Raw genomic sequence first — 225,647 nt, forward strand, 5'->3', positions numbered from 1 at the left:
CAAGAAGGACGACGAGAAGAAGGACGACGAGAAGAAGGACGACGAGAAGAAGGACGACTACGACAAGGACTACGACAAGAAGGACGACTACGACAAGGACGACGACAAGAAGGACCACGACAAGCCGCACGGCGGCGTGCACACCGGTGGTGGCGCGCTGGCGCGTGTCATGGCTGACGACGAGGACAAGGACGACTACTCGTCGGACCACGACAAGAAGGACGACGAGAAGAAGGACGACGAGAAGAAGGACGACGAGAAGAAGGACGACTACGACAAGGACTACGACAAGAAGGACGACTACGACAAGAAGTGGGACAAGAAGGACCACGACAAGCCGCACGGCGGTGTCCACACCGGTGGCGGTGCCCTGTCGCTCCTGAACGCGGACGACTGGGACAAGGACGACGAGAAGAAGGACGACGACAAGAAGGACGACGAGAAGAAGGACGACGAGAAGAAGGACGACGAGAAGAAGGACGACTACTCGTCGGACCACGGCTCGTGGGAGAAGGACGACGAGCACGGCTCCTGGAAGGGTGACAAGCCGCACGGCGGTGTGCACACCGGTGGCGGTGGCACGGCCCTCTCCGGCGGTGGCCTGGCCGCCGGTTCGGTCCTGCTGCTCGGCGGCCTCGGCGCCGGTGCGTACATGCTGCGCCGCCGTGGCGCGAACGGCTCCGCCGCGGCCTGACGCCCCCGGCCGTACCCGGCCTCAGCCCCGTCGCGGCCGCCGCCCCCAGGGACGGCGGCCGCGACGTCGGCGCTCCCCGGCCGGGCCGTCGGCCGCGCACCGCACAGGACACCCCGCCCCGCCACGAAGTCACGGCAGTGAAAGGTACGAACCCGTATGTCCGCGCAGCCACCCCTTGTGCAGTCGCAGACCGCATCCGCCCCCCGTTCCCTCGGACGCGCCTTGCTCTGGCCTGCCGGGGCCGTCGTGCTGGGCTTTCTGCTGGTCTTCAACTCGTTCGACACCACGACGGACGCCAAGCCCGCCGCCCTGCCCGTGGTCTCGGCACCCGCAGTCGTCGACACACCGTCCGCCTCCGCCACCGAGCAACGGGGATCGGCGCTGCCGCCCGCCGAACCCAAACGGCTGAAGATCCCGGAGATCGCCGTCGACGCGCCCTTCACGGGCCTGTCCCTCGACGCCTCGGGCCAGTTGGAGGCACCGCCCCCGAACAACAGCAATCTGGTCGGCTGGTTCCAGGAGGGCGTGACACCGGGCGAACCCGGCACGGCGATCGTCGCCGGGCATGTCGACACCAAGACGGGCCCGGCTGTCTTCATGCAGCTCAGCGAGCTCAAGAAGGGGAGCAAGGTCGACATCAGCCGCGAGGACGGCACGGTCGCCACCTTCGTCGTCGACTCCGTCGAGAGCTTCGAGAAGGCGAAGTTCCCGAACAAGCGCGTGTACGCAGATACCCCCGACCCACAACTGCGGCTGATCACCTGCGCGGGTGAGTACGACAAGAAGGCCCAGGACTACACCGAGAACCTGGTGGCCTTCGCGCACCTGGAGGCGGTGAAACGGGGATGAGTCCGTCCGGGTGAGAGGCGCGGAGCGCGTCGGCGGAGTCCGCGTGGCGCGCATTCTCGCAGCGGTTTCGGGCACCCTCGAGACGGCGGAGAACCACAGAGCCGTGATGCCGAGTGGACGGAGGCTCGCCATGCTGCACCACAGGATCGAGCGCGGTGTCCTGGTGATCACGATGCGCGACGAGGTCGATCTGGGCCATCGCGTCGCTGTGGCGCACGGCATCGCGGATCTCGTCCGGGCCCATGTGCCGGCACCTGTGGTGATCGTGCTGGAGGATCCCGTGGTGAGAGCCGCCACGCTCAGCGCCGTGCTGCGGGCCCACCTCATGTGCGGCGGGCTCGATGTGCTGATGGCGGTGGTGACGCCGAGCGCGCCCGCCCGCCGCTTGCTGGAGGCGAACGCCGATGCCGGTGGTACCCGCCTCGTCGTCTTCGCGCGCACCGGCCAGGCGGTCGACGCGATGGCCGGGCTCCGGCCCCTGTGGGCGGCCTGAGGCGCGACGCCTCGACCCGGCCCCCATGCCTCCGGGCGTGGGGGCCGCGTCATGTCCGGGATATACGGGGGCGGGTATACGTGAGCGGCGCTCAACCGGGTTGACTTAATACCCCCCAGGGGTATTGTGTGGCACGTGGTCGCGGACGGGCGGCCCTGACCGAGGAGCGAGTCATGAACACCGGCGTCAAGATCACGGCCTTCGCGGCGGCGCTCGCGGCCGCCTTCGGTACCGCCTACGGCGTAGGTCAGGGCATGGACCCCGTGGTGGCCGGGGCGGAGTCGGCACAGCATGGCGAACACGCTGCCGGGGATCAGGCGGAGGCCGGCGGAAGCGACGAGGGCCACGCCGAGGACGGCGGCGCGACGCCCTCCGGGCCGGGCGGACTCCAGGTGTCAGAGGCGGGCCTCACGCTGGACCTGGAGACGCAGCGCCTGGCGGCGGGCAGAAGCAGCGAACTGCGCTTCGCCGTGGTGGACGACAAGAGCGACCGCAACGTCACCGCGTTCCGCCGCGAGCACGGCAAGGAGCTGCATCTCATCGTCGCCTCGCGCGATCTGACGACCTACCGCCACCTGCACCCGGTGCGCGCGGCCGACGGCACCTGGTCCGTACCGGTCCGGCTCCCCGAGGCCGGCGGCTACCGCGTCTTCGCCGACTTCACCCCGGACACCAAGGGTGCCCGCGGGCTCACGCTCGGGGCCGACCTCGCCGTGTCCGGCGCGTCCGAGCCCGAGCCGCTGCCCGCGAGGAGCACCACGGCCACCGTGGACGGCTACGAGGTGACCCTCACCGGCGCACTCCGGCCCGGAGCGGACAGCGAACTGGTCCTCGCCGTCGCCAAGGACGGCAAGCCGGTCACCGATCTGCAGCCCTACCTCGGCGCGTACGGACACCTCGTCGCCCTGCGCGCGGGTGACCTCGCCTACCTGCACGTGCACCCGAACGGCGAACCCGGCGACGGCACCACGAAGCCCGGACCGGAGATCTCCTTCACCGCCACCGCACCCAGCAAGGGCGCCTACCGCCTCTTCCTCGACTTCCAGCACGAGGGCAAGGTCCGCACCGCCGCCTTCACCGTCCACGCAGGGGGAACCACGGCAGAGCAGCCGCCGGCGGACGGCGAAGAGGCGCCCGGCCACGAGCACTGACGCGCGGCGCGCCGTGTGGGTATGCCGCACCCGGGTACCCGCGCCGATGGGACGGGGGCCGTTCGGGCAGGTGAGGAGGCCGACATGGGCGCTGACATCTGGGGTTACCCGGAGACGGCCGCGTACGTGCCGGGAGCAGAGCTCGTCGGATACTCGGTCGAGGCGACCGACGGCTCGATCGGCAAGGTCGACCGGCACACCGAGGAGGTGGGCAGGTCGTACCTCGTCGTGGACACCGGTCCGTGGATCCTCGGACGGCGTGTGCTGCTGCCCGCGGGGCTCGTCTCGCGGATCGACACCGCCGACCAGGTCGTCCACCTGTCGTGCACCAAGGCCGAGGTGAAGGACTCGCCGCCGTTCGAGAGCGGCCGGCACGAGGACGACCTGACATATCTCAAGCTCATCGAGCACTACTACGCGAACCGCCACATGTGAGACGCAACGGCCGGTCCCCGCGGGGGCCGGCCGTCGTCATGCCCAGCCGCAGGACCCCGCGTGACAGGACAGTACGACCGGACACACTGTGCACTGCATCAAAGCGCCCTGGTTTCAGGTGACTCGGGGAGGGCCCCCTCGACCCTGTGCCGCACTGAACGAGTGGGCCGGTGGCACACCGTCGCTTCCCGTCCGACCGGCCGCGTCACGGCGCGGCGGCCGAGGCCGAGGGCGGGCACAGGCGCAGCCGTCCGGGCCAATCCGGCGCACCCGTACGCACTACGGGTCGGCGCGGCGCATTGCGGAGCGCCGCCCGGAACGGTGCTCTATGGCTCGCCCCGCCCGTACCGGCCGCGTGCCGGCTTTCCTGTCAGGAGCCACCGGATGCACCGCACCGCAGCTCTCGTCGCAGCGGCTCTTCTCGCCGTCGCGGCCGCCGTCCCCTCGGCCGTTCCCGCCGCGGCGTCCCAGGCGCCGGAACGGGTGGACAAGCCGGCCCCGCCCCGTGGGCTGTTCCTCACCGTCTCGGGTGCGGAGAACACCTGGATCCGCGGTGTGCTGCTGCACTGCAGCCCGGAGCCGAGCGGCCCGCACCCCGACGCCGCCGGTGCGTGCGCCGCCCTCGACGAGGCCCACGGCGACCTGGACAGTCTGCCGGGCGAGCCGCACCCGTGCACGAAGCAGTACGACCCGGTCACGGTGAGTGCCACCGGTGCCTGGCGCGGCCGGCCGACCGCCTGGCACAAGACCTTCCCGAACGCGTGCGAGCTGACCGCCGCCACCGGCGCGGTCTTCCGCTTCTGACGCCGCCGAGCGGCACCGGGCCTCAGGTGCTCCGCGAGGCGACCACGCCGATGGTCAACAGACCGAGCACCACCCACCCGAACCAGAGCCAGCCGTTGCTGCCGAGTGCCGCCGTATAAGCCGTCACGACCACGAGGGACCCGACGGTCAGCACTCCCATGACCTTCGTCGAACCGGACATGTGCGCCCTCCTTCGACGGCGGGGCCGTCGGGACCATGGTCGCGCGTGAGGAGGGCGTCGCGCTAGCGGCTCGCAGAACCGCGCGTCACCGGCTGCGTGCCTGGAGCGAGGCGAGATAGGCGTTGTACGCCTCCAGCTCCTTGTCGCCGTCCCGGTCCGCGGCCCGGTCCCGGCGCTTGGCCTGCCGCTGGTCGGAGCGGTACCACTGGAAGACCAGCGCGATGAGCACCACGACGGAGGGGATCTCGCTGAACGCCCACGCGATGCCGCCCGCCGCGTTCTGGTCCGCGAGCGCGTCGATCCCGAGCGAACCGGGCGGATTCTCGTACGCCTTGACCATCGGCTCGGTCGCCATCATCAGCGCGATCCCGAAGAACGCGTGGAACGGCATGCCCGCGAACAGCTCCAGCATCCGCATCACATAGCCCGGCCGGTGCGGGCCCGGGTCCACGCCCATGATCGGCCAGAAGAACACCAGGCCGACCGCGAGGAAGTGCAGCATCATCGCGATGTGGCCGGTCTTCGAGCCCATCAGGAAGTCGAACAGGGGCGTGAAGTACAGCCCGTACAGGCTCGCGATGAACAGCGGGATCGTGAACGCCGGATGCGTGACGATCCGCATGTACCGGCTGTGCAGCAGCATCAGGAGCAGCTCGCGGGGGCCCTTGCGGCCCCGGCCCGCGACCGGCAGCGCCCGCAGTGCGAGCGTGATCGGCGCGCCCAGCAGGATCACGATCGGGGAGAGCATGCTGATGATCATGTGCTGCACCATGTGCACGCTGAACATCACCATGCCGTAGTCGTTCAGCTTGGTGCACATCACCAGCGCGACACTGAGCACTCCGACGGTGAACCAGACCGTGCGGCTCACCGGCCAGGCGTCCCCGCGCCGGCGCAGGCGCGCGACGCCCCATCCGTACAGGCCCAGGGCCAGCAGGCAGCCGACCAGGAAGAAGGGGTCCGGTGAGAACTCCAGGCCGCGCCCCAGCGTGAACGGCGGCAGATCCATGGTCATGCCGTGCCCGCTGTGATCCATCTGTGTACTCCCGGGCTTCCCGATTCGTGCCTGTTGTCCGGACCAGACTAGATGTGCCCCCGGCCGCAGCCGCGACCGGGGGCACACCGTCTGGCGGGCAGCCGGGTCAGAGCACGCACTCCGCCTCGTCGTACCGGTCCGCCGGAACCGTCTTGAGCGTCCGGGTCGCCTCGGCGAGCGGCACCATCGTGATGTCGGTGCCGCGCAGCGCCGTCAGCATCCCGAACTCGCCCCGGTGCGCCGCCTCCACCGCGTGCCAGCCGAAACGCGTGGCGAGCACGCGGTCGTACGCGGTCGGGGTACCGCCGCGCTGCACGTGGCCGAGGATCACCGGACGGGCCTCCTTGCCGAGCCGCTGCTCCAGCTCGACGGAGAGCTGGCGGGCCACACCCGCGAACCGCTCGTGCCCGTAGATGTCCTTGCCGCCCTCGTCCCAGCGCATCGAGCCCTCACGGGGCTTCGCGCCCTCGGCGACGACCACGATCGCGAACTTCTTGCCGGCCGAGAACCGCTCGCCGACCCGCGCCGTCAGCTCGTCGATGTCGAAGGGACGCTCCGGGACGACGATCGCGTGCGCGCCGGCCGCCATGCCGGAGTGGAGCGCGATCCATCCCGTGTGCCGGCCCATGACCTCCACGATCAGCACCCGCTGGTGCGACTCGGCCGTGGTCTTGAGCCGGTCCAGTGCCTCCGTCGCGACACCGACGGCGGTGTCGAAGCCGAAGGTCACGTCGGTGGACGCGATGTCGTTGTCGATCGTCTTCGGCACGCCCACGATGGGCAGACCGGCCTCCGACAGCAGGTTGGCCGCCTTGAGCGTGCCCTCACCGCCGATCGGGATGATCGCGTCGAGACCGAGGTCGGCGACATGCCCCTTGGCCCGCTCCACACCGTCGCGCAGATGCGCGGGCTGGACACGGGAGGAACCGAGGATCGTGCCGCCACGGGCCAGGATGCCGCCCACCGCGTCCAGGTCGAGCTTGCGGTAGTCGCACTCCAGGAGGCCCTTCCAGCCGTCGTGGAAGCCGATGACCTCGTCGTCGTGGTCGACGACGGCACGGTGCACGACGGAACGGATGACGGCGTTCAGACCGGGGCAGTCGCCGCCGGAGGTGAGCACACCAATGCGCATAGCCCGAAAACCTTTACAACGTGGGCCGACTCCCGGACCACGTCGTCCGGTTGGATCCCCGCCACCCTACCGGCGCGGAGGGGCGGGTCAGAAACGGGAGTCCGACAGGTGGGACCGGCCTCACGACCCCTTCGCTCAGCTGAGCGAAGGGGTCGTGAGGATGTGTGCTCGCCTGAGCGGAGCCCGCGTCAGGCGGGCTGGGTAGCGGCGGCGATCCGCTCCGCGCGCAGGGCCTCGTACCAGCGGTCGTCGGTCGGCGGCAGCGCGTTCACGTCGAGGGCCAGCTTGAGCAGCAGGTCCGCGATCTGCGGGTTGCGGGCCATCACCGGACCGTGCATGTACGTGCCGAAGACCGTGTCGTTGTACGCGCCCTCGGTGCCGTCGCCGGTGCCGTTGCCGCGGCCGAACACCGTGCGGGCGAACGGCCGTGCGGTCGGGCCGAGATGGGTGATGCCCTGGTGGTTCTCGAAGCCCGTCAGCTGCGGCAGCCCCAACTGCGGGTCGATGTCGGCCAGGACGTCGCCGACGCAGCGGGCACCCTCGCCGCGCGTGGAGATCACGTCGATCAGGCCGAGGCCCGGCTCGCGCTCGCCGAGGTCGTTGATGAACTCGTGGCCGAGAATCTGGTAGCCGGCGCACACCGAGAAGATGATCGCGCCGTTGGAGGCCGCACGGCTCAGGCCGCCGTCGCGGCGCAGCCGCTCGGCCGCGAGCCGCTGCGGACGGTCCTCGCCCCCGCCGATCAGGTAGATGTCGCCGGAGGTCGGCACCGGCTGGTCGCTGCGCACGTCGATGCGCATGACGTCGAGACCGCGCTGGCGGGCACGGCGCTCCACGACGAGCGCGTTGCCCTGGTCGCCGTAGGTGCTGAGCAGATCCGGGTAGACCCACACCAGCCGCAGGCTGCTGTCACTCATTCTCATAAGTCCTTTTTGTCCGTCCGCTCGTCAGTCGGTCAGTCGCTCAGTTGCCGACGCGGCGGCGCACGTCCTGGAAGGCGGTGTAGTTGGCGATCAGCTCGATCCGGCCCGGCGGGGCCGTCTGCACCGCCTCGTCGACCGACTCGCACACGCGGAAGTCCAGGCCCGCGACCTCCAGCCGGACCGCGAGGTCGAGCTTGCGGTCGCCGATCACGAAGATCGGGTGCCCGGCGAGGCGGGTGTAGTCGACGTCCCACAGCCAGGAGGTGTCGGTGCCGTCCGCGCCGCGGGCGTTGACGGACAGGATCACCGGCGTCGGCGGCGGGTCGATCAGCGAGAACGTCTCCAGCCAGCCGGCCGGGTTCTTCGCGAGCAGCAGCCGCACGTCACGGCCGAGGAACGAGACGACGTCGTACCGGCCGGCGACGGCCTGCACCTGGTACATGCGCTCCAGGGCCACCTGCGGCGGAACGCCGAAGCAGGCGGCGACGGCGGCCGAGGTGGCCGCGTTCGCCTTGTTGGCGCGACCGGGCAACTGGAGGTGGATCGGCCAGGCCGAGCCGTGCGGGTCGAGGACGTGGTCACCGCTGAGCACCCAGCTCGGTGCGGGACGGCGGAAGCCGCACTCGCCGCAGAACCAGTCGTCGCCCGGGCGCTGCATCACACCGCCGCAGGACGGGCAGGACCAGGCGTCGTCCTTCCACTCCTGCCCGGCGGCCACCCACACCACGTTGGGGGAGGAGGACGCGGCCCACACGACCAGCGGGTCGTCGGCGTTCGCGATCACGGTGGCCTTCGCGCCCGCAAGGCCCTCACGCCACTTCTCGGCCAGCATCCGGGTCTCGGCCGCGCGGTCCAGCTGGTCGCGGGAAAGGTTCAGCAGCGCGATGGCCTTGGGGGCGACGTCCCTGGCCACACCGGCGAGGTACTTCTCGTCGACCTCGATCACACCGAACTTGGCGTCCGAGCCGCCCGCCAGCGCGGAGGTGATGCCCGCGGGCATGTTGGCACCGAGCGCGTTCGACACGACGGGGCCGCTGGCGCGCAGGGCCTCCGCGATCAGCCGCGTGGTCGTCGTCTTCCCGTTGGTCGCCGACACGAGGACCACGTCCAGGTGCTGCGCCAGCCGCGCCAGCAGGTCGGGGTCCAGCTTGAGCGCCACCCGGCCGCCGATCACCGATCCGCTGCCGCGCCCGGCGGCGCGCGACACCGCCGCCGCGGCTTTGCCCGCCGTAACGGCCAGCTTGGCTCGCGGCGTCAGCTCCGAGTTGCCTGACATCGTCCTTGATCCTCCTAGCATCGGTCGGGAGTCAGCCTATCGACCTCTTCTCGGCAGCCCGTACCACGGCACCGTCGGAATACGTGGAGGTCACGGGGTGACCTGCGCGGAACGTACGCTGGTCGCCATGCGAAACCGGCCGATCCCCGGCAGTTCCGGACTCGTGCGAGCGATGACGCTCCTCGGCGAACCGGTGCTGCACACGCCCTGCGAGCCCGTCACCGACTTCGGCCCGTCCCTGTCCCGGCTTGTCGAGGACATGTTTGCGACGATGTACGCGGCGGGGGGAGTCGGCCTCGCGGCCAACCAGGTCGGCGTCCCGCTGCAGGTGTTCGTCTACGACTGCCCCGACGACGAGGACGTCCGTCATCTCGGACACGTCGTCAACCCGCGCCTGGTGGAGACCGACGGTGTCACGGTCCGCGGTCCGGAGGGCTGCCTGTCCCTGCCGGGCCTGGAGGCGGGGACGGAGCGCTTCGACCGGGCGGTCGTGGAGGGTGTGACGGTGGACGGCGAGCCGGTCCGCGTGGAGGGCACGGGCTTCTTCGCACGCTGTCTGCAGCACGAGTGCGACCACGTGGAGGGCATGGTGTACGCGGACCGGCTGGGCTCGTGGCGCCGCGGCCGGCTGGCGCGGGCGGCGCGCAAGGCGGGGTGGTCGACGGGCGAGGGCGTGGCGCGGCTGCGGGGCGCGTAGCACGTGCGGGTGGGGCCGCTGCGCGGGGCGTCTTCCCCTACCCGCCCCTTCCCGAAACTGGGGCTTCGCCCCAGACCCCCTACCGCGCTTCGCGCGGTGTTTCTCAGAAACCCGGGCCGCCCACGCGGTCAGGCGCGTCGAAGAGGCGGCCGCACAGCAGGTCCGTCAGGCTCTTCACCAACTCCGCCCGTGAGCACGGGCGTTCGCCCAGCCACCAGTCGCCCGCCGCGTGCATCATGCCGACGATGCCGTGGCCCCACACGCGCGCCAGCAGGTCGCCGCCCGGGCCCAGGTCGACGCGGTCCGCGATGACCTTGCCCAGTTCCTCGCCGAGGCGGCGCAGCAGCGGGGCCGAGTGGCGGCCGACGTCGAAGCCCTGCTCGGAGGGCTGATTGTCCTCCGCCGGGTGCATCAGGAAGCGGTAGACCTGAGGCCGCGCCTCGATCGCGGCCAGGTAGGTGTCCAGCGTTCCCGCCACCCGCTCACGGCGGTCGACGTCCGCGTCCACCGCCACCTGCAGCGCCCGCAGCAGCGCATCGGTGTGGCGCTTGGCCAGTGCCCGGTACAGGCCGCCCTTGTCGCCGAAGTGGCGGTAGAGGATCGGTTTGGTGATGCCCGCCTCGGCGGCGATCGCGTTCATGGAGGCGTGCGGTCCGTCTCGGAGTACCACCCGGTCCGCTGCTTCGAGCAGCTCCCGTCGCCGCTGGTCCGCCGACCGCTGCTGGTGTGTGCTCTCCATGCCGTGCCTCTCCCCGCCCTTGCGACTGCGTGACGCGCAAGGTAACACCCGCTGCGGCGTACAGGTGATCCGGTGGCCTCGGTTGACAGGGGCTACTGCTCGGTAACAGACTCTCGTTACCGCAAGTAACGCCTGTCGGGCGCCGTAGTGCTGGAGGGGACATGGCCGAGTTCATGCTCGATCTCAACGAGGACCAGAAGCAGGTCCGTGATTGGCTGAACGGCTTCGCCAAGGACGTGATGCGCCCGGCCGCGGCCGAGTGGGACGAGCGCGAGGAGACCCCCTGGCCCGTCATCCAGGAAGCGGCCAAACTCGGCATCTACTCCCTGGACTTCTATGCCCAGCAGTTCTTCGATCCCACGGGCCTCGGCATCCCGATGACGATGGAGGAGCTGTTCTGGGGCGACGCGGGCATCGCCCTCTCCATCGTCGGCACCGGCCTCGCCGCCGTGGGCGTCATAGCCAACGGCACCGAGGAGCAGATCGGCACCTGGATCCCGCAGATGTACGGCGACGCCGACGACGTCAAGGTCGCCGCCTTCTGCTCCTCCGAGCCCGACGCCGGCAGCGACGTCGCCTCGATGCGCACCCGCGCGGTCTACGACGAGGCCAAGGACGAGTGGGTCCTCAACGGCACCAAGACCTGGGCGACCAACGGCGGGATCGCCAACGTCCATGTCGTCGTCGCCGTCGTCGACCCCGAGCTCGGCTCCAAGGGCCACGCGTCCTTCATCGTGCCGCCGGCCACCCCGGGACTCTCCCAGGGCCAGAAGTTCAAGAAGCACGGCATCCGCGCCTCGCACACCGCCGAGGTCGTCCTGGAGAACGTCCGCGTCCCGGGCCACTGCCTCCTCGGCGGCAAGGAGAAGCTGGACGAGCGCCTGGCGAAGGCTCGCGAGCGCGCCAGGAAGGGCGGCGAGCGAAGCGAGATGGGGGTCCCCCCGGCCGGAGGCCGGGGGAGCGTGAAGAACGCGGCGATGGCCACCTTCGAGGCCTCGCGCCCCGCCGTCGGCGCCATGGCGGTCGGCACCGCCCGCGCCGCGTACGAGGAGGCGCTCGAATACGCCATGACGCGCCAGCAGTTCGGCCGCCCGATCATCGACAATCAGGGCGTCGCCTTCCAGCTCGCCGACATGCGCACGCAGATCGACGCCGCGCGCCTGCTGGTGTGGCGGGCGTCCTGGATGGCGACCACCGGCAAGCCGTTCACCTCGGCCGAGGGGTCCATGTCCAAGCTCTTCGCCAGCGAGACGGCCAAGAAGGTCACCGCCCAGGCCATCCAGATCCTCGGCGGCAACGGGTTCACCCGCGAGTACCCGGTGGAGCGCATGCACCGCGACGCCGCGATCTACACCATCTTCGAGGGCACCAGCGAGATCCAGCGCCTGGTCATCGCCCGCACCCTCTCGGGCATGCCGATCCGCTGACGCCGGCCGGCCTCGTGCAAGGCCCCTGGAGACCGGACCAGCCGGTTTCCAGGGGCCCTCGCATGTCCGGGTCAGGCAGGCAGCAGCCCCTCGATCGCCGCTACGACCTCGGCGGACTCCGGCTCGGTGCGGGGGCGGAAGCGGGTGACCTCGCCCTGCGGGGAGATCAGGAACTTCTCGAAGTTCCACTGGACGTCACCGGCTTCACCGGCCGCGTCCGCGGTCTTCGTCAGCTCCGCGTACAGCGGGTGCCGGTCCTCGCCGTTGACGTCGGTCTTCTCCAGCATCGGGAACGTCACGCCGTACGTCGCCGAGCAGAACGCGCCGATCTCCTCCGCGGTGCCGGGCTCTTGGCCCGCGAACTGGTTGCACGGCACACCGAGCACCGTGAAACCCCGGTCGCCATACGTCTTCTGCAGCCGCTCCAGACCTTCGTACTGGGGCGTCAGGCCGCAGCGGGACGCCACGTTGACCACGAGCACGGCCTTGCCGCCGTGGTCGGCGAGTGACGTCGGCTCGCCCGTCAGGGTGCGCAGCGGGATGTCGAAAAGGGACATCGGGGACTCCTTCGTACCGGTGTTTATGTGGTTCTTATTCTTCGTGTAGCGTGCGCGCGTTCGATAAGCATGCAACCACGAGGAAGTCCTCCATGAGCGCCCCGACGCCCCCCGCTGCCCCGCAGGACCCCCAGCCGTTCCCGCAGGGCCAGCCCGACGCCGGGGCCGCGCCCCAGCCGGCCAAGAAGAGCCTGGCGAGGAAGTTCCTCGGCATCGTCGGCCTGATTGTCGTCGCCCTGGCCGTGAAGTTCGGCATCGGCTACGTCTTCGGCGACGCCCCGGTCCGCGCCGAGGCCGGCGACTGCGTCAAGGTCACCGGCCCGGACGACGCCCCCGAGGTCGAGACCAAGGAGTGCGGTGACAAGGACGCCAACTACAAGGTCGTCAAGGTCATCGAGAACAGCTTCGACGTCAACGCCTGCACCGTGGGCGAGGCCGCCCTGGCACAGCAGTGGGACGCCGACAAGTTCGTGCTCTGCCTCGACCCGGCCAAGTAGCAGCCGCCCGGCGGGCCCTTAGGAGCTGCCCGCCGCCGGCAGTTCCCGCGGCCACTCGCCGACGGAGCGCAGCAGCTCGATGAACGCGCGCTCCGCCGGCGAGAGCAGACGGTCCCTGCGGCGTACGAGATTGACGGGCCGGGACCGCGGCACCGGACTGACCGGCAGCACCGCCAGCGTCCCGGCCCGTACGTCGTCCACCACGGCGTGCTCCGAGATGAGGGCGAGGCCCAGACCCGCCACCACGCACTGCTTGACCGCCTCGGGCCCCCACACGTCGCCCCGCGACACACCCGCCAACTCCCAGTCCGCCAGCACCTGTTCCTGGAGCTCCCGCGTCTGCGACCCGGGCTCGCGCAGCAGGAAGCGGCAGCCCGCCAGATCCCGCGGGCTCACCTCGTCCCGCGCCGCCAGCGGATGCCCCGGTGCCGCGATCAGCACCAGCCGCTCACCGAGCACCCTCTCCACCACCAGCTGTGACGCCGTCGGCGCACCCGCGACCACCGCGACGCCGATGTCGCCGGCCAGCAGTCGCTCCAGCACGGCCTCGTTGTTGCCCACGAAGACGTGGCACTCGATGCCCGGATGCCGCTCCTGGAAGCGCGCCAGCAACGGCGGCAGCAGATACGTGCCGACCGTCGTCGAACCGCCGACCAGCAGCCGCCCCGACGCCAGCCCGCTCACCTGCTGCACCGCCGCCACGGCCTCCTCGGCCAGCAGGAACACCCGCTTGCCGTACTCCGCCAGCACCTCGCCCTCGGCGGTCGGCCGCGCCCGGGAGCCCGAACGGTCGATCAGGGTGACTTTCAGCGACTGCTCCAGCCGGCGCACCTGGTTGGAGACCGACGGCTGACTCATGTAGAGCCGGTGCGCCGCCGCCGAGAAACCCTGGTGCTCCACGACCTGCATGAAGATCCACAAACGGTGGAGGTTGAGTTCCACAAGCCTCCCCACGCCCCTCGCCGATCACCGGGCCGCCGACTCTAGCCCCGGGACGCCCTGGTGGGGAGGGTGCGTCAGGGGGCTATGGCCGCCATAGCGAATCCGGTGGTTCTGTCCGTACCCGGCCCGGTGCTACCCATGAAAAGCGGGACGGCGAACGAGGCTGCCGTCCCTGCTCCTTCGACCCCAGGGGTGGATCCGCACATGACCGAACCGCTGACAGTGAACGGGCGCCGCTACCACCGGCCCCGCCGGCCCGTCGTCGTGGTCTGCATCGACGGCAGCGAGGACGCCTACCACGAGCGGGCCGTCGCGGACGGCCGCATGCCCTTCCTGGAACGCATGCTGCGCACCGGCAGCGACCTGCGCGCCGACTGCACGATGCCGTCCTTCACCAACCCCAACAACTTGTCCATCGCCACCGGAGTGCCGCCCTCCGTCCACGGCATCTGCGGCAACTACTTCTACGACACCGCCAGCGGCACCGAGGTCATGATGAACGACCCCGAACTGCTGTGCGCGCCCACGCTGTTCGCCGCCTTCTCGCAGCAGGGCGCCAAGGTCGCCGTCATCACCGCCAAGGACAAGCTGCGCCGGCTCCTCGGCAGCGGCCTTGCCGACGGGATCTGCTTCTCCGCCGAGAAGGCCGACCAGGCCACGGAGGAGGAGAACGGCATCGGCAAGGTCCTCGCGCGGACCGGCATGGAACTGCCCTCCGTCTACAGCGCCGAGCTCAGCGAACTGGTCATGGCCGCCGGGGCCGACATCCTCGACAAGGACCGCCCCGACCTCATGTACCTCTCGCTCACCGACTACATCCAGCACAAGCACGCACCCGGATCGCCCGTGGCCAACGACTTCTACGCCATGCTCGACCGGTATTTCGCGCGCATCGACGCGCTCGGCGCAGTCCTCGTCGTCACCGCCGACCACGGCATGAACGCCAAGGCGGACGGCGACGGATCCGCCCGCGTCGTCCACCTCCAGGACGTTCTCGACGCCCGCCTCACGCCGGGTTCCGCCCGGGTCGTGCTCCCCATCACCGATCCGTACACCGTCCACCACGGCGCACTCGGCTCCTACGCGACTGTCCATCTGCCCGAGGGCGCCGACACCGGTGCGCTCACCGCCCACCTCGCGGGTCTGGAAGGCGTGGACACGGTCCTGACCCGGGAGGAGGCGTGCGCCCGCTTCGAACTGCCCGGAGACCGCATCGGCGACCTCGTCGTCATCGCCGAACGCAACACCGTGCTCGGCACCACCCCGGCCCGGCACGACATCTCCGGCTTCACCGAACCGCTGCGCTCGCACGGCGGACTCACCGAACAGAAGGTGCCGTTCCTCGTGAACGCCCCCGTCACCGGACTGCCCGCCGGGCACCGGCTGCGCAACTTCGACGCCTACTGGGTCGGCACCGCCATCGCGGCCGGAGAGCCGCTCACCGCCTGATCCGTTCCGATCCGCACACGACCCGGCCCCGGCGCGCCGCCGAGGCGCGCGCCGGGGCCGCGTCATGCCCACTGCCGCCCCCACGAGCCGGCACCTGCAGCGCGGGCGTGGGGGTCCCCCGGCGAAGCCAGGGGGGAGAGCCGAAGGGGCGCGCGGGTGTCGCAAGGGAGTGGGGGCACCTCTTGCCGCAGGCAGGGGGAGCGCGGAGGTCCCGAGGAACGAGGGACCGAGCACGATCTTCCGTCGACACACGCTGAAAGCGCCCCCGAGGAGAACCGAGCCCTCAAACAAAGAGGACACAGCCATGGCCGACCTAGCACCACCGCAACCGCACCGCAGACCCCTGACCGGCACGACGGAGGCGGACGCCGTCCGCTGGCGACGCCGGATCTTCGCCGTCACCTGGCTCGCCTACGCCGGGTTCTACTTCGTACGCCAGGCCTTCTCCGTCGCCAAACTCGGCATCCTCGACGACCCGGCGGTCAACACCGTCCTCACCGAACGCGTCCTCGGTGTCATCGACGCCGTCTACCTCGCCGCCTACGCGGCCGGGCAGTTCCTCTGGGGCATGTGGGCCGACCGCTTCGGCCCCCGGGTCGTCGTCATCGGCGGCATGATCGGCGCCATCGCCGCGGCCTGTGTGATGGGCCTCAGCAGCGCCCTGCTCGTCTTCGGCGGCGCCATGGTCGTCCAGGGCCTCGCGCAGTCGGCCGGCTGGGCGCCGCTGTGCAAGAACATGGGCAGCTTCTTCCCCGTACGGCAGCGGGGCCGCGTCCTCGGCCTGTGGAGCACCAACTACGCGTTCGGGGGTCTCGCCGCGCCCCCCTTCCTCGGCTGGATCGCGTACTCCCTCTTCGACAGCTGGCAGATCGCGTTCCTCGCGGGTGCCGCGACCCTCGCCGTCGTGCTGCTGCTCTTCGTCCTGCTGCAGAAGGACTCGCCGCGGGACGCGGGCATCGCCGACGAGGAGGCACCGGCCGAGGAGCCGGCACCGGAGACGGGCGGGCGGCGCGGCGGGCTCGCGCTCTACCGCGAGACGCTGCGCGATCGTATGGTGCTCACCCTCGGCGCCGCCTACTTCCTGCTCAAGCCCGCCCGTTACGCGATCCTGCTGTGGGGACCCGTGCTCGTCAGCCGGCGGCTGCCCGATGTCGACAAGGTCGGCGCCGTCCTCATCCCGATCGCCTTCGGGGTGGCCGGAGTCCTCGCCCCGATCGCCGTCGGCTGGGTCTCCGACCGGCTGTTCGCCTCGCGCCGTGTACCGCCGTGCGTCCTCGCGCTCGCGCTGCTGACCGCGACGCTCGCGCTGTTCATGCCGCTCACGGCGACCGGCAGCGTCCCGGTCATGATCGGCGTCCTCGCGGTGATCGGGCTGACCGTGTACGCCGCCGACTCGATGATCTCCTGTGTCGCCGCGGTGGACTTCGGCACGGACAAGGGCGCGGGCACGGCGGCCGGGCTGGTCAACGGCTGCGGCTCCGTCGGCGCCATCCTCGGCGGCCTGCTGCCCGGGTTCCTCTCCGGCGATGTGCTGTTCACCGGTTTCGCCGGCGCCGCGCTGCTGGCCGGGCTGCTGATGCTGCCGCACTGGAACCGCCTGCCACGCACGGCCGGTGCGTGAACTCCTCCGTACGACCTCGTACCACCCCCGTACGACCCCGCGTGACCCCTCGCCGTACCGACCGCCGTACCGAGAGAGGAACCGAAGCCCCATGACCGTCAACCAGGCCGACACCGTCGTCGTCGGCGCAGGCATCGTCGGACTCGCGCACGCCCTGGCCGCAGCCCGCCGAGGCGAGCGCGTCGTCGTCTTCGAACGCGACGACTTCGCCGTCGGCGCCTCCATCCGCAACTTCGGCATGATCTGGGCCATCGGCCAGGAACGGGGCGCGATATACGAACGCGCGCTGCGCAGCCGGGAGATCTGGCTGGAGATCGCCGCCAAGACCGGGCTGTGGGCCGAGCAGACCGGCTCGCTCCACCTCGCCCACCACCCCGACGAGGTGGCCGTCCTGGAGGAGTTCCTCGCCACCGCACCCGCCGCGCGCGAACGCGGTGCCACGCTGCTCACCGCCCGGGAGGCCACCCGGCGCAGCGCCGTCGCCCGGCCCGACGGCCTGCTGGCCGCGCTGTGGAGCCCGACCGAGGTCAACGTCGACCCGCGGCGGGCGATCCCCGCGGTCGCCGAACACCTCGTCGCCGAGTACGGCGTCGACTTCCGCTTCGGCACCACCGTGCGCTCGATCGACCTGCCCACGGTCTCCACGACGGCGGGGGAGTGGCGCGCCGGGCGGGTCTTCGTGTGCAGCGGGAACGACTTCGCGACCCTCTATCCCGATGTCTTCGCCGACAGCGGCATCGTCCGCTGCAAGCTCCAGATGATGCGCACCGGAGTGCAGCCGGGCGGCCGGCAGCTCGGTCCGATGCTGTGCGGAGGGCTCACGCTGCTCCACTACGCGGCCTTCGACGGCCTCGCCGCCCGTGCCCCGCTCGCCGAACGGATGGGCGCCGAGCTGCCGTTCCACCGCGAGCACGGCATCCATGTGCTGCTCTCCCAGACCGCCGACGGCCGGCTGACCATCGGCGACAGCCACGCCTACGGCATGACGCACGACCCCTTCGAGAACGAGGAGATCAACGAGGCCGTCCTCGCCTACCTGGGCACCTTCGCCACCCTCCCCGACGCCCGCATCACCGAACGCTGGGCCGGCTACTATCCCTCCCTCCGGGACGGGCGCACCGAACTCGTCGTCTCCCCGGAGCCGTCCGTCACCGTCGTCAACGGTGTCGGCGGGGCCGGCATGACGCTCTCCTTCGGCCTCGCCGAGGAGAACATCGGCGCCTGAGCACACGGAAGAGCCGCGGCGGGAATCCTCCCGCCGGGGCTCTTCGCCGTCCCGGACCCGGTGGTCTCAGTAGCCGATACAGGCCGAGTGCCACGCGGTGTAGAACTCCCACACTTCCGGCGAACACTCCGGGGGACCGTACTGCGACGCCTTCGCGCCCGTGTGCGGCAGATGCGCGTACGCGCCGACGCCCGGGCGGTTCACATGCAGCATCCCCGCCTCCAACCGCTCCACCGCCTCGAAAGCCCGCGACTGCGACGCCGTGAACACCGTGCCGCTCATCCCGTACTTCACCGAGTTCGCGATCCGTAGCGCGTCGTCGAAGCCGTCCGCGTCGACGACCGCCAGCACCGGCCCGAACACTTCCTCCTGGGCGAGCTCGCTGTCCCACGGCACGTCCCGGATCACGGTCGGCTGCACGTAGCACCCCTCGGGCAGACCCTCCCGCTCCTCCGGGCCGCCACCGCACAGCACCTTGCCGCCGTCCCGCTGGGCCCCGGCGACCGCCGCGAGTGCCGCGTCCCTGCGTACGGTGTTGACCACGGGGCACACCTGGGAGGCCGGATCGTCACCCGGCCCCACCCGCAGCCCGGCGACCCGCGGCACCAGCCGCTCCAGGAACTCCTCCCGCACCCGTACGTCCACCACCGCCCGGCTCGTCGCACTGCACCGCTGCCCGGCCTGCCCGAACGCGCCGTGCACCACGGCCTCTACGGCCCGGTCCAGGTCGGCGTCGTCGCACACCACGACCGCGTTCTTGCCGCCGAGCTCCAGCTGCGTACGCAGCAGCCGGTGCGCGCCCCCGGTGTGGATCGCGGTGCCCACCGCGAGGGAACCGGTGAAACTGATGCCCGCGACGGCCGGGTTGGCGACCAGTGCCTCACCGGCCGCGACATCGCCCTGCACCAGGTTGAGCACCCCGTCGGGCACCCCGGCCCGCTGGAACACCTCCACCAGCAGCGCCGCCGTGAGGGGCGTGAGCGGCGACGGCTTCAGGACCGCCGTGCAACCCGACAGCAGCGCCGGTGCCACCTTCCACATCGGGATCGCGAGGGGGAAGTTCCACGGCGAGACCAGACCCACCACACCGATCGGGCGGCGGAAGGTGTACGCGAAGGTCCGCTCGTCCTCCGCGGGCGCCGTCACCCCGCCGAGCAGCCGCGCCTGGCCGGCCGTGAAGTCGAGCACGGCACGCGCCCTGGCCACCTCGCCGCGCGCCTCGGCGAGCAGCTTGCCCTGCTCCCGGGTGATGACGGCGGCGAACTCCTCGGCCCGCTCGGTGAGCAGCCCGCCCGCCCGAGCGAGATACTCCGCCCGCTTGATCGGGCCGAGCGCGCGCCAGCCGGGCAGTGCGGCCCGCGCCGCGTCGACCGCCCGGTCCACGTCGACGCCGCCCGACTCGGCGAACTGGCCGACGCAGTCGGCGAAGTCGGCCGGATTGATGTTCTCCCTGGTCAGTCCCGACTCGGCCGGGACCCACTGTCCGTCGACGAAATTGAGCCGAAGGTGCTGTGACTGAGCCATGCCCTCCCCTTCGCTTGATCACGCCGGCGCGGCTGCCGGACGTGGCCAGGCTCGCTCAGCGGGCAGGCCCTCACAATGCGCGATTGCCGAATGCGCCCGATAGCCCCTGCCTATCGGGGGCGGGTCAGGGGGACGCGCGTCCGGCGGCCGCCGACTTCGCGGATATGTGGCGGTGGAATGGAATTCGGCCCAACTGCCGTGCGGACGACGGAAGATCGGCACAATGCTGTCTGTGTCGACCTTCACTGAGCTGCAACTCGCCGACGGTACGTCGGTCCGCTTCGACATCGGGCCGGGAGCGGCCGGTACGGGGAACGGTGCGTCCGCTCCCGTCCCGGACGATGATTGGCCCGACGGCATGGGACACACTGTGCCCGTCGCCCGTGGCGATCAGGCTGCCTCCTTCGCCGTCGAGACTCTCCGCAGGACCCTCCACCCCCTCGGCACGATCCTCCAGGAGGTGCACGACGCGGTCATGACCGCCCAGAGCCCGCCGCAGGAGATCAATGTCGCGTTCGGGATCCAGGTCGGCCACGACCTGAAGCTGGGCATCGTCGGAGGCAGCGGCCAGGCCCACATCACCGTGTCGGCCACCTGGCAGCCGGCACCGCCCACGGACTGACGCGTGGGCTGGTTCCTCACCGGCGGCGGCCCGGCCGCCGTCGACGGCCTGCACTGCGCGGTGTCCGTGCTGCGGGTCCGCGACGGCAAGAGCGCGGGGGCCGGTGTGCTGCTGACCCCCGGCAGCCTGCTGACCTGCGCCCATGTCGTCAACGACGCACTGGGCAGGGGCATGTTCGAGACCGGAGCGCCGGGCGACGCGGCGTTGCAGGTCCTGCACATCGGCCCGAGGGCGAAGCAGCGGTACACGGCGCGCGTCACTCACTGGGTGCCGCCGCGCCGCCTCGACGGCAGCCCGCAGGTGCGGGAGAAGGAGGACCGGGAATGGCTCGGTGACCTCGCGGTCCTCCGGTTCGAAGTGGCGCGCGACGCCCACCTGCCGCAGCCGCAGTGGCGGCCCATGCGTGCCGGACAGAACCTGCGTGCGTGGCACAGCAGCGGACTGTACAGCTCGTTCGCGGACGTGCGGGTGAAGTCCTGCGACGGGAGCATCGGTTACGTGGACGGAGATCCGACCGGCATGTCCATCGGGCCCGCCTTCAGCGGAGGCGCCCTCTGGTCGGTACTCGACCAGGCCGTCGTCGGCCTCGTCGCCGCCCACATCATGCCGCCGGAGGACCCGGTCACCCGCAGGCCCCTGCCGCACAGCTCGCAGCACATCGCCCGCCGCAGCTGGGGCATTCCCTGGCAGCGGGTGCGCAGCGAACTCGCCGCCGTCGGTGCGGCGGCGCTGGTCGGCGCACCCGAGCCGGACAGCGACGATCCGGCGTTCCCCCTCCTCGCGGACCTCATCGGGGACTTGGTGCCATCGAGCGCCCTCAGGGGCGATCTCGGCCGGCTGGTCGCCGCCCGCTGCGGGATCCGGCACGCGGACGACGGCTCGGCGCCCACTCCCGAGGAGTTCGCGCTGCTGCTCGTGACCGAGGAACGGGCGCTCGCCGCCCTCACCGAGGTACTGCGGCTGAAGGATCCCGCCGCCGCGGGACAGCTGCTCGCGGCGGGCCGGCTGTCCACCGTGCCCCGCCTGCTCTCCCTGAGAGAGCACCGCCGGCTGCACGAACTGCTGGACCTCCTGCCCGCTCCCGTCCAGGCACGGCTGCCCGAGGCCGTCAGGGCCGCGCTTCCGCTGGCCGCCGATTACCCCATGGAGCCCTCCGTCGCGCACAGGACGGAAGAACTCGTCGAGCGGCTGGAAAGGCTGCCCGGCGACAGCCGCGCGGAGGCGTCCTCGCCCAGAGTGCCCGGCCTGCTGCGAGTCGTCGAGTACGTCGCCGTCCTGTGCCCCGAGGATCGTCGCGCGGGGCTGAGGCTGTGGTGCGACGGTGTCGCCCAGCGGCTCGGGATTCCCCGATCGGCGCTCGGCGAACGCCGCTCGGACGCCGACGACTGGGGGCGCACCCTGGCGGAGAGGACGGCGCCGCCGCGCGTACTGGTCCATGTCACACGGGGCGGCAGCGCGGAGCGCTATCGGCTGCGGATCTGGTGCGACGAGGGCGCCGGGCCGCGCCAGGTGTCGGCCGACGGCGACCGCACCTACAGCGGCGAGGAGGCCGCCCGGGCCCTTCTGCGGGTCCTGGAATCCCTCTACCGGTCGGCCCCCGGCGACCACCGGCCCCTGGTCGAGGCGCTCGTCGATCGCGCCGGGCTCAATCTGCCGATAGACGAGTGGGAGAGCTTCGGGCCGGACGACCTGGTGCCCGGCGTGCTCGGCGCCGAATACCCGCTCGTGGTCAACTGCCCGGAACTTCTGCGCCGCAACGAGCGTTTCCTCCCCGAATGGCGCCGGCGGTGGCGGCAGCTGGACACGGGCAGCGCCCTGCGGATCACCGATACCGCCGCAGGGCTGCGCCAGGTCTACGGGACGCTGATGGACCGCCTGGACGCGGTCCGGGTCGCCGTGGACGTGCCGCCCCATCTGCGGGACGAGATCGTCGAAGTGTGCCTCGCCGTGGGTGTGCCGGTGGTGGTGTGGGACCGCGAAGCGGGACCGGAGTCGCACGCCGTCGAGCACATGACGGCGGTGAACACCCGTGAGCTGCCCGAGGGAGTCAGGTCCTACCGGGCCAAGACCGTCCACCGCCCCCGGGACTATCCGGGCCGGCCCGTGCTGGCCTGGGCCGACGCCGACCGAACCGTCCCGCAACTGCACCTGTCCGAGCCGCAGGAGAGCCGATGAGCAGCCCGTCCGACGCAAGCTGGCGGATCTTCAAGGGCGACGGCGTCCGGCGCACGGTCGCCATGCCGCCCGCCCCGCCGTGGCGCCGGTTCAAGGCGCCCGGGCAGCGGACCCGCGCCCCGCTGCCGTACCTGATCTCCCCACGCCACGCCGACGTCGTCAACGCTGCCCTGCACCTGCGCAGGCCGCTGCTGGTGACCGGCCCCGCCGGCACCGGCAAGTCCTCCCTGGCCCGCGCCGTCGCCCACGAGCTCAGCCTGGGACACCTGCTGCGCTGGCCCGTCAACAGCCGTTCCAGCGTCCAGGACGCGCTGTACCAGTACGACGCCATCGGACGGCTCCGGGAGACCACACTCAGCCGCGACCGCGGCGGCGCCGAACCGTCCATCGGCAGCTTCATCCGGCTCGGCCCGCTCGGCACGGCACTCGTGCCCGGCGGCACCCCGCGCGCCCTGCTGGTCGACGAGATGGACAAGGGCGATGTGGACCTGCCCAACGACCTGCTGACCGTGTTCGAGGAAGGCGTCTTCGAGATCCCCGAACTGGTCCGGCTGCCGGAGGAACTGTCCACCGTGCCTGTGCTGACCGCCGACGGCGAGGGCACGGTTCCGGTCGAGCGCGGCCGCGTCCAGTGCACGGAGTTCCCCGTCGTCGTCATCACCAGCAACGGTGAGCGGGACTTCCCTCCCGCCTTTCTCCGGCGCTGTATCCGGCTCGACCTGCCCGTCCCCGACGAGGAGCGGCTCCGCGAGATCGTCTCCGCGCACCTGGGCGACGAGGCACTGGAGCAGGTCGACGACCTCCTCCAGGCGTTCCTGCGGCGCAGGGCACCCGGCGAACTCGCCACCGACCAACTGCTCAACGCCGTGTTCCTGCGCACGGGAGGCGTGGACCTGGACGCCGACGGACTGCTGGACGCGGTGCTCCACCAGCTGACGGGGACTGTCTGAGGTGACGCGCGCGGCGGACCGGCTCGGGCAGGTCCTGCGGGTACTGGGCGGCTCCGGCCAGGACCTGGACCCGCAGGAGCTTCTCGACGTGCTCTGGCTCGCCGGTCGGCTGCCCGCCACCGACGAACTCCCCCTGGCACGAGGCGGCCTGTGCGCAGGATCCCCGCCGGGCAGCGGGCCGAAGCCCACGGACGGCCCGGAGCAGGACGACGGCGAGACCGACAGCTCCGCCCCGGTCGACTCCGGCCCGGCCGCCGGCCAGGGACCGGAGCTGCACGCCGCACCGGCGCGCCGGCCCGGCCCCGGCCGGAACGCCCCGCCGCCCGCACGGCCCCCCGCACGGCCGCCCGACCGGCGCGCCCTGCCGCTCCGCGTCCCCGAGGACAAGGCCCTGCCCGACGAACTGCTCATCGGGCGTGCGCTGAGGCCGCTGAAACAGCGCAGGCACAGCGCGTGGCGCCATGAGGTGGACGAGGCAGCGACCGCCGCCGCCCTCGCCGAAACGGGACTGCCCGACGTCGTCACCCGCCCCGCGCGGGAACGCTGGCTCCACCTGGTCCTCGTCATCGACGACGGCCTGTCCATGCTGCTGTGGCACCGGCTCGTCACCGAGCTGCGCACCCTGATGCAGCGGCTCGGGGCCTTCCGTTCCGTGCGCGTCTTCGGCCTCGACACCCGAAGCGGCGGTCCGCCCGTGCTGCGCGGCCACGCCTTCGACCCGGGCAGCACCACGATGTCGCCGTCGGTCCTGACCGACCCGTCCGGCCAGACCCTGATCCTCGCCGTCAGCGACGGCATGGGCGCGGCCTGGCGCGACGGCAGCATGCACGACGTCCTGCTGGGCTGGGCGGCCAACGGGCCCGTCTCGGTCGTACATGCCCTGCCGCCCGCCCTGTGGGAAGGCTCCGGCATTCAGGCCGACCGGTGGCAGGCCACCACGCGCCGGCGTGGCGGCGCGGGGACATCCTGGACCATCACCGACCGTGTACTGCCCGCCGGAGTGGCTGACTTCACCGGCGTACCCATCCCGGTGCTCGAACCGACCGCTGAGGCCCTGGGCGACTGGGCACGGCTGGTCGCGTCGCCCGGCACCACGCTCGAACTGCCGCTGCTGTCCCGGCCCCGCCGGTATGCTCTCGCCGCCCCCGGCCGCGATACGGGCGTTCAGCACTTCCGTGACGCCGCCTCACCGGAGGCGTACCGGCTCGCCGCACACCTCGCAGCCGTCTCCCCGGTGTCGGTACCGGTGATGCGCCTGGTGCAGGCCGCCGTTCCCTGGCAGGCCAGGACCGCGCACCTCGCGGAGGTCTTCCTCGGCGGGCTGGTCCGCCCGTATCCCGCGCCGGTACCCGGGCCGCTGCCCGCCCAGCACCGGATCTTCGACTTCTCCGAGGAGACCAAGAACGCCCTGCTGGACACCGTGCCCAGCGCCGAACTGCTGCGGACGAGCCGCAGCATCGGCCGTCGGCTCGAGCAACTCGCGGGCCGGTCACCGGACTTCCCCGCCTGGCTGGCGCACCCCGATGGCGCGGACAGTCTCCCGGACGCGTTCCGTGCCTTCACCGTGGTCGAGCGCAGGCTGCTGGCCCGCCTCGGGGTGTCGTTCCAGCTCCTGGGACCGATGCAGGAGGCAGCCGGGAGCGCGGCCTCGAGTACGGACTGGGGCCCGCTCACGCCGCAGGACCCCGTGCGGCTCGGCCCCTACCGGCTGCACGGCCGCCGTACCGGCCGCCGCACGATCGTCTACCTCGGCCGCGACGCCCAGGGGCAGGAGGCGGCCGTGCGCGTCCTGCGCCCCGACATGCCCGCCTCCCTGGCGCGACTGCTCGGCACCGAGGCCGAGGCGCTGCGCCGCATGGACGGCCGCTATGCCCCGAAGCTGCTGAACTCCGGGCTCGGCGAGCGGCCGGCATGGATCGCGACGCAGCTCGTGGGACCAGCCCGGCCCGGTGTCGCCGGGCCGCCCCGGCTCAGCGAGGTTCTCCCGTACACCTCGCTCGACGAGCAGCGGACCATGGACGTGGTCACGAGCATCACGCTGGCCTGGCACCTGGCGGGCGCCCTCAGCCTCTGCCACTTGCACGGAGTGGTGCCGGCCGACCTCTCGGCGGCCTCCGTCCTCGTCCTCGACCGTTCGGTGCTGCTGATGGGCCTCTCGGACTGTGCCATCGACGGCGAGTACGCAGGACAGGGAGCGGCACCCACGCCCGCCGACAGCGTTCAGGACCTCGGGGAGCTGCTGCGCGGCATCGGCAGCAAGGCGAGCCGTGCGACGTACTACCTGAGGGACGGCATGGAGCTGTGGCAGGGGGACACCTGGCTCCCCCTGCGCGAACTCGTCCTCAAGTGCGTGGACCCCGACCCCGGTGAACGGCCCCCGGCGAGCGAGGTCGCGGGTGTGCTGGCCCGGTACGTCTCCATCGCCTCGGCAATGGCCGGACAGGCCCCGCCGACTCCCGCCGACGCGGCCATGTTCCGTGCCGGGGCCGCTGCCGCCTCGCCGACCGGGCCCGAGCGTCCGCTGCTGGTGCCACGGACCGGCGGCTCCGAGCGGGCGACGCCGCCCGCACCTCGCATCGGGCGAAGGACGCGGCGCTTCGGCTCCGGACGTGCCGGGCAGGCCGAGCGGCTGGAGCGGATCCGGGCGCCGCTGACGCGGAGCCGGCACGTGACCGTCGTGGGTGCGCACCCGCTTGCCGGCCGGCTCACCACGACGTTCGTGCTCGGCTCCGTTCTCGCCGCCGTGCGAGGCGAGCCCGTCCTCGCGCTGGACGGAGCACCGGGCCGAGGCGAGCTGCACGGCCGCCTGCCCCACCGCAATCAGGCGACCCTGCGCGACATGACGACGCTGCCGGTCGAGTGCGCCTACGAGGACGTCAGCCGGTTCACCACCGCCACACCGTCGGGGCTCGAAGTCCTCGCGCACAGCCCCACCCACACGGTGCCCAGCCCCGCGTACACCACGGAGTACCGGCGCATCATGGCCACGGCCGGGCGCCACTATCCGCTGATCATCACGGACTGGGCGCCGCCGCGGCTGGACCGTATCGCCGACGCCGTACTGGAGCTGACCGACCGTCTGGTCCTGTGCTGTACGACGTCCGGGGCATCGGTGACGGAGGCGGCCCAGAAGCTCGCCTCGCTCCGCGACATGGGGTACGGCTCACTCGCTGAAAGCGCGCTCGTGGTGGTGGCCAAGATGGGGGGGACCGAGGACACCCTGTCGGACGGCGAAGTGTCGATGAGGCTGCTCGACTGGCGGAAGAACCTCGTCCCAGTGCCCTTCGACGGGTCCTTGACCACCACGCTCGAAGTGGCGCTCGGCCGGCTCAAGCCCCGCACGGCCGAGGCGTTCGCCGAGCTCGCGGCCCGCGTCGTCGCGGTCCCGGCCCGCCGGGAGGGGTGACGTGCGCGCGACGTCCCGCTCGTCGCCGACCGTGAGGACCGGCCCCGCGGTCGGCGTCCCGGGCCGCGCCGGGACCCGAGGGCCGCACTCAGCCGATGGGCCGGAACAGCCCCTCCTGCACCACCGACACCAGCAGCTGACCATCCCGGTTGTAGATCCGGCCGCGCGCCAGGCCGCGGCCGCCGGTGGCGATCGGCGACTCCTGGTCGTACAGGAACCACTCGTCCGCCCGGAACGGCCGGTGGAACCACATCGCGTGGTCCAGCGACGCCATGTCGAAGCCGCGCGGGCCCCACAACGGCTCGACGGGGATGCGCACCGCGTCCAGGAGCGTCATGTCGCTCGCGTACGTCAGCGCGCACGTGTGCACCAGCGGGTCGTCGCCCAGCGGGCCCACGGCACGCATCCACACCGCGCTGCGCGGCTCCGCGTCCTTGACCTCCTCGGGGCTCCAGCGCAGCCGGTCCACGTACCGGATGTCGAACGGCTGGCGGCGTGCCATCCGCTCCAGCGACTCCGGCAGCGCGCCCAGGTGTGCGCGGATCTCGTCGACGAGCCTGGGCAGCGTCGTCGGGTCCGTCAGATGCCGGGGCGGCAGCTGGTGCTCGAACCCCGCCTCCTCCGGCCGGTGGAAGGAGGCCGTCAGGTTGAAGATCGTCCGGCCTTCCTGGACGGCGGTGACCCGCCGCGTCGTGAACGACCGCCCGTCCCGCACCCGTTCCACCTGGTACACGATCGGCACCCCGGGCCGGCCCGGCCGCAGGAAGTACGCGTGCAGCGAGTGCACCGGCCGCTCGCCGTCCGTCGTCCGCCCCGCCGCGACCAGCGCCTGGCCCGCGACCTGGCCGCCGAAGACGCGCTGCAGCGATTCCTGCGGACTGAGCCCGCGGAAGATGTTGACCTCGATCTGCTCCAGATCGAGCAGATCGACCAGACGCTCGGCCGGATTGGTCATGGGAAAACGTGTCCTCTCACAACTGGCCGACGGACGTGACACGCACCACCGCCCGGCCTTCCTCGTCGGAGGCCGCCAGGTCGACCTCCGCGCTGATGCCCCAGTCATGGTCGCCGTTCGGGTCGGCGAACGTCTGGCGCACACGCCACAGACCGTGTGCCGGATCCTCCTCGATCGCGAGCAGCTTCGGGCCGCGGGCGTCCGGACCGGTGCCCAGATCGTCGTACTCGTCCCAGTAGGCGTCCATCGCCTCGCCCCACGCCTCCTCGTCCCAGCCGGACTCGGCGTCCATCTCGCCCAGCTCGCGGACCTGGTCGAGGGCGGCGAGCTCCACACGGCGGAACATGGCGTTGCGGACCAGGACGCGGAAGGCGCGGGCGTTCGCCGTGACCGGCTTGACCTGGTCGGCCTTCTCCTGCGCCTCCTCGGCCGTCTCCACCTCGGGGTTCGCGAGCTGCTCCCACTCGTCCAGCAGGCTGGAGTCGACCTGGCGGACCATCTCGCCCAGCCAGGCGGTCAGATCCTCCAGGTCCTCGGTCTTGAGGTCGTCCGGGATGGTGTGGTCCAGGGCCTTGTACGCGCTCGCCAGATAGCGCAGGACGATGCCCTCGGTGCGGGCCAGGTCGTAGAAGGACGTGAACTCCGTGAAGGACAGCGCCCGTTCGTACATGTCACGGATGACCGACTTCGGCGACACCGGGTGGTCGCCGACCCAGGGGTGCGACTTCTTGTACAGGTTGTAGGCGTGCCACAGCAGCTCTTCGAGCGGCTTGGGGTACGAGATGTCCTGGAGCCGCTCCATCCGCTCCTCGTACTCGACACCGTCCGCCTTCATCGCGCCGACGGCCTCGCCGCGCGCCTTGTTCTGCTGGGCGGCCAGGATCTGGCGCGGGTCGTCGAGCGTCGACTCGACAACCGAGACCATGTCGAGCGCGTACGACGGCGACTCCGGGTCCAGCAGTTCGAAGGCGGCGAGTGCGAACGTCGACAGCGGCTGGTTGAGGGCGAAGTCCTGCTGGAGGTCGACGGTGAGCCGGATCGTGCGGCCCTCGGCGTCCGGCGTGTCGAGCCGCTCGACGACCCCGCCGTCCAGCAGCGAGCGGTAGATCGCGATGGCCCGGCGGATGTGGCGGAGCTGGTTCTTCCGCGGCTCGTGGTTGTCCTCCAGGAGCTTGCGCATCGCCTCGAAAGCGTTGCCCGGCCGGGCGATCACCGACAGCAGCATGGTGTGGGTGACGCGGAAGCGCGAGGTCAGCGGCTCCGGGTCGGAGGCGATCAGCTTCTCGAAGCTGTTCTCCGTCCAGCCGACGAAGCCCTCCGGGGCCTTCTTGCGCACCACCTTGCGGCGCTTCTTCGGATCGTCGCCGGCCTTCGACAGCGCCTTCTCGTTCTCGATGACGTGCTCGGGCGCCTGCGCCACCACGAAGCCCGCCGTGTCGAAGCCCGCGCGCCCCGCCCGGCCGGCGATCTGGTGGAACTCGCGCGCCCGCAGCGTCCGCACCCGGTTGCCGTCGTACTTGGTCAGCGCGGTGAACAGCACCGTACGGATGGGGACGTTGACACCGACACCGAGGGTGTCCGTGCCGCAGATGACCTTGAGCAGGCCCGCCTGCGCGAGCTTCTCCACCAGGCGCCGGTACTTGGGCAGCATGCCCGCGTGGTGCACCCCGATGCCGTGCCGCACGTAACGCGACAGGTTCTTGCCGAACTTGGTGGTGAAGCGGAAGTTGCCGATCAGCTCGGCGATCCTGTCCTTCTCCTCGCGCGAGCACATGTTGATGCTCATCAGCGACTGCGCCCGCTCGACGGCCTGCGCCTGCGTGAAGTGGACGATGTAGACCGGCGCCTGCTTGGTCTCCAGGAGCTCGGTCAGCGTCTCCGTGATCGGCGTCAGCCGGTACTCGTACGAGAGCGGGACCGGGCGCGTCGCGGAGCGGACCACGGACGTGGGGCGGCCCGTGCGGCGCGTCAGGTCCTTCTCGAACATCGACACGTCGCCGAGCGTCGCCGACATCAGGACGAACTGCGCCTGCGGCAGCTCCAGCAGCGGGATCTGCCACGCCCAGCCGCGGTCCGGCTCCGCATAGAAGTGGAACTCGTCCATCACGACCTGGCCGATGTCGGCGTCCTTGCCGTCGCGCAGCGCGATCGAGGCGAGCACCTCGGCGGTGCAGCAGATCACGGGGGCGTCGGCGTTGACCGACGCGTCGCCCGTCAGCATGCCGACGTTCTCCGTACCGAACAGCTTGCACAGGTCGAAGAACTTCTCCGACACCAGCGCCTTGATCGGCGCCGTGTAGAAGGTGACCTGGTCGTTGGCGAGGGCCGTGAAGTGCGCCGCCGCCGCGACCAGGCTCTTCCCGGAGCCCGTGGGGGTGGAAAGGATCACGTTCGCCCCCGAGACCACCTCGATCAGGGCCTCCTCCTGAGCCGGGTAGAGCGTGATGCCCGTCTCCTCCGCCCAGGAGGAGAAGGCCTCGAAGAGGGCATCGGGGTCGGCGTCGGGCGGCAGCTGATCGATAAGGGTCACGCCCCCCATCTTGCCTGGCTTCCCCCCGGAAGAGGGAACCGGCCGAAGCCGCGAAGATCATGACCGATACGCTGCCCTGTCAACTGGGGTTCAGCACAACAGCAATGGGGCGGGGAACGCACATGATGGGACCGGCGCACTCTCTGTCCGGGGCGGCCGCCTGGCTGGGGGTGGGAGCGGCGACAGCTGCTGCCGGCCACGCGATGCCGTGGCCCGTGCTCGTCGTCGGAGCACTGATCTGCGCGGGTGCGGCCCTCGCCCCCGACCTCGACCACAAGGCGGCGACGATCTCCCGCGCCTTCGGGCCGGTCTCCCGCGGGCTGTGCGAGATCGTCGACAAGCTCTCGTACGCGGTCTACAAGGCGACGAAGAAGCCGGGCGACAAGCGCAGGACCGGCGGTCACCGCACCCTGACGCACACCTGGCTGTGGGCGGTGCTCATCGGCGCCGGCGCCTCCGCGCTGGCGATCATGGGCGGGCGGTGGGCCGTGCTCGCGATCCTGTTCGTCCACATGGTGCTTGCGGTCGAGGGCCTGCTGTGGCGGGCCGCCCGCGTCTCCAGCGACGTCCTGGTGTGGCTGCTCGGCGCGACGAGCGCGTGGATCCTGGCGGGCGTGCTGGACAAGCCGGGGAACGGCGCGGACTGGCTGTTCACCGCGCCCGGCCAGGAGTACCTGTGGCTCGGGCTGCCGATCGTGCTCGGCGCCCTCGTCCACGACATCGGCGACGCGCTCACCGTCTCCGGCTGCCCGATCCTGTGGCCGATCCCGGTGGGCCGCAAGCGCTGGTACCCGGTGGGCCCGCCGAAGGGCATGCGGTTCCGGGCGGGCAGCTGGGTGGAGCTGAAGGTGCTGATGCCGGCGTTCATGCTGCTGGGGGGCGTGGGCGGGGCGGCGGCGCTGAACTTCATCTGAGGGGGCGGTTCGCCTGCGGCGGGCTTGTTCCCCACCCCGCCCTCCCCCTACGGCCTGGCGGCCGTGGGAGGTGCCCCCGGCGGGGCTGGTTTTTCAGCCCGTCCGGCGTTTGAGGACACCGCGCGGAGCGCGGTACGGGTACGGGCGAACCCCGGTCAGCCGTGCCAGGAGTGCCACAGCGCTGCGTAGGCTCCCCGCGCCGACACCAGCTCGTCATGGCTGCCGAGCTCGCTGATCCGGCCGTCCTCGACCACCGCGATCACGTCCGCGTCGTGCGCCGTGTGCAGGCGGTGCGCGATGGCCACCACCGTCCGGCCCTCCAGCACCCGCGACAGCGAGCGCTCCAGATGGCGCGCCGCCCGCGGATCCAGCAGGGACGTCGCCTCGTCCAGGACCAGCGTGTGCGGATCCGCCAGCACCAGGCGGGCCAGCGCGATCTGCTGGGCCTGGGCCGGGGTGAGTGTGGCACCGCCGGAGCCGACCTCGGTGTCCAGGCCCTCGGCCAGGGCCCGTGCCCACCCGTCCGCGTCGACGGCCCCCAGGGCCGCCCACAGCTCCGCGTCCTCGGCCGACGTACGGGCGAGGAGCAGGTTGTCGCGGAGCGAGCCCACGAAGACGTGGTGCTCCTGGTTGACCAGCGCGACATGCTCGCGCACCCGTTCCGCCGGCATCCGGGCCAGTTCGGCCGCCCCCAGCGTGACCCGGCCCGTCCGCGGGGCGTAGATCCCCGCGAGCAGCCGGCCCAGGGTGGACTTGCCCGCGCCCGAGGGCCCGACGAGTGCGAGCCGGGTGCCGGGCGCCACGTCCATCGAGACACGGTGCAGCACGTCGACGCCCTCGCGGTAGCCGAAGTGGACGCGGTCCGCGCGTACCTCGCGCCCCTCCGGGCGCACCGCCGCGTCGCCCGCGTCCGGCTCGATCTCCCGGACGCCGACCAGCCGCCCGAGCGACACCTGGGCGACCTGGAGCTCGTCGTACCAGCGCAGGATCAGGTTCACCGGGTCGACCATCATCTGCGCGATCAGCGCACCCGTGGTCAGCTGCCCGATGCCGATCCAGCCCTGGAGGACGAACACCCCGCCGATCATGAGCACGGAACCGAGCACGGTCGCGTGCGTGACGTTGATGACGGGGAAGAGCACGGAGCGCAGGTAGAGGGTGTACCTCTCCCACGCCGTCCACTCCTTGATCCGCCGGTCGGAGAGCGCCACCCGGCGCGCCCCGAGGCGGTGCGCCTCCACGGTGCGTCCCGCGTCGACGGTCTCGGCCAGCACGGCGGCGACGGCCGCGTAGCCCGCGGCCTCCGAGCGGTAGGCGGAGGGCGCCCGCCGGAAGTACCAGCGGCAGCCGATCACCAGCACCGGCACCGCCACGAGCACCGCGGGTGCCAGCGGAGGCGCTGTCACCGTGAGACCGCCGAGCAGCAGCACGATCCAGAACACACCGATGGTCAGCTGGGGGACGGCCTCACGCATCGCGTTGGCGAGCCGGTCGATGTCCGTGGTGATACGGGACAGCAGGTCGCCCGTACCGGCCCGTTCCAGCACGCCCGGCGGCAGGCCGACCGACCGCACGAGGAAGTCCTCGCGCAGGTCGGCCAGCATCCGTTCGCCGAGCATCGCGCCCCGCAGCCGTACCAGCCGCACGAACGCGGCCTGGACGACCAGCGCCAGCGCGAACAGCGCGACGGTCCGCTCCAGATGGAGCTCGCGCGCCCCGTCCGCCACGCGCTCCACGAGGGAGCCGAGCAGCCAGGGGCCCGCCATCGAGGCCACGACGGCCACGGTGTTGACGAGGACGAGCAGCCCGAAGGCGCGGCGGTGGCGCCGCAGCAGCCCGCTCACGTACGCGCGTACCGTCGCGGGGGAGCCCACCGGCAGGGTCGTCGCCGTCCGGGGAGCAGCCGGGTCGTACTCCGGTGGCGCCACGCCGATCATGCTGTCTCCTCGATGTCGATCCCGGTGGTCAGGTCGCCGCCGCCGGCCGCGTGGACCGGGGAGAGCTGTTCCTCCTCGGTCTCGCGGGTGACGACCGCGCGGTAGCGCGGCTCCTTGCGCAGCAGTTCGCGGTGCAGGCCCACCGCCGCGGCCTCGCCGTCGTGGACGAGGACGACCCGTTCGGCGCGGTCCAGCAGCAGGGGCGAGGACGTGAACACGACCGTCGTGCGCCCGGAGCGCAGCGACCGGACTCCGTCGGCGATCCGCGCCTCCGTGTGCGAGTCGACGGCCGACGTCGGCTCGTCGAGCACCAGCACCTCGGGGTCCGTCACCAGCGAACGCGCCAGCGCCAGGCGCTGGCGCTGCCCGCCGGACAGGGACCGCCCGCGCTCGGTGATCGGCGCCTGCATCGCGTCCCCGTCGAGCGACGCCTGCGCGAGCGCGGTCAGCACGTCACCGCATTCCGCGGCCGTGAGCGCGTCGGCCGCGGACACCGCGCCGGACGCGGGCACGTCGAGCAGCTCGGTCAGCGTCCCGGACAGCAGCACCGGGTCCTTGTCCTGTACGAGGACCACCGCCCGCGCGGCGTCGAGCGGCAGGTCGTCCAGGGCGACCCCGCCGAGCAGGACGGACGGCAGAACGTCCGGTTCCGCCGGGTGGCCGCCGAGGCGTTCGGCCAGCCGGCCGGCCGCGTCCGGATCGCCGCACACGACCGCGGTCAGCAGGCCGGCGGGAGCGTGCAGTCCGGTGGCGGGGTCGTACAGGTCCCCCGTCGCCGCCGCGTCGGTGCCCGTGCCGTCCGTGGACCGCTCCAGCGACAGGACCCGGGCCGCCCGGCGCGCCGAGGGCCGGGAGAAGGAGTACGCCATGGCGATCTCCTCGAAGTGCCGCAGGGGATAGGCCAGCAGCATCACCGCGCTGTACACGGTGACGAGTTCGCCCACCTCGATACGGCCGCCGCCGACCAGCCCGACGCCGTGGTGGACGACGGCGATGATCAGAATGCCCGGCAGCAGCACCTGCACGGCCGCGATCAGCGACCACATCCGGGCACTGCGCACGGCCGCCCTGCGCACCTCCTGGGAGGCGCGGCGGTAGCGGGCCAGGAACAGCTCCTCGCCGCCGATGCCGCGCAGCACCCGAAGGCCCGCGACGGTGTCGGACGCAAGCTCGGTGGCCTTGCCGGCCTTCTCGCGCTGCGTGTCCGCGAGCCGCGTCGCGCGCGGGAGCAGCGGCAGTACGCCGAGGGCCAGGACCGGCACCCCGATCGCGACCAGCACACCCAGCGCCGGCTGGTAGACCAGCAGGGCTACACAGACGACCACGACGGTGACGGCCGCCGCCAGGAAGCGGGAGACCGCCTCCACGAACCAGCCGATCTTCTCGACATCGCCCGTCGAGACGGCGACGACCTCGCCCGCCGCGACCCTGCGGGTCAGCGCCGAGCCCAACCGCGCGGTCCTGCGCGCCAGTAGCTGCTGGGTGCGCGCGGCGGCCGTGATCCAGTTGGTGACGGCCGTACGGTGCAGCATCGTGTCGCCGAAGGCGATACCGGCCGTCGCGAGCACCATCAGGCCGCCCGCGGCGGCGAGTGAGGACCCGGAGCGCTCCACCACCGCCTGGACGGAGAGACCGACGCAGTACGGCAGCGCCATCACGGACACGAAGTGCAGCAGGCCCCAGCACAAGGACCTGATCTGCCCGCCCAGTTGGCCCAGGCCGAGCCAGAGGAGGAACCGGGTGCCTGACCGGACGTCGGGCAGTCCTGGATCGGGATACGGAAGATCGCGAATCTGCATGACGTCCCAGGGGCCGATCGAAGAGGGGAGGGGGAGAAGGAGTGGTTCAAACCGTGCAAGGTTCGCCGTTCACGGCCCTGACGAGCAATTGATTTTCTGCGCACGGCGGCACAGAACGCGCCAATGTCCGTCGGCGGGGGTCTGGCGCGGCACAGCCCGCACGCGCTTCACTCCTGACCCATGAAGCGAAAGATCATGTCCATGATTACCGGGGCGGTCGTCGCCCTCGGTGCGGTCCTCGGCACGGGACCGGCCGCCGCGGCCGACACCCCGCCCGCGGAGTTCGGCAGCGACTGGCACGATCCCGTCAGCGCCGCCCCGCCCGTGGCCCGCCCGGACACCAGATCGTGCGAAGTCACCGTCGCCCGGGCCCAGTTCCGCGACTTCACGCCCTACCGCGGCACCTACGCGCCGCCCAAGGGCTGCGGCACCCGCTGGAGCAAGGTGGTGCTGCGGCTCGACGGCTCCGTGAAGGGACGCCAGTACGACCGGCTGGGCCACCTCGCCATCGGCGGCGTCGAGATCCTGCGCACATCGACCCCGCAGCCCTCACCGGACGGCATCACCTGGTCCGTGGAGAAGGACGTCACCCGATACAGCGACACCCTGCGCCGGACGCAGGATGTCGAGATGCTGATCGGCAACGTCGTCAACGAGACGTACACCGGGGTCATCGACGTCACGGTCACCCTGACCTTCTACACCCCCGGACACGACGCCGGGCCGGCCGAGACGCCCGACAAGGTGCTCACCCCCGACGGCACCACCATCACCACTCCGCGCAACAGCGAACGCATCGTCGCCGAGGTCTACGCGACCGGCTCCGGCGGCGGCTGCGAGGAGTACTGGTACATGACCGTCCCCGACGCCGCCCCCTACTCCTGCAAGGCCGCCGACGGGCCCTACCGCGAGGTGCAGATCAGCATCGACGGTCGACTGGCGGGCATCGCGGCCCCGTTCCCGACCGTGTGGACCGGCGGCTGGTCCAACCCCTTCCTCTGGTACGTGATTCCCGGGCCCCGCGCCCTCGACGTCAAGCCCGTCCGCTACGACCTCACCCCGTTCGCCGCACTGCTCAACGACGGCAGGCCGCACCGCCTGGAGGTCTCCGTCGTCGGCGTGCCGCCGGGGCAGACCGGCTGGAGCACACCCGTCAACCTGCTCGTGTGGCAGGACGAGGGACGTGACGTCGTCACCGGCGCGCTCACCCGCCACGAGGAGAGCCGCCCGGTCAACTCGGTGACGTACACGCCCGGCGCCGAACACCGCCTCGACACCCGGGGCGCCCACCGCCTCACCGTCGCCGGCCACCTCGACACCTCGCACGGCAGGGTCACGACGACGGTCGCCCGGTCCGTCGCGAACACCTCGGTCCACCGCTGGAGCGACGGCGAGAACCCCGACGCGCTCACGGCCGAGTGGACCGACGACGAGACGGTGACCAGCGGACGCGACGTCACCGCGACCCACCGCACGTACGAGATGGACGGGGTGACCACGCTCGGCGAGGGCGACCGGCTGCGCACCGTCCTCACCCTCGCCGACAAGGCCGACACCGCGGTCACCCGGGACGGGCGGCGGCTGTCGTGGTCGCGCCTCGACGACACGTACACGGGTGACGCCACGTACACCGCGAATGTGCCCCGCGACCAGCGGCACGCGGTCGGCACGACGGCCGAGCGCTACCGGCTGTACGGCTCCGACGGCTGCTACGACCGCAGCCTGCGCACCGTGCAGGGAACGCTGACCGAGGACCGGCGGCTGTGCTGAGGTGACCGGCCGACGGGCCCGCCCGCGAGGTGCTTGAAGGCGTCGGCGGGCCCGCGCCGGGCAGTGCGGGGAAGATCAGCAGCTCCGTCCCGGTCCGTCGACCAGCGTGGACAGCAGCTCGCCCAGCACCCCGCGCTGCTCGGCGGTCAGCGGTGCGAGAATGTCCTCCGCCGCGGCACGGCGCGCGTCGCGCAGGGTCCGGAGTGCCGCCCGCCCGGTGTCCGTGAGCTCGATGCGGGTCACCCTGCGGTTGGCCGGATCGGGCACGCGCCGCACGCACCCGCCCGCCTCCAGACCGTCCACGAGGCTGGTCACCGCGCGCGGCACCACTTCCAGGCGCTCGGCGAGATCGGCCATGCGCGGCGGCCGGTCGTAGTGCGCGACGGTCCGCAGCAGGCGGGACTGCGCCGGGGTGATGGCGATGGCGGCCGACTCCAGCTGGCGCTTCTGGCTGCGGTGGAGGCGGCGGGTCAGCCGCAGCAACTGCTCGGCGAGCAGGCCGTCGGCGTCAGAGGTGCTCATGCGGGAACATTAGCAGGACGATGTTCATTGTGAATAGAGGTAACAGTGAGCTAGGCTCTCGGACATCGTCCGCTGCGCCGACCCCGTCCGCCCGCGTACCGTAAGGAGCCCATTGCGCCCCGATCACCCGACCTGGACGCCACCGCCCAGGGACCCCGACCAGCCGCCCGCCGACGTGCGCCGCATCCTCCGCCTCTTCCGGCCCTACCGCGGCAGGCTCGCCGTCGTCGGGCTCCTCGTCGGCGCGTCCTCGCTGGTCTCCGTCGCGTCGCCGTTCCTGCTCCGCGAGATCCTGGACACCGCGATCCCGCAGGGCCGCACGGGTCTGCTCAGCCTGCTCGCGCTCGGCATGATCGCCACCGCGGTGATGACCAGCGTCTTCGGGGTGCTCCAGACCCTGCTCTCGACCACCGTGGGCCAGCGCGTCATGCACGACCTGCGCACCGGGGTCTACGCGCAGCTGCAGCGCATGCCGCTCGCCTTCTTCACCAGGACGCGCACCGGCGAGGTCCAGTCCCGTATCGCCAACGACATCGGCGGCATGCAGGCGACCGTCACCTCCACCGCCACGTCCCTCGTCTCCAATCTCACGGCCGTGGTCGCCACCGTCGTGGCTATGCTGGCCCTGGACTGGCGGCTCACCGTCGTGTCGCTGCTCCTGCTGCCGCTCTTCGTGTGGATCAGCCGCCGCGTCGGCCGCGAGCGCAAGACGATCACCACTCAGCGGCAGAAACAGATGGCGGCGATGGCCGCCACGGTCACCGAGTCCCTGTCGGTGAGCGGCATCCTCCTCGGACGCACCATGGGCCGGGCGGACTCCCTGACCCGGTCCTTCGCTGACGAGTCCGAGCGCCTCGTCGACCTCGAGGTGCGCTCCAGCATGGCGGGCCGCTGGCGGATGTCGACGATGGGCATCGTCATGGCTGCAATGCCCGCCCTCATCTACTGGGCGGCCGGTCTCGCGATCGGTGCGGGCGGACCGGCCATCTCGATCGGCACGCTCGTCGCTTTCGTCTCGCTCCAGCAGGGCCTGTTCCGCCCGGCGGTCAGCCTGCTGTCCACGGGCGTGCAGATGCAGACGTCCCTCGCCCTCTTCCAGCGGATCTTCGAGTACCTCGATCTGCCCGTCGACATCACCGAGCCCGAGAAGCCCGTCCCGCTCGACAGGATCAGCGGCAAAGTGCGCTTCGAGGCCGTCGACTTCGCCTACGACGCCGCGCAGAAGGAGCCGACGCTCCAGCGGATCGACCTGACCGTGCCGGCCGGCGGCTCCCTGGCCGTCGTCGGCCCCACCGGCTCAGGCAAGTCCACCCTCAGCTACCTGGTGCCCCGGCTCTACGACGTGACGAGCGGCCGCGTCACCATCGACGGCGTCGACGTCCGGGACCTCGGCTTCGACACACTCGCGAAGGCCGTCGGAGTGGTTGCCCAGGAGACGTACCTCTTCCACGCCTCCGTGGCCGACAACCTGCGCTTCGCCAAGCCGGACGCCACCGACGAGGAGATCGAGGCCGCGGCCCGGGCCGCGCAGATCCACGACCACATCGCGTCACTGCCCGACGGCTACGACACCCTCGTCGGCGAGCGCGGATACCGGTTCTCGGGCGGTGAGAAGCAGCGGCTCGCCATCGCCCGCACCATCCTGCGCGACCCGCCCGTGCTCATCCTGGACGAGGCGACCAGCGCCCTCGACACCCGCACCGAGCACGCCGTGCAGCAGGCCATCGACGCGCTCTCCGCCGGACGCACGACCATCACCATCGCCCACCGCCTGTCGACGGTCCGCGACGCCGACCAGATCGTCGTCCTCGAATCCGGGCGCATCGCCGAGCGCGGCACGCACCAGCAGCTCCTCGCGCGGGACGGCCGCTACGCGGCCCTGGTCCGCAGGGACGCGGAGCTGCGGCCCGGCTCGGCCGTGACCGCCGACGCCCCACGACGGTCGCTCCCCATGGGCTTCTGACGACCTGTCGGCTCCTGCTGCCCGGGTGGCTCCTGAGCGGCGCCCCGAGGGCCGGCCGGGATGCCGTATGCGGCATGATCACCGCTCATGAGAGCTCTCCTGGGTGTCGACCTGCCGGGATTCCGTCCCGTCGACCACGACGTATGGGCGAACGACGAAGGCGACATCCTGTCGCTGCACTTCTTCGGTCTGCCGCCGGACCTGCCCGCGTCCCTCGATGACGGCCCCGCGCTGCGCGCCGCGCTCACGCGGCTCACCGCCGAGGCCGGTGGCGGACTGATCGAGGCATCGGTCAAGACGCTGGGATCGCTGCCCGCACTGCGGCAGATACTCAAGCTGCCGTTCCCGGGCCGGACGAGCGGGCAGGTGTTCATCGGCAGCTTCACCGTCCCGCGCGCCACCTGCAGCACCGTCGTGAAGATCCAGGCGCCCGAGCGGGGCACGACCGGGACGCGCGAGGCGATGGTCATGGCCCAGGTGGGCCCCACCGACTACTTCCGTCCGCACCCCTACGCACCCGAGGTGCAGGGCGGTCTGCCCTTCCACGCGGCGGACCACGCACAGTGGGACGCGCAGTTCCCCGACCATCCGCTGAGCCGGGTCCGGCGCGGGCTCGCCACTCTGGCCGAAGGGGTGCAGGCCGTACCGGAGTTCGCCGCACTGCCGCCGTTCGCACCCTGACGGAGCCACACACGACGCCGCCGCTGCCCTGGGACGGGGAACGGCGGCGCCTCGCGGCCGCGGGACGTGTCGCGTCGCGGAAGGTACCGGGACAGAAGGGGCGACCGCGTTAGCGTGCCCGTATGACGAACGAGCCCTCGTCGGCCCGGCACAGGCGCGGGTACCGCCTCACCCGCCGCGGCCGCCTGGTCCTGGTCCTGGGCACCGTGACGGTGGCTGCGGCCGCCGTGCTGCTGCCGTTCCTGCTGAGGGAGGAGAAGAGCGAGCGGCCCCGCCCCGCCCCGGTGACGCTGGTGATCCCCGAGGGATGGCGCGCCAGCCAGGTGTACGCCGCCGTCGACAAGGCCCTGCAGCGGCCGCCCGGCACCACGCGGACCGCGATCCGTGCAGCCCGGCTGAAACTGCCGCCGGAGGCCCGGGGCAACCCCGAGGGCTACCTCTTCCCGGCCACCTATCCCATCGACGAGAACACCACCCCGGCGAGCCTGCTCAGCTTCATGGTCAACACCGCGCACCAGCGGTTCGGAGCCAAGGCCGTCGCTGCGAGCGCCCGCAAGGAAGGGCTCAGCCCCTACGAGGCGGTGAACATCGCCAGCATCGTGCAGGCCGAGGCCGACACCGCGCCCGACATGGGCAAGGTGGCCCGCGTCATCCACAACCGCCTCGCCAAGGGGATGCCGCTTCAGATGGACTCCACCCTCAACTACGCCCTGGACCGCAGCACGGTCGACACCACCTCCGAGGACACCCGCCTCGACAGCCCCTACAACACCTACGGGCGCACCGGCCTGCCGCCGACCCCCATCGACAACCCGGGCGACGAGGCGATGCACGCGGCCGTCGCGCCGCCCGCGGGCGACTGGCTGTACTTCGTGACCGTCGAACCCGGCGACACCCGCTTCACCAGCGACTACGAGGAACACCGGCGCAATGTCGCGGAGTTCAACGCGCGCCGCGCGGAGGAGAGGGCCACCGGCTGAGCGCCGGCTGCCGCCGCGGAATGCCGGCCCACCGGCGGCGCCGAGTCGACCGCGGCCGGTGCCTCACACCAGCGCCGGTTCGCGCTCCAGGAGGCGCTTGATCTCACGGACCGCGGCGCGCCCGGCCCGGTTCGCCCCGATCGTCGACGCGGAGGGCCCGTAGCCGACGAGATGGACGCGCTCGTCCCGTACGGCCCGGGTCCCCTCGACGCGGATCCCGCCGCCCGGCTCCCGCAGCCGCAGCGGGGCCAGGTGGTCGATCGCCGCCCGGAATCCGGTCGCCCAGAGGATCACATCGGCTTCCACCGTCCGGCCGTCGTCCCAGGCCACCCCCGTCGGCGTGATCCGGTCGAACATCGGCTCGCGCTCCAGCACCCCGGTCTCGCGGGCGCGCCGGACGGCATCGTTGAGCGGCAGCCCGGTCACCGACACCACGCTCTGCGGCGGCAGCCCGAGCCGTACGCGCTCCTCGACCATGGCGACGGCGGCGCGCCCGGCGTCCTCGTCGAAGGGCCCCTCGCGGAAGACGGGGGGCCGGCGTGTCACCCAGGTGGTCTCGGCGGCCACCTCGGCGATCTCCATCAAGTGCTGCGTCCCCGACGCCCCGCCGCCCACGACGACGACGCGCTGCCCGGCGAACTCCTCGGGCCCGGGGTAGTCCGCGGTGTGCAGCTGACGCCCCCGGAACGTCTCCTGGCCGCGGTAGCGGGGCCAGAACGGCCGGTCCCAGGTGCCGGTCGCGTTGATCAGCGCGCGCGCCGACCACACCCCCTCGGAGGTCTCGACCGCAAGCCGTCCGTCCTCCGCGTCGCGTACGGTGCTGACCTGCACGGGGCGGTGGACCCGCAGGCCGAAGCGCTCCTCGTAGGCCGCGAAGTAGGCGCCGATCACCTCGGAGGACGGCCGGTCGTCATCGGCGCCGGTCAGTTCCATGCCGGGCAGGGCGTGCATGCCGTGCACCTTGCCGTACGTGAGCGAGGGCCAGCGGAACTGCCAGGCGCCGCCCGGGCGGGGCGCATGGTCCAGGACCACGAAGTCCCGGTCCGGTACGAGACCGGCGCGCCGCAGGTGGTAGGCGGCGGACAGGCCCGCCTGTCCTGCGCCGACGACGACCACGTCCATGTCCTGCGACCCGAAGTTGTTCACGGTTCTACCAACCATGGGCGGGGACGGGATCTTCCCGGCGGCGGCCGCATGACGCGCGCCGGACGCGGAGCGGGCGGGAGGATGGGGCCATGCCCGGACACTTCACCACCACGACGCTGACCCTCTCCACCGGATCCAGTGAGACGGTCACCGATCTGACGCACACCTGCGAGCAGTTCCTCGACCGTCACGCGAACGGCAGGGACGGCCTGCTCAACATCTTCGTCCCGCACGCCACCGCCGGCATCGCCGTCATCGAGACCGGCGCGGGCAGCGACGACGATCTGCTGGCCGCCCTGCACACCCTCCTGCCCGCCGACGACCGCTGGCAGCACCGCCACGGCAGCCCCGGCCACGGCAGGGACCACGTCCTGCCCGCCCTCGTCCCGCCGCACGCGACGCTGCCGGTGCTCGGCGGACGCCTGGAGCTGGGCACCTGGCAGTCGATCTGCCTGGTGGACACGAACAAGGACAATCCCGACCGCCAGGTGCGGCTGTCGTTTCTCGGGTAGCGGCGGGTGCGGCCGGACTGCGCGCCGGACCGCGGGCGGGATGCCCGACCGCCCGGCGGCCACCCGGGTTGCGCTGCCGTCGGCACAGGTCCATTCGGATTCCCCGCGCCTGCGTGTGCACGGTAGAGGCGGAATCGAGCGCCTTACGGTGGGCCGATGCGACCTGTTCCCCGGTGGACCCTGCTTTCGTCCGGGTGTGCCCCTGTCCTGCTGGCCGGAGGCTGGACGATCGCGGCACTGCTGGAGGGGCCCGCCTACGATCCCGCCACTCAGACGATCAGCGTCCTGGCGGCCTACGGGGCCGCGGGATTCTGGGTGATGACCGGAGCATTCGTCGCGCTGGGCGTCTGCCACCTGCTGACCGCCTGGGGGCTGCGGGCCGCCGCGCTCCCCGGGCGTGCGGCGCTGGGCGGCGGTGGAGTGGCGGCGCTGGTGGTGGCTCTGCTCCCGGCGCCGAGCAGTGGGGGGTCGCTGCGGCACGGAGCAGTCGCCGTTGTCGGCTTCACGCTCCTTGCGGTGTGGCCGCTTCTGGCCGCCGATCGCGGCGGATCCGCGCCATGGGGACTGCGGCCCGTACCCTGCGTCGTCGCGACCGCTTTGATGGCCCTCGGTGCAGGCTGGTTCCTGATCGAGATGCAGAGCCATGGTGCCGCCGGCGTTGCCGAACGCGCTGTGACCTGCCTTCAGTCCCTGTGGCCCTTGGTGGTCGTCGCCTCCTGCCTCCGCCATCCCGACAACGGCCACCGTCGACGGTGAGAGCAGCCGGGCGGCGGCTTTCAGCACCCCGCTGCGCAGGCGAACAAGACCAAGAGTCCAAGGATCACTTATGGGCAGGAAGCCCATAATGGGGCGCATATCCGGTCGTCCCGCGCGCTCGGCGTGATGAAGGGGCGGCCGGACAGGGCTCGCGGCCCGCTCGGCGGGGCATACTTACTTCACGATGACGAACCGATCCGCGCCTCGGCGCCACCTGCCCACCAGCCCCTTCGGAACCCCAGCCGAGCCCGTGATCAAGGACTTCGCCCTCGGCGACCGTGTCTCCCACGACCGGCATGGCCTCGGAAAGATCATCGGCCAGGAAGCGACAGGCGCATTTCTCGTCGACTTCGGTGCCTGCCAGACCCGCATCGTCAGCCCGTACAAGGGGATGCACAAGCTCTGATGCCCAGCCCGGCCCGCCCGTGGGGCCGGGTCATTCGGAGGTGTCCCTGGGGCCCGGCCGCCGATCGGCGGCCGGGCCCCAGGGCGTTCCGGCGGTCAGCCGGTGGTGAGCTCGTAGAAGCCCCGGCCGAAGGTGGCCGCGACCATGCGGTGGTGGCCCGCGTCGTACTCGATGTCGTCCACCGGGACCGCGGGCATGCCCCGGCCCAGGCGGAACCACTGCCGTCCGCCCGACGGGGACGTGAACACGCCCTGGTCCGTGCCGACGTACAGGACCTTGCCGCGTCCGACGACCAGATCGTTCACGGGTGCGTCCGGCAGGTTCCCGGACAGGTCCTTCCAGTGCCTGCCGCCGTCCGTGCTGCCGTACACATGGGCGAGTCCCGAGCCCGCGCGGTAGGCGGAGTGCGTGGTGTAGACGCGGTCGGGGTCGGCCGGATCGACCACGACCCGGGTGACCCACGGCAGCCCCTCGGCCAGCTTCGTCCAGGTCGCGCCCAGGTTCCTGGTGACCCAGACCCGGCCGTCGTCGGTCCCGGCGTAGACGGTCCGGCCGTCACCGGCCGGGGCGATGGAGGTGATCGTCCCGTAGTTGGTGTAGATCGGGTCGGGGCCCGGGCCGCCGGACAGGTCGGGGCTGATGGCCTGCCAGGTCGCACCGCCGTCCGTCGAGCGGTTGAGCACCTCGGCGCCGTAGTAGACGATCTTCGGGTTCCGCGGGTCGAGAACGACCGGCGTGAACCAGTTGCGCCGCTTGAAGGTCGTCTTGTCGGCGAAGTACGTCAGGGTGTCGCCGCCGTCGGTGGACCGGAAGCAGTTGCCGTACTGGTAGCAGGCGAACACCTTGTTCACGTCGGTCGGGTCGATGATGTTCTCCTCGCCGTCCCCGCCGAGGTACTCGTTGAAGCCGTCGCCGCCCCAGGAGCGCAGCGAGCCGTTGTCCTGCGATCCGCCGGAGATGCGGGAGGTGTCCTGCGGGCTGATCGCCGCGCTGTAGAGCTGGGTGTACGGCTCGTGGCGGGCCTTGACCCAGCCGCCGTCCCCGTTCGCGTCCGAGCGGTAGACCCCGCCGTCGTTGCCGAGGTAGACCCGGCCGGGACGGCGCGGGTCCCAGACCATCGCGTGGTGGTCGACATGGATGCTCGTGTCGTCGTACGTCCAGGTGGCACCGGCGTCCTTGGTGGTCATCAGCGGCACGCCGGCGACGTGCACGTGCCGCGCGTCCTTCGGGTCGGCCCAGATCTTGCCGAACCACCATCCGAAGGACGACTGCGAATCCGTGAGGTTCTTGTCGGCCGGGGTCCTGCTCCAGCTGTCGCCGCCGTCGGTGGACGTGTAGAAGCCCTCGAAGGGGCCGCTGGTCCGGTTGACGATGGCGTACAGCCGCTCGCCCGCGACGGCGAGCCCGATCCGGCCCACCTCGGGACCGGGTGCGGGCAGCCCCCCGCCGAGGCGCTCCCAGGTCCTGCCGTCGTCGGTGCTGCGGAAGACGCCCGAGCCCACACCACCGTAGGTGCGCAGTTGCGGCGTGCGGCGGTGGTCCCACAGCACGGCGTACAGTGTCGAGCCCTGGACGAACACCTCGGTGGCGCCGGTGAACTGTCCCCCAGAGGCTTCGCCCTGGGCGGTGCCCCCAGCTCCCGCGAGAATCCGCCGCCAGGTGTCCCCGCCGTCGTCCGAGCGGTACACGCCCCGGTCGCCGCCGCCGTTGTAGAGCGAACCGGCCGCGGCCACGTAGATGCGCCGCGGGTCGGCCGGGTCGACGGTGATCGCGCTGATCGCGCCGGAGTCGCGCAGCCCGATCGGTTGCCAGTGCCTCCCGCCGTCCTTGCTGCGGTACAGGCCCGTGCCCTCGTAGGTGATGCTGCCGCCACCGGGGTTGGCCTCGCCGGTGCCCGCGTACAGGGTCCCGTCCGGCCCCGTGGCGACCGCTCCCATGGCCTGCGTCCAGTCGTCCGGCCACGCGGACTCGAAGGTCTGCCCGGCGTCCGTGCTGCGCCAGATCCCGCCGCTCGCCGCGGCGGCGTACACCGTGTCGGCCCGCTTCGGGTCGAGGGCGAGCGAGACGATCCGCCCGCCGATGTTGGTGGGTCCGACCGGCTTCCAGCGTCCGCCGGTGGTGGGCAGCAGGCGCGCCTGCGCGGCGGCCTCGGCGTGGGCGTGGCGGGGGATCGGCTGTCCGGGCAGCGTCTTCTGCAGATACCGGTACTCGGCCGGTGCGGCAGGCCCGCGGACGGGGCGGTACACGTCGGGCGGGCCAGGTGGCGCGGCGGCGGCCGGTGCCGCGATCACCGCGAGACCCACGGCAAGAGCTAAGACCAGCTGCAGAACACGCTTGTGCATGGTCACCCTCTTCTTCGTCATGGCCATTTCAGGCCGTGCTGACGTTACGAGAGTGGGCAGCCCAACAGAAGGTCACGAACGGGACTTTGTGGCGGGTGGGCCCCAAGGGGCCGGGCGTGCAGCGGTGTCCGGTGGGCGTCCTGGGCGGCGCCTCCGCCCGGTCAGTAGTTCTGCCACTCGTGGCTGGTGTACTCCAGGATCACGGGGTCCATGAGCGTGCTGGCCCGTACGTCCTGCGGGCGGCGGTCCACGGGGAAGACGGTGGCGGCCGCGAGGACCGCGTCGTCCAGGAACCGCAGCGGCGGGGCGTCCTCGGTCAGGCGCACGGCCGGCGGTGGCCCGTCCGTGCCCGGAGTAGCCAGGATGAAGCCCCAGTTGCCGAAGCTGGGCACGTCCACCTGGTACTCGGAGGTGCGGTAGCCCGCCTCCTCGATCGTCGCCGCGATGGACCAGTACGACTTGGGTGCGAAGAACGGGGAGCCGCCCTGCACCATGACCCGGCTGTCCGGCTTCAGGACGTGGCGCAGCAGGTGGTAGAACTCGACGGAGTAGAGCTTGGCCAGGGCGGCGTTGTCCGGGTCGGGGAAGTCGATGACGACCGTGTCGTAGCGCCGGCCCGCGTCGCGCAGCCAGTTGAAGGCGTCGGCGTTGACGGCGGTGACCCGGGGGTCGTCGAGCGCACGGCCGTTGAGCTCGCGCAGCGGTGCGAAGGAGCGGGCGAGCCGCGTCATCGCCGGATCGAGGTCGACCAGCGTGACCGTCTCGACGTCGTCGTAGCGCAGGACCTCACGCAGGGCCAGGGCGTCACCGCCGCCCAGGATCAGCACGGAGGACCGCTTCCCGGACAGGGCGGGGTGGACGAGGGCCTCGTGGTAGCGGTACTCGTCGACGGAGGAGAACTGGAGGTCGCCGTTGAGGAACAGCCGGGTGTCCGGCTCCCCGGTGAACGCCGTGGACCGGGTGACCACGATGTCCTGGTACGGCGTCGTCTCGGCGTGGATGATCGGGTCGCGGTAGAGCTGCTGCCGCGCGGTCACCTCGATGTCGTCCGCCAGCGCGTACACCGTGCCGAGTACGGCCAGCACGGCGGCCATTCCGGCCAGCAGCCCGATCCGCACGACCCGGCGGGTCTCGCGGCGGAAGATCCACAGGACGACGAGGACGCCCGCGAGCGCGTTGACGGCGCCCACCACCAGAGCGCCCTTGAGCTGGCCGAAGGCCGGCAGGAGCAGAAGCGGGAAGCACAGGCCGCCGACCAGGGCGCCGATGTAGTCCACGGCGAACATGTCGGCGACCGCGCTGCCCGCCTCCTGACGCCTGATCCGCTGAAGCAGCGTCATCAGCAGCGGGATCTCGGCCCCGATGAGGAGGCCGACGACGAAGGACACCACCACCATGGACGGCATGTAGACGCGCAGCCAGGCGAACGACACGTACAGGACGAGCACCGACAGCCCGCCGGTGAGCGCGAGCAGCCCCTCGACCAGGGCGAACGCGCCGACCGCGCGCCGCTGGAGCGGCTTGGCCGCCAGCGAGCCGACACCCATGGCGAACACCATGACGGAGATGACCACGGAGGTCTGCATCACGGAGTTGCCGATGAGGTAGCTGCCCAGCGCGGTGAGCGCCAGTTCGTAGACGAGGCCGCAGGCCGCGCAGAGGAACACCGAGAACAGCAGCAGGAAGCGCGCCCCCCGCGAGCGGGTCGCGGGCGGGCGGGCGGTGACCGTGGTGGTGCGGTCGAGCGTGGTGGTGCCCATGCGTGGTCAGGAGACGGCGGCACCGACCATGAAGGCCGTGCCGATGTACATCGCGGCCTGCACCCAGGCGGCGGGGTGGGGACGGTCCCCGTTGTCGTCGAGCACGGCGTGACCGAGGCGGCCCGGGGTCAGCAGCCCCACGACCACGGAGATGAACGTCATCACGGCGACGCCCGCGAGGCCGTACAGCAGCGTGCTGAACAGGCCGAGGGCCAGGCCCTGCTCGGACTCGCTGGCCCTGATCGACTGGTCGATGACGAGGCCGATGGCGATCGTCTGGCCGGCGAGCAGGACCGCGGCACCGCGGTTGCGCTCGGTCCACACCACATGGACCAGCTTGCCGGGGGTCACGAGGTCGAGTGCGATGAAGCCGACCGCCATCACGATGAAGCCGACCAGGCCGTAGAGCAGGGCGGTGCCTGCCGACTCGAGGATCTCTGCCACGGGGGTGCCTTTCGGGGACGTCGTCGGGGAGTTCGGATGGGTGGACCTGAGGCGGTTACTTGCCGGAGCCGGGGCCGCCGCCGCGGAACGCGTCGCTGTCCGGGTCCGGCCACACGTTGCCGATGCGGGACTTCCAGCGCCGGTGGCCGTCACGGTAGTCGTCGATCTCGATCATGCTGCCGCCCTGGTGGGGGCTGATCGCGACGATGTCGTCGCGGTAGCGGAGGAACACGGAGTCACCGTCGTCGATGCGGTCCTGGGCCTTGGTGTGGCCGTGGATCTCCTTCGCCACCTCGGACGTCGTGTCACTGCTGTCGGTGTAGGTCGGGCCGACACCGTCGTACTCCTTGTGGATCCAGGACCTCGGCACGTCGTTGACGTCGGGTTCACCGGCACAGGCGGTGAGCGTGACCGTGGCGAGCATCGTCACGCTGATGAGTCGGGCGGTCTTCATCGGGCCTCCAGCCGGGTGTGCGTCGCCACGATCTGGCGGCTCTGCGGGTAGGTGTGCCAAGTGCGCCAGCCCAGTCCGGTGCTGTGCCGCTCGACGGTGAGTGCGGTGACGGCTTCGGGGGAGCCCGGGAAGATCCCGTACAGCGCTTCGGGATTCCCGTCCGACCGGCTGCGGATCCGGGCCACCTGGTCGCTGAACCCGGCCGCGGTGAAACGGCGGACGTGGGCGCCGAAGCGGTAGGTCCAGTCGTCGAACTCCCGCACCGACGTCTCGGGCAGACCTCCCGCTACGCCGGGCAGGCAGGCAACGGTCTCCCGGACGGGTCCCGCGAAGACCTGATGGGAGGCGCCCAGGAGTCTGAGCTGGACGTCGAGCCCGCCGATCGTCAGATCGCGGACGGCGAGTGCCTCGAGCGCGGGCCGCCCCAGGGAGAAGGAGAGCTGGTCCGCGTCGGTGTCCAGATAGGGGGTGGTGAGTGCTATTCCGCTCACGTACCGCTGCCCGCCCGGGTGTCGGATGCGGCCCCGGCGGCGGGGCGCCTTCCTGGCGCGGCCGTCCGGCTCCTGCGACGGCTGCCGGAGGCGGCTCCGGTGCCGGCGACGGCGGGCTCGGGCTTCAACGGTGATCCCCACGGGGTGGAACGGGCAATGAGCGCGCTGAGTATGGCACAGACCTTCCGTGTCACCTCGCGGGGGTGGTCCCCGCCGCCGCGGTGGCGGTCACCCGGCGGCCGCCCCCAGATACCTCTCGTGGTCGTCCGCGGAGACCTTGCTCCCGGAGGAGGGCAGCAGCTGCGGAATGCCGTCCACGATCGGGTAACTCAGCTGGAGGCGGGGGTTGTACAGCACATTCTCACCGGCCGGCAGCGTCAGCGGCCCTTTGTCGAGCGGGCAGGCCAGGATGCGCAGCAGCGGGTCGTCGGGGTTCATGGGACGGGCTCCTCGTTCTCGTGGACGGCCGCCATGCGCGGCGGCGGACGGGGGGTCAGGTCTGCGGGTCGTGGCGCGGCATGGCCAGCAGCACGGACAGCGCCAGCGCGGTGCCTGCCACCCGCAGCGTGAGCAGCAGCGGATCGTCCGGCAGACGCTCCCCGAAGGTGAGCGTCCCGATCACCGCCGTGAACAGACAGGTGACCGTCGTGCAGACGGGCACGATCAGGGAGGCCCGGCACCGCTGCAGCGCGGCCTGGGACATGACGAGACCGGCGACGGCCGTGAACAGCAGCAGATACGGATAGGGGGAGGCCAGCAGCGCCCGCGCCGCCTCGCCGGCACCCGCGCCGGTCAGCGTGCCGGACGCGCCCTTGATCGCCAGCGAGCTGACCCCGTAGAGCAGCCCGACGGCCACCCCGTACCCCATGCCGTTCGTCGGCACCCGGTGACGCCGCCGCGCCCGCGCCTCCACGCGCCCGTACAGCCACACCCCGCTCGCGAGAGCGGGCACGCACACGAGGAGCACCAGTCTCCACGGCGCCCCGGTGCTCACGACGTCCTCGCCCTCGCGCACCGAGGCGACGACCATCAGCAGGGCGACGAGTACGGCGCCGAGCGCGTAGCGTTCCCGGCCGGAGGGCTGTTCGCCGAGCACGGCTGACGACAGCAGCAGAAGCAGGACGAGACCGGAGACGAAGATGCCCTGCGCGGCCGCGATCGGCAGCGCGCGGTAGACGATCAGCTGGGCGACGAACCCGGCGGCGAGCGCCAGCGCCCCGACGATCCACAGCGGGCTCGCCACCAGCACCGCGACGACATGCGCGGGCCGCCGGGCCGACAGGGCGGGCAGGGCGCCGAGCGCCCGCTTCTCCACCACGAAGCCCACGCTGTACAGCACGTTGGCGAGCAGCGCCGCGCCCACACCCCACCACATGGCGCTACCTCCGCCGGGCGTGGGCCAGTAGGATGGACGACGCCGAGGGCACGGCGCACGCCGCCCGGTCCAGCAGCCGCAGCCCGCGCGGCACACCGTGGAACGGAGCACCCGCGATCCGTACGACCTCGAAACCGGACGCGGTGAGAAAGGAACGCAGCGCACGGGCCGTGTACAGCCGCAGATGGCCGACCACCTCGCGGCCCGGCCGGCCGTGGACGCCGCGCAGGCTCACCTCCGAGAACACCGGCTGCCAGCCGGCGAGCAGCAGCACGCGGTTGTACCAGGCGGCCAGATTCGGCGTGGACAGCATCAGATGACCGCCGGGCCGCAGGATCCGCCGCAGCTCGTCCAGGGCCGCGTCGGGATCCACGAGATGCTCGACGACCTCGCTGAACAGCACCGCGTCCGCGCAGCCGTCGGCGAACGGCAGGCCGCCCCCGCCGAGTTCGCCGCGCACCGCGTGCGCGAGGCGCGGCCGGGCCCGGCGCAGCGCGTCCTGCGACCAGTCGACACCGACGATCCGGTGCCCCGCGAGGACCGGCGCCGCGGTGGCGGCCGCGCTGCCGTCCCCGCAACCGACGTCGACGACGAGCGCGCCCGGTACGTCGAGCGCCCGGGCCAGCATCCGCGCCTGGCGCCGGCTGCGCGCGTCGCCCGACGCCACGGGCACGGCGGGGTTCTCGTAGAAGTCACGGAGCCCCGGGGGAGCGGTGCCGGTCACAGGGCCTCCGCATCCGTCGCCGCCAGACGGCGGGCGAACACCTCGCACAGCCGCAGTCCGTCGTCGTCGCCGAGCAGCGCCCGGGACCACCGCAGCACCAGGTGCAGGCGGCCGCCCGTGGACGCCGTGGTGACGGTCAGCCCGCGCGGCATCCTGGCGGGCGCCGAGAACCAGACGGCGCTCGCCCGCCCCGCCTCGCCGAAGTCGAGCGGGTAGGGGACCCGGCCGATGTTGCTGAGCAGCGTCGTGGACGTCCACGGCGAGGCCAGCCGCCTCAGCGCCCTCGTCGTCGCGGCCCGGGCGCCGACGGGCAGCACCGGAGCCGTCAACAGGGATGCGCCGCGCCCCAGTTGAGGCCGGGGCCGCGCTTTGAGAGCGCGGGTGCGTTCCGCGGTGACGCGCAGCAGCGCGGCCGTGTCGGTGCCGGCCGCGACCTCCGCGGCGGTGAAGCCGACCTCGACCAGGCGGGTGCCGTTGCCGATCGGCATCCCGGGTCCGCGGCTGCGGTCGTCGACGGGCATCGTGATGCGCAGCGGGCGCTCGGGAGCGCCGTGCTCGCGGTTCCAGTCGGCGACGGTCAGGGCCGTGGCGGCCATCAGCTGGTCGTTGACGGTGTACGGGGCGCCCGACTCGCGCCGCGGCACGGGCAGTTCGGTGACCAGCATGGCGTTGCCGGGCACCGGTCCGGGTCGGCCGGGTGCGACCCGGGCGGGTCTGGCCAGGCCGGGCGCGCGGGTCGCCCGTCGCTCCGGTGCGGCCACGGGCCGGACCGGGGACGGCACCGCCGGGGCCGGGCGGCCGCTGAGCAGCTCCGCCGCCGTCGCCGCGATCCGCAGGCACGACGGGCCGTCGAGCGCCGTGTGGTGCACAGTGAACAGGAGCACGCAGCCGGCCGTCCCCGGCTCCTCGACGACCTCCAGGCGCAGCGGCGGCGACGCCGTCAGCGGCGGCGCCACGGCGAGAGCGCCGGCGCGGGCGCGGGCGAGGGCGCCGGGCGCGCACGGGAGGAAGGAGACGACCTCCGTGTCCGGATGGTCCGTCAGCTCCCACTCGTAGCGGTGCGCGAACGGGCCGTGCGCCCGTTCGCGCATCAGCGCCCGCGGGTGCCGGCGGAGCGCGTGGGCGAACGCCTCGCGCAGCCGGTCCGGTGCGACGCGGCCCGGCAGGTGGATCTCGATGTGCACCGTGTTCGGCTCGGCGGGATCCGTGCAGTGCCGTGCCACCTCGTCGACGACCGGGAACGGCACACGGGTGACCTGTCTGCCCGCTGCGGCGCCGGTGGACGACGGTCGCTGAACGGTGGCCATCAGACCCTCCCCCGATCGTGGCGCGGCGCGGGCCCGCCGCCTGTCGGCCGGGCGGCCCGATGGGCCCCGGCCCCGCGCTCCCGCCCCACCGTCACCAGCGCGGCGAACAGGGCGGTCAGGGCGAGGAGTTGGGCCACCGGACCGTACGCGCCCCGGCCCAGCGCCGCCGCCTCCCCGCTGCCGGCGACCGCGGCGATCCCGGCACCGGCCAGGGCCGTGAACGCGAGCGGCGAGAGGACCGCCGGGCGCAGCCACGCCACGACCGCGAGCACGGGCACCACCGCGGCGACCGGACCGGCGACCACCGCACCCACCAGCGTCAGCGCGACCGTGCCCAGCAGCAGTCCGGGACCGGGCGGCGCCGCCTGCTCCGGCACCGCCACGGGGGCCGAGGCCGGGGAGCGGCGCCGGACGAGGGCGAGCGCGGCCAGCAGGACCAGCAGGGCCCCGGCGCCGATCAGCCCCACGTCGTACACGCGCGAGGGCTCGTACAGGAGCGTCACCGTGCCGCCCGCTCCGGCCGGGACGAGCCATGCCTGCTGCCAGCCGTCGATCCGCAGCGGCGTCAGCTCCCTGCCGTTCAGCGTGGCCTTCCAGCCCGCGTTGTGGTTCTCGTGGATCTGGAGGTACGAGGCGTCTCCGGCGCCCACCCGCACGGTGCGGCGGTCACCGCCGCCCGAGACGGTGCCGAGACCGCGGGGCGTGCTCGCGGCGGCCCGCGACGGCCCGGTGCCGAGCGTGATCCCGGTGACGGCCAGCGGACCGGCGTCACCGGCCTCCACCGTGTGCGTGCGCCGGTCGAGCGAGACCTGACCGCCCTTGGTGCACAGCGAGACGGCGACCGGGCGGCGCTCGGTCAGATCCTTTACCCGCCCCTCGGCGCGGGTCTCGAGGAACTGCCCGTCGACCGACACGACCGGCCCCTTGCCGCAGGGCAGCGTGAACGTGTCGTCCGGGTCCGGCTGCGGCGCGCGGAACCGCTCCAGGGCCGGGATGTGGACCTCGCTCAGCCCGACCGGGAGCTGCAACTGCTCGTCGGCGACCGGGTTGTGCAGGGTCAGCGGCGCCACACGGGAGATGGTGATGTCCATCCGGTCGGTGGTGATGGGGGAGAACCGCGCCATGCCGTTCTCGTCCACGGCCGCCACCGCCGTGCCGTCCGGGGAACTGATCTGGACCTGCTCGGGGCGGGTGGCGAGCCCCCCGGCCGCCGCGAAGACGATCTCGCCGACCGATGTCCTCTTCGGCCAGGACAGATGCAGGACCGGGCGTTCACCGGCGACCCAGGCCGTGGTGAGGTCGCCGTCGGTCAGGTTGCGGGGGCTCAGGTTCGTGCCGAGGCGGGCCGTGGAGTCCGCGCTCACCAGGATCTTGTCGCGCTGTCCGGTGAGGTCGAACAGCAGGTCGTCCAGCGCGTCGCCCGGCACGGGCAGCGCGGTCGCCCGCACCGTGTAGTCGCCCCGGCGGGCGGCGTCGAACTGCCGGTGCAGCCCCACCTCCGCGGGCACCGCGGACAGCCCGCCCGGATCGCTTCCGCGCCGGAGCGAGTAGACCACCGACCCGGCGCCCTCGCGGGGCGCGTCGGCCGGCAGCTCCAGCATCCGCGTCACCTGGACTCCGGGGACCGAGATCTCGGTGAACCCCGCCCCGGTCAGGCCCGGGCGGCCCTGCTGGGATTCCAGGATCGTCACCTTCAGCCACCGGGCCTCGCCCTCGGGCGCGGCCACCTGCTGTGCGGTCCCGTCCGGCCGCAGCGGGGACACCCTGCTGCCCCGGTCGGTCTCCACCCGCACCGCCGTGGGAGCCGCGCGCACGTTGCCGCTGGGCAGCGGGGTCAGGGACAGCGACGGTGGTATGCGCGTGGGGCCGGTGAAGGCGATACGCAGCCACTCGCCCTTCGGCGAGCCCGGCGATCCCTCGGCCCAGCCGGTGTCGGGGTTGCCGTCGAAGGCGTTCACCGGGTCGTACTGGGGCAGATGGAACAGCCAGTTCCCCACGGAGGACGCGCTGACGGACGCGGCACCCCGCAGCACGGCCGTCGTCCGGTGCCGCTCCGCGGTGCGGGGCAGGATCTGCCGCGGCTCCGCGCCCGGGTCCTGCACCGACTGCTCGGGGTTGCGCTCCTCGCGGGTGTACGTGTGGGACGTGTGAGAGTTGACGAGGCCGAACCGGGTGTCGGCACGGCGCATCCCGTCGCCGGCCGCGTACAGCTGCGGCCGGTCCACCCCGGGGTGCGCGTCACCCGCGAGGACGGCGGGCCGCCCGGTGAGGACGCCGTCGGCGGACAGCGGCAGCAGGGTCTCCGGCCCGCCGCTGACCACCGCCGTGGACGCCACCGGCGTCAGCCGTGCCGTGCCGGGGAGGGGTGTCCCGGCGGGCGGCTCGTAGACCTCCACGGCGCGCTGGCGCGGGAACAGGCCCTCGACCTGCACCGGGGTGTCGTCCGCGATGCGCCCGCCGGTCAGCACCGGCCCGAACCCGGTGACCCGCCGGTACCCGGACGCCTCCAGGGCCCGCTTCACCGTCGTGGTGGGGACGTGGCCGAGCTGGTCGGGGTCGAGGTCGTTGCGCACGACGACGTAGTGGAGGCCCGCGCGCCCCAGGAACTCGCTCAGGCCGGGCACTTCGCCACCCGACGTCAGCGCCTGCTCCACCGCGTCCAGGGCGCGGCGGTTGCCGGGGGTGCCGAACGGCACGTAGTCGCGCTGTGCCCAGGGCGAACGGGCGAGGACGTCCAGCGGCTGGTCGATGGGCGAGCCCCAGGTGTACAGGCCGTGCGCGGTCGCGGGCACGACCAGTGCGCGGTCCTCGGCCGAGTTCTCGGCCAGCCAGTCGGCGGTCGCCTCCCAGTACGCGGGCAGCTGCCGGAAGGAACCCGGCTGAAGGATCGAGCCGTTGACGTACGGCCAGCACAGCCCGGGCAGCACGAGCGCGGCCGCCGCCGCGGGCGCGAGGCGCCGGGCGCGGGCGGGCACGGTGTCCGGCAGGACGGCAGTGAGGTGCATGAGCCCCAGGGCGAGCGCGAGCGCCATGCCCGTCTGGAACTTGTAGATGTTGCGGAACGGCACCAGCGGGCCGTTCAGCCAGCCCTGCACGGTCTCGTGGAACGGGCCGCCCAGCGCGCCGCCGTACCCGGCGAGGGTGACGAGGGCGACCGTCAGCACGGTCAGCACCAGCCAGCGCCGCTCGGGCAGGTCGCGCCGAGCGAGACCGGCGAGGCCGAGCGCGGCGGCGAGCACCGATCCGGCGATCACCAGCCCCGACGTGGCGACGGTCCAGCCCGCGGGCAGCCATGCCTCCCCGAAGTTCAGGTAGCCGACCCAGTTGCCCGCACCGCGCAGCACCTCCGTCGCCGACATCGTGGCGGTGGTGGTCTGCGACGTCTCCACGTACGGCATGAAGTTCTCGCCGTACGTCCCGAGCAGCAGCAGCGGCACGATCCACCAGGCGGTCGCGAGGACCACGCACGGGGTCCACCAGGCGATCAGGGCGCGCTTGCGGGGCCCGCCCGGCCGGCACAGCAGGTACAGGCCGACGGGCAGCAGCGAGGCGAGGGTGGAGGCGGCGTTCACGCCGCCCATCAGGGGGATCGTCAGAGCGGAGCGGGCCGCCGCGACCCGGGGGCTCGTGCGCGGATCGGTCAGCGGCAGGAGCACCCAGGGGAGCAGGGCCCCCGGGAGGGCGGCGGCCGATGTCGAGCCGACCACGATGGTGTACGTCGGCCACAGCGCGTACACCGCGGCACCGAGCAGCCGGGTCGCCGCGGAGCCGGTGCCCAGACGCTCGGCCAGGCGCAGTGCGCCCCAGAAGGCCGTGGTGACCACGAGCGAGAGCCACAGCCGTTCGGCGAGCCACACGGGCAGCCGGACGAGGTCGGCCGCCGCGTGGAACGGCAGCATCGGGATCAGGTAGCCCGCGTACTGGTCCGTGATGCCGCCGAACCCGGCCCGGTCGTGCCACAACTGGCCCAGATCGCGGAGGAACCCCCAGGGGTCGGCCACCACGCCGAGCTTCGTCTCGAACGTCATCCGGCCCGGCGAGACCGCGAGGAACGCGATGAACACCGCCGCCCAGAACCCCAGCAGCCAGCGGCGCGAGCGCCGCGGCGGGGGCGGTGGCCCGGGCGGCGGGGGACCGGCCGCGGGGGAGGCGGGCGGACGTGCGTGGACAGCGCTGGTCATGAACACCGCCGGAGGATGAGGAGGAGGTTCCATGTGGCGAACTCGCGCAACCCCGGCACGAGCGGGACGAGCTGGGGGACGACGGGCCAGTACCGTGACCGCGCGGAGACGACCTCGACGTCGTCGCGGCCCCTGACGTGCCGCAGGGTCGCTCCGACCCCGATGGCGAACAGGTTCTCCCCGAGCCGGTGCTTGGCCGGCCGGCCGGTTCGCCGCTCGTAGCGGGCCCGGGCACGCTCGGCCCCCAGGTAGTGCCAGGGCGCCCATTCGTGACCGCCCCACGGCGACAGCCAGTTGGTGAACGAGACGTAGATCAGTCCGCCCGGCCGGGTCACCCGCACCATCTCGCTGAGGAAGGTGCGCGGGTCGGACACGTGCTCCAGCACATTGGACGAGAAGCAGACGTCGGCCGCGCCGTCGGCGAGCGGCAGCAGATAACCGTCCGCGACGACCGTGCCCGCGCCGGGCCGCGCGGCGAGCTCGGCCGGGTCCGGCTCGAAGAGGTAGCTGTGGGCGCCGCGTCGGCGGAACTCCCGCGTGAAGTAGCCGCGTCCGCCGCCGACGTCGACGACGACACGGCCGCTCAGCGCCATGTGGCGCTCGACCTGGTCGGCCGCGTCGCGGGCCAGCAGGTCGTAGGCGGTACGGGGATCGTCCTGCTCGCGCAGGAAGGCACGGAAGAGCGTGAGGGAGCGGCGGAACGACGGATCCTTCACCTGCGTGCGCCCGTCGTCCCGGCGCCGCCGCCCTGGACGGGTCCCGCCGTGGCCCCGCCGCCCTGGGTGCGGGCGCGCGTTGCCCCGGTACCCCTTCGGGTGCGGGCGCCCGTTGTCCCCGTGCCGCCCTGGGCGCGGGCGCGCTCCACGGCCTCGGCCGCCACCGCCGCGAACTGCCGTACGGAGCTGCTCCAGTGGAAGTCCGCGGCGCGTTCGGCCGCGGCCTTGCCCATGCCCTCCCGCCGGTCGTGGTCGAGGGCGAGGGCGCACCACGCCGCGGCGAACGACGACTCGCCGCCGACGAGGACGCCGGTGACACCGTCCTCGACCGAGTCCCGCAGGCCCGGCACGTCGAAGCCGAGAGCCGGCGTGCCGCGCGCCCCGGCCTCGGTCACCACCAGTCCCCAGCCCTCGACCGCCGCGGGGTGCAGCAGGAGCCAGGACGCGCACAGCAGCCGGTGCTTCTCCTCCTCCGTGACATGGCCGGTGAACTCGACGGAGGGGCCCGCGAGGTGCTCGAGGCGCTGCCGTTCGGGGCCGTCGCCGACGATGACGAGCCTGCCGCCGGTCACGGGCCGGACGCGTTCCCACAGCCGCAGCAGGAGGTCGATGCGCTTGTAGTCGACCAGCCGGCCCAGGGCCAGGAAGAGGGGCGTCGCGGAGCGAGGGGCACGCGCCGCGGGCTCGTGGACCCCGTTGTGCACCACGCGGATCTGCTCCCGGTCCACGCCGATCGCCCGCAGGGCGCCCGCCGTGGACGGGGAGACGGCGACCAGCAGATTGCCCCGGTGCGCCCGCGCCAGGGCCCAGTGCTCCAGCAGCCGTCCGGCCCGGGCGACGGGCGCGGGGAAGCGCATGTCCCACAGCTCGGTGTGCACATGGTTGACCAGGCACAGGGTGGGACCGCGATGCCACAGCGGTGTCAGGTACGGCATCCCGTTGCAGACCTCGACGAGCAGGTCGCACGTGCCGACCTGCCGGGCGAAGGCCGATCGGGCGCCCGCGTAGTGCCCGAGCGTGCTGCCGGCCGACACGACGCGGTAGGGCCGCCGGTGCCCGGCGGGGCCGCCGCACAGCAGGGTGACGTCGTGGCCGCGCTCCGAGAGGCCGCGGGCGAGCTGGTCGATCAGCAGCTCCGAGCCGCCGGCGGCGGGGTTGTCCAGGTCGCGATGGGCGAGGAAGACGATGCGGCCGGGCGGGCCGGGGTCGTGCGGGGCGGCCTGGGTGCGGCCGGGCGGGTGCCGGTCGGGCTGCTGTCCGGCGTCGAGCAGTGGGGGAGGAGGTACGTGCTGGGGCATGCGTGCTCCAACTCGTGTCGCTGTGTGGGAGGTTGGCGATACGCGTCGCAGGGTCGCGGGGTGGGGGGAAGGTGACCGGTGGGGCCGTGCTCTGGTGGGGACAGCCAGTTTTCGGTACGCGTTCGACACACGGCTACTCACCGGTTTGACAACTTGTGCGGACCTCAGGCCGCCTGATTCGTCATCTCGTGAGCATCCGGATGCGCCGGTTCCGTTCGACGCCCCCGGGCGACCAGCACTCCGCCCAGGAGGGCGAGCACCGTACCCAGCACGGCGGCCCCGGCCGGTGCGGTCGTCCCGAGCAGCGCGAGCTTCTCGCTGTCCGCCGAGGCCAGGTCCACCTGCTGCCGTTGCGTACGCGGGGTGAAGGCGATCTTCTCGCTCGCCAGGAGCACGACCGCGTCCTTGTCCGCACCGGGCGCGCGCAGGGTCTTCCGCGGCCCGATGGCGGCGTACACGATCCGGCCGGTGCGCCGGTCGGCGACCAGCTCGATGCCGCTGTTCGCGTACCACTCCTCGGCAAGCACCTGCGGGGTCCGCGGCCTGCCGACGAGCCGCCCCGGCACCTGGCGCACCCCCGTCCTGGTGGGCGGGACGCTGCCGGTGAACCGCAGCCCCTCGTACCCCTGCACCGTCGTGCGGCCCGCGTAACGGAGCTGCACGACCGCGCCGAGCGTGCCGTCCCACCAGCGGTAGGAGCGCTCCTCGACGTCGAAGGGGAACTTCAGGTACGCCTCGCCGTCGAAGGCGGGCGTCTCCCGGCAGCAGTGCACCGGTTCGTTGGTGGAGCGGTCGGTGACCCAGCGCTCCAACGTCCACTGGAGGGAGTCCCGGGTGTCGGACGCGGGCAGCGTGCGGTCGGTGTCGACGGACGTCGACACGTCCCATACGGCGTTGCCGCTCCTGACGCTGTCGGCCACGTCCCCGCGGACCCGGCGGGTGATCGTGATCGTCTTCCCGTGCACGGTCCTGAGCTTCGAGGTGTCGAAGTAGCTCCCGGTACCGGTGAACACCGTGGTGGTGTCGACATCGATCGGGGTGCGCTTGGCCTGCGGCTGGACGTACCCGACCAGGAGAGGGGCCAGGACGAGCAGGAAGACCCCGGCTCCCAGCAGGACAAGGGACATCGGTGAAGCGGTACGGCGCATCCGGGCACTCCTGAATCGAGAAACTCGCACGGAGATGCACGGGCCCGGGCCGGTCAGCCCTCGGGGCCATGACCGTAGGCGGGCACTTGACGGATTGTCAATGTCCCGTCAACACTGTGCGTCCAGCCGGTGGGGGCCGGCCATACGGGGTGGGGATCGTCTCCAACGAGGAGCTGACCCGACTATGCGCAGACTGTTCGCCGCCGCAGCCACCGCGGTGATCGCCGCGGCACTCGCCGTGGGTACGGCCTTCGGGATCGTCGCCCTGCTGGACGCCGCTCCCGAGCAGCCGAACGTCCCGTTGATCAGCTACGACACCGCCTCGCCGGGACGATGACGCGTCCGGCGTGGAGCGAGGTGCCCAAGCCGCAGGTGGAGCGGTTCGCCGCGATCGCGCTCGGCGAGGCCGGTGAACTGGCCCAGGCGATCCTCCGCGAGATCCGCCGCGACTTCCCGCACCTGCGGCTCGTGGAGGACGAGTCCGGCGAGCCGATGGCGCTCGTCGGCATCCGGCGCGCCATCGAACGCTTCGTGCAGCACCTGGCGTCCGGGGCGCAGAAACCCCGGGTACCGCCCGAGGTGTTCCAGGAGTTCGGCCGCGGCGAGGGCCTGAACGGCCGCAGCCTGGACGCCCTCCAGGCCGTCTACCGGCTCGGCGTCCGGCTCGCCTGGCGGAGGTTCGCCGAGATCGGCCAGCAGGTCGACATCGCCGCGCCCGCGATGTACGAACTCGCCGAATCCGGCTTCGAGTACCTGGACGGACTCGTCGAGCAGTCGGTACGCGGCTACGCCGAGGCAGCGGCCCGCCGTGCCGGCGAACGCCTGCGGCTGCAACGGCAGTTGATCGACCGATTACTCGTCGAACACCGCGGCGACCCGGCCGCCGCACTGGGCGAACGGGCCGCCCGCATCGGCTGGGAACTGCCCGGAACGATCGCCGTCGGGGTGCTCATCCGGCCGGCCCGGGAGGCCGTGGCGCCGGCCGTCGGCCAGGACATCCTCCTCGACATGGAGAGCGAACAGCCCCGCATCGTCATCCCCGAACCGGACACCGCGGGCCGCTGGGAGATGGTCCGCCGCGCCACGGCCGGCTGGTCGGGCGCGATCGGCCCCTCGGTACCGCTCGCCGCCGCCGCGACGTCACTGCGCTGGGCGGAGACGGCGGTGCGGCTGGTGGAGAGCGGCCTGCTGCCGCGGGGCGAGGTGCTGCACTGCACCGAACGCACGGAAGAACTGGTGCTGTTACCGTCCCAGGAACTGATCGACGCGGCGGCACCGCGCTGCCTGGCGCCGCTGGAGGGCACGAGCCCGATCCAGGCGCGCCGCCTCGCCGCGACGCTGCTCGCCTGGATCGAAACCTCGGGCGGCGCCCCCGAGGTGGCGACCCGCCTCGGCATCCACCCCCAGACGGCCCGCTACCGGCTGCGCCAGATCCGCGAGCTGTGGGGCGACGCGATCGACGACCCGGACCGCCGCTTCGAAATGCTCCTGGTGCTCCGCGCCCAACGCCTGCGGGGGGACTTGACGCATGCGGCGGACTGACCCGGCGATCGGCCCGTGGCCGCCGCCTGGCGCGCGCTCCGGAGCGCGACCGCCGGCTTCGGCGGACGTTCGCCGTCCGGTCGGTGTCGCCCTGGGCACGGTTGCCGTGCGGGCGGGGCTGCTTCCGGAGGCGGTGGCGGTGGGGCGGCCGTGGGCGGCCCCGTGCCGCGCCGGCTCCGTGGACGGTCGCCGTCCGGGCCGGCGTCGGCAGCGAGGATGGTTGGCTCCGGCGGCGCTGCCGCGGTGGCCTCGGGCGGTCGTCCGGGCGGGCGTCGGCCCCCCTGGCCGCGCCGACCGGCGCCTCCGGGCTCCGGGCAGGAACACCGCCCGGGGCGCCAGGGGGAGCCGCCCACCGAGCTCACGCCCCGCGCGGCGAAGCGGCCCGCTACCGAAGGCTCGTCGTCCAGGCGTGGGCCGTCTCCGCCGTGAACTCACGCTGGCCGCCCGCGAACAGCAGATCCGCCGCCAGGAACGCCGGGTCCGCCGCCGTGGCCGGCACATACGGCACGGCGATGCACCGCATGCCGGCCGCCTTCGCGGCCGCCGCGCCCGGCGGCGCGTCCTCCACGACGACGCAGTCCGCGGGGTCCGCGCCCAGCCGGCGCGCCGCCTCCAGGAAGACGTCCGGCTCCGGCTTGCCGCGGCCGACCTCCTCAGCCGAGACCGTCACCCGGATGTGCGCGTCGAGCCCGGTCCCCGCGAGGACGGCATCGATCGCGGCCCGCGACGAGCCCGACGCGACAGCCATCGGCACCCCGTCCGCCGCCAGCCCCTCCACGAACTTCCGCATCTCCGGGAACACGTCCGTCGACGCGCGCGCCAGCTCCAGATAGATCCGGTTCTTCGCCGCCAGCAGCTCGTCGAGCGGCGCGTCGATCGTGTACCGGGCCCGCAGGATCTCCAGCGTCTCGCGCGTGCCGATCCCGATGAACGACGTGTGCTCGTCCCAGTCGAAACCGGTCACGCCGTGCGAGGCGAGCACCCGGCGCCCGGCCTCGTAGTAGTTCGGCTCGCTGTCCACCAGAGTGCCGTCGAGATCGAAGATGACCGAAGGGGTACGCGCAGGGCTCATGGCGTCCAGCATGCCAAGGCGCCTCTCAGCGGGAGGAACCGGCCGCCCGCCCGACCGACTCGACCAGCGGCAGCAGCCGGTACGGCACCCGCTCCCGCAGCGCCACCTCGGTCCGCGTACGGACCACACCGGGCAGGTTGATCAGCCGCTGGATCACGTCCTCCAGGTGACCGGCGTCCCGCGCCACGACCCGGGTCATCAGATCGCCGCCCCCGGTGATCGAGAACGCCTCGATGATCTCCGGCACCGCGGCCAGCGCCTCGCCGACCTCGTCCAGATGCCCCTGGGTCACCTCGACGTGGACGAAGGCGAGCACCGGGTGACCGAGCGCGGCGGGGGAGAGGTGCGGCCCCGTGCCCGTGATCACCCCCTCGCGCTCCAGCCGGTCGATCCTGGCCTGCAGCGTGCCGCGCGCGACCTGGAGGATCCGCGCGTACTCGCGCACGCTCGTGCGCGGCTGCTCGATCAGCAGGCGCAGGATGCGCGTGTCGAGCTCGTCCACCGCCATGGTCCGTTGGCCCTTCCCTGGTCCGCATACCCCTCCCGCGACTGTACCAATGGCCCAGTCGAATTCCACCCTGTTGAGCCATTGACCGGCAGATGCTTTCCTGTGCACAGACAGGGCGCTGCGCAGCGCCGGACCGGCGACGGAGCCGGACCGGACCCGCGGCGCCTTTGCCGTGTCCGAGACCGCCGCACAGCGGCGCGTCGATCAGCAAGGGGGGCGGGACGACCGTCGTGAGGAGCATGACCGGCCTGCAGCACATGAAGAGGGCGTTCGTCGCGCCCGACCCGGGACGCCTTCGGCTGCGCGTCTCGACGCGCGCCGTCCTCGGCGTCGGCCTCGCCGTCGCCGCGGCCGAGTCCGCCGGCCTCTCGCTCGTCGCCTCGATCACCGGCGGCCTCGCCGCACTGCTCGCTCTGTTCACCGTCGGCGACCCCACGGCGCGCCGGCAGGCCGTGACCACGGCACTGCTGCCGGCGGCCGGCTTCCCCGTCCTCGCGCTCGCGACCGTCCTGCACGGACAGCCGCTGCTGCGTGCCGCCGCCTGGCTCGCCGTGGTCTTCTGCGGTGTCTACGCGCGCCGGTGGGGGCCGCGCGGACACGCGCTGGGGATCTTCGCGTTCATGATGTTCTTCGTCACCCAGTTCCTGCACGCCGTCCCCGCGCAACTGCCCGAACTGTACGGAGCCGTCGCCCTCGCGCTCGCCGCCGCCTCCGCCGTCCGCTTCGGCGCCTGGTGCATCGAGCGCCGCACGCCCCCGCCGCCCGCGCCCGCACCGCTGCCCGGACGCGGACTCGCCCGTCCCGCCACCCGCCAGGCGTTCCAGGCCACGGTGGCGTGCGCTCTCGCGCTCGCGGCGGGACAGCTCGTCTCGGGGGACCGCTGGTACTGGGCCGTCGGCACCGCCTGGTGGATCTTCGTCAACACCGCCTCCCGGGGCGAGACGCTGGTGCGCGGCTTCCGCCGGGTCGTCGGCACCGTCACCGGCATCGTCGCGGGCCTGCTGATCGCCGTACCGGTGGCCGGCGCTCCCGGCCCCACCGCCGTCCTGGTCGCCGTGTGCGTCTTCGGCATCTTCTACACCGCGGCCCCGTCGTACAGCTGGATGATGTTCTTCGTGACCGTGATGGCCGGGCTGCTCTACGGACTGCTCGGCGTGCTCCACCCGGGCCTGCTGCTCCTGCGTCTGGAGGAGACCGCGGTCGGCGCGCTGGGCGCGGCGCTCGCCGTCGCGCTCGTCCTGCCGGTCACCACCCACGCCGCCACCGACGCCTGGATCCGGCGCGCGGTGCGCTGCGTGCACGACTGCACCACCGCGGCCGCGCGCCGCCTCGCCGGGGACGAGACGGCCGACCCGGCGCCGCTCGCCGCGGAGCTGGAGCTGCTGCTCGGCCGCGTACGCCTCTCGCTCGCCCCGCTGGTCCACCCGCTCAGCCCGCTGCGGGCGCGCAAGGCCCGCGCGCGCCGGGTCATCGAACTGCTCGACGTGTGCGCCCGCGAGGTGCGCGGACTGGCCGCCGTCGCCGCCGATCCGCAAGCGTCCCACGACGCCCGGCTCGCGGCCGCCTGCGGCCGCGTCGAGGCCGCCGTCCACGCACTGGTGCCGGCACGGCCCGTTCGGTCCTCGGTGCCCACGGAGGTCGTGCACGTCCCGCAGCACCACCCCGGGGCCGAAGCCGCGCTCGGTCATCTGCACGGCCTGGAGCGCGCACTCGCGGACCTCGCCCATCCGGTCCGCACCTCGCCGCGCGCCCCGCTCGTACCGGCGTAGGCCCCGAGGAGCCGTCCCCAGGGATGCCCTTTGGTCTAGACCTACTGCTACCGTCGGGGCCGCACACCGCGTGACGCGGCCCCTGGGCGGTCCACGGGCGCTCCGCGGGACGAGAGGGGAGACCCTGTGGGTGACACAGGCGTGGGGCGGGCCTTCATCGGATCGTTCACCTCGGCGGGCGGAAGGGGGATCACGGCCGCCACCGTGGACCCCGGAACCGGCGCCCTGACAGTCACCGCGGCCACCGACGCGGTCGCCGACCCCTCCTATCTGGCCGCGACGGACACGGTCCTGTACGCGGTCTCCGAGACGACCGACGGCGCGGTCGCCGCCTTCGACATCACCGGCGGCGCGCTGCGCCCGATCGGCGCGCCGGCACCCGTCGCAGGCGAGGGCCCGACGCACCTCGCCCTCGCCCAGGGCCACCTGCTGACCGCCGACTACGGCTCCGGCAGCGTCAGCGTGCTGCCCCTGGGCCCGGACGGATCGCCGCGTCCGGTCGCCGCCGTCGTCCGGTACGACGGCCACGGCCCCGATCCCGACCGGCAGACCCGGCCCCACCCCCACCAGGTCCTGCCCGACCCGTCAGGACGCTGGGTCATCGCCGTCGACCTCGGCACCGACGCGGTACGCGTACACGCCCACGACCGCGCCACCGGTCGCCTCACCGTCCACCGGGAGACCGCGCTGCCGCCCGGTACGGGACCCCGCCACCTCGCCTTCCACCCGGGCGGCGGCCACGCCTACGCCCTGGGCGAGTTGGAGCCGACGCTGACCGTGTGCCGCTGGGACGACCGCGCCGGGACCCTGGAACCGCTCGCCGGCGTCCGTGTGCTGCCGGACGGCGCCGAAGGCCCCGCGTACCCCTCGGCAGTCGTCGTCGCGCCCGACGGCAGGCGTGTGTGGGCCGCGATCCGGGGCCACGACAGCATCGCGGTACTGGACCTGGACGAGACCGCCGAGAAGGCGGAGCTCGTCGCCACCGTGCCGTGCGGCGGCCACTGGCCCCGCGACCTCGCCCTCGACCCCTCGGGCCGCAGGCTGTACGCGGCCAACGAGCGCTCCGGGGACGTGACCTGGTTCGACATCGACGAGGCGACGGGCATTCCCCGCCGCGCGGGCTCCCTGCCGGTCCCCGCGGCGTCCTGCGTGATCTTCACCTGACCCGGCAGCCGGCCCCGGCACGGCGAGCCGGCGCGCACCCACGCGAAAGGGCCCGTGCCGGTCGACATGTCGACCGGCACGGGCCCTTCCCACTGGAGCCCGGCGGGATTGTCAGCGCTGAGTCCCCTGCGGCTGGGCGATGCCCAGGGCCGTCGCGTACTGCGACAGGACGAGCTTGCCGATGGCCGGGTACGCGCCGAGGGCCTCGGAAGCGGCGCAGCCGGCCTCCTTCGCGGCGGCGTCGAGCAGACCCTCCGGCAGCTCCGGACCCACCAAATACGGCGCCAGCGCCAACTGGACGGAGCCCGAACCGCGCAGCTGTTCCGCGATCGCGGCGACCGAACCCGGCTCGTCGAGCGCCGCGGCCATCACCGGCACGGCCAGCCGGGCCGCGAGCAGCATGCCGGTGATGCCGGCGGCCTGCACGGCCTCCTCGCCGCCCACCGTGGCGAGGATGATGCCGTCGGCCGCCGTCGCCACCGTGAACAGCCGCGCACGGTCGGCGCGCGCCAGACCGGCCTCGGAGAGCCGCACATGCACGGCCTCGGCGAGCAGCGGGTGCGGACCGAGGACATCGGTCAGCTCCGCGACGGCCCCGCTGTCCATGAGGGCCTCACGGATCCGGCGCATGAGCACGTTGTCCGGGCCGGCCAGCAGCGGGACGACGACGGCGGCGGGGCCCTCGGGCTCGGCGACCTCACGGCCCGCAGCCTTCGCGATCTCGTACCGCTCGGTGCGGACGGCCGCGGTGCGCGCGAGGACCGCCGTCAGCGTGGGGTACTCCTCGTTGTCGCCGTCGAGGTAGCCGATGGCGACTTCGAGGCCGGGCAGCTCGGACCGGGCGATGCTTATGACCTCTTCGGCCAGGCTGCGCGCCGCCGGCGCGGGAGCGCCGGGCACGGCGAGGACGAGCGCGGGCGCGCCCTCGGGCGCGGCCACCGGCTCCGGGCGGCGGTGTCGCCCGGACTGTCGGGGTCGTGGCATTCGTACAGGCAGGCCGGGTGCAGGCCCAGTGGGGGAGCTCATGGCGCCGCATGCTACTGGTTTTGTCGGCGCGGCTGTTCGGGGAGGGTGCATCCGTGCGTCTTCTGTCCGTGTTTATCCGCTCGGCGATGTCTCGCCGGTGGGCGGATCACGCATCCGGCTCCATCACGACGTGCAGCATCGTCGGATGGGGCGGCAGCAGCAGCCGCCCGGTTGCGACGGCCTCCGCGAGCAGCAGCGCACCCGACAGCGGATCGCCGGCCGCGGGCACGAGACGCGCGCCGGGGACCTGGTCCGCGAGCTCGGCCCGCAGGGGCACCAGGAGGGAGTCGCCGAGCTTCGGTACGCCGCCGGTCACCGCGACGTCGCACCCGCCCGGCGTCCCGGCCCCGGCCGGGCACACGGCGGCGGCCGCCTCGACGATGTGCGCGGCGGCACGGGCGAGGATGCCGGCCGCGACCGGGTCGTGCTCCGCGCAGGCCGCGACCTCGGGGGCGAAGGAGGCCAGCACCGCGGGCCGGTCGGGGCGCGGATAGAGCTGCCCCGGCAGTTCCGCCGCCGGACCGAACAGGGCCTCCATCCGCGCCAGCAGGGGCCGGGAACCGCCCCTGCGCCCGTCGTGCGCGCGCAGCGCCGCCTCGAGACCGGCCCGGCCGATCCACGCCCCGCCACCGCAGTCGCCCAGCAGATGACCCCAGCCGTCGGCACGGCGCCACGACGCGAGGTCCGTGCCGAGCGCGATCATGCCCGTGCCCGCCGCGACCACGGCACCGGGCCGCTGACCCAGCGCCCCCGCGTAGGCCGTCACCGCGTCGGCGGCCAGGCCCAGCCGCCGTACGCCGAGCGACGCGGCCAGCGCGGCGGGCAGTTCGGCGCGCAGCCGGCCGCCCAGCGTGGCCATCCCGGCGGCGCCGATCACGACCGCGGCCGGCTCGCCGCCCCCGGACCGCTCCAGGAGGCTTCGCGCCATCGGCACCAGCTGCTCCAGCATGTGCCCGGCGTCGATCCCGTCCGGGCCCGTCCGTACCGGCTCGGCCGACACCGCGGTCCCGGCCTTGTCGAGCGCGCCCGCCTCGGCCAGCGCGACCCGCAGTCCCGAGCCGCCCGAGTCGACGCCGAGCACGCGCGTCACGGCAGGCGCCAGTCGACGGGCTGCCCGCCCTGCCGGATCAGGAGCTCGTTGACCCGGCTGAACGGGCGGGAGCCGAAGAAGCCGCGGTCCGCGGACATGGGCGAGGGGTGCGACGACTCGATCGCCGGCAGGTCGCCCAGCAGAGGGCGCAGATTGCGGGCGTCCCGGCCCCACAAGACCGACACCAGCGGCTTGCCGCGCGCCGCGAGCGCGCGGATCGCCTGCTCCGTGACCTCTTCCCAGCCCTTGCCGCGGTGCGCCGCGGGCTTGCGGGGCGCGGTCGTCAGCGCCCTGTTGAGCAGCAGCACGCCCTGACGTGTCCAGGGCGTGAGGTCCCCGTTCGAGGGACGGGGATGGCCGAGGTCGGCGTGCATCTCCCGGAAGATGTTGTCGAGGCTGGGCGGCCACGGCGCCACGTCCGGCGCGACCGAGAAGCTGAGTCCGACGGCATGGCCCGGCGTGGGGTAGGGATCCTGCCCGACGATCAGCACACGGACGTCGTCGAACGGCTGCTGGAACGCGCGCAGCACATGCTGTCCGGCGGGCAGATACGTACGCCCCGCGGCGATCTCCGCGCGGAGGAAGTCGCCCATGGCGGCGATGCGTTCGGCCACCGGGGCGAGCGCGTCCGCCCAGCCGGGCTCGATGATTTCTTTCAACGGTCGTGGTGCCACGGGGCGTCACTCTACTGGTGCGGTCAGCACCCGCGGCACCACATGATCCGTTCCCCAGCCGCAGTTGACGGCCCCCCCGTGACCGGTGCTGCTCAGCGCATCACCGCCGCCCGCACACACAGCACATCCGGGAGGTGCGAGGCCAGTTGCTGCCAGGAGTCGCCGTCGTCCGCGCTCGCGTACACCTCGCCGTTGCGGTTGCCGAAGTAGACGCCGGCCGGGTCCGCGTCGTCCGTGCACATCGCGTCGCGCAGCACCGTCCCGAAGTGGTCGCCCTCGGGCAGGCCCGCCGACAGCGCCTCCCAGCTCCCGCCCGCGTCACCGGTCCGGTAGACCCGGCAGCGCCGGCCGGCCGGGACGCGGTCGGAGTCGGCCGTGATCGGGAAGACGTACGCCGTGTCGGCGCGGTGCGGATGCGCGGCCACCGCGAAACCGAAGTCGGACGGCAGCCCGGCGCCGATGTCGGTCCAACGGGCGCCGGCGTCGTCGCTGCGGTAGACGCCCCAGTGGTTCTGGAGATAGAGGCGGTCGGGATTCACGGCGTCCTGGGCGATCTTGTGCACGCACTGCCCGAACTCCGGGTTCGGATCCGGCAGGAAGACCGCCGACACGCCCTGGTTGGACGGCGCCCAGCTCGCTCCTCCGTCGCGGGAGCGGAACACGCCGGCCGTCGAGACGGCGACCGTGACCGCATCGGGGTCCCGGCGGTCGGTCACCACCGTGTGCAGACCTTCACCGCCGCCGCCGGGCACCCACTGCGAGCGGGTCGGGTGCTCCCACAGCGGCCTGACGAGGTCGAACGTCTCGCCGCGGTCGTCGGAGCGGAAGAGGGCGGCGGGCTCGGTCCCCGCGTAGACCACGTCCGGTGCCGCCTCGGTCGCCGGATGGAGCTGCCAGACCCGCTCCAGCGAGGCGCCGGTGTCCTGGGGGAACTTAACGGCGGGCTTCTTCGGCTCGATCCAGGTCCTGCCGAGATCGTCCGAGTGGAAGACGGACGGGCCCCAGTGCGAGCTGTCACCGCCGACGAGCAGGCGCGGTACCCGGCTGCGCATGTCGATGCCGACGGAATAGACGGCCTGCGCATTGAAGTGGGGGCCGTCGAACTCCCATGTGCCGCCCCTTCTCCGGCCGATGAAGAGCCCCTTGCGAGTGCCTACGGTGAGCAGTACATCGGTCATGGCCGATATCCCTCCAGGACGCCGTTGTCTCGGATATGGGCCAGTCTGCACCCGACCACTGACAGCGTCCTGCGATGCGGTCTGTGCGCACGTCGGCCCCGCGACAGCAGTACGGACCGGCCCGGCCGCCGAAACTCATCGGTGCGCGCGGGTGAATTCCGCCGCGCGCACGTCGGCCCTCCGGGAGAGGTCTCCCGGAGGGCCGACGTCGGGGCGAGTGAGCCGAAGGGGCGCGGCGGCGTCGAAAGGGAGAACGCGCGGAGGCCCCGAGGGACGAGGGGTCGAGCACGATCGACCGTCGACGCCGTCTTAAGGCGCCCCGGAGGCGAACCGAGCCCTCAAACGGATGCCCGGAGGGCGGGTGCTCCGCGGGACGGGTGCTCAGACGGCGCGGTGGTACTGCTGCGGTACGTGGACCTCGCCGCCGAGCGTGCGGGCCGCGTGCCGCGCCCAGGACGGGTTGCGCAGCAGTTCGCGGCCGAGCAGGACGGCGTCCGCCTCGCCGTTGGCGAGGATCTTCTCGGCCTGCTCGGCCTCCGTGATCAGACCGACCGCGGCGACCGGCAGCCCGGTCTCCGCCTTGACGCGCGCGGCGAACGGGACCTGGTAGCCGGGGCCGGTGGGGATGCGCACGCGCGGGGCGTTGCCGCCGGAGGAGACGTCGAGCAGGTCGACGCCGTGCTCCTTGAGGAGGGAGGCGAAGCGGACGGTGTCGTCGACCGTCCAGCCCTGCTCCTCCAGCCAGTCGGTTGCCGAGATACGGAAGAAGAGGGGCAGTTCCTCGGGCCACACGGCGCGCACGGCGTCGACGACCTCCAGAGCGAAGCGGACCCGGTTGTCGAAGGAGCCGCCGTACTCGTCGGTGCGGTGGTTGCTGTGCGGCGACAGGAACTCGCCGATCAGGTAACCGTGCGCGCCGTGGACCTCGGCGACCTCGAACCCGGCGTCGAGCGCGCGGCGGGCCGCGTCCGCGAACTGGCCGACGATGTCCGTGATCCCTTCCCGCGTCAGCTCGTCGGGCACGGGGTGGCCCTCGTCGAACGGCAGCGGGCTGGGGGCGAACGGCTGCCAGCCGTGTGCGTCGGTCCCGAGCGGGGCGCCGCCCTTCCACGGGCGGTCGGTCGAGGCCTTGCGGCCCGCGTGGGCGAGTTGGATGCCCGGGACGGTGTTCTGGCTCTTCAGGAAGCGGGTGATGCGCCGGAACGCCTCCACCTGTGTGTCGTTCCAGATGCCGAGGTCCGCGGGGCTGATCCGGCCCTCGGGGCTGACGGCGGTCGCCTCGACGAGGATCAGGCCGGTGCCGCCGGCGGCGCGGGCCGCGTAGTGGGTGAAGTGCCAGTCGCCGGCGACGCCCGCGTCCGGGCCGAAGACGTCCGCGCTGTACTGGCACATCGGCGCCATCCAGGCGCGGTTGGGGATGGTCAGCGACCGCAGGGTGTACGGCTGGAACAGCGAGCTCACGGCGGACTCCATTCAGGCAGGGCGGAACCGGGGTACTGAATCGCCGGGGAGGGACCCCGTCACGGCTCGTACGATACCCATCGTAGTACGGGAAGTGTCAAACTACGATGCCTCTCGTACAATGGAGAGCGGGGTGAGCCGCGGAGGCGGAGCCCCGCACCGAAGCCCACGGGACGAACCCCGGACGAAGCGGAGCCGCCGTGACCAGCGTGACCAGCGCCCGAGTTCTCGATCACCCCGCGCGGGACGAGATCCGGCTGGAGAGCGTGCTCCACGCGCTCTCCGACCCCGTGCGGCTGCGCGTCGTCCGGGCGCTGGCGAGGACCGAGGACGAGCTCTCCTGTTCGTACTTCGACCTGCCGGTCACCAAGTCGACGACGACGCACCACTTCCGGGTGCTGCGCGAGAGCGGCGTGATCCAGCAGATCTACCGCGGCACCGCCAAGCTCAACTGCCTGCGCCGCGACGATCTGGAGGCACTCTTCCCGGGCCTGCTCGACAGCGTGCTCGCCGCGGCCGCGTCCCAGGACGACCGCCTCACCAGCCCCTGACCCGCCACATCGGCGTGCCGCCCCTGCCGGCGGTCCGGGCACGCCGGGGCCCTCGGTCGGCCCGGACCCGCGCGTGCCGGCGGGCGTCGCCGCCTGCACGTGCGGATGGTGCGGTCACAGCTCGGGCCATGAGCCGCTCGCTGCCGGCGGGGCCGTCCAGCCGGCGGTATCGGTCGGCACCGGCCGCACCGCCGCCCGGGCCGTCGATCAGTCCGGGCCCTGAGCGCGCCCCCGCCGCTCCTGCGGGCCGCGCCGCCCCCGACCGCGTCGGCTCAGTCCGTCCTCTCCGCGGCCGCCAGCAGGCCCTGCCAGTCCGCGATCTTGACCGAGCGGCGGCCCAGGGTGCGGCCCAGTGCCTCCTCGGCCGTCTCGATCGACAGCCAGCCCGGCCAGGCGACGGGACGGTGCCCGGACGCGCGCAGTTCCGCGAGCGGGTCGGCCGCGACTGGCCTCGCGGCCAGTTGTGCCGCGTCCTCGAGCAGCGAGGTCACGGTCTCCTTGGCGCACGGCCGGTTGGTGCCGATGACGCCCGTCGGCCCCCGCTTGATCCAGCCCGCCACATACTCACCTGGGGACGGCATGCCGTCCCTCAGCACGCGCCCCGCCGCGTTCGGCACGATGCCGCGATCCGTGTCGAACGGCAGGCCGTCCGTCGGTACGCCTCGGTAGCCCACCGCCCGCAGCACCAGCTGCGCCTCGATGTCCTCGTACGTGCCCGTGCCGCGCACCCCGCCCCGATCGTCGGGCACCGTGCGCTCGAAGCGGACCCCCGCGGCCCGCCCGCCGCGCTCCAGCACCTCGACCGGGCGCAGGAAGAACCGCACATGGATCCGCCGGGCCCGTCCCGTGGGCCGCCGGTCGGCCCATTCCCGTACGACCAGGAGGTTGCGGCGGACGACGGCGGGCACCTCCTCGGGATGGGCGTACGCCGTCTCCAGAGCGAGGTCCGCCGGCTCGACCAGGACGTCCGCCCCGGGCAGCGCTCCCAGTTCCCGCAGCTCCTTGGTGGTGAACTTGGCGCCCGAGGGGCCGCGCCTGCCCACCATGTGCACGTCGCGCACGCCGCTCGCCGCGAGCGCCGCGAGCGCCGGTTCCGGCACGTCCGTGGGCCGCAGTTCGTCCGCCCCGCGGGCGAGGATGCGGGCCACGTCCACGGCCACGTTGCCGACCCCGATCACCACGGCCGACGGCCCGCCGAGCGGGAAACCGCCGGTCAGCGCGTCGGGGTGAGCGCTGTACCAGGAGACGAAGTCGGTGGCGGAATGGCTGCCGGGCAGGTCCTCGCCCGGGATGCCGAGCCTGCGGTCCCGCGCCGCGCCCACGCAGTAGACGACCGCGTGGTACAGCTCCAGGAGCCGTGCGGGTGCGAGTCCGTGCGCCCCCACCTCGACGTTGCCGAGGAACTCGATGCGTTCCTCCTCCAGTACGGACCGGAGGTTGTTCTGCAGCGACTTGATCTTCTCGTGGTCGGGGGCGACCCCGTAGCGGACGAGCCCGTACGGGCAGGGGAGGCGGTCCAGGATGTGGACCCGGACGTCGGGCACGGCGGTTTGCTGGACGAGGGCCTGCGCGGCGTAGACCCCGCTGGGGCCCGATCCGACGACGGCGACACGAAGCACGGCTGCGCTCCTTCCCGCAGGGGAATTCCAGCATCGCACCCGTGCGCGCCGCTGGGGAGCCTCGCGGCCGGGTGTCGTCGCGGCACCTCACCTCACGGCGGCACGTCACGCCCCGGCGGCACCTGCCCCCGCGTCACTCCACCCCCGGCGGCACCTCACATCGCGCGCATCCTGCCGATCTCGCTCGTCTGCTGCGCGATCACGTCGTTCGCCATCTCCTCCACCGCGACGTTGTTGCCGTGCGAGAGGACGTCGGCGGCCATGGTGACGGCCCCCTGGTGATGGGTGATCATCAGCTTGAGGAAGAGCTCGTCGAAGGCCGTCCCCTCGGCGGCGCGCAGCTGGACCAGCTGGACGTCGGTGGCCATGCCGGGCATCGAGGCATGGTCGTGCGCGTGGCCGCCGGCCGAGTCACCGCCGCCGTGGGTCTTCAGCCACGCCCGCATCGCCCCCACCTCGGGCTCCTGCGCGGCGGCGATGCGGCCCGCGAGCCGCTCGACGCCGGGTGAGCCCGCCCGGTCGGGGGCCAGCGAGGTCATCTCCAGCGCCTGCTCATGGTGCTTGATCATCATCTGGACGTAGCGGAAGTCGGCGGCGTTGGGGCTGTCGTCCGGTACGGCCTTCGCGGCCTCCTCGGCGGACAGGGTCCTCGCCGGCTCGCCCGGCTTCCCGGGCGCCACGACCGACGTCCCCGTGCTCGCGCCTGCCTCGTCCCGAGTGCCGGAGCCCGCCTCGCAGGCAGCCAGGCCGAGAACGGCTGCGGCAACGGCCGTCGCTGCCCACCATGTTCGCGTGCGGGTGGTTCCCCGGGGCTTCAACACAGCGGCCTCCTGCGGCACTTGGGGTGTGGGAGGAGCGTACTTGCTTGAATGTGCGGTGAGTCGAGCACATTCCTTCATGACATCTGTGTTGCCATCTATTGAGATGTGCATGCAAAGGAAGATACTGCCGGGGTCCGTGAACCGTTCCGACCGGAACGGCGACAAGGGAGGACACAGTGACCCCGTTGCACACCACCGGAGTGCGGCGCAGACATCTGGGCGCGGCGGCAGCCGCAGCCGGTCTGCTGGCTGCGCTCCTGACCGCGGGACCGGCCGTCGCGATCCCCGACCCGGGAGACGTGCCGGCCGGGGGCAAGGTCTCGTCGAGCCAGGCGGCCGGGACCCGGTCCGCCATCGAGAGCGGTGAGATACCCGCTGTGGACGAGATCGTCCACAGCGACAACATCGAGCACGTGACGAACATCCCCAAGGACGCGATCAAGGGGACCAACTCGGACCTCGCGTTCCAGGGCACGTACGCCTTCGCCGGCAACTACGACGGCTTCCGGATCTTCGACATCAGCGACCCGAGGTCGCCGAAGACCGTGGCCCAGGTGCTGTGTCCCGGATCGCAGAACGACATCAGCGTCTCCGGGGACCTGCTCTTCCTCTCCACCGACTCCTCGCGCAGCGACAACTCCTGCAACAGCACCTCGCAGCCCGCCACGGAGAAGTCGTCGTGGGAGGGCATGAAGATCTTCGACATCAGCGACAAGCGCAACCCGAAGTACGTCGCCGCCGTCGAGACCGCCTGCGGGTCGCACACCCACACGCTCGTACCCGAGCGCAGGAACGTCTACATCTACGTCTCCTCCTACGCACCGAACGCCGCGTTCCCCGACTGCCGGCCGCCGCACGACGGGATCTCCGTCATCAAGGTGCCCCGCAAGGCCCCCGAGAAGGCCGCCGTCGTGAGCTTCCCCGTGCTCTTCCCCGGGGAGGGCCCCGACGGAGGCGGCAACCCGGGCGGGCCCACCAACCCGGGCGTCTCCAAGACCACCGGCTGCCACGACATCACCGTGCTGCCCTCCGAGGACCTCGCCGCCGGTGCCTGCATGGGGGACGGCATCCTGTTCGACATCGAGGACCCGGAACACCCGAGGGTCATCGACCGCGTCCAGGACAACGTGAACTTCGCCTTCTGGCACTCGGCCACCTTCAACCAGAAGGCCGACAAGGTCGTGTTCGCCGACGAGCTGGGCGGCGGCGTCGCCGCCACCTGCAACACGAAGGTGGGCCCCCACCGCGGCGCCAACGGCATCTACGACATCACCGGCAAGGGCGACCGGCGCAAGCTGGTCTTCCGCAGCTACTTCAAGATCGACCGCCACCAGGCGGACACCGAGAACTGCGTGGCGCACAACGCCTCACTGATCCCGGTCAAGGGCCGCGACATCGTCGTCCAGGCCTGGTACCAGGGCGGTGTCTCGGTGATGGACTTCACCGACTCCGACCGGCCCGAGGAGATCGCCTACTTCGAGCGCGGCCCGGTCAGCGCGAGCAATCTCGTCGTCGCCGGCTCGTGGTCCGCGTACTACTACAACGGCTACATCTACTCCAACGACATGGCCAAGGGCTTCGACGTCCTGAAGATCAATGACCGGCGCACCGACGCCGGCGCGCGGGTACGGATGCACGAGCTCAACGTGCAGACGCAGCCCGACTATTTCGAGGACTTCGACGACTGACCCGGGACGGCCGGGGCAGGCCGAGACGTTCCGCCGGGCCGTGCCGGGCCCGGCGGAACGCCGAGCTCCCAGTCCAGCCCGTAGCGCTGGAACAGTTCGGCGCGCAGCCGCGCGTGGGGCATCGGCGCGCCCGGCAGCAGCACGGCGAAGACCGCGCCCATCAGCAGGGCGCGCAGCAGCGGGTAGTCGGTGTCCACGTCGGTGGAGCCGTACCGCTGCACCGTGTCGCGCAGCAGGGCGGCGAGCCGCTGCTGCTCCGGGCACTGCACGAACCCCTCGGCCTGGAGGATCCCCGCCATGTGCGTACGCATGAGCCGGGGACGGTCCACCGCGAGGCCCAGGATCGCGTCGATGGCGCGCGCCAGGCGCTCCCGGCCGTCCTCGGTGTGCGGCTCGCGCTCGAGCGCCGCCTCCAGCGTGCGGTGCATCAGCCGGTGCACTGCGGACTGGAGCAGCTGTCGTTTGCCGGGGAAGTAGTACGAGACGAGACCACGGGCCGAGCCCGCGCGGTCGGCGATGTCGCCGAGCGTCGTCGCCTCGTACCCGCGCTCGTCGACCAGCTCCACCGTCGCCTGCAACAGCCGCTCGCGCGAACGCCGGCGAAGCTCTTCATTGACCTCTGCGCTCCGCGGGGACATGCTGGACTCCTGCGTTGACTGGCTCCGAGCCAATATACTCAGCGCGTCCCGCCTCCCGGCCCCTCGGGGGGTGGTCGGCGGGGAGTGCTGCCCGGACCGGGCGACGCGGGGGATCGTCCGGTCCAGGTGGCTTCCGACCGAATGCGTCGGCTGCTTTCAGTGTGCTCCGTCGCGTCGCCGACCGGGGTTCCGGTCGGCTATCGGGCCCGGTCGACCAGGGTGAGCACCGGGCGCAGGCCCTCGGGCCGCTCCGCCACCGGCAGGTGGTCCACGAAGCGGACCGCGCATCCCACGTCCGCCGCGCCGCCGTCCGCCCGCCGGTCGTCTCCCACCATCAGGGCGTCGCGCGGGTCCCGGCCGAGCGCCGCACAGGCCGCGCGGAACAGCCGCGGGTCAGGCTTCTGCACCCCGTGCTCGTACGACAGCGTGTACGCGTCGACGAGCGCGTCCAGGCCATGGGCGCGGAACACGGGCCGTAGGTCCCATCCGATGTTGCTCACCACACCCACCCGCACGCCGCGCTCCCGCAGCCCGCGCAGCACCTCGGCCGCGTCCGGGTAGGGGTGCCAGGCGGCGGGCGTCATGTGCCGGTCGTAGAGCGCGTCGTACAGGCCCTCGTCGGGCAGCCGCACCTCGCGGGCGAGGCCGGTGTACGCGGCCCGGTGCAGCGCGGTGCTCGTGTCGCGTTCCGCCCACTGCCGGACCAGGTGCTCCGGCAGGTGCCGCGGCGGCGCCCCGCCCGGCAGCGCACCGGCCCGTTCCAACCGCCGCGCGAAGTCGTCCACTTCCGGCTCAGGGAGCGCCGTGCCCCGCTGCCGGAGCACCGCGCGGAGCCACGCGTGGGCCGATTCGACACGGAACAGCGTGCCGGAGAAGTCGAACAGCACCGCCTTGATCGCCATACCGACGATCCTTCACGGCTCAGCGCTGTCGCGACAAGACGGCCCACTGGTACGAGACCGCCGTCAGGGCCACGACGGCCGCGCCCAGCAGCCATCCGGCGACGACGTCGGACGGCCAGTGGACGCCCAGGTACAGGCGGGTGAAGCCCACACCGGCGACGCTCACGGCGGCGAGCAGGACGCCCGCCGCCCAGGCGGGCCCGCGGACGCCGTACCGCCGGGCCAGCCACAGCAGCAGCCCGCAGGTGACCACCGCGCTCATCGCGTGACCGGAGGGGAACGCCGCGTACTGCGCGGAGTCCACCGGGTCGGGCCATTGCGGCCGCTCCCGGCCCGCCACCGCCTTCAGCGACTGCTGCACGGCCGCACTCAGGACGCTCGCCGCCGCCACCCACACCGCGAGGAGCCGTTCCCCCCGCCACCACAGCCACACGGTCGCCGCGGCGGCCAGCAGGCGCATCGTCCACGGGTCCCAGACCCAGTCCGTCAGCACCCGGTTGACATGGGTGAGCCCCGGCTCGGCGACCGCGGAGCCGTGCAGCGCCTGGACGACATCGCGGTCGAAGGAGAGCAGCGGGGACCACGGCAGGATCACCAGCACGGTCAGTACGGCCGTCAGGGCGAGGCAGGCCGCACCCGTGCGGGCCGCGGCCGTCCTGGGCGGGGCCGGGGGGCGGGGAGGGGCGGGGGCCGGGCTCAGCAGGCGCGAGGTGGTCATGCACCGATCCTGACCCCTCGCCCCGCGGTCCGGCTATCCCAGCGCGCGCAGTCCCGGCACGAACGCCACGAACAGGGGCACCACGGGCACCAGCGCGGCGGCCGCCGTCAGCTGGAGCCGGCGGCCGGCGGTGAACCGCGGCACCGGGCTCAGCAGCCGGTTCACCCGCTGCGGAAGCTGTGCGCCCGGGGTGGGGCAGGGGCCGAAGACCCCGCGGTCCTCGTTCAGTTCGACCAGGGCCAGGGCGATCGTCAGCCGCCCGAACTCCCGTGAGGCGACATCGTCCGCGGCCAGCTCGACCAGCCGGTGCATCTCGTCGCGGAACGCGGCGAACACCGGAATCTGCGGGAACCCGCCTGCCAGCGCGGCGGAGCAGTGCAGCAGCCAGTCGTGCCGGGCCCGGGCGTGCCCCTGCTCGTGCGCCAGCACCGCATCGAGCTGACGGCCCTTCAGCCTGCGCAACGCGGCGGTGGTGATCACCAGTTGGGGCGCCGCGCCGGGCAGCCACCAGGCGTCCGGCCGGTCGCCCTCCAGGACCACCAGGGGCTCGTCGCCCGGCTCCTCGCCGGGCAGCACGGGCGAGCGCACGAGGAGCTCCCGGCGCCGCCGGCGGCGGCGTGCATGGGCCCGCAGCACCTCCCGCGTGAGCATCGCCCCGGTCCACAGCCCGCCGCACGCGAGGAGGACCGCCAGAACGGCGGACCACGGCCCGTTCGACCCCAGTGCGTAGGCCTCGACGACGCCGTGGGGCGCCGGTGCGAAGACATGACCGCGGACCAGCTGCCAGGCCGCGGCGGCGCTGAGGACCATGGACAGGCCGAACGAGAGAAGCACGGCGGCGACCACGCACTGCCACACCCACAGGGCGACGACGGGCTCGCGCTCCGCCCAGTCGCCGCGTGACACCAGTCGTGGGGCGACAACGGCGGCCAGTGCGCCGAGCAGAAGCAGCGCGAGCGAGACCATCATGGAATCCAGCCTATGAGCGCGGGCTACCTGCCGGTATGGCCCGGCACGGCAAGTCACGCACGCCACGGTTTGACACGTCGGCCGTCCCGGGGCCGATCAGAGCGTGAGCAGCATCGCCAGCATGGCCACTCCCATCGAGACTCTGCAGGCCAGGGCCATTTCCGGCGGGGCGCCCCAGGAGGGTGCGGACACGGCCGGTGCTCCGGCCGGGGTCGGGACCGGGGCGAGGCGCAGACCGGCGCGCAGCACGTACGCCGTGAAGTAGACGACGAGCGCGGCCGTCAGCAGGGGGACTCCCGCGGAGGCATGGGACGCGTGGGTGCCGCCCGGCCCGGCCATGGCCGCCGCCATGTAGATCATCGCCAGGCATCCCACGAGATGGTGCACATGGTGGCGGCAGGTGCGCAGGGCCCATGCCGCGCGCAGGGCCGCGGCGCCGAACACCACCGCGTACAGCACCCAGTGCCAGGACGGGAGCGTGAGCACGGCGGCGGGGACCGCCATCGCCGCCATGCCGAAACCCATCAGCGCCTCGCCCCCGGCGGCCTCGCGTGCGTCGCCCGTGCATCTGCGCATCCGCACCAGGCAGTACGCCCCGGTCACGGCGCACAGGGCCATGAGCAGCCATCCGGACGTCATCGGTCCGTGCACGCGCATCTCCCCCTTCGACGGCGTCGAAGGGTGCATGCCCGCCGCCACGGGAGGTACGCGAGCGCACGGGAGTACGAAGGGAGCGCGTCAGGGGCGCGGGCCGGGGGAGTCGACGGGCGACCGGGGCGGAATCGGCCCGCGCGGGGCGCGCGTTACCCTCGTGCCACGCGTACCCCAACTCGTGCCGCCGGCGCCTCGCCGTGCCCGGCACCCGGTCGAAACGGAGCCGCCCATGGACACCGCACCGCCCCGGGAATCCGGCGAGCTCACCTACCGCGACGCGGTGACGGCCGACGCGCCGGTGCTCGTCCCGCTGATCGAGTCGGCGTACCGCGGCGACAGCAGCCGCACCGGCTGGACCACCGAGGCAGATATCCTGCACGGCCAGCGGACGGACCCCGACGGTGTGCTCGCGGTGATCACGGCCGACGGCAGCAGGCTGATGGTCGTCGAACGCGACGGGGAGCCGATCGCCTGCTGCCAGCTCGAACACCGCGGTGACGCCGCCTACTTCGGCATGTTCGCCGTGCGCCCCGACCTTCAGGGCGGCGGGCTGGGCCGTCAGGTGATCGCCGAGGCGGAGCGCAGCGCGCGGGAGACCTGGGGTGTGCGCCAGATGCACATGACGGTGATCAGCGTCCGGGAGGAGCTGATCGCCTGGTACGAGCGCCGCGGCTACCGCCGTACGGGACAGCTGAGCCCGTTCCCGTACGGCGACGAGCGGTTCGGTATCCCGCAGCGCGACGACCTGGTCTTCGAGCTGTTGGTGAAGGACCTCGTCGGCTGACGTGAGCCGGTCGGGTCAGGCGGTGAACCTGCCGGTGCGGCGGATCTCGGGGAAGTCGGTGGTCGCGCCGTCCAGTTCGAAGGCGCGCACCAGCCTCAGGTGCTCCTGGGTGTTGACCACCCAGCCGATCACATGCAGCCCTTCGCGGTGGGCGCGCTCGACGGTCTCCAGCGTGAGCCGGCGGATGTTCAGCGCGAGCGAGGCCGCGCCCACCGCCTTCGCCCGGTCCACGATGTCCGCTCCCCACCGGCTGGCGATCAGCACGGTGCGCACGCCGGGCACCAGCGCGGCGATCTCCGCGACGGCCTCGTCGTGGAAGGACGAGACCTCGACCCGGGGCACCAGATCGCGGCGCCTCATCACGTCGGCCAGCGCGTGTGCCGCCGCCACGTCCTTGATCTCCGCCTGCAAAGGCGAGCGCACGGCGTCGAGGACCTCCTCGAAGACGGGCACGCGCTCGCCCATGCCCGCGTCGAGCTGACGCAGTTCATCGAGGGTCTTCTCCGCGATGGGGCCGTTTCCGTCGGTCGTGCGGTCCACGTCGGCGTCGTGCATGACGGCCAGTGCGCCGTCCTTGGTCAGATGCAGGTCCAGTTCGATGGCGTCCATACCGCACTGCTCGGCGCGGACGAAGGAACGCAGGGTGTTCTCCGGCTCGACGCCCATGACCCCGCGATGACCGATGGTGAGGAAAGTCAAGATTCTCTCGCTTCCGTCGACGGCGGCTCCCGCGGCGCGATGCCCGCTCGCCCACGGGGCGCACGCGGTAAGGAGGCAGCCTAACGGCCCGTCCCGCGGAGGGGACCGTTCTCGCGCGGGGTGTCCGGAAGCTGCCCCTCCGCGCCTCGGCCGTCGACCGGGACTGTCTGTGACACCCGCTACTCGCCGCAAAAACTTCTGCGATCATGGGGGGCGCGCAGGATAATTTCCGATGCCTCCTCTTGTATGGAGGAACGCCACACAGATACGGTGTCTTGACGCGAGGTTCTCCCGTGAAGGAAGTGACATGACGGAAATTCTTGTGCAGGACATGGCCGCAAAGGGCATATCTCAGGCCGGGCGGGTGGTCGACCACCCGAGCTGGCCCGTGCTCAAGAATGCCGTCGAAGAGATCCGCCCCTGGCAGTCCAAGGACGGCTCGATCGACTTCGACGCAGAGGACGCCCCCGCCCCCTCCGAGGCCGAGGCCGCCGTCGAGCGGGTCATCGGCGCGGTGGAGGACCTCTCCCCGCTGCTCCCGCACGACGACGCCTACCACCGGGCCCTCGTCGCCGACCTGCGCAAGTGGGCGAAGGCCGGCTTCACCGTCCCGGACTTCCTGGACTCGCTGCTCGCCTTCCACCCGGCCGCCGCCCGCGAGGACGGACTGCAGCATCTCGTCGTCTTCCCCATGTACACCCAGAACGGCAACCCGGACCGCAACCTCGAAGCGGTGGTCCTGCGCATGGTCTGGCCCGACTGGCTCGCCGAGCTGGAGCGCACCCGCTACGACAACCCGCTCTTCTGCGGCATCACCTTCGAGGACTTCACCGCCGGGTACGACACCAACTCCGCGGTCCTCTTCCCGGAGACCATCGCCGTCCGCGAGGCCCCCGAGCGCTTCACCTGGGGCGGCATCTTCTGCGACCGCGAGGCCGCGCGCTTCCGCGCCGTCACCGAGGAGGCCGTGCGCGTCCTCGGCCTGGAGCTGCCCGACGACATCAGTGAGATGGTCGGCGACCAGAAGCGCTGTGAGCAGGCGTTCGTCCTGTGGGACATGGTCCACGACCGGACCCACAGCCACGGCGATCTGCCGTTCGACCCGTTCATGATCAAGCAGCGCCAGCCGTTCTGGATGTACGGCCTGGAGGAGCTGCGCTGCGACCTCACCGCCTTCAAGGAGGCCGTGAAGCTGGAGGCCGAGGGCAACCAGCACGGCCGCGACGTGCAGTACGCCGTCCTCTTCGACCGCATGTTCCGCTTCCCGGTCTCCGGTGACCGGGTGCGCAACTACGACGGTCTCGGCGGCCAGCTGCTGTTCGCGTACCTGCACAAGCACGACGTGGTGCGCTGGACCGACAACACCCTGAAGATCGACTGGGAGCGGGCGCCGCAGGTCACCAACCAGCTGTGCGCCGAGATCGAGAAGCTCTACCGCGACGGCATCGACCGCCCGAAGCTGGTCCACTGGTTCGCCGCGTACGAGCTGGTCTCCACCTACCTCGCCCCGCACCCGGGCTCCCGCTGGGCCAAGGGCCCCGACGCCCTGGATCTGTCCCAGCCTCCGCGCAAACTGGTGGACGACGTGCTTCCGGACGAGTTTCCGCTGAGCATGTTCTATGAGGCGCTCTCCAAGAAGCTGAAGAACGTGATCTCCTCCACCAAGGGGATTCGCGCCTCCGCTTCAGGTTTCGAGTTCGAGATCGCCAGCACCAAGGCGTCCTGACCAGCCCAGACACCAGAAGGCCCCCGCTCGCGCGGGGGCTTTCTCAGTCCCAGGGCCTTCTCTGAAACGGGATCGGCGGCTGCCGATCGAGGTGATCGGCGCACACCGAGGCGACGCGGGTCGGGACCGGCTTGCCGCAGGGGAAGCCGTACAACCACGAGGACGAGATGCTCCCGTCGTCTCGCTTGAACCGCACAAATCGCGCAGTGAGGACCGGGCAGGTCTTCGCTGTGGACTCCAAACCGTGCTGAGCCTTCCTTGATCATTCAACTGGTGCCTGTCCAACAGTAGGGCAACGCGTGTAGAACCGGGTGAATTGCAGGTGAACCCGGACATTGGCCTACAGAACGCAATGCGTAGTCGGCTCGCTACTGCACGCCGTACCCTGGGTCGCGAGGTGATTCGATGTCGTCGCTGCAAGAGAACGTCCGCACTCACCGTCGCCGGACGGGCATGAGCCAGGAACAACTCGCCGAGTCTGCCGGACTGTCCGTGGGAGTCGTCCGCAAGATCGAGCAGGGCGGGAACGCCCAAGTCGAAACCATCCACATGCTCGCTCGCGCTCTTGGCACCACGACGTCGAGCCTGTTCGCCACCGAGGCGCCGGAGCCGGTCCACATCAACGAAGGCGACGGCCCGAAGCTGATGGATCTACGACGGGCACTCATGCCGCCGGTCGGTCTGCGAGAGGTGATCGTCGAGGTCGACCAGGCGCCCACCCTGGCCTCGATTCAGCGGGACATCGACGACAGCCACGCCCTGTACCACTCCGACCGCTACGACAGCGTGGCGAAGCGCCTCCCAGGCATCCTGGACGGCGCCGAGGCTGCCGTGTCCCTCGCCGAGGACGACGACTCCCGCCAGAAGGCCATCGTCGTGCGCGCCAGCGCCTACCTGCTGGCCGGGAAGTATCTGACCCAGGTGCGGCGCTACGACATGGCCTACCACGCCCTCTCGCTGGGCATCCGGGACGCTCGGGAGGCCGGCGAGCATCATGTGGCCGCAACGGGCGTTGTCGGCATGGGGTGGCTCCTCCTGCGGCAGGACCGCTTCGACGAGGCGGAGCGTCTGGCTACCGTGACGGCCGAGGAGATCGAACCGCGCATCTCCAGTGCCACGCCGGGCCAACTTGCTCTGTGGGGTGAACTCCTTCAGCGTGTGGCGTCCGCTGCGATGCGGAACAACCGTCCGGACATCGCTCGGGAGGCTCGGCGCATGACGGCGACCGCCGCGAGCGCGCTGGACGTCGAGCACGTCAACTTCCGGGAGCACTGGACCACCTTCGGGCCGGTGACAGCAGAGGCGAAGGCGATCGAAGACCTGTCCCTGATCGGTGACGCTCGCGGAGTGCTCCGCCGCGCCGACGAGGGCCCCGTGGGGCGTAAGGCGCTGAAGCGGTTCGGCCGGCCGAGCGCGAACAACTGGGATCGGCACCGCTTGGACGTCGCGCGGGCTCATGCGCTGCTCGGGAGCCACCAGGACGCGATGGAGGAGCTGAACACCATCCGCCGGTCGTCGCCGGAGTGGCTGAAGCACCAGTCCATGGCCCGCTACATCATGCGGGACATCCTCAGCCACCGGAAGCGGACCCTGACTCAGGACATGCGCGAGATGGCCGCTCACCTGGGTGTCGCCGGGTAACTACCACGCTGCGTAGCACTTCCTGACGATCTGTCGGGGAACTACCACGATCCGTGTGTGGTCCACTCTGTTCACTGCTCGTAACTTCGTGGTCATGGCGAGCAACCAGCAGACCAGACCCGGAATCGGCGACCTTGCCAAGGACACAGCCAACGGCAAGCTCGGCATCGTCATGGGTGAGATTGGCGGCCGTGTGCAGATGCGGCCTGTGGGCGGCGGTATCGAGTGGGACGCCATGCCCGACAACGTGGTGTCGCCGAAGGCGCGCGAGGAACTGAGCGCACGCCTGGCCGTCAGGAACGCCAACACTCGGGCCGGTCTGTGATGCGCGTCGTCGGCAGGTACGCCGGAGTCCTCTTCATCATCATGGTCAGCGCCTCATGCGGCCTGGTGATCGGTATGGCTCTGGCGGCCAGCCCCTGATCCGGTCCGCTTGCGCGGAGGCCAGCACACCCATGGCTCCCCCGTACCCGCGCAGGCGGACCTCATCCATGCACCACTCCCAGTGAGAGGACCACGCATGACCGCAGTAGCGAACGACCTCCGGACCGGCCGCAGCCTGGTGGACGAGGAGCTGTTCGACAGCATCGTCCGGCTCGTCATGCACGAGAAGGGCCGCGACCGGGCCTTCGCCGAGCAGGTGACGGACCAGGCCCTCGCGTTCGTGGCCACGGCCGCTGTCTCCACCGTCCCGATGGTGCCCAGCGACGACGTGGACGAGGGCCTGCACGCCTTCATCCTCCACACTCCGGACCACCACGCCTTCTGCGACAAGCACGCCGGGCGCTTCCTGCACCACAACGCCCGCCCCGGCGTCCCCCGCAAGGTGGAGGACGTGACCGCTTCGGCTCGGGCGATGAAGGCCGCCGGATTCATGGTCATCGACGCCCGATGGACTGTGGACGGCGAGAACGCTGCACAATGCGACTCGGACTGCGGCCGGCCCTACGGCGAGGCGTAGCCACCAGGTGATCGGGCGCGGCCAGTCTGCTCGTCGGGCTGGCCGCGCCCGCATGGAAGGAGAGACTTGTGCCTGACGCAACGCCCGAGCTTCCCGCCGTGGTGCTTGACGCGATCTCGCCCACGGAGACGCGCCTCGTCCTCAACCGCCGGGGCTCGACGGTGTGGGACGTGGAGAGCCGGCGCGGCCGGTACGCGGTGAAGATCGGCTGGCCGATCGAGGCCGCCCCTGGCTGGGAGGCGCAGCCCTGGACGGCTCTCGCGCCCGCGCGGGAGGGAGCCATCCTCTACCGGCTCAACGGCGACTTCGTCGCGTACGGCGAGTGGGACCAGGGCACATGGAACATCCAGCCCTGGCGTGAGGGGCCGGACCTGTACCGCGCCTGGGAGCCGTGCCGGGCTGAGGGATCGTCGCTCGAACCGCACCGCAGCGTGGCGCTCGGCTGCGTGGAAGCCCTGGCCGAGCTGCACGCCGAAGGGTGGGTGCACGGGGATGTGCAGCCCGCTCACTTCATCATCGGACCTGAGCGTACGCACCTGATTGACCTCGCCCTGGCCCGAGGGGGGCGGGTGCCCGAGGCGTACGACTTCCCCTTCCGTGGATGCCTCGTTCACTACGAGGCTCCGGAGATCTCCCGCAGCGTGCTTGCCACGGGCGAGGCGGAACCCACCCCGGCGGCCGACGTCTACGCCCTCGGTGCCTCTCTGCTCATCTCCGCCACCGGATGGCGGGCAGTCGAGTACCCGGACGACGCGCCGCGTGCCGAGCAGCGCCAGGCGGTCGCCGAGCATCGCTTCCGGGGCGTGGACGTGCGCGGCGAACTGGGCGGGATCGTGCGAGAGATGCTTCGGCCGGCCCCCGAGGACCGGCCCACGATCTACGAGGTGGGGAAAGCTCTGAGCTGACCCGGAACAGCGAAGGACCCCCCAGGCCGGCGCCCTGGGGGGTCTTCGTCATGCTGTCATCGCACGGGGCAGGCGCCCGTCGTGCAGTCCTCGTCGGTCCCGTCCTCGATCGAGGTCACGGCGTAGGAGTTGAACTCCTCCTCGGTGATCCGCTCGTACGGGGCCTGCTCTCGCGTTCCGTCCGGCATCAGGGTGGTGCCCTTCAGCTCCGGCAAGAACGCCTGGATCAGGTCGGCCGCCTCCTCCGTGCTGTACTTCCCCTCCGGGAAGTTCACGGTGAAGCTGACCGCGTTGTCGGCGTACTCCGTCTGGTACATGGCCTGGAAGTTGAGCATGTCGTACAGGCTGATCTCGTCCGCCGACTCGACGATCTCTGCCGGGTAGCCCAGCTCCTCGACCTCGGCGACCAGCTTCTCCTTGGTCGGGAACGCGACGACCATCGTGTTGCCGCTCTGGTCGTACACGCACTTCTCGACGAGGAAGCCCTGGTTCATGGCGTCCTGCACCGTCGCGGCCTGCGCCGGGTCGGGCATCGAGAACCGCACTCGGCGGATGAAGTGCCGAGCGTAGATCGGGTGGATGCCTTCGCTCACGCCCGGCAGCTTGGCAATGCTTCCGGTCGGGGCCACGGTCGTCACCTTCACGGGCTCCGGGATGCGGAGCTTGAAGGAGTAGGCCCGAGCCTCCTCGCGGACCGTGTCGTACAGGTCGTTCAGCAGGTTGCGGAACGCGTACGAGTGCGGCGCCTTGGAGTAGGCGATGCCCTGCTTGGCGAGGAAGCCCTGCACTCCCAGGTGGCCGACGCCGATGCGTCGGTTCTGGGCGAGCTTGCCGGCCTGCTCGGCGTCCGTCACGTCGCCGTGGGTGGCTCGGATCAGGAAGCGGGTCATCAACTCGTGGGCCCGGAGCAGGCCCTTGCGGTCGAGCCTCGCGCCGCTCGCCGACTGGGCGAAGTGGTCCAGGTTGATGTGCCCGAGGTTGCAGTTCTCGGCCGGTTCGAGCGCGATCTCACCGCACGGGTTGGTCGCGATGACCGTGCCGACCTCGCCCTCGTTGGAGTAGGTCGAGTTCCAGTAGCCGGGCTCGCCGTTCCGGAGCATCCCTTCGACCACCTTACGGTGGACGGCGTACGCCATCTCGTTCCCGCCCGGACCGAAGTCGTCCACCTTGCCGCCCGAGAGGTAGCCGAGGAAGTCCTCGTCGATCTCGACGGAGATGTTCGTGGTCCAGTGCTTCGAGCCGTCCTTCTTGCAGTCCAGGAAGTCGTCGATGAACGGGTCGTCCCACTTGCAGATGGCCATGCGGGCAGAGCGGCGGACGCCGCCCGACACGACACACTCGGCGATGGCGTGGTCGATCTCCATGGCCTCCGTCGGGGTCAGGTGCTCGTAGCTCCAGCCGAAGCCGGCACCCACCTCGACGTGGCGCTCGCCGACCGCACCGTTCAGGACGACGGCGACCTGCTGAAGCATCCGGGCGAAGGGGCCGGGCCCGCTCGCCGTGCCGCCGAACGTCTTCAGGCGCGAGCCCTTGCAGCGCACGCGGGACACGTCGTAGACGCGCTCCTTGTGCTTGACCTCGCCGTCGCTCATGAAGGTGTCGATCAGGTCGACGAGGGCGTCAGCCCATCCCTCGCGGGAGTCCTCGACCTCGAAGGCGCCGGCCCAGTCGGAGTCGTACTCCTCGGACAGGAGGCCGGCGGCCTTCATCTCCTCGTAGTCCTGGTGCATCGGGTCGCACACGACGTGGACTTCGAGCTCGCGGCGCGGGGCGCCGTACGGGCGGAGGTACTTCGAGCTGTAGTTGCCTCCAACGCCTCCGCCCTCCATCAGGCGCATGAACGTGAACTCGAAGTGGCGGGAGAGGCGGTCTCCCCAGGGGGCGACGTGGCAGTTGAAGAGGTACTGCCGCCCCTTCACGCCCGTGGCCCACAGGTGCCGGCCTGCGGGGATGATGGCGAACACGTCCATGAACTTGACGAGTTCGTCGTACTCGTCCTTCGCATCCTGCGGCCAGCTCTCCATGTCGGGGCCGTGGACGAGGGCGAGGTTGCCGCGCGCTACGCGGCGGACCGTGTCAGGCCAGGTCTCCTTCGAGCCATCGGCCAGCGTGCGGGAGTAGGTGCGCTCGTAGACGAGCTGACCGGTCGGGCCGAACGGAACCTGGATGTCGGTCGTCACTGCTGAAGTCCTCCTTGAAGTCGTCTGTCTCTCTCACTGCCGCAGGGCGACAGCCCCGAAGGACTGCCGCCCGCTTGCTGCACTTACACAGGTCGTCCGGTCAGCTCGCCGAGCACGACGATCATGCGCTTCAGGGTGCCCGCGCTGTACGCGGCCAGGTCGGAGAGCACCTTGATCTGCGCCGCCGTCTCCTCGGCGGTCGGGGCCGGGTTGGCGAAGTACGCCAGGCTCAGGTCGATCCGCTCGTCGAGGTAGGGGATCGCCTGCTCGGCCTCGGCCCGCAGCCCGTCGAGCTGAAGCCGCTTCGCCTTGCCGGCCAGTTCGTCGGCCGTGTACGGGCGGGAGTGGACGATCCCGGCGCTGTCCTCGCGCTGGTCGCGCCAGAAGTACAGCTCGCGCTCGTCGTCGTAGAAGTCGAAGTCGTCCTCGGTCATGCCTGCGGGCGGGGGGATGTTCATCACTGCTCGTCCTCCAACTGGTCGTATCCGTCGATGTACTTGTCGCCGTTCAGGTGGGCGGCGAGCTTGCCCACTCCGCGCTCGATGCGGTAGCGGACGGCCCGATCGGTCACGCCCTGGAAGGCCGCGATCTTCTCGTCGTGCTCGTCGAGCGCGTAGTGAAGGAACAGGGCCTGCTTCTCGACCAGCGAAAGCGGCCCCACCTCCCATGCGCGCCGGACGTCGGCGAGATGGGCGGGGAAGTTCGAGCCCTTCTTCTTGTCGACGTGCCCCTTCGGCATGTCGGCGTCGGGCGCGAGCTCGTTCTTCATCCCGTACGCGGAGTCGGGGTCGAAGACGGCCGGCAAGGTCCGCTCGACGGTCGCGCGGTCGTACCCTCCTGCCACTCAGTACCCCTGCGCTTCGAGCTGGGCCTGGTTGACCTCCCAGGACTTCGCCTTCGAGCGGTGCTTGGCCTCCGTGAGGTGCTTGTCGCGCAGGCGCTGCCCGAGCCACCGGTTCAGGGCGCCCGGCCCTGTCTCCAGCGCCGCCCTGGCCTTGCTGGGCCTGGTGGCGAGCAGGATCAGGGCCTCCTGGTATGCGTCGTCGTACTCCAGGGTCGAGCTGAACTGCTCGGCGGCCTTGCGGGCTGCCCGCTGGGCGATTCCGTCGACCTCCTCGGTCACGATCGACCAGTCGGTGTACGCCTCCTCGGCCGTCTCGTACGCGTTGGTGATCTCGATGATGTTCACTGGCTCACTACCTCCTTCACGGGCACTCGGCCCTCTCTCGTTACGGCGACGATCAGTCCGGGGGCACCCTCCGCGCCTTTGCTGTGCCGGAACCACGTCGACTCGCTCTCCATCGACGGCACCTGGACGAAGGTCCGGGGCCCGTCGGCCTCCACGAATTCGTGGTGCAGGTGGCCGGCAAGCAGGACGTCGGCCTGGTGCATGGCCGAGCTGCGCCCGAAGGCTTGGCCCTTCCACCACTCGAAGTGCTTGCCCGGCCGGAACTGGTGACCGTGGGCGTGGGCGACGACGGTGCCCGAGCACTCGACGACGACCGTCAGCTCGTCCGTGTCCGGGACGTAGAACTCGACATGACCGAACCGGGTGGGATTCAGGTCGGCCGCGTCCTTGACGGCGATCAGGGACTCGGTGTCGTGGCTGTCGTCGTACCGCGTCACGCCCTTGCCGCTGATCCGGACCGCCTCGCCGTGGTTGCCCGGCACGGCCGCCATCGTGAGCCGACTGCACATCGGCGCGAAGACGAGGAGTGCGTGGAGCATCACTCGGCGGGTGAGGCGGATCTGCTCGTTCAGCGTGAGCTGGGTTCGCCAGGTATTGGCCCCGCCCTGCGAGACGAAGCCTTCGATGTGGTCGCCGAGCCAGGCGATGTGGACGTGGCGGATGTTGAACCGGAGCCGGTACTCGGCGAGTCGGTCGGCCGCCGCATTGATGCAGGCGATCGTCCGCTCCAGCGTGCCGGCCGGCCCGTCGCCGTCCGCTTTGCCGAACTGCATGTCGCCGAGGGCGACGATGAAGGTGTACTCCTCGCCGTCCCGGACGAACATGGTGACCGGGTCGGGCGGCGTGCTGTCGATCGCGGCCAGGAGCTCGTCGATCGCCGGCCTCTCGCCTGCGACACTTTCACACTTGCGGGCGAAAGTGAAGCGGGTGGAGACGCCCGTGTCTCCGTTCGCCATCGTCCACTCCGAGGAGCGCAGGCCGGTGACCGTCCACTCGGACGGGTCGAGGCCCTGGCCCTGGAGCACGGCAGTGGCTGCGCTCTCGTTGTCCTCGAAGGTCTCGCCCCGGACGGTGACGTCGGCCTCGTCGCCCTTGATCTCGATCTGGCGGGTGAAGTCCTTCTCAGGGTCAGTCACTCGGGCCGGGACGGCAGGGCCGATCGGCTTGGCCAGGAGCTCGTCAAGCAGTTCGCTCACTGGTGCCTCCTTCCTGCCGGAGTGCCCGGCGGTACGTGCGGATGGTGGTGGCGGACACGTCGTGTCCGAACCTTCGAAGCGTGGTCGACAGCCAGTCGGCCGAGGTCTCTCCGAGGAGATGCAGCCCGAAGGCGTACTGCTCGCCCTCGGTCATCGCCGCGTAGATGTCGACCAGGGTGGGGCCCGGATCGCCGGGCAGCTCCTTCAGATGCTTCACGTCAGACCGACCTGGTCACCGCGAGCTCGACGATCTCGACGTCTTCCGGCGAGAGCTGCAAGTCGGTTCCGAAGAAGATGAAGAACCCCTGCGTACGCCACTCGGGCTTGATGAACTTGGCCAGCACCACCTCGTGCGTCCCGTGCGGAACAACGTAGGCAAGTCGGCCATGCTTCAGTTCTGCACTCACTCAGTCGAACACCCCCAGCTCCGAGGCCCAGTACATCTGGACCAGTTCGAACGTCTCTTCACGAGTGAAGCCCTCCTTACGGAGGGCCGCCCGCAGGTCGCCCACGATCGAGGCGGCCCGGCTCACGTTGCCGAAGTGGTCGACGACCGGCGCCACATCCGTGACCTCGATCCCCTCCCACTCCTCGGGGGAGATGAACTCCCCTTCCTCGCTGCTCACTTGCCAGCCTCGTCGATCTGCTCGATCCTGCTGAACACGACGGCGGCGAGCTGGGTGAGCGCGTACCGCTCCTCGGCCGGGTTCAGGGCGGCCAGCGCCTCGAAGGTGAGCGCCAGGACCAGGGCGTCGATCGTGCCCTCGTGGGCGTACTGCCGGTTCCAGGCCGCCGCCCGCCCGTCGTGGTGGCGGATGCGATGCTCGGGGGCCGGCTCGGTGGAGTACTCGCCGAGGGCCTTCACCTGGGCGCGGACGTCGTTGAGGATGCGGGCCATCGGGTCCGCTTTGCGGGCCGGCGCCTTCTTCGTCGTCGGCTTGGTCTCGGTCGTCTCGGTGTCAGTCACTGAGTCAGTCCTCCTTCTTCTGGATGAGCGAGAGCACATGCTCCGCTCCGTGTGCCAAGTAGGTGTCGGTCACGTCGGCCTTCAGCCGCACTGCCTTGGCCGACTTCAGGGCGCGGGTGATCTTGCCGGTGAGCTCGGCGCCCGCGTCGTCGGGATCGGCCCAGGTCCACACGCGGTTGAAGCCGGCGAGCATCCGCCTGTGCCTGCCGAACCACATGTTGGCGCCGGGGATGGCGACTGCGTGAAGTCCGAGCTTGTTCAGGATGATGGCGTCGAGCTCGCCCTCGGTGACGTGGATCTCGCTGCCTGCGCGGTGGACGGCCCCGACGTGGAACATGCGGGGGATGTCGTCCTTGATCGTGTTGTACTTGCCGTGGAAGTAGTCGCGGTGGTTGTGCTCGACCATGCAGCGGAACCGCACGGTGAGCGGCTGCCCGTTGCGGCCGAGGTAGGGGATGGCGAGCATCCCTCGGTACTTCTCGTGGCCGGGTGCGGGGTCGGCGACGATGCCGAGCCGGAAGGCCAGAGCCTCCTCGCGGCCGATCCCACGGTCGATGAGGTACTGGGCGGCCTCGGGCGTGATGTGCGCCTGGTAGGTGCTCACCGCCTCTTCCAGCATCTCCTTCTGGGACGTTGAGAGCGGCGTGAGCGGGTCGTGCTCGGCCAAGCTGTTCTCCTCCTTACTTCCTCTTCCAGGCGGGGACGTATCCGTCTCCCGTCTTCCGTCCGGGCTTCTTGCCCGCTGCTCGGTGCCCACCGCCGTACCGGCTGGTGTAGCCGCCTCCGCCTCCGTCGCCCGTGGACTCCTCGTCGAGGCGGTTCTCGCGGGCGTAGTCCTTGGCTTGCGGGAAGGTGATCTCCTTGCCCTCGACCATGTCGTGGTACTTGATGATCAGCGTGAAGCTGTCCCCGCCGTTCGAGCAGGAGTGGCAGTTCCACAGGCCCTCGTCGAGGCGGTAGGAGAACGAGGGGGTGCGGTCGTCGTGGAGGGGGCAGGCCGCCATGCCGGTGTTCCGGCTGGAGTTGAACTTGACCCCGAAGTGCTCCATCGTCGCTTCGAGCGTGGGCTTCACGTCCGTGCCGCTACCGCTCGATCGCTCCTCAACCCGGCGCCATCTCACGGGAGCATCCACTCCTCCAGGTCGGCGAAGTCGACCCCGAAGAACTCCTCCCACGCGAAGAGGAAGTGGGCGTCGAAGTCCAGGTCGTTCAGCAGGTCGAGGAACGCCTCGAATCCGAGGACTTCCTCCTGCGGCATCACTGGGGGTCCAGGCCGAGGTAGTCCTCGACCGTCGTCAGCACGAACGCCTTGCGCCAGTTCTTGCCTCGGCGCTTGACGACCACGATGGACTCGACGTCCTCCAGGTCCAGGCCCCGATGCTTGGCGAAGTTCTCGCGCTCGATGATCGCCTCGCCGAGGAAGACCCCCGGCTCGAACTTGGCGTTCTTGGCCTCGATCACGAGGTACTTGCCGTCGCCCTCGCGGATGACCAGGTCGCCCTCGTCCTCCTTGCCGGCCAGGCGCAGGGACTCGACGTCGAACCCCTCCTCCCGCAGACCGTCCCGCAGGTCCGACTCCCACTCCGAGCCCTTGCGCTTGTTGCGCCGGTTCCTCGCCGCGATGCTGTTGCTCAACTTACACACCACCTCCCGAATGAAGCCGGGCGGACGCCCGGCGTGTCTGCTACAGTATCACACTACGACCCCAAGGACAACGCGACCTTCGTCGGGCTCCACTCCTCGGCCGGCTCCGCCTTCGCGGCCTGGACAATCTGCCGCACCTCCGCCTTGCGGAAGCGGGTGTACTCCGGCTCGCAGATCATCGTCGCGTAGCGCTGTGCGGTGGGGTCGCAAGGCCCCATGCGCTGCTTGATGCAGGCGACGTGGTACGCCATCGACGTCGGGTCGAGCGCGACGGACAGGGACAGCTCCGGCTTCTCCGACAGGCCGCCCTTGACCTGGTCGCGCGAAGGCGGGTTCCAGGGGCTCGTCTTGGCCTCCCACGCCTTGTCGCTCGCGTGGTGCAGGATGATGACCGTGGCGCCCGTGTGACGGGCCAGCTCGGTGCACCCCTGCATGACGGCCATCTGCTCGGTGTAGTCCGACTCGGCGTTCTCGAAGTCCATCAGGTTGTCGAACACGATCACCTGCGGGTACTCGTCCCACAGCTCGACGTACGCCTCCAGCTCCTCGTCGACCGCCCGCCAGGAGATCGGCGAGCCGAACGAGAAGGTGATGTTCAGGTCGGCCAACGCGTCGATGTACGCCTGCCGGTACTTGCCGCCCTCGGCCATGCCCGCCTCGACCATCGTCGAGGTGTCCTTCGTCATCATGGACGCGAGCCGCGAGGACGCCGTGAAGGCGCTCATGTCGGCGGAGAAGTACAGCGTCGGCAGGTTCATCATCGCCACCCAGAACAGGGCGAAGCCCGACTTCTGCGTGCCGGAGCGGCCGGCGATCATCACGACCTCGCCGTGCCTGGGCCTCACGCCCATGGCGTACAGGTCGTCGAACGCCTCTACGCGCGGGAGTTCACGGCCCGATTCAGCATGGAGCGCAAGGCTTCGTCCTGGGGTGAGCACTGAGTGGACTCCTCTCGGTAGACGGTCGTCTTGATCCCGGACGCCTCGATCAGCGTCTGGCAGGCGGGGCACGGCTTGCGGGTCACGTAGAGCGTGGCGCCGGCCAGCTCGTACGGATCGGCGTGCTCGATGGCGTTGCGCTCGGCGTGCGTCGCAGCGCAGTTGGAGTAGTCGGTGTCCCGTGCGCACTCCTCGACGGAGAGCTGGCCACGCGGACAGTTGCTTGCCGATGCACAGCCGGGAATGCCGGCCGGAAGGCCGTTGTACCCCACGGCCAGGACTCGATGAGTCCGACTCAGGATCACGGCGCCCACCTGGGCGCGTGTACAGTCAGCTCGGGTCGCGACAGCCTCGGCGATGGCCAAGGCCCAGTCGTCCCAGCTCGGTCTCACTGAGACCTCCTCTCTGCGGGCTGGCGCCCGCTCATCGACCTCCTCTCCCTCGCTCGCTCCGCTTCACTTACACATCAGGGTCAGTCGAAGTCGGGGGCGTCGGCGACAGCCGCCTCGGCCTCGGCCTCACGCTTGTTGGCGTACTCGACGACAGCGGTACGGACGGCCGCGTCGGTGATCGGACGCCAGACCCACGCCGGGTGCGCGCCGGGCTTCTTCGGGGGGACCTGCGTGAGCTGCACGATGGTCGCGCCGCCGACGATGGTCTCCAGGTCGCGGGCGAGGATGGTCTGCTCGATCCTCTGGCCCTTGGTCACCTGGGGGGTGCCGGCCGCGAGGGAGGCCGCGTCCTGGAAGACGGTCACGTCAGCGAGGACGGAGTCCTTCGGGCCGTTCGGGGTGGGACGCTGGCGCTCGAAGGAGTGGACCTCCAGCAGGATGGCGACCGCGTTGACGTTGTCCTTCGGCTTGAACCAGCCGCCGCCCTGGACCGGGATGTCGATGAGGTTGAGAGCCACTGTGTTGATCTCCTTTGTTCACTGTTCGGTGAGTGTTCGCTGGGCCGTGTGCTGCGGTGCCGCTTACGCGGCTGCCTGGAGGGACTTGCCCTTGGCCTTCCAGGCGGCCATGACCGCCGGGTCCTTGAAGAAGGACTGGTTCGCTGCCCAGAGCTTCTTCAGCCCGTCGACCGTGGTCTGCTTCTCGATCTCCCCGAGGATGTAGGCGTTGGGGTCCTCGGCCTTCGGCTGCTCTGCTACACTTGCACTCCCCGGCCAGGGGCCGGAAGATGTGCTGGCCGCAGCCGCCCACGGGTCACCCGCCGGCTTGGCCGGCGCCTCGTTGGTGGTCTCCTCGACGACCGTCGCCCCGAGCGCCGTCGCGATCAGGCCCTTGCCGTGCGCGACGTTCGTGGCGTTCACGACGATCGAGCTCAGGCTCAGTCCCCGCTGCGTCTCGGGGTCCATCCCGAAGTAGTCGATGACCTCCGCCCTGATCTCCGGGGTCGTGCCCTCGAAGACCACCCAGGAGTCGTCGTACCCCTTGCCGTACTTGATCGTGACCTTCACGAAGTGCTGTGCTCCTCTCTCGCCGTCGCCCCACTTACACACTCGGCGTAAAGTGAAGGGCTGTCGCCTCCTTCGCCTCCGGGGCGTTCCCCGTTGACGTTGTCCAACTTACACACTCGCGGAGTCAAAAGCAACTCCATCTTGTGTGACCTGGCTCACGAAGGGCTTCATGGCACCCTTCGTCGACCGAGCCTTCCTGACCGTGAGCGCGAGCTCGGCCAGGGCCCATCCGATGTTCAGGTCCACCCAGTACAGATCGCACGTCCCCGTGCCGGCCGGCAGGTGGACGATGATGCCCCAGTCCTGGTTCACGGGAGGCAGCGGCGAGTAAGCAGGTGCCGCCTGCTCCGCAGTGAACTCGGTCTTCTTCCACGCCTTGAACGCCTTCTCATCGTCGGCGTTGACGGGGAACTTCGTGTGGTCGTACAGCTTGCCGCGCGAGTACACCGCGAGCTGCGACGCCATCTTCAGCTTGCCGTACTCGATCGAGCCGGTCTTGGTGTCCGTGATGAAGTTGCCCGAGATCGGCTTGCCGTCCGGGCCGGGACCGTCGTAGTACGACAGCCGGTCGAACGTGCCGCCGACACCCAGCTCGGGGACGACGACGAACTGCTCGATCGCGACGACCTTCAGTACGGACGTGGCCATCATGTACGCGGCCATGTCGTCGAGGTCAGCGCCCGAGATCTCCTTCGGGAGGGGATCGCCTCGGTCGACGTACTCCGACAGGTCGTGCAGGTACGTGCCCTTGCGGCTCTTGTCATTGGCGCCCGAGGAGTCCGTCAACTGTTCCGTCAACGAGTCCAGTGACCGCTTGTCCGAGCTCCTGGACGGGTCGAGGCCGCGCGCTTTCTCCACCAGGTCGGGGCGACGCGACGCTCCCACGAGGACCATCCGCTTGCCCCAGTCGATCAGGTTCGACTTGTCCTCGATGCAGTCGATGAACGTCGTGGTTCGGGTGTGCCCCTTCGGCTTGCCGCCGGTTTCCGGGACGATCAGTGGGCGCCCCCACCCATCGCGTGGGACGGACAGATTCGGGTGCAGGGGCTTTGATTCCGGAAGGTCGATGAGATTCAGTGCCACTCAGTTTCCTCTCGTTGGGGGAGTCGTCAGGGTCTTCAGTGCCCTCGGCGAATGCCGGGATGTAAGGGAGGTCGTGGTGTGCCGGGCTCGGGTGGTACAGGGCAGCCACGAAGCAGGCAGCCAGGGCGAAGCTGTAGGCGGCGCGCTTGCGTATCGGGGCCTTCCCGCCGACCTGGACGGTCTTGACGGGCTCGGCTGGCTGGGCGCCGTGCACCAGGTAGATGCGGACGGTGTCGTCTTCCAGGAGCTCGGGCCCGCACTCGTCGTCGTCCATGGGCTCCAGGCCCCTGCTCCTTGCGACCGTCAGGACGGTTCTCATGTCGCGGGTGGAGTATCCCGGCTTCGCGTCGATGTGGAAGTCCTCTTCGGCGTCATCCACCCACAGGGTGATCAGTCCGTCCGAAGAGGTGTACCTGCCTGCCCATCCGTCCGTTCCGACGACGGGCCCCACCCCCGACTGTCCTTCCATCTACCAGACCTCCCCGGCGTGTGTAAGTGTCGCTGACCCAGAACATCTTGCACCGTGCATGTGTCAGGTGTCAACCCTGCTTTTGCACGTTCCGGAACGTACGACTCCGGACGTGTGCAGATGGTTGCACAGGATCTCCAGAAGTTTGAAACTTCATCCATTTGGACCCTGCGCCATTTGATTCGTAGGCTGGACGCGACAGAGCCCCCGCAATTCCGGTGCGGGGGCTCTGGTCTACAGGCGTAGCTTCAGCCGATGATTCACTCGCGGTCGGCGTTCGGCCGGGGCGTCGTCTTCTTCTCTGGCCGGCGGATGATGTCGGTGTCATCCGGTTCGCGCGGTACGTAGAAGAAGCCGTCCTCGGTATCCGGGTCGTAGTGGACGACGGCGCTCTCCTCATCCAGCATCTCCTTCCACGAGTCCAACCGGGCCTTGTCTGACTCGGTCAGCTCCTGACCGTCGCGGAGCCGGGCCTCGACTCGGAGCATCGCCACCGGATACTTCCAGCGGTGCTCCGGTTTCACGAACCACGGGATGAGGTCGTCGTCCCGAGTGATCCGCCGGTCCAGCCCGCGCCGACGTCGGAAGTTGCCCCACATCGAGGCGACGGTGTCGATGTTGTACTTGCGCTTGTACTCGTTGATCATCCACTGATACGTGCGCCCCTCCTCGAACCAGCGGATTACCTCCTGCTCGTCCTGGATCTTGCGCTTGGCCATGTTCCTCCTGTCTCCGATGATCTTGGGCCGTGCAACACTTCCACAGTAGCGCAGCACGGGTCAAGATACACAGGTATCGTGGAAGTCACACCAAGATGCACACGGGAGAGCATGTGAAGATCGAGGTCATCGCCTGCGACATCGACCAGAAGGTCCCGGCCAAGACTTACACAATCACAGCGTCGGACGGAAGAAGCATCTCGAAGGATTTGTGCGAGGAGCACGCCGAGCCCTTCGAGGAGTGGCTGGAGGAAGCGGTGGCCGAGGAGCCTGAGCCTGAGCCGGTACCCCAGCCGAGGCGGGAGCGCGAGAAGAGGCAGGAGCCGCCCGCGAAGAGGACAGTGCGACGGCGACCGAAGGTCATGACCCTGGAGGAGATCGAGGCCCAGAAGAAGGGCTGAGACGACGAGAAAGCCCCCGCCAGCCGTTCAGGCCAGCGGGGGCTTCTCTCATTCGGAGTTCTCGACGAAGCCGAGGGCGGTCAGCGCCTGTATCGCGAGGGCGACCTGGGGGTAGTCGGTCGCGAAGAGGGTCGCTGCGGACAGGGCCACGCCGAGGACGGCTGCGACGAGTCCGGTCTTGGACTTGTACTTGGTGGGCAGGGCCCGAGCGATGACGCCCAGACCCTTCGCGCTCACCTTGCGGTGCTTGCTCACTTGCGGCCTGCCTCCTTCTGGAGCTCGATGAACCCCTGCTTGCCGATGGCCGGGTCGTAGGACTTGCCGGCCGCGCGCAGGTGGGGGTTCTTGTTGTGGAACCGGGCGACCGCCTTCTGGGTCTCGGTGCCGTAGTAGGTGCTGTACGCACCGGGGATCGGGCCGTAGCCCGCCTTGACGAGGAGCTGCTGGAGCTCCTTGACCTGCGCGTGCCGGGCTCCCGGCTTCACCGCAGAGTTCAGGGCGACGATGGTCGACGGCTTGGGCGCGGGCTTCGCCTTCGGGGCAGCGATGAGCCGCTTCCAGGTCTCGGCGCCGGGGTAGCCGTCAGCGTCGGAGCCGGTCCAGCCCTGCGCCTTCTGGAACGCCTGGACGGCGTCCTTGTCCGCCTCGGTGAAGCGAGGGCCGGGGCCCTCCTTGTAGAAGCGGCCGTAGCCGTGGGCGACCAGGCGCTGACCGAGGACGGTCACGGCCGGGTGGGACTGGCCCAGCTTGAAGGCGCTCGCGCCGGGGAAGGACTTGCCGTCCCAGCTCGGGGCCGGAGCCGGAGCGGGGGCCGGCGAGGAGGGCTCGTCGTAGTCGCCGGCCGGCATCCCGGCCTTCACCCAGGCGTACAGTCTGGGGCCGGGGCAGGCGGTCGCGATGCCGTCGCGGTGGCCCTTCTTGGCCAGGGTTCGGCCGGTCTTCTGGCACGCCTCGTCGTACAGCGCGCGAGCGGATGCGAGAGCCTTGGCGCTCGGCTCCTGGTCGCCGCCGATGGCGATCTGGACGCCGATGCCGGAGACGTTGTGGTTGGGGCAGTGGGCGCCCTGAAGGTTCCAGCCGCGCCCCTCGTAGATGGTGCCGTCCTGGTCGACCACGAAGTTGTAGCCGATGCCGGCCCAGCCCTGGTTCTGGTGCTGCCGGTCGATCGCCTGCGGGACCGAGCTGCCGGTCCGGGTGATCGGGGTGGCCCCGTCGTAGTGGATGAAGAACTCGGTGCGCGAGCTCAGGCTGACGTGGTTCGGGGTTCCGTTCCAGGGACGTGCGCCCCACTGGCTACGGGAGATGATCTTCACGGACAAGGGGTGTGTACCTCCTGATCAGGCGGCGGCCGAGACGATGTGGTCGTCCAGGCGCTCTTCGACGGACAGGCGCTCACGGCGCTCGTGCGCGATCTCCTCGCGCAGGGAAGTCAGGTCGCGGCCATGCCGCTCCAGGGCCTCGTTCTGGCGGGTCTGGTTGTCGATGACGCGGTCGAGGCGATGCATGACCGAGTCGAGGTCGTCGCGCAGGTTGGTGTCGTGGGTGTTCGATACCTGGTCGCGGACCTCGGAGAGAGTGGCGGTCTGGCGGCGAAGGAGTTCGGCGAAGACGCCGATGACGGCGACGACGACAGTGCCGCCAGCCGTCACCAGCGCAACTTGCACACCCGGCTCCATGGCGAGTGCGGTCACTTCGCCTCCAGCGCGGCCAGGCGCTCGGACAGGTCCGCGATCTGCGCAGCCTGCTTCTGGACGACCGGGAGAAGGGCGACGCCCAGGAGGTCGTAGCGCAGGCCGTCGACCTCGCCGTCCAGGTAGTTGACCAGCCAGTCGAGACCTGCCGCCTCCACCTCTTCAGCGATCAGGCCGACCTCGCCCTTGCGGCCCTCCTTGACGGAGCCGTCCTCCTTCACCTGGTCCTTGCGGTCGTAGATGACCGGGCGCAGGTTCAGGACGTCCTCGGCGTCGATGTCGTAGTCGCGGACGTTCTCCTTGAACTTGATCGAGGAGGTGTTCCGGCAGAAGGTGCCGTCACCCTCGACCCAGACCGCGTACCAGGTGCCCGAGCCGGAGGCCGAGTTGGCGTGGGGCTTCTTCGAGCCGTTGGCCCAGGCGATCGTCTCGCCGGAGGTCAGGTACTCGCCGTGGCTGTGCGAGCTCGGCGTGAACGTGGACGGCTTCGAGGTGATCGAGCTCCACGAGTGCGAGTGGGTCGACGGGGGGAAGGTGCTGGGCTTGTCGGTCAGCGAGTTGTAGCTGTGGCTGTGCGAGCTCGGCGTGAAGGTCGTCGGCTTGCCGGTCACGTCGTCCCAGCCGTGCGTGTGCGAGCTCGGGGCGAACGTGGACGGGCGGCCCTCGATCGTGGTCCAGGTGATCGTCGGGGCGAGATCCTTCCACTGCGTCCCGTCCCAGTACTCCCAGGAGTTCGTCGAGACGTTCAGACCCAGCCGGCCCGTGCGCGGGTTGACCGGACGGGTGGCCGTGGTCCAGCCGCCCACGGTGTTGCCGAGGAACCGGCGCTCGCCGACGACGTTGCCCGAGGTGATGGTCGAAGCGCCGACCGGGATCGTGACGGTCGCCAGAGGGAACTCGTAGATGCCGGTCTCGGTCTGGGTGAGGGCAGGGACGCCGCCACCAGAGGTGCCCTGTACGACGGCGAGGACGATGGAGTTGGCGGTCGGGTCGAGCCGGAGCACCACGCGGTCGTAGCGGGTGGCCGGGCTCGCGGCTGCGATCGTGACAGTCTCGGTCGCTGTTGACTGGACGGCGTGGCCGCGCACGACCGCGAAGCCGGGGTTCACCTTGACCTGCATCCCGGAGCTGTCGCCGTAGGTGTGGAAGCCGGTGCCGGCCACCGAGTCAGCGACGCCGGAGTGGGACGCCAGCTCGCGGAAGAGGTAGCTGTACTGCCCCTCGGAGACGGCTTGGCCGTCGAACGGGTAGGAACTGATGGACACGCGGAGGGTCCTCCTTCAGGGGGAGAGGGGTCAGTTACTCGGAGTGCGGGCCAACGTCTTCGATGGCGAGGTGGGACCCGCTGTTCGGGTAGAGCCCGACCTGGCCGTAGGTGGCCGAAGCCCGTGCGGCCTTGAGCGTGATGCCCACGGTGATCTGGCCGCGCGGAGGGTTCAGCAGGTAGTAGCTGGCGTCCACCCCCATCGCGGTGATGGAGTCGTCGTCGAAGACGGTCGCGCGCATGAGGCCGAGGTTGTTACTGGTCGCCGTCACTGACGATCCGACAGCCCATCGGCACCGGATGTCGGCGGCGTTCTTCGCGTACCGGATGGCGCTGTTGGTGTTGTCGCCCGTGCCGTTCGTGTCGACGACGGCCGCCCGGAAGCACACCTTGTAGATGCGCTTCGGGGCGGCCGTGAAGGAGAGCGTGTAAACGACCGTCTCGGTGTCGCCGACAACGGCACTGTTGTCGAGGGTGGTCGTGATGGCCACTACGCCGCGCGGCATGTGATCAGCAGACAGGAGTCCCACTTACACACCTCCTTACGCGAGGGCGACCCAGAACCGAATCGGGTCGCGCTGGAAGCTGGATACGGTGATGGACGACGGGGCAGTGGTGGCCGACGTGGTGTACGAGGCGTGCCGCCAGATGTTGTTGCTCGTGCCCATGACGCTCTGGCAGGTGCTCGCGCTCTCGTAGCGGGCCAGGGCCGGACCGTCCACTGGGGAAGCGGTGTAGTTCCAGCGCCACAGGACGTAGTACACGCCCGGCGACAGGCTGACGGACGACGTCAGGTTCGACGAGGACCAGCCACCACCTGTGCTGTGCTGCTCGGCGGGCTCGTACGTCGCGGTGCTCTGGTCGCCCGTGTATCCCACGCGGGCGCCCGAGGTGTTGTAGATCGCGGCCCAGGAGCCGGAGAGCAGGCCGCCCGCGTAGCCGAAGACGTGCCACACGATCTTCGAGACCGTCATGGTCCGGTTGACGTAGACCGCCGACATGCGGCCCTGGCCCACGCCCGTGTAGCTGAAGCCGGAGGCGCAGTAGTCCGGGTCGCCGGCCCACGCCTTCAGGCCCAGGGACTCCGGAGTGAAGCCGGAGGGAACCGAGGGGTCGGGGAGCTGCGCGATCGGCACCTTCGTGGACGAGTCCAGCGAGGCGACGCCAGAGGCCGCAGCCTTCTCCGAGTAAGGGATGCCGCCGAGGTCGTCGAGGGTGACGTTCACGGCGCCGGTCAGGCCGTTGACGGAGGAGACCGTCTGCGTGCCAGGCACGATGATCTGCCCGTCAGGCTGCCGGATCTTCAGCTTGCCGCCCTCGGAGTAGGCGATCACGCCAGCGGTCGGGTTCGTGCTCGGGACCGTCGTCGCGTCGTCGATGCCGATGACGGCGCCGGAGCCGCCGCCGAAGTCGGTGGACGTTGAGCCGAGCTGGAGGCCGCCTGCGGCGTAGATGACGCCCTGACCGACGAGGTTGCCGTTGGCGCCGATGCGGGCGATCAGGGAGCCGGACGGGTTGCGCCACTCCATGATGTTGTTCGTGCCGTCGCCCTGGAAGATGGCGCGGGTGTTCTCTTGGTGGGTCGCGCTGTTCTTCACGATGGCGCCGAGCTCTTCGGCGGTGATCGTGACGATGCCGGTCTTGCCGTTCACGGAGTCGACCGCGCCGCCTCCGCCCGAGCCGCCCGAACCCACCTCGAAGATGGTCCCGTCGCCCTTCTTGATCATCGGCTTACCGTCAACGGCGTAGAGCTGGAAGCCGTCCGGGTCCGTGTCCGGGGTCCAGGTGATGTTCCCGTAGCCGTGCGGGCCGGCGGTCGTGGCCTTCGCTCCGCCGACCGGACTACCGTCACCGAAGACGAGCTGGCCCGTGTCGCGGTGCACGTACAGGGCGGTTGCCTTGAACGAGCCGTCGTCGGCGCGGGAGAAGATCCGGAAGTTGGAGCCGTCGTCGGTGCCGGTGCCCTCAGCGGTGGTGTCCGCCTGTATCGACCAGCGCTTCACGCCGGAGGTGTTGAAGGACAGCTCGCGCACCGTACCGGCGTTGCCGTTGAGGTGGACGATTCCGTTGACGGTGCCGCCCGTTGCCGTGTCGAGCGCGCCGACGTCGGCTGCGCCGAGGTTGACGGCGCCGGTCTTGCCGTTGACCGAGCTGACCGGGTAGCTGACCGGCTGCACCTGGAACGAGGTGCCGTCCGCGTTCTTGAAGTACGGGACGCCACCCTTGGCGTACAGGAAGACGCCACCCGAAGTGGTGGCCGGGTCGGTGCCGGTGTCGCGCAGACCGAGGGAGCCGCCGACGGTGGCCGTAGAGGAGCCGTGCAGCGTCGTCGTGTTGAAGGCGATCTGACCGCTCGCGCGGTTGGCGTAGACGACGGTCTTGTTGAAGGAGCCGTCGTCATTGCGTGCCGACAGCCGGAAGTTCGAGCCAGCCGCAGAGCCGGTTTCGGCCGTGTCGTCGACCTGTATCAGCCAGCGATCCACGCCCGCCGTCTTGTAGCCGAAGGCGCGGTAGGTGCCGGCCGCACGGTCGAGCCACATGTACTGCGCCTGGAGTTGGGCGTTGGCGTTGGACGGCAGGGCGTTCACGTCGGTGGAGGTGAGCGTGATGCTCGCCGCGCTCTTGCCGTTCACCGTCTGGATGATGCCGTTCGCGCCAGCCGGGCCGGTCGGACCCTGCGGTCCCGCTGGACCGGTAGGGCCTACGGTTCCGTTGTCGTAGGGGTAGTAGGTTGTCGGCACTTACGCGACCTCCACTCCGCTGATGTGGGCGTAGGCCGTAGCCGTGTTGCCCTGAATCTTGATCGTGTCGTTGGGTTCGAGCACCTGCGAGATGCGGATCGTGAAGACGCCGTTCGGATGGATTCCGACGTTCGCCAGCAGGGGGGTGTCGTTGATCTTCACGGCGATCAGCGCGCTGGACGTGTCGACGTTCGTCGCGACGATGTCCGTGACGATCGCCTGCCCATTGGAGGGCACGGTGTAGATGACGGTCTCTGCGGCAGGGAGCTGCCCCCGCCAGAAGTTCTTCGGCGCTGTGGCCATCAGTACACCCCCATGATCGACATCAGTTGGTTGTCGGATGCGGCGCCAACGTCTGACGTCCGCTCCAGTTGCGAGACACGGGCCTCGGTGCTTGTCACACGCTTTGAGAGCGCGGCGTCCGCGTCGAACCCGGTCGCGTCACCCAGGAGGGCGCCGACCCGGAAGCCTCCGTCGTCTGCCTTCAGGACCATGCCGGTCACGTTGGACTTCAGCTCCTGGCTGTCCACCACGACGGAGACCTTGTCTCCCAGGTACCAGTCGTGGCCGAAGCGCATGGTGGAGTCCTCCATCGGGACCACTTGGACGTTGATCGCGGTGAAGCCCGCGTCCTCCATGGCCTCGTCTCCGGCCTGCTGGAGCTCGTCCCACTTGTCGGTGTTCCGCTGGTCGATGAACTTCTCGATGCGGCGGCCCCAGTCAGCCTCGGCGGCGACGGACTCGGCCGTCTGGACCTGGAGGAACTGGCGCTTCACCAGCTCGCCTTGGCCGGCCACGATGGCGCGCGTGACGCCAGGAGGCGTGATGGCTACCCGCTGGCCGGCGAGCGTCCCGTTCAGCACGTCGAGCCGTACGACGTCGGACCGGTCGGTCACCTGGAAGGTCTCGAAGACGAGGCTCGACCCACGCTGCACGACACGGAAACCAAGGCTGCCCAGCAGGGCCAGCTCGGTCAGGAGATTGCCGAGCACGGGGAAGCGTGCGGACTTGATGACGGCCGGCCCACGGCTGAGCGAGACACCGTCAATCAGGTGTGCACGACGCCGTTCAACAGGTGCTGTCGGACCGATGTTGGCCATGACGAAGGAGTGCATGACGTCCTCCGCCGCGCCCTGCCTGACGTCGTGCGCCTTCGTCTGCGTGGCGCCGTTGGGGTTGGTCGGGTCGGGGAAGGCGAGCGCGTCAGCGAGGGCGACCGTGTCGGACACGCCCTCGAACGAGACGCTGCCTCCGGGGTCCTCCGGAGTGGCAGCGAACTCGGACTTCACCATCGGCCCCGACATGAGGACGTCGTTGGGGCCGGTGACGATGATGCCTGCGCCGGGCGCGCGGAGCGCGTTGCACAGGGGGTTCTCGATGGCGAGCTGGAGCTTCCACTCGCCGACGTTGTTGAAGTTGTCGGTCAGTTCGAGCCGCAGCTCCTCGGGCCGGATCAGGCCAACCCGAGTGAGCTGCTTGTCGCGAACCTCGACCGTGATCTCGTCGAGCCGCACGTCAGATCACCATCCACTTCCGGGGTCTCCAGGTGCAGGTGATCTTCGAGGCCGTGTCGATACCTTCGAGCTGCGCGGTCGCGGTCGACAGGCCCGGCTTGACGGTCCAGAAGCGCGGAGCTGTGTCGAGCTCGGCGTACCGGTTGGCGCCGGACTGGTCCACCACCGTGCCCTTGCGGGTGTCGACGATGAGTCGCTGGTTGGCGAGGAGCGTGCCGTTCCAGGCCAGCCGCTCGCCATCCGGGGAGACGGCCTCGAAGTTCGTGCCGGGGCCGGTGATCTCCCAGATGGGATACGCCTCCGCGTCGCCCGAGTTGTTGAGCTGGATCTCGCCGATCGCCTGCGAGGCAGAGATCTGCATCGTGACCATGCTGGACAGGAAGGCGCCCGCCGTACTGCCGCCGATGTAGCGGATCTCTGCCTCGGAGGAGGTCCAGTACGGGTCGCCGGCCCGGAAGGTGATGACCGTCTCGAACTCGCGCTCGCCGATGGTGTTCTCGCCGTAGGCGTACTCGCCTCCGCCGACGCGGTGCACGTCGGTGGTCCAGCGTGTTCCGTTGTCGTCGAGCAGAGTGAGAGTGCACTGCCCGGCCAGCGCGAGGGCCAGCCGGGACAGCATCTCTTGCAGGTGCGTGCGGTCTCTCGCCAGGATCTCCAGCGGGATGTCGATGTCCCTGGTGAGGACTCGCTTCCGCCGGTACACGGCGCCATCTCCGGCGCCTTCGAGCCACTGGACGGAGACGGGGGGCAGGCCGAAGCCCGTCACCCCCGCCTTGGCCTGGTAGCCCAGGCCCTTGTCCATGATCTCGTTCAGGTCGAGCGTGTCCGCCCCGCTGCTCAGGAGGAGCTTCGGCATCTACCGGTCACCATCCCATCCGTGCGCGGCTGGCAGCGGCGAACAGATCCTCTTCGGAGCTGATCGACGAGCCGGGCGCCGCGTAGTAGTTGAGTACCTTCGTGGTGCCACCTCCCGTCGAGCTGGCCATCGAGGCGTTGATCGCGGCCGTGACGGTCCGCGAGACGCCGATCTGCCCGGCGCCGATCGTGTCGAACTCGGTGCTGGCGACGTCTTGGGTCAGGCCCCGCAGGGAGCGGCGGACCTCGGCGTACCGAGACTCCAGACCCTTGATGAAGCCGCCGATGACGAGCTGGCCGGCGTTGACGAGGAGGACGCGGTCCAGAGACTCCGGGCCCTTCCAGCTCGTCAGCTTGTCGGTCAGGTTGCCGAGCGCATCCTTGACTCCACCGAACATCGACACGACGCCGTCGATGAAGCCCTTGATCAGCTTGATGCCGGCGTCCTTCAGCTTCGAGCCGAGGTCGCCGAGTCCGTCCTTCGCCTTCTGGGGAAGCTCCTTGACGAACGTGATCGCCTTGTCGACGCCGTCCTTGATGGCCTGCCAGAGAGCCTTCGCGCCTTCGACCGCCTTGGTCTTGATCGTCTGCCAGGCATCCGAGAAGAACTGCTTCACGTTGTTCCATCCGGAGGACCACAGCGTTCGGATGGTGCTGAGGCCGTCGTCGATGAACCCCTTGATCGCGTTCCAGACGACGTACAGGCCGCCCTTGATCGCGTTCCAGGAGTCGATGAAGAACGACTTGATGCCGTTCCATGCACCGTTCCAGGCGCCCTTGATCAGGGCGAGGCCCTTCTTCAGGAAGCCGAGGATGCCGACGTTGATGACGACCTCGAAGATGCCGACGATGATGTCCCAGATGCCGCCGAAGATCTGCTTGATCCCGTTCCAGGCACGGTCCCAGTCGCCAGTGAAGAGGCCGGCAAAGACGTTCCAGATGCCCATGATCACGTCGAGCACACCGGTGATGATGTTGACGATGCCGTCGAGCGCCATCGCCAGCGAGCCGATGATCAGGTCGATCAGGAACTGAATCGCCGGGATCAGGATCGGCATGATGAAGTTGACGACCTGGATCAGCGCCTGAATGAACGGCTGGAGCGCTTCAGAGATCCGCTGGAAGGCGTCGACCAGGGGCGGGATCGCGGCCTGGGCGATGTACTCGATCAGCGGGATCAGCGGAGTGATCACAGCGGACAGGAGCTGGAGGAGCAGGTCGACGACCGGCATCACGGCCGCGACGATCGCGGAGAATCCCTCGACGATGATCGTCAGGACCGGAGCGAGTCCGGCGACGAGCTGTTCGACGAGCGGGACGATCGCGTTGACGACCGTCATGATCAGCGGACCGAGCGCAGCGAAGATGCCCGTCAGCGCGCCACCCAGGATCTCGACGAGCGGGATCAGGGCGGGGGCCAGGGTCGTCACGGCGTTCGCCAGGGGCACGATCGCGGCGGCGATGAGCTGCCCGAAGACGGGGAGCATCGCGGCGACGACCTGCATGATCGCGCCGAGCGCTGCGCCGAGCGGCATCATCGCGGGGGCGAGCGCCTGAACGGCGGCCAGGAGGCCGTCGAACATCGCGGTGATCCCCGAGGTGATGGCAGGCTGCGCGAGCGCCTGAGCGATGGCGCCGATCGCTGTGCCGAGGATGGTTCCGGCCTGGGGGAGGACCGTGGTCAGGAGCTGACCGATCTCGATGAAGAGGTTCTTCACGGCCGGGCCGGCGCCGTTGGCCAGGTTGCTCATCGCCAGGTGCGCGGCCTCGAAGACGGCGACCATGCCCTTCTGGAAGCCGGGGGAGTCGACGGTGGCGTGGATCTCCTTCAGGGTGTTGCGGAGCATCCCGAGCGTTGAGCCGCCAGCCTCGGTGGCTGCGCGGGAGAGGCCGGCGAGGATGCCGCCCGTCTCGTACAGGACGCCGCCGAGATCCTTCAGGGCCTGGATGCCCTGGTCGATCTCCGCCCTGAGTCCGAGCTCGCCCTTCTTCTTCAGCCAGGCGTCGAACTCCTTGGAGATGTTGACGAACCAGCCCGCCAGGTTGGGCAGGTAGGAGGCGCCAACTTCACCGAGCTGCGCGATGATCGAGGCGAACGTCCCGGCTCCCTCGCCGGCCTTGTTGATCGACTCGTTGAGGTAGCCGAACATCTCGCTGATCAGCTCGGTCGGGAGTGCGTTCTTCAGTGCGTCCGCGAACGTCGCGAAGAAGCTGCCGACGACCGTCGCGGTCGTACCGAACTCCGTGCGGAGCTGCGGGAAGAGGCTGTCGATCAGCTCCTTGATCGGCTCCTTGGCGACCTGCCAGAAGTTCGAGGAGATGATGTTCTGGAACTCGGAGAGCTGTTGCTTGACGCCAGGAAGAACCTTGTTGAAGTCCTTGAACGCGGCAATCGTCACGCCGAGGCCGACCGCGAAGCCGCCGAGGATGCCGGGCAGCGTGAGCGCGGTAGCTCCGATCTGCGCCAGCGAGGCGGACAGGGCGAAGAGGTTGCTCGCGCTGGTGAGGGCGAGCGCGGCGAGGCCGGCGATGGCCGAGGCCAGAGAGCCGATGATCGGGACGCTTTTGTCGAGGTTCTTCAGGATGTTCCCGAACTTCTCGAACAGGTTGCTCACCACGCGCATACCTGACAGGGCGGCGATGGCCGTAGCGACCTTCGCCATGGCCGCGTTGTTGATCGTTGGGATGATCGAGACCGTGCGCGGTCGCGTCAGGACTGCGAGGCGGCCGTTGGTGAGGGTACTGCCGGCTGCGGAGAGGTCCGGCTCGACGTCGATCTTCAGCGGACTGATGCGGTCGCGCCAGTCCTTCAACTGGTCGCTCATCTTGTCGAGCGACTGGTCGCTGATCTTGAGGTTCAGACCGTCCGCCAGGAGGTCGGTCTTGAACTGGACGCGGTCGCCCGCGTCGGCTCGGGCCTGAAGCGCCCGGACCGCCTTCTTGACTTCCTGGTTCATGCCGTCCGTGGAGAGCATGGCCTTGAACCGGATCTTGCGTGCGTCGCTCGTGCGGTTGACGCGGTTGATGTCTCGGATCTGCTGGATCATCTGGCGCTGGAAGCCGGTCATGTCGAGCCGGGCCTGAACGGCGACCGGCCGGACGGACTTCTCGATCCGGTCGAGCTGCTTCTCCAGCGTGGAGCGGAACTTGTCCGTGTCAGGGAACACGCGGACGCTGATACGGCCGATTACCTGACCCTGGGGCATCGCTTACCTCCGGGTGGTGAACTTCTTGTAGATCTCCGCCACGGAGACGCGGCGCTTGGGGTCCTTCTTGGCGGTGCCGGCCTTCTTGGCGGCCGGGCGGGGCCAGGCGGGGAATTTGGGCGCCTTGCCCTTGCCCCAGTTGCCGGTGGCCCTGGTGTTCTGGTTGAGCGCGTCGAAGATGTCGGCCTTCAGGTGGCGGTCGACGCCCCAGCCGAAGTGCTCCCTGCCGCCCGACGCGAGGGCGACGGTCAGGGAGGTGTCAGGCAGCCTCCGCACAAGGGCCATCACGAACATCGGGGAGGGGCCTCGCCCCTCGATCACGTCCACCAGGTCGATGCCGTAGTGGAAGCGGAGGTCGGCGTACAGCCCCTCCCCGTAGTCGTCGATCAGGCGGCAGAGGCCGAGGCTTCCCCCACCTGAGCACCCTTGCCGTAGGTCTCGAAGACCTCGGCGAGCAGCGCGAGGTCGCCGTCCACGGCCTTGATCAGGGCCTCGCCCTTCTTGGGGTGGTCGGCGACGAGGACGATCGCCTTGGCCAGGAGGTCTTCCTGGTCGGCGTCGTCTGCCTCCATCTGCTCCTGGAGCGCGGAGAGTTCGGCGCGCTTCTCCTTCGGCAGGCGGAGCGGGTTGAGCAGGTGGACGGTGGTCTTCTCGTCGAGCTCGATGTCGGTGGAACCGTACTTCGCGTCGGCGGCGGCACGGATCGCGTCGAGGGTGAAGCTGGCCATGGGGTTGCGGACCTCCAAGTCGTGGGGTTGAGCAGGGCGCGGACCGTCGAAGAGGGAGCCCCGAGAGGGGCCCCCTGGTGCGCAAGGAGGTCCGCTTCACTTGCACACCAGGGGAGTTCAGGATCAGGCGGCGATGCCGGCGACCCAGGCGGTGCCGTTCCAGTAGGCGTTGGTGCCGTTGCCCAGAACGACGTGCTGGCCGGTGGTCCACGCGGTGGTGGGCGAGGCCGTCACGCCAGACAGGTCGCTCAGCGCGTACGGAGGCGTGGCGCCGGACGGGGTGAAGGAACCGGGGGTACCGGCGGTGGCGCCCGTGGCGGTGATGCCGCCGAGCGGGGTGATCGAGTAGGTCCAGGAGTTGGCGCCGTAGGCCATCGGCTTCACGCCGATCGGGAGGCCGGCCAGCGACTCAGTGTCACCGAAGGACACGTCGTCCGCGCGGTAGATCTCGGCCTTGGGGGCGTAGAAGGCGAAGTGGTTCTCGCCGTCCACGAACACCGCGAGGAACGCGCAGGTGGTCGGAACCGGGTCGGCCGGGACACCGACGCTTCCGTCCGCCAGGGTCGGGGCGTTGGAGCCGTAGTACAGCTTCAGGCCCTTCACGTCGAACTGCTGCAACGTGAAGTTCATCTGCTCGGTCCGCGCGCTGTACTTCGTGCGCAGGCTCTTGTTCTGGAGCGAGCCGATGACGGTTGCCTCGCCGCCCTCGGAGGCGATCGAGAAGATGTCCTCCAGGCTGGTGTGGCCAACGGCCTCCCAGGGGGAGACGGGGGTGAGGAGGTCGGCAGGGATGTCCGTGCCGGTCGGGGCGGTCAGGTAGTTACCGCTCCCGATGACGAGAGTTGCGTTGTCGTTCAGCGCCACGAAGGTGGTCTCCTTACTGAATCGGGAAGGGGCGGTTGCGCGGCTTGCGGATCGTGATGTCGTACGACGCCTCGTATCGCCAGACCCCCGTGGGGAGGTCGGCGTACTGGACAGGGCCGGTGGCCGTGGCCCAGTCGGTTGCCCGACGAGGCGAGGACGCCATGTCGACCCGCGTGATGTGGCCGCGTCCGGGGTACACCTGCTGGTTCAGCCAGGCGTTCCGCAGGACGACTCGGACGGCTTCGCCGAGGATGGCTGCGTCCTCGTCGCCGTTGGGGTCCTGGCAGAAGGTGTGCACCGCTACTCGCGCAGAGTCGGTGAATCGGGTGTCGCCCGCCCAGCTCCCGAAGGACGGGTCGCGGCGTACGAGCACGAACGGGAAGGTCTGGCTCTTCGAGATGAGCGACTGCACCGAGATGCCGGGCAGGCCCTCGCGGAGAACCGCGAGCAGTAGGTCTTCGACGGGGGAGAGTTCGGCGAGTGCCTTGATCTCCGCAGGCAGGCCAGCCATCAGTCGAGCTTCACCTTGCCCTTCTTCTTCTTGGGCAGGTGCGAAGCGCGGGCCAGGATGAACAGGCCCTCCATGGCGCCGTACGGGACGGTGACCATCTCGCCGGTCTCGGGGTCGCGCACCTCGTACTCGCCAGCCTCGCGGCCGTACTCGATGGACAGTGCGGCCTTCTGGCCGCGCTCGTCGGAGAGCACCACGTAGTAGTCGATGTCGCCGTGCTCGATGTCGATCTCGACGTGGCCGTCCTGGCGGTGCTCGATGAGCAGTTGCTCGGCCCGGACGCCGACCTCGAAGGTGCGGCGTTCGAGCTCGTCCTGGACGTCGGCGTGCTTGGCGACGACCTCATTGGTTTTCAGGTACACCTTCGCCATCAGCTCGGCCTCTCGCGGATGTCGATCGACCAGTGCCGCGTCTTGCGGTCGCCGTGGTGGTAGGCCGGCGGGGTGACGATGTCCCACTGGGAGCCGAGCACTTCGACGCGCGACCAGAGGGTCACGCCTTCGAGGTTGGCGTCCACGATCATGCGGGTGATGTTGATCTGCTGTTGGCCGGGCACTTCGGCTCGGGCCGACCGCTGCGGGATCAGGGCGCAGCGCACTTCGTGTGGGCCGATGGCGTCGGCGACGATGATCTCGTTGCCTCGGTTGTCGGTCTGCACGGCGCTCTTCCAGACCTTCGCGGTCACGCCCCGTCTGCGCTGCATCGAGCTCACCAGGGCTCACCGTCCGGGCGGAACAGGGGGAACTGCTTGCCGCCGTCCTCGACCGGGACGAGTCCGGCGTGCACGGGCCGGCGCACGGAGTTCCAGGCGCTGACCTCTGCGGAGATCAGGCCGCGCTTCCGGCCGCCGATTTCGGCGAGCATGGTCTGCTCGTCGCGGGTGAAGTAGACGGTGCCCGCGTTCTCCCCCTGGTCGTCCGACCAGCCCAGCGTCTCGTCGCCGGCTCGGGACTGGGTGTAGCCCGAGGGGTTGTTCATGTAGCGCTTGCACGCCTTGAGGACCAGCGTCCGCACCATGCGAGGGGCGATGGTCACCGGCTCCCAGTCGCGGCCCGCGTACATGCGGGCCAGGTCGGAGGCGTCCTCCAGTGCGGCTGTAGCGATGCGCTCCTCGTCAGCGTCGAGCGTCCAGTCGAGGCGAGCCTTCAGCTCAGTCAGTGTGGCGAAGTCCGCCAAGTCAGTTCTCCTTCGCTCACGGGGAGGGGCGGGGTGCGCAACTTGCACACCCCGCCCGCTCACTCAGCCAGATCAGACGCCAGCGCCGTCAGCGGCACCCTGAACGCCGGTGATCGCAGCGAGCTCCTGCTGCTTGGCGTCCGGACCGTCCGGGTCGGGCAGCACGTCAGCGGTGGCCACGCGGTCGAGCTTGATCGCACGAACGAAGTGCTCGTGGACCGAGACGTACGCCTGGTCGGTGCTGGAGTTGATGCCGATGAGCTGGTCCTTGACCGTGCGGAAGCCCTTGTACGTGTTGACCACGGAGCGGTCGGTCAGGTACTGGGCGTCGTAGTCCTGGAGCCAGCGCAGCGCCACGCCGTTGTGGCTGGCGGTGCCACCGGTCACGGACTGCGGGAGGGTCGGGGCGCCGGTCGCGAAGATGAACGCGGAGCGGTGCATCGCGAACGCGGAGTCCGCCGGGACCTCCAGGGAGACGACGATGTCGAAGCCGAAGCGCCGGCCGATCGAAGCCTCGCGCAGCGCGGAGACAGCCTCCTGCTCACCGACGTTGCCGGAGAGGTTCAGCTTGTCGTCCGACAGGAGCGCGGTCTCCCAGCCGGTGCCGACCAGGAGGACGCGGCCCTCCTGCGGGACCATGAAGCGGTTCAGCACCTCGCGGGCGCGGATCAGGGTGCCGCGCAGGTCGCGGCCGGAGACGGCACCGCCGAGGGTGACCGAGTACTGCTCGTCGAGCAGGTGGTTGACAGCCTCGCGCTCCAGGCCGCGACCGACAGCCTCGGTCTGCTTGGCCATGAGCTTGGCCCAGCCGTTGAGGTCGAAGTCGCGCTGCTCGTCGGTCAGCTTGACGGCCGAGTAGATGTTGCCGCCGAAGGACACGGCGACGGTCTTCTCGGCGTACTCGTCGAACTGGATCGCGGCGCGAGTACCGGGCGTGCTGGAGCCCGGCTCGCCCGAACGCCACTCGTAGGTCCGGAAGGGCAGAACACCCTCGACCTTGACGTTGATGGTGTCGTTCTCGGCGCCCTTGTACTGGTCGATGCCTTCGCGCTGGAAGAGCGCGGGCACGATGAGGGACTGCTCCAGAGCGACCGCCGCAGTCGCGGCGATCTTCTCCGGCTTGACAACGGTGTGTGCCACGGGTTCTTACTCCGTTCGGTAGGGGAGATGAGGGCTCGACGTGCGCAACTTGCACACGCGGCCAGGAGAGGGGGTGGTCAGTAGCCCTTGCGGCGTGCCGCCTGGGCTGCCTTGACCGGGTCGAATCCGTCGCCGTCGTTGTCCTCGGGGTCGAGGCCGCCGGACAGGGACTCGGGCTGCGACGGCGCGACGAGCTTCTGGAGCTCCTTGGCGTCGGCCTCCAGCTCTTCCGGCGTGCTGCCGGTGAGCCGCTTGGCCAGCACCTCGGGGAGCTCGTACTTCGCCGCCACGTCGCGGAGCAGGATGTCCCGCTCCAGCTTCTCGATCTGGCCCTTCAGCTCCGAGGTCGCGGCCTCGAACTCCTCCAGGGTCTTGGCCTGGGAGAGCTTGGACTCGGCCTCGCGGAGCTTGGTGCGGTAGTTGGCGGCCTCGGCGTTCGCGTCGGTCAGCTTCTTGCGAAGCACCTCCGGGGGAACGACTTCCTCGGCCGGCTTCTCCTCGCCGGGCGTCTCCTCGGTCGACTCCGTCTCGGCACCCTGGGGGGTCTCACCCTCCGGGGACGTCTCGACGGGCTCTTCCGTGGTGGTCTCGGTGCTGGTGGATTCCTGCTCGGGCACTCTCACGCCTCCTGGACGCTCGTTGTGGATCGCCGAGCCTCCTGGGCTGCGGCCTTCTGTTCTTGCCGGATGAACCGGCGCCAGGCGGCCACTGCCGCCTTGCCGGAGAGGCCGCGCGTGACCTTGGGCCACAGCTCCTCGTACCGGCGGTTCAGCTCGTACGCAGGCGAGCTGCTGTACTGCTCGCGGGAGAACACGGGCTCCGCGTAGCAGTGGCAGTTGTCGTGGTATTTGTCGCCGTCCGCGTAGGTGGCGGAGGCTTCCGACCGGTAGACCGGACCACGGGAAATGAGCATCGCGCACCACCCGCAAGGGGTTCCGGTGCGCGAGAGTCTGATGTAGCCGATGGCTCGTCGATCGCGGCTGGCGTGGTTCCAGACCGTCGAGCGTCCACCGTTCATTGCCACGCGCTCAGCGGCTGCCGCCTGCCGTGCGCCGGCCTGCCTGTGGGCCTCGTCCCGCAGCTCGTCGACCTCGTCAGCGGTCCTGCCGCCGTCGATCGTGTCGACCTTCTGCTGGAGGTTGTTGGGCCCGAGGGCTTCCAGGACGGTGCGAAGCTCTTCCTCGGCCTCGCGCTCGATCCGCTCCTCTTCCGCCCTCAGCCCGTCGAGCTCTTCGACCAGGATGCGGTCGAGCTCTTCGTCCGAGCCGTCCTCCGACTCCTGGTCGGAAGAGCTCGATGGGGCCTCCTCGCCGGCTTCCCCGGACGCGCCGGTCGCGGCCTGCGAGGAGGAGTCTGAGGTGCTGGAGCCGGAGGAGTCTGAGGGCTCCTCCTGGGGGCTCTCAGCGGGTTCTCCGGTCAGCTCTGCGAACTCCCGGCGAAGCACACCGATGGTGATGTACGTCGGCTCGGGGTGGTACGGATCTGCCACCGTGCTCCCGGTCCGCAGGGCGCGAACCAGGCGGTAGTACGCACGGGCAAGGTCACGGCTCTGACGCCGCCTGCCCATCACCAGCGTGATGGCCCGCCTCAACCAAGAGGCGGAGGTGGACGCCCTGGCCGTAACCGGGACGTCCCCCCACAAGGCAAGCGCCTCCTGGACGGTCGCCGTACCGATCTCGGTGAGCGCCGTCTGGAACGCAACCGCAGCGCGATCAGCCTCAGCCTGTCGGGCTGGGGTCGTCACGCGGCGATCACCTCACTGTCCGGTGTAGCCGGAACGGACGAGGTGGTCTCGGGTGTTGCGCGGACGAGAGCGGTAGCGAGCTGGCCCACGGAGTCGTCCTCCTCGGCCATCTGCTCCCAGTCCTCGTACTCGGTCTGCGTCACGCCAGGCACGCGCTTCCACAGACCGCGCTTCGGGATGCCGAGCTGGTCGGCGAGCTTGCCGAGAGCGTCAGCGGCCTGCGCGAGCGAGCGCGACTCCATGTCGCGCCACTGGACCTCGCCCGAGAAGTCGTCAGCCGAAGCCGAGTTGCCTTCGAGCTCGGCCGCCAGGCGGAACACCCTCTCCCAGGACTCGCCGAAGATGCTCTGGAACTCCGTGATCTTGCGCGAGAGCGCAGTCTCAGCGGCGAGCAGAGCCTCGGCGGACAGGTTGGCGATCTGCCCGAGCAAGTGGTGCGGCGGAGTCTGCGAGATCGCGGCCAGGTGCCGGATGGACATGTCCACCGAGTCGATCAGCGAGCCGACCGGACCGGCAGGCAGCGAACCGAACTTGACGTCCGGGTCCTCCGCGAAGAGGAACCGCCGGGCGTTGTGGTTGATCTGCGCCGGGATCGGATTGCCGGCCGCGTCGAGCTTGGGCCGGGAGTCGACCGCCAGGGCCGGATCGGTGGTGACGTTGCCGGCCTCGTCCAGCATCTCCATCTGCATGGGCGGGGCCATGCCGGTCACGTACCGCACCTCGTGCGAGGTGTACGTCTGCGCGACCAGGAGATCGAAGATCGTCTGGTTGATGCGGTTCTGGAGCGGGATCATCGGCTCGACGACGCCGACCGTGCGGCCTTCGAGGTCGACCGAGGCGGCGAACCGGGTGACCGGGCACTCCGAGTTGCCGTGCCGCTTCTTCGCACTGGCCACCTTGACGGAGTCGAGGTCGGCGAGCGAGGCGAAGGTGACCGCGTACTCGTACGTGGCGTCGAACATGCGGGCCTTGCCGGGGGTTTCACCCTTCGGCTTGGCCGTGATGGTCAGCGCGGCGTACGGCGCATCATCGTTGGCCGGGTCCTCGTACAGGGCGGAAGTCCGCTTCGCGGACAGGCCCTTGGAAATGACGCCCTTCTTGGTCTGCTCCGTCAGGACGAAGGAGTGACCGTAGCCGAGGGCGCCCCGGTAGACCGCAGCCTGGCGGGCGTCCATGCGGGAACGCTGCCAGTGCAGCCACTCGGGGCTCGTCAGCGTGGTCGGCCGAGGCAGGCCGGCCTCCGTGGTGCCGGCCCGGAAGCCGTCCACGTACAGGGCCTGAGCCGGCGTACCGATCAGGAGCGGCGTCCAGTTCGAGACCGCGCGCTTGGCGAGCAGCTTGTACTCGTCGTCCGCCTGGGGCGGCATGTACGGGTCGTCGTGCTTGCCGTGGATGTAGTTGTCGATGCGCTGAAGTCGCGCCTCGTCACGATCGAGGATGGCGAGGAGTTCCTTCGCCAGCTTCAGTGGGCTGGTGTCAGCCATGCCTCACCACCTTCCGTGTCACACTTACACATCGTCAGAGGAAGTAGCCACGCCCGGAACGCTTCCGGACCTTCTTGCCGCGCGTACGCAGCTCGTACAGGGCCTCGTGCGCGAGCATCAGCGCCGCGTAGGCGTCGATCTTGCGCGGGGAGTCCTTCGACTCCTTGCCGAAGCTGATGCCGTAGTTGTTCGTGCGACGGCGAGCAGAGAGCACATGGCGCCGCAACGTCAGATCGCCGTCGTGGGACAGCTTCTTGTCGAAGACCGTCCGCATCAGGCGCTCGTGCGCGAGCGTCACCGTCTTCTGCGAACCACGCATGTCCCAGCCGATCGCGTCCTTGCCGACCGGGGACTTCACCGCCAGGCGCTCGCCGTAGGTCTCCGACCAGTCGGCGATGTACGACTCCCACAGGGCGACGTCCGCAAAGAACGCCTGCACCTCGAAGAGCCGGAACGCCTCATGCACGGCCGAGTCGACCTCGTGCCGAGGTACGGTCCAGTGCTTGCCCTCCTCGCCCTCCGGGTGCTCCCAGATGTTGAGGAGAACGGCGTGCATGTCCCGAACTCTGAGCGCCACCAAGGCGGTTGAGTCCGAGCTCTTGCCGCCGTCGAAGCCGAGGACGATCTCGTCGCCCGGCTTCAGGCTCTTGCCCTCGTCGAGCAGCGGGTCCCACTCGGCCGGCCCGTAGATCGCGTCCTCTTCGGCCACGACCTGGTTCAGCCACATACGGCGCGAGCGCGAGGGCGCGATCGTCGCGTCCATCACGGACTGGATGATCGAGTCGACGTTCAACCAGACCGCGTCACCCCGGATCTTCGGGATGACGATGCGCAGGGCCTCCGCCGTGAGCGGAGTCTCCGGGTGCGCCTCGATCGAGTCGTACATGAAGCCGATGTCGGCCATCCGGCCTTCGCGGATCTTCTCGAACGACTCGCGCATCCGCTCGGCGACGGAGTCCTCGCCGGGCAGGTAAGCGTTCGTGATCGCCAGGTACCGCGAGTCCTTCTTGGTCGCGTTACCGTCGATCGTCTCGTACATCTTGTGCCCGTTGTTGCCGGACACCCAGTGGTGCGTCTCGTTGAGCAGGGTGAACGTCGTCCGCTTACCTTCGAGGGCACGGTACGACGAGGTCACTGCTTCGAGACGCTGCTTCCCGCCATTGGCGCGGATCAGGACCGCGCCGTCCTTGATGCCGTACTTCACCTTGAAGTGGTCCGACATCAGGGACGGGATCAAGCTCATGGTGTTCGTGGTCTGCGACTGGTTGACAGCCGTGACCTGCACCCACGCCTGCGGGTGCGGAACGCCGACAGGCTCGCCGGCCTCGTCCCAGTGGGAGAAACGCGACGGCCCGACCAGCTCGACGAGACAGAGGACCGCGAGGAGCGGGTCCTTGCCCCAGCCCTTCATACGCTGCAAGACGCCCTTGCGGTGCACGAAGCGGCCGTTGTCGTCAACGGCGTACCAGTGGAGGACGAAGCGGAGTTGTTCCCTGGTGAACTTCCAGGGGCCGCCGTCCTCGGCCTGAAGGTACTCCGAGCACCAGCCGGCGATCTGCCAGCCGAGCGTCTTGCCGGGCAGGACCCAACGCCCGAAGGCGTCCTTCTGCCAAGTGGGGCCGATGAAGCTCGGCTCCAGGAGGTCGATCTCCTCGGGGGTGAGGGCGGCTTGCTTGGCCATGCGTCACCCCCCTCGGAATCAGTCCACCCCGAGGTCCCTCTTGTAGTCGGCGATGGCAAGAACGGAGGCCGGCGTGGTCTCCGGCTCGGGCTCTTGGAGTTCGATGCGCACGCGGCGCCGGTCGCCTTCGGTCACCAGGAGGTTGCCGAGGGCGGAGTACAGGGTCTGGGCCATCTGCGCCGAGCGCTTCCCCGACTTCTTGTAGTACGAGAAGTCGTCCATCAGCGCCCAGGCGTATGCCCAGTCGGACTGCTGGTAGAAGTCGGACTGGCCGGACTTCTTCAGCGAGTCGTAGAGCTGCTTGGCGGCAGGGTGCCAGTCAGGATCGGCGCGCGGAATGCGCACCGGCTTCATCTGACCGCGCTTGGTCTCCTGCTCGTCGGAACCCTTGCGCGACCGGGGGCGCGCGAGGTCTTCTTCACGGTTCGGGACGGGGCCACGTACGCCCACCGGTCACCTCCTTTCATCGCAGGACGCTGAGTGCGTCCTGGAGTGAAGAACCGAGGAGTGCGCCGAAGCGACTTACCTCCTCGCCATCCCGCTCGATCACGACGGTGGGCACGGCCACAACGTCGTAGAGGTCGGCCTGATCCAGGCCGGCGGTTGTGCTGATGTCGATCTTCTCCGCCTCGACCCCGCGCGCCTCCAGCTCGCTCGCGAGGAGCGGGCCGAACGAGCGGCAGGGCCGGCACACGGGAGAGGTGAAGTACAGAACTCGGGTCACACGGCACCGCCCGTCATGAAGTGGACGGCCAGCCAGGACACGAAGGCCAGGAGGATGAAGCGGCGAGCCCGCGTCGTCTTGTCGGGCACCGTGCCCTTCGCAGTGTGGAAGATCTTCCAGACCTGCTCGGACAGCGTGTCGCCCGGCTGGCGCCGGTACAGGGCGTAGCCCTCGATCACGACGAAGGCCCCAGCCCAGGCGGCCCAGGCGATCTCGAACGGGGTCACCGCTCACCTCCTTGGAGGGGTAGAAGTCTCGGCCCCCAGGGGTAGCGGTCCTGGGGGCGGCGCCTCGCCCGAGCGAGAGGAGGACTCGGGGGCGCTCGCGCTCGACGAGCGGGGAGGACTCGGAGCGCGGGTCAAAGGAGCCCAGGGTGCTGCTCGGTTCGCTTGAACCGGCCGGCGATCTGTCGCCGTCTGGCGTTCGCCGCCGCAGCCCCTTCTCGGCTCGACTTGATCCGGTGGTGGTACGAGCACAGCGAGGTCAGGTTCGCCATGCTGTGGTCGTCGCCGGGTCGGATGTGGTCCACGTCGGTTGCGGTCGAGTCGCAGCGCGCACCCGCTTCAGTCAGCGCGGTGCACTGCCCTCCGTCTCGCCGCAGGACACGGAGCCGGATCTTGGGCCAATCCTTCGGTAGGCGCGAGCGCCTGTCGGACCCTTCCCAGTTCGGCATCGGTCACCCCCGACGTGGAACGCTGAGCCCTCGGTGACGTCCTACCTGAAGAGGTAGCTGCCATGAGCTGTCAACCCGAGGGAGCACTTACGTAAGTAGTAAGGAGCTCTACCAAGCGAGGCCCGACAGGGCCTCCAGCCTGCTACTTCGCCTTACCACTTACTACTTCACTTACTGATACGGAGCTCGCCCCTCGTCTCGGAACGAAGACTTCTTGTGACCGTGGTCACACTTACACAGTGAGGCTTCGAGGCTGGGCCGCCTGGCGGCGGCCACCTGACGTGGACGCGACGGCGAAGAGGTGCTGGTGAGCGAAGCGCCAGGGGCGCCCGGAGGGCGCCACAGAGCAGAGCCGGCAAGCTGCTGAGGGGCCGCGTAGCGGCCCACAAAGCCCGAGACGTCTTACTGCTCAGCCGCTACCGTGGAGCCATGGACAACTTTGACACCGGTCTTCAGTTCGCCCTCCAGGTCGCTGGCGCCGAGCTGGCCACCGAACCGCCGGCCGCCGACACTCCGCTCGCCCGCGTCCTGGCCTTCGCCGCTGAGAATGGCCCGGAGTCCGTGACCGAGGAGCACATCGCGCTGGCCAAGGCCGGTCTGCTCTGATCGCCGGCGCCCTGGTGCGCTCCCCCCAGATCGGCCCTGAAACCGTGGCGCGATCTTGGCCGGTAAGACACGGCGGTGCGGCTCCCGAGCCTCCGGGGGTCACCCCCCACCCCCCGAGGGCGTGTGCTACCCTCGCGCGCCCCTCTGCGCGGCTCCCCTACGGGCTGCGAGCGAGCGGGCAGGGAACGGGCCCGGAGACCGGCCGAACGGCCCGGAGAACGGCACTCAGCGGCTCGCGATCATGGCTCTGACCTGCACGGCTTGACGCTCGGCGTGCAAGTGTGGCAATGTTCTGCCTGTCGCCACGACGGGACGGAACGCAGGGCCTCGGCTCAGTGAACCTGATCAGACAGCGACACTTGCACATCGAGCGAAACTCCTGTAGAGTCGAGCTCAGCAAGGCAGGCAAGCGAGTGAGTGAACCAGGTTGCTGAAGGTCTGGGGAACGGTCGCCGATCAGCGGACAGCGGCTCACACGCAGGAAGTCCAGCCAAGCGAAGCGCAAGTTGCACAACCCGGAGCGAGTGTGATACTGTAGCTCCAGCGCAAGGCCGAAGGGCCAGCGCAGCAAGACTTCGCAAGGCGCTCACCCGGCCCCCGCAAGGGACGTCGCAGCACTCCTCGGAGTGTGTGGGTGGGTAGGCAGGGCACAGGTCCCCCGGACGGGAGAGCCTGGTAGGAGTGGGTATCCGCTCCGATGATCCAGGCAGGAACGCGAGGCAGAGGCCGAACCCCTGGGGTACAGCCACCAAACGACGCTCGTTCGATCGAGCAGCCGTGTTCAGGCCGTACGCTTCGGAGAGGGATGCCACGATCCGGAGGGCTACGAACGCTGCCAGTGCCAGTAGGTGACCAGGGCTCACCGTTCGAACCGAACGGACCGGGAAGCGGAAACGCCAAACGGACCGGGACGAACGAACGGTGACAGGAAGTGCGACCTGCCGAAACGCACACGAGATCTACCCGCTCCCAGTGAGCGGGGGGAGTCGCAAGACTCCCGCAAAGGATCGCCCCGAGCTCACCTCCTCGGAGGGTTGGGAGCCAACGACTCAGAATCCGGGCGATTCACCAGGTCACCGCCGACGCGGTTGACCTTTCGCACCAAGTGTGCAAGTGTAGCGACAGGGCGAGGGAGAGCGACATGATCTGCGGAATCTGCTCCGACAAGGCCACGCACTACTACCGCACCGCCGGTGGCGAGAACGCCGGACGCTGCCAGTACCACGCCGACCAGTTCGGCTACCCCGAGTACCTGATCGAGCTGGAGCCGCCGAAGGCGGCCCTGCGAGTCCCCGGCTACGTGATCCTCTTCAACGAGGGCAACGGCAACGAGGATGAGGTCGCGGTGAGCTGGCCCTTCGCCGCCGAGCTCGCCGAGTGGTGGGTGGAGAACATCACCGCCGCCGAGAAGTCGGACGTCCGGTGGCTGATCGAGGACGCCACGTACGACCCCTACCGCCCGCAGTACCTGGAGCAGGGGAGTCTCACGGTGGAGGTCACCCGAGTGACCAGCCTGCCGGTGCTCCAGTGCTGAGTGTGCAAGTGTGACAAGGCGAAACCTCCGAGAGGAGGTCCGGCCGGGTGGTTCCCGGTCGCTGATGAGCCAGCCTGCTCGATGATCAAGGAGAACGTCATGGTGCACCTGGAGAAGACCCCGCACTCGATCGCCGTCGGCCGCTTCCAGGCCAACATGAACCGGCGCCTGCGTCGCAACGACCTGACGGCCCTGTACTTCGAGTTCATGGAGCAGACGCACCGCGCAGAGGTCAAGCGGCACCAGGCGTACGTCGACTCGGTCCTGGGCCGCTGAAGGCGAAACCCCTTCGGGGGTCCGGCCGGCTTGGGTTGCCGGTCGCTGATGAGCCAGCCTGCTCGACGTGAGGAGTACGTAGTGAAGGTCTACGAGGTGCACCACGCGATCTACGTCGGTGCGCTCCGCGAGGCGCGGAGGCAGTCCGAGCTGGTCGCTGGCGCGACGAGCGCACCGCACGAGATGCCGCGCAGCCACAAGTACTACCTGACCGACGACTTCCAGTCCGGGTTCGGTGTAGCCAAGGACGGCACGCTGGTCGGCCTGTTCTCCCTGGTCAAGGGGCGCGGGGAAGAGCTGGTGTGGGACGCGATCCTGCACAAGGGTGCGAGCAAGCTGGACTGCTTCGACGGTTTCCTGCCCGAGTACTACAAGCGGTTCGGGTTCGTCGAGACCGAGCGCGTCCCGAACTGGACGCTTGGTGAGCCGGACGTGGTCTTCATGAGCCTCGTCTAACTGTGCAAGTGCAGCAACTGTGATACTGTAGCGACAGAGGGAGAGGCAAGTGGACGGATACAGCATCACCCCGGAGTACACGGCCGAGGAGCTGGCCGAGCTCCTGGCGGAGCTGGAGCAGCACGAGCGTCGCAGGGTCCTGGAGCTGGCCGACAGGATCGCGGCCTCGCACTACGAGTGAAAGGCGAAACGCCTTCGGGCGTCGGGCCGGGCGGGTCCTGGTCCCTGATGAGCCACCCAAAGTAAGTGCCCATCCAAACGAGGCCGGAAGGTCAAAACATGAAGGTAACCGGGGGAACACAGGTGTTGCTTGATGCGCGTCGGAAGCGCGAGGACAGCAGCGGGGAGCCTGCGTTCCACAGGGAGCTCAGCCTCGGCTGATCCTCTCTCTCGCGCACCCCCCACACCCACCACTTCCAACAGGGAAGGGGGTGCGCACCTCACACGCGAAACCCCCAGCCGGCCGCCCTCGGTTCGGCTCGGGTCGGCCAGGCGCGGCTGCCTGGTCCTGACGAGCAGCCAGTGAGAGGCAAGGTTTCATGATCGAGATCAAGGCGGATGCGGCGACGCGTGAGCGCTACGTCCAGAACGTCATCGACGTCTGGCAGGCAGCGAACAGCGGCCAGGAGATGCGCGGCCGTCAGTGGTACCGCACGGCGCACGAGGTGGCCGACATGATGACGGAAGGCGACGTCCGCACGGGCGCCGGACTCCTGGCCGCACTGTCCCCGCAGACCGCCTGGCCCCTGAACGTCGAGCTCGCGAAGCAGGCGTACGAGACGGGCCAGCCCTCGGGCCACCTGGGCGACGCCCTGGCGAAGGCAGCCAAGATCCTGGCGGGCGCCGACCCGGCCGAGGTGCTTCCGATGGACCGCAAGACCGGCCACTTCTACCGCTGCATCCTCGACCCCTCGGACGCGGACGCGGTCTGCATCGACCGGCACGCCCACGACATCGCGGTCGGCGAGGAGTACGGAGCTCGCGACCGAGGACTCGGAGCGAAGGGCAGGTACGCCCTGATCGCCCACTGCTACCGCGAGGCCGCCCAGCGCCTGGGCGAACTCCCTTCGACGGTGCAGTCGGTGACCTGGGTCGTCTGGCGGGACCGCCTGGTCGGCACGTCCACGAGGGGCACCGAGTTCAACAAGCAGGTCTGAGTGTGCAAGTGTCGCGAAAGCTCGAACAGCCGAAACCCCGAAAGGGGTCGGGGTGGGGTGGCGCCTACCTCCTGATGATGGCAGCCATGAGTGTGAAGGTGTAGCGAATGAAGGCGACGACGCGCAAGGTCCCGAGCAACGTGGTGCGATGCCAGTCGGACAACGGTCCGATCCTGTACCCCCTGACGGTCGGCACCCGCTACAAGTGCGAGAACTGCGGCGGTGGACTGGAGCCCGGCCAGCGCCCGGCGGTCGGCAACTACTGGGAAGAGAGCTACGGGTACCTCGTCGAGGCCGAGGTGGTGGAGGACGAGCGCGACACCGAGGAAGAGATCGGGGATCTGTACTCCGCGATCAGCGTGTTCGCCGACATCCTCGGCGACGGGATGACCGCACACCATGTGGGTGGCTCCTTCACCTGCTCCGAGGCGGAGCGCATGGCCGAGGCCCTGATGCAGGGCGGCCACAAGCGGGCGGCGATGACCTTCCTGGAGGGGCACGCGGCCGGTGACGACGACCCGGACGACATCCACCCGGACATCGAGGACTTCGAGGCGTACGTCCTGGAGCTGGCCGGTAAGCCGGTGCCCGAGCTGATCGAGGAGCCCGCGCCCGAGCCTGAGCCCGTGGTCGTGGTCGTGGTGGACCCCTTCACCGCCGAGCTGATCCAGGCTCGGGACGCGGTGGCCAAGCTCCTGGGACTGAACTGACCAAGGCGAAACCCCTGGAAGGGGGTCGGGTGGGCTGGCATCCCACTCCTGATGAGCCTGCCGAACCACGAAGGAGATCAGAGCGATGACCCCGAAGTTCCGCATCCACGACGGGCAGGTCCGCGACTCGAAGCGCAAGGACAAGGCCACCACCCTGGCCCGCAAGGAGATACGCCACCAGAAGTACGAGGCGAACCCGGCAGCCGTCCGCATCGCGACCGGCGCCTGAGAACGAGGAGCATTCCAGTGCCGAGCATCGACGAGATCAAGCAGTACCTGACCGACGAGCGTGCGCAGGACATCATCGACATCGCCAGGGAGGGAGGGATCACCTACTGGGCCACCGAGCCGACCGAGGAGGAGTTCGCCGGCCTGCCCGAGGGCAAGACCTGGACGATCACCGAGGGCACCGCGCCGCACCCGATCTTCCCCTTCGATGACGAGCGCGAGGTGGAGGGAGTCCACTACCTCAACGCCGACGACATCCGCCAGGCGTACGCGAAGCTGCTCGACATCGACCAGCCGTACGTGAACCGCGAGTACCACGGGTACATCCTCGACTCCTGGCTCGGCCGCACCGAGAAGGACGGCATCGAAACCGGCGACATCGACGCGGGCACGGCCGACATCATCGTGCAGCTCGCCGCGCTGGAGGAGATCCGATACGGCTGACATGATGTGCAAGTGTCGCGAACATGATACTGTGACTACCACACCAAGGCGAAACCCCCGAGGAGGGGGTCGGCCGGAGCGGATCTCCGGTCCTGATGAGCCAACCGAGTGTGAAAGTGGAGCAAACGTGGGACGCATGAAGGACATCGCGATCGACATCATGAGCTACGAGGCGGACGAGCTGGAGATCGACGAGATCGTGGACCTGTTCGCCACCCTGATCCGCAGCGGTATGGCGTGGACCCTCCAGGGTTCGTACGGCCGGACTGCCCAGACCCTGATCGACGAGGGCATCGTGAGCCCCGGTGGCGACGTGCTGGTGGAACTGATCCCGGCATGAGCGACCTGCCCCGCCAGTTGAGCGCCCGAGTTGATGACCGGCTGGCCGCCGACCTGAAGGCGCTGGCCCCGACCGGCCTGAGCTACAGCGAGATCGTCAAGCGAGCGGTTCACAACTTCGCCGAGCTGTACCAGGTCGCCGTACAGAACGGCGTCGCCAGGCCGAACGAGATCCCCACTCCGATCGCCTATAAGTACCACCTCCCGCCCCTCCCGCAGCCGCCTCGTACCGGCGAACTGCACCTCCCCCGACTCCCCATCGCACAGAAGGAGACCACCCATGAAGACGTCCACCAAGGTTCTGCTGTTCATCCTGGCGCTCGGCCTGCTCGGCGGCCTGGCCAACCGCAACGAGGCGGAGGCGTCGCCCAGTCCGAAGCCCCTGCCGATCTCGGCCAAGGTCAAGGTGAAGCTCCCCGCCGCCGTGAAGGTGGCGCCGCCGAGCAAGCTGCCGACCCGGCCGTGCGCGGAGGACGACAGCACCTCGCGGGACTGCTTCTGGGACGCCGCCCGGCGCGGTAACGGCAAGGGCTACTCGTACTGGGTGGACGCGCAGGGGCGCGTCACCTACCTGGACCCGAAGCTGAACGACGAGATCAAGCGTCGGCTCTTCGCGCTCGGCAAGCAGGCGGCCGGCTGGGAGTACTGGGGCGTGGTCTGGGGGCACCAGCTCTGCTACGCCAAGGTCGGCGACACGTCCCTGATCCAGTGCTTCGACGGCTTCCGCGAGACGTCTTGAGTTGTGTAAGTGTGGCGAAACCTCCGGGAGGAGGTCCGCGCGGGATGGCTGCCCACGCGCTGACGAGCCAAGCCGAGACCACATGAGGTGAAGACCATGACCGAGACCAACCCGAAGCTCGCGAAGATCAAGGCGCTGCTGGCCAAGGCCGAGGACTCGGCCGCCTCGCCCGAGGAGGCGGAGGCGTACTTCGGTCGAGCCGCTGACCTGATGGCGAAGTACGGGATCGAGGCGGCCATGCTCGCCGAAAGCAAGTTGAGCACCGACAAGCTCACCAGTCGGTCCTTCGACGTCAAGGGCAAGTACATCGCCGACCGCTCGGCCCTTCTGTTCGGGATCAGCCACGCGCTCGGTGCGCAGAACGTGTACTGGCGCCTGTTCGACACGGCGACCGGCAAGTACTACCGCAAGGTCAGCATCTACGCCCACGAGTCGACGCTGGAGCGGATCGAGATGCTGTTCACCTCGCTCCAGCTCCAGGCCCTGAACGGGGTGGAGCGGACCCGCCCGCAGTACGGCGAGTCGACCACCTCCTACCGCAAGAGCTGGCTGGCAGGCTTCGCCAACGCGGTGCGCAAGCGCCTGACTCAGGCCGAGGAGACTGCACTCCAGGAGGCCAGCCAGCAGGCCGGGGGCGCGAGCACCGAGCTGGTCCTGGTGAAGCGGGAAGCGGCCGTCGAGCAGTTCTTCAAGAAGGCGCACCCCAAGCTGAAGGCCGCCCCCCGGCGCCGACTCGCCGGCTCGGGCTGGATGGACGGCAAGGCGGCCGGCGAGCGCGCCGACCTGGGTGGGCGCAGCCTGAGCGGCCGGGTCAAGGCACTCAGTCGCTGATGTGTAAGTGTTGCAGGCGAAACCTCCAGGAAGGAGGTCGGCGTGGGATGGCTGCCCACGTCCTGACGAGCCAAGCCGTTGACGAGAGGGGCACCACAGTGAGCGAGAAGCGTAGCCGCCTGGGCAAGAACGAGGTCTCCGGCCTGGGCAAGCTGTACCTCCACGGCGGGCAGGCGCTGAAGCGCGACGAGCTGGAGCTCACGAACGCGGAGTACGCGGTGTTCGCGAAGCTCGCCTGGTTCGGCCTGGCCGAGCGCGTGCAGGAGCAGAGGTGGTCGATCACCGACCTGGGCATCGCCTTCATCGAAGGCCGGCGCCGGGTGCAGTCGGTCGCGGTGACCGTGGACCGGGAGTTCGACCGCCTGGAGGGCGAGCTCGTCGCGGCTGGCGACGTGAACCAGGAGTTCTACTACGAGGCGGTGGCCGCCTGATGGCGCGCGACCGAGACGGCTGGGAGTACGTGGACGGACGCCCGCGCTGGGCGCCGACCGTCGAGGTGGCGCTGGCCAACATCCTGTCCGGCAAGCACGGCTCAGAGTACGACGAAGCGCGACGCGAGCTCGAAGACCTGGTGCGCGCGGCCCAGCGTGACGCGGCCGAGCTGCTGCGCGAGCACAAGGTGAACGACCCCGCAGGCGCCGACTTCTACGTCCCGCTCGGGCTGAAGTACGCCTCCGACCTGATCTTCCCTGAGTACCCCGAGGAGGGTGACGAGTGAGCGACGAACGAGTACAGATCGGCACGGTCTACGTGGACTCCGGCACGGTGTTCGTGGGGGACCCCTGCTACACGGCCACGGGAGACGCGAGCAACCACATCAAGACCTGGTCCGAGTGGTGCAGCCGCTCGCCCTTTGGCGAGAAGCAGTACGACGTGACCGAACCGGCCGGCCCCGGCCTGGGCCTGAGCATCCCGACGCTGTACGGGGACGGTGCCTGGCCCGTGTTCGCCGAGCTGGAGCGGGGCAGGGTGGCCCGAGTCGTCATCGACTTCGACCCGGAGTACGACGAGGACGACGATGATGAGTGACCTGATCATCGGGCTCAGCGGGTACGCCCGCTCCGGCAAGAACGAGGCGGCCGAGGCCCTGGTGCAGCACGGCTGGAGGCAGGCAGCCTTCGCCGACAAGCTGCGAGAGTTCCTGTACGCGCTCGACCCCCTGATCCCTGGTCACTACGGAGCCGGCCACCTGCGCCTGCGAAGGCTCGTCGACTCGACCGGCTGGGACTACGCGAAGGTGACGTACCCCGAGGTGCGGGCCCTGCTCCAGCGTGCTGGCACGGAGGCCGGCCGGAAGGTGCTCGGCGCGAACGTGTGGGTGAACGCCCTCTTCGAGTCGCACGCCGACGCTCCGGCCCTGGCGGTCACCGACGTGCGGTTCCCCAACGAGGCGCGAGCCATCGTCGAGCGGGGCGGCGTGATGATCCGGGTAGAGAGGCCCGGCGTGGGTCCGGCGAAGGACAGAGTCGGCCGGGTCCACGAGAGCGAGGTCGCGCTGGACGGGTGGGACTTCGACCACACCCTGATCAACGACGGCTCGGTGCGGGACCTGCACCTGAAGCTGTACGGCGTCGCCGATCTCGTGCAACTGTCGCGAGTGTGATACTGTGACGAGCGTCAGCACGATACGGGAGCTCGACGAACTGCCGGACGGCACGGTGATCGAACTCCAGGACAGGCGAGGGACCATCCGCTTCAAGCAGGACGGTCACTGGTACGCCGGAGACAAGATCCTCACCCAGAACACCTACACGTACGTCAACACCCGACGCTGGGGAGCGCGGGTCGTGGAGAGAGGAACCGAGCAGTGACCGACAAGCCCGAGACCCTGAAGGAACTGGTCGCACGGTACGCGGAGGCGTACGCCAAGCGTGAGGCCGGCATCCTCGCCTTCCTCGACGACGAGGGGGAGCTGAAGGAGGGCGAGTCGTACGCGGCCTACGACGAGCACAGCTACGACGCCTGGTCCGACTCGCATGGCGACCTCGGAGTCCTGCTCGAAGAGCTGAAGCCCTTCCTCACCTGAGTGTGTAAGTGCAGCCGAAACTCCCGGAAGGGAGTAGTCGGGGGGTCTCGCCCCCGGCCTGACGAGGCAGAGAGGAGCCAGACAGTGAACCACCAGAGGCCCGAGCGTTGAGGCTCACCCCCAGGGCCCACGAAATACAGCGGGTCGTCGACATCCTCGAAGACCCCACCTTCGAGAGCCCGGAGCAGTTGGCCAAGGCCGTAATCAAGGAGGTCGCCGAGATCGTCCAGATGCGGGACCTCGTGGTCCTCACCCACATCTGGGCAGACGGCAGCAAGGGCCTGAACATGGGCCCCTTCGGCTCGGTCGCCGAGGCAGAAGCCTTCGCCAAGAAGATGAGCTTCGGAGGCACCGGCAAGGTCATCCCCCTGACGTCCTCGGGAGTCCTGCTCGCCAACCACGACGGCAAGACGAGCTGGCCCGGCTACTGCTACGACCCGAACTGCGGGCACGCCCCGTGGATGCACGCCCTTGACGGCGCCAGCCGAGGCAAGTGCCACCTGGACTCCTGCCCCTGCTCGAAGTTCATCAAGGACGACCCGAACAAGAAGAAGAAGCCGGCCGCCAAGCGGGCCACGAAGGGGAAGGGGCAAGCGATCAATGAGCTGTAACAAGGGAGTTGCCTGGCGACCGTGCAACTGCGGCCTCAAGCGAGGGTTCACGAACGAACGCGACGCCGAGAAGGCGCTCGGCCGAGCCCAGGCCAAGCGGAACCGAAGGGCTGACGCGTACGGCACCCGACGCGGACAGCACATCGAGCAGCGCTACTACCAGTGCGACTTCGGACTCTTCCACCTGACGTCGGAGAACCGCAGCTCGTACGCCACTCGGACGATGAAGATGAAGGGGGCAGCGAAGTGACGCACGGCTGGTACTACCTTGGGGAGGGTGTGTAAGTGGGACTCCGTATCGGACCGCTCGAACCGGTCAACGACGAAGACATCCTGGTGGTCTACGGCTACCACCAGCGCCGCCAGTACCCCGAGTTCGATGAGCACCAGGTCTACTCGATACACGCGCTCGCCTTCATGAAGGGCGTCAAGCCCAAGCGCGCCTTCCACACCGGGCTCGGCCTGAGTCGGGAAGCAGACCGCATGAGGCGCGAACTCACCGTCATGGAAGCGGTCTACGGCACCAAGATCCACCACGTCGACGAGCTCTACATCTACGACGAAGAACCGCAGGAGGTACCCACCAGTGTCTGAATTCCAGTTCCGCAGCGACGTCACGGTGGAGCTCGTCAAGCACTCCGCGACTGACTCCGACGTCGCCACAGCAGCCCGCGTCTCCACCATCGGAGGCTCGCACGAACGAGTCGTCGACCTGACGCGCGACGAGGGCCTGATCAACTACCTGATGCGGGACCGGCACGGCAGCCCCTTCGAGCACACCTCGTTCACCTTCTACGTCGAGGCGCCCCTGTTCGTGGCGCGCGAGCACTTCCGTCACCGCGCCGGCTGGTCGTACAACGAGGAGAGCGGACGCTACAAGGAGCTGGAGCCCGTCTTCTACCTCCCCGGCCAGGAGCGGAACCTGATACAGGTAGGCAAGCCCGGCGCCTACACCTTCGAGCCCGGCGCCCCGATCCTCGGCCTCTACACCCGCAGCACGATGCAGGAGAGCTACCGCGAAGCCTTCGACGCCTACCGAGCGCTGCTCGACGCCGGAGTAGCCCGCGAGGTGGCCCGCATGGTCCTGCCGGTGGGCACCTTCACCTCCTACTACGCCACCTGCAACGCCCGCAGCCTGATGCACTTCCTCGGACTGCGCACCATCAGCAAGACGGCCGCCTTCCCCTCCTTCCCGCAGCGCGAGATCGAGATGGTCGCCGAGCGGATGGAGGATCACCTCGCCGAGCAGATGCCCCTGACCTACACCGCCTTCAACCGCAACAAGCGGGTGGCGCCGTGAGCCAGAACCCCATCGTCAGCGTCGAGTGGCGCAGGACCAAGTGGACACCCGCCGAGCGTGAACGCCTCGCCCGCATCCTTCTCGGGCCAGTGGTAAAGAAGGACTGAAGAACATAAACTTACACACGGCGCTACGCCCCCCGAGCCATCAGGCCGGGGGGCTTCGCGCGTCCTGATGTCTGAGTCCGAGGGGGGACACATGCGATCCACGACCCTGCCGCGCAAGCGCAAGATGCTGCGTGTCGCCATCTACCTGCGTGTTTCCACATCCAAGCAGCTCGACGGCTACGGCCTCGATGTGCAAGATGAGCGGTGCCGGGCATGGATCGACTACCAGCTCAAGGGCACGCCGTACACCATCGTGGACGTGTACTGCGACGGGGGAGTGTCGGGCAAACTTGCACACCGCGACGACCTGGACCGCCTGACGTCCGACATCGAGGCCGGCCTGATCGACGTCGTGGTTTTCGCCAAGCTGGACCGCATTGGTCGCACCATGCGCAACATCCACCGCTGGGTCTACGACGTGACCGACTTCGGTGTGCGCGTCGCCACCGCTGACGGACGCATCGACTCCGAGGACCAGATGTTCGGCATCCAGCTCTCTCTCCTCGCGTACATGGCAGAGGTCGAGCACGCCCTGATCCTGGAGCGCACGATGGGCGGCCGGGTCAAGAAGATCTCCGGGGGAGGCTGGGCCAGCGGTACGCCGCCCTACGGCTACATGCTCGACGAGGAGGGCGAGCCGGTCGTCAACCCTGACGAGCTGGAGGTGATCCTGAAGGCCGCCGAGTTCCTGGTCGACCAGAAGATGTCGCGAGGGCAGGCCGCTGACGCGCTGAACGAGCTGAAGTACCGCACCCGCACCGGAAAGCTCTGGGAGGGCAACAACCTCGTCCTCCGCCTGCGCCTGGCCGTGCGCGGCTACGTGGACTTCACCTTCTCTGGCATGAACGAGGACGGGGAGGAGATCACCACCTCCTACCGCCTCGAACTGCCCGAGCTGATGCCGGAGGACCGGCGCAAGGCCCTGGAGACCGCCCTGGAGGACATGAAGGGCACCCCTCGGACCTCGTACAGCAACCACCTGCTCTCCGGGCACCTGATCAGCCAGTGCGGCCACAGCCGGTACGGCTCAGCCCGCCATGAGTACAACGACGTGGTCTACCGGTGCTCGAACCCGGCCACGGCCGCCGAGGGGCATACCTGCAAGCAGATCCCCGGCGAAGAGACAGAGAAGGTCGTCTGGGACGAGGTCTCCAAGGCCCTGGCCGACCCCGAGGCGATCAAGGGACTGATCGACGAGTGGCTGGGCAGCGTCCCCGAGCGCGCAGAGTCCTACCGCGCCCGCGTGCAGGAGATCGACACCAAGCTGAACAAGCTGCGCAACACCCGACGCAAGAAGATCGCGATGCTCGTCGCCTCCCTCGACGAGGACGACGAGGGCGACCTGAAGCTGATCGAGGAGCTGAAGGAGGAGATCGCAGCCAAGGAGAAGGAGCTGCGCGAGGAGCAGGAGCGCATCACTGAGTGGCTGGAGGAGGCCGAGCACAAGGAGGAGAAGGCCGGCAGTATGCACGCCCTGATCGACCGAGTCGGCACCAACGTCCAGGATCTTGAGCGCGTCGACAAGAAGCGGATCTTGGAACTCCTCCAGGTCCGGGTCGAGATCGTCGGCGAGAGCAAGTCCGGCCAGAAGGGTGGAAGCAAGGACCCGATGCTGGAGTGGCACCGCGAGAACGGGGTCACCATCCCGCTCACCGTCTCCGACGAGCAGTGGACGCAAGTCGAAGGCATCCTGGCAGGAGGACGCAAGCCGAAGCCGGAGGACCGGGCGTGCTTCGAGATGCTTCTGGAGAAGCTGCGCCACGACAAGGGCTGGCATGACTACGACCGCGACGAGCGCATGGGCGGGAAGGGCTGGGGCTTCTTCTACCGCCTCGCTCGCCGATGGTTCACAGGCGGCCTCTACGCCAAGGCTTTGAAGATGATGGGCCCATACGATGGAACTGAAGCTCCTACTGGTTACACTCTGCCTCCCATGAAGATTTACGGCGCGATCGATGATTCCACGGAGGATGTAGTGAAACGTGAAGCGGGCGGGCGAACTGCCTCCACCAAGGGGATCACCGCTGCTTCGGCCGGAGCGGCCGCGTGAGCTCTCGCATCCAGGAGGCGACCACCATGAACGGGAACGGCAACGGCGCGCTCGAAGGCGCGGTCGTGGCGGTGGCGGGCGCGGCGGGCCCTGCCGGACGGGCCACTCTGCTGAGGCTGGCCGAGGCCGGTGCGACCGTCGTCGCCTCCGACGCGGACCCCGAACGCCTCGCACAGGCCGTGGACGCCGCGCGGTACGCGCACGGTGGCGCGACCGTCATCGGCGACACCGTCGATCTGCTCGATCTGAGCGCCGCAAAGGCATGGGCGGACAAGACCGAGAAGGAGTTCGGCCGGATCGACGGTCTGGTGCACCTCGTCGGCGGCTGGCGCGGCGGCGCGAGCTTCACCGACACGAACCCGGCCGACTGGGCCCTGCTGGAGAAGCTCCTGATCCGCACGGTCCAGCACACCTCGCTCGCCTTCCACGACGGGCTGCTGCGCAGCGACCGCGGCCGCTATGTGCTCATCAGCGCCGCGGGAGCCACCAAGCCCACCGCCGGCAATGCGGCCTACGCCGCGGCCAAGGCCGCCGCCGAGGCGTGGACGCTCGCGGTAGCCGACTCCTTCCGCAAGGCGGGGGGCGACCAGGGCCCGGCGGCAGCGGCTGCCATCCTGGTCGTCAAGGCACTGGTGCACGACGCCATGCGCGCCGAGCGCCCGAATGCGAAGTTCGCGGGCTTCACCGACGTGACGGAGCTGGCCGACGCCATCGCCGGAGTCTGGGACCGGCCCGCCGAGGAACTGAATGGACAGCGTCTGTGGCTGACCCCCAAACCCTGAAGACCGACGCCCGCCGTCACCACGACCCGTCCGTGCGCGGGTTCGCCAGTGACAACTACGCGGGCGCCCACCCGGAGGTGCTCGCCGCCCTCGCCCTCGCCAACGGCGGCCACCAGGTCGCCTATGGCGAGGACCAGTACACCGAGCACCTCCAGCGGGTCATGCACAGCCACTTCGGCCCGAGCGCCGAGGCGTTCCCCGTGTTCAACGGCACCGGCGCCAATGTGACCGCCCTCCAGGCGCTCACCGACCGATGGGGCGCGGTGATCTGCGCGGAGAGCGCCCACATCAACGTGGACGAGGGCGGCGCCCCGGAGCGGATGGGCGGCCTCAAGCTGCTCACCGTGCCGACCCCGGACGGCAAGCTCACCCCCGAGCTGATCGACCGGCAGGCATGGGGCTGGGAGGACGAGCACCGGGCGATGCCCCAGGTCGTCTCGATCACCCAGAACACCGAACTGGGCACCGTGTACACGGTGGACGAGATCCGCGCGGTCGTCGAGCACGCGCACGGCCTCGGCATGAAGGTCCACCTCGACGGCGCGCGGATAGCCAACGCTGCCGCCTCGCTGGACGTCCCGATGCGGACCTTCACCAACGCGGTCGGTGTCGACGTGCTCACCTTCGGCGGCACCAAGAACGGCATGCTCTTCGGCGAGGCGATCGTCGTCCTCAACCCGGACGCGGTCAGCCACATGAAGCATCTGCGCAAGATGTCGATGCAGCTCGCCTCCAAGATGCGTTTCGTCTCCGTGCAGTTGGAGGCACTGCTCGCCAAGGACCTGTGGCTGCGCAACGCCCGGCACTCCAACGAGATGGCCCAGCGTCTGGCCGCGGGGGTGCGCACGGTGGACGGTGTGGAGATCCTGCATCCCGTCCAGGCCAATGCCGTCTTCGCGCGGCTGCCCCAGGCCGTGACCCGGCGGCTGCAGGAGCGCTTCCGGTTCTACTTCTGGGACGAGGCGGCCGGTGACGTCCGCTGGATGTGCTCCTTCGACACCACCGAGGACGACGTCGATGCCTTCGTCCAGGCCCTGAAGGAAGAGATGGCCCGCTAGACGCTTCTGCATAAGAATGCGGCCGACCGGAAATCGATTGACGACCGGTCGGCCGCGTTCGTACGCTCGGGCGCCATGGAACTGATCCAGCAGGTCCCCGAACTCTCCGCATATCTCGCCGCCGACGCCGCGGTCGATCATCATCATCCACTCGTACGGGAAACCGCCGCACAGCTGCGCGCCGATCACGGCGACGCATATGCATACGCCAAGGCGGCCTATGAGTTCGTCCGCGACACCATTCCGCACTCCGCCGACAGCGGCGACATGCGGGTCACCTGGCGGGCCTCGGACGTCCTCGCCCAGGGCACCGGCATCTGCTACGCGAAGTCCCACGCGCTCGCCGCGCTGCTGCGGGCCGAAGGCGTCCCGACCGCCCTGTGCTACCAGCGCCTCGCTGACGACGACGGCTCGAACCCCGTGGTCCACGGGCTGGTGGCGATCCACCTTCCCGGAATGTCGGGCTGGGCGCGCCAGGACCCGCGCGGCAACAAGCCGGGCGTCGACGCCCAGTTCTCGGTCACGGAGGAGCGGCTGGCCTGGTCCGTGCGACCTGAGTACAGTGAAGTGGACTATCCGATACTCTTTGCTGCACCACATCCGGCGGTTCTCGCGGTCCTTCAGGCGGCCGACGACCGGCCGGCTCTGTGGCGCTCGCTGCCCACGGACATCTGAACGGCGGACCCATGGCACTCTCCCTCATCGTCACCGACGAGGTGCGCGCGATCGCGCCCGGCTTCGTCCATGTCGCCGTCGAGGCACGCGGCCTGGTGAACGGCCCGAGCAACGACGACAGTTCCGCACTGCTGGACGACGCCGCACGGCGTCTCGCGGCCCGTCTCGACGGCCGCGCCCCGCACGAGGACGCGCACATGGCGGCCTGGCGCGAGGCGTACACCGCCTTCGGAGCCAAGCCCTCGCGCACCCGCAACTCGGCCGAGGCCCTGGCCCGGCGCGCGCTCGCCGACGGCGGACTCCCCCGCATCAACGCGCTGGTCGACCTCTACAACGCGATCAGCGTCGCCCACCTGATCCCGGTCGGCGGCGAGGACCTGGACCGCATCACCGGCGGAATGCGCCTGGTACGGGCGACGGGCGAGGAGCCGTTCCTCACCGTCGCGGGCGGTGCGGAGAGTGTGGAGCACCCTGACGCCGGTGAGGTCGTCTGGTGCGACGAGGAAGGTGTCACCTGCCGCCGCTGGAACTGGCGCCAGGGTGTGCGCACCCGGCTCACCGAGGACACGGTGAACGCCCTGTTCCTGCTGGAGGGCATGGCACCGACGACCGGCGGCGAGCTCGGGGCGGCAGCCGCCGAACTCGCCGAAGGACTGGAGAAGTTGAGCCCCGGGGCGCAGGTCACGGTCCACGCCCCGCGGTAGGAGCCCTCGGAGGGCTAGGGTCTTTCGTTTGGATCATGCCGGGCTCGCGTGCCCTGGTGCCGCACCTCGCTGCGTTGTCGTCAGTCGCCGACGCTCCGCGTCGGCTCCATCCTCCGCCTTGCGATGCACGGCACCAGACCCCGCTCACTGATCCGGCCTGATCCAAACCAAAGACCCTAGGGCCTCAGTGGGCCTCGCGGACCTCGGCGGGCGTCGGTGCGGTGCCCCCGAGGTGCGCCGGGACCCACCAGGTGTCGCCCGCGTCCTTGGGCCGTACCGGGTACGCGCGCTGCGCGGCCTCCAGCAGCTCCTGGACACGCCCGCGCAGCCGACGCGTGAGAGCACCCGCGTACTGGTCCGTGGGTGCCTCCATCGGCTCGCCGACCCGGATCGTCACCGGGATGTGGGAGCGCTTGAAGTTCCGCGGACGGCCCTTGGTCCACACCCGCTGCGTACCCCACAGCGCCATCGGGATCAGCGGCACGCCGGCCTCCTGCGCCAGACGCACGGCACCCGACTTGAAGGACTTCAGCGTGAACGACTGGGAGATCGTCGCCTCCGGGAAGACGCCCACGACCTCGCCCGAGCGCAGCGAGTCCAGCGCGTGGGCGTACGCGGCCTCACCCTGCTTGCGGTCCACCGGGATGTGCTTCATGCCGCGCATGAGCGGACCGGAGACCTTGTGGCGGAAGACCGAGTCCTTGGCCATGAAGCGGACCAGGCGCTTCTGCGGCAGCGCGGCGAGCCCGGTGAAGATGAAGTCCAGGTAGCTGATGTGATTGCTGACCAGGACGGCACCCCCAGAACGCGGAATGTTCTCGGATCCCTGAGTGTCGATCTTCAGGTCGAGCGCCTTGAACATCGTGAGGGCGGCGCCGATGACCGGCCGATAGACGAGCTCTGCCATCTGGGGAGGACCCTTTCGTCGTGCCCGGGGAGGGTTCTCCCGGTAGAAGTTACGGAGCCGTAGGTTTTCGGCATTGGCCCGATCGTGCCCCATGTGTCGCGAGCTGACCAGCCCTGGGGCCTGGTACGGGCGAGATTCTCATCACGTCCGTACCGCCGTCGACGCCCGTCCAACCGCGCCACCGGGAATCATTGCCCTTTTATGAACGCTACAGGGGCGACGACTCGACGGAGGTGGACCGAAGGTGCGCGCTCACGACCCGGAACGACGGCTCGGCGCGGCGGAGCTGGGCACGGGACTCGGGCGGCGGGCGACGCTCGTCCAGTTCTCGACCGCGTTCTGCCAGCCCTGCCGGGCCACGCGCCGCACGCTGTCCGACGTCGCGGGCATGGTCGAGGGTGTCGCGCACATCGAGATCGACGCCGAGGAACGGCTCGAGCTCGTCAGGGAACTGGACATCCGCAGGACTCCCACCGTCCTGGTGCTCGACTCCGCCGGGCGTGTCGTTACCCGGGCCTCCGGAGCGCCGCGCAAGGCCGACGTCATCGCCGCGCTCGGACGGGCCGTGTGACGCGCCGTGAGCCCGGTCGCACATTCCGGTACGCACTTGACTGCACAGGGCAACCGTCGTCAGGCTGACGTCTGTGCCTCCAGTCCTCCTTCTCTTCGGTCGGGTCCATGTGGACCTCGTCCGTCATGCGAGCGCGCGCTGTCCGGCTGACGTCAACGCCGCAGCCGCCTAGTTCGCACCCATGCAGAAGGAATCCTCGATGACGGCCCCGACCGATCTCGGCACCTCTCCTCTGACCACCTCCTCCGGCTTCGCCGCTCCCCGGCCCCTGTCCCCGGCCGGCTTCGTGGGCACGCAGCAGCAACCGGCCGAGACCGACCGGCGTGCCGCCTCTCCTGACACCGGCGACCTGCTGAAGTCCGTCTTCCGCCAGCACGCCGCGGGCGTCGCGGTGATCACCGCGCAGGGGGAGCACCCCGCCGGCTTCACCGCCACCTCGCTCACCTCCGTGGCCGCCGACCCGCCGCTGATCTCCTTCGGAGTGGGCACGGCGTCCTCCAGCTGGCCGGTCGTCGCCGAGGCCGAGTACGTCGGTGTCCACATACTCGGGGAGCACCAGCGGGAGCTGGCCGCCACCTTCGCCCGCAGCGGCGCCGACCGTTTCGCCCCGCCCACCCGCTGGCACGCCGGCCCCGAGGGCGTGCCCGTCCTCGACGGGGTCGTGGCGTGGCTGGTGGCCCGGATGGTGGCACGGGTGCCCGCGGGGGATCATCGCCTGGTGATCGCCGAGGTCGTGGCCGGGGATCCGGCCGGCGGCGGCCGCCCGCTGCTGTACCACCAGGGCCGCTTCACGGCACTGCGCGACTGACCTGGCACGCCGTTGTCAAGGTCACAGTTCAAAGCGCTTGCTTAGCGGGAACAACCTCGGTGTACTGACGAGTAATATTTCGATCGGAGCGCGGCCCGCCCCGACCGGGATCCGCCCCATCGGACGCCTATGCTGCGTTCACAAGGCAGTCCAGTAGAGACGATGCAGTAGGAGAGCCGGCGTGAGCCTGAGGATCGTTGTCTGTGTGAAGTACGTGCCCGACGCCACCGGCGACCGGCACTTCGCCGATGACCTGACCGTCGACCGCGACGACGTCGACGGCCTGCTGTCGGAGCTGGATGAGTACGCGGTGGAGCAGGCGCTGCAGATCGCGGACGAGGCCGACGACGCCGAGGTCACCGTTCTGACCGTGGGCCCGGAGGACGCCAAGGACGCGCTGCGCAAGGCGCTGTCCATGGGCGCCGACAAGGCCGTCCACGTCGAGGACGACGACCTGCACGGCACCGACGTGATGGGCACCTCGCTGGTGCTGGCCAAGGCGATCGAGAAGACCGGGTACGACCTGGTCATCTGCGGTATGGCCTCCACCGACGGCACCATGGGTGTGCTGCCGGCGATCCTGGCCGAGCGCCTGGGCGTCCCGCAGGTCACCCTGCTGTCCGAGGTCTCGGTCGAGGACGGCACCGTCAAGGGCCGCCGTGACGGCGACACCGCCTCCGAGCAGCTCGAGGCCTCCCTGCCGGCCGTCGTGTCCGTGACGGACCAGTCGGGCGAGGCCCGCTACCCCTCCTTCAAGGGCATCATGGCCGCCAAGAAGAAGCCGGTGGAGTCCCTTGACCTGGAGGACCTCGAGATCGACGCCGACGAGGTCGGCCTCGAGGGCGCCTGGACCAAGGTCGACTCGGCCGCCGAGCGTCCGGCCCGCACGGCCGGCACGATCGTCAAGGACGAGGGCGAGGGCGGCAAGCAGCTGGCCGAGTTCCTCGCGAGCCAGAAGTTCATCTAGGGCTCGCGCGAGCCACTGCCCCCTTCATACTTCGCAAGCAGGAGAGAAGAAGTCCCATGGCTGAAGTTCTCGTCTACGTCGACCACGTGGACGGTGCCGTCCGCAAGCCCACCCTGGAGCTGCTGACGCTGGCCCGCCGCATCGGCGAGCCCGTCGCCGTCGCGCTGGGCAACGGCGCCGCCGACACCGCCGCTGCCCTGGCCGAGCACGGCGCGGTGAAGGTCCTGACCGCGGATGCGCCCGAGTTCGCCGAGTACCTCGTGGTGCCGAAGGTGGACGCGCTGCAGGCCGCGTACGAGGCGGTGTCCCCGGCCGCCGTGCTCGTCCCGTCGTCCGCCGAGGGCAAGGAGATCGCGGCGCGTCTCGCGGTCCGTATCGGCTCCGGCATCATCACCGACGCCGTCGACCTCGAGGCCGGCGACGAGGGTCCGGTCGCGACGCAGTCCGCGTTCGCCGCCTCCTTCACCACCAAGTCGCGTGTCTCCAAGGGCACCCCGGTCATCACGGTCAAGCCGAACTCGGCCGCCGTGGAGGCCGCCCCGGCCGCGGGCGCGGTCGAGGCCCTCGCCGTCTCGTTCTCCGAGAAGGCCACCGGCACCAAGGTCGTCGCCCGCACCCCGCGTGAGTCGACCGGCCGCCCCGAGCTGACCGAGGCCGCGATCGTGGTCTCCGGCGGCCGTGGTGTCAACGGTGCGGAGAACTTCGCGATCATCGAGGCGCTCGCCGACTCGCTCGGCGCGGCCGTCGGTGCCTCGCGTGCCGCGGTCGACGCCGGCTGGTACCCGCACACCAACCAGGTCGGCCAGACCGGCAAGTCCGTCTCGCCGCAGCTGTACATCGCCTCGGGCATCTCCGGCGCGATCCAGCACCGCGCCGGTATGCAGACCTCGAAGACCATCGTGGCCATCAACAAGGACGCCGAGGCCCCGATCTTCGACCTGGTCGACTACGGCGTCGTCGGCGACCTCTTCGACGTCGTCCCGCAGCTGACCGAAGAGGTCAAGTCCCGCAAGGGCTGACCGCATCTTCCCGGCAGGGGCCGCGTGGTGATCTCCACCGCGCGGCCCCTGCCCGTTGTGGCGGACCATTGACGCAGATCACGGGCTCCCATTAACTTCATTTCAACAGAATGTTGATTCCGTGCAGCGGAAACACGGACAGGATCTGCGGAGGGTGTGGGAATGGGTCAGCAGGAGAAGGTGGCGACGAGCCTCGCCGGTGCGGTCAGCGAGGGCATCAGCGCCTCCCTGGCGACGGTGGACGCGGAGCTCGCCCGCCGGTACCCGGGAGACCCCGGCACCCGCCAGCCCGTCCACACCGTCTACGTCCCCGGCAACGTCTTCGCCGCCGACACCATCCGCACCTGGGGCGACGCCGCCCTCACTGCGCTCGACGAGCACGCCCCCGACGCCGCCACCCTCGCCCGCGTCCTCGGTCTGAGCGACGAGCTGGCCGAGCCCGTGTACACCCGGGTGCGCGCCAAACTGGAGCGCGAGCCCATCGAGGACCTGCGCGTCGACTTCGAGGACGGCTACGCGGGCCGCGACGAGGACGCCGACGCCGCACGCGCCGCCCGGCTGATCTCCGAGGCGTACGAGCAGGGCACCGCCGCGCCGTACATGGGCATCCGCATGAAGTGCATGGAGGCCGCCGTACGCGACCGGGGCATCCGCACCCTCGACATCTTCCTCACCGGCCTGATGGAGGCCGGCGGCCTGCCCGGCGGGCTCGTCCTCACCCTCCCCAAGGTCACGTACACCGAGCAGGTGTCCGCGATGGTCCGGCTCGTCGAGGAGTTCGAGAAGGCCCGCGGCCTGGAGAACGGCCGCATCGGCTTCGAGATCCAGATCGAGACCAGCCAGTCCATCCTCGGCCCCGACGGCACCGCCACCGTCGCGCGCATGATCGACGCCGCCGAGGGCCGGGCCACCGGTCTGCACTACGGCACCTTCGACTACAGCGCCTGCCTCGGTGTCAGCGCCGCCCACCAGGCCAGCGACCACCCCGCGGCAGACCACGCCAAGGCCGTCATGCAGGTCGCCGCCGCCGGCACCGGCGTACGCGTCTCCGACGGCTCCACCAACGTCCTGCCCGTCGGCCCCACCGAGAAGGTCCACGACGCCTGGCGCCTGCACTACGGCCTCACCCGCCGGGCCCTCGCCCGGGCGTACTACCAGGGCTGGGACATGCACCCCGGCCACCTGCCCACCCGCTACGCCGCCGTCTTCGCCTTCTACCGCGAAGGCTTCGAACAGGCCGCGGCGCGGCTCGCGGCCTACGCCAACCACGCGGGCGGCGACGTCATGGACGAGCCGGCCACCGCCAAGGCCCTCAGCTCCTACCTGCTGCGCGGCATCGACTGCGGCGCGCTCGACACGGAGGAGGTCGCCCGGCTGACCGGCCTCACGCGAGCCGACCTCGACGGTTTCGCGGCGCCCCGGCGCGGGGAGCTGACGGCCACAGCCGAGTAACAGTCGGCACCCGGCGCACCGCTGTCCCCTTAGGCTGTCTGCCGTCACAGTCGTATCTCAGGAGCGGGGCAGCGGTGTCATCGGGGGAGAACGAACGGCTGGCCGGCCGTTACCGACTGGTCGAACAGCTGGGCCGCGGGGGGATGGGTGTCGTCTGGCGCGCCGTCGACGAGGTGCTCGGGCGCGAGGTCGCCGTCAAGGAGCTGCGCACCTACACCGACGCCTCCGCACCCGAACTGGCCGACCTGACCGTACGGATGCAGCGCGAGGCCCGCGCCGCGGCCCGGGTGCGCCACCCCGGGGTCATCGCCGTCCACGACGTCGCCGAGCACGAGGGCCGCCCGGTCATCGTGATGGAGCTGATCGACGGCCCCTCGCTCGACGACGTCCTCGGCCGGCAGGGTGTCCTCGATCCGCGGGAGGCCGCCGGTATCGGCGCCAGGGTCATGGAGGCACTCGGCGCCGCGCACGGGGCCGGCGTCCTGCACCGTGACGTCAAGCCGGGCAACGTGCTCCTCGACCGCGGGGGACGCGTCGTCCTCACCGACTTCGGCATCGCGGCGATGGAGGACCCGGGCGACGGTACGACCACCCATCTGACGCGCAGCGGCGAACTGGTCGGATCTCTCGACTACCTGGCCCCCGAGCGCGCCCAGGGCCACGAGCCCGGTCCGGCGTCCGACATCTGGGCGCTCGGCGCGACGCTGTACGCGGCGGTCGAAGGATCGTCCCCGTTCCGCCGTACCTCCACCTGGTCCACGCTCACCGCGATCGTCGTCGACCCCCTGCCGGAACCGCGGCGGGCGGGGGCACTCGCGCCGGTACTCCGGCAGTTGATGCACAAGGACCCGGCGCAGCGCCCCGACGCCGAGACGGCGGCGCGGCTGCTGGCCGCGGTCGCGGAGGGCGGCCCGACGGACCGGCACACGGTGCCCCTGGCACCGCCGGTGGCCGCGCCGCCGAGGGTGCCGACCGTGCTGAACGCCGCGCAGCACCACCCCCAGGGCTTCGGCCCGGCGATCACGCACACACCGGCCGCTGCCTCCGCACCCATATCCCCGCCCGCGCCCGTCCCGGCGGCGGGACGCCGCGGGCGCGGCCGGGTGTTGATCGCCGCCTCGGTGGCCGCTGTCCTGCTCGCGGGCGGAGGTATCGCGTACGTCCTCACCGACCGTGGTGACGGCGGCAATGCGACCGGAGAACTGGCGGGCAGCGCTGCCGAGAGCCCGTCGGCGAGCGCGAGCGCCTCCGGCGACACCCCGGGCACGAGCCCCACCGGCGACGGCTCGGCGAGCCCCAGCGGCACCCCGAAGGACAAGAAGCCGACGGAGGACACCGAGACGTCGCCCTCCGCCAAACCGCCTGCCAAGGACGGCGGTTCCGGCGCGGGCGGCACCACGGGCGGCTCCGACGGCGGCACGACCGGCGGCACCGGCTCGACGGGCGGTTCGGGCACGTCCGGCACGACGGGCGGCTCCGGCGGCAGTACGACGGGGGGCTCGACGACCGGAGGCTCGGAGCCGGAGCCGTCCTGCCACCCGATCGGCGGGGGCAAGTACAACTGCCAGGTCTGGAAGACCGCCGACTCCTACAACGGGTCCTGGACCAAGGTCGGTTTCCTGGGCGCCGGCACCAACTACTTCTACTGCCAGGCGAACCTGGGCCGGCGGGAGACGTCGGGCCAGTGGACCAACGTCTGGTGGGCGAAGACGGACGACGACAGCGGCAACCGCAATGTCTGGGTGAGCGACGTCTACATCGAGGGTGGCGACAACGACGCCCCGGTCCCCGGTCTGCCGGTCTGCTGACGACCGGGCGCGGCAGGGCGAGAGCCGCCCGGATCAGGCCGCCGGGGGACCAGGCCTCGCGGGATCAGGACGGCGGGGGAATCTCCCCCGAGCCCCGCGGGATCAGGACGGTGTCCAGCGTCACCTGCGCGGGCTCCTCGGTCACTCCGTCCAGCCTGCGGAACAGCCGCTCCGCCGCCGTGCGGCCCAGAGCCGCCGCGTCCTGGGCTATGACCGTGATGCCGAGCAGGTCGGCGAGCTCGATGTCGTCGAAGCCGACCAGCGCGACCGGCTCCTTGTGTCCGGCGAGGAGCCGGACGACCGTGACGGTGACCCGGTTGTTGCCCGCGAAGATCGCGGTGACCGGCTCGGGGGCCTCCAGCATCGCCGTCACCGCGTGCCGGACCCGCTCAGGCGCCGTGGAGCCCAGCGAGACCCACGCGTCGTCGATCTCCAGGCCGGCGTCCTCCATCGCCGCGCGGTAGCCGCGCAGCCGCTCGACCGCCGTGTGGATGCGCGGCTGGTCGCCGATGAAGGCGATACGCCGGTGGCCGTGGGCGATCAGATGCGCGACGCCCGCGCGCGCTCCGCCGAAGCTGTCGGACATCACCGCGTCCGCCTCGATCCGGCCGGCCGGACGGTCGACGAACACCGTGGCCACGCCCGCCTTGATCTCCGGCTCCAGATAGCGGTGGTCGTGCCCCGCGGGGATCACGATCAGCCCGTCCACCCGGCGCGCGCACAGCGCGAGCGCCAACTCCTGCTCGCGGTCCGGGTCCTCGGCGCTGGAGCCGTTGATCAGCAGGGCGCCGTGGGCCCGGGCGACCTCTTCGACGGCTCGGCTGAGCGGTCCGTAGAACGGGTCGGCGAGGTCCTCGAGCACCAGGCCGATGGACGCGGTCCTGCCCTTCCTGAGCACCCGCGCGCTGTCGTTGCGGCGGAAGCCCAGCGACTCGATGGCCTCCTGCACCCGCCGCTCGGTGTCGGGCGTGACGCCCGGCTCGCCGTTGACCACCCGCGAGACGGTCTTGAGCCCCACTCCCGCGCGCGCCGCCACATCCTTCATCGTCGGCCGATTTCCGTAGCGCGGCTCGGGGCCTCGGGGGCTCCCCGGCGGCTGCGGGGGACGGGTCGTATCGGCCACGGTGAGCTTTCTGTCCGACGGCAGGCGGTCGCGTCCGATGGTATGGGATGGTGTGGCGTCGGGCATAGGGCCTGGACAACGTTGTCAGGGGAATGGAGACTGTTGTCGAATCCGCAGGTCCGACAGTCTCCCGGGGGATCGCACACCGATGCATACCAGCCTCGTCGCCGCTCTCGACATCGGCGGCACCAAGATCGCCGGCGCGTTGGTGGACGGCGGTGGGGCGCTTCTGCTGCGGACGCAGCGCCCCACACCGGCCCGGGAGAGCGGCGACGCGGTGATGCGCGCGGTGGAGAGCGTCCTCGCCGAGCTGACGGCGTCGCCGCTGTGGGCGGGCGTGCGGGCGGTCGGCATCGGCAGCGCGGGCCCGGTGGACCGCTCGGCCGGTACGGTCAGCCCGGTCAACGTCCCCGGCTGGCGCGACTTCCCGCTCGTCGAACGGGTCTCCCGGGCTGTGGGCGGGCTGCCCGTCGAACTGGTCGGGGACGGCGTCGCGATGACGGCGGCCGAGCACTGGCTGGGCGCGGCCCGCGGGTACGACAACGCGCTGTGCATGGTTGTCTCCACCGGGGTCGGCGGCGGTCTGGTGCTGGGCGGCCGCCTCCACGCGGGGCCCACCGGCAACGCGGGGCACATCGGCCACATCAGCGTCGACCTGGACGGCGACGCGTGCCCGTGCGGGGCGCGCGGCTGCGTCGAACGGATCGCCAGCGGTCCCAACATCGCCCGCCGCGCGGTGGAGAACGGCTGGCGGCCCGGTGCCGACGGCGACGCGACCGCCGCCGCCGTGGCCGAGGCGGCGCGCGCCGGCGACCTGGTCGCGACCGCCTCCTTCGAGCGCGCCGCCCAGGCACTCGCCGCGGGGATCGCCGCGACCGCGACCCTGGTCGAGATCGACATCGCCGTGATCGGAGGCGGTGTGGCGGGCGCGGGGGACGTGCTCTTCGACCCGCTGCGCCGAGCGCTGCGGGACTACGCGACGCTGTCGTTCGTGCAGCGCGTGACGGTGGCGCCCGCGCGGATGGGCACGGACGCGGGGCTGGTCGGCGCGGCCGCGGCGGCGATGGCCCTTGGGCGGGCGGCGGACCGGGCTGCGGTCTCGGGTGCGACCGGCCCGTGAGCGCGGCGTGCCCCTCGTCCGGGCCAGGCTTCTCGGGCGTGGCCCGGCCCCGTGCGCCCACGCCCATGGGGCGGCCAGGCTTCACGGGCTGGGCCCGGTCCGTGACCGTGACCTCGGGCCCCTCCGGGGCTCGTATCCGGGACTGCTTTCACGAACTTGCGTTGCGGTATCTCACGACGCTTTACGTCCCGAACACGACCCCTGCACGTCCCTGACCCGGGGTTGGAGCCTGTGCCGACCGTCCGTGGACACCCGCCCGCCCCGGGCAGCAACCACCGGCCGTGGGGACGGCCACCGGCCTGTCACAGCCGAGTCGGCCGGAGGGGGTCGGGGTCGGAGGAGAGGATGCCCGGACGTAAAGCGCCGCAGCTCGCGCGAAGCGCGGTGAGCAAAGCAGTCCGGGTACCCCACTCCGGAGGCCCCGGCCCCCGGCACCACCCCCCGGCAGGGGCAACGCCCCCGGCCGGCCGCGTTCACCAGGCCGGTTCCGTCTGCTGCTGTTGCGGTAGTACGACCACCAGGAACGCGTCCGACTCCAGGTCCATCACCACCTCCACCGCCAGCCCCTCGTCCCGGCGGTGCCGGGCGTACTCCTCGGCGTGCCAGCTGCCCCGGGGATCTCCCGCGGGGAACTTCTCCAACACCGTGCGGCGCATCACGCACCCCCTCGTCTCTTCCGCTCCAACGACGGTCCCCGGCAGGTGTCACGGGCAACGGCCCGGCCACAGTTGCATCCCCGATCAGCCAACGCGTTCCGCCCGGGGGTTTCCGTGGCAGGGTGAAGCGGGCAAGCCACTGTGGGCAACGGAAGAGGGGGACCCGTGATCGTCTGGATCAACGGTGCGTTCGGAGCGGGCAAGACGAGTACCGCACGCGAACTGATCGATCTGATCCCCAACAGCACCCTGTTCGACCCCGAGCTCGTCGGCGCCGGCCTGCGGTACGTGCTGCCGCAGAAGCGACTCGACGACGTCGGTGACTTCCAGGACCTTCCCATCTGGCGGCGGCTCGTCGTGGACACCGCGGCCGCGCTCCTCGCCGAGCTGGGCGGGGTCCTGGTCGTGCCGATGACGCTGCTGCGCCAGGAGTACCGCGACGAGGTGTTCGGCGGGCTCGCCGCCCGGCGCATCCCGGTGCGCCATGTGCTGCTGTGCCCGGATGAAACGATCCTGCGCGCGCGAATAGCCGGCCGCGACGCGCCCGACACCCCGGACGGCGACCAGCGCGTCCGGCAGTGGGCGTACGACCACATCGAGCCGTATCGCGCCGCGCTCGGCTGGATCACCGCCGACGCGCACGTCATCGACACCAGCCGCATCGACCCGCACGAGACCGCCCGGCGGATCGCCGCGGCCGTACGGTCCGGGGCAGCGGCGGTCTGCGACATCGTCCAGACACCCGAGCCCACCGCCGAGACCGTCGCCGCGGGCGTCCTCCTCTTCGACGACGAGGACCGGGTGCTGCTCGTCGACCCGACCTACAAGCCCGGGTGGGAGTTCCCCGGCGGAGTCGTCGAGCGCGGTGAGCCGCCGGCGCGCGCCGGGATGCGGGAGGTCGCCGAGGAACTGGGCATCGAACTGCCCGATGTCCCCCGGCTCCTCGTCCTCGACTGGGAGGCCCCGCGCCCGCCCCGCTTCGGCGGACTGCGGCTCCTGTTCGACGGCGGCCGGCTCCCGGACGGCGACGCGGGGCGCGTACGCCTGCCCGGACCGGAGCTGCGCGACTGGCGGTTCGTGGGCGAACAGGAGGCCGCGCAGCTGCTGCCGCCCACCCGCTACGAACGGCTGCGCTGGGCGCTGCGCGCCCGCGAACGCGGCACCGTTCTCAATCTAGAGGCCGGCACCCCCGTCGGCTGACGCCTCCGCCGCGGCCAGCAGCACCGCAGCGGCATCCTCCGTGAGCGGGTCGCCGTGGCCGAAGCAGACCGTCGACGGCGCGAGCGAGGCAAGGCGGCGCATCGACTCCTGCGCCGTCGGCCGGTCCACGTTGAACACGCCGAGCATCACCTGGCCGACCCCCGCCACGCAGTCGCCCGTGAACAGCACGCCGTGGTCCGGCAGATGGACGCCGATCGAGCCGTCGGTGTGGCCGGGGGAGTGGACCACGCGCGCGCCGCCGCCGAAGCCCAGCACGTCGCCGTCCTCCAGCTCGCGGTCCACCCGGGTCGGCGGCGCGGGCGGCACCGTGAGCCCGTGCTCGTACAGCGGAACCTCCCAGTCCAGGAGTACGGGCTCGGGTACGGGCGCCTCGCCGCGCACGACCGGGGCGTCGAGGCGGTGCGCCAGCACCTCGGCCCCGTACCGCTCGGCCAGCTCGCCGGCCGCGCCCACGTGGTCGCGGTGACAGTGCGTCAGAACGATCCGACGGAGGGCGGCCGGGGCGAGCCCCGCTCCCCGTATCGCGTCCTCGATCAGCGGCGCGGCGTCGCGGTGGCCGGCGTCGACGAGCGTCAGCTCGTCGCCGTCGCGCCACAGGTAGGCCTGGCCGATCGGGAAGCGGAACATGTGCAGCTGCGGCAGTACCCGGATGATGTCCATACGGCGAACGTACGCACGGGAGCACGTCCGCCGCCCGGAACTTCGCTTGCGGCGATCTTCGCCAAGCGCGGAATCGCCCCGCGCCCGGTCGGCGGTCAACCCCGCTTGGACTCCGCGTAGTTCACGAGGAACAGCGCCTCGGTGACCGAGAGCCGCTCCAACTCCTCAGGCGATACGCTCTCGTTCACCGCGTGGATCTGCGCCTCCGGCTCGCTGAGCCCGATCAGCAGGATCTCCGCCTTCGGGTACAGAGCGGCGAGCGTGTTGCACAGCGGGATCGAGCCGCCCATCCCGGACGCCTGCATCTCCTCACCCGGGTACGCCACGCGCATCGCCTCGGCCATCGACGTGTACGCCGGGCTGCTCACGTCCGCCTGGAACGGCTGGCCCTGGCCGACCTGCTCCATCGTCACGCGGGCGTTCCAGGGTGTGTGCTTCTCGATGTGCGCGAAGAGCAGCTTCGTCGCCTCCGCGGCGTCCTGGCCCGGCGGCACCCGCAGGCTGATCTGCGCCCGCGCGCTCGCCGGGATGGACGGCGTGGCGCCCGCCACCGGGTGGCAGTCGATACCGATCACCGTGACGGCGGGGCGCGCCCAGATCCGGTCCGCGACCGTGCCGTTGCCCGGCAGGCCCACGCCGTCGAGGACCCTCGCGTCCTTGCGGAACTCCTCCTCCGGGTACTGCAGTCCCTCCCACTCGGCCTGCGCGGGAAGACCGTCGATCACCGTCGAGCCGTCCTCGGCCCGCAGCGAGTCCAGCACGCGGATCAGCGCGGCCAGCGCGTCGGGCGCGGCGCCGCCGAACTGGCCAGAGTGCAGGTTGCCTTCGAGGGTGTCGACCTGGACGCGGATCATGGTCATGCCGCGCAGCGTCGCCGTCACGGTCGGCAGCCCCACCCGGAAGTTCCCGGTGTCGCCGATCACGATCGCGTCGGCCGTCAGCAGATCCGGGTGCTCCTCCGCGTACCGCTCCAGGCCGCCCGTGCCCTGCTCCTCCGAACCCTCGACGATGACCTTCACCGAGACCGGGACGCCGCCGTTCGCCTTCAGGGCGCGCAGGGCGAGCAGGTGCATGATGAAGCCGCCCTTGCAGTCGGCCGCACCACGCCCGTACCAGCGGCCGTTGCGCTCGGTCAGCTCGAACGGCGGGCTCACCCAGGCGGCCTCGTCCAGCTTCGGCTGCACGTCGTAGTGCGCGTACAGCAGCACCGTCGGCGCGCCCTCGGGGCCGGGGAGCAGTCCGTACACCGACTGCGATCCGTCAGGAGTGTCGAGGAGCGCGACGTCCTGGAACCCCTCGGCGCGCAGCGCGTCCGCCACCCAGTCGGCCGCCGCCTCGCACTCGCTGCGCGGCGCCACCGCCTCGTCCGCCACCGACTGGAAGGCCACCAGCTCCGTGAGCTCCGCCTTGGCACGGGGCATCAGCGAGGCGACGGTCTCGGCGATCGGATTCGCGGTCATGGGCACGCTCCTTGTGGGTGCGACGTTGTGCGATGTGTGTACGGCGAATGTGTGGTCGATCCTCCCACAGCGGGTGGGAGAGGTCTGCGCCGTAGGATGCGGTCGAGAGCATGGGCCACAGGTCGGATCGGGAGCAGAAGTACATCGTGAGCAGCGAGAACGATGCCACCGGAGCAGAGGCGGCAAATGAGCTTGGCGACGGTCCGGCGTGGGACGTCGTCGTGGTCGGCGCAGGACCTGCCGGAGCCTCGGCGGCGTACGCGGCGGCCGTCAGCGGCCGCAGAGTCCTGCTCCTGGAGAAGGCCGACCTGCCTCGCTACAAGACCTGCGGCGGCGGCATCATCGGCCCCTCGCGCGACAGCCTGCCACCGGGCTTCGAGCTGCCCCTGCGCGACAAGGTCCACGCGGTCACGTTCTCGATGAACGGGAAACTGGCCCGCACCCGCCGCTCCAAGCGCATGCTCTTCGGTCTGATCAACCGCCCCGAGTTCGACGCCGGCCTGGTCGAACAGGCGGAGAAGGCGGGCGCGGTGGTGCGCACCGGCGTCACCGTCTCCCGGGTGGAGCAGCACGGCCCCGCCGTCCCCGACCGGCGCACGGTCGCCGTCGTGCTGGCGGACGGCGAGACGGTGCTGGCGCGCGCGGTCGTCGGGGCCGACGGCAGTGCCAGCCGGATAGGCGCTCATGTCGGTGTGAAGCTCGACCAGGTGGACCTCGGCCTGGAGGCGGAGATCCCGGTGCCGGAGACGGTCGCCGAGGACTGGGCGGGCCGGGTGCTCATCGACTGGGGCCCGATGCCCGGCAGTTACGGCTGGGTGTTCCCCAAGGGCCGGACGCTGACGGTCGGTGTGATCTCGGCGCGCGGCGAGGGCGCCGCGACCAAGCGCTATCTGGAGGATTTCATCGCACGGCTGGGGCTCGCGGGCTTCGAGCCCGCCATCTCCTCCGGGCACCTGACCCGCTGCCGCAGCGACGACTCGCCGCTTTCGCGCGGGCGGGTGCTGGTGTGCGGGGACGCGGCCGGTCTCCTGGAGCCGTGGACCAGGGAGGGCATCTCCTTCGCCCTGCGGTCCGGGCGGCTCGCGGGGGAGTGGGCGGTACGGATCGCCGAGGCGCACGACGCCGTGGACGCCCGCAGGCAGGCGCTGAACTACGCGTTCGCCATCAAGGCGGGGCTGGGCGTGGAAATGGCGGTCGGCCGGCGGATGCTCGCGGTCTTCGCACGCCGGCCCGGACTGCTGCACGCGGCGATCACCGGGTTCCGGCCCGCGTGGACGGCCTTCACCGACATCACCCGAGGTGCGACGACGCTGGCCGGCCTGGTGCGCAGCCACTCGCTGGCGCGGCGCGCGCTGGACGTGCTGGACAAGCGCGCGTAGGGGTTGACTCAGGGGGCTGGACCGGGGGTGGGGTTCGCGCGGGGTCAGGCCCTCGGGGGCAGCCCTCTGGTGCGCCCGCGCCGCGGATCGGTGCGCCCGGTGCGGCGGGACGGGCGTCTCGGGCCGCGCGGGCGGGGTTCGCGCGGTCGGGCCCTCGTGTGCGCCTGCGTCCGAGGATCGGTGTGCGCGCGCCGCGCGACCAGCCTGCCGGGGCCGAGGTCGGGGCCCGTGCGGGCTGCCGGAGGCGGTGTCGGCGGCTGAGCGCCGACCGAGGGCCGGCGCCCGGATGCCTTGCGCCCGTAGCGCGCCACGGGCGGCGAGCCATGTGACGCCGCCGCGTATCACGGTCACCGGGTGACCGTGATGCGGAAGACGGGGTGCTTGTGGGCGGCTGCGAGGAGTTCCTCGTCCGTGGAGTCGGCGGTGATGTCCCCGAAGAAGCGTCCGACCTCCCAGCCCCAGCGCGCGAGGTAGGAGCGGAGCAGGGCGGGCTTCTCCTCATCGGGCAGTTCCACGGCGGTGAACTGTTGTGTCCTGCGGCCCACCTGGAGACGTCCGCCGCCTGCGGCGCGCAGATTGCGGACCCACTGCGAGTGGCCGCGGGCGGAGATCAGGAACGGGCCGCCCTCGTAGGGGAGCGGGTTGACCGGGATGCGGCGCCACTCGCCGGTGGAGCGGCCGCGTACGGAGAGCTCCGCGGTGCCCATGAGGCTGATGCCGCGGCGGGCGAGCCACCCGACGGTGTTGTTGAGGATCGTGTCGAACCGGTTGGGCTTGATGTAGTGCGCCGGAGTGTGCTGCGGCATGGCCGTCTCGCTTCCTGTGCGTACCTTTCGAGAGCACTGCTCTCGCTTGAGAGCAGTGTGCACGGTTTGCTGATCCGGAACAAGGGCAGCGCTCTCTCTTTGGAGAACTGCTCTCGTTATTGGTCAGTGCTCCGGAACGTGACATGCTGTCTCGCATGACCACCGTCCGAGGGGCCAGGGAACGGGCCCGCAACGAAATCACCGCCGCGATCAAGGAAGAGGCGCGCAGACAGCTGGCGGCCGAGGGAGCGGCGAAACTCTCCCTACGCGCGGTCGCCCGCGAGCTGGGCATGGTGTCCTCGGCGCTCTACCGCTACTTCCCGAGCAGGGACGACCTGCTGACCGCGCTCATCATCGACGCGTACGACGCGGTGGGAGCGGCCGCCGAAGCCGCGGCGGGGCTGCGCGGTCCGGCCGCCGCCCCGCTCTCAGGGGCCGAGGCCGACGCCGGCCCTGCCGCCGGGACGGCCCCCGCGCCCGCCGGCGGCGGAAGGGGCGGCGCCGCGTTGCCCGCCGGGAGGCAGTCCGCGCGGTGGAACGCCGTATGCAGGGCCGTACGGGCCTGGGCCGTCGCGCACCCCCACGAGTACGCCCTGATCTACGGCTCCCCCGTCCCCGGCTACATCGCGCCCCGGGACACCGTCGCACCCGCCTCGCGCGTCGGCGGCGTGTTCATCTCGATCACGCGCGAAGCGCATCGCACCGAGGGCCTCGCGGTCCCGCCGCTCCAGGACGCGCTGCGCGCCGAGGCCGAGCGCGTCGCCGCGGCCTTCGCCCCCGACCTGCCGCCGTCCGTCGTCGCCGCGCTCGTCGCGGCCTGGGCGCAGCTGTTCGGGCTGATCTCCTTCGAGCTGTTCGGGCAGTTCGAGGGGGTTGTCGAGGACCGCGACGCGTTCTTCGAGCACGCCGCGGCCCGGCTGGCCGCCGAGGTCGGGCTGCGCCCCGGTCAGGCCGCCGGCACACCGCCGGGCAGCAGCGCCGGGTCCTGACGCAGCACCCGCCGGCGCGGGGGCGCACAGCGCCTGTCCCGGTCCGCGCCCACCACCTCCGAGACCTCCGCCGCGCGACCCGTACGCGACCAGCGCGTCCGCCGAACGGCCGCTGCGGTACAGGCCGGGCCGGCTGTGAGACGACCGCTCCGGCCACGTGGCCGCGCCAAGCGCCGCAGGGACAATCCGGGCGCGACCGTCAGCGACCCCGGTGGGCGTTGAGCCGGGCGGCCTGGCGCGTCAGGTAATCGCGCTCGGCGAGGTTGGATGCCTTCTGAGCCGCCTCGGCGTACAGCCGTGCCGCCGTCGACAGGTCGCCGTCGCGCTCGTGGAGGTACGCCGCCACCGCGGCGTGGCGGGGCAGTGAGGCATCCAGCCCCGCGAGCGCCGCCAGCCCGGCTCGCGGTCCGTCGGCCTCTCCGACGGCCACCGCGCGGTTGAGCAGGACGACCGGGCTGTCGGTCAGGCGCGCGAGCTCGTCGTACCACTCGACGATCTGCACCCAGTCGGTCTCCTCGGCGGTGGGCGCGTCGGCGTGGAGTGCCGCGATGGCGGCCTGGGCCTGGAACTCGCCCAGCCGGTCGCGGGCGAGCGCCGCCTGCAGAATCTCGACGCCCTCGGCGATCGCCTCGGTGTCCCACCGGCCGCGGTCCTGTTCGGCGAGCGGCACCAGGCTGCCGTCCGGCGCGGTCCGGGTGGCGCGCCGGGCGTGGTGGAGCAGCATGAGGGCGAGCAGCCCCGCCACCTCGGGGTGGTCGACCTGGGCCGCGAGCTGCCGGGTGAGCCGGATGGCCTCGGCGGCGAGGTCGACGTCACCGGAGTAGCCCTCGTTGAAGACCAGGTAGAGGACGCGCAGCACGGTGGCGACATCGCCGGGCTGGTCGAACCGCACCCCGGAGACGGTGCGCTTGGCCCGGCTGATGCGCTGCGCCATGGTCGCCTCGGGTACCAGGTAGGCCTGGGCGATCTGGCGGGTGGTCAGCCCGCCGACGGCGCGCAGCGTGAGCGCGACCGCGGACGACGGCGTCAGCGACGGGTGTGCGCAGAGAAAGTAGAGCTGGAGCGTGTCGTCCACCGCGGGCGCAGGCCCGGGCGCCGGCTCCTCGTCGACGAGGTCCTCACGCCGGCGGCGGGCGGTGTCCGCCCGGGTCGCGTCGAGGAACTTGCGCCAGGCCACGGTGACCAGCCAGCCCTTCGCGTCGCGCGGAGGGTCGGCGGGCCACACGCGGACAGCCTCGACAAGGGCGTCCTGCACGGCGTCCTCGGCCGCCGCGAAGTCGGCTCCGCGGCGGACGAGGATCGCGAGCACGCTCGGCGTGAGGCTCCGGAGCAGGGCCTCGTCCATCGATGAGGTCACCTGAGAGGTCACTCCGTGATGGTCGGCTGCACGCCGTAGAACGGGCGCACCTCGAGCCACTCGTAGATCGGCTTCCCGCCCGCACCAGGGGCGGCAGACAGCTCTCCGGCCAGCTCGACGGCGCGCTCGTAGCTGTCGACGTCGATCACCATCCAGCCGGCGATGAGGTCCTTGGTCTCGGCGAAGGGGCCGTCGGTGACCGGCGGGCGCCCCTCACCGTCGTACCGCACCCACGCCCCCTCGGGGGCGAGCGCCTGACCGTCGACGAACTCGCCCGTCTTCTCGAGCCGGTCCGCGAAATCCTGCATGTACTGCATGTGGGCCGAGATCTCCTCCGGCGTCCACTGGTCCATGGGCACGTCGTTGACCGCTGCCGGGGCGCCGCGGTAGTGCTTGAGCAGCAGGTACTTGGCCATCGTGTTCTCCTCGGTGCTGGTGCGGCCCATTGTGGTCGCGTTCAACCCTGGGACGGAGCCGGTCACGGGTTCTCGACATCGCCGACCGAATTTTTTTGGCTCTCGTGGATGAGTCCGGCGCGCGCGGATGCCGCCGGGGCCCGTACTGCACAGGGAGTACATGTGATCACCACGCCGGGGTGACGCCCCCGCGCCGCACCCCGGTCTAGCGTGACCGGTATGGAACAGCAGAGCGCACGCAGATGCGGTGGTCCACCCCGGACACGGGGAGGGCCACCGCTGATGCGTCAGTGGGAGGAGCGCCGGGAGCAGACCCGCGTCCCCTGGGTGTCGACCGTGGCGCTGGCCGTCTTCGTCATGGTCGGCACGGGCTTCGCCGCCGAGGGGCAGCCGGAGCGGGAGCAGATCGACGCCTTCGCGCGCGTCCTGCTGCTCCTCGGCCCCGCGCTGCTCCTGCTGCGCATCCGGTACCCGGTCGCCGCCGTCTCGGGCGTGTGCGCGAGCGCCTTCGTGTACTTCGCGGCCGGGTACCCCTACGGACCGGTCTTCCTCACCATCGCCGTCGGATGCTTCGCCGCGATCGTCGCCGGGCACCGGCGCGCCGCCTGGTGGTCCATCGGTCTGCTGTGGGCGGGGCATCTGCTGATCGCGCACTGGCTCTACCGCTATCTGCCGCCGGCCGGCGACGAAGCCGCACCCTGGGGTCAGGAAATCTTCGTCACCGCCTGGGTGGTGGCCGTCGTCGCCGCGTCCGAACTCGTCCGCGTACGGCGAGAGGTGTGGGCCCGGGAGCGTGCAGAGCGCGCGGCCGCCGAGAAGCGCCGCGCGGACGAGGAGCGGCTGCGCATCGCCCGCGAACTCCACGACGTCCTCGCCCACTCCATCTCCGTCATCAACGTGCAGGCGGGCGTGGGCCTCGCGCTCCTCGACTCGGATCCCGAACAGGCACGGTCCGCCCTGACCACCATCAAGGCCGCCAGCAAGGAGGCCCTGGGCGAGGTACGCCAGGTACTGGACACTCTGCGCGCCCCCGGCGACGCCCCCCGTGCGCCCGCCCCGGGCCTGGCGCGCCTGCCCGAGCTCGTCGAGCAGGCGGCGAGCACCGGCCTCACCGTCGACGTCGACACCGCGGGAACTCTGCCCGCGCTGCCGCCCGGTACCGACCTGGCCGCCTTCCGGATCGTCCAGGAGGCGCTGACGAATGTCGTACGGCACTCGGGTTCGCGTACCGCGCGGGTACGCATCGCCTACGCCGCGGGCCGCCTCGACCTGCGGATCGACGACGACGGACCCGCCACCGGGACCGACGCCGGGGGCAGTGGGAACGGACTTGCGGGGATGCGGGAGCGGGCGGCGGCCCTCGGTGGCACGATCGAGGCGGGTCCGCGGCCGGACGGCGGCTTCCGGGTCCACGCCGAACTGCCCGCGCAGCCCAAGGAGACGATGTGATCCGCGTACTGCTCGCCGACGACCAGATGCTGGTGCGGGCCGGTTTCCGGGCGCTGCTCGACGCCCAGCGGGACATCGAGGTCGCCGGCGAGGCGTCGGACGGCGAGGAGGCCGTGCGCCTGGTCGGCGAACTGCTGCCGGACGTGGTGCTGATGGACATCCGGATGCCGCTGATCGACGGACTCGCCGCCACCCGCAGGATCACCGGCGACGAGCGCCTGAAGGACGTCAAGGTGGTCATGCTCACCACCTTCGAGCTGGACGAGTACGTCTTCGAGGCGATCCGCTCCGGGGCCTCCGGCTTCCTCGTGAAGGACACGGAGCCGGACGAACTGCTGCGCGCCGTACGGGCGGTGGTGGAGGGCGACGCGCTGCTGTCCCCGGGCGTCACGCGCCGGCTGATCGCGGAGTTCGCGGCCCGGTCCAAGGCTCCGGCGAAGGCCGCGGGGCTCGAGGAGCTCACGGAGCGGGAGCGCGAGGTCATGGCGCTGGTCGGCATCGGCCTGTCCAACGAGGAGATCGCCCGCCGCCTGGTGGTCAGCCCGCTCACCGCGAAGACGCACGTGAGCCGGACGATGGTGAAGCTGGGCGCCCGCGACCGGGCCCAACTGGTCGTGCTCGCCTACGAGTCGGGTCTGGTACGGCCGGGCTGGCTGGGCTGAGGCCCGGGCGTACGGCGCCCGGGAACGACGTGAAGCGGCCGGCGGGCAGGTGCCCGCCGGCCGCGTCCCCCGTGGCGGTGGCTGTCAGTCGCCGACCTTGACCCGCTCCCGCTCCGCCGCCGGCACGGACGTCGCGACGACGACCGGCTTGCGGACGGCGCGCCGGGTACGCAGTCCGGTCAGCGTGATCAGCAGTCCGACGGCCGCGATCGCCGTGACGACCACGAGGCCCGGCCGGAAGCTGTCCAGCACCTCCTGCGCCGAGGCGCCGGTCTCGCCGCCCGCGGTGATCACCGCGGTGACGACGGCCAGGAAGAGGGCGCCGCCGACCTGGATCGAGGTGTTCAGCAGACCGGAGACCATGCCCTGCTCGTGGTCCTCGACACCGCTGGTGGCCTGGATGTTGAGGGACGGGAAGACCAGGGCGCAGGCCGCGCCGAGCAGCAGCATCGACGGCAGGATCACGGCGGCGTACGTGGGCGTCAGGTCGATCTGGAGGAAGAGCGCGTACGCGACGACCAGCAGCGCGAATCCGGTGGCGATCACGCGGGGCGTCCCGAAGCGGTCGACGACCGAGCCGATCTTCGTCGCCGAAAGCGCGACCAGCGCGCCCGCGGGCAGGAACGCGAGGGCCGTCTGTAGGGCCGACCAGCCGAGCAGCGACTGCATGTACTGGGTCACCAGGAACTGGAAGCCGACGTACGAACCGAAGAAGAACGCCGCGCCGAGGTTCGCCCGGATCTGGTTGCCCGAGCGCAGCACGCCGAGCCGGATCAGCGGGTGCGAGCTGCGGCGCTCGATGGTGACGAACGCGGCGAGCAGGACGGCGGTGGCGGCGAAGGAGAGCAGCGTCTGCGCGGAGGCCCAGCCCACTTCGGGTGCCTGGACGACGGTGAAGACGAGCAGCAGCATCGACAGCGTGCCGGTGACGGCACCGGGCAGGTCGTAGCCCTTGCCGGAGTCCTCACGGCTGCTGCGCGGGATCAGCTTGATGCCGACGAGGAGCGCGATCAGGGCGATCGGCGCGGGCAGCAGCATGGTCAGCCGCCAGCTCACCTCGGTCAGCAGGCCGGAGAGCACGAGCCCCATGGAGAAGCCGGTCGCGGCGCAGGTGGTGTAGATGGACAGCGCGCGGTTGCGCTGCGGGCCCTCCTTGAAGGTCGTGGTGATGATGGACAGGCCGGCGGGCGCCGTGAAGGCGGCGCTGAGACCCTTGATGAAGCGGCTGGCGATCAGCAGCGGGCCGGAGTCGACGAGGCCGCCGAGCAGGGAGGCCAGCGCGAAGACGGCGAGGGCGATGAGGAAGACGCGGCGGCGGCCGAGGAGGTCGGCGGCGCGGCCGCCCAGGAGCAGCAGTCCGCCGTAGCCGAGGATGTAGCCGCTGACGATCCACTGCAGGGTCGAGGTGGACAGGTCGAGATCGGTGGCGATCGAGGGCAGGGCGACGCCGACCATCGAGACATCGAGGGCGTCGAGGAACATCGCGGCGCAGAGCACGAGAAGGGTGCCCCACAGGCGTGGGCTCCAGCGGTCCTGCGATGTGGGGACGTCGATCGGAGAGGTCATGCGCAGCACACTACATGCACATGCATTGACTGCAAGTGCATTTAATTCCAGTGCAACAAAGTGAGGCTTTTCTGCTAACGTGCGGTCATGGCTGCGACGAAATCCGAGCGCGTGCTCGTGAAGGAGTGGCGGGACGTCCTCGCGCTGCACGCGCGCACCATGTGCGAGCTCGATCGCGAGCTGCACAGGTTCGGACTGGGCGCCAGCGACTTCGAGGTGCTGGACGTGCTGGCCGAGCTGGCCACCGGCGCCGGGGCGCCGGGCGAGTGCGCGTCCCGCGTCCAGGAGCTGGCCGGCCGTGTGCACCTCAGCCAGAGCGCTCTCTCACGCCTGATCGCCCGCCTGGAGAAGGACGGCCTCGTGACCCGCGGCATGTGCCCGGAGGACCGCCGCGGAGTGAAGGTCGCGCTCACCGAGGAGGGCCGCGCGCGCCACGCCGAGGTGAAGCCGCTCCAGCGCGCGGTCCTGTCGCGCATGCTGCCGGGTGCCGCGGACTCTCGCGCGGACGACAGCGCGTCCGCGTGAGCGGACACGTCACGATGGCCCGGCGCTGAGGGTAGGGCACGCGGCCGGGCGGCGACGGCCCGCCTGAGCGGCCCCCGAAGGCCCGGCCTGTGGCCGGTCCGCGCGACCAGACGGACACGGGGCCGGACCCGGTCGGTCACCGGGAGGCCGGGCCGTGCGGTCGGGCCCGCCGGGCCGGTTCGCGGAACCGGACGGGCCCCCGGCCCGGCCCGTGCGATCGCCCGCAAGCGCGGCCTGCCCCCGCCTACGACCAGGTGATGCCCGACCTCTCGCGCCACAGGCGCGCCGGCGCCGCGTCGCCCGTGACCGACACGGCGTCGAGCGGCAGCCGGTTCCACAGCGTCAGGTAGAGCCGCTCCGCCGGGCCGGTCAGCTCGCAGTCGCACGGCCCCTCGCCGCCGCGCTCCGTGCGCGCCGGCTCCTGGGAGAGCCGTACCGTCCACACGTCACCCGTGTCCGTCGCGGCGACGCGCAGCAACTTCGGGGTCTCGGTGCGCACCCGGCTCTTGGGTCGCGCGTGGAACGCCGACAGCAGTTCATCGATCCCGTCCACCGCGAAATCCGCGGCGACCGGCCCGGGTTTCCCGTCCGCGGCGGACTCGGCATCCGCCCGGTGCACCGCCGTCTCGTGCGCCTGCCGCCGCGCCCAGAACGCCAGCGGCGAGGGCGCCGGGAGGAACGACCAGCACTCGAGGTCCGCCGGGGCCTCGCTGAGCGCCGCCACCAGCAGCCCGTGCCCCTCGCGGAACCATTCGAGCAGCTCGTCGCCGTCGAGATCGGGCTCCCCGGCGTCCGGGTGGTAGGCGGTGTACCCCTCGGTGACGAACGACGTCGCCCAGCGGTGCACCATGCCCGTGTGCCGCAGGAGATGCCGCACCTGCCAGCCGGGGCATGTCGGCACGGGGGCCTCGGGGCCCGCCGATTCGGCGGCCGCCGCGAGCAACTGCCCCTCGCGGACGAGGGACTTGATCAGTGCCGAGGTCTCCACGGCGGAGATTCTGCCAGCCCGGCCGGACGCGCTCCAGAGTGCCCGCGCGGCCTCACGCACGCACGGTGTGTCAGGCCCCGTGCGGGCGCGGTCCGCTGCGGTCCACCGCGCAGCAGCCGGACGAACAGCCCCAGCGCACAGGCCTGGACCAGTACGGCGACGACCAGTGCCGGGTAGAGGAACGCGGCGGACTCCGCCACGCCCTCCCCGAACAGCGTCCCCAGTGCCATGAGCGCGAAGATCGTCGGCGCGGTCAGCAGGAACAGCCATATCCCGGCCAGTGACGCGTCCTCCTGATGTACGAACGCGGTGTCGACGGCCACGAAGAGGGCTGCCGCGGCGACCAGCGCCAGATAGATCCTGGACGCGAGGTTGCCGAAGGTCAGTTGTGCGAGCGAGGTCAGTCGGGCGTGCATGGCCGTCTCCCGTGGTCGTCGTCCTTCCATGCTGCGACGGCCCGGGTGCCCGCACCTGAGTACGGCTACTCAGGTGCGACTGGGGGAAACGGCCCGTTCCCGGGAGGGCTCGGCGTCACGCCCGTGCCGCGCGACCTCCGCGCCGGGAGCCGACGCGTGCCGGGCGCAGTACGCGATCAGCGCGGCCCCACCGGCCAGTGCCGCCACCGTCGTCAGCGCGACGGGCAGCGAGAACCAGTCGGCGAGGAAGCCGATCGCCGGCGGGCCGAGCAGCATGCCGCCGTAACCGAGCGTGGACGCGGCCGCGACCCCGCCGGGGCCGGCCAGTGCGCCGGCCCTGCCGACGGCCACGGGGAAGATGTTGGCCAGGCCCAGCCCGGCCACCGTGAAGCCGGCCAGGGCGAGCCACACGGTCGGCGCGAGCGCCCCCACCAGCATTCCGGCCGCGGCCGTGGCGCCGCCGGCGACGAGCGTACGGGTCTGGCCCAGCCGCTCCAGCAGGAGCGTGCCGGTGAGGCGGCCCGCGGTCATGGCGAGCGCGAACAGCGAGTAGCCGGCGGCGGCCACGCCCGGATGCGCGTGCAGATCCTGCTCCAGGTGCAGCGCGCTCCAGTCGGCCATCGCACCCTCGCCGTACGCGGTGCACAGCGCGATCACGCCGAAGAGCACCACCAGGTTGCGGGTGCGTCCCGTCAGGCGCGCCGGTGCGGAGCCGGTCGCGGGGTCGTCCGCGGCCGGCGCCGGGTGGGCCAGGAGCACGGCGCCGGCGGCGGCGGTGACCAGCAGGCCGAGCCCGGTGAGTGCGACCAGGTGTGCGGTGGGGGACAGGCCCCCGGCGACGAGCCCGCCGAGTCCCGCGCCGAGCATGCCGCCGAGGCTGAACGCCGCGTGGAAGCCGGGCATGACGGGCCGTCGCAGCGCGGTGACCAGGTCGACGGCCGCGCTGTTCATGGCGACGTTGATCCCGCCGTACGCGGCGCCGAAGACGAGGAGCACCAGACCGAGGGCGAGCGCGGAGTGCGTCAGCGGGGGCAGGGCCATGCTCAGGGAGAGCAGCACCGCGCTGGCCACGGTCACGGCATGGCTGCCGAAGCGGCGGCAGAGCCGGCCGGTCAGCGTCATGGTCACCACGGCGCCGGCCGAGACGCCGAGGAGGGCGAGGCCGAGGTCGCTCGCGGAGGAACCGGTCTGTTCCTTGATCGCGGGGATGCGGACGACCCAGCCGGCGAAGAGGAAGCCGTCGAGGGCGAAGAAGACGGTGAGGGCGGTGCGGAGGCGGGACAGGGAGAGGGAGGCGGGGTCTCCGCCGGGTCCCCCCGGTACGGCCGTCCTGAGTTTGTTTAGTAGCGGCACAAAGTCAGAATAGAGGCAACGGACCCTTGTGTACAAGGCGGCTGCTCCACGTCCGGATCATGGGAGACTCACCATCATGAACGGCAAGGCGACGACCAACCGGACGAGACTGGAAAGAGGCCGCAGCGCCCTCGGCCCGGCACTGGAACTGGTGCACACCGGGCGGGCGCCCACGCGTGCCGTCCTCACCGCCGAGCTCGGCGTCACCCGCGCCACCGCCGGAGCCGTCGCCGCCGAGCTGGAGGCGCTCGGCCTCATCCGGGTCGACTCCCGGCCCGGCGCCGCCGCCGGGTCCCAGGGCCGCCCCTCGCACCGCCTCTCCGTCGACGACACCGGCCCGGTGGTCCTCGCCGCCCAGGTCCACGCCGACGGATTCCGCGCCGCGCTCGTCGGTCTCGGCGGCCGCATCGTCGCCACCGCGCCCGGCTGCGTCACCGTCCAGGCGGATCCGGCACAGGTCCTCGGCGAGGTCGTCGAAGCGGGCGCGGCGCTGCTGCACGAGAGCGGGCGCCGCTGCGCGGGGGCCGGGCTCGCCGTACCCTCCGCGGTCGCCGAACCCGAGGGGACCGCCCTCAACCCGCTGCACCTGGCCTGGCCGGCCGGTGCTCCCGTACGCGACATCTTCGCCGAACGCGTCGCCGCCGCGGGCATCCGAGGCCCCGCCTTCACGGGCAACGATGTCAACCTCGCCGCACTCGCCGAGCACCGCCACGGCGCCGGCCGCGGCGCCCAGCACCTGCTGTGCGTCGCCACCGGCCACCGCGGCGTCGGAGGCGCGCTGGTCCTGGACGGCCGCCTGCACACGGGCAGTTCGGGTCTCGCGCTGGAGGTCGGCCATCTCACCGTCAACCCGGAAGGCCGCCCCTGCCACTGCGGCAGCCGGGGCTGCCTCGACGTCGAGGCCGACCCGCTCGCCTTCCTGACCGCCACGGGCCGTGATCCGGGCCCCGAGGTCTCGCTGCTCCAGCAGTCCAGGGACCTGCTGCGCGGGGAGTACGGCGACCCGGCCGTCCGGGGGGCGGCGGCAGAGCTCATCGACCGCCTCGGCCTCGGCCTCGCCGGACTGGTCAACATCCTCAACCCGGACCGCATCATCCTCGGCGGCCTCCACCGCGAACTCCTGGAGGCGGACCCGGAGCGCCTGCGCGCCGTCGTGGCCGACCGCAGCCTGTGGGGCCGCAGCGGGGGCGTCCCGATCCTGCCGTGCACCCTGGACCACAACTCACTGGTGGGCGCCGCCGAACTGGCCTGGCAGCCGGTCCTCGACGACCCGCTCGCCGCGCTCGCCTGACGCCCCGCGGGCGGGGCCACCCGTCCGGAGGACGGCTCCGCGATCCGCGCGGTGCTTGCGGGTAGTCCACGACATATGACCCACACGCCCTCCGGGCCGCACCGCGCGCACCGGTTCGAGCACCTGCACCGCAAGGTGCTCGAATCACCCGTCGGGCTCGGCTGGTACCGCGGCCGGGAGATGGAGCTCCTGCATCGCGCCATGGGCTTCGCCGCGCTCGCCTTCGTCACCCTCGTGCCGCTGCTGATCGTCGTCGCGGCCGCCGACCCCGTCAGCGCCGAAGGCTTCGCCCGCTGGCTCGGCCAGGCGCTCGGCGTCTCGCCGGAGTCCCAGCGGCAAGTGGAGGAGCTGTTCGGCATGCCCGGCCAGGCGCTCCAGCGCACCACGGCCTTCGGCCTCGCCGCACTTGCCGTCTTCGGGCTCACCTTCGGCTCGGCCGTGCAGACAGGCTACGAGAAGGTGTGGGACCTGCCCACCGCCCGATGGCACACCATGTGGCGTCACGTGGTGTGGCTCGCGCTGCTGATCTTCTTCGTCCTGGTGTTCGTCAACGTGCCCAGCCCCGGGGAGTCGGCCCTGGTCATCGTGCTCGCCACCATCGCCGATCTGCTCGGCACGATCCTGTTCTTCTGGGTGTCCCAGCGCCTGCTGCTCGGCGGTCGCGTCCGCTGGCGTGCTCTGCTGCCCGGCGCGGTGGCCACCGCCGTCTCCCTGCTCGGGCTGCGGATCTTCTCCCAGGTGGTCTTCTCGCCGCTGATCGCCTCGAACGCCGTGACCTACGGCCCGTTCGGCACCGTCCTCGTGCTCCAGTCCTGGCTCGTCGGCGTCGGCGTGGTCGTCTACGGCGGGGCGATCGCGGGCCGCCTCGTCCACGAGGAGCTCACCCGGCGCAAGCTGGACCGCGCGGTCGCGCACGACGACCTGTAACGCCGCTCGTCCCGGGCGCGGCTCTCCCGGGCCTCGCCTCCGGCTCGGTGGTGCGGCTCCGGCGCCGGGCCCCGGGCTCGTCCAGGGCTCGCCCCGGCCTCGCCTCCGGCGTTCCGTTCCGTTCAGCCCTGCTGCACCCCGCCCGGTGCCATGGCGAAGGCCGCCGCGGGGTTGGCGACCAGGATCCGGTCCGTCAGCTCCTCGCCCAGGGCCGCCTCCAGGCGCGGCCGCAGCCGCCGCAGCAGGTGCACCATCCCCGGCGTCTCGGGCGTCACCGTGTCCCCGCCCAGCAGCAGCCGGTCGCCGTGACCGGCGTCCGCCAGGGCGGCCAGGAGCTCGGGCAGCCGCCAGTCGGTCGCGTGATACGCCCGAGAGGGGCCGTCGAAGGCGAGAAACACGCCCGCGGCACCCGCCTCCCGGTGCACCACGGGATCGGGGGACCGGCCCAGGTGACCGAGGATCACGGAGCCCGGGGGCACGCCCAGTTCCCCGCAGAGCAGGTCCAGGACGTCGAGCGCGCCCGTGCCCAGCTCCAGGTGGACCGCGATCGGGGCGCCCGTGCGCCGGTGCGCCTCGGCGGCGGCGGCCATCGTGAGCCGGGCGTGCGCGTCGACGGTGTGAAAGGCCCCGGCCACTTTGACGATCCCCGCCCGCACCCCCGAGTCGCCGATGCCCTCGGTCACCTCCCGGGCGAACAGACCGGCCAGACCCGCCACGCCGAGGTGCGTGAAGTCGCGCGCGTAATGGACCGCCCGGTGCAGCCCGGTGGCAGCGACGATGTGCACACCGTACGAGCGCGACAGCGCCACCAGGTCGGCGGGCCGCCGGCCCATCCCGTACGGCGTCCACTGCACCACCGTCCGGCCGCCGAGCGCCGCGAACGCCCCGATCCGGGTGCCGGCGTCCGCAGGGTCGTCGAGCTCGGCGCCCGGCAGCAGGGGAGAGTGCAGGAAGACATGGTCGTGCGCGTCCGTGACCCCCAGCTCCGTGGCCGGTACGTCCCCGAGGACCGTGCGGACGAGCGTCACCAGTGCCTGCCCCGGCTCAGGGCGCCCCGCTCGGGCGCCGACACGTGCAGGACCTCGTAACGGTCGCCGGGCGTCGCGGGGGAGTCGTGGTCCCACAGGGTCACGTACAGCAGCTCCCAGCGGTACGGGTCGACGCCGAGGGCCGCGCAGACGGCCCCGTCGTGCCGTGCCAGCCGTTCCGTCTCGGCCGCCGCCTCCTCGACGAGCGCGCCGGGCCGGGCGCCCGCGGGAAGCCGCTGCCTGCGCCGGACGGCCGTACGCGCACCGGCCGCCGCCGCGGGCCCCTCGTGGTACGCGGCCCCCGTCCAGTGCTGTACCTCCGGGCGGCCGAAGTCGTCGACGATGCCCTGGAATCCGGCCCCCCACAGAAAGCTGTTCATGCCCTCGGAGGCGGTCCACAGATACAGCGGCGCGTACTGGTTCACGGGTGAGCCGCCCGCCCGTTCGCGTATCAGATACGCCTTGAGACCCAGGCCGGGGAAGTCGTCGAGCAGATGGCCGCGCCGCTCCACGCGGTCGCGGATGATGCCCATGTCGTAGTCGGCGGGCAGGGTGATCTCGTACTGCATCGCGTGCACGGTCGGGGTCAACTCCCTTGTGCGGGCCGGGATCCGAGGAGGGCGAGCAGGCCGCGGACGCCCGCGTCGAAGGCAGCCGTCGAGCCGGAGGCGCGGGCCAGCACATAGCCGCCCTGCACGGTCGCGACGATCGTCGCCGCGACCTCGGCCGGGTCCAGCGCGGCACTCAGCTCGCCGCGCTCACTGCCCTCTTGGACGATGTCGGCGAGCCTGCCCCGCAGCCAGGCGAGCGTCTCGTCCACCGGCGCCCGCAGCTCGTCACTGGCGATGACGTCCGGGTCCATCGTCAGCCGGCCGACCGGGCACCCGCGCAGGACGTCGCGCTCGCGCAGCAGGTACGCGGCGATCCGCTCGTGCGCGCTGCCCGGACCGCCGAGCGCCGCCTCGGCCGTGGCGCGCAGCTCGTCGGCCGTTCGCCGGATCGCGGCCAGCGCCAGGTCCGGCTTGCCGGAGAAATGGTGGTACATGCTGCCCTGGCCCGCGCCCGCGCGCTGCTGGATCGCCTTCGGGCTGGTGCCCACGTAACCGCGCTCCCACAGCAGCTCACGGGTCGCCTCGACGAGGCGTTCCGAGGTACTCATGCGCTCACTGTACATACCAGTAGGTACAGAAGACAGTCCGGGATCTCGGCCGGCCGGAAGCAGTCGCTCCCGGCCGCCGTACTCCCCAGGAGGTACGCGCACAGCCGCTGGCAGTACGACGACTCGGACCCCCTTCCGGCGGGAGCCTCGAAAGCGTCACGGAACCACCGAACAAGCGCCACCGAGGAGCTGAACCGAGATGAACACCCTCGCCCACGACGGGCCCGGCCCGTGGATTCTCTTCTTCCCGCTGATCTGGGCGGCCGTGGTCGTCGGCGTCGTCGCCGTCCTGCGGCGCACCGGCATCTGGCGCCCCCGGCGCGCCCCCTGGCAGGGCAGCCGGCCCCCGATCGCCGAGAGCTCCCCCCTCGCCGTGCTCGGCCGCCGCTTCGCGGCGGGCGAGATCGACGAGGAGGAGTACTGGCGGCGGCTGTCCGTCCTGGACGAGCAGTTCGGCCGCGCCACCAAGGACGGTGCGGCATGACCACGCACGCGAACGGGACCCGGACCACCGGGTCCCGCACCGCCGCCCGGGTCGTCGACGCCGTGAAGATCTACGGCAGGGGCGACACCGAGGTACGAGCCCTGGACGGGGTGACCGTCGACTTCCCCGCCGGCCGCTTCACCGCCATCATGGGCCCCTCCGGCTCCGGCAAGTCCACGCTCATGCACTGCGCCGCCGGGCTCGACACCCTCACCTCGGGCTCCGCGCACATCGGCGGCACCGACCTCAGCGGTCTGGACGACCGGAGGCTCACGCTGCTGCGCCGCGAACGCGTCGGCTTCGTGTTCCAGGCCTTCAACCTCGTTCCCACCCTGACGGTGGCGGAGAACATCACCCTGCCCATGGACCTGGCGGGGAAGGAACCCGACCGCGCATGGGTCGACGCCCTCGTCGACACCGTGGGGCTGCGCGACCGGCTGCACCACCGGCCGAGCGAGTTGTCCGGCGGACAGCAGCAGCGCGTCGCCGTCGCCCGCGCCTTCGCCGGCCGTCCGGACGTCGTCTTCGCCGACGAGCCCACCGGCAACCTCGACTCCCGCTCCGGCGAGGAGGTACTGCGCCTGCTCGGCGGCACCGTGCGCCGCACGGACCGCACCGTCGTCATGGTCACCCACGACCCGGTCGCCGCCGCCCACGCCGACGAGGTCGTCTTCCTCGCCGACGGCCGGCTCGTCGACCGGATGGCGGACCCGACGGCCGAGCGCGTCCTCGACCGGCTCAAGGCCTTCGACACCCGCGGGCCCTTGACGGAGGTGGCGACATGAACGGCAACAGCGCGACGCTGCGCCTGAGCCTGAACTCCCTGCGCGCCCACAAACGCCGCTTCGCGGGCACCTTCACCGCCGTCCTGCTCGGCGTCGCCTTCCTCGCCGGCACACTCGTCATGGGTGACACCCTGCGCGCCGGATTCGACACCATGTTCGGGGGCGCGACCAGCGGCACCGACGCCGTCGTGCGCAGCACCACCGTCGTCACCGTCTCCGGCGAGAGCCAGGGCACCCGCCAACCCGTACGGACCGATCTGGTCAATCGAATCCGGCAGACCCCCGAGGTCGCCGCGGCCGAACCCACCATCCAGGGCGCGGGCCAGCTCATCGGCGCCAACGGCAAGCCCGTCGGCGGCCAGGGCCCGCCCACCCTCGCCGGGAACTGGATCCAGGACCCCGAGCTCAACCCCTACCAGCTCGCCGACGGCCGCGCCCCCGCCAGGAGCGGCGAGGTCGTCGTCAACCGCGGCGCCGCCGAGACCGGCGGACTGCACCTCGGCGACACCACCGTGCTGCGCACCCCCGACCCCGTCCCGGTCACCGTCGTGGGCCTCGCGACCTTCGGCGGCGAGGACGGAATGGGGCAGACGACGTTCACCGGGATGACCCGCGCCGACGCCGAGAAGTACCTGACGCCCACGCCCGGCGAAGCCGCGTCCATCCAGGTCCGGGCCGGCCCCGGAACGAGCCAGCAGGAACTCGTCGACGCCCTCGCCCCCGTGCTTCCCTCGGGAGTCGAGGCCATCACCGGGCAGCGGTCCGCCGAGGAGAACCAGGAGATGATCTCCGGTCAGTTCCTGAACCTCTTCACCACCCTGCTGCTGGTCTTCTCCGGCATCGTGCTGCTCGTCGCGACCTTCTCGATCCACAACACCTTCGCCATCGTCATCGCCCAGCGCACCCGCGAGAACGCCCTGCTGCGCGCCCTCGGCGCCTCCCGTCGCCAGATCGTCGGCTCGACCCTCGTCGAGGCGGCGTTCGTCGCCCTGGCCGCCTCGGCGGCCGGACTGCTCGGCGGCATCGGCATCGCCGCCGGTCTCCAGGCGCTCTTCCCGGCGGTCGGCTTCCCCTTCCCGGAGGAGTCCCTCCAGGTCAGCGGCGTCTCGCTGCTGCTGCCCCTCGCCGTCGGCGTCGTCGTCTGCCTGGGCTCCGCGCTGCTGCCCGCCCTGCGCGCCGGACGCACCGCACCGCTCGCCGCCCTGCGCGAGGTGGCCGTCGACCACTCCGCCGCCCTCGGCCGGCGGGCCGCCCTGGGCGCGGCTCTCGCCGTGGCGGGCATTGCCACCGTCCTGCTCGGCGTGCTGGCCACCCCGTCCCTCGTGCTCTCCGGCACCGGCGCCGTACTCGCCCTGGTCGCCTTCGTCGTCCTCGGGCCCGTCGCCTCCTCGTACGCCGTACGGGTCCTGGGGCGGCCGCTCGACCGGATGCGCGGGGTGTCCGGGCGGCTCGCCCGGCGCAACGCCCTGCGCAGCCCCAAGCGCACGGCGGCCACCGCCACCGCGCTGATGATCGGTGTCGCCGTCGTCTCCCTGTTCACCGTCTTCGGTGCCTCGCTGAAGGCGACGATGGACCAGACCGTCTCCCGCTCCTTCGCCGGCGATGTGGCGGTGAGCACGCCCGCCTTCGGTGCGGGCGGCAGCGGACTCAGCCCGAAGCTCGCACCCGCCGTCTCCCGGCTGCCCGAGGTGGAGTCCGCGGTCGGGCTCGGCCGCGGCGTCGCCGAGATCGACGGCGCGGGACGGCAGCTGACGGTCACCGATCCGGCCGCACTGGCCGGCTCGTTCGACCTCGGGACCGTACGGGGCTCGCTCGACGCGCTCGGCACCGACGGTCTTGCCGTGGCGGACACGGCGGCCGAGGAGAACGGCTGGCGGACCGGCTCCACCGCACGCCTGGCCTTCACCGACGGCACCGAGCGGACCTTCACCGTCCGGGCCGTGTTCGAGCAGTCCGAACTCGCCGGTGACTACGTCATCACCCGGGCGGCCTGGGCGCCCCACCGCGGCCAGGACTCCGACACCCTCGTCGCTGTCACCTTCAAGGACGGCGTGGGCGCCGCCGACGGCAAGGAGGCGGTCGAGAAGACGGCGGCCGCGTACGGCAGTCCCGAGGTGCAGACCCGCGAGGAGTACGCCGAGAGCTCCGCCGGGGCCATCGACATGATGCTCACCCTGGTCTACGCGCTCCTCGCGCTCGCGGTGGTGATCGCCCTCCTCGGCATCGCCAACACGCTCACGCTGGCGGTCCACGAACGGACCAGGGAGCTCGGTCTGTTGCGCGCCGTGGGCCAGACCCGCGGCCAACTGCGCGCCATGGTGCGCTGGGAGTCGGTGCTCGTCGCCGCCTTCGGCACCGCGGGCGGACTCGCGCTCGGCGCGCTGCTCGGCTGGGTTCTCGTCGAGGCGTCGGAGGGCACGGGCGACACCGCGTTCGCCTTCGCCGTCCCGCCGGTGCAGCTGCTGGTCGTGGCGCTCGTCGGTGTGGTGGCCGGGGCGGTGGCGGGCTGGCGGCCCGCGCGGCGCGCGGCACGGCTCGACGTCCTGCGCGCGATCGCGACCGAATGACCGCTCGGGACCACGGCCGCCCGGCCGTCCCCGCCCTGCCCGGTCAGCCCGCAACGGCGGACCGGGCGGTGGCAGTTGCGGCCTCGGCCTCGGCCTCCGCCTCGGGCATCTCGGTGAACGGTCCGGTGGTGGTTGCCCCGTACACCGCCGGATACTCGGGCAGCGAGACCGCGGGGCACGTCGCGGGCAGCGTGAACCAGACGACCTTCCCCGCATCGCCTCGCGGCCGTACGCCCCAGCTCTCGCTGAAGGCGGCCACCAGCGCGAGCCCGCGGCCGTGGGTCTCGGAGGAGTCCGCGTCATGGACGGTCGGCAGACGCGGATCGTGGTCGTGGACGGAGACCGTGAGCTTGTCTAGCAGCAGCTCGACGTCCACGGTGCACGTCTTGTCCGGCTGAGCGTGCCGGAGCACATTGGTCAGCAATTCGGTGACGCCGAGCGCAGCCTGGTCGATCAGAGGATCGAGGTGCCAGTAGCGCAGTTGCGCCGAGATGATTCTGCGGACCTGACCGATCCGCGACGGCAGGGCCTGGAGCTCCACCGTGCAGTGCCTGCTGGGCTGGCTGATCACGGCTGCGACTCCCCGAAATGAGGTCCGGAAGAAGACGAGACAAGAGATCCAGCAGTCGGCCGTCTGCTGAACATACCGGCGGGTCTGGATCTCAGCGTGACCGCCGGTGAACCCTGAGTGATGTGGAACCAGCGTGAACCATGGCCTGGGGGGCCGCAACTCGCGGCACTCCCGTGGCCGTTCTCAACTCCTGTTGCCGCCCGCCCCGCGTACCGCGTCGAGGAAGCGCCCCGCGAGGGCCTTTGCCTCCGGACGCCGGCTGCGCTGACCCATGGTCAGGCGGTACCGCTTGCCGTTCAGCGTCGCCACCGTGCTGTCGTCACCGGCGAACCAGGGCCTGCCCGCGGTGACCGCCCGCACGGGCGCGCTCTCGATCACGCGGCCGTAGCTCGTCATCAGCGCCAGCCGGCCGTCCTTGATCAGAACCTGTCCGGCCCGGGTCAGTGAACGCGGCCAGCGCTCGATCCGCACGCCTGTGGCGCTGAATTCCGGCTCCGCGGTTGCCATAGTGTCCGCCCCCTTTGCAGCGACTCCTGTGGGAAGTCTGCACACTTGGGCCGCTGTGCACCAGTGCGCCTGGTCAGAGCCTTGCACAAGTGACTCCTATGGATCCCCAAAGTGAACGTTTGCCCAGGTGAGGGGCTTACTGTTGCGGGTGGGCACACACCGTGGACCAGTGGCGGGCGAGGCGAGGGCGGCACTCATGAGCACGCGTGAGAATCCAGTGGCGGACGAGGCGACCGGAGCGTCGGCCGAACGGGTGAGATCGGGCGCGGACCGGACGGCGGGCACGACCGGGGCGGTCGCGACCGTCGACGTGGACCGCACCGACCCCGCGTACCGGGCCTGGCTGAAAGAGGCCGTCCGCAAGGTCCAGGCCGACGCCAACCGCTCCGCCGACACCCACCTGCTGCGCTTCCCCCTGCCCGAGGACTGGGGCATCGACCTCTACCTCAAGGACGAGTCCACGCATCCGACGGGCAGCCTCAAGCACCGCCTGGCCCGCTCGCTGTTCCTGTACGGCCTGTGCAACGGCTGGATCCGCCCGGGCAAGCCCGTCATCGAGGCGTCCAGCGGTTCGACGGCCGTCTCGGAGGCGTACTTCGCGAAGCTGATCGGTGTCCCCTTCGTCGCCGTGATGCCGCGCACCACCAGCCCCGAGAAGATCCGGCTGATCGAGTTCCACGGCGGGCAGTGCCACTTCGTCGACGACTCCCGGCTGATGTACGAGGAGTCCGCCGCGCTCGCGGAGCGCACGGGCGGCCACTACATGGACCAGTTCACCTACGCGGAACGAGCCACCGACTGGAGGGGCAACAACAACATCGCGGAGTCGATCTACCAGCAGCTGCGGCTCGAACGCTATCCGGAGCCCGCCTGGATCGTCGCGACCGCCGGTACAGGTGGCACCTCGGCGACCATCGCCCGGTACGTGCACTACATGCAGTACGACACCCGGATCTGCGTCCCCGACCCGGAGAACTCCTGTTTCTTCGACGGCTGGACCCACGGCGACCCCGACGCGAGCAGCGACTGCGGCTCGCGCATCGAGGGCATCGGGCGGCCCCGCATGGAGCCGAGCTTCGTCCCCGGCGCCATCGACCGCATGATGAAGGTCCCGGACGCGGCCAGTGTCGCCGCCGTGCGTGCCCTGGAGACGGCCATCGGGCGCAAGGCGGGCGGCTCGACCGGTACGGGCCTGTGGAGCGCGCTCAAGATCGTCGCCGAGATGGTGGGCAGGGGCGAGAGGGGCAGCGTCGTCACCCTGATCTGCGACCCGGGGGAGCGCTACCTCGACAAGTACTACTCCGACGAGTGGCTGGCCGGACAGGGCCTGGACATCCGCCCGTACGCCGCCGCGATCGACTCGTTCCTGGACACGGGCGCCTGGCCCTGCTGAGCGGTGCGCGGGAGGCGGGGGAGCGGCTCAGGAAGCACCGGGCGCCGTCAGCCGGCGGTCCAGATTGCGCACCGCGTCCCGGAACGCACGCCCCAGCCCTCCTCTGCCCAGCCGCATGGCGACGCGCAGCGGAGCGGGCCCGTCCGCGGCGAAGGTCCACTGGATGCGCGATCCCGTAGGCGTCGGCGTGATCCGCCACTCCTCCAACAGGGCACGCAGCCCAGGGGCATTGGTCTGCTCGATGCGGTACGCGTAGCGGCTGTCCGGCTCCTTCGCCAGGATGCGCTCGGTGAACACCGTGCCGCCCTTGAGCCGGACCTCGCGGCCCGCGCCGCCCTCCGTCGACCGGGCCGCTGTCACGGCCGTGAACCACTCGGGCAGGCTCTCGACGTCCTCGGCCAGCGTGGCGTACACGGCGGACGGCACGGCGGACACCGGGGCCGAGAACACCAGACGTATCGGTGCGTTCTCCACGAACTCCAGCTCGACCCGGCGTAGTTGGCGTGCCATGGTGCGGACCTCCAGTGGGGGGTGAAAGGCGTGCGGGGACCGCACACCCTAGCGGCGGCGCCGGAGGATGTCCGCCCCTGCGGCCGCCGCGCGAGTACGCGGTCCGCGCCCCACGTCCTGGTGCGTGCGTATCGGGTCCGCGCCGCACGTCCTGGCGCGTAGGTATCAGGTCCGCGCCCCATGTCCGGGCGCTTGAGCCCGCCCGTCCGTGCCTCCCGCCCTGGCGCGTGAGCCCGCACGTCCGTGCCTCACCGCTTGCGCGTGAGCAACCCGTCCAGCGCGCGGCCGAAAACCACCCGGCCCACCCCGGCGACCAGCCGGTCCAGCGGGGCCGGCAGCACCGCGAAGTGCAGTTCCTCCACCCACACCACGGCCGAGCCCTCGCCCACCGCACGCACCTCGATCTCCGCCCAGCCCGTGATCACCCGGCCGCGCTTGACCAGCCGGCACCGCCCGGAGCGCGAGCCCACGGGCGGCTCCCAGCGCACGACCTCCATCGGGTCGTCGAAACCGAGCCGTCCGATGCCGCTGCGTGCCACGAACACCGTGCCCACATCCGTCGGCCCGGCGTCCTTCACCGACACGGACGTCAGGGGCACCTGCGCCGCGTGCGCCGGCCAGTCCGTCACCCGCAGCCAGCACTCGTCGACGGGCAGCGCGGTCGTCCGGCCGATGCGGAACACGCCCATCCCGGCTCAGCCGTCCTGCCCGCGAGCCGCCTCGTCGTCACCGGCGACGACCAGGCCGGGCAGGTACTCGGCCATCTCCTCGCGCGCCTCGGCCGACAGCCCCGCGTCCGTCACCAAGGTGTCCACGTCCGACAGCTGGGCGAACGAACTCAACCCCACCGTGCCCCACTTGGTGTGGTCCGCGACCACGACCACGCGCCGCGCGGCGGCCACGAACCGGCGGTTCGTCTCGGCCTCGGCCAGGTTCGGCGTCGACAGACCAGCCTCCACCGAGATGCCGTGCACCCCGATGAACAGGATGTCGAAGTGGAGCGACCGGATCGCCTGATCCGCGACCGGCCCGACCAGGGAGTCCGACGGCGTGCGCACCCCGCCGGTGAGGACCACCGTCGCGGCCCCCGGCCGCTGACCGCCCGCCGGACCCGTGCGCTGCGCGGAGTGGAAGACGTCCGCGACCCGCACCGAGTTGGTCACCACCGTCAGATCGGGCACGTCCAGCAGATGGTGCGCCAGCGCGAACGTCGTGGTGCCGCCCGACAGCGCGATCGCACTGCCCGGGACCGCGAGCCGCGCCGCCGCCCGCGCGATGTCCTCCTTGGCCGTCGGCTCCAGCGCCGACTTGGCCTCGAACCCCGGCTCGTGCGTGCTCGCCTCGACGACCGGCACGGCTCCGCCGTGCACCTTCTCGACGACGCCCTGGCGGGCCAGGGCGTCCAGATCGCGGCGCACCGTCATGTCGGAGACGTTCAGCCTGCGGGTGAGTTCGTTGACCCGCACACCGCCGCGCCTGCGGACCTCGTCGAGGATCAGGGCACGCCGCTGCTCCGCGAGCAGGTTCTGGTTGTCGCTCACCGCCGGGGGACCGGTCCTTCCGTGTCGTCGCCGCACCGGGACGTACAGCGCCTGTCGGCCAGGGTTTCTCATCCTCGCACGCGGGCCGCGGAGCGGGCTCGGGGAGATTCCGTAAGTGCGGTGCGGCGAACCGTCATGATCCGGGATTCTGGTCACGAACCGCAGCACGGCCGCGCACCCGCTGTTCCTCCCACCGCCCCTGCGACGAGAGAGAGTCACCTCAGTGTCCCCTGCCACTCCGGCACCGTACGGCGAAGGACCCGCGCTGGAGCTGCTGGTCCACGGCGTCGGCGGAGCCACCCCGCAGGACATGCTCAAGGACCCCCGCACCGTCCGGATCACCGGCGACGACAAGGCCGCCGTGTACCGGCGCGCCGACGACGCCCTGGCCGAGCAGCACCCCGAGGAGTACCTCGACCGGCCCGTCCCCGAGGCCTACGTCTGGTCCAACCTCACCTCCGGCAACGGCGCGCGGGCCCTGTGGCTGCTGCTGCTCCCCTTCATGGTCGCCAACCTCGCCCACTGGATGCGTCCCAGGGCCGGCGGCAGTCGGCGCACCACCCGTCTGTACGGGGCGCTGGTGCGGATGGTCGCGCTCAGCCTCACGGTCCTGCTGACCGCCGCCGCCTGCGAGGTCGCGCTGGACCTGCTGGCGTGGCAGTGCGCGGGCTCGGCCGCGTGCAGTGGGGAGCGGGCCTGGCTCGGGTTCCTCTCGGCCGAGCAGGGCGGCTGGTGGTCCCAGCCGGGGCGGCGGCTCGCACTCGCGGCCGTGGTGCCGGCCGCGCTCGTGGTCCTGCTGTGGTACCTGTCCAACCGCACCTGGAGCGCCTACGAGTCCCAGCGGCCGCCCACTGCCGCCGACGGGTGCGTCGCCGGTGTCGACGCGTCCGACACCGACGGGTCGGGCGGGCCGGGCGGGTCCGGTGACGGCGACGACCCGGAGTCCGATGACGCGTTCGGTGACGGGTTCCACGACGAGGCCGGCGGCGCGGCCGGTGACGAGCCCGGCAGCCGGTCCGAGTCCCGCGAGCCCCGCAGGCCCTTCGTGCGGCCCGCGCTCGGCAGGCCCGGCTTCTGGTACGGCCGCAGGCTCGTCGCCCGGCTGCGCGCCGCGCACACCGCGGCCGGATTCCTGACGGTCGCCGCCGCGGTGGCCGGAGCCGCCGCCCGCCACGACCGCTCGGCGGACGACACCCTGCTCAAGGTCTGCGGCGTACTGCTCGAAACCGCACTGGCCCTCGCCGGCACCGCCGTGCTGTGGGTGGTGCTGCGCAGGGGGCGCAGCGAGAAGCGGATCGACGCCCGGCTCGACCGGGCGGCCGTACGGTATCTCCCCGGCACCGCCCTGGCGTTGCTCGCCCTGTCCCTTCTCTACGCCGCCTGGTCCCGGCCCGCCTGGGAGTCGGCGGCGACCCTCCCCGGGGACGTCACCTTCCGTGTGATCGCCCTCACCCAGGGGGCGCTCGTCGTCGCCCTCGCCGTCGTCGCCCTGCGGCTGCACCGCCGGGCACGCCACCCGCGCGCCGTGCTCCACGGCTTCGGCGGACCGGCCGTCGCCATGCTCGCCTGCGCGCTCGGCGGAGTGATGACCGGCGGCGTGGCCCAGCGCGTCGCCGACTGGCTCGACGGGCCCGGAACGCCAGGCATGGACAAGCACGGCGCCATTCCCGGACCGCCCGTCCTGCTCAGCTGGCAGGCCGCCGTGATACCGGTCCTGCTGATGGTCCTGCTGCTGCCCGCGCTCGCCCTCGCCGTACGGACCTGGCTCCTCGGGCGCCGCCTCGCCCCCGTCGTCGAGGCCGAGTACCGCGAGGACAGGCCGGACCCGGTCCGCACCCGGCGGATCGCGGGCACCCGCGCCAGGGCCCGACTCACCGACGAGGCACCCTTGTTGGTCGGCCTGCTCGCCGGGGCCACTCTGCTGCTCGGCTTGGGCGCCGTCGTCGGCGCATGGGTGAGCGGCGAGGTGCCCGGCCGCGCCTTCGGCGAGACCGGCGGCCTGACCGAGTCCACGGCCGAGGCCGCCCAGGCGCTCGGCTCCTGGCTCGTCGGCTTCGGCTTCCTCCTGTTCGTCACCATGGGCCGCCGCGCCTACCGCGACCGGTCCGCCCGCCGCACCATCGGCATCCTGTGGGACGTCGGCACGTTCTGGCCGCGCGCCGCCCATCCGTTCGCCCCGCCCTGCTACGCCGAACGGGCCGTGCCCGACCTCACCTGGCGCATGTGCACCTGGACGGAGCGCAGCGGCGGACGGCTCGTCATCTCCGGGCACTCCCAGGGCAGCGTCCTCGCCGCGGCGGCCGTGTGGCAGCTTCCGGCCGCCACCCGCCGCCGCGTGGCCCTGCTGACGTACGGATCACCACTGGAACGGCTCTACGGCCGCTGGTTCCCCGCCTACTTCGGGCCCGCCGCGCTGCGCGAGCTCAACAGCCAGATGGACTGCTGGCGCAACCTGTGGCGGACCACCGACCCCATAGGCGGACCCGTGCTGGTGCCCGCCGCGGGCGGCCACCCCGACGTCGACCGCGACGCGCTCAAGGACCCGCTGGTCCACGGCCGTTCGGGCCGCTACCCGCTGCCCGAGCCGATCCTCGGTCACTCCGACTACCAGGCCGACCCGTCGTTCGCCAAGGAACGCGCCCACCTGCTCGACCGGCTCACCCCGGCCGTACCCGTGCAGGCCAGGGCGGAACACCAGGCCGCGCCCCCGGCCGGCGCCGAGGGGCCGTACGCCCCGGACACGCCGGGCAGCCCCTAAGGAAGCTCGGGCAGATCCTCCGCGTAGAGCAGGGTCAGATCGTCGGTGCTCACCTCGACGAGCTCCGCCACCCGTACCGCGTGCCGCTCCACCATGGACTCGAACGTCTGGCGCGCGGTACGGCCGTTGCCGAAGGCCGGGCCCTTCGGCAGCGCCGTGAAGTACTTCAGCAGGGCCTCCGCCGCACCCTCGCCCAGCCGGTACTCGTGCTCCTCGGCCTGCTGCTCCACGATTCGCAGCAGCTCCTCCGGTGCGTAGTCCGGGAACCTGATGGTGCGTGAGAAGCGCGATGCCACACCCGGGTTGACCGACAGGAACCGCTCCATCTCGGCGGTGTACCCGGCGACGATCACCACGACCGCGTCCCGGTGGTCCTCCATCAACTTCACCAGGGTGTCGATCGCCTCCTTGCCGAAGTCGCGGCCGGAGTCCTCGGGCGACAGGGCGTACGCCTCGTCGATGAAGAGCACCCCGCCGCGCGCCCGGTCGAACGCCTCCTGGGTGCGGATCGCCGTCGAGCCGATGTGCTCGCCGACCAGGTCCACCCGGGAGACCTCGACGAGATGGCCCCGCTCCAGGACACCGAGGGAAGCCAGGATCTCGCCGTACAGCCGGGCGACCGTCGTCTTGCCGGTGCCGGGGGAGCCGGTGAAGACCAGATGGCGGCGCACGGACGCGGCCTTGAGGCCCGCCTCCTGACGGCGCCTGCCCACCTCGATCATGTTGGTCAGCGTGCGCACCTCGCGCTTGACGCTGTCCAGACCCACCAGCGCGTCCAGCTCACCGAGGACCGCTCCCGAACTGCGCGCCGGCTCGGCGGCGGGCGCTGTTGTCGTCCCTGTCCCTTCGCCGGCTGCCGGGGGAGCGGCGCTCCGGGCGGCGGGGAGGGCCGACAGCAGGCCGGCGGTCTGCGGGGCGGCGGTCAGCACGGCCGTCGCGCGCTCGGCGCCGGGCCGCACCGTGCCGCTCTCGTCGCTCGTGCAGTCCTCCACGATCGGGCCGTCGTCCTCGCCGAACTCGTAACCGCCGCGCGTGCAGCGCTCGGTGCGGCAGCGGCTCAGCATCGTCCGGCACCCGTCCATGACATGGAAGCCGTAACCGCCGCTGCCCGTCACGCGGCAGCCGCGGAAGGTGCCCCGGCCCTCGGCCGACACGTAGAAACCCGCCTCGGCGGGCGAGGTGACGGTGCAGCGCTCGATCAGCGGGTCCGCTCCCTTGGTCACGATCACGCCGGTCTGCGCCGCGTCGATCGTGCAGCCGTTCAGCGTGCCGCCGCTGCCGTGGTCACGGAACCAGGCGCCGGTGGACACCTCACGGATCCTGCAGTCATCGAGCTGGGCGGTCGCGCCGTCGCTCACGGAGACCGCCGTGTTGCGCACCTGGGAGAGATCGCTGTCGACGACGTCTGCGCGCGAGCCGCGGTCCAGGACGAACAGGGCGTCCGGGACGTCGTGCACGCGGCAGGAATCGAGCACGGCTGTCGCTCCGTCGCTGACCCAGACCGCCGGGTAGTCGCCCGTGCTGTCGTGGATCTCGCACTGGTGGGCGTCCACGCGGGTGCCCGGATCCCACACGGACAGGCCGTTGCGCCCGAAGCGGCGCACCGTGGAGCGGGTGAGCGTGAGCACGGAACGGGACCGCAGATCGATCGCGTTCTCCGGGATGTCGTGGATGTCGCAGTCGGAGAGGGTGAGCACGGCGTCCGTGTCGAGCGTGATGCCGTCCGAGGTGGTGCGGTGCACGGAGGAGTCGGTCAGATGCGCCGTCGCCCGCGAGGCGATCTGCACCCCGGTGCCCTTGACCTCGTAGATCTCGCAGCCGACGGCCTCCAGGCTGCTGCCCTCACCGGTGACGGCCACGCCCGCGCCGGAGGCGTGGTGGACCCTGCAGCGGTCCAGACGGGGGTGTGCCCCGCCGCGCACCGACACCCCCGACTGTCCGGCGGCGACGACCTCGCACTCCTCGAACACCCCGCTCGCGCCGTCCAGTACGGCGATGCCGACACCGGCCGGGTTGTCCACGGTGCAGCGGCGCACCGTGGGCCGCGCGTCGCCGCGAACCTCCAGGCCCGCTGCCGAACGCGTCACGATCCGCAGGTCCGTGAGCTCCGGTGTGCCGTCCTCGACGAGCAGCGCGGGGGCCGCCGAGTCCTGGCCCTCCACATGCAGGTCCTGGACGGTGGCGGACGCGCGCACGGTCAGCGGCACTCCGTCCACGGGCGCGATGCGCACCGACCCCACCGCACCCTCCGGCCCGCGCAGCGTCACCGCCCGCTGGACGACGAGGTTCTCGCGGTACGTCCCCGGGGCCACGGTGAGGACGTCGCCGTCGCCTGCGGCCTCCAGGGCAGCGGCGAGGGACGCGTACTCACCTGTGCGGCGCCGCCACCGCGATGTGCCGGTGTGCGTCACCTGGACCGTGCCCTGTGCCATGGTGCTGCCTTGCCCCCACCTCGTGTTCTCGTGCATCGCCGCGCCGATGACGGGGACGCGTCCCGCACCCCGCGTGGGGGGTCGCACCACCGTAGCGCGCGCGGCGGGCGGGAGTTGACGGGGCGGGTCAGCTGCCGGCGCCGGCCCGTCCCCAGTCCGGACCCACCGCGGCCCAGGCCCGGTCGAGATCGGCCAATCTGCGCCGCACCAGCCGCCACAGCACGAGCCGTCTGCCGCACTCGACGAGCAGACCGGAGGCCAGCCCGGCTCCGATCCCGGCGAGCGTCGCGTGCACCCGGGCCGTGGCGGGCTCCATGGGGCGCGGCATTATTCGGCCGGAACTGTCCGTCCACACCCTGAACGTGGTGCCCGCGCGGGAGGACCGCAGACCGGCCGACAGCGTCCCCGTGCGCCGGGTCCCGTCGGGAGCCGTCCATTCGGCCGCGACCGCACGGCGCTGCTCGCTCGCCGCGGCCGACTCCGGGTCGGCGGCCGCGGGGCCCGCCACCGTGGCCGGTCCGAGGACCGTGGCCGTCGTGGCATGGCGCTGCTGACGCTGGATCCGCACGGACTGCCGCAGCGACTCGTCCGTCAGCGTGCCGGTGATCCAGCCGACGACCGGGGCCGCTGTGAGGAGGAGAAGCGCCGCGACGAGGGCCAGCCACGCCTCGGCCAGATCCGTCGCACGGCGCAGGGGATTGTGCCGCCAGCGCCAGACTCCCGCGGCTGCTCGCACTGCTCGCCACCCCCTTCTGTGCCCGTGATGCCCGATACGGCACGGAACAAGCGCGGGTCGCGCGAAGAGAGAGTCAGGTCACCCCCTCCCGTCGCCCCCTGTCCGTCGCGAGGATGTCCTCACGATCGGTCCAACGCAGGGCGCTCCGCGGAGGGTTCCCGCCGGGCGGCGAATTCCACGGAAGGGTGACGGAGGGGTCCGGGGGAGCCGAGCCGAAGGGTGGGGAAGGGCCGGAGCCCCCTGCCCCTGTCACGCGCCAGGACGGCCCGCGCCCGCTGACGGGCCTGCGCGGCGGTGGTCCGGCACACGCCAACACCGGCCGCGGAGCACCCGGTTGCACGAAACCCCGGCCGACAAGTCGACCGGGGTCCCACCGATGGTCTCCCCGCATCCCCCGCGGCTCCGCCACCGTGCGCCGGGCGCGCTTCCCGCGATCGGCCGCGCAGCGGCCGGCCGTACGGGGCGCCGTCTCCGGCTGCCGTCAGTGCGCCGTCAGTACCCCCGTCCCTGATACGGGCGGTTGTAGGGGTCCTCGTACGGCGCGGGCGAAGGTGCGGGCCGTACCGCGGCCGGGCGCATGGCCTCGTACCCGGTGGCGGCAGGGCGCGGCTGCTGCGGCTGGCCCTGGTACTGCGGGCCGGGGTATCCGCGGGGTGCCGACGCCTGCTGCGGGATGTACGGCGCGGGCGCGTGCTGCAGCGGCATCGGCTGCTGCTGCATCTGCTGCGGATATCCGTAGGAAGGAGACGGCGAAGGTGCCGCCGGGAGGGCGGGCAGCGCCGCGGGGAGTGCCGGCAGGTAGCTGCTGCCGGTGTCGTACGCGGCGGGCACTCGGATCGGCGCGATCTGAGGCGTGCCCCGCTCCGCGACCAGGGAGTCGTAGATCGGGGTGTCGGGGAACGACGGCGCGGAGTAGTAACCGCCGCCGTAGGTGGCGCGGGGGGAGGTCATGGCACATAAGTTAAGCCCACGATGTGCTGGTTGGGGAGCCCGATAAGAGGGTTGTTTCGGCTGCTGTGAGTGACGACGGATGCCTAATTCGAGCGAATCGGGCAATAACGGTCGCTCATCTGTCTCGAATTCGTGTAAAGGGCAAGCGTAGAGCGGGTTACCGACGGGTCGGCCCGAGTAGGTGGACGTATGCGGAACAGGTTGACGACGAATGAACTTTCGGGCGCAGGAACCGGTGAGGGGGGCGGTCATGTCGATGCTTAAGGGAGCCAACACCGCGGTGCAGGCACAGCGCGTCCGCGTCGAGCTGGGATGGCGTCAGGGGCCGGGCGTCCCGGACATCGACGCCTCTGCGCTGCTTCTGGAGGGCGGCAGAGTCCGCTCCGACGCGGACTTCGTCTTCTACAACCAGCCCGCACACGCCTCGGGAGCCGTACGCCACGAGGGCAAGCGGACCGCTCAGGGCGCCGCCACCGACGTCGTCGCCGTCGATCTCGACCGCGTCGAGGCCGCGGTCGACCGGGTCGTGCTGGCCGCGTCCGCCGACGGCGGCACCTTCGGCCAGGTGCCCGGGCTGCACATCCGCGTCCTGGACGCGGCGTCCGGCGCCGAGCTGGCCCGTTACGACAGCCAGGACGCGACCGTCGAGACGGCATTCGTCCTCGGGGAGCTGTACCGCCGGCAGGGAGCGTGGAAGTTCCGCGCGGTCGGCCAGGGGTACGGCACCGGACTCGCGGGCCTCGCCACGGACTTCGGCATCACCGTGGACGAGCCCCAGCGCCCCGCGGCGCCAGCTGTCACGGCGCCCCCGCCGCAGGCCGCCGCCCCGGCCCCCGTCGCCCCCGCCTCACCCGTCGCGGCTCCGCCGCCGCCTTCCGTTCCGCCCGCGACGACCGCCGCCCCGACCGCCCCGGTACGGCTCTCCAAGATCACCCTGACGAAGGAGGCCCCGTCCGTCTCGCTGACGAAGCAGGGCGGCACCTCGGGCGCGATGCGCGTGAACCTGAGCTGGCAGGTGCGCAAGCAGTTCCAGGGCTGGGGCGCCAAGCTCGGCCGCGCCGTCGCGCTCCACGGCGACCTCGACCTCGACCTGTGCGCGCTGTACGAACTCACCGACGGCCGCAAGGGTGTTGTCCAGGCCCTGGGCAACGCCTTCGGCGCCCTGCACCAGCCGCCGTACATCCATCTCGACGGCGACGACCGCACCGGCGGCACACCCGGCGAGAACCTCACCATCAACCTCGACCACCAGAGCGCCCTGCGCCGGGTCGTCATCTTCGTGACCATCTACGAGGGCGCGCGGAGCTTCGCCGACCTCGACGCGACGGTGACGCTGCAGCCCCAGCACGGCGCCGCCATCGACTTCTCCCTCGGCGAGTGCACCGTGCCCTCCACTGTCTGCGCCCTCGCCCTCATCACGAACACCGGCTCGGACCTCGTCGTCCAGCGCGAGGCCCACTTCCTCGTGCCCGACCGGGGCGTCAGCCCGCAGCGCACCGTCGACCACGCCTACGGCTGGGGCATGAACTGGACACCGGGCAGGAAGTGACGCCCGCGCGGCGGTCGTTCAGCGGTCGGGCGCGGCCTCGGGCCGGGCGTACGTACGCCCCTTCCAGGCCGCGCCGCGGCCCCGGTAGTGCTGCACCGCCGAGTCGACGGTCATCAGCAGGTACAGCAGCGCGGTGAACGGCAGCGTGGGCGCCAGCAGCAGTGGCTGGCGGTAGTAGCGCAGCATCGGCACGTACGTCCCCGCCATCACGGCCCAGGCGAGACCGGCCGCCCAGGCGGCGACCGGGTCTCCCGCCGCCGCGGCGGCCACCAGTACGACGGGGGGCACGAGATAGACGAGCGCGAGCCCCGCCACCGTGGCCGCGAGCACCAGCGCGTTGTGCCGCAGCTGCGCGTACGCGCTGCGGGACACCATCTGCCACAGGTCCGCGAGCCGCGGATACGGCCGCACGCTGTCCACCCGGTCCGCGAGCCCCAGCCAGATCCGGCCGCCCGCACGCCGCACGGCGCAGGCCAGTGAGACGTCGTCGATGACAGCGTGCCGGATCGACGCCGGGACGTTCGCGCGCGCCGCGGTTTCGGTGCGCAGCAGGACGCATCCGCCGGCGGCGGCGGTCGTCCGCGCGCCGTCCCGGTTGATCCAGCGGAAGGGGTAGAGCTGCGCGAAGAAGTAGACGAACGCCGGGACCACGAGGCGCTCCCAGCCGCTCTCGACGCGCAGCCGCGCCATCTGCGACACGAGGTCGTACCCACCGACCGGGCCGCCGCCACGGGCGGGCCCGCCGGTCTCCCCGGCCCCTGCCGCGTCGCGGGAGGCGTCGGGGCCGCCCGGCTCGTCGCTTCCGTGGGCGGCGGCCACCAAGTCGCGCAGGCTGTCCGGCTCGTGGGCGATGTCTGCGTCCGTCAGCAGCAGGAACTCCGGGCTGTTCGCGCGGGCCACGGCGATCCCGTGCCGCAGTGCCCACAGCTTCCCCGTCCAACCGGGCTCCGGTTCGCCCGGTGTGACGACCCGCAGCGGCAGCCCGCCGTGCCGCGCGGCGAGGGAGCGCGCCACCTCACCGGTGCCGTCACTGCTGTTGTCGTCGACGAGCACGATCTCGGCGCGGCCCAGGTACCGCTGCCCCAGCAGGGACGGGAGGCTGTCCGGCAGGACCGCGGCCTCGTCACGCGCCGGCACCACGACGGCGACAGCCGGCCACACGGCGGGGTCGGTCCGCCGGGGCAGGCGCTGATCAGTACGCCAGAAGAACCCCTGGCCGAGCAGCAGCCAGCACCACGCGGCCAGCGATCCGAGGGCGGTCCACGCAAGGGCGCTCATGCGTCGCAGTCTGCCCCACACCGGATGGGACACAGCGGCGGTCGACTATGGTGACCGGGTGAAGATCGCGCTTATGGACTCCGGAATCGGCCTCCTCCCGGCGGCCGTCGCGGTACGCCGACTGCGGCCCGACGCCGACTTGGTCCTTTCCTCCGACCCCGACGGCATGCCGTGGGGACCGCGTACGCCCGCCGACATCACCAAGCACGCGCTCGCCGTGGCGCTCGCCGCGGCCGCCCAGCGCCCCGACGCGCTGATCATCGCCTGCAACACCGCGTCGGTACACGCCCTGCCCGCGATCCGGGCGGCCCTGGAGCCCGATCTGCCCGTCGTCGGCACCGTGCCCGCGATCAAGCCCGCCGCGGCCGGCGGCGATCCGGTCGCCATCTGGGCCACCCCCGCCACCACGGGCAGCCCGTACCAGCGCGGACTGATCAACGAGTTCGCCGACTCCGTCGCCGTCACCGAGGTCCCCTGCCCTGGTCTCGCCGACGCGGTCGAAAGCGCAGACGAGGCCGCGATCGACAAGGCGATCGCCGCCGCGGCGGCGCTCACCCCGCCGCACGTCAGGACCATCGTCCTCGGCTGCACCCACTACGAACTCGTCGGGGAACGCATCCGCGCGGCCATCGAGGCCGTCGGTGCCGGTCCCCTCGTCCTCCACGGTTCCGCGGAGGCGGTCGCGGCCCAGGCCCTGCGCCGCAGCGGTGCCGTTCCCGCGCCGGATGCCGCACCGAGCGGCCGCCTCACGGTCCTGCAGAGCGGCCGGGAGTCGGAACTGCCTCCCGCCGCCCTCGGCTACGCAGAAGGCCGCCTGCTCCAGGCCGTCACTCCGGCGGTCTGACGCCGCCGGTTCGCGTGGGGACCACGGACCGGCCCGCCCGCGGACGTCACGCTCCGTGATGTCCCGGCCGTGCTGTGTACGGGCATGGTGGGTACGCTGCATATATGAGGCACCGCCGCATGGGGCCGGCCTTCGACCCCATTCCCGAAGTCTGGACCGGCCGAGCGACCAACCGTATGCAGTGGTTGCTCGCGGTGGCGGGTGCCGCCTGCCTGGCGCTCGGTATCAAGCTCGCCGTCGGGGCCAACTGGCAGGCGGGCATCACGGCCCTGCTGATGGCGGTGATCGGCTGCGTCGCGGCCGGCCTGCTGATGCTCTACGGGACGCTCGCCTTCGTCCGCGTGGAGGTGACCATTGACCGGGAGGCCCTCGAAGTGCGCTGCGGACATGTGGGCCTGCCGCGTAAGCGCATCCCTCTCGGCGAGGTCGTACGGGCGGACTACGACCCGAAGGTCACCCCGCACCAGTGGGGCGGCTGGGGCTGCCGCTGGCGTCCGGAGAGGGGCACGGCGTGGGTCGTGCGGCGCGGCGAGGGCATAGTGCTGACGCTGGAGAACGGTGAGACGTTCACGGTGACCGTCGACAACGCGAAGACGGCCGTGCGCGTCATCCGGGACCGCCTCGACCGGTCGCCCACCGATCCCGTCCCGCACGTCTGAGCCGGCGGCCGGGACCCCTAGTACTCCAGTGCGGTTTCGTGATCTATCCAGCAGGTTCGTCGGCGGATCGTCGTCGGTAGTGGCTGCGACGGGCTGTTGCCTGGTGGTGTCTGCGCCAGTGGGACCAGTGCAGCAGTCTGGCCGCGGTCACGGTCGATGGGTGGAAGACGGCGGTGAGCAGGTGGCGGATTTCCGGGAGGGTCAGCGTGATCGGATCGCGGCTGCGGGCGGGGTGGTGCTGTGCATCGGCGGGCCGTTCGGGGCCGCGTCGGCGGCGAGGGCGGTCAGCGGGGTGTGTCGTCCTCGGCCTGGCAGAGCGCGGCGCCGAGAGTGCTGCGGCGGTAGTAAACGTGGCGGCCGTGACGAGTGCGGTCGACGAGGCGGGCTGCGGCGAGGACGGACAGGTGCTGACTGACGGCGGCGGGGGTGACGTTCAGTCGGTGGGCGAGTTCCGTGGTGGTGGCCGGTTCGGCGAGGAGGACCAGCAGCCAGGCGCGGGGGCGGCCGAGCAGGTGCTCCAGGGCGTGCGGGGCGGCGGGATCGGGTCGTTCGGCCAGGAGAGCCGTGCCGCGGGCGGTGTAGACGATGTGGGGCGGGGCGTCGTGGCCGAGCATGGTGGAGACGCCGTCGACGAAGCAGCTGGGGGTCAGAAGCAGGCGGCGGCCGTCGATGGGGATGTCGGCGGTGGTGCCGGCCCCAGGCCCCTGCCGGTGGATGCTCAGGACGCCGTCCTGCCAGGTGAGTCGCTCGCTGATACCGGCGAACAGCAGGCCGGCTCCATGCTCGGCCAGGACCCGGGCCCGGTAGGCGAGATCTGCTTCGAGGAGTGAGCGCAGGCGGGGCCACAGGGGCAGCAGGCAGGCGTCCCAGTACGTCTCCAGCGCGTCGGTGATCTCGGCCAGGAGTCCGGCCGGGTCGCGCAGGCCAGCGGCGAGCCGGGGCGGGACCGGTTCGCCGAGCGGTACGAAGGTCTGCTCCAGGTCGGGGCCGAGCAGGGCCGGGTCGGTGGCGCGCAGGGCGGCGAACTCCGCCCTGATGTCGGGTGCGGGCACGGCGGGGCGAGGGGTGAGGAGGTCCGGGACCCAGTAGCGCCGCCGGGCCACGAGGGCGGTCAGCAGCTCGTGGTCGAGCTGTTCGAAGACCGGCCGCAAACCCGCGAAGGCGCCTCTCATATGGGGCATGCGGGAGGCGTGCGGCCCCCACATACGCAGGCTGAGGACGGTCTCCTGCAGGGGGGAATACGCGAAGGAGGTAGCGGCGAGGTCGGCCAGGCCTAGGCGGAAACGAATCATTAAGCCCCAGTCTTAATCCATTCCGGCCCGTCGGCGCGCGGGCTTGGCTGATGGCCATGAGCACCGCACCGCCGTCCTCCTCCCCTCTCCCTCCTCCGGCTCCGCCCCGACCCCGGCCCAGTGGAGAGAAGCCCGGACTCGTTGCCGATCCCGTCGTACGGTCCCTGGGCCTCCTGATCGTCGTCAACGCGACGGGCAACGGCCTGTTCCTCGCCATCAGCACACTCTGGTTCACCCGCGGCCTCGGCTACTCCACGGGCCAAATCGGCCTCGCGCTCACCCTCGCCGGACTGTGCGGCGTCCTCGCCGCCTACCCCGCGGGCCGGTCCGCCGACCGGTACGGCGCCAAGCGGGTCCTCGCCGTCCTGCACGTGTTCCAGGCCGCCGCGATGGCCGGGTTCGCCCTCGTCGACACCTATCCCGCATTCGTCCTGCTGGCGTGCGCGGTCACCGCCGGAAGCAGGGCCAACGCCGCCGTGCGCGGCGCCCTGTACGCGCACAGCCTGCCGGCCGCCACCCGCACCCCCGCCCTAGGTCTGCTCCGCGCCGTCAACAACGCGGGCATCGGCGCGGGCGCGGCCCTCGGAGCCGGAGTCGCGGCCCTCGACCACCACGGGGCCTACCAGGCCGCGATCCTCGTCGACGCCCTCACCTTCCTGCTGGCACTGCTTCCATTGCGCGCGGTCCCCGCCGTACACCCGGCCACAGGAGGATCCGCTGGCCGGCCCGGCGCCGCTGACCGGACCGGCGGCTCCGACCGGCCGGACAGCTCCGGTCTCCCCGGTCGCCGTCCGGGCGCGCTGCGCGACCGCCCCTACCTCGCCGTCACGGCGCTCAACGCGATCGTCAACATGCTCTACGTCGTCCTGGAGGTCGCCCTCCCGCTGTGGCTCGCCGGCTACACGAGCGCCCCCCGTCCCCTGGTCGGCGTCCTCCTCGTCCTCAACACCGTCCTCGTCGTCGCCCTCCAGGTCCGGGCCAGCCGTGGCGTCACCGAGCTCCCCGCCGCCGCACGCGCCTTCCGCCTCGGTGGCCTGCTCACCGCCCTCGCCTGCGTCACGGCTGCCGCGGCCGCGCACCGCGCCCCGGCCGCCGCCACCGTGATCCTCCTGGCGGCCGTCCTGCTCCTGACCCTGGGCGAGGTCACCTCCCAGGCCGGCAGCTGGACGCTCGGCTACGCCCTGGCGCCCGATCACGCCCAGGGCGCCTACCAGGGCGTCTTCCAGACCGGGATCTCCCTCACCCAGGCTTTGGGTCCCGTCGTGGTCACCACGCTCGTTCTGCCGCACGGCACCGTGGGCTGGCTCGTGCTCGGCGCGGTCTTCAGCGGCGCGGCACTCGCCCTGCCGCCAACAGCACGCCGGGCCGAGCGGCACCGCCCCGCGCCACCCCCCTGACCTCGCACGATGATCCCTACCGGTGTGCGTGGTCCTCCCGGACGCCCGAAGGAGGACCCGTATCCCGGCGGTTCAGCGGCGGTGGGCCGCCCCATACTCGCGCAGGAACCAGGCTTCGACGTGAGCCATGTCCTCGACCTGGATGGGGCCGACGCTCTTGTCGGGGGGCGTGGATGAGGCAGCGCGGCTCCTCGACGCCTCCGCCCCCAGCCGAGGAAGACCAGGGGCTTGCTCTAGGACAGGCTTTTAGAAGCCGTATCTCAACCGAGCTTGATCGTGTGATTCCTACTGGTCAGGCATGGTTTCGCTCCGAGTGAGGGCCTGCGGCACACCGCCGCCGCCCTGCGCGTTGTGCCATCCGCACCGGGGTGAGTGGCGAAGCGCGAAGCGGGAGCCCGGCGCCACGCGTCGGGAGTTCCTGCGCACGGCCCAACCCAAAAAACTCGACCGGCGGCTCATGGAGCCGCCGGACTGCCGGTTCTGTCCTGAATGTCGTCCCGGCACCTGGGTTTGCGGCTCTGCCTGACCCACTGGAGCCGATGGAACAAGGTCCTGTTCAGAAAGAAAAACCTCAGCTACGAGGCGTGGGTGGCGTTGCAGACCGAGGCGCTTCCCGGCTACGGGGATTGCCTGGTTGCCGCCTGTGTCGGCCGGGCGGACAGTCCGCTGCGGCTGTGCTATGTCCATGACGAGCGCTACGCAACGACGGGCGGCAGGCCCGGGCGCTCATGCAGGACGAGGAAGCCAGCCATGAAGGATCCGAGGCGGTTGAGCAGTGTGCTCGTCCACAGTCGTCCCAAGGGGCGCGGCAGCTGAGACTGCCCGTCTCATCGCCCATCGGCCGGGGTGGGGGCGTGGCGGTCCAGGTGAACGGAGGCGGGTGCGTGGAGATCGCGTCGCCAGGCCGCCTCATCGGCAAGCGTTCCGGCGGTGCGGTACTGGTGGACCTGGGGGGCGTTGGGCAGGGCGTGGGCTACCTCGGCGACCGGTACCGGGCGGAATCCGAGCCGGGTCCAGAAGGGTCCGGCTCCCGTGGAGAACAGGTAGGCCGTGCGGACTCCTTGCGCAGCCGCGCCCGCGAGCGCGTGTTCGACCAGGCGTCGTGCGGCGCCGCAGCCACGCAGGTCGGGGCGGACGGCGACGATGCGCAGCAGCATGCCGTCGTCCTGGCATTCCCAGCCCAGGGCCACGGCTGGGCCCGCGGTGTCCCGGGTGAGCCAGTACTGGCTTCCGGGCGCGAGGACGTCCTTGGACGAAAGGCCCTGTCCGGTGAGGAAGGTGGCCAGCTCGCCCCCGTCCCACTCCGGCCGGGCCGGCCTGGGGAGCGGGAGGGGTTTGGCGTAGCAGCGGCTGAGCGTCTTGCGTTCGTACGGCGGGTAGTTGGAGACCCGCTGGTAGCCGGCGCGGGTGTACAGCGCGATGGCTTCGGGCTGGTGGACGGCCGTCTCCAGACGCATCTCGGGGTGACCGAGCGCGGTGGCGGTGCGTTCTGCCTCGGTCAGGAGCCGGGCGGCGATGCCTCGGCCACGGGCCGCTGGGGCGACGTACATGCGCTTGAGTTCGGCTGCGGTGTCCGGGGCGGGAAAGGGCTGTATGGCACAGCAGCCGATCGGGCGGCCGTCGGCCTCCGCGAGCAGGAAGCGGATGGCGGGGTGGAGGTGGGAGCCGCCGGTGCAGGGCTCGTCGGGGTAGCGGGCGGCGAGGTCGTCGTCGAGGGCGCGGACCAGCCGCGCCACGCTTGGATGATCGGCCGCGGCGGCGGTGATGGTGAGATCGGGGGCGGTCACAGGATGAGGTTCCCTTCGATGATCAGGTCCAGCTGCCTGTCCAGGACGCGCCGTTGGAGGTCGGGCGGGTAGGCGTCCGGATCGGTGATGGAGTTCAGGGCCAGGCCGTCCAGGCATACGACGAGGGCGCGCACCCGGGCCTCCAGGTCCCCCGGCTCCGGCTCGCCGGGGAGTGCGGCGCGCACCAGAGTGGTCAGCCGGCGTACCCAGGAGGCGTGGCTGAGGGAGTGCTCGCGCAGGAGTTCCGGGTCGGTGCGGGTGGTGAGCAGGAAGGACGACCACACGACGGCCTCCAGGTGCCGTTCCTCGTCCAGCGGCAATGCCTGCTCGGCGACGGCGTACAGGTGGGCGCGTGGATCTTCGTCCCGCATGGGCAGTGCGTCGATGCGGTCCGCCATGCGGCGATGCATGACGGACCTGGCGTGCGCCAGGAGCGCCTTCTTGTCACGGAAGTAGTGGGTGACCATGCCCGTCGTGCACCCGGCCGCGGCGGCGACCGCCCGCAGTGTCAGCCCCTCCAGCCCGCTCTCGCTCACCACCTGCCATACGGCACCGGAGATCTCGGAACGGCGCTGGGCATGGTCCACCTGTCGAGGCACGCGTCCCCCTTTTTTGCAAAACGAGCGTTGCGTAACGCATGTTACGCAATCGCGCCCGCCAAGGCCAGAGGGCGGCGCCCCTGCCCGTCGCGCCGCCCTCAACCGGCTTCGGCGGGGCCCCTGGCCATGGCATCGACCCGGGGGCCCGCCGCTCGGCGAGCCCGGCAGCCTCAGCGATCCGACTCCAGGACCGGGCCCGGGCCAGGGGTGTCGGTGTCGAAGGGCGGTGCTTCGTCGGTCCACTTCATCGCCGTGATCGTCGTGTAGCTCAGCAGCTCGCCCTTGCTCACACCGTCGCCGCTTTGGGTGGCCACCGTCTCGGTGCCCAGGGGCATGCCCGTGGACTTGTCGAAGATCAGGCGGAGTTCGGGGGCGGTCTCGTAAGGGCTGGGGAGGGCGACGGCGTAGCCGGTGCGGCCGGTGTGGTCCTTGACGTCGCCGAGGGAGCGCACGCCGGGTTCGGCGGCGAGGAGGCGGTAGGCGGCAGCGCGGAGTGCCGGGCTGGACGGAAGCGACGTGGCGAGTTGGCGGGCGGTACTGACGACGATCTGGTGCAGGCGGACCCGCAGGGTGACGGGTGAGCAGCTGACCACCGTGGCCGCCTGCGCCGGGGTCAGGCCCTGCCATGCGGAGAGGATCAGCAGTTCCCGATCGTCCTCCGGCAGGGTGGCCAGCGCCTTGAGCAGCGCGTTGCGCTCGGACACCTCCTCGGCGATGTCCGCCTCGGCGGGCTCCGCCCAGGACATCAACTCGGCGGCGAACGACGCGCGCCGGGCTTCCGCCCGGATGCTGTCCCGCAGAATGTTCCGTGCGACCACGAGCAGCCACGGCAGCGGCTGCTCGGGCACGTCGTCCAGCCTGCGCCAGGCCACGGTGAACGTCTCGCTGACCACACCGAGGTCCGCCGAAGACGAGCTGATCAAAGCCGCCGCGCGCCTGCCGGCGTCCCCCAGCGGCTGGGCCGGTCCTGCGGGGTGTGCGTCACCGACATCGCGGACCGGAACGCGAGAGGTCCGAGACCGTTCAGCCGCCCTCGCGGCAGATGACGAAGTCGGCGAAGGGATGCCGTCCGGGCCGGTCGCCGACCTCGTCGATCGCCGCACGGATGTCGCGCAGGTGGCCGACGGTCATCTCCAGGGGCGGCTCGTCCGGCTGGTAGGTGGTCCGGATCGGGTAGTCCACGCCGGGCTGGTCGGTCATCTCGATGTGACAGCCGAGGACGTGGGTGACCGTTCGGATGCCGGCGAACGCGATCAAGCGATCGACCGTCCGGCCGAAGGCGGCCCAGTCCTCCACGTACAACCGCCCGGGATACACCGTGTCGCCGGTGAGCAGGAATCCGGTGTACGGGTCGTAGTACGTGACGGCTGCCTTGTCGTGACCTCGGGTGGCCAGGCACTCCAGCACCCGGCCGCCGAGATCGACCCGGGCGACCCGGTCGGGGTCCTCGGTGAAGCCGAAGTACGTCCAGGCACTGTCCAGATCCGCCCCCACCACCGTGGTGCGGGGGCGCTCGGCGAACTGTGCGTCGCCCGCGACGTGGTCGTGGTGAGAGTGGGTGTGCAGGACCAGCAGGGCGTAGTCGTTCCGCGGATGCCCGGCCAGCCAGCGGCCGACCAACTCGTCGACGACCCGTCTCAGCGGGAAGAACTCGGCCGACTCGGTGGCTCCGGTGTCGATGAGTACGGCGCGCGCGTTGCCGAAGATCAGGAAAAGGAACGGCGCCTCGTAGTTGACCGCCTTGTTCTGCCGCAGGATGAACGTGTGCTCGTCGTACGCGTGGACCTGGATGTCGGGATCGGTGTTGTGCTTCGCCGACGGCGACCCGTGGATCCAGTCGACGTCCAGGGCGCGGGGCTCGGGTGCCTCGGACACGAAGTCGATCCACTGCCCGTGTACGCCCATGACGCCTCCTGAGAGCGTCGTCTTGTCGGGCCGGGTACGGCGCACATCTCGTCCGGGGCAGGCACTCGTGCACCTCCGCGCGGAATGTACTACGCCTGGACCATGCTGCTCAACGAACAGCATGTCCGGCGGGCGAGCGTGGCGGTGAGGCGACAGCGGGACTTGCCCGCCCGAGGCGGTGACCTGCTCCTTCGTCGCGCTGGCCGATGTGCTGAAATCCTGGGCTCCCGCCGGCGGCACAGGCTGGATGAATGAGGCCGGTGTTCTCAGTGGTTACAGTTCCGCCTGGCGCACGGCCTTCACCGACATGGTGGACGCGCTCCTCGACGACGCCGGGCGCTGGCAGTCCCGCTCGAGGTACCGCCCGCCGAGATGCGGAAGCTGGTGGCCGAGGGCGGCTACCCCCTCGACGAGGTGACCGAGCCCCGGCTGGTCCACTTCGACGTGTGGCCCGGCAACCGCCGCCTCCACCCACCGACCGTGACCGCGGCCAGACTGCTGTACTGGTCCCACTGGCGCAGACACCACCAGGCAACAGCCCGTCGCAGCCACTACCGACGACGATCCGCCGACGAACCTGCTGGATAGATCACGAAACCGCACTGGAGTACTAGGAGCTGTCCGGCGGGTCTTGGCCGGGGCCACGACGCTCCCCCAGGGCTTCGCCTGGGGGCACCCCCCAGGCGACGGCACCTCGCCGCGTTGCCATGCACCGCACCAGACGCCGCGTCCTGTCCGGCCCTGATCCACCGGACAGCCCCTAGTTCCCGTATCGATCCCGCTCACGGGCGAGCGTGCACGGTGACCGCACTGCCGGACGCACAGGTCACCGCCGTAGACTCCGGCACGTGAGCGCCACCATCACCGCAGTCGACACCCCGCAGCCCGCCCGCGCGCCCGGCCGCCCGCTGATCCGGCGGCTCGTACGGCCCGGTGCCGCAGCGCTGTCCGGGGTGCTGCTCTACCTGAGCTTCCCGCCGAGGCCCCTGTGGTGGCTGGCGCTCCCGGCGTTCGCGCTGCTCGGCTGGACCCTGCGAGGCCGGCGGCTGTGGGCGGCGCTGGGCCTCGGCTACCTGACCGGACTGGGCTTTCTGGTCCCGCTGCTCGTCTGGACCGGCGAGGAGGTCGGCGCGGTCCCGTGGCTGGCGCTCGCCGCCGTCGAGGCGCTGTTCGTCGCGGTCGCGTGCGTGGGCATGGCAGCCGTCTCGCGACTGCCGGCGTGGCCGGTGTGGGGCGCGGCGGTGTGGATCGCCGGAGAGGCGGCCCGCGCGCGGGTGCCGTTCGGCGGCTTCCCGTGGGGGAAGATCGCCTTCGGGCAGGCGGACGGCTTCTTGCTGCCGCTCGCGGCCGTCGGCGGCACACCCGTACTGAGCTTCGCCGTCGTCCTGTGCGGACTGGGGCTGTACGAGACCGCGCGGCAGGTGGCCGTCCACCGCCGCAGCCGCGCCGTGCGGCGCGGCACGGCGGCCGCCGCACTGCTCAGCCTCGTGCTGCCTGTCGTGGGAGCCCTGTGCGCCCGGCCGCTCGTCGACGACTCCGCCGAGGACGGCACCGCGACCGTCGCCGCCGTCCAGGGCAACGTGCCCCGTCTCGGCCTCGACTTCAACGCCCAGCGCCGGGCGGTCCTCGACAACCACGCGCGCCGCACGCAGGAGCTGGCGGCCGACGTGGCCGCGGGCAGGGTGCCGCAGCCCGACTTCGTCCTGTGGCCGGAGAACTCCTCCGACCTCGACCCCTACCGCAACGCCGATGCCCGCCTCGTCATCGAGGACGCCGTCAAGGCGATCGGCGTCCCGACCGTCGTCGGTGCCGTGCTCACCCCCGAGACGGGCCCGCTCCGCAACACGCTGATCGAGTGGGATCCGCGCCGGGGGCCCGTCGACACCTACGACAAGCGCCACGTCCAGCCGTTCGGCGAATACATCCCGCTGCGTTCGTTCGTACGGATCTTCAACTCCGACGTCGACCGCGTCCAGCGCGACTTCGGTCCGGGCCACGAGGTCGGCGTCTTCGACCTGGCCGGCACGAACGTCGGGCTCGTCACCTGTTTCGAGGCGGCGTTCGACGACGCGGCCCGTGACACGGTCACCCACGGTGCGCAGCTCATCTCCGTACCCAGCAACAACGCCACCTTCGGCCGCAGCGAGATGACCTACCAGCAGCTGGCGATGTCCCGCGTGCGGGCCGTGGAGCACAGCCGGTCCGTCGTCGTCCCCGTCACGAGCGGCGTGAGCGCCGTGATCATGCCGGACGGGGAGATCGTCCAGGAGACGCGGATGTTCACGCCCGACGCGCTCGTCGCCGATGTGCCGCTGCGCTCCTCCCTCACGCCCGCCACCCGGCTCGGCGTCTGGCCCGAGGCGGCCCTGCTGCTCCTCGCGGCCGGGGCTCTGGGCAAGGCCGTCACCGATGCCGTACGCAACCGGCGCGGGCGGGCGGCCGCCGGGGCCGAGCGGAGCGCCGACGCCTGACCACGCGGTGCGGGCTGGCGGCTGCGGGAGCGCCGACGCCTGACCACACCGCCCGGGGCCGGGCGGCGGCGGCCCGCTAGGGTCGCGGGCATGGGCACGCCTGACTTCATCCGTGAGATCCGGGCCACCGCAGGCCACCAGCTGCTGTTCCTGCCGGGGGTGAGCGCCGTCGTCCTCGACGACCAGGGGCGCGTCCTGCTCGGCAGACGCGCGGACACCGGGAAGTGGTCGATCATCGGCGGCATCCCGGAGCCGGGGGAGGAGCCGGCCAGGACCGCGGAACGCGAGGTGTTCGAGGAGACGGCCGTACGGTGCGTCGCCGAGCGGGTCGTCCTCGTGCAGGCACTGCCCGATCCGGTCACGTATCCCAACGGAGACCGCTGCCAGTACATGGACATCACCATGCGCTGCCGGGCCGTGGGCGGCGACGCCCGGGTCAACGACGACGAATCGCTCGAGGTGGGCTGGTTCCCGATCGACGCGCTGCCGGAGCTCAAGGAGTTCGCCCTGTTCCGGATCAAGCAGGCGCTGACCGAGGGACCGGCATGGTTCCACCCCACCGGCGAGCAGTGAAGCCAGCATGGTTCCACCCCATTATTGAGCAGTGAACTATGGGCGCTGACCACATCGGTCGGGGATTGATCGCTGCCTAGGGTGCACACCATGACCGCGCCCACCACATCAGGCCCCGCAGAGCCCTCCGTCTCCCTCGACCTCGGCGGCCGCACCGCCCTGGTCACCGGTGCCGCGGGCGGCATCGGCCACGCCTGCGCGCTGCGGCTCGCGGCCGCGGGCGCCAAGGTCAGAGCCGTCGACCGCGACGCCGAGGGGCTGGCCGCGCTGGTGGACCAGGCGCACGGGCTCGCCGGGGCCGTGGAGGCGCGGGTGGTCGACCTCACCGACCTCGACGCCGCCGAGGCCGTCGCCGCGGGCACGGACATCCTCGTCAACAACGCCGGACTCCAACTCGTCCGTCCCATCGAGGAGTTCCCGCCGGACGTCTTCCACACCGTGCTCACCGTCATGCTGGAGGCGCCGTTCCGCCTGATCAGGGGCGCGCTGCCGCACATGTACGCGCAGGGGTGGGGTCGGATCGTCAACATCTCGTCCGTGCACGGGCTGCGTGCCTCCGCCTACAAGTCGGCCTATGTGGCCGCCAAACACGGCCTGGAGGGCCTCTCCAAGACCGCGGCCCTCGAAGGCGCGTCCCACGGAGTGACGTCGGTGTGCGTCAACCCGGGCTATGTGCGCACACCCTTGGTCGAGAAGCAGATCGCCGACCAGGCGGCCGCACACTCCCTGCCCGAGGAACGCGTCCTCACCGACGTGCTGCTCAAGGACTCCGCGATCAAGCGCCTCGTCGAACCGGACGAGGTCGCGGAGGCCGTCCTGTACCTGTGCTCGCCGCACGCCGCGTTCATCACGGGCACCTCGCTGGCCCTCGACGGCGGATGGACCGCCCATTGACGGCGGACGGGCCTGCCGGAGGCGGCCGCCCGGTTGTCCACAGGGGTGGCGCGACCCCGCCCGCGGCGGGTAATCCTGTCCCCATGTCCCTGGATCAAGCCGCCTACCTGGAGCTCCTCGCCCACGGCGCCCCTGTCGAGGCGTACGACAGGCCCGTGCTCCTCGCGCGGGCGCACGGCGTCGGCGCCGCGTCGCTCGCCGCCATCGAGCACGCCAAGCAGCTCGCGCTGCGAGTGCGTGCCGAGCTCGAGGGACGCAGGCGGCGGGAGGCGGAGCTGTCCGCGCTCTTCGAGACCGCGCACGACCTGGCCGGTCTGCGCGACCTCGACGCGGTGCTGCGCGCGATCGTGCAGCGCGCCCGGTCCCTCCTGGGCACCGAGGTCGCCTATCTGAGCCTCAACGACCCCGTCGCCGGCGACACGTACATGCGGGTCACCGAGGGGTCGGTCTCGGCGCGTTTCCAGCAGGTCAGGCTCGGGATGGGAGAGGGCCTCGGCGGCCTCGTCGCCCAGACCGCACGCCCCTATGTCACCGAGAGCTACTTCGACGACGCCCGGTTCGAGCACACCGGACCCATCGACGCCGCGGTCAGGGACGAGGGGCTGGTCGCCATCCTCGGCGTGCCGCTGACCCTCGGCAGCCAGGTCATCGGCGTGCTGTTCGCCGCCGACCGACGCGCCCGCGTCTTCGAACGGGAGCAGGTCGCGCTGCTCGCCTCGTTCGCCGCCCACGCCGCCGTGGCCATCGACACGGCGAACCTGCTCGCCGAGACGCGCTCCGCCCTGTCCGAGCTGGAGCGGGCCCACGCCATCATCCAGGAGCACAGCGGCGTCATCGAGCGCGCGTCGGACGTGCACGACCGGCTCACCGAACTGGTGCTGCGCGGTGGGGGAGTCGACGACGTGGCCGCGGCACTCTCGGAAGTGCTGGGCGGCACGGTCGAGTTCACCGAAGACGGCCCGCATGCCACCGCGGCGGACGGCCGCGCCGGCCGGCACGGCGACGACTGGGTCGCCGAAGTCTCCGCGGGCGGCGAGGTGTTCGGTGCCCTGGTGCTGCGCGGCCACCCCGATCTCGACCCCGTGGACCAGCGCACCCTGGAGCGGGCCGCCATGGTCACCTCGCTGCTCCTGCTGGCCCGCCGTTCCGCCCACGATGCTGAACAGCGGGTACGCGGAGAGCTGCTGGACGACCTGCTGGACGCGCCGGACCGCGACCCCCGCCTGCTGCGCGAGCGCGCCGCCCGGCTCCGCGCCGACCTGGACGTGCCCCACGTGGTGCTGGCAGCGCGGATCGACGGCCCGGACACCGGCTCCGCAGCGGGCCCACAGTCGGCCGCCCGCGAGAGCGCGGACCGACAGCGGCTGTGGTCGGCCGCCTCGCACCTGGCCGCCACCCGGTCCGGCCTCGCCGCGGCGCGGGACGGCGGTGCCGTCCTGCTCCTCCCGCTCGGCTCCGACGACACCCCGGCCTCCCTAGCCCGCCAGACCGCACGCCAACTGGGCGGCACCCTGCGCGAGTCGGTGACGGTCGGTGCCTCGTCCACCGTGGCGTCCCCGGCCGGAGACCCCGCACCGATAGCCGGCGCCTACGAGCAGGCGCGGCGCTGTCTGGACGCGCTGCGCCTCCTCGGCCGCTCCGGGCAGGGCGCGGCCGCCGAGGACCTGGGCTTCCTCGGACTGCTGCTGGCCGACCCCGGCGACATCGACGGCTTCGTGCACCGCACGATCGGCGAGGTCGTCGAGTACGACAGGCGCCGCGGCACCGACCTGGTCGGCACCCTCGACGCGTACTTCGCCAGCGGCATGAGCCCCGCGCGCACGAAGGACGACCTCCACGTCCATGTGAACACCGTGGCCCAGCGACTCGAGCGCATCGGCCGGCTCCTGGGCCCCGACTGGCAGACACCGGCCCGCTCCCTGGAGATCCAGCTGGCGCTGCGGCTGTTCGGGATGTCCTCGGCGGTGGCGCACCGGGACTGACACCGGCCGCTCCGGCGACGGACCAGGGCGCCCACCACACCGAAGCCGCGCTGGACCGATGAGGTCTCGCGCGGCTTCCGTGTGGTGCTGCTGGGGTGCTGCTCAGGCTCAGGCGGTACGGGTGGCATCCGCCGGCCGGGAGGAAGCGGTGTCCGCGACGTCGTCGGAGCCGGACTCCACCTCGTTGAGATTCCGGTGCCTGGTCTCGCTGGCGCAGGCGATGGCCACCACGGTGAGCAGGGCGGCGGCGATGACGTACAGGGCGATCGGTGTCGACGAGTTGTAGTCGGCGAGCAGGGCCGTCGCGATGAGCGGCGCGGGGGCACCGGCGGCGACGGAGGAGAACTGCGCGCCGATCGACGCCCCGGAGTAGCGCATGCGCGTCGCGAACATCTCGGAGAAGAACGCCGCCTGCGGCGCGTACATCGCCCCGTGCAGCACCAGACCGACGGTCACGGCCAGCAGCAGCGACCCGAAGCTCGCGCGGTCGATCAGCGCGAAGAACGGGAACATCCACGCGCCCACCCCTATGGCGCCGATGAGGTAGACGGGCCGGCGGCCCAGCCGGTCCGACAGCGCGCCCCAGAGCGGGATCACCGCGAAGTGAACGGCCGAGGCGATGAGTACGGCGTTGAGCGCCGTCTGCTTGCTCATCTCCACGGCGGTCGTCGCGTAGACGAGGATGAACGCGGTGATCACGTAGTAGCTGATGTTCTCCGCCATGCGCGCGCCCATGGCGACCAGCACATCCCGCCAGTGGTGACGCAGCACGGCGACGATCGGCATCTTCTCCACCTGACCGGCGGCCGCCTTGCGCTGCTCGGCCTGGGCCAGGGCGGCCTTGAAGACGGGCGATTCATCGACAGAGAGACGAATCCACAGACCGACGATCACCAGTACACCGGAGAGCAGGAACGGGATCCGCCATCCCCACGAGGTGAACGCGGCGTCCGAGAGCAGCGCGGTGAGTGCGGAGAGCACGCCGGTCGCGAGCAACTGCCCGGCCGGAGCGCCGGTCTGCGGCCACGAGGCCCAGAAGCCGCGCCGTTCGGCGTCCCCGTGCTCCGACACGAGCAGGACGGCCCCGCCCCATTCGCCACCGAGTGCGAAGCCCTGCACGAGGCGAAGGACGGTGAGCAGCACGGGCGCCGCGCTCCCGATGGTCGCGTGCGTGGGCAGCAGCCCGATCGCGAACGTGGCCCCGCCCATCATCAGCAGGCTGAGCACCAGCAGCTTCTTGCGCCCGAGCCGGTCACCGTAGTGCCCGAAGACGAGCGCTCCGAGCGGCCGGGCGGCGAAGCCGACCGCGTAGGTGAGGAAGGACAGCAGGGTTCCGACGAGCGGGTCGCTCTGGGGGAAGAAGAGCTTGTTGAAGACCAGCGCGGCGGCCGAGCCGTAGAGGAAGAAGTCGTACCACTCGATGGTCGTGCCGATGAGGCTCGCGGCGACGATGCGCTTGAGCGAGTTCGGCGCTGGTGGAGCGGATGCGGGGGCGGCCATGGACACCACTTCCGGACAGTTGGCGGGGACGATTCCGTGTCGCCACACCGTAGAAACAGGCAGGTCACGGGCACATGTGGTGGGACACCATAGTTCTGGGTGCGGGAGTGCGCGCGCCCGCCATGCCGGCTTGCGGAGTGGTGGCTCAGAGGCTCGAAGACGGACGAAGAAAGCGCCGTCCGGGAAGAGCCGGTAGGCCCACCACCCCAACCTGGTCGTGCCCAGAGCCATCCAGGCGCCGATCAACCCGTACGTGCCGCAGGCCATGACCGGCGACGAGGTCGAGGAGAATCATCGAGGGGTTCGTCCGGGTGCCGCACAGGGGCAGAAGCCGCTGTCGGTGCTGATCACGGCTGGTCAGCGAGGCGACTCGCCGCAGTTCGAGCCGGACCTGGACGCGACCCGGGTGCCCCGGATCGGATGAGGGCGGCCCCGCAGCCGGCCAGATCGGGTGCGGGCCGACAAGGCGTGCGACTCCCGCAGCAACCGGGGCTACCTGCGCAGACGCAGGATCAAGGCGACCATCCCGGTTCCGGCAGACCGCGTCCGCAACCGTCGGAAACTCGGCTCCCGGGGCGGTCGGCCGCCGACGTCCGACGAGATGGACTACCGCGAGCGGCGTGCCGTCGAGTGCGGGATCAATCGCCTCAAGCGCCACCGGGCCGTGGCCACGAGATACGACTGCGAGGAGGTGGGGGTGCCGCCTCCGGTGGTGGTCTGGCCCCCGACCGTGACCAGCATGACCCAGCGCACCTGTCCACGTCACCACACCACTGGCCTCAGCGAGGAAGTGGTGCTTGCTGTGGACACCCACAAGGACGTCCACGCGGCCGCAGTGGTCACCAGCACCGGAGCACAGCTGGACAGCCGCACGTTCCCCACCACGAGGGACGTGGGTTGCCCGCGGTCGGGGTCTTGACGGGCCACAGTACGGGGCCTGGCTGAGGACCGTCGGGAGCGGGCCGGGGCTTGTCCACGACCGTCCAGGAGCCCCCTTCCAGCCAACGGTCGGTGCGTGACTTCAACACCCGTGTACTTCAGCGGAGTTGGGGGTCAGTGTGATCAAGGCCGATCTACGTCCGGTACCGGCGCGCGCCGTCCAGGACCCGGTGTGGGGGACTCGCGGTGCAGGCCGAGTCTCCGCCGGAGCCTGGTGCGGGCTCGGTCTTGACAGGAGGCCGCACTGGAGCTTCCCTATTCATGTTGCGTATCACGCTACTGTTGTGTGATACGCAACCAGGCGCATGGTATGGCTCTGACTTCCCTACACTGCGGAGTAGCGCTACAGATGACTCGCAAGCCACCTGCCGAGGACCCCGGCGACGCCCGACTGCGGGTCGGCCCCCCGAAGGAGTACGCCGCCGGCCTCCCCGCGGTCACCTCCTCGCTGCGGCACGCCGGCGAACAGATGGGGGCCCGCCGCAGCCTGCTCACCCTGCTGCGGGTCAATCAGAAGGAGGGCTTCGACTGTCCGGGCTGCGCCTGGCCCGAGCCGGACCACCGGCACAAGGCGGAGTTCTGCGAGAACGGGGCCAAGGCCGTGGCCGAGGAGGCCACCGTACGCCGGGTGACCCCGGACTTCTTCGCCGAGCACACGCTGGAGGATCTGCTCCCGCGCAGCGACTACTGGCTCGGGCAGCAAGGACGCCTCACCCACCCCATGTACCGCCCGGTCGGCGGCGACCGCTACCGGCCGATTTCCTGGGACGACGCGTTCGCCGTGATCGCCCGCGAACTTGCCGCGCTCGATCACCCGGATCAGGCCGCCTTCTACACCTCCGGACGGGCGAGCAACGAGGCCGCGTTCCTCTACCAGCTCTTCGTCCGCGGCTTCGGTACCAACAACTTGCCGGACTGTTCCAACATGTGCCACGAGTCCAGCGGCTCGGCCCTGGTGGAGACCATCGGCATCGGCAAGGGCAGCGTCAGCCTGGAGGACCTCTACGAGGCCGACCTCATCCTTGTGGTGGGACAGAACCCCGGCACCAACCACCCCCGGATGCTCTCCGCGCTGGAGGAGGCCAAGCAGCGGGGCGCCCGCGTCATCGCGGTCAACCCCCTGCCCGAGGCCGGGCTGCTCCGGTTCAAGAACCCCCAGAAGCCCTCCGGCGTCATCGGCGGCGGCACCAAGCTGGCGGACCAGTTCCTGCAGATCAGGCTGGGCGGCGACCAGGCACTCTTCCAGGCCTTCAACCGCATGCTGCTGGAGGCGGAGGACGAGGCACCCGGCACCCTGGACACCTCCTTCATCGAGCGGTACACGCACGGCTTCGAGGAGTTCGCCGAGCACGCCCGCAAGGCATCGTGGGACGACATCCTTCAGGCCACCGGTCTGCCCGAGGAGGAGATCCGGACCGCGTTCGGCCATGTGCTCGCCGCCAAGAAGATCGTCGTCTGCTGGGCGATGGGACTCACCCAGCACAAGCACTCCGTGCCCACCATCCGGGACGTCGTCAACTTCCTCCTGCTGCGCGGCAACATCGGCCGCCCCGGCGCCGGCCTCTGCCCGGTGCGCGGCCATTCCAACGTGCAGGGCGACCGCACCATGGGCATCTACGAGAAGCCGGACGCCGCCTTCCTGGACCGGCTCGGCGCCGAGTTCGCCTTCACACCCCCGCGCCACCACGGTCACGACGCGGTCGACAGCATCCGCGCCATGCGCGACGGGGACGTAAAAGTCTTCGTCGCGCTGGGCGGCAACTTCGTCGCCGCCGCCCCCGACACCGACCTGACCGAGCAGGCATTGCGGAGGTGCCGTCTCACCGTCCAGATCTCGACCAAGCTCAATCGCTCCCATGTCATCGCCGGGGAGCAGGCCCTCATCCTCCCGTGCCTCGGCCGGACCGAGGCCGACCTGCGGCCGAGCGGACCCCAGCTGGTCACGGTGGAGGACTCCATGGGCATGGTGCACCTCTCGCGGGGGCGGCTCGCGCCCGCGTCCGAGCACCTGCTGAGCGAGGTCGCGATCATCTGCCGGATGGCACAGGCCACCCTCGGCGAAGCGGACCCGCAGGTGCCGTGGGAGGAGTTCGAGTCGGACTACGACCGCATCCGCGACCGCATCGAACGCGTGATCCCCGGCTTCGAGGACTTCAACACCCGGGTACGGCAGCCGGGCGGCTTCGCCCTGCCCCACCCGCCCCGCGACGAGCGCCGGTTCACGACCGCCACCGGCCTGGCGAACTTCACCGTCAACCTGCTGGAGAGCCCCAAGGTCCCGCCGGGCCGGCTGCTGCTGCAGACGCTGCGCTCCCACGACCAGTACAACACCACCATCTACGGCCTGGACGACCGCTACCGCGGCATCCACCAGGGCCGCCGGGTCCTCTTCCTGCACCCCGACGACCTCACCGAGCGAGGCCTCGCCGACGGGGACCTCGTCGACATCGTCAGTGAGTACGGGGACGGTGTGGAGCGCCGGGCGCATGCCTTCCGGGTGGTGCCGTACCCGACACCCCGGGGCTGCTGCGCCGCCTATTTCCCCGAGACCAACGTCCTCGTACCCCTGGATTCCACGGCGGTCATCAGCAACACCCCCACGTCGAAGTCCATCGTCGTCCGGCTGGAACCGGGGTCCGCCGACGCCTAGGGCCTCTCGTTTGGATCATGCCGGGCTCGCGGGCCCTGGCACGCACGCTCGCCGCGTTGTCGTCGGTCGCCATGGCTCCGCCATTGTCTCCCTCCTCCGCCTTGCGATCGCACGCACCAGACCCCGCTCACTGATCCGGCCTGATCCAAACGAAAGACCCTAGCCCAGCCGCCCAACGGCGGGCGCGCATCGCCCCGCCGTTCGCCCGTTCCCCTCCGGAGAGGTGGTGACCGATGAGTGGACGCCTGTATGACCTCGCCCCGCTGGCCCGCTTCGGCGATCTCGTCGCCACCGACCTCCGGGACGTGACCAGCGACCCCGCGGCCCTCGACTCCACCGGGTTCTGGGCCGTGGTCGCCGACTTCGAGGGGCGCCTGATCTGCGCGCACTTCGGGGACGTACGCCGGGCGCGTGCCCGCCGCCGAGCCCGGCACGTGGCGCGGGCCGGACCCGGACGCCTGGACGTCCTCCCGACCGGGCCGCCGACACCGCCGGGGTCCGGCCCCGCGGCGGAGCCGCATAATCGATGCTGCCGCGAGCACATCGCGGCCGGCGAGGTGTACCAGGCCAACCCGTGCCGCGTCCTGTCCGCGCCGCTGCCCGACCCGGAGCGCGCCGACGTCGACGCCCTCACAGCCTTACTGGCGCTCGGCAACCCCGCGCTGCGCATCATCGCGCTGGAGACCGTGCCCCGCGGCCCGTACTGCGGCGGCGTGGGCTGGGTCGACGCCGACCGCGGCACGGGGCAACTCGCCGTAGCCATCCGCACGTTCTGGATCGACCGCACCGCTCCTGGCGGTCCGTTGCTGCACTTCGGTACCGGGGCCGGGATCACCTGGGGCTCCGATCCCGAGCGCGATGGGCCGAGACCCGGCTGAAAGCGCGGCGGCTGGTCACGGTGGCCGTCGGGTCCGTACCGGCGCGGCATGCGCATGCCCTCCCGCGCCGGCAGCTGACGGTTCGTTCGGCAGGCGTCGCCGCGCGCGGCCGTCCGTGGTGACGGGTCGGTTGCGGTCGGACAACTCAGCACGTCCGACCCCTTGACAGCCGTCCCCGGGGCCCAGATGGTTGTTGCTCATAGTGAATTTTTATGCATTATTCGCAACGACGCACCATGGCGGCCGCTCCGCCTCCCCTTCTCTCGTCGTTCTCCCATCCGCTCCGGCGTGCCGGGTCAGGCGGAATCACCGACGAGTTCCCCTGTCGTCGTCCGCGACGAGGTCTCCACTGCCGTCTGTGGAAAGGACGAGCTGATGAACAAAACCCTCGAAAGGGATGAGAGCCGTAGCCATCCCGTCGAAGCGGTTCCGCCAGGAAGTCCGGCGGTATCCGCCGGCCCCCGGACCGACCTGATCGTCTTCGGTGTCGCCGCGGCCCTCACCCTCGCCTTCGTCCTGTGGGGAGCCACCGCGACCGACACGCTGGAGAGCGTGTCCGGGAAGCTGCTGGACGGGACGATCCGCAACGGCGGCTGGGCCTTCGTCCTCGCCGCCTCGGGCTTCGTGGTCTTCGCCCTCTGGCTGGCGGTCAGCCGCTACGGGCGGATCACCCTGGGCGAGGAGGGTGAGCAGCCCGAGTTCCGCACGGTCTCGTGGATCGCCATGATGTTCAGTGCGGCCATGGGCATCGGCCTGATGTTCTACGGCGTGAGCGAACCGCTGTCCCACTTCGTCACGCCGCCGCCGGGCACCGACCCGGCCGACGCCAACCAGGCCATGGAGACCGCCATGGCCACCACCCTCTTCCACTGGACGCTGCACCCGTGGGCGATGTACGCGGTGGTGGGACTGGCGATCGCCTACAGCACCTTCCGGCGCGGCCGCCGACAGCTGATCAGCGCGGTGTTCACCCCGCTGATCGGCGAGAAACGGGCGAACGGCTGGGGTGGCCGGGTCATCGACATCCTCGCCATCTTCGCCACCCTCTTCGGCTCCGCGGCCTCCCTGGGGCTCGGTGCCCTGCAGATCGGCAGCGGCTTCACCGGGCTGGGCTGGATGGGATCCGTCGGCACCGGTCTGCTGGTCGCCGTGATCGCGGTGCTGACCGTGGCGTTCGTCGCCTCGGCGGTGTCCGGGATCGCCAAGGGCATCCAGTGGCTGTCCAACATCAACATGGTGCTGGCGGTGTCGCTGGCGGTCTTCGTGTTCCTCGTCGGCCCGACCGTCTTCATCCTCGACCTGCTGCCCACCTCCATAAGCGCCTTCTTCGGCGACCTCGCCCAGATGGCCGGGCGTACCGAGGCGTCGAGCGGTGAGGGTGTCGCCGACTGGCTGGCCGGCTGGACGGTCTTCTACTGGGCGTGGTGGATCTCCTGGACGCCCTTCGTCGGCATGTTCATCGCGCGCATCAGCCGTGGCCGGACCATCCGGCAGTTCGTCGGCGGGGTCATCCTGGTCCCCAGCACCGTCAGCCTGCTGTGGTTCGCCGTTTTCGGCGGCTCAGCGATGCACCTGCAGGACGGGAAGCGCCTCAACGACGCCTCGACCGCTCAGGGCCAGCTCTTCGACGTGCTCCAGCAGTACCCGATCGCCACGGTGACGAGCGTGGTCGTGATGATCCTCGTCGGGATCTTCTTCGTCTCCGGCGCCGACGCCGCCTCGATCGTGATGGGCACGCTCTCGCAGCGCGGATCCCTGGAACCGACCCGGGGCATCGTCATCTTCTGGGGCGTGCTGACCGGCGCGGTGGCCGCGGTCATGCTGCTCATCGGCGGCGGCAAGGGCGACGCGCTCACCGGACTGCAGAACCTCACCATTCTGGCGGCGGCCCCCTTCACCGTGGTGATGGTCGGCCTGTGTGTCGCGCTCACCCGCGATCTGCGCCAGGACCCGCTCATCATCCGCGGGCGCATAGGCAAGGAAGCCATCGAAACGGCCGTCATCGCCGGCCACGAGAAGTACGACGGCGACTTCGAACTCCGCATCGGCCCCGTCGCGTGCAACGACGGCACGGAGGACGCGCAGTCCCAGGAGTCCGCGCAACCGACGCAGTCCACATCCTCCTCCGCCCGCTGAGGTCGGAGGACCCCTCGCCCGGCGGGGCCGTGGCACCGACATGGTCGGCCACGGCCCCGCCGGGCGTTCTCGCTGCTCCGACCGCGATCCCGCCCGGCTGAGGGAACCTCGTCGCGCTCCTTGACCCCCGGTCGGCGCTCAACCATGCTGTGTTGCGACACGTGAGATGCGTGCCGTAATAAGCAACACCTGATTCAAGTCTCGAACCAGCCGAGGAGTGGCCATGACGCACCAGGTCCGTGCTGTCGTCGCGCGGGGCAAGGGCGCCCCCGTCAGCCTGGAGACGATCATCGTGCCTGACCCGGGTCCGGGTGAGGCGCTGGTGAAGATCGAGGCCTGCGGGGTCTGCCACACCGATCTGCACTATCGCGAGGGCGGCATCAACGACGACTTCCCCTTCCTCCTGGGCCATGAGGCCGCGGGCATCGTGGAGTCGGTGGGGGAGGGGGTCACCGATGTCGCACCCGGCGACTTCGTGATCCTCAACTGGCGTGCGGTGTGCGGCCAGTGCCGTGCCTGTCTGCGCGGGGAGTCGTGGTACTGCTTCAACACCCACAACGCCAAGCAGAAGATGACCTTGCTGGACGGCACCGAGTTGTCGCCGGCCCTGGGCATCGGCGCTTTCGCGGAGAAGACGCTGGTCGCTGCCGGGCAGTGCACGAAGGTCGACCCGACCGCGTCGGCGGCCGCCGCTGGTCTGCTGGGGTGCGGCGTGATGGCGGGCATCGGCGCGGCCATCAACACCGGCAACGTCGGCCGGGGCGACTCGGTGGCCGTCATCGGCTGCGGCGGCGTCGGGGCCGCGGCGATCGCCGGGGCGAACCTGGCGGGTGCGGCGAAGGTCATCGCGGTCGACATCGACGACCGGAAACTGGAGACGGCCTCGAAGCTGGGCGCGACCCACACCGTCAACTCCAAGGAAGCCGACGCGGTCGAGGCGATCCGCGAGCTGACCGGCGGCCACGGCGCCGACGTCGTCATCGAGGCGGTCGGCCGCCCGGAGACGTACCAGCAGGCCTTCTACGCCCGCGACCTCGCCGGCACCGTCGTCCTGGTCGGCGTGCCCACCCCGGAGATGAAGCTCGAACTGCCGCTGCTGGACGTCTTCGGCCGCGGCGGCGCCCTGAAGTCCTCCTGGTACGGCGACTGTCTGCCGAGCCGCGACTTCCCGATGCTCATCGACCTCTACCTCCAGGGCCGGCTGGACCTGGACGCCTTCGTCTCGGAGACCATCGCGCTGGACGAGGTCGAGAAGGCCTTCGAGCGGATGCACCACGGCGACGTCCTGCGCTCGGTGGTGGTCCTCTGATGGCCGCCCGCATCGAACACCTCGTCACCTCGGGGACGTTCTCGCTGGACGGCGGCACCTGGGACGTCGACAACAACGTGTGGATCGTCGGCGACGACACCGAGGCGATCGTCATCGATGCCGCCCATGACGCCGACGCCATCGCCCGAGCGGTCGGCGACCGGCGCCTCACCGCGATCGTGTGCACGCACGCCCACAACGACCACATCGACGCCGCGCCCGAACTCGCGGCACGCACGGGCGCCCCGGTCCTCCTCCACCCGGACGACCTGCCGCTGTGGAAGCAGACCCACCCCGACCGGGCGCCGGACGCCGAGCTGGCTGACGGCCAGGGCCTCTCGGTGGCCGGTGTCGAGCTGACCGTGCTGCACACGCCCGGCCACGCCCCTGGTGCGGTCTGCCTGTACGCACCGGCCCTCGCGGCACTCTTCAGCGGCGACACGCTGTTCGCCGGCGGGCCAGGGGCCACAGGACGGTCGTACAGCCACTTCCCGACCATCGTCGAGTCGATCCGGGACCGGCTGCTGACGCTGCCCGGAGAGACCGTCGTGCACACCGGACACGGGGATACGACCACCGTCGGCGCCGAGGCCCCGCACCTCCAGGAGTGGATCGACCGCGGTTTCTGACGCCCGCAGGCGACCTTCACACGCCCGCCGTATCAGCTCGCGGCCATCGCGAGCCGATACGGCGGGCTGTTGTTGTTCTATATGAGTCGAGTTTTATGTTGCGCAACAAAATAACGGTCTGGAGCGGCCTGTGAATACCTTGACAAGGATTCTGGGCGACCCCAGACTGATGTTGCGCTTTCCGCATACCGTTTCGCTATACGCACCGAGGTGTCATGATGATTCCCGCGTGCCGTCTCGAGGATCTCCCCCGAGGCGAGGCCCACCGGCTCGACATCGATCCGCCGGTTTCGGTGTTCCACACCGACGACGGCGAACTCTTCGCCATCGACGACACCTGCACCCACCAGGACGCGTCGCTCGCCGACGGCTGGCTGGAGGGCTGCGAGGTGGAATGCCCGCTGCATGCTTCCAAGTTCGACCTGAGGACGGGCGCGGTCGACGCCCCGCCGGCCAAGCTCCCGGTCCGGACGCACGAGGTCGTCGTCGAGGGCGGCATGATCCACGTCCGTCTGTCCACCGAGGCGCCCAACCTGCCGCCCTGCATCTCGGCCCGGCTCGCCGGAGGTCCCGCGTGAGGACGGTCGCCGTGGTAGGCGCCTCGCTGGCCGGACTGTCGGCGACGCGCTCACTGCGCAAGCAGGGCTACGACGGCCGGCTGATCGTCGTCGGGGACGAGCTCCACCGCCCGTACGACAGGCCCCCGCTGTCCAAGGAGTTCCTGGCCGGCACGCTCGGCGAAGCCGAACTCGCGCTGGAGACCGACGGCGAGGACCTCCTGGCGGAGTGGCTGCTCGGCGTCCGCGCCACCGGACTCGACCACGCACGGCGTGTCGTCCGGCTCGGTGACGGACGGGAGGTGCAGGCCGACGGAGTCGTCATCGCGACGGGCGCCGCGGCACGCACGCTCCCCGGCTCCGAGGGCCTGGCCGGAGTGCACACGCTGCGTACCCTGGACGACGCTCGCGCCCTGCGGGACGAACTGGCCCGCGGTGGACGCCTGGTGGTGATCGGCGGAGGCTTCATCGGAGCCGAGGTCGCCTCCAGCGCGTACGCCCTCGGGCTCGACGTCACCGTCGTCGAGGCCGCCCCGACACCGCTCGCCGGACCGCTCGGCGAGACCATGGGCGCCATCGTCTCCGCCCTCCACGCCGACCACGGCGTACGACTGGAGTGCGGTGTGGGCGTCAAGGGGCTGAGCGGTGAGACCCGAGTCGACGCCGTCCTGCTGGAGGACGGCCGAAGCATCCCCGCCGACATCGTCGTCATCGGCGTGGGCGCCCGCCCGAACGTCGAGTGGCTGGAAGGTTCCGGCATCGCTCTCGACAACGGCGTCACGTGCGGCGCGGACGGCCGTACCAGCCTGGCCGGCGTGGTCGCGGTCGGCGACTGCGCCAACTGGTACGACCCGCGTGCGGGTTGCCATCGCCGCGTCGAGCACTGGACCGGCGCGCGCGAGCGCCCCGACGCCGCGATCGCCACGCTGCTGGCGGGCGGTGCGGTGGAACCGGGTGTGCCCCGGCCGCCGTACTTCTGGTCCGACCAGTACGGCGTGAAGATCCAGTTCATCGGTCACGCGGCCGGCGCGGACAGCGTCACCATCGAGGCGGGCGCCGTGGACGACCGCGACGTCCTGGCCGTCTACCGGCGGTCCGGAGACCCGGTCGCCGTGCTCGGCATGAACCAGCCGCGGCTGTTCATGCGCTGGCGCAAGCAGCTCGCCGCCACCGCATCCTGACATCGCTTACATCTTGACACCGCCCCAGCGGCATCGCATGCTGCGGTTGCGTATAGCACGCAGCGTTGCTCTATACACAACGCCGTCCGGAGTCGCTCTTCCCGGCGTGTGAATGACCCCTCCACGACGTTCTCCCGAGGAGTGCACCGTGACCTCGACCAGCCTGCCGGACAGCCTGATCGCCACCCTCCCCGGCTCCTCCTACACGGACCAGGGGATCTTCGCCCAGGAACAGGAGCGCATATTCGAGACCATGTGGTTCTGCGTGGCGCGCGCCTCCGAGTTGGCGAAGCCCGGTGCCTTCCGCACCGTCGACGTGGGCCGCGAGAGCATCCTCGTCACCCGGGCCAGGGACAACAGCATCCGTGCCTACTTCAACGTCTGCCGGCACCGCGGCGCCAAGCTCTGCACCGAGGAGACCGGCGAGGTCAAGCGGGCCTTCCAGTGCCCGTACCACGCCTGGACGTACGACCTGAACGGCAAGCTCGTCGCCGCGCCCAACCTCACCAAGATGCCCGACATCGGCCGTACCGAGTACGGCCTGGTGAACGTGGCCGTGCGTGAATGGCTCGGCTATGTGTGGGTCTGCCTGGCGGAGAACCCGCCCTCCTTCGAGGAGGAGGTCATCGGTGAGATCGTCGCCCGCCTCGGCGACCTGGAGTCGATCGAGCGCTACGGCATCGAGAACCTCCAGGTGGGCCGCCGTATCACCTACGACGTGAAGGCCAACTGGAAGCTCATCATCGAGAACTTCATGGAGTGCTACCACTGCGCCACCATCCACCCCGAACTCACGGAGGTGCTCCCGGAGTTCGCGGACGGTTACGCCGCCCAGTACTACGTCGGCCACGGCGCCGAGTTCGGTGAGGACGTCCAGGGCTTCACGGTGGACGGCTCCGAGGGACTGGACCGCATCCCGGGAGTCGCCGACGACCAGGACCGCAAGTACTACGCGATCACCGTCCGGCCGCAGGTCTTCATCAACCTCGTCCCCGACCACGTGATCTTCCACCGGATGTACCCGGTGTCGGTGGACCGCACGATCGTGGAGTGCGACTGGTTGTATCTTCCGCACGTCGTCGAGAGCGGCAAGGACGTCAGCCGGTCCGTGGAACTCTTCCACCGCGTCAACCAGCAGGACTTCGACGCCTGCGAGCGCACGCAGCCCGGAATGAGCTCCCGTATGTACGCCAAGGGCGGCGTGCTGGTGCCCAGCGAGCACCACATCGGCGCGTTCCACGACTGGGTGAACGAGCGCCTCGGCACCCCTCAGGGGTGACTCAGCTCAGATAGCCCATCCGGTGGCTGATCTCCTCGGCGCCCTTGATCAGCACCGGGGACAGTTCGTGCATGCGCTCCTCGGTCAACCGGTACCCGGGCCCGGAGGCGCTGAGCGCCGCGATGACCTCGCCGTCCCGGTTGCGGACCGGGGCGGCCATCGCGTGCAGACCGACCTCCAGCTCCTCCAGGGTGAAGGAGTAGCCCCGCTCCCGCGCCTCGGCGAGGTTCTTCTCCAGCTTCGTCTTCGCGCTGATGGTGCGCGGGGTGACCTTCTTCATACCGGCAGAGGCCAGCAGCGCGGCGCGCTCCTTGGCGGGCATGTACGCCAGCAGGATCTTGCCGCTGGAGGTGGCGTGCAGGGGGGTCAGCTGGCCGACCCAGTTGTGCGCGGTGATCGCCCCGGGGCCGCGCACCTGGTAGAGGTTGATCGCGTAGTGCTCCTGCATGACGGCGACGTTCACGGTCTCGCCGAGCTCCTCGGCGAGGCGCTCGCACACCGGGCGGCCCTGCTGGGTGATGTCGATACGGCCGGTGACCGCGCCGGCCAGGCGGACGATGCCGAAGCCGAGCCGGTACTTGCCGCGCTCACCGGCCTGCTCCACCAGACCGCGCACCTCCAGGGCGCCGAGCAGGCGGAAGGCGGTGGACTTGTGCACGTCGATCTCGGCCGCGACCTCGCTGACGCCCGCCTCGCCACGCTGGGCGAGGATCTCCAGGACGCTGATGGCGCGGTCGACGGACTGCACACCGCCGGTTTGCGAATTTGACGTCTCCGTGTCAGGGCTGTAGTTGCTCATAGTGAAACTATACGCGCAGTAAACAACGTAGCTGCAAGTAACCGTGGCGAAGCGAAGATCCTGAAGTTGCGCGGTTCGCAACCTGGTGCGTATGGCGCGACCGGGTCTAGCATGCCTCGCACATCTACGGCGCGAGCGAGACGAGGCATTATGGCTCCCCTGCAATACGACTTCGTCATAGTCGGTGGCGGTTCGGCCGGCAGTGCATTGGCGAACAGGCTCTCCGCGGACCCGGCCAACCGGGTGCTGGTCCTGGAGGCGGGCCGGTCGGACTATCCGTGGGATGTCTTCATCCACATGCCCGCAGCGCTGACCTACCCGATCGGCAGCCGCTTCTACGACTGGAAGTACGAGTCCGAGCCCGAACCCCACATGGGCGGACGGCGCATCTACCACGCGCGGGGCAAGGTGCTGGGCGGCTCCAGCAGCATCAACGGCATGATCTTCCAGCGCGGCAACCCCATGGACTACGAGCGCTGGGCGGCCGACCCGGGCATGGAGACCTGGGACTACGCGCACTGCCTGCCCTACTTCCGGCGGATGGAGAACTGCCTGGCCGCCGACCCGGACGACGAGTTCCGCGGCCAGGACGGCCCCCTCGTCCTGGAGCGCGGCCCGGCGACCAATCCCTTGTTCGGGGCCTTCCTCAAGGCCACCGAGGAGGCGGGCTACGCGCCCACCGACGACGTCAACGGCTACCGGCAGGAAGGCTTCGCCGCGTTCGACCGCAACGTCCATCGCGGACGCCGGCTGTCGGCCTCGAAGGCGTACCTCAAGCCGGCGATGAAGCGGCCGAACCTCACCGTCCGGACCCGCGCCCTCGTCACCCGCGTCCTCTTCGAGGGCAAGCGGGCCGTCGGCGTCGAGTACCAGCGCGGCCGGGGTGCGCTCCAGCAGGTCCGCGCCAGGGAGGTCATCCTGTGCGGCGGTGCCATCAACTCCCCGCAGCTGCTCCAGCTCTCCGGCGTCGGCAACGCCGAGGAGCTGCGCGCGCTCGGCATCGACGTCGTCCACGACCTCCCCGGCGTCGGCGAGAACATGCAGGACCACCTGGAGGTGTACATCCAGTACGCCTGCAAGCAACCCGTCTCCATGCAGCCGTACCTGGCGAAGTGGCGGGCCCCCTTCATCGGCCTCCAGTGGCTGTTCAGGAAGGGCCCGGCCGCGACCAACCACTTCGAGGCCGGCGGCTTCGCCCGCAGCAACGAGGACGTGGACTACCCCAACCTGATGTTCCACTTCCTGCCCATCGCGGTCCGCTACGACGGTTCCGTGCCCGCCGGCGGCCACGGCTACCAGGTGCACGTCGGTCCCATGTACTCCGACGCCGTCGGCTCCGTGAAGATCAAGAGCAGGGACCCGCGCGAGCACCCGGCACTGCGCTTCAACTACCTCTCCACCGAGCAGGACCGCCGTGAGTGGGTCGAGGCGATCAGGGTGGCGCGCAGGCTCCTCAACCAGCCCGCGCTCGCTCCCTACAACGACGGGGAGATCTCGCCCGGACCGTCGGTGGAGACCGACGAGGAGATCCTCGCATGGGTGGCCAAGGACGGCGAAACCGCCCTGCATCCGTCCTGCACCTGCAAGATGGGCACCGACGAGATGTCCGTCGTCGACCCCACGAGCATGCGGGTGCACGGCGTGGAGGGCCTGCGCGTGGTCGACGCGTCGGTGATGCCGTACGTCACCAACGGCAACATCTACGCCCCGGTGATGATGGTCGCCGAGAAGGCCGCCGACCTGATCCTCGGCAAGGAGCCGCAGGCGCCGTCGAAGGCCGCGTACTACCGCCATCGTGACGTCCAGAAGCTAACGGAGTAGGTGGTGAGTGCGACAGGGCTGAGGGCGCTGCTGGAGAGCGTCCGCTACGAGGTGCTGCCCGCGAAGGCGACCGAGGACAAGGTCCTCGCCCATGTCCCGCGCGACGTCGTCGTCACCGTGACGGCGTCGCCGGTCAAGGGCCTGGAACCGACCCTCGACCTCGCCTCCAGCCTCGCCGCGCAGGGCTACCGGGTCGTCCCGCACGTGCCGGCCCGGCTGCTGCGGGACGACCTGCACCTGAAGGAGGTCACGGGCCGGCTCCTGGAGGCGGGCGTGGACGACGTGTTCGTCCCGGGCGGCGACTCCGACCCGCCCGCCGGCGCCTACGACGGGGCGCTTCCGGTGCTGCGCAGACTGAGCGAGCTGGGCAGCCCCTTCGCCCGCGTCGGTGTCACCGGCTACCCCGAGAGCCATCCGCTCATCCACGACGACGTCACCATCCAGGCGATGTGGGACAAGCGCGAGCACGCCACGTACATAGTGAGCAACCTCTGCTTCGACCCACGGGTGCTGGGGGAGTGGCTCGTTCGCATACGGCGCCGGGACGTCACCCTGCCGGTCCATGTGGGTGTCGCGGGGCCCGTGCAGCGGGCGAAGCTGCTGGCGATGGCCACGAAGATCGGGGTCGGGGAGTCGACGCGCTTCCTGACGAAGCACGCCTCGTGGTTCGTGCGTTTCGCGGCCCCCGGAGGATATGCCCCCGAGCGGCTGCTGTCCCGTACCGAGGAGGCCCTCACGGCACCCTCGGCCGGGGTGGCCGGCCTGCACCTGTTCACGTTCAACCAGATCGCCGAGACGGAGCGGTGGCGCCGCGCGCTGCTGGACCGGGTGGGCGACTGAACCGGTCCTCCTGCCACCGTGCGGTTGCCCTCCACCATCACGCGGCTCTCGCTGTGCACTTCACCGCGTGCGCGAGCACCTGGGCCTCCACGTCACGCCCGACGGTGACCAGCTCGCCCGGATCGAGCGAGTGGTCCACCCGGACCACGTCCTGCTCGATGATCTGGCCCTCGTCCAGGTCCGACGTCACATAGTGCGCCGTCGCGCCTCGGGCTTGGTGTCCTTGGTCACCGGGACGTGGTGGAAGGGGACGCCGTAGATCTCCGCGAGCCCCTCGAAGTCGCGGTGGTTGGAGACGATCGCGGGGATCTCGATGTTGAGGGCGCCGGTGCGCCGGCGGAAGAGCAGGTCGTTCAGGCAGTGGCCGAACTTGGACACCATGATCAGCTTCCGGGTCGACTTGGCCGCTTCGTTCAGGGCCCAGGAGATGCCGTAGGTCTGGGCCACGGGTCCGAACCCGTAACGCAGATTCTCCAGTTCGATGTTCGGGTCGGAAACGTCGAAGTGGACCCGCATGAAGAAACGACCTTGAAGTCGGTCGTCGAACTGCTGGCTTTCCAGGATGTTGCCGCAGTTCCTGACGAGAAAGCCGCTCACAGCGTGGACCAGTCCGGCGCTGTCGGGACAGGAGAGGGTGAGGACGTACTCACGGCCAGGTTGCGGTCGGGGGGACATGGGCGGCGTCCGCCGGTGCGTAATGCACAACAGGTGAGCAATACGCAACATGGTCGACCCGGGTCCGCCTGAGGTCAAGGGTGGGTTGGTAAAGGCGCGCATGGTGAAATCGGCATCCGCCAACCTCTTGACGTCGGTCCACCCATTCGACACTGTGTTCCACCAAAAGCAATGGGGTGCGCGATGCGCAACGAATTTCCCTGGAAAGGCTCGTCGCGTGGCAGACCTGTATGTGGATGGGGAATGGCGGGATTCGGTGGCCGGCGGTCACCGGGAGATCCGATGTCCCGCTGACGGCACGCTAGCGGCGACCGTCTCCGAGGGCACGCGTACCGACACCGAGGCGGCGATCGCCGCGGCACGCCGTGCCTTCGACGCGGGGCACTGGCCGAGCGCCCCCGAGCGGGAGCGCGGCGCGCTGCTGCTGCGCACCGCCGACATCATCGAGCGCGACGCCAAAGAGTTCGCCCGCGCCGAGTCCCTGGACACCGGCAAGCGGCTGGTGGAGAGCGAGTACGACATCGCCGATGTCGTGTCCTGCTTCCGTTACTACGGCGGCATCCGAGGCACCGACGCCGGTCGTGTGATCGACACCGGCCGCGACGATGCCGTCAGTCGTGTCGTCTACGAGCCGGTTGGTGTGTGCGGACTGATCACGCCCTGGAACTACCCGCTGCTGCAAGCCAGTTGGAAGGTTGCCCCGGCACTGCTCGCCGGCAACACGATCGTCCTCAAACCCAGCGAGCTCACCCCCTCCACCACCATCCTGCTGATGAAGGCACTTCAGGAGGCAGGGCTCCCGGCCGGCGTCGCGAACCTTGTCCTGGGCACCGGGCCCGAGGTGGGCGCGCCGCTGTCGGAGGACCCGGCCGTGGACATGGTCTCCTTCACCGGGGGCCTGGAGACCGGCAAGCGCATCATGGCCACCGCCGCTGCCGGCGTGAAGAAGGTGGCGCTGGAGCTCGGCGGCAAGAACCCCAACGTCGTCTTCGCCGACGCCGACTTCGAGGCGGCCGTCGACTTCGCGCTCACGGCCGTCTTCCTGCACTCGGGTCAGGTCTGCTCGGCCGGCGCCCGGCTGATCGTCGAGGACTCGCTGCATGACGCCTTCGTCGACGAGGTGGTTCGCCGCGCCCGGCAGATCCGGCTCGGTGGCCCCTTCGACCCCGATGCCGAGACCGGACCGCTGATCTCCGCACAGCACCTGGAGAAGGTCGAGGCGTACGTCGCGGCCGGGCTCGCCGAGGGGGCCGTACTGCGCTGCGGCGGTGCCCGGCCCGACGACCCCGCGCTGGGAGGCGGCCATTACTACCCGCCCACCGTGCTCGACGAGTGCAGGCAGGACATGCGGGTGGTGCACGAGGAGTCCTTCGGGCCCGTGCTCACCGTGGAGCGCTTCACCGACGAGGACGACGCCGTACGCATCGCCAACGACACCGAGTACGGACTCGCCGGCGCGGTGTGGACGCAGGACGCCGGGAAGGCCCAGCGGGTCGCCCGGCGGCTGCGTCACGGCACGGTCTGGATCAACGACTACCACCCCTATGTGCCGCAGGCGGAATGGGGTGGCTTCGGGCACTCGGGCGTGGGCCGCGAGCTGGGACCGACCGGCCTGAACGAGTACCGAGAGCCCAAACACATCTGGCAGAACATCCAACCCCGGCCGCAGCACTGGTTCCGCGGCTGAACGCCGAAAGAAGGTCGAACGTGACCACACAGACCGAGGTGCCGCAGCGGCGCGGCACGCCCCAGGACTCGGGCTCCACCCCGGTCATATCCGTGCGCAGGCTGTGGAAGGTGTTCGGGCCGAAGGCCGAGCAGGTGCCGGACTCCGAGCAGTTGTGCGGGCTCACCCGCCGTGAACTGATGGACCGTACCGGATGCACCGCCGCCGTACGGGACGTCCACTTCGACGTCTCGCCCGGCGAGGTCTTCGTCGTCATGGGCCTGTCCGGCTCCGGCAAGTCCACGCTGGTGCGATGCCTCACCCGGCTGATCGAACCCACCGCGGGTGAGGTGGTCTTCGAGGGCGAGGACATCCGCGAGGCGGACCCGGCGCGCCTGCGCGATCTGCGACGTCGCAAGTTCTCCATGGTCTTCCAGCACTTCGGTCTGCTGCCCCACCGCCGCGTCGTCGACAACGTGGCGTTCGGGCTGGAGATCCGCGGCATGGGCAGGGCCGAGCGCGTCAAGCGGGCCCAGGAGGTCGTCGAGCTGGTCGGCCTCGCGGGCTACGAGAACTCCTACCCCGACCAGCTGTCCGGCGGTATGCAGCAGCGCGTCGGCCTCGCCCGGGCGCTGGCCGGCGATCCGGACGTGCTCTTCTTCGACGAGCCGTTCTCGGCGCTCGACCCGCTGATCCGGCGCGACATGCAGAACGAGGTCATCCGGCTGCACCACGAGGTCGGCAAGACCATGGTGTTCATCACCCACGACCTCTCCGAGGCGCTCAAACTGGGCGACCGCATCCTCATCATGCGCGACGGCAAGATGGTCCAGTGCGGCACCGGCGACGAACTCGTCGGAGCCCCGGCGGACGACTACGTCCGCGAGTTCGTCAAGGACGTGCCGCGGGGTGACGTGCTCACCCTGCGCTGGATCATGCGCCCGGCGGAGGACGGCGACGAGCTGGACGGCCCCGAGCTGGGCCCTGACGTCGTGGTGAAGGAGGCCACCCGGGCGGTGCTCGCGGCCGACAAGCCGGCCAAGGTCGTCGAGAACGGCAAGCTGCTCGGCATCGTCGGCGACGAGGAGATCCTCGCGGTGGTCGCCGGGCAGGAAGGCGGCGCGTGATGACCGTCGCCGTCGAGAAACCCGAGAAGACACAGGCACCCGAGCCGGCTGCTCCTGTCAAAGAGACACGCAAGGTCAGTCGGCCGATGGTGGTCGGCGCCATCCTGGTCGTCTGGCTGGTGCTGTTCGTCGTACTGCGCGGAAGGCAGACCCTGGCCCTGGCGGCGGCGGACCTGACCGATCTGCACCGGTGGTTCAACGACGTCAACGACGCGATCGGTGCCAACCGCAACTCCAACCCCCTCTTCCTGTACTTCTTCAACGAGATCCGCCTGGTCATCGACACCCTGGTGACCTTCGTCCAGGAGCTGATCTCCCAGCCCTCCGCCGACCGGCCCGTCCCGCAGATCGGCTGGCTCGGCGTCGTCGGCATCGCCGGCTATGTCTCCTGGGCCGTGGGCAACTGGCGGGTCGCGCTGCTGGCGGTGGCCGGCTTCACCTTCCTGGGCCTGCAGGGCCTGTGGCAGGAGAGCATGGACACCCTGGCGCTGACCCTCTCTGCCGTGTTTGTGGCGCTGCTGTTCGCGATCCCGCTGGGCGTGTACGCGGGGCTGTCCGACCGGTTCAACCGGATCATCACGCCCCTGCTGGACTTCTTGCAGACGATGCCGACCTTCGTCTACCTGGCCCCGCTGACGCTGTTCTTCCTCATCGGCGGAGCCTCCGCCACCATCGCCACGGTGATCTACGCGGCGCCGCCGGCCATCCGCATCACCGCGCACGCCATCCGTTCCGTGCCGCAGACGACGGTGGAGGCGGCCGACTCGCTGGGGGCGACGCGACGGCAGGCCCTGCTGAAGGTCCTGCTGCCGATGTCCAAGCGGACCGTGGTGATGGGCGTCAACCAGACCATCATGGCCGCCCTGGCCATGGTGACCATCGCGGCCCTGATCGACGCGCCCGGCCTCGGCAAGACCGTCGTACAGGCGCTGCAGTCGCTCGACGTGGGCACGGCCTTCAACGCGGGCCTGTCCATCGTTGTCATGGCGATCGTCCTCGACCGGGTCACGACCGCGGCCAGCGCGCGCGAGGAGGAGGCCCGGCGCTCGACGAACCGCTTCCTCGCGTGGCGGCGGCCGCTGCTGGGCGCGGGCGCGGCGGTGACGGCCGTCCTGATCTCCATGTCGCACACCTACGTGTGGGCGGCGGAGTTCCCCGGCGAGGGCGGTATGGGAAGCTCCATCGCGAGCGCGGCCGACACCGCGACGACCTGGGTGCAGGACAACCTGTCGGGCCTGACCAACGCCATCCGCGACGTGATCACCAGCGGGCTGCTCAATCCGTTCCAGTCGCTGCTCACCGACTCCCCGTGGTGGCTCGTCGGCGCCCTGCTGATCGCGCTCGGGGTCGTCCTCGGCGGTCTGCGCGCAGGCATCACCACGACGGTGTGCGTGGGTCTGCTGGTCGCCACCGGGGTGTGGTCGGACAGCATGACGACGCTGGCGTCGACCGTCGTCGCCACGGTGCTCGTGATGCTGCTCGGCATCGTCTTCGGCGTGTGGATGGGGCGCAGCGCGCTCGTGGACCGGATGCTGCGGCCCAGCCTTGACGCGGCCCAGGTCATGCCACCGTTCGTCTATCTCGTGCCGTTCCTTGCGCTGTTCGGCGCCACCCGCTTCACGGCGATCGTCGCGGCCATCGTCTACGCGGCTCCCGTCGCCACGAAGATCATCGCGGACGGGGTGCGGAACGTGCCCGCGACCACCGTGGAGGCGGCCACCTCCGCCGGGTGCAACACCTGGCAGATCATCACCAAGGTCCAACTGCCGATGGCACGCGGCGCCCTGACTCTCGCGACCAACCAGGGCCTGATCTACGTGCTGTCGATGGTCGTGGTGGGCGGCCTGGTAGGAGCGGGCGCCCTCGGCTACGACGTCGTGGCCGGCTTCTCGCAGGGGCAACTGTTCGGGAAGGGGCTCGCCGCGGGGCTGGCCATCGTCCTTCTCGGAGTCATGTTCGACCGGATCACTCAGGCAGCGGCGCGGCGTACCAGCGCGTAAGGAGCAACTGACCATGGCAAGGCAAGCAAGACACTGGAGAGTCGGCGCGGCCGGCATAGCGGGCGTAGCTGTTATCGGACTGACCCTCTCCGCCTGCGGCGGTGCGAAGGTCGGTGACAGCTCCTCGGACGCCGGTGGCTCGGGCAAGTGCGGCACCTTCAACCTCGCGGTCAATCCGTGGGTGGGCTACGAGGCCAACGCGGCGGTCATCGCGTACGTCGCGGAGCACGACCTCGGCTGCAAGGTCAACCAGAAGGACCTGAAGGAGGAGATCGCCTGGCAGGGCTTCGGCACCGGCGAGGTCGACGCCGTCGTGGAGAACTGGGCCCACGACGACCTGAAGAAGAAGTACATCACCGACCAGAAGACCGCCGTCGACGCCGGCCCGACCGGCAACGAAGGGCTCATCGGCTGGTACGTGCCGCCGTGGCTGGCCAAGGCGCACCCGGACATCCTCGACTGGAACAACCTCAACAAGTATGCGGCCGAGTTCAAGACGTCCGAGTCCGGCGGCAAGGGCCAGCTCCTCGACGGCGACCCGTCGTTCGTCACCAACGACGAGTCGCTGGTGAAGAACCTGAAGCTGGACTACAAGGTCGTGTACGCGGGCAGCGAGACCGCCCTCATCCAGGCCTTCCGCAAGGCGGAGAAGGACAAGGAATGGGTGATCGGCTACTTCTACGAGCCGCAGTGGTTCATGTCCGAGGTGCCGCTGGTCAAGGTCGAACTGCCCGAGTACAAGGAGGGCTGCGACGCCGACCCCGAGAAGGTGGCCTGCGACTACCCCGTCTACAAGCTGGACAAGATCGTCAGCGCGAAGTTCGCCGAGTCGGGCAGCCCCGCCTATGACCTGGTGAAGAACTTCAGCTGGACCAACGACGACCAGAATGTCGTGGCGAAGTACATCGCGGTGGACAAGATGACCCCCGAGGCCGCGGCGAAGAAGTGGGTCGAGGCCAACCGCGACAAGGTGGAGACCTGGATCAAGTAGCGCCGGTGACAGGGAGTAGTACGCCGGTCGAAACATGCCCGGCGGGCGGTGCGCACCCCACGCGCACCGCCCGCCGGGCATCGCCGTGTTCCGGCCCGTTTTCCGAGGTCTCCGGACCCTTGACACCCTCCTGCACGGAAGGCACATTGAGTTGCGCAACCTGAATCAAGTTGCGTAGACAGCAACTCGATCGGCTCGACTGGTTAACAAACCGGAGGTGCGGCGATGGCGGGACCGCGTGTGGTCATCATCGGAGCGGGAGTCGTTGGCGCGGCTCTCGCGGACGAGATCTCGGAGCGGGGCTGGACCGACGTGACCGTGGTCGACCAGGGTCCGCTCCCGGCCACCGGGGGCTCGACCTCGCACGCCCCTGGCCTGGTCTTCCAGACGAACTCCTCGAAGACCATGACGGAGATGGCCCGCTACACCGTCGAGAAGTTCTGTTCTCTCGACGTCGAGGGCAAGCCCTGCTTCCTTCAGGTCGGCGGCCTCGAAGTGGCGACCACCCCGGAGCGCCTCGCGGAGCTGCACCGCCGTCACGGCTGGATCACCGCCTGGGGCATCGAGTCGCGGATCCTGACCGCCGCCGAGTGCGTCGAGAAGCACCCGCTGGTCGACCGCGACAAGGTCCTCGGCGGCCTCCTCGTCCCGACCGACGGCCTCGCCAAGGCGGTCCTCGCCGTCGAGGCGCAGATCCGCCGGGCCACCGAGCGCGGCGTGCGCTTCCTGGCCCGCCACGAGGTCCTCGACGTCCTCAAGGCCGACGGCGAGGTGACCGGCGTCCTGACCGACCAGGGCGAGATCCCCGCCGACATCGTCGTGTGCTGCGCCGGCATCTGGGGTCCGAAGATCGCCCGCATGGTCGGCATGAACCTGCCCCTGACCCCGCTGGCCCACCAGCTCGCGTGGACCGGCCCGATACCGGCCCTCGCCAGCCAGACGGAGGAGGCGGTCCGCCCGATCCTGCGCCACCAGGACGCGGATCTCTACTACCGCGACCGCTTCGACGGCCTGGGCATCGGCTACTACGGCCACCGCCCGATGCCGATCTCCGCCGACGACATCCTCTCCGTGGACGAGGCCGACGAGATGCCCTCGGTCCTGAAGTTCACCGAGGAGGACTTCGAGCAGGCCTGGAGCGAGACGCAGGCGCTGCTCCCCTCGACGCGCGAGGCGAAGGTCGAGGAGGGCATCAACGGCCTGTTCTCCTTCACCACCGACAACTTCCCGCTGCTCGGCGAGTCCCCGGACGTCAAGGGCTTCTGGGTCGCCGAAGCGGTGTGGGTCACCCACTCCGCGGGCGTCGGCCGGGCCATGGCCGAGTGGCTGGTCGACGGGCACTGCTCCTCGTTCGACCTGCACGAGTGCGACGTCAACCGCTTCGAGCCGCACCAGCTGTCCCCGGAGTACGTCCTGGCCCGCGACTGCCAGAACTTCGTCGAGGTCTACGACATCCTCCACCCGCTCCAGCCGTCCGGCGACCCGCGCCCGATCCGCACCAGCCCCTTCCATGCCCGGCAGCAGGAGCACGGCGCCTTCTTCCTGGAGGCGAGCGGCTGGGAGCGCCCGCAGTGGTACGAGGCCAACGCTCAGCTGGTCGAGGGCCGTTCCATCCCCACCCCCAACGACTGGGCCGCCCAGTTCTGGTCGCCCATCGTCGGCGCCGAGGCGCAGGCCACCCGCGAGACCGTCGCGATGTACGACATGACGGCCCTCAAGCGGCTGGAGGTGAGCGGGCCCGGCTCCGCCGAGTTCCTGGAGCGCCTGTGCACCAGCAAGGTGGCCAAGTCCGTCGGCTCGGTCACGTACACCCTGCTCCTCGACCACGACGGCGGCATCCGCAGCGACATCACCGTCGCCCGCCTCGCCCGTGACGTCTTCCAGGTCGGCGCCAACGGCAACCTGGACCTCGACTGGTTCAGCCGCCACCTCCCCGCCGACGGCACGGTCCAGGTACGCGACATCACGCAGGGCACCTGCTGCATCGGCCTGTGGGGCCCGCTGGCCCGCAAGGTCCTGCAGCCCCTGACGGACGAGGACTTCTCCAACGACGGCCTGAAGTACTTCCGCGCCAAGCGCGCCTACATCGGCAGCGTCCCGGTGACGGCGATGCGCCTGTCGTACGTCGGTGAACTCGGCTGGGAGCTGTACACCACCGCCGACCAGGGCCTGAAACTGTGGGACACCCTGTGGCAGGCGGCGGGGCCACTGGGCGGCGTCATCGCCGGCCGCGGCGCCTTCAACAGCCTCCGCCTGGAGAAGGGCTACCGCTCCTTCGGCACCGACATGACCTACGAGCACGACCCCTACGAGGCCGGCGTCGGCTTCGCCGTCAAGCTCGACAAGGGCGACTTCATCGGCAAGGCCGCACTGGAGCGTCGCAAGGCCGACGTACGACGCAAGCTGACCTGCCTCACCATCGACGACCCGCATTCGGTCGTCCTGGGCAAGGAGCCGGTGTACGACGGCGACCGCGCGGTCGGCTACGTCACCAGCGCCGCCTACGGCTACACCATCGGCAAGGGCATCGCCTACGCCTGGCTCCCGGCCGAGCTGGCCACCCCCGGCACGC

228 protein-coding genes, 9 other RNA genes, 2 pseudogenes and 1 riboswitch (1 of these 240 cut by a window edge) are annotated in these 225,647 nt (G+C 70.9%); of the genes and pseudogenes, 120 read left to right on the forward strand and 119 right to left on the reverse strand.

The genetic code is table 11. The annotated features are described in order from the left end of the window. The 6 genes from ACF08N_RS22145 to ACF08N_RS22170 all read left to right on the forward strand — a co-directional run. The coding region (locus ACF08N_RS22145; RefSeq protein ID WP_392326372.1) for a hypothetical protein at positions 1–694 on the forward strand (694 nt) is incomplete at its 5' end. Between the two features lie 156 nt (positions 695–850). Continuing rightward, entirely contained in the window at positions 851–1,543 is a 693-nt protein-coding gene (locus ACF08N_RS22150; protein ID WP_392326373.1) for a class F sortase, read from the forward strand. Between the two features lie 130 nt (positions 1,544–1,673). Continuing rightward, on the forward strand, positions 1,674–2,036 hold the full coding sequence (locus ACF08N_RS22155; protein ID WP_392326374.1) for a hypothetical protein: 363 nt from the start codon (positions 1,674–1,676) through the stop codon (positions 2,034–2,036). A 173-nt stretch (positions 2,037–2,209) separates the two neighbouring features. Further along, positions 2,210–3,187, forward strand: a complete 978-nt coding sequence (locus tag ACF08N_RS22160) for a hypothetical protein (protein ID WP_392326375.1) — start codon at positions 2,210–2,212, stop codon at positions 3,185–3,187. Positions 3,188–3,271: 84 nt separating this feature from the next. After that, a complete protein-coding gene (locus tag ACF08N_RS22165) occupies positions 3,272–3,622 on the forward strand; it encodes a PRC-barrel domain containing protein (protein WP_392326376.1) in 351 nt (116 codons plus the stop codon). Positions 3,623–4,006: 384 nt separating this feature from the next. Continuing rightward, entirely contained in the window at positions 4,007–4,426 is a 420-nt protein-coding gene (locus ACF08N_RS22170; RefSeq protein WP_392326377.1) for an SSI family serine proteinase inhibitor, read from the forward strand. 22 nt (positions 4,427–4,448) lie between these two features. Here the strand turns inward: ACF08N_RS22170 and ACF08N_RS22175 are convergent, their stop codons facing one another. The 5 genes from ACF08N_RS22175 to ACF08N_RS22195 all read right to left on the reverse strand — a co-directional run bounded on the left by ACF08N_RS22175 (position 4,449) and on the right by ACF08N_RS22195 (position 8,974). Next, on the reverse strand, positions 4,449–4,607 hold the full coding sequence (locus ACF08N_RS22175; protein WP_392326378.1) for a hypothetical protein: 159 nt from the start codon (positions 4,605–4,607) through the stop codon (positions 4,449–4,451). 85 nt (positions 4,608–4,692) lie between these two features. Next, entirely contained in the window at positions 4,693–5,643 is a 951-nt protein-coding gene (locus tag ACF08N_RS22180) for a cytochrome c oxidase assembly protein (RefSeq protein WP_392326379.1), read from the reverse strand. A 106-nt stretch (positions 5,644–5,749) separates the two neighbouring features. Then, the gene (locus tag ACF08N_RS22185) at positions 5,750–6,775 is read right to left on the reverse strand and encodes a 6-phosphofructokinase (RefSeq protein ID WP_392326380.1); all 1,026 of its coding nucleotides are present in this window, start codon (positions 6,773–6,775) and stop codon (positions 5,750–5,752) included. A 188-nt stretch (positions 6,776–6,963) separates the two neighbouring features. Beyond that, positions 6,964–7,692 carry a type 1 glutamine amidotransferase gene (locus ACF08N_RS22190; protein WP_392326381.1) on the reverse strand — a complete coding sequence of 243 codons (729 nt, stop codon included), beginning with the start codon at positions 7,690–7,692 and terminating at the stop codon, positions 6,964–6,966. A 46-nt stretch (positions 7,693–7,738) separates the two neighbouring features. After that, positions 7,739–8,974: a MurT ligase domain-containing protein gene (locus tag ACF08N_RS22195; RefSeq protein ID WP_392326382.1), complete on the reverse strand. Its 1,236-nt coding sequence runs from the start codon at positions 8,972–8,974 to the stop codon at positions 7,739–7,741. A gap of 127 nt (positions 8,975–9,101) precedes the next feature. Here ACF08N_RS22195 and def point away from each other — a divergent pair, with 127 nt between their 5' ends. Continuing rightward, positions 9,102–9,671: a peptide deformylase gene (def, locus tag ACF08N_RS22200; protein WP_392326383.1), complete on the forward strand. Its 570-nt coding sequence runs from the start codon at positions 9,102–9,104 to the stop codon at positions 9,669–9,671. 103 nt (positions 9,672–9,774) lie between these two features. On the opposite strand, the gene ACF08N_RS22205 is transcribed toward def, so the two are convergent. Beyond that, a complete protein-coding gene (locus tag ACF08N_RS22205; protein WP_392326384.1) occupies positions 9,775–10,410 on the reverse strand; it encodes a TetR family transcriptional regulator in 636 nt (211 codons plus the stop codon). 161 nt (positions 10,411–10,571) lie between these two features. Between ACF08N_RS22205 and ACF08N_RS22210 the strand changes: the two genes are divergently transcribed. Further along, entirely contained in the window at positions 10,572–11,837 is a 1,266-nt protein-coding gene (locus ACF08N_RS22210; protein WP_392326385.1) for an acyl-CoA dehydrogenase family protein, read from the forward strand. Between the two features lie 71 nt (positions 11,838–11,908). On the opposite strand, the gene ACF08N_RS22215 is transcribed toward ACF08N_RS22210, so the two are convergent. Continuing rightward, positions 11,909–12,394, reverse strand: coding sequence for a glutathione peroxidase (locus tag ACF08N_RS22215; RefSeq protein ID WP_392326386.1), 486 nt, complete (start codon positions 12,392–12,394; stop codon positions 11,909–11,911). 92 nt (positions 12,395–12,486) lie between these two features. On the opposite strand from ACF08N_RS22215, the gene ACF08N_RS22220 reads away from it, so the two are divergent. Further along, the gene (locus tag ACF08N_RS22220) at positions 12,487–12,891 is read left to right on the forward strand and encodes a hypothetical protein (RefSeq protein ID WP_392326387.1); all 405 of its coding nucleotides are present in this window, start codon (positions 12,487–12,489) and stop codon (positions 12,889–12,891) included. 18 nt (positions 12,892–12,909) lie between these two features. Here the strand turns inward: ACF08N_RS22220 and ACF08N_RS22225 are convergent, their stop codons facing one another. Next, positions 12,910–13,833 (reverse strand): LysR family transcriptional regulator, encoded by a 924-nt coding sequence (locus tag ACF08N_RS22225; protein WP_392326388.1) that lies wholly within the window; start codon positions 13,831–13,833, stop codon positions 12,910–12,912. Positions 13,834–14,037: 204 nt separating this feature from the next. Here ACF08N_RS22225 and phnA point away from each other — a divergent pair, with 204 nt between their 5' ends. From phnA to ACF08N_RS22240, 3 genes are all read left to right on the forward strand, one after another. Beyond that, a complete protein-coding gene (gene phnA / locus ACF08N_RS22230; RefSeq protein ID WP_392326389.1) occupies positions 14,038–15,282 on the forward strand; it encodes a phosphonoacetate hydrolase in 1,245 nt (414 codons plus the stop codon). Positions 15,283–15,586: 304 nt separating this feature from the next. Next, the gene (locus ACF08N_RS22235; RefSeq protein ID WP_392326390.1) at positions 15,587–16,903 is read left to right on the forward strand and encodes an MFS transporter; all 1,317 of its coding nucleotides are present in this window, start codon (positions 15,587–15,589) and stop codon (positions 16,901–16,903) included. A gap of 91 nt (positions 16,904–16,994) precedes the next feature. Next, positions 16,995–18,128: a TIGR03364 family FAD-dependent oxidoreductase gene (locus tag ACF08N_RS22240; RefSeq protein ID WP_392326391.1), complete on the forward strand. Its 1,134-nt coding sequence runs from the start codon at positions 16,995–16,997 to the stop codon at positions 18,126–18,128. A 66-nt stretch (positions 18,129–18,194) separates the two neighbouring features. Here the strand turns inward: ACF08N_RS22240 and ACF08N_RS22245 are convergent, their stop codons facing one another. Then, on the reverse strand, positions 18,195–19,652 hold the full coding sequence (locus tag ACF08N_RS22245; RefSeq protein WP_392326392.1) for an aldehyde dehydrogenase family protein: 1,458 nt from the start codon (positions 19,650–19,652) through the stop codon (positions 18,195–18,197). A gap of 223 nt (positions 19,653–19,875) precedes the next feature. Here ACF08N_RS22245 and ACF08N_RS22250 point away from each other — a divergent pair, with 223 nt between their 5' ends. Genes ACF08N_RS22250 through ACF08N_RS22265 form a run of 4 tightly spaced genes read left to right on the forward strand, consistent with a single transcriptional unit; the run spans position 19,876 to position 26,805 of the window. After that, positions 19,876–20,274: a CU044_2847 family protein gene (locus ACF08N_RS22250; protein WP_392326393.1), complete on the forward strand. Its 399-nt coding sequence runs from the start codon at positions 19,876–19,878 to the stop codon at positions 20,272–20,274. A 3-nt stretch (positions 20,275–20,277) separates the two neighbouring features. After that, complete coding sequence (locus ACF08N_RS22255) at positions 20,278–22,449, forward strand: trypsin-like peptidase domain-containing protein (RefSeq protein ID WP_392326394.1); 2,172 nt, start codon at positions 20,278–20,280, stop codon at positions 22,447–22,449. Beyond that, positions 22,446–23,399, forward strand: coding sequence for an AAA family ATPase (locus tag ACF08N_RS22260; RefSeq protein ID WP_392326395.1), 954 nt, complete (start codon positions 22,446–22,448; stop codon positions 23,397–23,399). The genes ACF08N_RS22255 and ACF08N_RS22260 overlap by 4 nt, the downstream gene beginning before the upstream one ends. Position 23,400: 1 nt before the next feature. Next, entirely contained in the window at positions 23,401–26,805 is a 3,405-nt protein-coding gene (locus tag ACF08N_RS22265; protein ID WP_392326396.1) for an SAV_2336 N-terminal domain-related protein, read from the forward strand. Positions 26,806–26,893: 88 nt separating this feature from the next. Here the strand turns inward: ACF08N_RS22265 and ACF08N_RS22270 are convergent, their stop codons facing one another. Both ACF08N_RS22270 and ACF08N_RS22275 read right to left on the reverse strand, forming a co-directional pair. Further along, positions 26,894–27,760: an acyl-CoA thioesterase gene (locus tag ACF08N_RS22270; RefSeq protein WP_392326397.1), complete on the reverse strand. Its 867-nt coding sequence runs from the start codon at positions 27,758–27,760 to the stop codon at positions 26,894–26,896. Positions 27,761–27,776: 16 nt separating this feature from the next. Beyond that, positions 27,777–30,290, reverse strand: a complete 2,514-nt coding sequence (locus tag ACF08N_RS22275) for a DEAD/DEAH box helicase (protein ID WP_392326398.1) — start codon at positions 30,288–30,290, stop codon at positions 27,777–27,779. Positions 30,291–30,412: 122 nt separating this feature from the next. Here ACF08N_RS22275 and ACF08N_RS22280 point away from each other — a divergent pair, with 122 nt between their 5' ends. Next, a complete protein-coding gene (locus tag ACF08N_RS22280; RefSeq protein WP_392326399.1) occupies positions 30,413–31,204 on the forward strand; it encodes a metal-dependent hydrolase in 792 nt (263 codons plus the stop codon). A gap of 155 nt (positions 31,205–31,359) precedes the next feature. Here the strand turns inward: ACF08N_RS22280 and ACF08N_RS22285 are convergent, their stop codons facing one another. Next, on the reverse strand, positions 31,360–33,141 hold the full coding sequence (locus ACF08N_RS22285; RefSeq protein ID WP_392326400.1) for an ABC transporter ATP-binding protein: 1,782 nt from the start codon (positions 33,139–33,141) through the stop codon (positions 31,360–31,362). After that, positions 33,138–34,940, reverse strand: coding sequence for an ABC transporter transmembrane domain-containing protein (locus ACF08N_RS22290; RefSeq protein WP_392326401.1), 1,803 nt, complete (start codon positions 34,938–34,940; stop codon positions 33,138–33,140). Before ACF08N_RS22290 ends, ACF08N_RS22285 begins: the two co-directional genes overlap by 4 nt. Before the next feature lie 180 nt (positions 34,941–35,120). Between ACF08N_RS22290 and ACF08N_RS22295 the strand changes: the two genes are divergently transcribed. Continuing rightward, complete coding sequence (locus ACF08N_RS22295) at positions 35,121–36,710, forward strand: peptide-N4-asparagine amidase (RefSeq protein WP_392326402.1); 1,590 nt, start codon at positions 35,121–35,123, stop codon at positions 36,708–36,710. Between the two features lie 75 nt (positions 36,711–36,785). Here ACF08N_RS22295 and ACF08N_RS22300 read toward each other — a convergent pair whose 3' ends face one another. Next, complete coding sequence (locus tag ACF08N_RS22300) at positions 36,786–37,232, reverse strand: MarR family winged helix-turn-helix transcriptional regulator (protein WP_392326403.1); 447 nt, start codon at positions 37,230–37,232, stop codon at positions 36,786–36,788. Between the two features lie 112 nt (positions 37,233–37,344). Between ACF08N_RS22300 and ACF08N_RS22305 the strand changes: the two genes are divergently transcribed. The 3 genes from ACF08N_RS22305 to mltG all read left to right on the forward strand — a co-directional run bounded on the left by ACF08N_RS22305 (position 37,345) and on the right by mltG (position 40,856). Continuing rightward, the gene (locus ACF08N_RS22305; protein ID WP_392326404.1) at positions 37,345–39,195 is read left to right on the forward strand and encodes an ABC transporter ATP-binding protein; all 1,851 of its coding nucleotides are present in this window, start codon (positions 37,345–37,347) and stop codon (positions 39,193–39,195) included. Positions 39,196–39,282: 87 nt separating this feature from the next. Beyond that, entirely contained in the window at positions 39,283–39,876 is a 594-nt protein-coding gene (locus ACF08N_RS22310) for a hypothetical protein (RefSeq protein ID WP_392326405.1), read from the forward strand. Positions 39,877–39,998: 122 nt separating this feature from the next. Continuing rightward, entirely contained in the window at positions 39,999–40,856 is an 858-nt protein-coding gene (gene mltG / locus ACF08N_RS22315) for an endolytic transglycosylase MltG (RefSeq protein WP_392326406.1), read from the forward strand. A gap of 63 nt (positions 40,857–40,919) precedes the next feature. Here the strand turns inward: mltG and ACF08N_RS22320 are convergent, their stop codons facing one another. Further along, entirely contained in the window at positions 40,920–41,978 is a 1,059-nt protein-coding gene (locus ACF08N_RS22320; protein WP_392326602.1) for an NAD(P)-binding domain-containing protein, read from the reverse strand. Between the two features lie 113 nt (positions 41,979–42,091). On the opposite strand from ACF08N_RS22320, the gene ACF08N_RS22325 reads away from it, so the two are divergent. From ACF08N_RS22325 to ACF08N_RS22335, 3 genes are all read left to right on the forward strand, one after another. Next, complete coding sequence (locus tag ACF08N_RS22325; RefSeq protein ID WP_392326407.1) at positions 42,092–42,514, forward strand: YjbQ family protein; 423 nt, start codon at positions 42,092–42,094, stop codon at positions 42,512–42,514. A 156-nt stretch (positions 42,515–42,670) separates the two neighbouring features. Then, positions 42,671–43,270, forward strand: coding sequence for a DUF998 domain-containing protein (locus ACF08N_RS22330; RefSeq protein ID WP_392326408.1), 600 nt, complete (start codon positions 42,671–42,673; stop codon positions 43,268–43,270). 184 nt (positions 43,271–43,454) lie between these two features. Continuing rightward, entirely contained in the window at positions 43,455–43,676 is a 222-nt protein-coding gene (locus ACF08N_RS22335) for a hypothetical protein (protein ID WP_392326409.1), read from the forward strand. Between the two features lie 95 nt (positions 43,677–43,771). Here ACF08N_RS22335 and ACF08N_RS22340 read toward each other — a convergent pair whose 3' ends face one another. The 13 genes from ACF08N_RS22340 to ACF08N_RS22400 form a co-directional block, all read right to left on the reverse strand. Then, a complete protein-coding gene (locus ACF08N_RS22340) occupies positions 43,772–46,018 on the reverse strand; it encodes a WD40/YVTN/BNR-like repeat-containing protein (protein ID WP_392326410.1) in 2,247 nt (748 codons plus the stop codon). Positions 46,019–46,179: 161 nt separating this feature from the next. Then, the gene (locus tag ACF08N_RS22345) at positions 46,180–47,778 is read right to left on the reverse strand and encodes a polyamine aminopropyltransferase (protein ID WP_392326411.1); all 1,599 of its coding nucleotides are present in this window, start codon (positions 47,776–47,778) and stop codon (positions 46,180–46,182) included. A 6-nt stretch (positions 47,779–47,784) separates the two neighbouring features. Next, complete coding sequence (locus tag ACF08N_RS22350; RefSeq protein ID WP_392326412.1) at positions 47,785–48,222, reverse strand: DUF350 domain-containing protein; 438 nt, start codon at positions 48,220–48,222, stop codon at positions 47,785–47,787. Positions 48,223–48,277: 55 nt separating this feature from the next. Further along, on the reverse strand, positions 48,278–48,676 hold the full coding sequence (locus ACF08N_RS22355; RefSeq protein ID WP_392326413.1) for a DUF4247 domain-containing protein: 399 nt from the start codon (positions 48,674–48,676) through the stop codon (positions 48,278–48,280). Further along, positions 48,673–49,167 carry a DUF2617 family protein gene (locus ACF08N_RS22360; protein ID WP_392326414.1) on the reverse strand — a complete coding sequence of 165 codons (495 nt, stop codon included), beginning with the start codon at positions 49,165–49,167 and terminating at the stop codon, positions 48,673–48,675. Before ACF08N_RS22360 ends, ACF08N_RS22355 begins: the two co-directional genes overlap by 4 nt. A 228-nt stretch (positions 49,168–49,395) precedes the next feature. Then, complete coding sequence (locus ACF08N_RS22365) at positions 49,396–49,605, reverse strand: Trm112 family protein (protein ID WP_392326415.1); 210 nt, start codon at positions 49,603–49,605, stop codon at positions 49,396–49,398. Between the two features lie 55 nt (positions 49,606–49,660). Continuing rightward, positions 49,661–50,542 carry a hypothetical protein gene (locus ACF08N_RS22370; protein WP_392326416.1) on the reverse strand — a complete coding sequence of 294 codons (882 nt, stop codon included), beginning with the start codon at positions 50,540–50,542 and terminating at the stop codon, positions 49,661–49,663. Between the two features lie 4 nt (positions 50,543–50,546). Continuing rightward, positions 50,547–51,266: a class I SAM-dependent methyltransferase gene (locus ACF08N_RS22375; RefSeq protein ID WP_392326417.1), complete on the reverse strand. Its 720-nt coding sequence runs from the start codon at positions 51,264–51,266 to the stop codon at positions 50,547–50,549. Next, positions 51,263–52,573 (reverse strand): condensation protein, encoded by a 1,311-nt coding sequence (locus ACF08N_RS22380; RefSeq protein ID WP_392326418.1) that lies wholly within the window; start codon positions 52,571–52,573, stop codon positions 51,263–51,265. Before ACF08N_RS22380 ends, ACF08N_RS22375 begins: the two co-directional genes overlap by 4 nt. Continuing rightward, complete coding sequence (locus ACF08N_RS22385) at positions 52,573–56,754, reverse strand: alpha-(1->3)-arabinofuranosyltransferase family protein (RefSeq protein ID WP_392326419.1); 4,182 nt, start codon at positions 56,752–56,754, stop codon at positions 52,573–52,575. Before ACF08N_RS22385 ends, ACF08N_RS22380 begins: the two co-directional genes overlap by 1 nt. Next, positions 56,751–57,470, reverse strand: coding sequence for a class I SAM-dependent methyltransferase (locus ACF08N_RS22390; protein ID WP_392326420.1), 720 nt, complete (start codon positions 57,468–57,470; stop codon positions 56,751–56,753). Before ACF08N_RS22390 ends, ACF08N_RS22385 begins: the two co-directional genes overlap by 4 nt. Then, positions 57,467–58,768, reverse strand: coding sequence for a glycosyltransferase family 4 protein (locus ACF08N_RS22395; protein WP_392326421.1), 1,302 nt, complete (start codon positions 58,766–58,768; stop codon positions 57,467–57,469). Before ACF08N_RS22395 ends, ACF08N_RS22390 begins: the two co-directional genes overlap by 4 nt. Positions 58,769–58,932: 164 nt before the next feature. Next, positions 58,933–59,916 carry a DUF3068 domain-containing protein gene (locus ACF08N_RS22400; protein WP_392326422.1) on the reverse strand — a complete coding sequence of 328 codons (984 nt, stop codon included), beginning with the start codon at positions 59,914–59,916 and terminating at the stop codon, positions 58,933–58,935. Between the two features lie 184 nt (positions 59,917–60,100). Between ACF08N_RS22400 and ACF08N_RS22405 the strand changes: the two genes are divergently transcribed. Both ACF08N_RS22405 and ACF08N_RS22410 read left to right on the forward strand, forming a co-directional pair. Then, a complete protein-coding gene (locus tag ACF08N_RS22405) occupies positions 60,101–60,253 on the forward strand; it encodes a hypothetical protein (protein ID WP_392326423.1) in 153 nt (50 codons plus the stop codon). Beyond that, complete coding sequence (locus ACF08N_RS22410; protein ID WP_392326424.1) at positions 60,250–61,458, forward strand: helix-turn-helix domain-containing protein; 1,209 nt, start codon at positions 60,250–60,252, stop codon at positions 61,456–61,458. Before ACF08N_RS22405 ends, ACF08N_RS22410 begins: the two co-directional genes overlap by 4 nt. Before the next feature lie 385 nt (positions 61,459–61,843). On the opposite strand, the gene ACF08N_RS22415 is transcribed toward ACF08N_RS22410, so the two are convergent. Both ACF08N_RS22415 and ACF08N_RS22420 read right to left on the reverse strand, forming a co-directional pair. Then, positions 61,844–62,530 carry an HAD family hydrolase gene (locus ACF08N_RS22415; RefSeq protein ID WP_392326425.1) on the reverse strand — a complete coding sequence of 229 codons (687 nt, stop codon included), beginning with the start codon at positions 62,528–62,530 and terminating at the stop codon, positions 61,844–61,846. 25 nt (positions 62,531–62,555) lie between these two features. Further along, entirely contained in the window at positions 62,556–63,038 is a 483-nt protein-coding gene (locus tag ACF08N_RS22420; protein ID WP_392326426.1) for an Lrp/AsnC family transcriptional regulator, read from the reverse strand. Positions 63,039–63,295: 257 nt separating this feature from the next. On the opposite strand from ACF08N_RS22420, the gene ACF08N_RS22425 reads away from it, so the two are divergent. Continuing rightward, positions 63,296–64,807 carry an FUSC family protein gene (locus ACF08N_RS22425; RefSeq protein ID WP_392326603.1) on the forward strand — a complete coding sequence of 504 codons (1,512 nt, stop codon included), beginning with the start codon at positions 63,296–63,298 and terminating at the stop codon, positions 64,805–64,807. Positions 64,808–64,933: 126 nt separating this feature from the next. Further along, complete coding sequence (locus tag ACF08N_RS22430) at positions 64,934–65,971, forward strand: lactonase family protein (RefSeq protein ID WP_392326427.1); 1,038 nt, start codon at positions 64,934–64,936, stop codon at positions 65,969–65,971. Positions 65,972–66,082: 111 nt separating this feature from the next. On the opposite strand, the gene ACF08N_RS22435 is transcribed toward ACF08N_RS22430, so the two are convergent. The 5 genes from ACF08N_RS22435 to ACF08N_RS22455 form a co-directional block, all read right to left on the reverse strand. Further along, positions 66,083–66,997, reverse strand: coding sequence for a sirohydrochlorin chelatase (locus tag ACF08N_RS22435; protein ID WP_392326428.1), 915 nt, complete (start codon positions 66,995–66,997; stop codon positions 66,083–66,085). 106 nt (positions 66,998–67,103) lie between these two features. After that, positions 67,104–68,087 carry an N-acetylglucosamine kinase gene (locus ACF08N_RS22440; RefSeq protein WP_392326429.1) on the reverse strand — a complete coding sequence of 328 codons (984 nt, stop codon included), beginning with the start codon at positions 68,085–68,087 and terminating at the stop codon, positions 67,104–67,106. Then, positions 68,084–68,761, reverse strand: a complete 678-nt coding sequence (locus ACF08N_RS22445) for a uracil-DNA glycosylase (RefSeq protein WP_392326430.1) — start codon at positions 68,759–68,761, stop codon at positions 68,084–68,086. The genes ACF08N_RS22440 and ACF08N_RS22445 overlap by 4 nt, the downstream gene beginning before the upstream one ends. A 92-nt stretch (positions 68,762–68,853) precedes the next feature. Further along, positions 68,854–69,939, reverse strand: coding sequence for a WD40/YVTN/BNR-like repeat-containing protein (locus ACF08N_RS22450; protein ID WP_392326431.1), 1,086 nt, complete (start codon positions 69,937–69,939; stop codon positions 68,854–68,856). 381 nt (positions 69,940–70,320) lie between these two features. Next, entirely contained in the window at positions 70,321–71,400 is a 1,080-nt protein-coding gene (locus tag ACF08N_RS22455) for an NADH:flavin oxidoreductase/NADH oxidase (protein ID WP_392326432.1), read from the reverse strand. A gap of 200 nt (positions 71,401–71,600) precedes the next feature. Here ACF08N_RS22455 and ACF08N_RS22460 point away from each other — a divergent pair, with 200 nt between their 5' ends. Continuing rightward, entirely contained in the window at positions 71,601–71,951 is a 351-nt protein-coding gene (locus ACF08N_RS22460) for an ArsR/SmtB family transcription factor (protein ID WP_392326433.1), read from the forward strand. A gap of 272 nt (positions 71,952–72,223) precedes the next feature. Here ACF08N_RS22460 and ACF08N_RS22465 read toward each other — a convergent pair whose 3' ends face one another. Further along, complete coding sequence (locus ACF08N_RS22465; protein WP_392326434.1) at positions 72,224–73,570, reverse strand: FAD-dependent oxidoreductase; 1,347 nt, start codon at positions 73,568–73,570, stop codon at positions 72,224–72,226. Between the two features lie 155 nt (positions 73,571–73,725). Continuing rightward, positions 73,726–74,409 carry a DUF305 domain-containing protein gene (locus tag ACF08N_RS22470; protein WP_392326435.1) on the reverse strand — a complete coding sequence of 228 codons (684 nt, stop codon included), beginning with the start codon at positions 74,407–74,409 and terminating at the stop codon, positions 73,726–73,728. A 158-nt stretch (positions 74,410–74,567) separates the two neighbouring features. Here ACF08N_RS22470 and ACF08N_RS22475 point away from each other — a divergent pair, with 158 nt between their 5' ends. After that, positions 74,568–76,079, forward strand: a complete 1,512-nt coding sequence (locus ACF08N_RS22475; protein ID WP_392326436.1) for an LVIVD repeat-containing protein — start codon at positions 74,568–74,570, stop codon at positions 76,077–76,079. Here the strand turns inward: ACF08N_RS22475 and ACF08N_RS22480 are convergent. The 5 genes from ACF08N_RS22480 to ACF08N_RS22500 all read right to left on the reverse strand — a co-directional run bounded on the left by ACF08N_RS22480 (position 76,055) and on the right by ACF08N_RS22500 (position 79,957). Further along, on the reverse strand, positions 76,055–76,717 hold the full coding sequence (locus ACF08N_RS22480; RefSeq protein WP_392326437.1) for a TetR/AcrR family transcriptional regulator: 663 nt from the start codon (positions 76,715–76,717) through the stop codon (positions 76,055–76,057). The genes ACF08N_RS22475 and ACF08N_RS22480 overlap by 25 nt on opposite strands. A gap of 197 nt (positions 76,718–76,914) precedes the next feature. Continuing rightward, the gene (locus tag ACF08N_RS22485; protein ID WP_392326604.1) at positions 76,915–77,613 is read right to left on the reverse strand and encodes an HAD family hydrolase; all 699 of its coding nucleotides are present in this window, start codon (positions 77,611–77,613) and stop codon (positions 76,915–76,917) included. Between the two features lie 25 nt (positions 77,614–77,638). Continuing rightward, the gene (locus ACF08N_RS22490) at positions 77,639–78,337 is read right to left on the reverse strand and encodes a phosphatase PAP2 family protein (RefSeq protein ID WP_392326438.1); all 699 of its coding nucleotides are present in this window, start codon (positions 78,335–78,337) and stop codon (positions 77,639–77,641) included. A 33-nt stretch (positions 78,338–78,370) separates the two neighbouring features. Beyond that, a complete protein-coding gene (locus ACF08N_RS22495; protein WP_392326439.1) occupies positions 78,371–79,306 on the reverse strand; it encodes a M56 family metallopeptidase in 936 nt (311 codons plus the stop codon). Between the two features lie 96 nt (positions 79,307–79,402). Further along, complete coding sequence (locus ACF08N_RS22500; RefSeq protein ID WP_392326440.1) at positions 79,403–79,957, reverse strand: DUF5134 domain-containing protein; 555 nt, start codon at positions 79,955–79,957, stop codon at positions 79,403–79,405. A gap of 232 nt (positions 79,958–80,189) precedes the next feature. On the opposite strand from ACF08N_RS22500, the gene ACF08N_RS22505 reads away from it, so the two are divergent. Continuing rightward, complete coding sequence (locus tag ACF08N_RS22505) at positions 80,190–80,744, forward strand: GNAT family N-acetyltransferase (protein ID WP_392326441.1); 555 nt, start codon at positions 80,190–80,192, stop codon at positions 80,742–80,744. A gap of 15 nt (positions 80,745–80,759) precedes the next feature. On the opposite strand, the gene ACF08N_RS22510 is transcribed toward ACF08N_RS22505, so the two are convergent. After that, on the reverse strand, positions 80,760–81,443 hold the full coding sequence (locus ACF08N_RS22510) for a glycerophosphodiester phosphodiesterase (RefSeq protein ID WP_392326442.1): 684 nt from the start codon (positions 81,441–81,443) through the stop codon (positions 80,760–80,762). A gap of 307 nt (positions 81,444–81,750) precedes the next feature. On the opposite strand from ACF08N_RS22510, the gene ACF08N_RS22515 reads away from it, so the two are divergent. The 5 genes from ACF08N_RS22515 (at position 81,751) to ACF08N_RS22535 (ending at position 86,676) form a co-directional block, all read left to right on the forward strand. Next, positions 81,751–83,169, forward strand: a complete 1,419-nt coding sequence (locus ACF08N_RS22515; RefSeq protein ID WP_392326443.1) for a DUF6421 family protein — start codon at positions 81,751–81,753, stop codon at positions 83,167–83,169. Positions 83,170–83,574: 405 nt separating this feature from the next. Beyond that, positions 83,575–84,810, forward strand: a complete 1,236-nt coding sequence (locus tag ACF08N_RS22520; RefSeq protein WP_392326444.1) for a helix-turn-helix domain-containing protein — start codon at positions 83,575–83,577, stop codon at positions 84,808–84,810. A gap of 94 nt (positions 84,811–84,904) precedes the next feature. Next, positions 84,905–85,135, forward strand: coding sequence for a hypothetical protein (locus ACF08N_RS22525; protein WP_392326445.1), 231 nt, complete (start codon positions 84,905–84,907; stop codon positions 85,133–85,135). 195 nt (positions 85,136–85,330) lie between these two features. Beyond that, positions 85,331–85,771 carry a glycine-rich domain-containing protein gene (locus ACF08N_RS22530; protein ID WP_392326446.1) on the forward strand — a complete coding sequence of 147 codons (441 nt, stop codon included), beginning with the start codon at positions 85,331–85,333 and terminating at the stop codon, positions 85,769–85,771. Between the two features lie 68 nt (positions 85,772–85,839). Continuing rightward, complete coding sequence (locus ACF08N_RS22535; protein WP_392326447.1) at positions 85,840–86,676, forward strand: protein kinase; 837 nt, start codon at positions 85,840–85,842, stop codon at positions 86,674–86,676. A gap of 56 nt (positions 86,677–86,732) precedes the next feature. Here ACF08N_RS22535 and nrdJ read toward each other — a convergent pair whose 3' ends face one another. From nrdJ to ACF08N_RS22630, 19 genes are all read right to left on the reverse strand, one after another. Then, positions 86,733–88,856 (reverse strand): ribonucleoside-triphosphate reductase, adenosylcobalamin-dependent, encoded by a 2,124-nt coding sequence (gene nrdJ, locus ACF08N_RS22540; RefSeq protein ID WP_392326448.1) that lies wholly within the window; start codon positions 88,854–88,856, stop codon positions 86,733–86,735. 83 nt (positions 88,857–88,939) lie between these two features. After that, complete coding sequence (locus tag ACF08N_RS22545) at positions 88,940–89,314, reverse strand: hypothetical protein (protein ID WP_392326449.1); 375 nt, start codon at positions 89,312–89,314, stop codon at positions 88,940–88,942. Continuing rightward, positions 89,314–89,700, reverse strand: a complete 387-nt coding sequence (locus ACF08N_RS22550; protein ID WP_392326450.1) for a hypothetical protein — start codon at positions 89,698–89,700, stop codon at positions 89,314–89,316. The genes ACF08N_RS22545 and ACF08N_RS22550 overlap by 1 nt, the downstream gene beginning before the upstream one ends. After that, positions 89,701–90,045 (reverse strand): hypothetical protein, encoded by a 345-nt coding sequence (locus ACF08N_RS22555; protein ID WP_392326451.1) that lies wholly within the window; start codon positions 90,043–90,045, stop codon positions 89,701–89,703. It lies immediately after the preceding gene. Beyond that, positions 90,042–91,241 carry a hypothetical protein gene (locus tag ACF08N_RS22560; protein WP_392326452.1) on the reverse strand — a complete coding sequence of 400 codons (1,200 nt, stop codon included), beginning with the start codon at positions 91,239–91,241 and terminating at the stop codon, positions 90,042–90,044. The genes ACF08N_RS22555 and ACF08N_RS22560 overlap by 4 nt, the downstream gene beginning before the upstream one ends. Then, positions 91,225–91,458: a hypothetical protein gene (locus ACF08N_RS22565; RefSeq protein WP_392326453.1), complete on the reverse strand. Its 234-nt coding sequence runs from the start codon at positions 91,456–91,458 to the stop codon at positions 91,225–91,227. The genes ACF08N_RS22560 and ACF08N_RS22565 overlap by 17 nt, the downstream gene beginning before the upstream one ends. Position 91,459: 1 nt before the next feature. Continuing rightward, positions 91,460–91,648, reverse strand: a complete 189-nt coding sequence (locus ACF08N_RS22570; RefSeq protein ID WP_392326454.1) for a hypothetical protein — start codon at positions 91,646–91,648, stop codon at positions 91,460–91,462. Continuing rightward, complete coding sequence (locus ACF08N_RS22575; protein WP_392326455.1) at positions 91,649–91,867, reverse strand: hypothetical protein; 219 nt, start codon at positions 91,865–91,867, stop codon at positions 91,649–91,651. Then, positions 91,864–92,208, reverse strand: a complete 345-nt coding sequence (locus ACF08N_RS22580; RefSeq protein ID WP_392326456.1) for a hypothetical protein — start codon at positions 92,206–92,208, stop codon at positions 91,864–91,866. The genes ACF08N_RS22575 and ACF08N_RS22580 overlap by 4 nt, the downstream gene beginning before the upstream one ends. A gap of 4 nt (positions 92,209–92,212) precedes the next feature. After that, positions 92,213–92,875 (reverse strand): toprim domain-containing protein, encoded by a 663-nt coding sequence (locus tag ACF08N_RS22585; protein WP_392326457.1) that lies wholly within the window; start codon positions 92,873–92,875, stop codon positions 92,213–92,215. Positions 92,876–92,888: 13 nt separating this feature from the next. Further along, on the reverse strand, positions 92,889–93,281 hold the full coding sequence (locus ACF08N_RS22590; protein WP_392326458.1) for a CHC2 zinc finger domain-containing protein: 393 nt from the start codon (positions 93,279–93,281) through the stop codon (positions 92,889–92,891). A gap of 44 nt (positions 93,282–93,325) precedes the next feature. Next, positions 93,326–93,466, reverse strand: coding sequence for a hypothetical protein (locus ACF08N_RS22595; RefSeq protein ID WP_392326459.1), 141 nt, complete (start codon positions 93,464–93,466; stop codon positions 93,326–93,328). Further along, positions 93,466–93,843 (reverse strand): hypothetical protein, encoded by a 378-nt coding sequence (locus ACF08N_RS22600; RefSeq protein WP_392326460.1) that lies wholly within the window; start codon positions 93,841–93,843, stop codon positions 93,466–93,468. Before ACF08N_RS22600 ends, ACF08N_RS22595 begins: the two co-directional genes overlap by 1 nt. A gap of 62 nt (positions 93,844–93,905) precedes the next feature. Next, positions 93,906–94,703, reverse strand: a complete 798-nt coding sequence (locus ACF08N_RS22605; protein ID WP_392326461.1) for an AAA family ATPase — start codon at positions 94,701–94,703, stop codon at positions 93,906–93,908. Between the two features lie 23 nt (positions 94,704–94,726). Next, complete coding sequence (locus tag ACF08N_RS22610) at positions 94,727–95,182, reverse strand: deoxycytidylate deaminase (RefSeq protein ID WP_392326462.1); 456 nt, start codon at positions 95,180–95,182, stop codon at positions 94,727–94,729. An 80-nt stretch (positions 95,183–95,262) separates the two neighbouring features. Then, entirely contained in the window at positions 95,263–95,700 is a 438-nt protein-coding gene (locus ACF08N_RS22615; protein ID WP_392326463.1) for a hypothetical protein, read from the reverse strand. A 63-nt stretch (positions 95,701–95,763) separates the two neighbouring features. Then, a complete protein-coding gene (locus ACF08N_RS22620) occupies positions 95,764–96,249 on the reverse strand; it encodes a hypothetical protein (RefSeq protein ID WP_392326464.1) in 486 nt (161 codons plus the stop codon). A 108-nt stretch (positions 96,250–96,357) separates the two neighbouring features. Then, positions 96,358–97,332, reverse strand: coding sequence for a hypothetical protein (locus ACF08N_RS22625; protein WP_392326465.1), 975 nt, complete (start codon positions 97,330–97,332; stop codon positions 96,358–96,360). Positions 97,333–98,061: 729 nt separating this feature from the next. Further along, entirely contained in the window at positions 98,062–98,520 is a 459-nt protein-coding gene (locus ACF08N_RS22630) for a hypothetical protein (protein ID WP_392326466.1), read from the reverse strand. A 113-nt stretch (positions 98,521–98,633) separates the two neighbouring features. On the opposite strand from ACF08N_RS22630, the gene ACF08N_RS22635 reads away from it, so the two are divergent. Further along, on the forward strand, positions 98,634–98,921 hold the full coding sequence (locus ACF08N_RS22635) for a hypothetical protein (RefSeq protein ID WP_392326467.1): 288 nt from the start codon (positions 98,634–98,636) through the stop codon (positions 98,919–98,921). A 48-nt stretch (positions 98,922–98,969) separates the two neighbouring features. Here the strand turns inward: ACF08N_RS22635 and ACF08N_RS22640 are convergent, their stop codons facing one another. The 25 genes from ACF08N_RS22640 to ACF08N_RS22760 form a co-directional block, all read right to left on the reverse strand. Next, positions 98,970–99,176 carry a hypothetical protein gene (locus ACF08N_RS22640; RefSeq protein ID WP_392326468.1) on the reverse strand — a complete coding sequence of 69 codons (207 nt, stop codon included), beginning with the start codon at positions 99,174–99,176 and terminating at the stop codon, positions 98,970–98,972. Beyond that, on the reverse strand, positions 99,173–100,234 hold the full coding sequence (locus ACF08N_RS22645) for a peptidoglycan-binding protein (RefSeq protein ID WP_392326605.1): 1,062 nt from the start codon (positions 100,232–100,234) through the stop codon (positions 99,173–99,175). The genes ACF08N_RS22640 and ACF08N_RS22645 overlap by 4 nt, the downstream gene beginning before the upstream one ends. Before the next feature lie 24 nt (positions 100,235–100,258). Then, on the reverse strand, positions 100,259–100,612 hold the full coding sequence (locus tag ACF08N_RS22650; RefSeq protein ID WP_392326469.1) for a DUF2746 domain-containing protein: 354 nt from the start codon (positions 100,610–100,612) through the stop codon (positions 100,259–100,261). Further along, the gene (locus ACF08N_RS22655; RefSeq protein ID WP_392326470.1) at positions 100,609–101,877 is read right to left on the reverse strand and encodes a tail fiber domain-containing protein; all 1,269 of its coding nucleotides are present in this window, start codon (positions 101,875–101,877) and stop codon (positions 100,609–100,611) included. The genes ACF08N_RS22650 and ACF08N_RS22655 overlap by 4 nt, the downstream gene beginning before the upstream one ends. A 34-nt stretch (positions 101,878–101,911) precedes the next feature. Beyond that, entirely contained in the window at positions 101,912–102,382 is a 471-nt protein-coding gene (locus ACF08N_RS22660; protein ID WP_392326471.1) for a hypothetical protein, read from the reverse strand. Between the two features lie 36 nt (positions 102,383–102,418). Beyond that, positions 102,419–104,509 carry a hypothetical protein gene (locus ACF08N_RS22665; protein WP_392326472.1) on the reverse strand — a complete coding sequence of 697 codons (2,091 nt, stop codon included), beginning with the start codon at positions 104,507–104,509 and terminating at the stop codon, positions 102,419–102,421. Positions 104,510–104,617: 108 nt separating this feature from the next. Further along, a complete protein-coding gene (locus ACF08N_RS22670; protein WP_392326473.1) occupies positions 104,618–104,920 on the reverse strand; it encodes a hypothetical protein in 303 nt (100 codons plus the stop codon). Continuing rightward, positions 104,920–106,131, reverse strand: coding sequence for a siphovirus ReqiPepy6 Gp37-like family protein (locus tag ACF08N_RS22675; protein WP_392326474.1), 1,212 nt, complete (start codon positions 106,129–106,131; stop codon positions 104,920–104,922). Before ACF08N_RS22675 ends, ACF08N_RS22670 begins: the two co-directional genes overlap by 1 nt. Before the next feature lies 1 nt (position 106,132). After that, a complete protein-coding gene (locus tag ACF08N_RS22680) occupies positions 106,133–106,987 on the reverse strand; it encodes a phage distal tail protein (protein WP_392326475.1) in 855 nt (284 codons plus the stop codon). Between the two features lie 7 nt (positions 106,988–106,994). Beyond that, the gene (locus ACF08N_RS22685; RefSeq protein ID WP_392326476.1) at positions 106,995–110,153 is read right to left on the reverse strand and encodes a hypothetical protein; all 3,159 of its coding nucleotides are present in this window, start codon (positions 110,151–110,153) and stop codon (positions 106,995–106,997) included. Between the two features lie 42 nt (positions 110,154–110,195). Further along, positions 110,196–110,519 carry a hypothetical protein gene (locus tag ACF08N_RS22690; RefSeq protein ID WP_392326477.1) on the reverse strand — a complete coding sequence of 108 codons (324 nt, stop codon included), beginning with the start codon at positions 110,517–110,519 and terminating at the stop codon, positions 110,196–110,198. A 59-nt stretch (positions 110,520–110,578) separates the two neighbouring features. Next, on the reverse strand, positions 110,579–110,920 hold the full coding sequence (locus ACF08N_RS22695) for a phage tail assembly protein (protein WP_392326478.1): 342 nt from the start codon (positions 110,918–110,920) through the stop codon (positions 110,579–110,581). 123 nt (positions 110,921–111,043) lie between these two features. Continuing rightward, positions 111,044–111,784 (reverse strand): hypothetical protein, encoded by a 741-nt coding sequence (locus ACF08N_RS22700; protein ID WP_392326479.1) that lies wholly within the window; start codon positions 111,782–111,784, stop codon positions 111,044–111,046. A gap of 13 nt (positions 111,785–111,797) precedes the next feature. Next, on the reverse strand, positions 111,798–112,295 hold the full coding sequence (locus tag ACF08N_RS22705; RefSeq protein WP_392326480.1) for a hypothetical protein: 498 nt from the start codon (positions 112,293–112,295) through the stop codon (positions 111,798–111,800). Next, positions 112,295–112,666 (reverse strand): DUF5403 family protein, encoded by a 372-nt coding sequence (locus ACF08N_RS22710; protein ID WP_392326481.1) that lies wholly within the window; start codon positions 112,664–112,666, stop codon positions 112,295–112,297. The genes ACF08N_RS22705 and ACF08N_RS22710 overlap by 1 nt, the downstream gene beginning before the upstream one ends. Next, positions 112,666–112,998 (reverse strand): phage head-tail adapter protein, encoded by a 333-nt coding sequence (locus ACF08N_RS22715; RefSeq protein ID WP_392326482.1) that lies wholly within the window; start codon positions 112,996–112,998, stop codon positions 112,666–112,668. The genes ACF08N_RS22710 and ACF08N_RS22715 overlap by 1 nt, the downstream gene beginning before the upstream one ends. A 5-nt stretch (positions 112,999–113,003) precedes the next feature. Next, complete coding sequence (locus tag ACF08N_RS22720) at positions 113,004–113,471, reverse strand: hypothetical protein (RefSeq protein ID WP_392326483.1); 468 nt, start codon at positions 113,469–113,471, stop codon at positions 113,004–113,006. 72 nt (positions 113,472–113,543) lie between these two features. Then, on the reverse strand, positions 113,544–114,611 hold the full coding sequence (locus ACF08N_RS22725; RefSeq protein WP_392326484.1) for a hypothetical protein: 1,068 nt from the start codon (positions 114,609–114,611) through the stop codon (positions 113,544–113,546). Positions 114,612–114,688: 77 nt separating this feature from the next. Then, positions 114,689–115,228, reverse strand: coding sequence for a hypothetical protein (locus ACF08N_RS22730; protein ID WP_392326485.1), 540 nt, complete (start codon positions 115,226–115,228; stop codon positions 114,689–114,691). A gap of 2 nt (positions 115,229–115,230) precedes the next feature. Then, positions 115,231–116,355, reverse strand: a complete 1,125-nt coding sequence (locus ACF08N_RS22735) for a hypothetical protein (protein ID WP_392326486.1) — start codon at positions 116,353–116,355, stop codon at positions 115,231–115,233. After that, positions 116,352–117,839, reverse strand: a complete 1,488-nt coding sequence (locus tag ACF08N_RS22740; RefSeq protein WP_392326487.1) for a phage portal protein — start codon at positions 117,837–117,839, stop codon at positions 116,352–116,354. The genes ACF08N_RS22735 and ACF08N_RS22740 overlap by 4 nt, the downstream gene beginning before the upstream one ends. A 34-nt stretch (positions 117,840–117,873) precedes the next feature. Continuing rightward, the gene (locus ACF08N_RS22745) at positions 117,874–119,520 is read right to left on the reverse strand and encodes a terminase (RefSeq protein ID WP_392326488.1); all 1,647 of its coding nucleotides are present in this window, start codon (positions 119,518–119,520) and stop codon (positions 117,874–117,876) included. A gap of 18 nt (positions 119,521–119,538) precedes the next feature. Then, complete coding sequence (locus ACF08N_RS22750; protein WP_392326489.1) at positions 119,539–119,970, reverse strand: hypothetical protein; 432 nt, start codon at positions 119,968–119,970, stop codon at positions 119,539–119,541. Positions 119,971–119,983: 13 nt separating this feature from the next. Next, on the reverse strand, positions 119,984–120,244 hold the full coding sequence (locus ACF08N_RS22755) for a thioredoxin family protein (RefSeq protein WP_392326490.1): 261 nt from the start codon (positions 120,242–120,244) through the stop codon (positions 119,984–119,986). Then, positions 120,241–120,471, reverse strand: a complete 231-nt coding sequence (locus tag ACF08N_RS22760; protein WP_392326491.1) for a hypothetical protein — start codon at positions 120,469–120,471, stop codon at positions 120,241–120,243. Before ACF08N_RS22760 ends, ACF08N_RS22755 begins: the two co-directional genes overlap by 4 nt. 875 nt (positions 120,472–121,346) lie before the next feature. Here ACF08N_RS22760 and ACF08N_RS22765 point away from each other — a divergent pair. The 36 genes from ACF08N_RS22765 to ACF08N_RS22940 all read left to right on the forward strand — a co-directional run bounded on the left by ACF08N_RS22765 (position 121,347) and on the right by ACF08N_RS22940 (position 137,550). Next, entirely contained in the window at positions 121,347–121,523 is a 177-nt protein-coding gene (locus tag ACF08N_RS22765; protein WP_392326492.1) for a hypothetical protein, read from the forward strand. Between the two features lie 1,141 nt (positions 121,524–122,664). After that, positions 122,665–123,057, forward strand: a complete 393-nt coding sequence (locus ACF08N_RS22770; RefSeq protein ID WP_392326493.1) for a hypothetical protein — start codon at positions 122,665–122,667, stop codon at positions 123,055–123,057. Positions 123,058–123,073: 16 nt separating this feature from the next. Then, positions 123,074–123,136: hammerhead ribozyme type II (locus tag ACF08N_RS22775), an RNA gene on the forward strand. 2 nt (positions 123,137–123,138) lie between these two features. Next, positions 123,139–123,333 carry a hypothetical protein gene (locus ACF08N_RS22780; RefSeq protein WP_392326494.1) on the forward strand — a complete coding sequence of 65 codons (195 nt, stop codon included), beginning with the start codon at positions 123,139–123,141 and terminating at the stop codon, positions 123,331–123,333. Further along, positions 123,334–123,396: hammerhead ribozyme type II (locus ACF08N_RS22785), an RNA gene on the forward strand. It abuts the gene before it with no gap. Between the two features lie 18 nt (positions 123,397–123,414). Beyond that, positions 123,415–123,789, forward strand: a complete 375-nt coding sequence (locus ACF08N_RS22790) for a hypothetical protein (protein WP_392326495.1) — start codon at positions 123,415–123,417, stop codon at positions 123,787–123,789. 49 nt (positions 123,790–123,838) lie between these two features. Further along, entirely contained in the window at positions 123,839–123,970 is a 132-nt protein-coding gene (locus tag ACF08N_RS22795) for a hypothetical protein (protein ID WP_392326496.1), read from the forward strand. 1 nt (position 123,971) lies between these two features. Beyond that, positions 123,972–124,031, forward strand: an RNA gene (locus ACF08N_RS22800) — hammerhead ribozyme type II. 202 nt (positions 124,032–124,233) lie between these two features. Then, positions 124,234–124,314: hammerhead ribozyme type II (locus ACF08N_RS22805), an RNA gene on the forward strand. A gap of 14 nt (positions 124,315–124,328) precedes the next feature. Next, the gene (locus tag ACF08N_RS22810; RefSeq protein ID WP_392326497.1) at positions 124,329–124,946 is read left to right on the forward strand and encodes a hypothetical protein; all 618 of its coding nucleotides are present in this window, start codon (positions 124,329–124,331) and stop codon (positions 124,944–124,946) included. 27 nt (positions 124,947–124,973) lie between these two features. Further along, positions 124,974–125,036, forward strand: an RNA gene (locus tag ACF08N_RS22815) — hammerhead ribozyme type II. Between the two features lie 17 nt (positions 125,037–125,053). Next, positions 125,054–125,656, forward strand: coding sequence for a hypothetical protein (locus ACF08N_RS22820; RefSeq protein ID WP_392326498.1), 603 nt, complete (start codon positions 125,054–125,056; stop codon positions 125,654–125,656). Positions 125,657–125,741: 85 nt separating this feature from the next. Next, positions 125,742–125,885, forward strand: coding sequence for a hypothetical protein (locus tag ACF08N_RS22825; RefSeq protein ID WP_392326499.1), 144 nt, complete (start codon positions 125,742–125,744; stop codon positions 125,883–125,885). Positions 125,886–125,902: 17 nt separating this feature from the next. Further along, positions 125,903–126,328 carry a hypothetical protein gene (locus tag ACF08N_RS22830; RefSeq protein WP_392326500.1) on the forward strand — a complete coding sequence of 142 codons (426 nt, stop codon included), beginning with the start codon at positions 125,903–125,905 and terminating at the stop codon, positions 126,326–126,328. Positions 126,329–126,374: 46 nt separating this feature from the next. Beyond that, an RNA gene (locus ACF08N_RS22835) (hammerhead ribozyme type II) lies at positions 126,375–126,438 on the forward strand. A 17-nt stretch (positions 126,439–126,455) separates the two neighbouring features. After that, positions 126,456–126,668 carry a hypothetical protein gene (locus tag ACF08N_RS22840; protein ID WP_392326501.1) on the forward strand — a complete coding sequence of 71 codons (213 nt, stop codon included), beginning with the start codon at positions 126,456–126,458 and terminating at the stop codon, positions 126,666–126,668. Positions 126,669–126,947: 279 nt separating this feature from the next. Continuing rightward, positions 126,948–127,406, forward strand: coding sequence for a hypothetical protein (locus ACF08N_RS22845; protein ID WP_392326502.1), 459 nt, complete (start codon positions 126,948–126,950; stop codon positions 127,404–127,406). A 12-nt stretch (positions 127,407–127,418) separates the two neighbouring features. Further along, positions 127,419–127,484: hammerhead ribozyme type II (locus ACF08N_RS22850), an RNA gene on the forward strand. Between the two features lie 18 nt (positions 127,485–127,502). Beyond that, positions 127,503–128,237, forward strand: coding sequence for a DUF2786 domain-containing protein (locus ACF08N_RS22855; protein ID WP_392326503.1), 735 nt, complete (start codon positions 127,503–127,505; stop codon positions 128,235–128,237). Positions 128,238–128,251: 14 nt separating this feature from the next. Next, positions 128,252–128,313: hammerhead ribozyme type II (locus ACF08N_RS22860), an RNA gene on the forward strand. 22 nt (positions 128,314–128,335) lie between these two features. Then, complete coding sequence (locus ACF08N_RS22865; RefSeq protein WP_392326504.1) at positions 128,336–128,668, forward strand: hypothetical protein; 333 nt, start codon at positions 128,336–128,338, stop codon at positions 128,666–128,668. Further along, on the forward strand, positions 128,668–128,955 hold the full coding sequence (locus ACF08N_RS22870; protein WP_392326505.1) for a hypothetical protein: 288 nt from the start codon (positions 128,668–128,670) through the stop codon (positions 128,953–128,955). The genes ACF08N_RS22865 and ACF08N_RS22870 overlap by 1 nt, the downstream gene beginning before the upstream one ends. Next, complete coding sequence (locus ACF08N_RS22875) at positions 128,952–129,266, forward strand: hypothetical protein (RefSeq protein ID WP_392326506.1); 315 nt, start codon at positions 128,952–128,954, stop codon at positions 129,264–129,266. Before ACF08N_RS22870 ends, ACF08N_RS22875 begins: the two co-directional genes overlap by 4 nt. Next, on the forward strand, positions 129,259–129,840 hold the full coding sequence (locus tag ACF08N_RS22880; RefSeq protein ID WP_392326507.1) for a hypothetical protein: 582 nt from the start codon (positions 129,259–129,261) through the stop codon (positions 129,838–129,840). Before ACF08N_RS22875 ends, ACF08N_RS22880 begins: the two co-directional genes overlap by 8 nt. A 4-nt stretch (positions 129,841–129,844) precedes the next feature. Next, positions 129,845–130,048 (forward strand): hypothetical protein, encoded by a 204-nt coding sequence (locus tag ACF08N_RS22885; protein WP_392326508.1) that lies wholly within the window; start codon positions 129,845–129,847, stop codon positions 130,046–130,048. After that, positions 130,045–130,263 carry a hypothetical protein gene (locus ACF08N_RS22890; protein ID WP_392326509.1) on the forward strand — a complete coding sequence of 73 codons (219 nt, stop codon included), beginning with the start codon at positions 130,045–130,047 and terminating at the stop codon, positions 130,261–130,263. The genes ACF08N_RS22885 and ACF08N_RS22890 overlap by 4 nt, the downstream gene beginning before the upstream one ends. A 12-nt stretch (positions 130,264–130,275) precedes the next feature. Then, positions 130,276–130,339, forward strand: an RNA gene (locus ACF08N_RS22895) — hammerhead ribozyme type II. Positions 130,340–130,370: 31 nt separating this feature from the next. Beyond that, positions 130,371–130,874: a hypothetical protein gene (locus tag ACF08N_RS22900; protein ID WP_392326510.1), complete on the forward strand. Its 504-nt coding sequence runs from the start codon at positions 130,371–130,373 to the stop codon at positions 130,872–130,874. Next, the gene (locus tag ACF08N_RS22905; protein WP_392326511.1) at positions 130,864–131,124 is read left to right on the forward strand and encodes a hypothetical protein; all 261 of its coding nucleotides are present in this window, start codon (positions 130,864–130,866) and stop codon (positions 131,122–131,124) included. The genes ACF08N_RS22900 and ACF08N_RS22905 overlap by 11 nt, the downstream gene beginning before the upstream one ends. Before the next feature lie 35 nt (positions 131,125–131,159). Further along, positions 131,160–131,468 (forward strand): hypothetical protein, encoded by a 309-nt coding sequence (locus tag ACF08N_RS22910; protein WP_392326512.1) that lies wholly within the window; start codon positions 131,160–131,162, stop codon positions 131,466–131,468. Then, positions 131,461–132,174 (forward strand): FAD-dependent thymidylate synthase, encoded by a 714-nt coding sequence (gene thyX, locus ACF08N_RS22915; protein WP_392326513.1) that lies wholly within the window; start codon positions 131,461–131,463, stop codon positions 132,172–132,174. Before ACF08N_RS22910 ends, thyX begins: the two co-directional genes overlap by 8 nt. Positions 132,175–132,372: 198 nt before the next feature. Beyond that, positions 132,373–134,331: a recombinase family protein gene (locus tag ACF08N_RS22920; protein WP_392326514.1), complete on the forward strand. Its 1,959-nt coding sequence runs from the start codon at positions 132,373–132,375 to the stop codon at positions 134,329–134,331. A 26-nt stretch (positions 134,332–134,357) separates the two neighbouring features. After that, the gene (locus ACF08N_RS22925) at positions 134,358–135,113 is read left to right on the forward strand and encodes an SDR family NAD(P)-dependent oxidoreductase (protein ID WP_392326606.1); all 756 of its coding nucleotides are present in this window, start codon (positions 134,358–134,360) and stop codon (positions 135,111–135,113) included. Next, on the forward strand, positions 135,110–136,171 hold the full coding sequence (locus ACF08N_RS22930; protein ID WP_392326607.1) for a threonine aldolase family protein: 1,062 nt from the start codon (positions 135,110–135,112) through the stop codon (positions 136,169–136,171). Before ACF08N_RS22925 ends, ACF08N_RS22930 begins: the two co-directional genes overlap by 4 nt. Before the next feature lie 75 nt (positions 136,172–136,246). Beyond that, positions 136,247–136,846 (forward strand): transglutaminase family protein, encoded by a 600-nt coding sequence (locus tag ACF08N_RS22935; RefSeq protein WP_392326515.1) that lies wholly within the window; start codon positions 136,247–136,249, stop codon positions 136,844–136,846. A gap of 11 nt (positions 136,847–136,857) precedes the next feature. Then, positions 136,858–137,550 (forward strand): B3/4 domain-containing protein, encoded by a 693-nt coding sequence (locus ACF08N_RS22940; protein ID WP_392326516.1) that lies wholly within the window; start codon positions 136,858–136,860, stop codon positions 137,548–137,550. A 184-nt stretch (positions 137,551–137,734) separates the two neighbouring features. Here the strand turns inward: ACF08N_RS22940 and ACF08N_RS22945 are convergent, their stop codons facing one another. Further along, entirely contained in the window at positions 137,735–138,457 is a 723-nt protein-coding gene (locus ACF08N_RS22945) for a lysophospholipid acyltransferase family protein (protein WP_392326517.1), read from the reverse strand. 244 nt (positions 138,458–138,701) lie between these two features. On the opposite strand from ACF08N_RS22945, the gene ACF08N_RS22950 reads away from it, so the two are divergent. The 6 genes from ACF08N_RS22950 to ACF08N_RS22975 all read left to right on the forward strand — a co-directional run bounded on the left by ACF08N_RS22950 (position 138,702) and on the right by ACF08N_RS22975 (position 145,082). Next, entirely contained in the window at positions 138,702–139,028 is a 327-nt protein-coding gene (locus ACF08N_RS22950; RefSeq protein WP_392326518.1) for a thioredoxin family protein, read from the forward strand. 199 nt (positions 139,029–139,227) lie between these two features. Then, positions 139,228–139,836 carry a flavin reductase family protein gene (locus tag ACF08N_RS22955; protein ID WP_392326519.1) on the forward strand — a complete coding sequence of 203 codons (609 nt, stop codon included), beginning with the start codon at positions 139,228–139,230 and terminating at the stop codon, positions 139,834–139,836. A gap of 181 nt (positions 139,837–140,017) precedes the next feature. Further along, positions 140,018–140,803: an electron transfer flavoprotein subunit beta/FixA family protein gene (locus ACF08N_RS22960; RefSeq protein ID WP_392326520.1), complete on the forward strand. Its 786-nt coding sequence runs from the start codon at positions 140,018–140,020 to the stop codon at positions 140,801–140,803. Between the two features lie 56 nt (positions 140,804–140,859). Further along, entirely contained in the window at positions 140,860–141,822 is a 963-nt protein-coding gene (locus tag ACF08N_RS22965) for an electron transfer flavoprotein subunit alpha/FixB family protein (RefSeq protein ID WP_392326521.1), read from the forward strand. 156 nt (positions 141,823–141,978) lie between these two features. Continuing rightward, positions 141,979–143,274, forward strand: a complete 1,296-nt coding sequence (locus ACF08N_RS22970; RefSeq protein WP_392326522.1) for a DUF6986 family protein — start codon at positions 141,979–141,981, stop codon at positions 143,272–143,274. A gap of 74 nt (positions 143,275–143,348) precedes the next feature. Next, on the forward strand, positions 143,349–145,082 hold the full coding sequence (locus ACF08N_RS22975) for a serine/threonine-protein kinase (RefSeq protein WP_392326523.1): 1,734 nt from the start codon (positions 143,349–143,351) through the stop codon (positions 145,080–145,082). A gap of 64 nt (positions 145,083–145,146) precedes the next feature. On the opposite strand, the gene ACF08N_RS22980 is transcribed toward ACF08N_RS22975, so the two are convergent. Continuing rightward, the gene (locus ACF08N_RS22980; protein ID WP_392326524.1) at positions 145,147–146,127 is read right to left on the reverse strand and encodes a LacI family DNA-binding transcriptional regulator; all 981 of its coding nucleotides are present in this window, start codon (positions 146,125–146,127) and stop codon (positions 145,147–145,149) included. A gap of 226 nt (positions 146,128–146,353) precedes the next feature. Between ACF08N_RS22980 and ACF08N_RS22985 the strand changes: the two genes are divergently transcribed. Next, entirely contained in the window at positions 146,354–147,325 is a 972-nt protein-coding gene (locus tag ACF08N_RS22985; RefSeq protein WP_392326525.1) for an ROK family protein, read from the forward strand. Between the two features lie 473 nt (positions 147,326–147,798). On the opposite strand, the gene ACF08N_RS22990 is transcribed toward ACF08N_RS22985, so the two are convergent. Next, on the reverse strand, positions 147,799–147,981 hold the full coding sequence (locus tag ACF08N_RS22990; protein ID WP_392326526.1) for a hypothetical protein: 183 nt from the start codon (positions 147,979–147,981) through the stop codon (positions 147,799–147,801). Positions 147,982–148,146: 165 nt separating this feature from the next. Here ACF08N_RS22990 and ACF08N_RS22995 point away from each other — a divergent pair, with 165 nt between their 5' ends. After that, on the forward strand, positions 148,147–149,181 hold the full coding sequence (locus tag ACF08N_RS22995) for an NUDIX domain-containing protein (RefSeq protein ID WP_392326527.1): 1,035 nt from the start codon (positions 148,147–148,149) through the stop codon (positions 149,179–149,181). Here ACF08N_RS22995 and ACF08N_RS23000 read toward each other — a convergent pair. Further along, positions 149,155–149,862, reverse strand: coding sequence for an MBL fold metallo-hydrolase (locus ACF08N_RS23000; protein ID WP_392326528.1), 708 nt, complete (start codon positions 149,860–149,862; stop codon positions 149,155–149,157). The genes ACF08N_RS22995 and ACF08N_RS23000 overlap by 27 nt on opposite strands. Positions 149,863–149,957: 95 nt before the next feature. Then, positions 149,958–151,322, reverse strand: a complete 1,365-nt coding sequence (locus ACF08N_RS23005; RefSeq protein WP_392326529.1) for a dipeptidase — start codon at positions 151,320–151,322, stop codon at positions 149,958–149,960. Positions 151,323–151,432: 110 nt separating this feature from the next. Between ACF08N_RS23005 and ACF08N_RS23010 the strand changes: the two genes are divergently transcribed. Beyond that, positions 151,433–152,701 (forward strand): geranylgeranyl reductase family protein, encoded by a 1,269-nt coding sequence (locus ACF08N_RS23010; protein WP_392326530.1) that lies wholly within the window; start codon positions 151,433–151,435, stop codon positions 152,699–152,701. Positions 152,702–153,048: 347 nt separating this feature from the next. On the opposite strand, the gene ACF08N_RS23015 is transcribed toward ACF08N_RS23010, so the two are convergent. Continuing rightward, positions 153,049–153,507: a nitroreductase family deazaflavin-dependent oxidoreductase gene (locus ACF08N_RS23015; RefSeq protein WP_392326531.1), complete on the reverse strand. Its 459-nt coding sequence runs from the start codon at positions 153,505–153,507 to the stop codon at positions 153,049–153,051. A 155-nt stretch (positions 153,508–153,662) separates the two neighbouring features. On the opposite strand from ACF08N_RS23015, the gene ACF08N_RS23020 reads away from it, so the two are divergent. Next, complete coding sequence (locus ACF08N_RS23020; RefSeq protein ID WP_392326532.1) at positions 153,663–154,496, forward strand: TetR/AcrR family transcriptional regulator; 834 nt, start codon at positions 153,663–153,665, stop codon at positions 154,494–154,496. A gap of 199 nt (positions 154,497–154,695) precedes the next feature. On the opposite strand, the gene ACF08N_RS23025 is transcribed toward ACF08N_RS23020, so the two are convergent. Further along, positions 154,696–155,841, reverse strand: a complete 1,146-nt coding sequence (locus ACF08N_RS23025) for an RNA polymerase sigma factor (RefSeq protein ID WP_392326608.1) — start codon at positions 155,839–155,841, stop codon at positions 154,696–154,698. Between the two features lie 20 nt (positions 155,842–155,861). Beyond that, positions 155,862–156,269 carry a YciI family protein gene (locus ACF08N_RS23030; RefSeq protein ID WP_392326609.1) on the reverse strand — a complete coding sequence of 136 codons (408 nt, stop codon included), beginning with the start codon at positions 156,267–156,269 and terminating at the stop codon, positions 155,862–155,864. Between the two features lie 282 nt (positions 156,270–156,551). Here ACF08N_RS23030 and ACF08N_RS23035 point away from each other — a divergent pair, with 282 nt between their 5' ends. Next, the gene (locus tag ACF08N_RS23035) at positions 156,552–157,718 is read left to right on the forward strand and encodes a sensor histidine kinase (RefSeq protein WP_392326533.1); all 1,167 of its coding nucleotides are present in this window, start codon (positions 156,552–156,554) and stop codon (positions 157,716–157,718) included. Then, positions 157,715–158,380, forward strand: coding sequence for a response regulator (locus ACF08N_RS23040; protein ID WP_392326534.1), 666 nt, complete (start codon positions 157,715–157,717; stop codon positions 158,378–158,380). The genes ACF08N_RS23035 and ACF08N_RS23040 overlap by 4 nt, the downstream gene beginning before the upstream one ends. Before the next feature lie 84 nt (positions 158,381–158,464). Here ACF08N_RS23040 and ACF08N_RS23045 read toward each other — a convergent pair whose 3' ends face one another. After that, on the reverse strand, positions 158,465–159,946 hold the full coding sequence (locus tag ACF08N_RS23045; RefSeq protein ID WP_392326535.1) for an MFS transporter: 1,482 nt from the start codon (positions 159,944–159,946) through the stop codon (positions 158,465–158,467). Between the two features lie 87 nt (positions 159,947–160,033). Between ACF08N_RS23045 and ACF08N_RS23050 the strand changes: the two genes are divergently transcribed. After that, entirely contained in the window at positions 160,034–160,471 is a 438-nt protein-coding gene (locus ACF08N_RS23050; RefSeq protein WP_392326536.1) for a MarR family winged helix-turn-helix transcriptional regulator, read from the forward strand. A gap of 244 nt (positions 160,472–160,715) precedes the next feature. Here ACF08N_RS23050 and ACF08N_RS23055 read toward each other — a convergent pair whose 3' ends face one another. The 3 genes from ACF08N_RS23055 to ACF08N_RS23065 all read right to left on the reverse strand — a co-directional run bounded on the left by ACF08N_RS23055 (position 160,716) and on the right by ACF08N_RS23065 (position 163,228). After that, positions 160,716–161,459 (reverse strand): maleylpyruvate isomerase family mycothiol-dependent enzyme, encoded by a 744-nt coding sequence (locus ACF08N_RS23055; RefSeq protein ID WP_392326537.1) that lies wholly within the window; start codon positions 161,457–161,459, stop codon positions 160,716–160,718. Further along, positions 161,441–161,875 carry an SCO4225 family membrane protein gene (locus tag ACF08N_RS23060; protein WP_392326538.1) on the reverse strand — a complete coding sequence of 145 codons (435 nt, stop codon included), beginning with the start codon at positions 161,873–161,875 and terminating at the stop codon, positions 161,441–161,443. Before ACF08N_RS23060 ends, ACF08N_RS23055 begins: the two co-directional genes overlap by 19 nt. Before the next feature lie 69 nt (positions 161,876–161,944). Next, positions 161,945–163,228 carry an MFS transporter gene (locus ACF08N_RS23065; protein WP_392326539.1) on the reverse strand — a complete coding sequence of 428 codons (1,284 nt, stop codon included), beginning with the start codon at positions 163,226–163,228 and terminating at the stop codon, positions 161,945–161,947. Between the two features lie 76 nt (positions 163,229–163,304). Between ACF08N_RS23065 and ACF08N_RS23070 the strand changes: the two genes are divergently transcribed. Together ACF08N_RS23070 and ACF08N_RS23075 are read left to right on the forward strand one after the other, a co-directional pair. After that, positions 163,305–164,519 carry an ROK family protein gene (locus ACF08N_RS23070; protein WP_392326540.1) on the forward strand — a complete coding sequence of 405 codons (1,215 nt, stop codon included), beginning with the start codon at positions 163,305–163,307 and terminating at the stop codon, positions 164,517–164,519. Between the two features lie 75 nt (positions 164,520–164,594). Then, complete coding sequence (locus tag ACF08N_RS23075) at positions 164,595–165,446, forward strand: YhjD/YihY/BrkB family envelope integrity protein (RefSeq protein WP_392326541.1); 852 nt, start codon at positions 164,595–164,597, stop codon at positions 165,444–165,446. A 122-nt stretch (positions 165,447–165,568) separates the two neighbouring features. Here the strand turns inward: ACF08N_RS23075 and ACF08N_RS23080 are convergent, their stop codons facing one another. Genes ACF08N_RS23080 through ACF08N_RS23090 form a run of 3 tightly spaced genes read right to left on the reverse strand, consistent with a single transcriptional unit; the run spans position 165,569 to position 167,648 of the window. Continuing rightward, entirely contained in the window at positions 165,569–166,474 is a 906-nt protein-coding gene (locus ACF08N_RS23080) for a phosphotriesterase (RefSeq protein ID WP_392326542.1), read from the reverse strand. Beyond that, positions 166,471–167,052 (reverse strand): DUF4865 family protein, encoded by a 582-nt coding sequence (locus ACF08N_RS23085; protein ID WP_392326543.1) that lies wholly within the window; start codon positions 167,050–167,052, stop codon positions 166,471–166,473. Before ACF08N_RS23085 ends, ACF08N_RS23080 begins: the two co-directional genes overlap by 4 nt. Before the next feature lie 8 nt (positions 167,053–167,060). Next, positions 167,061–167,648: a TetR/AcrR family transcriptional regulator gene (locus ACF08N_RS23090; RefSeq protein ID WP_392326544.1), complete on the reverse strand. Its 588-nt coding sequence runs from the start codon at positions 167,646–167,648 to the stop codon at positions 167,061–167,063. 184 nt (positions 167,649–167,832) lie between these two features. On the opposite strand from ACF08N_RS23090, the gene ACF08N_RS23095 reads away from it, so the two are divergent. From ACF08N_RS23095 to ACF08N_RS23105, 3 genes are read left to right on the forward strand one after another with little or no spacing between them, the layout of a single operon-like run. Beyond that, the gene (locus tag ACF08N_RS23095) at positions 167,833–168,117 is read left to right on the forward strand and encodes an SHOCT domain-containing protein (protein ID WP_392326545.1); all 285 of its coding nucleotides are present in this window, start codon (positions 167,833–167,835) and stop codon (positions 168,115–168,117) included. Further along, positions 168,114–168,902, forward strand: coding sequence for an ABC transporter ATP-binding protein (locus ACF08N_RS23100; protein WP_392326546.1), 789 nt, complete (start codon positions 168,114–168,116; stop codon positions 168,900–168,902). The genes ACF08N_RS23095 and ACF08N_RS23100 overlap by 4 nt, the downstream gene beginning before the upstream one ends. Continuing rightward, entirely contained in the window at positions 168,899–171,469 is a 2,571-nt protein-coding gene (locus tag ACF08N_RS23105; protein ID WP_392326547.1) for an ABC transporter permease, read from the forward strand. Before ACF08N_RS23100 ends, ACF08N_RS23105 begins: the two co-directional genes overlap by 4 nt. A gap of 43 nt (positions 171,470–171,512) precedes the next feature. Here ACF08N_RS23105 and ACF08N_RS23110 read toward each other — a convergent pair whose 3' ends face one another. Beyond that, positions 171,513–172,040, reverse strand: coding sequence for an ATP-binding protein (locus ACF08N_RS23110; protein ID WP_392326548.1), 528 nt, complete (start codon positions 172,038–172,040; stop codon positions 171,513–171,515). A 183-nt stretch (positions 172,041–172,223) separates the two neighbouring features. Continuing rightward, positions 172,224–172,547: a hypothetical protein gene (locus ACF08N_RS23115; protein ID WP_392326549.1), complete on the reverse strand. Its 324-nt coding sequence runs from the start codon at positions 172,545–172,547 to the stop codon at positions 172,224–172,226. A gap of 196 nt (positions 172,548–172,743) precedes the next feature. Here ACF08N_RS23115 and ACF08N_RS23120 point away from each other — a divergent pair, with 196 nt between their 5' ends. After that, positions 172,744–173,940, forward strand: coding sequence for a PLP-dependent cysteine synthase family protein (locus ACF08N_RS23120; RefSeq protein WP_392326550.1), 1,197 nt, complete (start codon positions 172,744–172,746; stop codon positions 173,938–173,940). Between the two features lie 27 nt (positions 173,941–173,967). Here the strand turns inward: ACF08N_RS23120 and ACF08N_RS23125 are convergent, their stop codons facing one another. From ACF08N_RS23125 to ACF08N_RS23135, 3 genes are all read right to left on the reverse strand, one after another. Next, entirely contained in the window at positions 173,968–174,450 is a 483-nt protein-coding gene (locus tag ACF08N_RS23125) for an SRPBCC family protein (RefSeq protein ID WP_392326551.1), read from the reverse strand. A gap of 248 nt (positions 174,451–174,698) precedes the next feature. After that, positions 174,699–175,139 (reverse strand): SRPBCC family protein, encoded by a 441-nt coding sequence (locus ACF08N_RS23130; protein WP_392326552.1) that lies wholly within the window; start codon positions 175,137–175,139, stop codon positions 174,699–174,701. Positions 175,140–175,145: 6 nt separating this feature from the next. After that, the gene (locus ACF08N_RS23135; protein WP_392326553.1) at positions 175,146–175,991 is read right to left on the reverse strand and encodes a DeoR/GlpR family DNA-binding transcription regulator; all 846 of its coding nucleotides are present in this window, start codon (positions 175,989–175,991) and stop codon (positions 175,146–175,148) included. Positions 175,992–176,214: 223 nt separating this feature from the next. On the opposite strand from ACF08N_RS23135, the gene ACF08N_RS23140 reads away from it, so the two are divergent. Next, on the forward strand, positions 176,215–178,749 hold the full coding sequence (locus ACF08N_RS23140) for a hypothetical protein (RefSeq protein WP_392326554.1): 2,535 nt from the start codon (positions 176,215–176,217) through the stop codon (positions 178,747–178,749). On the opposite strand, the gene ACF08N_RS23145 is transcribed toward ACF08N_RS23140, so the two are convergent. The 3 genes from ACF08N_RS23145 to ACF08N_RS23155 form a co-directional block, all read right to left on the reverse strand. Then, positions 178,746–181,181: a right-handed parallel beta-helix repeat-containing protein gene (locus tag ACF08N_RS23145; protein ID WP_392326555.1), complete on the reverse strand. Its 2,436-nt coding sequence runs from the start codon at positions 181,179–181,181 to the stop codon at positions 178,746–178,748. The genes ACF08N_RS23140 and ACF08N_RS23145 overlap by 4 nt on opposite strands. 127 nt (positions 181,182–181,308) lie before the next feature. Continuing rightward, positions 181,309–181,917 (reverse strand): hypothetical protein, encoded by a 609-nt coding sequence (locus ACF08N_RS23150; protein ID WP_392326556.1) that lies wholly within the window; start codon positions 181,915–181,917, stop codon positions 181,309–181,311. A gap of 492 nt (positions 181,918–182,409) precedes the next feature. Next, positions 182,410–182,868, reverse strand: coding sequence for a DUF6643 family protein (locus tag ACF08N_RS23155; RefSeq protein WP_392326557.1), 459 nt, complete (start codon positions 182,866–182,868; stop codon positions 182,410–182,412). A gap of 250 nt (positions 182,869–183,118) precedes the next feature. Here ACF08N_RS23155 and ACF08N_RS23160 point away from each other — a divergent pair, with 250 nt between their 5' ends. Then, positions 183,119–184,417, forward strand: a complete 1,299-nt coding sequence (locus ACF08N_RS23160; RefSeq protein WP_392326558.1) for a TerD family protein — start codon at positions 183,119–183,121, stop codon at positions 184,415–184,417. 18 nt (positions 184,418–184,435) lie between these two features. On the opposite strand, the gene ACF08N_RS23165 is transcribed toward ACF08N_RS23160, so the two are convergent. Continuing rightward, positions 184,436–185,695, reverse strand: coding sequence for a glycosyltransferase (locus ACF08N_RS23165; protein ID WP_392326559.1), 1,260 nt, complete (start codon positions 185,693–185,695; stop codon positions 184,436–184,438). A gap of 58 nt (positions 185,696–185,753) precedes the next feature. On the opposite strand from ACF08N_RS23165, the gene ACF08N_RS23170 reads away from it, so the two are divergent. Together ACF08N_RS23170 and ACF08N_RS23175 are read left to right on the forward strand one after the other, a co-directional pair. Further along, the gene (locus tag ACF08N_RS23170; protein WP_392326560.1) at positions 185,754–186,539 is read left to right on the forward strand and encodes a glutamate racemase; all 786 of its coding nucleotides are present in this window, start codon (positions 185,754–185,756) and stop codon (positions 186,537–186,539) included. A gap of 104 nt (positions 186,540–186,643) precedes the next feature. Further along, positions 186,644–187,198 carry a hypothetical protein gene (locus tag ACF08N_RS23175; RefSeq protein WP_392326561.1) on the forward strand — a complete coding sequence of 185 codons (555 nt, stop codon included), beginning with the start codon at positions 186,644–186,646 and terminating at the stop codon, positions 187,196–187,198. Between the two features lie 284 nt (positions 187,199–187,482). Here the strand turns inward: ACF08N_RS23175 and ACF08N_RS23180 are convergent, their stop codons facing one another. Next, a complete protein-coding gene (locus tag ACF08N_RS23180; protein ID WP_392326610.1) occupies positions 187,483–187,812 on the reverse strand; it encodes an ArsR/SmtB family transcription factor in 330 nt (109 codons plus the stop codon). 212 nt (positions 187,813–188,024) lie between these two features. Between ACF08N_RS23180 and ACF08N_RS23185 the strand changes: the two genes are divergently transcribed. Continuing rightward, on the forward strand, positions 188,025–188,090 hold the full coding sequence (locus ACF08N_RS23185; RefSeq protein WP_392326611.1) for a hypothetical protein: 66 nt from the start codon (positions 188,025–188,027) through the stop codon (positions 188,088–188,090). Positions 188,091–188,546: 456 nt separating this feature from the next. Further along, entirely contained in the window at positions 188,547–189,887 is a 1,341-nt protein-coding gene (locus ACF08N_RS23190) for an MFS transporter (protein WP_392326562.1), read from the forward strand. An 827-nt stretch (positions 189,888–190,714) separates the two neighbouring features. On the opposite strand, the gene ACF08N_RS23195 is transcribed toward ACF08N_RS23190, so the two are convergent. The 4 genes from ACF08N_RS23195 to ACF08N_RS23210 all read right to left on the reverse strand — a co-directional run bounded on the left by ACF08N_RS23195 (position 190,715) and on the right by ACF08N_RS23210 (position 194,178). Continuing rightward, complete coding sequence (locus ACF08N_RS23195) at positions 190,715–191,674, reverse strand: GNAT family N-acetyltransferase (protein ID WP_392326563.1); 960 nt, start codon at positions 191,672–191,674, stop codon at positions 190,715–190,717. Then, positions 191,671–192,273, reverse strand: coding sequence for a TetR/AcrR family transcriptional regulator (locus ACF08N_RS23200; RefSeq protein ID WP_392326564.1), 603 nt, complete (start codon positions 192,271–192,273; stop codon positions 191,671–191,673). The genes ACF08N_RS23195 and ACF08N_RS23200 overlap by 4 nt, the downstream gene beginning before the upstream one ends. Positions 192,274–192,443: 170 nt before the next feature. Beyond that, positions 192,444–193,196, reverse strand: a complete 753-nt coding sequence (locus ACF08N_RS23205) for an RNA polymerase sigma factor (protein WP_392326565.1) — start codon at positions 193,194–193,196, stop codon at positions 192,444–192,446. A gap of 100 nt (positions 193,197–193,296) precedes the next feature. Further along, the gene (locus ACF08N_RS23210; protein WP_392326566.1) at positions 193,297–194,178 is read right to left on the reverse strand and encodes an MBL fold metallo-hydrolase; all 882 of its coding nucleotides are present in this window, start codon (positions 194,176–194,178) and stop codon (positions 193,297–193,299) included. Positions 194,179–194,189: 11 nt separating this feature from the next. Beyond that, positions 194,190–194,257: riboswitch (guanidine-III (ykkC-III) riboswitch) on the reverse strand. A gap of 293 nt (positions 194,258–194,550) precedes the next feature. On the opposite strand from ACF08N_RS23210, the gene ACF08N_RS23215 reads away from it, so the two are divergent. The 5 genes from ACF08N_RS23215 to ACF08N_RS23235 all read left to right on the forward strand — a co-directional run bounded on the left by ACF08N_RS23215 (position 194,551) and on the right by ACF08N_RS23235 (position 200,098). Further along, positions 194,551–194,766 (forward strand): hypothetical protein, encoded by a 216-nt coding sequence (locus ACF08N_RS23215; RefSeq protein WP_392326567.1) that lies wholly within the window; start codon positions 194,551–194,553, stop codon positions 194,764–194,766. Between the two features lie 260 nt (positions 194,767–195,026). Next, positions 195,027–196,649 (forward strand): apolipoprotein N-acyltransferase, encoded by a 1,623-nt coding sequence (lnt, locus tag ACF08N_RS23220; RefSeq protein WP_392326568.1) that lies wholly within the window; start codon positions 195,027–195,029, stop codon positions 196,647–196,649. Between the two features lie 90 nt (positions 196,650–196,739). Beyond that, complete coding sequence (locus ACF08N_RS23225; protein WP_392326569.1) at positions 196,740–197,222, forward strand: NUDIX domain-containing protein; 483 nt, start codon at positions 196,740–196,742, stop codon at positions 197,220–197,222. Positions 197,223–197,312: 90 nt separating this feature from the next. Beyond that, on the forward strand, positions 197,313–198,116 hold the full coding sequence (locus tag ACF08N_RS23230; RefSeq protein WP_392326570.1) for a 3-hydroxybutyrate dehydrogenase: 804 nt from the start codon (positions 197,313–197,315) through the stop codon (positions 198,114–198,116). A gap of 83 nt (positions 198,117–198,199) precedes the next feature. Next, positions 198,200–200,098, forward strand: a complete 1,899-nt coding sequence (locus tag ACF08N_RS23235) for a helix-turn-helix domain-containing protein (protein WP_392326571.1) — start codon at positions 198,200–198,202, stop codon at positions 200,096–200,098. Between the two features lie 108 nt (positions 200,099–200,206). Here ACF08N_RS23235 and ACF08N_RS23240 read toward each other — a convergent pair whose 3' ends face one another. Further along, positions 200,207–201,598: an MFS transporter gene (locus tag ACF08N_RS23240; RefSeq protein WP_392326572.1), complete on the reverse strand. Its 1,392-nt coding sequence runs from the start codon at positions 201,596–201,598 to the stop codon at positions 200,207–200,209. A 217-nt stretch (positions 201,599–201,815) separates the two neighbouring features. Between ACF08N_RS23240 and ACF08N_RS23245 the strand changes: the two genes are divergently transcribed. The 10 genes and pseudogenes from ACF08N_RS23245 (at position 201,816) to ACF08N_RS23290 (ending at position 213,156) form a co-directional block, all read left to right on the forward strand. Next, positions 201,816–202,022 (forward strand): hypothetical protein, encoded by a 207-nt coding sequence (locus ACF08N_RS23245; RefSeq protein ID WP_392326573.1) that lies wholly within the window; start codon positions 201,816–201,818, stop codon positions 202,020–202,022. A 27-nt stretch (positions 202,023–202,049) separates the two neighbouring features. Beyond that, the gene (locus ACF08N_RS23250; protein WP_392326574.1) at positions 202,050–202,517 is read left to right on the forward strand and encodes a hypothetical protein; all 468 of its coding nucleotides are present in this window, start codon (positions 202,050–202,052) and stop codon (positions 202,515–202,517) included. A gap of 369 nt (positions 202,518–202,886) precedes the next feature. After that, complete coding sequence (locus ACF08N_RS23255) at positions 202,887–205,187, forward strand: FdhF/YdeP family oxidoreductase (protein ID WP_392326575.1); 2,301 nt, start codon at positions 202,887–202,889, stop codon at positions 205,185–205,187. A gap of 245 nt (positions 205,188–205,432) precedes the next feature. Further along, a pseudogene (locus ACF08N_RS23260) lies at positions 205,433–206,187 on the forward strand (chorismate-binding protein). A 253-nt stretch (positions 206,188–206,440) separates the two neighbouring features. Continuing rightward, positions 206,441–208,201, forward strand: coding sequence for a BCCT family transporter (locus ACF08N_RS23265; protein ID WP_392326576.1), 1,761 nt, complete (start codon positions 206,441–206,443; stop codon positions 208,199–208,201). A gap of 223 nt (positions 208,202–208,424) precedes the next feature. After that, the gene (locus ACF08N_RS23270; RefSeq protein WP_392326577.1) at positions 208,425–209,510 is read left to right on the forward strand and encodes an S-(hydroxymethyl)mycothiol dehydrogenase; all 1,086 of its coding nucleotides are present in this window, start codon (positions 208,425–208,427) and stop codon (positions 209,508–209,510) included. After that, positions 209,510–210,139 (forward strand): MBL fold metallo-hydrolase, encoded by a 630-nt coding sequence (locus ACF08N_RS23275; protein ID WP_392326578.1) that lies wholly within the window; start codon positions 209,510–209,512, stop codon positions 210,137–210,139. Before ACF08N_RS23270 ends, ACF08N_RS23275 begins: the two co-directional genes overlap by 1 nt. 215 nt (positions 210,140–210,354) lie before the next feature. After that, positions 210,355–210,717: a bifunctional 3-phenylpropionate/cinnamic acid dioxygenase ferredoxin subunit gene (locus ACF08N_RS23280; RefSeq protein ID WP_392326579.1), complete on the forward strand. Its 363-nt coding sequence runs from the start codon at positions 210,355–210,357 to the stop codon at positions 210,715–210,717. Beyond that, positions 210,714–211,877 carry an NAD(P)/FAD-dependent oxidoreductase gene (locus ACF08N_RS23285; protein ID WP_392326580.1) on the forward strand — a complete coding sequence of 388 codons (1,164 nt, stop codon included), beginning with the start codon at positions 210,714–210,716 and terminating at the stop codon, positions 211,875–211,877. Before ACF08N_RS23280 ends, ACF08N_RS23285 begins: the two co-directional genes overlap by 4 nt. A 148-nt stretch (positions 211,878–212,025) precedes the next feature. After that, entirely contained in the window at positions 212,026–213,156 is a 1,131-nt protein-coding gene (locus tag ACF08N_RS23290; protein WP_392326581.1) for an aromatic ring-hydroxylating dioxygenase subunit alpha, read from the forward strand. A 1-nt stretch (position 213,157) separates the two neighbouring features. Here the strand turns inward: ACF08N_RS23290 and ACF08N_RS23295 are convergent, their stop codons facing one another. After that, the gene (locus tag ACF08N_RS23295) at positions 213,158–213,955 is read right to left on the reverse strand and encodes an IclR family transcriptional regulator (RefSeq protein ID WP_392326582.1); all 798 of its coding nucleotides are present in this window, start codon (positions 213,953–213,955) and stop codon (positions 213,158–213,160) included. 150 nt (positions 213,956–214,105) lie between these two features. Here ACF08N_RS23295 and betA point away from each other — a divergent pair, with 150 nt between their 5' ends. After that, a complete protein-coding gene (gene betA, locus ACF08N_RS23300) occupies positions 214,106–215,776 on the forward strand; it encodes a choline dehydrogenase (protein ID WP_392326583.1) in 1,671 nt (556 codons plus the stop codon). Between the two features lie 3 nt (positions 215,777–215,779). Beyond that, positions 215,780–216,616, forward strand: coding sequence for a 5,10-methylenetetrahydrofolate reductase (locus ACF08N_RS23305; RefSeq protein WP_392326584.1), 837 nt, complete (start codon positions 215,780–215,782; stop codon positions 216,614–216,616). Positions 216,617–216,630: 14 nt separating this feature from the next. Here the strand turns inward: ACF08N_RS23305 and ACF08N_RS23310 are convergent. Next, positions 216,631–217,291, reverse strand: a pseudogene (locus ACF08N_RS23310) (formyltransferase family protein); the annotation flags it as partial. Positions 217,292–217,508: 217 nt separating this feature from the next. On the opposite strand from ACF08N_RS23310, the gene ACF08N_RS23315 reads away from it, so the two are divergent. From ACF08N_RS23315 to ACF08N_RS23335, 5 genes are all read left to right on the forward strand, one after another. Then, complete coding sequence (locus tag ACF08N_RS23315) at positions 217,509–218,978, forward strand: aldehyde dehydrogenase family protein (protein ID WP_392326585.1); 1,470 nt, start codon at positions 217,509–217,511, stop codon at positions 218,976–218,978. 20 nt (positions 218,979–218,998) lie between these two features. Then, positions 218,999–220,084: a glycine betaine/L-proline ABC transporter ATP-binding protein gene (locus tag ACF08N_RS23320; protein WP_392326586.1), complete on the forward strand. Its 1,086-nt coding sequence runs from the start codon at positions 218,999–219,001 to the stop codon at positions 220,082–220,084. Further along, a complete protein-coding gene (locus ACF08N_RS23325; protein ID WP_392326587.1) occupies positions 220,084–222,084 on the forward strand; it encodes an ABC transporter permease in 2,001 nt (666 codons plus the stop codon). The genes ACF08N_RS23320 and ACF08N_RS23325 overlap by 1 nt, the downstream gene beginning before the upstream one ends. A 13-nt stretch (positions 222,085–222,097) precedes the next feature. Next, the gene (locus tag ACF08N_RS23330; protein WP_392326588.1) at positions 222,098–223,075 is read left to right on the forward strand and encodes an ABC transporter substrate-binding protein; all 978 of its coding nucleotides are present in this window, start codon (positions 222,098–222,100) and stop codon (positions 223,073–223,075) included. Positions 223,076–223,300: 225 nt separating this feature from the next. Next, positions 223,301–225,647, forward strand: the 5' portion of a protein-coding gene (locus ACF08N_RS23335) for an FAD-dependent oxidoreductase (protein ID WP_392326589.1). The gene runs 92 nt beyond the window's last position; the window shows 2,347 of its 2,439 coding nt (coding positions 1–2,347); its start codon is at positions 223,301–223,303; its stop codon lies off the right edge, out of view.

This window comes from Streptomyces sp. NPDC015127 (assembly GCF_043080095.1).
Taxonomy (GTDB): Bacteria; Actinomycetota; Actinomycetes; order Streptomycetales; family Streptomycetaceae; genus Streptomyces.

Coding starts and splice junctions, on each gene's coding strand:
- ACF08N_RS22150 (WP_392326373.1), top strand. CDS start 851: ATGTCCGCGCAGCCACCCCTTGTGCAGTCGCAGACCGCATCCGCCCCC.
- ACF08N_RS22155 (WP_392326374.1), top strand. CDS start 1,674: ATGCTGCACCACAGGATCGAGCGCGGTGTCCTGGTGATCACGATGCGC.
- ACF08N_RS22160 (WP_392326375.1), top strand. CDS start 2,210: ATGAACACCGGCGTCAAGATCACGGCCTTCGCGGCGGCGCTCGCGGCC.
- ACF08N_RS22165 (WP_392326376.1), top strand. CDS start 3,272: ATGGGCGCTGACATCTGGGGTTACCCGGAGACGGCCGCGTACGTGCCG.
- ACF08N_RS22170 (WP_392326377.1), top strand. CDS start 4,007: ATGCACCGCACCGCAGCTCTCGTCGCAGCGGCTCTTCTCGCCGTCGCG.
- ACF08N_RS22175 (WP_392326378.1), bottom strand. CDS start 4,607: ATGTCCGGTTCGACGAAGGTCATGGGAGTGCTGACCGTCGGGTCCCTC.
- ACF08N_RS22180 (WP_392326379.1), bottom strand. CDS start 5,643: ATGGATCACAGCGGGCACGGCATGACCATGGATCTGCCGCCGTTCACG.
- ACF08N_RS22185 (WP_392326380.1), bottom strand. CDS start 6,775: ATGCGCATTGGTGTGCTCACCTCCGGCGGCGACTGCCCCGGTCTGAAC.
- ACF08N_RS22190 (WP_392326381.1), bottom strand. CDS start 7,692: ATGAGTGACAGCAGCCTGCGGCTGGTGTGGGTCTACCCGGATCTGCTC.
- ACF08N_RS22195 (WP_392326382.1), bottom strand. CDS start 8,974: ATGTCAGGCAACTCGGAGCTGACGCCGCGAGCCAAGCTGGCCGTTACG.
- def (WP_392326383.1), top strand. CDS start 9,102: ATGCGAAACCGGCCGATCCCCGGCAGTTCCGGACTCGTGCGAGCGATG.
- ACF08N_RS22205 (WP_392326384.1), bottom strand. CDS start 10,410: ATGGAGAGCACACACCAGCAGCGGTCGGCGGACCAGCGGCGACGGGAG.
- ACF08N_RS22210 (WP_392326385.1), top strand. CDS start 10,572: ATGGCCGAGTTCATGCTCGATCTCAACGAGGACCAGAAGCAGGTCCGT.
- ACF08N_RS22215 (WP_392326386.1), bottom strand. CDS start 12,394: ATGTCCCTTTTCGACATCCCGCTGCGCACCCTGACGGGCGAGCCGACG.
- ACF08N_RS22220 (WP_392326387.1), top strand. CDS start 12,487: ATGAGCGCCCCGACGCCCCCCGCTGCCCCGCAGGACCCCCAGCCGTTC.
- phnA (WP_392326389.1), top strand. CDS start 14,038: ATGACCGAACCGCTGACAGTGAACGGGCGCCGCTACCACCGGCCCCGC.
- ACF08N_RS22235 (WP_392326390.1), top strand. CDS start 15,587: ATGGCCGACCTAGCACCACCGCAACCGCACCGCAGACCCCTGACCGGC.
- ACF08N_RS22240 (WP_392326391.1), top strand. CDS start 16,995: ATGACCGTCAACCAGGCCGACACCGTCGTCGTCGGCGCAGGCATCGTC.
- ACF08N_RS22245 (WP_392326392.1), bottom strand. CDS start 19,652: ATGGCTCAGTCACAGCACCTTCGGCTCAATTTCGTCGACGGACAGTGG.
- ACF08N_RS22250 (WP_392326393.1), top strand. CDS start 19,876: ATGCTGTCTGTGTCGACCTTCACTGAGCTGCAACTCGCCGACGGTACG.
- ACF08N_RS22260 (WP_392326395.1), top strand. CDS start 22,446: ATGAGCAGCCCGTCCGACGCAAGCTGGCGGATCTTCAAGGGCGACGGC.
- ACF08N_RS22270 (WP_392326397.1), bottom strand. CDS start 27,760: ATGACCAATCCGGCCGAGCGTCTGGTCGATCTGCTCGATCTGGAGCAG.
- ACF08N_RS22280 (WP_392326399.1), top strand. CDS start 30,413: ATGATGGGACCGGCGCACTCTCTGTCCGGGGCGGCCGCCTGGCTGGGG.
- ACF08N_RS22285 (WP_392326400.1), bottom strand. CDS start 33,141: ATGATCGGCGTGGCGCCACCGGAGTACGACCCGGCTGCTCCCCGGACG.
- ACF08N_RS22290 (WP_392326401.1), bottom strand. CDS start 34,940: ATGCAGATTCGCGATCTTCCGTATCCCGATCCAGGACTGCCCGACGTC.
- ACF08N_RS22295 (WP_392326402.1), top strand. CDS start 35,121: ATGAAGCGAAAGATCATGTCCATGATTACCGGGGCGGTCGTCGCCCTC.
- ACF08N_RS22300 (WP_392326403.1), bottom strand. CDS start 37,232: ATGAGCACCTCTGACGCCGACGGCCTGCTCGCCGAGCAGTTGCTGCGG.
- ACF08N_RS22310 (WP_392326405.1), top strand. CDS start 39,283: ATGAGAGCTCTCCTGGGTGTCGACCTGCCGGGATTCCGTCCCGTCGAC.
- mltG (WP_392326406.1), top strand. CDS start 39,999: ATGACGAACGAGCCCTCGTCGGCCCGGCACAGGCGCGGGTACCGCCTC.
- ACF08N_RS22320 (WP_392326602.1), bottom strand. CDS start 41,978: ATGGACGTGGTCGTCGTCGGCGCAGGACAGGCGGGCCTGTCCGCCGCC.
- ACF08N_RS22325 (WP_392326407.1), top strand. CDS start 42,092: ATGCCCGGACACTTCACCACCACGACGCTGACCCTCTCCACCGGATCC.
- ACF08N_RS22330 (WP_392326408.1), top strand. CDS start 42,671: ATGCGACCTGTTCCCCGGTGGACCCTGCTTTCGTCCGGGTGTGCCCCT.
- ACF08N_RS22335 (WP_392326409.1), top strand. CDS start 43,455: ATGACGAACCGATCCGCGCCTCGGCGCCACCTGCCCACCAGCCCCTTC.
- ACF08N_RS22340 (WP_392326410.1), bottom strand. CDS start 46,018: ATGCACAAGCGTGTTCTGCAGCTGGTCTTAGCTCTTGCCGTGGGTCTC.
- ACF08N_RS22345 (WP_392326411.1), bottom strand. CDS start 47,778: ATGGGCACCACCACGCTCGACCGCACCACCACGGTCACCGCCCGCCCG.
- ACF08N_RS22355 (WP_392326413.1), bottom strand. CDS start 48,676: ATGAAGACCGCCCGACTCATCAGCGTGACGATGCTCGCCACGGTCACG.
- ACF08N_RS22365 (WP_392326415.1), bottom strand. CDS start 49,605: ATGAACCCCGACGACCCGCTGCTGCGCATCCTGGCCTGCCCGCTCGAC.
- ACF08N_RS22370 (WP_392326416.1), bottom strand. CDS start 50,542: ATGTGGTGGGGTGTGGGCGCGGCGCTGCTCGCCAACGTGCTGTACAGC.
- ACF08N_RS22380 (WP_392326418.1), bottom strand. CDS start 52,573: ATGGCCACCGTTCAGCGACCGTCGTCCACCGGCGCCGCAGCGGGCAGA.
- ACF08N_RS22385 (WP_392326419.1), bottom strand. CDS start 56,754: ATGACCAGCGCTGTCCACGCACGTCCGCCCGCCTCCCCCGCGGCCGGT.
- ACF08N_RS22395 (WP_392326421.1), bottom strand. CDS start 58,768: ATGCCCCAGCACGTACCTCCTCCCCCACTGCTCGACGCCGGACAGCAG.
- ACF08N_RS22400 (WP_392326422.1), bottom strand. CDS start 59,916: ATGCGCCGTACCGCTTCACCGATGTCCCTTGTCCTGCTGGGAGCCGGG.
- ACF08N_RS22405 (WP_392326423.1), top strand. CDS start 60,101: ATGCGCAGACTGTTCGCCGCCGCAGCCACCGCGGTGATCGCCGCGGCA.
- ACF08N_RS22410 (WP_392326424.1), top strand. CDS start 60,250: ATGACGCGTCCGGCGTGGAGCGAGGTGCCCAAGCCGCAGGTGGAGCGG.
- ACF08N_RS22415 (WP_392326425.1), bottom strand. CDS start 62,530: ATGAGCCCTGCGCGTACCCCTTCGGTCATCTTCGATCTCGACGGCACT.
- ACF08N_RS22420 (WP_392326426.1), bottom strand. CDS start 63,038: ATGGCGGTGGACGAGCTCGACACGCGCATCCTGCGCCTGCTGATCGAG.
- ACF08N_RS22425 (WP_392326603.1), top strand. CDS start 63,296: ATGAAGAGGGCGTTCGTCGCGCCCGACCCGGGACGCCTTCGGCTGCGC.
- ACF08N_RS22435 (WP_392326428.1), bottom strand. CDS start 66,997: ATGAGCTCCCCCACTGGGCCTGCACCCGGCCTGCCTGTACGAATGCCA.
- ACF08N_RS22450 (WP_392326431.1), bottom strand. CDS start 69,939: ATGACCGATGTACTGCTCACCGTAGGCACTCGCAAGGGGCTCTTCATC.
- ACF08N_RS22480 (WP_392326437.1), bottom strand. CDS start 76,717: ATGTCCCCGCGGAGCGCAGAGGTCAATGAAGAGCTTCGCCGGCGTTCG.
- ACF08N_RS22490 (WP_392326438.1), bottom strand. CDS start 78,337: ATGACCACCTCGCGCCTGCTGAGCCCGGCCCCCGCCCCTCCCCGCCCC.
- ACF08N_RS22495 (WP_392326439.1), bottom strand. CDS start 79,306: ATGATGGTCTCGCTCGCGCTGCTTCTGCTCGGCGCACTGGCCGCCGTT.
- ACF08N_RS22505 (WP_392326441.1), top strand. CDS start 80,190: ATGGACACCGCACCGCCCCGGGAATCCGGCGAGCTCACCTACCGCGAC.
- ACF08N_RS22515 (WP_392326443.1), top strand. CDS start 81,751: ATGACGGAAATTCTTGTGCAGGACATGGCCGCAAAGGGCATATCTCAG.
- ACF08N_RS22520 (WP_392326444.1), top strand. CDS start 83,575: ATGTCGTCGCTGCAAGAGAACGTCCGCACTCACCGTCGCCGGACGGGC.
- ACF08N_RS22525 (WP_392326445.1), top strand. CDS start 84,905: ATGGCGAGCAACCAGCAGACCAGACCCGGAATCGGCGACCTTGCCAAG.
- ACF08N_RS22530 (WP_392326446.1), top strand. CDS start 85,331: ATGACCGCAGTAGCGAACGACCTCCGGACCGGCCGCAGCCTGGTGGAC.
- ACF08N_RS22545 (WP_392326449.1), bottom strand. CDS start 89,314: ATGAACATCCCCCCGCCCGCAGGCATGACCGAGGACGACTTCGACTTC.
- ACF08N_RS22595 (WP_392326459.1), bottom strand. CDS start 93,466: ATGCCGCAGGAGGAAGTCCTCGGATTCGAGGCGTTCCTCGACCTGCTG.
- ACF08N_RS22605 (WP_392326461.1), bottom strand. CDS start 94,703: ATGGGCGTGAGGCCCAGGCACGGCGAGGTCGTGATGATCGCCGGCCGC.
- ACF08N_RS22630 (WP_392326466.1), bottom strand. CDS start 98,520: ATGGCCAAGCGCAAGATCCAGGACGAGCAGGAGGTAATCCGCTGGTTC.
- ACF08N_RS22660 (WP_392326471.1), bottom strand. CDS start 102,382: ATGCCGCGCGGCGTAGTGGCCATCACGACCACCCTCGACAACAGTGCC.
- ACF08N_RS22670 (WP_392326473.1), bottom strand. CDS start 104,920: ATGGCCACAGCGCCGAAGAACTTCTGGCGGGGGCAGCTCCCTGCCGCA.
- ACF08N_RS22680 (WP_392326475.1), bottom strand. CDS start 106,987: ATGCCGAAGCTCCTCCTGAGCAGCGGGGCGGACACGCTCGACCTGAAC.
- ACF08N_RS22695 (WP_392326478.1), bottom strand. CDS start 110,920: ATGGCCAGCTTCACCCTCGACGCGATCCGTGCCGCCGCCGACGCGAAG.
- ACF08N_RS22705 (WP_392326480.1), bottom strand. CDS start 112,295: ATGGCTGGCCTGCCTGCGGAGATCAAGGCACTCGCCGAACTCTCCCCC.
- ACF08N_RS22710 (WP_392326481.1), bottom strand. CDS start 112,666: ATGGCGAAGGTGTACCTGAAAACCAATGAGGTCGTCGCCAAGCACGCC.
- ACF08N_RS22715 (WP_392326482.1), bottom strand. CDS start 112,998: ATGCAGCGCAGACGGGGCGTGACCGCGAAGGTCTGGAAGAGCGCCGTG.
- ACF08N_RS22740 (WP_392326487.1), bottom strand. CDS start 117,839: ATGGCTGACACCAGCCCACTGAAGCTGGCGAAGGAACTCCTCGCCATC.
- ACF08N_RS22745 (WP_392326488.1), bottom strand. CDS start 119,520: ATGGCCAAGCAAGCCGCCCTCACCCCCGAGGAGATCGACCTCCTGGAG.
- ACF08N_RS22765 (WP_392326492.1), top strand. CDS start 121,347: ATGGACAACTTTGACACCGGTCTTCAGTTCGCCCTCCAGGTCGCTGGC.
- ACF08N_RS22770 (WP_392326493.1), top strand. CDS start 122,665: ATGATCTGCGGAATCTGCTCCGACAAGGCCACGCACTACTACCGCACC.
- ACF08N_RS22780 (WP_392326494.1), top strand. CDS start 123,139: ATGATCAAGGAGAACGTCATGGTGCACCTGGAGAAGACCCCGCACTCG.
- ACF08N_RS22810 (WP_392326497.1), top strand. CDS start 124,329: ATGATCGAGATCAAGGCGGATGCGGCGACGCGTGAGCGCTACGTCCAG.
- ACF08N_RS22820 (WP_392326498.1), top strand. CDS start 125,054: ATGAAGGCGACGACGCGCAAGGTCCCGAGCAACGTGGTGCGATGCCAG.
- ACF08N_RS22825 (WP_392326499.1), top strand. CDS start 125,742: ATGACCCCGAAGTTCCGCATCCACGACGGGCAGGTCCGCGACTCGAAG.
- ACF08N_RS22845 (WP_392326502.1), top strand. CDS start 126,948: ATGAAGACGTCCACCAAGGTTCTGCTGTTCATCCTGGCGCTCGGCCTG.
- ACF08N_RS22855 (WP_392326503.1), top strand. CDS start 127,503: ATGACCGAGACCAACCCGAAGCTCGCGAAGATCAAGGCGCTGCTGGCC.
- ACF08N_RS22870 (WP_392326505.1), top strand. CDS start 128,668: ATGGCGCGCGACCGAGACGGCTGGGAGTACGTGGACGGACGCCCGCGC.
- ACF08N_RS22880 (WP_392326507.1), top strand. CDS start 129,259: ATGAGTGACCTGATCATCGGGCTCAGCGGGTACGCCCGCTCCGGCAAG.
- ACF08N_RS22905 (WP_392326511.1), top strand. CDS start 130,864: ATGAGCTGTAACAAGGGAGTTGCCTGGCGACCGTGCAACTGCGGCCTC.
- ACF08N_RS22920 (WP_392326514.1), top strand. CDS start 132,373: ATGCGATCCACGACCCTGCCGCGCAAGCGCAAGATGCTGCGTGTCGCC.
- ACF08N_RS22925 (WP_392326606.1), top strand. CDS start 134,358: ATGAACGGGAACGGCAACGGCGCGCTCGAAGGCGCGGTCGTGGCGGTG.
- ACF08N_RS22935 (WP_392326515.1), top strand. CDS start 136,247: ATGGAACTGATCCAGCAGGTCCCCGAACTCTCCGCATATCTCGCCGCC.
- ACF08N_RS22940 (WP_392326516.1), top strand. CDS start 136,858: ATGGCACTCTCCCTCATCGTCACCGACGAGGTGCGCGCGATCGCGCCC.
- ACF08N_RS22945 (WP_392326517.1), bottom strand. CDS start 138,457: ATGGCAGAGCTCGTCTATCGGCCGGTCATCGGCGCCGCCCTCACGATG.
- ACF08N_RS22955 (WP_392326519.1), top strand. CDS start 139,228: ATGACGGCCCCGACCGATCTCGGCACCTCTCCTCTGACCACCTCCTCC.
- ACF08N_RS22965 (WP_392326521.1), top strand. CDS start 140,860: ATGGCTGAAGTTCTCGTCTACGTCGACCACGTGGACGGTGCCGTCCGC.
- ACF08N_RS22980 (WP_392326524.1), bottom strand. CDS start 146,127: ATGAAGGATGTGGCGGCGCGCGCGGGAGTGGGGCTCAAGACCGTCTCG.
- ACF08N_RS22985 (WP_392326525.1), top strand. CDS start 146,354: ATGCATACCAGCCTCGTCGCCGCTCTCGACATCGGCGGCACCAAGATC.
- ACF08N_RS22990 (WP_392326526.1), bottom strand. CDS start 147,981: ATGCGCCGCACGGTGTTGGAGAAGTTCCCCGCGGGAGATCCCCGGGGC.
- ACF08N_RS23000 (WP_392326528.1), bottom strand. CDS start 149,862: ATGGACATCATCCGGGTACTGCCGCAGCTGCACATGTTCCGCTTCCCG.
- ACF08N_RS23005 (WP_392326529.1), bottom strand. CDS start 151,322: ATGACCGCGAATCCGATCGCCGAGACCGTCGCCTCGCTGATGCCCCGT.
- ACF08N_RS23010 (WP_392326530.1), top strand. CDS start 151,433: ATGGGCCACAGGTCGGATCGGGAGCAGAAGTACATCGTGAGCAGCGAG.
- ACF08N_RS23015 (WP_392326531.1), bottom strand. CDS start 153,507: ATGCCGCAGCACACTCCGGCGCACTACATCAAGCCCAACCGGTTCGAC.
- ACF08N_RS23020 (WP_392326532.1), top strand. CDS start 153,663: ATGACCACCGTCCGAGGGGCCAGGGAACGGGCCCGCAACGAAATCACC.
- ACF08N_RS23025 (WP_392326608.1), bottom strand. CDS start 155,841: ATGGACGAGGCCCTGCTCCGGAGCCTCACGCCGAGCGTGCTCGCGATC.
- ACF08N_RS23030 (WP_392326609.1), bottom strand. CDS start 156,269: ATGGCCAAGTACCTGCTGCTCAAGCACTACCGCGGCGCCCCGGCAGCG.
- ACF08N_RS23035 (WP_392326533.1), top strand. CDS start 156,552: ATGCGTCAGTGGGAGGAGCGCCGGGAGCAGACCCGCGTCCCCTGGGTG.
- ACF08N_RS23045 (WP_392326535.1), bottom strand. CDS start 159,946: ATGACCTCTCCGATCGACGTCCCCACATCGCAGGACCGCTGGAGCCCA.
- ACF08N_RS23050 (WP_392326536.1), top strand. CDS start 160,034: ATGGCTGCGACGAAATCCGAGCGCGTGCTCGTGAAGGAGTGGCGGGAC.
- ACF08N_RS23060 (WP_392326538.1), bottom strand. CDS start 161,875: ATGCACGCCCGACTGACCTCGCTCGCACAACTGACCTTCGGCAACCTC.
- ACF08N_RS23070 (WP_392326540.1), top strand. CDS start 163,305: ATGAACGGCAAGGCGACGACCAACCGGACGAGACTGGAAAGAGGCCGC.
- ACF08N_RS23075 (WP_392326541.1), top strand. CDS start 164,595: ATGACCCACACGCCCTCCGGGCCGCACCGCGCGCACCGGTTCGAGCAC.
- ACF08N_RS23090 (WP_392326544.1), bottom strand. CDS start 167,648: ATGTACAGTGAGCGCATGAGTACCTCGGAACGCCTCGTCGAGGCGACC.
- ACF08N_RS23095 (WP_392326545.1), top strand. CDS start 167,833: ATGAACACCCTCGCCCACGACGGGCCCGGCCCGTGGATTCTCTTCTTC.
- ACF08N_RS23100 (WP_392326546.1), top strand. CDS start 168,114: ATGACCACGCACGCGAACGGGACCCGGACCACCGGGTCCCGCACCGCC.
- ACF08N_RS23105 (WP_392326547.1), top strand. CDS start 168,899: ATGAACGGCAACAGCGCGACGCTGCGCCTGAGCCTGAACTCCCTGCGC.
- ACF08N_RS23115 (WP_392326549.1), bottom strand. CDS start 172,547: ATGGCAACCGCGGAGCCGGAATTCAGCGCCACAGGCGTGCGGATCGAG.
- ACF08N_RS23120 (WP_392326550.1), top strand. CDS start 172,744: ATGAGCACGCGTGAGAATCCAGTGGCGGACGAGGCGACCGGAGCGTCG.
- ACF08N_RS23125 (WP_392326551.1), bottom strand. CDS start 174,450: ATGGCACGCCAACTACGCCGGGTCGAGCTGGAGTTCGTGGAGAACGCA.
- ACF08N_RS23130 (WP_392326552.1), bottom strand. CDS start 175,139: ATGGGCGTGTTCCGCATCGGCCGGACGACCGCGCTGCCCGTCGACGAG.
- ACF08N_RS23145 (WP_392326555.1), bottom strand. CDS start 181,181: ATGGCACAGGGCACGGTCCAGGTGACGCACACCGGCACATCGCGGTGG.
- ACF08N_RS23155 (WP_392326557.1), bottom strand. CDS start 182,868: ATGACCTCCCCCCGCGCCACCTACGGCGGCGGTTACTACTCCGCGCCG.
- ACF08N_RS23160 (WP_392326558.1), top strand. CDS start 183,119: ATGTCGATGCTTAAGGGAGCCAACACCGCGGTGCAGGCACAGCGCGTC.
- ACF08N_RS23165 (WP_392326559.1), bottom strand. CDS start 185,695: ATGAGCGCCCTTGCGTGGACCGCCCTCGGATCGCTGGCCGCGTGGTGC.
- ACF08N_RS23175 (WP_392326561.1), top strand. CDS start 186,644: ATGAGGCACCGCCGCATGGGGCCGGCCTTCGACCCCATTCCCGAAGTC.
- ACF08N_RS23180 (WP_392326610.1), bottom strand. CDS start 187,812: ATGCTCGGCCACGACGCCCCGCCCCACATCGTCTACACCGCCCGCGGC.
- ACF08N_RS23190 (WP_392326562.1), top strand. CDS start 188,547: ATGAGCACCGCACCGCCGTCCTCCTCCCCTCTCCCTCCTCCGGCTCCG.
- ACF08N_RS23210 (WP_392326566.1), bottom strand. CDS start 194,178: ATGGGCGTACACGGGCAGTGGATCGACTTCGTGTCCGAGGCACCCGAG.
- ACF08N_RS23215 (WP_392326567.1), top strand. CDS start 194,551: ATGCGGAAGCTGGTGGCCGAGGGCGGCTACCCCCTCGACGAGGTGACC.
- ACF08N_RS23225 (WP_392326569.1), top strand. CDS start 196,740: ATGGGCACGCCTGACTTCATCCGTGAGATCCGGGCCACCGCAGGCCAC.
- ACF08N_RS23230 (WP_392326570.1), top strand. CDS start 197,313: ATGACCGCGCCCACCACATCAGGCCCCGCAGAGCCCTCCGTCTCCCTC.
- ACF08N_RS23235 (WP_392326571.1), top strand. CDS start 198,200: ATGTCCCTGGATCAAGCCGCCTACCTGGAGCTCCTCGCCCACGGCGCC.
- ACF08N_RS23240 (WP_392326572.1), bottom strand. CDS start 201,598: ATGGCCGCCCCCGCATCCGCTCCACCAGCGCCGAACTCGCTCAAGCGC.
- ACF08N_RS23255 (WP_392326575.1), top strand. CDS start 202,887: ATGACTCGCAAGCCACCTGCCGAGGACCCCGGCGACGCCCGACTGCGG.
- ACF08N_RS23265 (WP_392326576.1), top strand. CDS start 206,441: ATGAACAAAACCCTCGAAAGGGATGAGAGCCGTAGCCATCCCGTCGAA.
- ACF08N_RS23270 (WP_392326577.1), top strand. CDS start 208,425: ATGACGCACCAGGTCCGTGCTGTCGTCGCGCGGGGCAAGGGCGCCCCC.
- ACF08N_RS23275 (WP_392326578.1), top strand. CDS start 209,510: ATGGCCGCCCGCATCGAACACCTCGTCACCTCGGGGACGTTCTCGCTG.
- ACF08N_RS23280 (WP_392326579.1), top strand. CDS start 210,355: ATGATGATTCCCGCGTGCCGTCTCGAGGATCTCCCCCGAGGCGAGGCC.
- ACF08N_RS23295 (WP_392326582.1), bottom strand. CDS start 213,955: ATGAGCAACTACAGCCCTGACACGGAGACGTCAAATTCGCAAACCGGC.
- betA (WP_392326583.1), top strand. CDS start 214,106: ATGGCTCCCCTGCAATACGACTTCGTCATAGTCGGTGGCGGTTCGGCC.
- ACF08N_RS23325 (WP_392326587.1), top strand. CDS start 220,084: ATGACCGTCGCCGTCGAGAAACCCGAGAAGACACAGGCACCCGAGCCG.
- ACF08N_RS23330 (WP_392326588.1), top strand. CDS start 222,098: ATGGCAAGGCAAGCAAGACACTGGAGAGTCGGCGCGGCCGGCATAGCG.